We start from the raw sequence: 230686 nt of genomic DNA, 5'->3' as shown, positions 1-230686 counted from the left end.
TTTTCGCCCGTCTTCATGTTGACGCAGATTGGCAAGCCGTTGCCATTTCCGGTGCCGCAATAAATGTAGCCATCGACCAAAATCATCCCGCCATGTTTGTTCTGCAGTTCATTGGCTTCCAACCAATAAACCTCCTCGGCCTTCGCGCCACCAGATCCATCGGCGGTTAACTTCAAAAGGGCCGAACCGGTTCCGTATCCGGTGCTGGTGAAAACGTAATCGCCATCGATCAACGGCGTCGGGATGTTGGCGGTCTTGTTGCCGACACGCGAATAGAGCCACAGTTGTTTTCCGTCGCTGGCACGAATTCCGACCAATCCTCGACCGACCAATTGAACGTATTGTTTCACTCCGCCACCTTGGCTGATCATGATCGACGAGTATCCGGCCCCATTTTTCAAGGAATCGTCGTCGCCAGCCTCCAGCTGGGAAGCCCAGATTTCGTCACCACTGTTTTTGTTCAACGCCACGACAAGACCCTGTGGTCCGCCGGGAGTGCAGAGGACGCGGTCGCCGTCGATCAATGGCGATTCGCTGAATCCCCAGCCGCTCATCATCTTGCCTTTCCAGTCGCTGAATTCGCGTTGCCAACGGATCGACCCATCGCCACGGTTCAGGCAGACGATCGCGCCGTCGCTGCTGACGATGTATAAGCGGTCTCCGTCGACCGACGGTGTCGAACGGCTCCCCTCATAACCATGCTTGGGCTGCGTTTTGGTAACGCTTTGTTTCCACAACCGCTTGCCGCTGGCAGCGTCGATCGCAACAACCGCCTGTCCGTCTTCGAAGTTACCGGTGGAATAGATCGTTCCGTCGACAACCGAAACGCTGGCATAGCCTTCTCCCAGTCCTTCAGCCGTCCAACCGGCAGGCGGCCCATCGGAACCCCAGTTCCCAAACAGGCCGGTTTCGGAACTCTTGCCGTCGCGTGCTTGTCCGCGCCACTGCGGCCAATCCTCGGCAACAACACTGCTTGCGACCACAAACACGGTAACAATTGACCAGACGATTTTTTTCATCGATGAACGATCCTAGGTTGCGAAGTTTGATCAGGCATGTTGCCGCGTGCGGCAATGGAAAAGCGAGTATAACGTACCGCAATGGCTTGTTGCTGCCTGAGTTGCCCGATCGGAAGATTCTTGGCGTGCTAGCTGCCACGCGACCTCCAACGCCATTAGCGATTGCCAACACCGCCCTATCGTACGCTACGGGGCAAGAATTCCTCGAAAATCGGCGTGCCCCGCGGCTTGTAACGTGCATCGCGAGGCCCGCTCGTTTATGTTGTTCAGGATGCCCCAGCAAGCCCCACGGGGCCGCGGGCGTGGTGTTTTGTCCACGCCGCGGCGAGGAAGCATCGAAGCCGGATGCCACCCTTGGTAGGGAACCACCGTCGCACGCCTAGCCCGAGGAACCGTCTATCGTGTCGGAAACCTTTTCAGATCCAGAACGCGCCGAACAACTTGTCGAAGCCTGTCAAAAGATCCGCGACCAAGTCGGCCGAGTCGTCGTCGGACAGGACACCGTGGTCGAACAAATTTTGATCGCGATCCTTGCCCGTGGTCACTGTTTGTTGGAAGGGGTGCCGGGCCTCGCCAAGACCTTGATGGTCCGTTCGTTGGCCGACGCGATGCACCTGGCGTTTCATCGCATCCAGTTCACGCCCGACCTGATGCCCGCCGATATCACCGGCACCGACATCATCCAAGAATCGGATGCCGGCCATCGCGAACTGGTCTTCGACAAAGGGCCCATCTTCACGCAGATGCTGTTGGCCGATGAGATCAACCGCACGCCACCGAAGACCCAAGCGGCGTTGCTCGAAGCGATGCAGGAGCACGAAGTCACCGTTGGCGGGACGACCTACAAGCTGCAAGAACCGTTCTTCGTTCTGGCGACGCAAAACCCGATCGAACAAGAGGGTACCTATCCGCTGCCCGAAGCCCAGCGCGACCGCTTCCTTTTCTTGGTCAATGTCGAATACCCGACCCGCGATCAAGAAGCGATGATCATCGACCGCACTACAGGCAAATTCGACAGCAAGGTTGAACCGGTCGTCACCGGCGACGAGATCATCGCCTTCCAGCAAACCGTGCGGATGGTGCCGTTGCCCGAACACGTTCGCAATTTTGTCTTGGACATCGTCCGTAGCGTGCGGCCTCGCGAAGAGAGCTGTTTGCCGTGGGTGCGTCAATTGGTCGATTGGGGCCCCGGTCCGCGTGCGTGTCAGCAATTGGTGCTCGCATCCAAGGCGCGAGCTTTGCTACACGGCCGGCATCACGTCACGCTGGACGATATCGAAGCGCTCGCCCTGCCCGTGTTGCGGCATCGGATCGTGCCGACGTTTAACGCCGAAGCCGAAGGGATCAGCGTCGCCGATATCGTCAAACGCTTGTTGGCCGACGTCCCTCGTCCCAAAGCCCAGTTGCTGTAATTAGGATCCTCCTGCCATCACCAAGCTCACCGATTTTCTGACGCCGCAAGACCTTGCGAAGACGACCAACCTGCAGCTACTGGCGCGGCAGGTGATGGAGGGCTTTTGCAATGGCTTGCACAAATCGCCTCACAAAGGCTTCAGCGTCGAATTCAAAGAGCACCGCCAATACGTCCATGGCGACGAGATCCGCACGATCGATTGGAAGCTGTTTGGCAAAACCGATCGCTTGTACATCCGGGAGTACGAGGAGGAGACGAACCTTCGCTGCAACATCCTGCTCGATAAAAGCGGATCGATGGGATACTGCGGTTCCCGTTCCGGCGGCGTCAGCAAACACGACTACGCCGTTCGGCTCGCCGCTTGCCTTGGGCACCTGATGCTCGCTCAACAGGATGCTGTGGGGCTGATCCATTTTGACGACGCGGTCCGACGGATCATCCCGCCACGCTCCAAGCCGACGCATCTGACAGCGATTGTTAACGAATTGAGTGGCCTGAAAGCGGAACACGAAACCGAACTGGCCAGCGTGTTCCATCAACTGGTCCCCAAGATTCCGCGGCGCGGGCTGCTGGTGATCATCTCCGATCTGTTCGGCAATATCGACGAACTGATGAAGGCGTTGGCTCATTTTCGACACGCCAAGCACGAGATCGTGATCTTCCAAATCTGGGATCCCGACGAATTGGATTTTCCCTTCCGACAGTGGACTCAGTTTCAATCGCTGGAACAGAAATCCCATCGCCGGCTGATCGATCCGGCGCATCTGCGGAAGGCTTATTTGAAAAATTTGGAGACGTTTCGCGAAGCCTTAACCGCCGGCTGCCATCGCAATCGTATCGACTTGGTCCCCGTCGTTACCGATCAACCGTACGCCGAAGCGTTGGCATCGTATCTGGCGACAAGGAGGCGGCTGCGATGAGCTTTTTAAACGTCGCCCTGCTAGGTGGAATCGCTGCCTTTGCGATCCCTCTGATCATCCATCTACTCAACCGCAGCAAATTCAAGACGCTCGATTGGGGCGCGATGCATCTGTTGGATTCAGTCGTCGCCAGCAACAGCCGGCGAATCCGGTTGGAGCAGTTGTTGTTGCTTCTGATTCGTTGTGCGATCCCGGCACTTTTAGCTTTCTGTTTGGCACGCCCGGTGTTAACGCAGTGGCAATCGTTGCCAGGCGATGCTCCCGCGTCAACGGTGATCCTGTTGGATAACAGCTATTCGATGGATGCGATGGGGGAATCGGGAACCCGTATCGCCGAAGCGACCAACGATACCCAGCGGATTGTCGACAGCATCGGTAAAGGGTCGGACACCTCTTTGATTGTGACCGGCGGCGTCCCGGCACCGCTGTTCGACACGCCGGTTTTTGATACCAAAGCGATCACCGACCAACTGAGCTTCCTCGATACCGGCCGCGGGGCGACGTCGCTGTCGCAAACATTGGAACTCGGCGCGTCGCTGGTTTCCGGGATGGCCAGTTCTCGACGCAATTTGATTTTGATCAGCGACTTCCAGCAGGCCGACGTCGATGCGTTGACCGATTCGCAGATCGCCAAGTTCCGCGAGCAAATCGCCGGGCAAGCTGTTCCGCCATCGATCACGTTGATCCCACGTCGTGGCGACCGGACCGATAACCTGGCAATCGACGACGTCGAACTCTCCACCACGGCCCTGGGCGTCGGACAACAGCTCAAGGTCCGCGTGCGGATCAAGAACTACGGCTCGCTGGATGTTCCTGAAGCCCGACTTCAATTTGCGGTCGACGATCGTTTGGTTGGGGTTACGGAATTGGCAGTCGCTGGCGATGCGACGGCCCAAGCGCTGTTCGTCCACAAATTTGAAAAGCCCGGCTCGCACGTCTTGAGGTTCGATGTCGACGCGGGGGACGATCTGAAGACCGACAACCAATACGTCGCGGTCGTCGATGTGATCGACAGCATCGAAGTCTTGATGATCGACGGCGCTCCCAGCCGCGAACCGATGCGTGGGGAAACCGACTTCCTGTCGGTCGCGCTGACCCCGTTTTCGTTGGGGCGGATGCAGTTGGCCGATCTTGTCGAAACGAAGATCGTCAGCGTCAACGAAGTCGATGACGACACGTTGCGTTGGGCACGCGTGGTAATCATGGCCAACGTTGCCAAAGTCGACGACGGACGCTTGTCCAAGCTGCAAGAATTTGTCCAACGTGGAGGCGGTTTGATCGTCTTTGCCGGCAACAACGTGAACGTCGATTGGTACAACCGCACGTTCTACGAACAGCGCGGCCTGTTCCCGTTGCCGATCGAAGGGATCGGTGGGGGAGTCGACAAAAGCGATGCGGGAGCGCGGATCGTCGCCCAATACTTCGATCACCCCGCGTTGCAAATTTTTAACAGCGGCAAATCGGGCAGCGACGAACTGGCGCAAGCCGACATCGCCCAGTGGTATGTGTTGGGCAAACCGACCGACACGTCGGCCAATCGCATCCAAGCGGTATCGAACAAAGCTAAATCGGCAAACGCGAAAGACGATCCGTTGGCATCGGTCTTGATTCGGTTGGACAGCGGCGACCCGTTGTTCGTCGAAAAGCCGGTCGGCAAGGGATATGTCTTGGCTTGTGCGACCACGGCCGATGCCGATTGGACCAACCTTCCATTGCGGCCCGTCTACCTGCCGCTGATCCAACAATTGGTCACTTCGATCGCCACGCGAGGCGTCCCCGCGTCGAACCTCGCTGCGGGAGAAACCTTGGTTGCGTTGTATGAATCGTCGGCTGCCGATACGACGCAAGTCCTCTCTTTGCCCGGCAATAAGCAGCGGTCGCTGCGTCCGGTGGTCGAAGAGCATCGTTCGGTGATCCGTTATCCCGGCACGACGCAGCCCGGCGTCTACACGTTAACGCAGCCCGACGCCGCGCCACGCCACTTTGCCGTCGAAACCGATCGCAGCGAATCGAACCTCACGTCGATCGATGACGAACGGTTGCAGGAACTTGCTGACGCGTTGGGGGCTGAAGTCGTCGCCGATGGCGATGCGTACGTCGCATTGGATGCCAGCCGCCGCCACGGACGTGAAGTCTGGCGTTGGGCGCTGCTGGGATTGTTAGGGCTACTGTTTGTAGAACTCTTTTTCCAACAACGGTTTTCAAGAGTTCGCGGATGACAAGTTTACGATTTGTGGGCGATCTGCCCGTTTGGCTTGGTTTAATATTGGCCGTCGTCGGCGCGGTGATGGCGTTTGCCTACTACCGTCGCGAGAGCTTCGATCTGCCGGGCCGATTGCGTTGGCTGTTGCCCTGTTTGCGAGCGTTGGCGATCTGGATGGTGATCGTCAGTCTTACCGGTCCGGTACTGCATCACCGCCAAGAGATCGGCCAGCTGGGGAGCGTGCGATTGTTGGTCGACACATCGCAAAGCATGACCGCATCGGATCCTCAGATGCCGCTGCCACGCAAGTTGATGATCGCGCGCGAACAGGGCTGGCTGCCGCAAGGCCAATTCGATACCGCACTCTACGATCTTTCCAATCGCATCGCGACGGTGCGACGCGACACGGTCGCAGCCCTTGGCAACGACGCGATCACGAAGGAACGGGCAACTTCCATCCGATCGCTATTCTCCGACAAAACCGCGAATCTCGCGACGTCCATCGCAGCGACGTCTTATGCCAGCGAAGGATCCGACGCCGACCACGCTGCGTTACAAAAGTCGTTCGACGTGGACGTCTTGGAAAAAGTGAAGTCACTCGAAAAAGATCCGATCGAAAACACCGAACAAGCGGCCAAGGTTCGCGATCAATTGATCGCAGCGGCCAATCGCTTGCAAGGTTTTGAAGAAGCGTACAGCGATGCGTTTGCGGACTACTGTGAAGATTGGATCCAATCACAAGGAGACGCCGCGCTCGCTGGCCTGCAATTGTTCGATCAATCGATGCGGATTCGGCGGATCGAATCGCAGCTGTTGGATTGTGAAAACGGCCTCGTTGCGCGGCTGAAGGATCATCATCATGTCGATCTGGCGGCATTGGTCGGCCAGGGGGAAGTGCCGATCTGGAGTTCGCGTGGTGATGTTGAAGTTCCTACATCTTGGGACGATCTGCGTTCGGCGATGGAGACCGATCTGGCGAGCGGGTTGATCTTAGAAACCGCTGAGGCAACCGGCGATGACAGTGCGACGGAATCGATCGGGGCCGCGACCGTTCTGTTTTCCGACGGTCAACACAACACGGGGCCCTCGCCGTCTCAGCTGGCGGGTGTCGCGCGGTCGCAACACAACGCCGTCTTTACGGTTGGCTTTGGCACCGGCAACGAACCGACCGACCTCGTGATGTTGAACGCCGAGTATCCCGACACGGTTTACAAAACCGATCGCGTGCGTGGTACTTTGATCATCAAAGATCGGATGCCCGAAGGACGGCCGTTTGTCGTTCAAATCCGCGATGGCGAAACGGTCGTGTGGCAGGAAGAACTGAAGTCGTTAAATGTCGCCCAACGCCGGGTTGATTTCGATTTGGCCGTGGAACCGTTGGTCGAATCGGCGGCGGAGCGATTCGACGCCAAGATCGAACACCACAGCATGCCGTTGGAACTGACGGCTCAGATCGTGCCGGCCGATGGCGAAACGGAAGTCAACAACAACGCACAAACGATCCGGTTTGCTGCGGTCACCCAGCGGCAAAAGGTGCTGTTGATCGACAGCCGCAGCCGTTGGGAAACGCGTTATTTGAAGAACCTGTTCGAACGTGACTCCGGCTGGGAGATCCGCTCGGTCATCCTCGAAAACGAAAACGGTGAACATCGATTGCCGAAGGGGGATCTCGACGGGACTTTCCCCACTTCGAAGCAAGCGTTGTTCGAATTCGACCTGATCATCTACGGCGATGTTTCGTCGGATGTCTTCAACGCCACCGAAACGACGTGGCTGCGCGACTTCGTCGATCAACGCGGGGGCGGAATGATCTTTATCGACGGCGCCCACAAGGCCCTTTCTCAACTGGATCCGCAGACCTTGGGCGTGCTGTTGCCGGTCACGTGGAGTTCGGGCGAACCGCCTCAGAAAACCGACCGCTTGCAATTGACCGACCTCGGCAGCCAGACGCCTGCCTTTGCCATGCAGGGAACGGGGAGCGAGAACGAACAATTCTGGGAACAATTTTCTCCACCGCATCGCATCGCATCGGTCGAAGCGGCGCCGGGAGCGGAAGTGTTGGCCGAAGCGGTTGTTGGAAAGGAAGTCTTTCCGGCGATCGTCAGTCGCAGTTTTGGCGGTGGCCGCGTCCTCTACTTCGCCTTCGACGAAACGTGGCGGTGGCGGTATCGCGTGGCCGATCAAATCCACCAACGGTTCTGGAACCAGGTCGCTCGGTGGGTGATGCCGCGACCGTTTGCCGTTAGCGATCAATACCTTGCGTTGGATAGTGGTCCGCCGCGGTATCAGGCAGGCCAATCGGCTCCGGTTCGTGCGCAATTGCGGGGCCCCGATGGGAACCTTGTTTCCGATGCGACCGTCGATGCACTCCTTTGGCGCGAAGGGCGGATCGTTGCCACGGTCAGCTTGCAGCCGGAGGAAAACCTGCCGGGCACCTATGCCGCCGAAACCGCGGCGTTGGATCCAGGGGAATATGAAGTTACGATCCGGGCGAGTGGATTCAACGAATCCGCTTTTGAAGCGAAGACTCAGTTTGTGGTTGCTGCGCCACAAAACAAGGAACTCGATCAGGTTGCCTGCAACGAAGCGTTGTTGTTGGATATGGCGACCGCCGGCGGGGGCCAGTACCTGCGAGAAGAGCAGCTGGGACAGATCGTCGAACTGTTGCAACCGCTCAGTTCCGGTCGAGTCGTCCAGTCGGAGACTTTGTTGTGGCAAAGCTGGCCGTGGTTTCTAACCATCGTCGGCCTGTTGAGCGTCGAATGGCTGCTCCGTAAACGCAGCGGATTGTTGTAGTCGTAGAGATACTGAAGGATTTTGGTGATGTCGAATCTGAGCCCACAAACCGCGGCGAAGCTTTCGGAATTCGGAAGCCGCCAAAAACGCTTACTGATCCTTCGCGCCGTCTGCGTCGGCATCGTGAGCCTATTGGTTCTGATGTCGTTGGTCGCTGTGATCGATTGGATGTGGATCCTGTCCAGCGGAACGCGGTGGGGACTGAGCCTTGCGACTTATGCAATCGTCATCGGCTTGGTTTGGTGGACTTCGCTGCGGCGATGGTTCGCACCGCAAGATCCCGAGTCGTTAGCGGCTAGTTTTGAAGTGGCCGAGCCCGAGTTGCGGGAGAATCTTCTGGCGGCGGTCGAGCTGTCGAAAGAGGAGGCTGCGTCGAACGGATCGAGCCAGTTCCGTCAGTTGTTGCAAGACAAAGTCGCCAGGAACATCGGCAGTGTCGATGTCCGCGGCCTGTTGCCCGTTCGTTTAATCGGGCGTTGGTTGGTCGGTGCGATTGCGATCGCGTGCCTGTTCGGAATCCTGGTGTCGATGCCGGGTTGGTCGTTTCGGCAATTGATCACGCGGGCGATGATTCCTGGGGCGAACCTGGATCGGGTTTCGAACACGAAGGTCCGCGTGCTGCAACCGAGTCCCGCGTCGCAGATCGTTCCTCGCGGCGAGACGGTGGGCGTCGTTGTCGAATTGTCGGGGCCCGAAGTCAATGAGGTCACGTTGGAATCGTACAGCGAATCGACCGGACTGAATCGTCAGATGATGCGTGCTCAAGGGGAGCGGCGATTTGCGGCCAACATCACCGTTCGCGATCCACGCGTCGATTACCGAATTCTGGCGGGCGATGCGATCACGCGGCACTACTCGCTGAAATCGCGTCCTCGGCCACGTGTCGAAGCGTTTCAAAAGATCTATCACTATCCCGATTACACGCAACTGCAAGACGAAACGATCACCGAGACCAACGGCGATCTGATCGCGTTGGAAGGAACGCAAGTCGATCTGTTGCTTGGGACCGATCAACCGGTCACGAAAGCTCAACTGGTGATTGAGACCTTGGGGACCGACAACCTTTGGACGATCGATGCGATCCGGCGCGAGGATGGCTTGCTGGCGGCGACCGTTCCGATCCGCCAAGCCGGCGTGTTTAAGGTCCTTCTGGAATCGGAGGAGACCGGTTTCGAAAACACGTTCAGCCCGAAATACGAGATCCGCCCGGAACCCGATATGATCCCACGCGTTGGTTTTCTGCAGCAGCAGGAAACGACGCTGCTGCGTCCGGCCAACGACATCGTGCCGCTAATGGCCATGGCGGAAGACGACCTTCCGCTCGATACCTTGCGTCAAATGGTCTCGGTCAACGGCGGGCGTTGGATCGCCACGCCGCTTGAGATCACACCTGCTGCGCAGGTCACCAAGAACTGGGAAATGGATCTCTTGGCGTTGAAGGTTAAAAGCGGCGATACGGTCTCGACCAAAATGGTTGCGATCGACCGCAAGGGACAACGCGGCGAATCGGTCCCTCTGAAAATTGTGATCACTTCGGATGACTTCGATGCCAACCGCCATGACGCATTGACGGTCAAAGCGTTCGTGGCCGATCGACTTGCCCAGCTGGCGATCGCGGTCACGACCCGTTCGGACAACGCCGAAGAGATTTTCAAACGCAACCAGGAGACACGGCGGCTCTCACCGGCCGACCAGGTCGCCTTAATGGATATTGCGAACCAAATCGAACAGGAAACGGCCGACGCCGCCGCCGTCGTGGCGACGCTGATGCCCAAAATTCCAGCGGGGTTGGACGCTTACGACTTGGAATTGACCCTGCGGATGTTGTCTCAAATCCAGCGTGAATTGGCTGCGGAATTGAAGTCGTTTATCCCTGTGATGAACGTTGTCGAATCCGATGGCAAGATCAAATCCGACCGTTACAAACACTATCACCATCACTTCAAACAGGCGGGCGAGACGGCGCGTTGGTTGGATGATCGCTTTCGCACGATTGTCTCGCATGATTTGATGGCCGGCGTGGCGATCGATCTCGACGGTATCTATCAACTGCAGCAAGCGCTCATCGATTCGGGCGATCGGTTCTCCGAAACGCGACTTCGCCGTCATCAACAGGTTGCCATCAACTACGTTCACGCGTTAGAAGACTTGATGGAAGAACATGCTCCACGGATCCGTCAATCGACCGAACGGACCTATCGCGGCGTCCAAGAGATGGTCGCTCGGTTCCGAGAACAGATGCAATTGGCGTTGGATAATGCGGACGATCACGGTCCGTTGCAACGTGTGACCGAACAGTTTGCGCAGGAACTTCACAGTCGTTTGAGTCAATCGATGGCTGACGGCAGCCTTCCCGAACATCTGGGCAATGCGCGGCGTGACCTGGCCCAACGGACGCGGTCTCTGGCCGATCCGATCGACCTGACCATCCGCGAAGCGCAGGAACTCGCCCAGACGCAGGAAAAGTTGCTGGTTGCGAAAGACTCCGACGACGTTGCCGTTGCCACCGAAGCCAATCGACTGCAACGCGATGCCTTCGATTGGCGGTTGGCTTCGATGCGCGATCAAGTCGCCGACCGTCGCAAGGCGAACGAATTGCGTCCCGATCCGTTGCCCAGCATGGTGGCCGATTTGAGTCTGCTGCAGCGGGCGATCGACCATGTCTTTACGCAATGGGACGCAGCGGCTTCGGAAACTGAAACCCAACAGACACTGGAACACATGCGGATCATCCGCGATGCGTTTCGCCAACTGGAGGCGGGACATCGGATTGCCGCGGCGCAACCGTTGGCCGGAAAGTTGTTAGCTGAAGAGCGATGGGATTCGCAGTCCTTCGCTTCGCGAATCGAAGGGCCTCGCTTGTGGGACGGGATTTCGAAAGAGATTGAAATCGCCGCGGCCGATGCAAAATCCGCGCGGTATCCCGACGAAGTGGTCCATCGCATCAACGAACTACGCTGGGGCGGACCGCTCGACAAAGCCGGACAAATGATCACGATGCGGCGTTGGCGGCGTGAAGTCGTCTCGGCGGCCACCGGTGTCGAAACGATGGTCAATCGCTTCCAAGAACGGATTGTCGAGATCGCGCCGATCATGGCCGACGCTCGGAAACGGATCGCCGACCTGATCCCAAGCATTCCTCAGTTGGCCGAAACGCTCGCCGACAAGGCTCGCCAGCTGGAAGAAGAAACGGCGGCCTTAGCGGAAGAAGCCAAAGCGGAAGCGGATAAGGCGGAACAGCAACCCAAGGCGGAGGAAAAATCGGCCGAAGCCGCCGCAGAACAGGCCGCCGAAAAAGCAGCGACCGAGGCGGCGCGTCAGGAAAAATTGGAGGCGTTGCAGGAGGAGCAACAGAGTTTGACCGAGGAGCTGCAGGCGTTGTTGGCGGCGCTTGCCGAAGACGCCAGCAACCAAGACCTGATGGAAGAGGAAGGTCGCCAGCGCGCTCGCGACGCCGACGACAGCATCGGCATGATCCAACAGCCGGCGGAAAAGAGTGCTCAGGAATTGCAGGCCGCTGCGGAATCCCCCGCTGCCAGCAAGCAAGCCGAAGCGTTGCAGGAAGCCGCGAAACAACAGGAACAACTGGCCGACGCCTTAGATCAGGTCGGCGAGCATTTTGAAAAACTGGACGCGGGAGAGGATGTCGCCGAGAGTCGTGAAGCGCTTCGGCAGGCAGAAACCGAATTGCCCAACGGACGCGAGTTGGCGAAGGAGTACGCGCGGTTGGAGCGGTTGAGTGACATCGCTGAACGGGCTGAATCCGAACAGGAAAAGTTGTTGGCTCAATTGGAGCGAGAGCTTCAGAAGAGCCCCGAGATGCAGGCGGCGCTGTCGGATATCGCGGCCGAAGCGACGGCGCAAGCACTGCAGGCGTTGGACTTTGCGAAACAGCAAGAGGATGAAACGCGGCGGGCGTTGGAGCGATCCGATCCCACGATTCGAGCGGAGAAACAAAAGCTGCAGCAAGACCTGCAACAGGTCGCTCGCGAAGCCGCGGCGGTGGCCGATCGGATGCTTGCGGTGGCCAATAATCAAGCGAAGCGGGCCGATCAGCCGAAGACCGCCGAGAAGGCGAACCAGGCTCGCGAACAACTGCAATCCGCAGCCAACGAGGCGCGACAACTTTCGGAGAACAACCTGTTGAGCGAGATGCAACAGGCGGCTGCTGATGTGAACAAGAAGCTTCAAGAGGCGATGGAATCGGTCAAGCAGGTCTCACAGGAAGCGAAGCAAGCGGCCGACGACGAGGTTTCCGATCAGAAACAAAAGGATCGAATGAAACGCGATGCCGAGAACGATGCGAAACAATTGAAAACCCGGATGGTTCAGGAAGCACGTCAGGCGGAACAGCACGCCGATAATTATCAGCGTCAGGCGGACCAACGCATTCGTAGCGCCGAAGCGAATCTCCGCAATCAAGAACGCGAAGCGGCCACGGCCGAGCAGGAGGCGAAAAAATATCCCGATAGCCAATGGCATCAAGAGAATGCCGAAAACACGCGACGACGCGTGGAAGAGACACGGAAAGTCGCTGAGGCGGAGAAGCAATTAAGCGAAGATGCCAAGCAGCGTAAAAAGGCGGCCAGCGAAAGCAAGCAGCAGATGGAAAAGATGGATTTGGGAAAATTCGATGCGGCCAATCCGGCGGCGCAGTTGGCGCAGCGGGTCGCGGAAAAGTCGGCTGAGATGATCGAGCAGATGGCCCAAAAGATGGAAGCGGTCGCTGATAGTGCGATCGATGACAAGCAATTGGCCTCGACGGTTCCCGAACTGGAAGCGGCTCAGCGAAAGCAAGAGAGTCTTGGTGAGGACGTCCAGGTCGCATCGGAAGACCTAGCGCGGGCAGCACGCCACGAAAAACGAATGAATCAATCCCCGGCGACGGCGGCGAAGTTGGACAAAGCGGCTCAAGAGGTCGCGAAAGTGGCGGAGAACCAGATCGCTGCGGCAGAGAATAAGGCGGCTCAGGCAGCGGAAAAAGCTCGCAAGGGAGAAGACAAACCCGAGGGAGATGCGGCCACGCCGGCGGCGCAAGCTGCCGAAGCGATCCAGCAGGCGCGGGACGCGATCGGCGAGCAAGCCGAAGGCGTTGCCGACATGTTGGCTCAATCACAGGCTGCCAAAGCGGCGGCTGAACAACGATCGGACGCGAGCCCTTCGGAAACGAATCCCTCGACAGCGGAATCCGCGGCGACACCCGCTAACGATCCTGCCGATCCGTCGAACGGGAATCAAGCCAACGAAGCTTCTCCCACAGGTCAACCGCCTGCCGGTCAAACCGCATCGGCCAAGGCGCCCGCGGGAGAATCGGGCAACCCGCCGCCCGCATCACCGACGGGCGATTCCCCGGCGAATGATGAGCCTGCATCAGCGGCGGGTTCACCCAGCGGAGAGGCGACCGCGTCGGCAAGTCCGCCTGCTGGCCAAGGGGGCCAATCGCCAACAGCGTCCCGGCCGAATGAATCCACGGCAGCCCGAGGCCAACGTTTGGCGGAGATGTTAGACGATCTCGATCGAGCGATTGCGGCAGCCGCCAACCAATCGGAGCCTTCGGGTCAGTCGGGCCAACCCACGTCGACGCCGAGTGCGGCGTTGCCTAGCATCGCCGAAATGGCGGCCAACCAGGCCGCGGCGATGTCGAAACGCCGCTCCGAAAACCAACAACCTTCAGGTCCGCCGACACCTCCTGGCGAAGCGGCCGTTGCCGAAGGAGAAGGGGCTGAACTGGATCAGATGTCCGATCAAGCCCTCGCGGCTGGTAAGGTCGATCGCAGCGGCAGCGACTGGGGCAAGTTGCGTGAACAAAACGTGGAGAACGCAACTGCCGGAAATCGCAGTGAATTTGCGAGCCAGTACAGCGATCAAATCAAAGCGTACTTCAAGGTGATCGCCGAACGGTCTCGTAAATAAACGGCAACTAGCCGATTCAATCGCATTGCCGCGTTGGAAATCTCGCGGCGGCGATCATTGAATCTTGGTGAAGAAGAGCAGCCGGAAATCCATCACTTGATCGCCGGGGATCTCCAACGCCTTCAATTTCAATTGGCCGGGACCCTCGGCTAATTCGATCCGCCCCAGCGTGACGACTTTAAAATCTTTGACGTACGATTCGGGGCGTTTGACGCGGTCGTTCTCGGAGCCTCGCAGCGGTGGATCGTGGGCTTCGGTCAACTTGCAAGTCAATTTGCTGTCGCCAAAGGACAGTTCGATCGTCGATCCGATATCTTCGGCGGGGCAGGTGTAATGCAGTTGCACTTCGTAGATGCCGCTGGCGCCAACGGTTGCATCCCAAGAGATGAATTCTTCGGTGCGGGTCCAGTTCGTTAGGTACGAACAGTTCGGAAAGCGATTGGATCGCACTATCTTCCCGTTGTAGATCGCATCGCGGGCGGGGACTTGCGTGTACCGATAATCCGCGTGCCCGATCGGGAAGGGGCGTCGGTCGTCGTCGTATCCGGCGGCGACATTGGTTTGATAGGATTCGGCGGCCGCTGTAAGCTCCGACACGACTTCGGGGAACTTCTCTGCAACGTTAACGCGTTGCTCCGGATCGGTCGCGATCTCGAACAACTCTCCGCGATTGTCCAATCGGAAGCGTTGATTGCGAACGCTGACTCGGTTCTTCCAATGCGAGACGATCTTGCGATCGGGCCAGTCGGCGTCGTCGCGGGTCAGCAGCGGTGCGAGCGAACGTCCGTCCAACGGCTTCGAACCGCCCACCTTCTGCCCGGTCAATTCGGCCAGCGTCGGCAAGAGATCGATCGCCGCGGCGATTTCCGTAACTTGTTTCCCCGCTGGAATGTTTTTGGGCCAGCGGATAAACAGCGGTGAGCGAACGCCTCCTTCATCGGTCGCTCCCTTACGCCCTTTCATCCCTTCGTTCCAACGCCAGCTATTGGGGCCGTTATCGCAGAAGTAGATCACGATCGTATTGTCGGCGATCTTCCACTGATCCAGCTTGGCCAACATGCGGCCGACATTGTCGTCGATGTTTTCGCACATCGCCAACGCGGCGCGGGTGAAATCGATATCCTCCTTTTGCGGATCGCGGTGCCGCATCGCCAGCGGCTTGTCTTTGAAGCGATCCCAATACGGATCGGGAACCTGCATCGGGGCGTGCGGCGTGTTGAACGGCACATAGGTGAAAAACGGTTTGTTCTGCTTCACGTTCGACTCCATGAACGCGATCGCTTTGTTGGTGAAGTCGTCGATGCAGAAGCCGTCGCCTTGAACGATCAGTCCGTTATGGTCCAACGGCGGGCTGAAGTAATCGCCCCAGTGACCGCTGCAAAAACCGTAATACTCATCGAATCCGCGGCCGTTGGGATGATAGGGATACTGCATCCCGTTGTGCCATTTCCCAAACGCTCCGGTCGCGTAGCCTCCGTCGCGGAAGGTCTCCGCGATCGTCCGCTCGTCGAGATTCATTCGCTCGCCGCCGGCCGATGTGCTGTAGACTCCGCTTCGCGCGTGGTATCGCCCCGTCAAAAATTCAGCGCGTGTCGGCGAGCAGACAGGGCAGACGTAGAAGCGATCGAAGCTGGCCCCATCGCGGGCCAAGCTGTCGATGTTGGGAGTGCTTAAGTTGGTGTTGCCGTTGACGCTTAGATCGCCCCATCCCTGATCATCGGTCAGGATGACAAGCACGTTGGGTCGGTCGCTTGACTGGGCCCGAAGTGACGACATGAAAAGGGTTTGTGCGAACAGGGCTGCAAGCGTCGGAACAACGAGTGTCGTCATTCGGTGTAGCAAACGACGTGGGAATGTTCGGCGGCAACCGGACGTTCCAGAAACACGCGTCGACGTGGCAGGGAACTGGATCATGTTGAATCCTCTCAATGGAATGGCGGATGCCGTACGGACTGTCGGTCAGTGGCACTGGTTTCAATCGCGCGGCCTGCCACTCTTGGTGGCGAGGTTTGCACCTATAAAAACAAGAGACCACGGCCGGCAAACCGAACGCTGATCCCTTGGTGGCAACGAATCGAACTCCGTTCCCGTCCAAAGTGTCTTCTCTTGGATTTGACAAGTCAATTCCCGGCGGCAATTGGAGCATGTCCAAATGCAGGCGATTCCATTCACCCACACGCTCCCTATCACGCAATCCACATCGCGCGGTTTTCTTACTGCACCTCATCTGGGATGGTACGTTTCGTCATCGCTCACCGGGCACCAAGACGTCCACGCTAACTCTCCAGTCCGTGCGACGTTCGACCAGCGGTCGACCGCTCTGTTCACCGGGCGGTTGCATATGATGGCAGGTGATGAAACGCAAACGCGTAGAATGCATCGGCATCTCCAGTGCAGTCATGGTACGCTTCTTTGCGACAGATGACGTCGACCAGCTTTGCGGATAAGTGCCGCATATTGTTTGGTTCTCTGGCTTGCTCTTACGCAATTCGATCCAGGGCGTTAATCTCTTCAGATGACTACTGACATCTGGATAGTGACGTGTATTCTGCTGGCGACGATCATTGCATTCGTGCTTGACTGTTTCCGGATGGACTTGGTTGCATTTGTTTCGATGTTGACGCTTCTGCTCACGGGCATCCTCTCACCAGCGGAAGCAACCGCGGGATTTTCAAACTCGCTGGTCTTAATGATCGCGGGACTTTTCGTGGTGGGGGGAGCGATCCTGGAGTCTGGCGTCGCCGATGTCGCGGGCAGGTGGTTAGGGCGACTTGGCGGTACTTCCACGACCCGGCTAACGGTCGCCGTGATGCTCGCCAGCGCGTTGCTTTCGGCATTTCTCAGTTCGACCGGGACCGTCGCGGTGATGTTGCCGGTTGTCCTGAGTCTCTGTCGCGGCGCCGAAGTTTCGCCGTCCAAGTTGCTGATCCCTTTGGCGTTTGCCGCTTCGCTGGGAGGCATGCTGACGCTGATCGGTACACCGCCCAACATGGTCGTCAATCAGGAGCTACGGGGCGCGGGACTGGAGACCTTTCAATTCTTTTCATTTGCCCCTGCCGGACTTCTGATGCTGGCTCTCGGCATTGTTTTTATGTGTACCCTGGGCACGCGTTTGCTGCCAGCGCAAGCGACCACTCCCGCAGTCGCTGGCCGAAATCAAGGTCTCGTGTCACGTCCGGAACTCATTCACAGTTATGGCGTCGACGGACAAATTTGCGAAATCCGTATCCCACGCGGATCGAACTTCGCCGAGCGCACGCTTCGCGAACTTGGCCTCCGTAGCACCTTTCATGTCAACGTGCTGGCCGTTTCCACGCCCGATAAGTTTCGATCCCGTGTGCGGTCGGCGACTGTACGCAAATGCTCTCCTGAAACGCTTTTACATGTTGGCGATACGCTATTCATTAAGTCGGCGAACGAGGAAGCCATTGCGAAACTGATCCGCGAAGGGCAGGTCGAGATGGTGACCACGTCGGCGAGCTTGCCAAAGGTCGTCCATCTAGCTGAACTCATCATTCCGCCGCGTTCGAAATTTGTCGCCCGGACCGTACGGGATTTGGATTTCTTTCGTGTGTATGGGGCGGTGGTGCTGGCGCTACGCAAAGGAAACCAACCTGTCAGCACTCGGACATCGGACACGCCGCTGCATCCTGGTGATACGTTGCTGGTCGCGGCCAATGCGAGCGCGTTGAAGCGACTTGGGAAATCGCGAAACGATGTTTTGCTGGTCAGCGAGCAAGCCGAAGAAGGAGACGCGCCGCTCAAGCCGGTTGCCTACTGGGTCATCGGCATACTGGTTGGAATGCTGATTGCGATGAGTACCGGACTCTCGGAAAACGTAACCGCCGTGCTCGTGGCTGCGACTTTGATGGTGATTGCTGGAGCGTTTCGTGGAACGAATGCTTACCAGAGCATCAACTGGCAGAGCATTGTGCTGATTGCGTCCGTCATGCCGCTGGCGACCGCGCTCGATAAGACCGGGGCATTCGATTTGGTGGTGGACGCGATTGTGGAGAGCCCTGGCCTGACGAGTCCGTGGATACTTCTGTTGTTGCTCTTCGTGGTGACCTCGGTTCTAAGTCAAGCGATCTCTAATACCGCGACCAGTGTCCTGATCGCACCGCTTGCACTCGAACTTGCCGCGCAGCTTGACGTCTCGCCCTATCCATTGCTGATGGGTGTCGCGTTAGCGGCGTCGACGGCATTTTCCACGCCCGTTGCATCGCCGATTAACGCTTTGGTCGCTGGTGCAGGGAGCTATCGATTCGGAGACTTCTTAAGAGTAGGCATCCCGCTTCAACTGCTGATTCTCATCGCGACAATCGCCATTGTGCCGTTGCTTTTTCCGTTTAGCCCATGACCGCGGCTGAAACACGTTCGGCTTGACGGTCTCCGCTGCGCGGTGCTGGAAATCTTTGCCGTCGTTATCCCTGGGGGCGATGTGGTCCATCGTGGTGGACGACATCACAAATACGAATCTACATCGCTCGCCGTCCGTTCACTGGCATGGTTCTATTGGCGTTCTTCCATCGCATCGGTCCTGGCGAGCGCGACGTCGAACGCAAATGACGCGGTAATCCGAGATAGCCGTTGCGGCAACTCGCCCGAAGCGGATGAAGGTGTGATAGATTGGATCAGTCAATACAACCAGCGGAACAATAGGTGCTGCAATGAGTGGTGGATCATGTCACGAGTTCCGTGCTGTGGGACTCGCGACCTGATCCACGAAGTCAGTGACTTGTATTGGTTCGTTCACGCAGCTCCGGCCGGCGGATCGGTCGCGCGATAGTACTCCCAAAACAAAGGACTCTCAGGATGAACAAGCACGACTCGAAGCCGACGACAACGGATGCGGGCTGCCCCGTCGCAAGCGACGAGCACTCGTTGACTGTCGGACCCAATGGCCCGATTTTGCTGCACGACCATTATTTGATCGAGCAGATGGCCAACTTCAATCGTGAACGCATTCCCGAACGACAACCGCACGCGAAAGGTTCCGGGGCGTTTGGGCATTTTGAAGTGACCCACGATGTCAGTGCCTACACCAAGGCGGCTGTGTTCCAACCGGGGACGAAGACCGACACGTTGATTCGGTTCTCCACCGTGGCCGGCGAACGTGGGAGCCCCGACACCTGGCGTGACCCGCGCGGCTTTTCGGTGAAGTTCTACACCAGCGAAGGCAATTACGACATGGTCGGGAACAACACGCCCGTCTTCTTCCTTCGCGATCCGATGAAGTTCCAGCACTTCATCCGGTCGCAAAAGCGACGCGCTGACAACGGTCTGCGCGACCACGATATGCAATGGGATTTCTGGTCATTGTCGCCCGAGTCGGCTCATCAAGTCACATGGTTGATGGGCGATCGCGGAATTCCCAAGACCTGGCGAAACATGAACGGCTACTCCAGCCACACCTACATGTGGGTCAACGCTTCCGGAGAACGCTACTGGGTCAAGTATCATTTCAAGACCGACCAAGGAGTCGACTTTCTCACCCAAGACGAAGCCGATCGCTTGGCAGGAGCCGATGGCGATTATCACCGACGCGATCTGTTTGACGCCATCAAGCGAGGAGAGTATCCGAGTTGGACACTGAAGATGCAGATCATGCCGTTCGAGGAGGCCAAGACCTATCGGCTGAACCCTTTCGATTTGACCAAAGTTTGGCCGCACGACGACTATCCGCTTCACGAAGTCGGTCGTCTGACCTTGAACCGCAATCCGACCGACTTTCATACGGAGATCGAGCAGGCGGCATTCGAGCCAAACAACCTTGTGCCGGGGATCGGTATCAGCCCAGACAAAATGTTGCTTGGCCGCATGTTTGCTTACGCCGATGCCCACCGGCATCGACTCGGCGTGAACTACAAACAGATTCCGGTCAACGCTCCGCAATGTCCGGTGTTCAGCTACAGCAAGGATGGACAAGGTCGAACGCAAAACGTCTCCGATCCGGTTTACGCACCGAACTCGAAAGGTGGTCCGGCGGCGGATTGCGAGCGCTATCCCGAGGATACAACCTGGGCTGCCGACGGCGAGTTTACCCGCGCGGCCTATACGCTGCGAAAGGACGACGATGACTTTAGTCAGGCTGGCACGCTCGTTCGAGAGGTGATGGATGACGCATCGCGCGATCGATTGGTTTCCAATGTGGTTGGCCATCTGAAGGCGGGCGTTACCGATCCGGTACTCGAACGTGCGTTCACCTACTGGCGAAACGTGGACGAAGAGATTGGCAATCGCATCGCAAACGGAGTCAAAGGATCCTGAATCCCAGGCGATACGGCCGGTGGCAATGGTGCTCGCTCTTTGAGTCTGCTCGAGGTTGCTTCTGCGGCAGGTCTGGCGTTGCGTTGGGTGAGACGACCGGCGAGACGCGCCAATGTCGAGGATGCTTTTGGGGGCAGCGCTAAGACATGGAATCCATGCTTCATGTAGAGACTGCGAATGTTCGGACAACGCCGTTGGAGATGTGTTATTTTCATTGCTCCGACTTGGCGGCGCAATGCAGCAGCTTCGGGCGTGTCGGCTGATTCGTTGAAACACAAACACCGGACCGGCCTGGTCTATGGCGCGAACTGGTCTCCCGCCGCCGCGCTAAAGCATTACATTGGTTTTGATCGGCAGCACGCGAAACTGACGCGTGTTGCCAAAGGAGGACACACATGCTTCCTTTCCATCGCTTAACCGTCGCTTCGTCACGCTAGGTATGATGTCATCCAAAACGACCGAACGTTCCACATCGCTCAACGCCGATCCGCCCGAATCACATTTCGGTAAAGTGGTCGCGGTGCGTGGCAGCATTGTCGATGTGAGCTTTACCGAGTGCTTGCCTGCGATCCATACGATGTTGCGGACTGGCAACAACCAAGAGATTGCGATCGAAGTACTCGCCCAGCTGGATTCTCAGATCGTCCGCGGGATTGCCCTGACACCCACGCAGGGACTTGCGCGTGGGATGCAGGTGACCGATACGGGCAGCCCCTTGATGGCTCCCGTTGGCAAACCGATTCTGTCGCGGATGTTCGATGTCTTTGGCAACACGATCGATCGAGGCCCGGCGTTAGAAGATGTTAAGTGGCGAAGCGTGCACCAAGCCCCACCGTCGCTAGTCCGACGATCGACGAAATCGGAAGTTTTTGAGACGGGTATCAAAGCGATCGACGTTCTGCTGCCATTGGAACGCGGCGGCAAAGCCGGTTTGTTTGGTGGTGCGGGCGTTGGCAAGACGGTTTTGTTGGCTGAATTGATTCATAACATGGTCGGCCAAGAAGAAGGGACAAGCATTTTTTGTGGTATCGGAGAACGGTGTCGCGAAGGCGAAGAACTGTACCGCGAAATGAAATCGGCGGGCGTGTTGGATAACATGGTGATGATCTTCGGTCAGATGAACGAACCGCCGGGGAGTCGGTTTCGCGTGGGACACGCTGCGTTGACAATGGCCGAGTACTTTCGTGACGAAGAGCATCGCGACGTGTTGTTATTAATCGACAACATCTTTCGCTTCATCCAAGCCGGCATGGAAGTCTCTGGATTGATGGGGCACATGCCTTCGCGGTTGGGATATCAGCCGACGATGGGCACCGAGCTATCGGGATTGGAGGAACGGATTGCGAATACCGATTCGGGCGCGATCACTTCGATTCAGGCGGTTTATGTTCCCGCCGACGACTTCACCGATCCCGCCGCCGTCCACACCTTCTCCCACCTGTCGGCTTCCATCGTGCTATCGCGCACGCGAGCGGGCGAGGGCCTGTTTCCGGCGATCGATCCGTTGCAATCGAATTCGAAAATGGCGACTCCCGGCATCGTTGGTAGACGCCATTATGAATTGGCTCAAGAGATTCGCCGCACACTTGCACAATACGACGAACTGAAAGACATCATCGCGATGCTGGGCTTGGAACAATTGTCCCCCGATGATCGAAACGTGGTCGCCCGCGCACGGCGCTTGGAAAGGTTCTTGACGCAACCGTTTTTCACTACCGAACAGTTCACGGGGCTCAAAGGGAAAGCGGTCAGCTTGGAGGATTCGCTGGACGGGTGCCAGCGGATTTTGAACGATGAATTCAAAGACTACCCGGAAAAGTCGCTTTACATGATCGGTAAGATCGACGAAGCCAAGATGCCCAAGGGGCCGAATCCCGTTGCCAACAAGGAGCGCGCGCATGCCAAGCCCAGCCCACATGACGCTTAAGATCTTGTTGCCCTATCAAGTGCTGATCGAGCGCAGCGACGTATCGCGCGTGGTGGTGGAGACTCCGGACGGTTCGTTTGGCCTGCTGCCGCATCGACTCGACTGCGTGGCCGCGATCACGCCCGGTATACTGGTCTACGAGAGCGAAGACGCTGGCGAATCGTATGTGGCGGTCGACGAAGGGGCGATGGTGAAGACCGGAAAGAACGTGTTGGTTTCCGTGCGCAACGCGATCATTGGGGCGGACTTGAGCGAACTACGGGAAGCGGTCCAACGAGAGTTCTTGACGTTGAACGAACACGAACAAGACGCGCGCGCGGTACTGGCGCGGATGGAAGTCGATTTTGTCCGACGCATTGCGAACTTGCATCATGAATGAAACCCCCGAACCCGATCCGCCACTGCGCAAGCATCCAAGTGCCCCGGCGTCGAAGTTCGCTGATCAAGTGGAGACCAAAGCGAAGCGAAAAATGAAGGTGATGCGACACCAAGACTCCGGCCTGTGGTTCGGGCTCGGAATGATGGGCCTTGTCGGTTGGTCGGTTGTGGTGCCGACGCTGTTGGGGACCGTCCTGGGCATCTGGCTCGACCGGCGATTCCCTCGCGACCAGTCGTGGACGTTGATGTTATTGGTGGCGGGACTGTTGCTCGGTTGTTTCAACGCGTGGATGTGGGTCTCCAAAGAAGACAAGGCGATGCACGAAGAGAAAGATGATCACGATGAATGAATTACTGAACACGGGCGTCCCTTTTATCGCAGGCTTGGCCCTCGGCGGAATTTTCTTCGGCGGGTTGTGGTGGACCGTGCGCAAAGGTTTGACGTCGGATCGTCCTGTGGCTTGGTTTCTGATCAGCCATGTCTCGAGAATGGCAATCACCCTGCTCGGGTTCTATTTTGTCGCGAACGGAAATTGGCAGCGGTTGTTAATCTGTCTGTCTGGCTTCTTGATCGCTCGAGTGATCGTGACACGCGTTTTGCGAACCCCGGAAACGCCGCGATCCCCGCTAACGAAGGAGGCCGATTATGCGTCTCACACCCGATGAGTGGATCTTTTGGCAGGCAGGTTTTATCAAACTGAACGCCACGATTGTCTTCACGTGGGCGATCATGATCGTGCTTACCGTCGGGTCGTTGCGGATCACTCGCAAGTTGTCGACGAATCATGAACGCAGTCGCTGGCAAAACCTGCTGGAGATCGTCGTGACCGGTATCGTCCAGCAAATTCAAAGCATTGGACTTCGCGAGCCTCGGAAATATCTGGGCTTTATCGGAACGCTGTTCCTGTTTGTCGCCACCGCGAGTCTCTTCACGATCCTGCCATTCTACGAACCGCCCACGGGATCCCTGTCGACCACCTGTGCACTTGCACTGTGTGTGTTTGTCGCCGTGCCGCTGTTTGGAATCGAAGACCAAGGAATTGCCGGCTACTTGAAGTCGTATCTCGAACCGACGTTCATCATGCTGCCCTTTAATCTGATCAGCGAAATTTCGCGGACGCTGGCGCTCGCGATCCGTCTGTTTGGCAACATGATGAGTGGGGCGATGATCATCGGGATTCTTCTTTCGATCACACCGTTCCTGTTCCCGGTCGTGATGACTCTGCTGGGGCTGCTGACCGGGATGGTCCAGGCTTACATCTTCAGCATCTTGGCTGCGGTTTATATCGCTGCGGCGACACGCGTTCGCGAGACAAAGATCGATCCGGAACCAGAAACAGAAACAATCAAATCATGAACAGCGACTGAAAGGAAGGAATATGGATAACACAACTTGGATTGCGATCATCTCGATCATCCTCGCGGGAATTACGACCGGTTTCGGCACGATGGGGCCAGCGCTCGCCGAAGGCAAGGCGGTCGCAACGGCGCTCACATCGATCGCGCAGCAACCCGATGCCTCGCCAACGATCACGCGGACCCTGTTTGTCGGCTTGGCAATGATCGAATCCACTGCGATCTATTGCTTTGTTGTGTCGATGATCCTGATTTTCGCCAACCCGTTTTGGAACTACGCCATCGAACAAGTGGCGGGGAAATAGACGATGCTGATCGATTGGTTTACCGTCGGTGCGCAGACTGCCAATTTCCTGGTCTTGGTTTGGCTGTTGAAGCGTTTTCTCTACAAACCGATCTTGGATGCGATCGATCAGCGGGAGCAACGGATCGCGGACGAACTGGCTGATGCGGATGCGAAAACGCGGGAAGCCGAGCGGGAACGGGACGAGTTCCATTCGAAGAATGCAGAGTTCGATCGGCAGCGGAACGAATTGCTCAGCAAGGCAACCGACGAAGTGAAGGCCAGCCGGCAACAGATGCTTGACGAGGCGCGAACCGAGGCAGACGCGTTGCGAGCCAAACGTCAGGAATCATTGCAACGCGAGCTGACAAGTTTGCAAGCCGAGATCTCCCGTCGAACGCAAGCCGAAGTGTTTGCGATCGCACGTCACGCGTTGTCGGATTTGGCGGACAACGATCTTGAAAGTCGGATGTGCGATGTGTTTCTTGCCCGACTGCGTGATCTCGACGACGACGTGAAGCAAACCGTTCGTCAATGCAAAGTCTCCGATTCCGCCCCCGCAAGGGTGCGAAGTGCGATGCCGTTGTCGTCGCAGCAACACGACGCGATCCGAAGTTCAATTGACGAAGTCTTTGCGGCGGAACTGCCCGTTGGTTTCGAAACGGATCCTGCGATTACCAGTGGAATCGAACTGACAGTGGGCGGGCAACGGATCGCGTGGAGTATTGGTGACTATCTGACATCGCTGGAATCAAGCGTGGGCGAATTGCTCGACAACGTTGCGGCGGATGCGGAAGCGGGAGTCGCTCAATGAACGCGCCCGATGACCTGATGCATGTCACCTTTGAAAGGGCGTTCGATCGGATTGCTCGCGGTCGTCAAGCCTTTGAACCGTCGTTGCTGCCACACGAGATTGGAACGCTTGCGAGCGTGTCGACGGGGATCGCTCAAGTCACCGGATTGCCGGGGATTGGGTATGACGAAATGGTGACCTTCGACAACGGCACACTGGGCATCGCGTTCAACGTGGACGCCGATGAAATTGGTGTGGTGTTGTTGGGGGATTACGCCACGCTTCGTTCGGGCGGCGAAGTTCGCCGAACGGGACGCGTGATGGACGTCGCGGTGGGGGACAGTTTGCTGGGCCGGGTGATCGACCCGCTAGGCCGCCCGCTCGATGGCCGGGCGCCGGTCGTCTGCAGTCAGCGAAAACCGATCGAACGGCCGGCAACCTCGATCATGGATCGCGATCCTGTCACGGTGCCGCTTCAAACCGGGTTGAAGGTCGTCGATGCAATGATCCCGATCGGGCGTGGGCAGCGTGAATTGATTTTGGGAGATCGGCAAACGGGGAAGACAGCGATCGCGATCGATACGATTCTGAACCAACGCAATCAAGACGTCGTCTGCGTCTACTGCGCGATCGGTCAACGTGCATCGACGGTTGCCAAAGTCGTGGCAACGTTGAAGGAAAAAGGTGCGATGGACTATTCGGTCGTCGTCGTTGCCGAAGGGAACGACCCGCCCGGCGTTGCTTATGTCGCACCGTACGCGGCGACAACCATCGCGGAGTATTTCATGGAACAGGGCCGTGATGTGTTGATTGTCTACGACGATCTGACGCACCACGCCCGTGCCTATCGCGAGTTGTCATTGCTGCTGCGACGCCCGCCCGGTCGCGAAGCGTTTCCCGGTGACATCTTCTACCTGCACGCGCGTTTGTTGGAACGTTCGACTCATCTGCGTGCCGATCTTGGCGGTGGCTCGCTGACCGCGCTTCCGATCATCGAGACCGAGGCGCAAGACATCTCCGCCTACATTCCGACCAATTTGATCTCGATTACCGACGGACAGATCTATCTTTCACCGTCGTTGTTTGAGTTGGGCATCTTACCCGCGGTCGACGTTGGCAAATCGGTGTCGCGTGTCGGCGGCAAGGCGCAACGGGCGGCGTATCGCGCGGTCGCAGGTGATCTCAAATTGGCGTATGCTCAGTTTGAAGAGCTGGAAACGTTTTCAAAGTTTGGAGCGCGCGTCGACGAATCGACGCGCCAAGTGATCCAACATGGTCAACGCATCCGTGCCTGTTTGAAGCAGGCGGAACACTCGCCTGTCTCGGTCGCTGCGCAGGTGACGGTGTTATTGACGCTGACGGATTGTCTGTTCGATGCGATTCCGCTCGACCAAATGCCCGACGCGGAAACCGCGGTCCGCGAGGCCGCTGTAAAAATTCCGACCGCGATTCAAGATCGTCTGCTTACCGCGGATTCGCTCAGCGATCTTGATCGTGCCGAGATTTTGAAGATTGCCCGCGAGGCGTTGCAGCCATTCCAACCATCCGATTCGCAGCGAACGCCAAGCAAAGGAGTCGATTCGTGAGCCAATCGATAGCGTTGTTGAAGCGACAGATCGGTGGAGCGACCGACTTGCAATCGGTGGTGCGGACGATGAAAGCGATGGCCGCTTCCAACATCACGCAATATGAAAACTCAGTCCGCGCGCTCTTCGATTACAGCCGCACCGTGGAACTTGGTTTGGGTGTCTGTATTCGAGCTGCTAAGGCCGCCGGCGTTTCATCTGCTGCGCTACCGAACACCGGTTCGGACAAAGCGGCAGCGATCGTCTTCGGGACCGACCAGGGACTCGTCGGTCAATTCAACACGATCATTGCGGACGAAGCGTTGCAAACTCTGGCAGATTTGCCTGGCAAGCCGATACTGTGGGCGGTGGGAGAACGCGTCCATTCGCGGCTGAACGATGCGGATGCCGATTCGGTCGGCCGATTCAACGTTCCCAACACGGTGCGAGCGATCGCGCCTTTGGTCGGCCAAATTCTGATCGAATACGAAGCACGTACGCGTCAAAATCCTGGCACCCAGCTCTACTTATTTCACAATCGCCCTACCACGGGTTCACTCTACGAACCGGTCAGCCAACGGCTTCTGCCGCTGGACAATGCGTGGCGTCGTCAGCGCAGCGAGATCGCTTGGCCAACCAAAAGTCCGCCCGAAGTATTGGGGAACGATATCCAAACGATGCGCAAACTGACGGGCGAATATCTATTTGTCTCGCTGTTTCGCGCGTGTGCGGAGTCCTTGGCTAGCGAGAACGCCAGCCGATTGGATGCGATGCAACGCGCCGACAAGAATATTGACGAACTGCTTTCGACGCTCAACTCCACATATCATCGCCAGCGACAAAGCAGCATCGACGAGGAACTCTTCGACGTCGTTTCCGGTTTTGAGGCGTTGGGGAACTGAACGCCAGATCAATGTCGACGGGTTTCGATAGGGGAGCTGAAATGTCAGGACGGCCTGCGCGCTAGGCTCCAAGGATACGCTGATAGAGGGCCAAGTAGGCGTCTGCCATGCGATCAATGCTAAATCGGTCCGCTACGGCGTTGCGGACGGTTCGCCGATCGATCTCGCCGATACGCTCGATTGCCTGATTCGCTTCGGTAAGGTTGTCGACGAGAAAGCCAGTCACGCCATGCTGAATCAGTTCGGGCATCGATCCACGCCGCGATGCGATAACGGGCGTGCCGCAAGCCATCGCTTCGACAACCGAAAGCCCGAATGGCTCATCGAAATTGATCAGATGCAAAAGCGCGCGGGCGGACCCAAGAGCATGCAGCCGCTGTTCCCCTCCGACAACGCCGTGATAGGTAATCGTTACGCCATCTTCGGCTGGTCGAACTTCGCGATCATAGTAGTCGGTATCCTGCACGATCCCATACATGTGGAGCTGGCGGCCGCTCGCCCGCGCAGCAGCGATCGCCTCGGCAGCCCCCTTGTCGGGATGGATGCGTCCAAAGAAAAGCAGATCGTCGCTACCCGTTAGATTCAACGGAAAATCGTCGATAGGAATTCCGTGATGGATCGTCGCCGCATAGCGCAGATCGGCACAGCGGTCGGCGTCGCTGATCGCGACAAAATGGACAATGTCTTGGTATTCCACATACATTGGCAGAATGCGATTGGACGAGAATCCGTGGATCGTCGTCACGATCGGCGTGTCGATCAACCGCGAAAACGCGTGGGCGGGAAAATCCGCTTGGTTGTGAATCAGATCAAATTGGTCGGCCTGTTCGAAGAGGTAGGCAAGGTGGCGGAATTCCCAGACCTTGGCATCGATCGACGAATCGTCGCCATACGGCGCTGGCACGACGCCATCGAGCGTCCCCGTCGTCATGCTATCGAGGGTGGCAAACAACGTCACGTCGACGCCACGCTCGACCAGTGCCTCGGTCAGCATGCTGGTGACAAGTTCCCAGGGGCCGTAGTTTCTTGGCGGCGTCCGCCAAGCAATCGGAGCCAACATCGCAACACGCATATCAGTGTTTCTCTTTCAGTCGCAAGACGAGGCCTTCGTCAGGGGCGAGCACGTTGTCCACCGAGCGAAACGCCCGATGCGATCGACTCGCAGTGGATGGCAGAAGTGTCGAGGCAAGAACTTCGGCGACACAAGTCTTGGTCGGCAACATCAGAGGACGCGTCTTGCCACCCAGGTTCAGCACGATCAGCAAGGACTCGCCCGCATGTCGCCGCTGGTAGGCGAGCACGTCCTCGGCTGCGTCGACAAGGGTGATCTCACCGATTGCGAGTGCGTCGTGGGAGCGCCGCAGCGCCAACAGAGATCGGTAGAGCGATAGGAGGGAATCGGCGTCCCGATCTTGCGCTGCGACGTTTCGAGTTGGCCAGTCTTCGTTGAGCGGCAGCCAGGGATCCAGCGTGCTGAAGCCAGCGTGGGTCGATCCGTCCCACGGCATCGGAGTGCGCGAACGATCGCGTCCGAGCCCCAGGCCAGGCTGACGCAGTCCTTGTGGATCGCGCACGCGATCGGGCGGGATCGTCACCTTGCCGATCCCAATTTCGTCCCCCTGGTACAACGTCGGCGTGCCACGAAGAGTCAACAGAAGCATTGCGGCAACACGAGCCTGCGCGTCGCCGACTCGCGCGGCAATGCGGGCCGCGTCGTGACTTCCGATCACCCAGTTGGGCCAACCGAATTCCGGCAACGAGGCCTCATAGTCGGCGATCGACTGTCGGATCACTGCGGCGTCCCAGACGCTTTCGATCAGCTGGAAGTTGAACGGCATATGCACTTGCGGGCGATTTGCCGTGCCATACCATCGAGCCAGGCGATCATTGGGCAGACAGATCTCACCGATCAGGACGCGGTCGCCGTAGCTATCGGCCAGCGCGCGGAAATCGGCAGAGATCGCATGCGCTTCGGGCTGGTCGGTCGAATGGAGCTGGATTAGCCGATCGCGCTGTGTGCGGTCGGGCGTCCAGTCGGCGTTGATCGGATTGTCGGGCAGGGTTGCCGCTTTGATGATGTGCCACAGCACGTCGATTCGAAATCCGTCGACACCTCGGTCGAGCCAAAATCTCAGCACCGCCATCATCGCTTCACGAACCTGGGGTTCGCGCCAATTGATGTCGGGTTGCGACGTCAGGAATGCGTGGAGGTAATACTGGCCGGTGCTTGCATCCCATTCCCAAGACGAGCCACCGAAGTCGCTGATCCAGTTGTTTGGCGGTCCGCCGTCGGGTGCCGGATCTCTCCAGATGTACCAATCTCGCTTTGGGTTCTCGCGTGATGACCGACTTTGGATAAACCAAGGATGTTGGTCGGAGGTATGATTGGGAACGAAATCCAGCAGCAGCCGAAGCCCACGCGCGTGGACCGCCGAAAGCAGTCGATCGAAGCCCGTAAGATCACCAAACATTGGATCGATACCGCAATAGTCCGCGATGTCGTATCCAAAATCCGCCATTGGGGAGGGATAAATCGGTGACAACCAGACAGCATCGATCCCCAGGCTGGCAAGATAGTCCAAACGCGATTTGATGCCGACCAGATCTCCGACCCCGTCCGCATCGCTATCCTGAAACGACCGGGGATAGATCTGATAGATCACCCCTTTTTTCCACCAGGGAACCTGCCTGTGATCTACCCGCACCATATCGGTATGTCCCAGTTCGTTGGAACTATGTGTGGGAATGAAACGTTGTGTTCATCTGAACAGAACCGCATTGTCCCCACAAGTGGACTCGTTTGCCATATCGAGCGACCGATCCAGCCGATGCGCCGGGGCCCCTTTGTGAAATTCAAAACGCACCCTTGGCTTCTGTGGACTTCCGCGGTGAGTGCGATTCAGACCGTCAGTCACAAAGCCATCGCATCCAGCCTTCGACGCCCAGCCGCCGATCGGGGCCAACTTTCCGCAGCGCGAAGAAGCAGGCGACGAGAAACAGAACCGCCAGGAGCAAGGAAACCTCAAGTGGCATCAGGGATCGCCAATAATAGGTTGGCTCCTGTTGCTGCGCCATCGCGTAGATCCACATCGGCCAGATGTGGACGCAGTGGTGCAAGACGTAGATCGTAAACGAATATCGGCTGAACGTTTTGGTAATCGTTCGCCAACTCGATTTCGTCGCGGTGTTGGTTTCTCGATCGATGAAGCGGTGTCCTAATCCGAACAGGAACATCGCCATCCCGATCGTCGCCATCACATATTCAATCGTCGCTGGAAACATATGCCATCCCCCCAACAAACGCTCTGCAATGGCATCGGGCATCTGCGGCCGAATCGAAAGCAGAAGGGCCGAGCTCCCCATCAACAAAACGCCCACCAAGGCGATCTTCCAACTGGATCGGTTTTCTCTCTCCGGTTGGCTTTCGTCTTCAGCCTCTGCTGCGCTCGCAACGATCAACTTCCCCGTGACCAATCCAGCAATCGAATAGGCCAACCACGGAAACATCGGGAAATAACCGGTGACCAAAAATCCAATCAGAATGTCGGACAAGGTTAGGTCGACTTCAAAATAGGCTTCGGTCCAATAGGCTTGATAGTCGGCCATCTCGCGCAGGAAAGGGGCGACCACGACAGACACGATCGCAATCAAAATCGGAATCGGTACGGGCAACCGCCGCATTCCATTTAACAACAGGATCGCGGTTCCGATAAAGGTCAAGACGTCCCAATTGAAGGTGTCTTCGGGAAGCCAGATGAGAATGTTAAAAGCGAATCCGACGCCGAACACGAACAGTCCCCGTCGAATCGAACGCTTCGAAATCTCTTCCTCGCTGATCCCACGCCGTTCCAGACCATCCACCCACAGGCAATAGCCAAGCCCCGACAGGAACGTAAACAGCGGCGCACCGAGTCCGATAATCGGTAAGCCGATACCCGATAGGTTTTCGGCAAAGTGCACCAGCACCATCACGACGATCGCGACCGTCTTGAGAATGTCAATCGATGAGTAACGCATGGATTATTGTCCTGCGCTTGTCAGGAGTTCAAATCCCCACAGCAGCAGCTGGGTCAGCAACAGCACGATAATGATCCATTCCAGAATATGCCCGGTTCGGCTTTGAACAAAATCGCTCGCCCGTTGTCCAAGCGCGTCGTAGATTCGTTCGAAGACCTCGAGCTGTTCACCCAGGAATTCATGCCGGTGAAGCATGCGGGAACGTTCGCGATACCGTTCGCCCACTTGGCTGGCCAACGTGGGTGGATGCAGATGCGGTTGGTGAATGAAGGGGCCCAGTTGCGATTGGCGGGCGCGGATTCCGACCAGCTGTTGAAAACGCTTCTTCAGCTGAGGTTGTTTCGACAACGACTTCTCATCAAACGTAAACGCCAACGGCGCATCGGCTTCCATTTGCGGCCACGATTCTCCTAACAACTGTTCGATGTCGCGCAGTTCAGCTTCGTACCAGCAGTTTTCGATTAACGCGAGACACACCGAATCGAGCCGGTCTTCGGGAGCCAAGACCGCCACGCGTCCGGTCGTCCAAAAAACTTGAGCCCCCTGCAGCGTCATCATTTCCAGCGGAAGCTTCTGCTCTGTCGCGCGGGAACCGACCCAATGCCTTGCCACCGCTTGCAGTTCGGGATCCTGATGATTACTGGTGGGAATCGTCATGATCTGGAGCCGGTCATGGGATTCATCCGTCTGCGGGTCGGGGGCGGATTCTGCGTTCACCGCATATCGTCGAAACGGCATCGGCAATGCCAGCAGCAGTTTTTGTTCGGGGCGATGTTCCGAGACAAACGCGATCTGCTGAATCTCTGATCCAAACGGCAGTTCACTAAAGACACCAAAATCGGTCGATGCCTTGCCGCGTTGAATATCTTTGGCAATCACACTAGGTCCTTTCCGTTGTTGTTCATGCGTCCCGCAATCCACGCGGCGACATAGTTGGCCGAGTCGAGGACACCGTTGAGAGTGGAGTCATACAAGTAGTCGCCGACCATATAGAGGTTGGCATGTTCTGTCGGCTCGGGTTGGTGGCGGCGATCTTGGCTCAGCGGCACCATCCCACCTGGCATCGCATTGACCGCGCCAATCCAACGATGGACGCGCCCCTCGACAAAACGCTCGCGTCCATCGGCGAGGAAGTCGGGCAGCGAATCGAGTGCCTCTTGGATCAACCGCTCGTCGTCCAAGTGACTCATCTCTTCCGCATTGCTGCCCCCCAACAACCAACCCAACACGCCGTGGGTACTCTCCAGATCGCGTGAGGATTCGTCGTACAAGCAGCATCCCCCCATGCGATCCAGCATCCAGAACGAATCGGTCAACGTACGACGCCAGAAGGGTTCGTCGAACAAGATCGTGACGCGCAGATAATGGGCTGGGTAATTGAAGTAGTCGTGGTGCGTTCGAATCGCCTCGGCAAGCCGATCCCCTTCAAACGCAACCGAGTTCACTTGATTGTGTGGCAGGGCGATGACAACAAAATCAAAATCGTCCTGTCGATCCTCACCGTGATGGCGCGATGCAATGCGCAATCGATCATCCTCGAGTTTGCAGACGCTGCGAACCGGGCAATCACGCAGGATGTCCGCGTCGATCCGTGCGACGAGTTCGCGCGGCAAACGCTCATTGCCCCCTTCAATGCTGTACAGGCTCATGTACGCAGGATGGTTCATGACGTAGTTCTGCACACCATAATCGACGCTGGTTTGCTTGGGCTCCGTCGCCAGATCGCTGTGGATCATCGCCTCGATATATTGGCGTGCGTCGTCGTTGTCAATCGCGTCTAACATCGAATCAAAGCGACGCCGGTCGGGTTGGCGAGTCGACCCTTCGGGGTAGTCGGATTGATAGAATTCCTCCGGTGTCATGTGGTCGCGAGCGCGGCGGTCGAACGCTGTCACCGCAGCGAACGCTTCGAGCCCCAAGTGATCGCGAACATCATCGAGATTTGAAAGGACGCGGTTGTTCATGATCACCGCACAGCCCTCCATTTGCGTGACGGGCAATCCGAGTTCGGCAATCAATTCCCGCAGCGGATCGTCGTCAAATTGCGAGTATCCATAGAATTCCGCCGCCCCCGCTTCGTAGCGTGAGGATGCTTTGCTGAATTGCGGCGTGAGGATCTTTCCCCCCAGCCGATCGCTGGCCTCGAATAGCGTCACATGGAACGGGCGATCCGCGATCTTTTGCAGCGAATAGGCCGTCGTCAAGCCGCCGGGCCCGCCTCCTATGATTCCAACTTTCCAAACTCGCATGCAATTTTCCTTTGGACCGGTGGCGATCGCGGCGTTTGTAAACGCTTATGTCTGTCGGACTGGGGATGAGTGTAGATAAGGCGCCTCACACGACGCAGTTGCCGGCACCATTCGGCTTCTTTGAACCACGGTCCGCTCCTGCGAGGTCGGGTAGTGCGAAGTGTTAACAGGTCGCGGCTTTGGCGCACAGGGGGGCTCCCTGTGATCGCTTTAAGGGCAGTGCTCCATCAGCCGTGGGGCGTTTCACTTTATAGGAATTCGGCCAACCCTTCGGTTGTGGAGTGCTGCTGTTCCTCATGCGGGGAGCGATGAGGAAGATGGCATGATTCGCATTGGATAAGGGCAAATCGCGGAGCGGGGCGGCGTCGTGCGTGCATCTCATTCTCGGGCAGATCGTTTCGATTGATGGTTGGGCACATGGTTAGGGTGATTGTTCGACCTAATGTTTTCTGCGGATCGAAAATACAACATGAAAAAATTGCACGATCCATGTGCGGCGCGAATGGGAGACGTTTCCGTTCGATTGGGGGCTCCACTGCCAAGACGCCCCGGGTAGAGGAATCCGTTCGTCGAAGGGTGGGGGGGCTTTCTCCCTGGCTACTTCTTTTGGCTAAGGCGTGGGGTTCTGTTAGATGGCACACAATCACTGGGAGGCGACGCGGCTAGACTGCGAAGCGACGATTGGATTGCGGTGGAATTCTCTCAGGATTCCACAGCACCGAGTGCAGATGCCGCGATCGCTATTCGATTGGTAATCGTCTGCGTGACGATTGCTTCGGCAGCACCGTTGGTTTGGCTCCGACCGGATCCACTGGCATCGGCAGCAAGCTCGTCGTCGTTTACATCCACTTCCCGAAAGAAGGTACTTACTATGAGTGACACGAACATTGGACGCCGGAATTTTGGACGCATGGCCGTGATTGCAACGGGCGGGCTCGTGGCCGGCAGCAAGTTGGCATCGGCCGACGAGGGGAAAGCCGATTTGGGAGTCGATCCGGCGTTGTTGATCGCCTCTCCGAACACTTGCAAGGGATTGAACACTTGCAAGGGCGAAGGCAAAGGCGATCACAATTGCGCCGGTATGGGGTCTTGTGCAAGCGTTGCAAAACACGACTGCGCGGGTGCCAATGAGTGCAAGGGAGCTGGCGGCTGCGGCGGCTATCCCGGACAGAACACATGCAAAGGCAAGGGCAGCTGCAGTGTGCCTTTGAACGCCAACGCTTGGAAATTGGCTCGCAAGCAATTCGAGCAATTGATGACAGCTGCCGCCAAGAAGGTCGGTCCAGCACCTAAATAAAGCGTGACGCGCAGCAAACCATGTTCGTTAACCGATTCCAACGGCTGGTCCTGTTTTGTCACGACCAGCCGTTGTTTGTTGCAACACCTCCGGGAGCCTTGAACCAATGACCGATTCGAATCGAGAACCATCGCCTACGGCATCTGGCTTGGGGCTTGGCGTTGGGCTGCGGACCGCCCACTTTGCACACATTTTGGAGCATCAACCGGCGGTCGATTGGTTCGAAATCATCTCCGAGAACTTCATGGACTGCCAAGGGCGTCCGCTTTACGTCCTGGACCAAATCGCCGAACGGTACCCGATCGTAATGCACGGGGTTTCGATGTCGATCGGCAGCAGCGATCCGTTGAACCTCGAATACTTGAAAAAGCTGAAGCGACTGGCCGATGAGACCGGCGCACGCTGGGTTTCGGACCATGTCTGTTGGACTGGGATCGCATCAAAAAACACCCACGATCTGTTACCCATCCCTTACCACGAAGAATCGCTACGCCACGTCTGCGATCGGATTCGAATCGTGCAAGAAATTCTGGAACGGCCGTTGGTGCTGGAGAATCCCAGCACCTACGTCACCTTCCGCGATTCGACGATGAGCGAATGGGAGTTCATCCGCCGAATGACGATCGAAAGTGGATGCCAGTTGTTGTTGGACGTGAACAACGTCTACGTCTCCAGCGTGAATCACGATTTCTCTCCTACCGAATACCTCGATTCGATCCCCGCCGATCGCGTTGTCCAGTTCCATTTGGCGGGGCACACCGATCTTGGAACCCACTGCATCGACACGCACGATGGACGCGTGGTCGATCGCGTGTGGGAGCTGTTTCGATATGCCTACCAACGCGGGATCCGGGCTTCAACGCTGTTGGAATGGGACGCCAACATTCCCGAATTCGATGTGCTGCATGCCGAGGTGCTGAAGGCGAAAGCTTATCTGAGTTCGGCCCAAGCCGAGCCGTTGGACGATTGGGATGCGCCGTCGCAATCGTCCAACATGCCGCGGCCCCTTCCCACGGAGGATGCGGTGGCACCGGCGAACGAGCGCCGTCGCGATGCGATTCCTCAGCCAGCGTTGTTCAGTCGAGCGGAGGTCGAGTAGATGGAATCCACTTCGCACGGACTGCAGCGCGTTCAGCAATGGATGCAGGCGGTCATCACGCATCCCGATGGGGTGCAGAGCGGCTCGCAATCGGAGACCGCTCGAGACGCTTTGGGAGAAGCCGTCGGGGCAAGCCTGGAAGATTTGATCCTGCCATCGAAAAGACTCGACAGCCAGCAGCGGATCGAGGTCTATGCCAACGCGTATTATGCGCGGTTGTTGGAGTGTTTAGGCGAAGAGTTTCCGGCGCTTGTGAAACTGTTGGGTGAGGAGACGTTTAACGCGTTTGCCGTGGAATATCTCCAGTTCTTCCCGTCGCAAAGTTACACTTTGGCGGACCTGGGGGCTCATTTTCATCGCTTCCTGAGCCAGTATCGCGATGCGGCTTGTGAGGATGAAGATTCCGATTCGCAGGAACGATCGTGGAGCGACTTGATGATCGATCTTGCGCGGCTGGAGCGAACCTACAGCGAGGTCTTCAGCGGACCGGGGATCGAACGGTTGGAAACCCTTCGCGGCGACGCGTTGGCCGCCGTCCCGCCGGATTCGATGGGTAGGATCTGCTTGACGCCAGCCCCTTGCCTGCGGCTGTTGCAGTTGAACAGTGGGGCCCATGAATATGCGATTGCGGTCCGCAAAGGGGAGGACGTCGACGGCGTGATTCCCCAGATACGGCCGACGTATCTTGCGATCACACGGATCCGTTACGTCGTCCGCACGATTGACTTGGAGCCGGCGGAGTTTGAAGTCCTCCAGTTGTTGTGTGACAGCGTATCGCTGGAACGGGCGATCTCAAGTGTCGCCGCGCTGGACGCGTTGGATGATGCGGCGTTGTCATCGCAGCTTGTCGCGTGGTTTCAAAAATGGGCGACCGACCAAATGTTCATCGACTTCCACGTCGACAACGGCTAACTGCGTCGGATCCCGCCTCACGGAGTATGAAGAGGTCGAGAATCGAACGTTAAGTTCGATCCCCAACGTTGGCTGGGAGAGGCCAGGTGGAGACTTCGATCGTCGCGGCGTGCAGCCTGTATCAATCGTGTGAGTTGCGCGTTCTCGACCAACCGATGCTAGCGTTGGCCGGTAGCGCCCGCAGAATCTGCGAAACCGCCAACGCATAGAACTCTTTGAATTGGTGAGAACGGGCCGCCGATAGACTTACTTGTCGGGAACCTTCAATCGCTTCCCGTCCCCAGTCTCCCATGACCTTCAAGCGAGCGTGTGCCGCTCTGCTCGGCGTTATGGAATTTAGCCAATATTCACACAACCCGAACATTCAGAGAGAGCACCATGCTTGTTCTATCACGCCACCGCGACGAAAGTATCATGATCGGAGATGACGTCGTGGTCACGATCGTCGACATTCGCGGCGACAAAGTGCGACTGGGCATCGATGCGCCACAAAGCATTCCCGTGCATCGTCAGGAAGTTTACGATGCGATCCAACGCGAGAATCAACGCGCATCGCAATTGGGAACCGACGCCACCAAATCGGTTCGCGGCCAAGAGTAGCATTTGTCGAGCGTTTCGCTCTGAAAAAGCGAGGCCACCCGCTGTCGCCACCAAAGCGGGGCTTACGGTTCGAGAAAACCGATCGTTGCGATGCGCTCGACATTCGGACCCGGCGGACAAGCCCAAGGTCCGCGATTCCCACCTGCCCGCCTGACGACCTGCCCCCTCCCGCCTACTCGTTGTGATATTTTTCGCCACGTAAAATCGTGAACGCACGGTAGATCTGTTCGATCAGAAACACCCGCGCCATGTCATGCGTTAGCGTCAATTTCGACAGCGACCATATCCAATCCGCCCGTTCGTTGACTTTGGGGTCGACGCCCCATGCGCCTCCGATGACCAAGGTCATCCGTGGAGTGGCGATGTTCATTTTCGCTTGAATCCATTCGGACAATTCGACCGACGATAGCTGGCGTCCGCGCTCGTCCATCAACACCATCAGGTCTTGATCGGCCACCTGCCGTAGCAACAGGTCGGCCTCTTTCTTCATCAGCTCCCCCGCCGACAAACGGCCCGCCTTGAGTTCTTTTAGTTCGGAAATTTCCAACGCGCAGTAATGCGATAACCGCTTGCGATACTGATCGATCAGATCGGCAAAGTTTTTGTCTTTCGAACGACCGATCCAAACGAGCTTAATTTTCAACGCAACGGCCTCTTCCGGAAACTATCGCTTCAGTTGGTCGTTCATCTGACGCGTGGCGGCTTCGACGGCGGCTTGCCATCGCGCATCGCCATACTGGTCTTTGAACTCCGCGCGCTCGTGCGCGAAGATGATGTGGCGCGAATTGTTCACGACCGCACCGAGTCCTTGGTCATCAAAACCCGCGGCCACGTCGGCAGCCGATCCGCCTTGAGCGCCGAAGCCAGGAATCAAGATCCACGCCGATGGCATCCGCTGACGCAGTTCGGCAAGCTGTTCGGGGTATGTCGCCCCCACAACCGCTCCGACCGGCCCGTAGCCACTTTTTCCAATACGATCCGCGTTCTGTTGCGTGACCAGGTTGGCGACCGCTTCGTAGACGCTGCCATCCTCGCCACGGCGATCTTGCAGCAGACCACCGCCCGGATTCGAGGTCTTTACCAACACAAAGATGCCTGCCTGGCGGGAATCGCACACTTCGACAAACGGTTCGATGCTGTCGGCGCCCAAGTAAGGACTGACCGTCAATGCGTCGCTGCCCCAAGCGCTCCGGTCTCCCGCGCCCAGATAGGCCGACGCATAAGCCGCAGCGGTGGAACCGATATCGTTCCGTTTGCCATCCAGGATGACCATCAAACCGCTGCGATGGGCATATTCGATCGTTTCGGCCAAGGCCATCATTCCGTGAGGGCCCAATTGTTCGAAGAAGGCCGCCTGCGGTTTGACGACCGGCACCAGCGGCGCCACGACGTCGATGATCTCACGACAAAATTGGCTGAACGCCGCCGCACGCCCCTGCGGGCTGGCCTCCGCTGCATCGCGTAGGCCGGCTGGCAATTGCCCAAAACGTGGATCCAATCCCACACAGACGACCGACTTTTTTTCCGTGACGGCTGCCGCCAACCGATCGCCAAAGGCTGCGTTATCGCTCATGATCTTTTAGGTTCGTAATAAATGGATGCGGTGAAACAAAACTCGCGCTCGCCAATCGTCACTCCGAAAGCGAAAGCACTAGATTATCAGCCCGTCCCGCGGTTGAAACCCCACATGACCCGCCGGTCGTTCAGCCACGAACCGCTCGCGGTTCCGATCTTTCGACGGCGATACCATGGGAACGACCGACGTTGTCGACCGTGGATCGAATCGATGTCATCGTCGTTCGCCGGTTTCTGTTACATTCGGCCGCCGAGAGACCGCCGCCGATCGACGAGGTCGCAGGCGAACCTACCTCTGTGTTTCGAGCCCCCGATTTGAGCAAGCCACTCGTGTCGCCATCCCCTTCACCCACCGATTCGCCAGATGACGCCGAACCTCAAAGCGTTCCCGCCCCTTGGTTCGTCTACATTCTCCGCTGCGAAGACCGTTCGCTGTACACGGGGATCAGCAAAGACCTCGCGCGACGGCTGAAACAGCATAACGCCGGAACCGCCTCGCGCTACACCCGATCACGGTTGCCGGTGGCGATCGTTTATCACGAGCAACAGCCCGATCAAAGCGCTGCATTGAAACGGGAACTCGCGATCAAAGCATTGCCCCGGCAAGCAAAAGAAAAGCTGATTGCTTCGGATCGCAATCAGATCGCCGAAACCGATTCGCCGCTCTGAAATCCGCTCGCGCATCCAACGCGCCGACACGTTCAACGGCAACCTCCCCGGCACGCAGGTTCCAACAAAAAAAGGCTCCGACGGATCGGAGCCTTCTGTTTCGTTCGAATTTCTTTCCCGCGAAAGGGTTCATTCGCAGCAAAGTGGTCGCTTGTCGGCGACTAGCGTCCGCTAACCCATCCGCTGTCGCGGTAACCGCCGTTGCCTTGCGGCGCTGGACGCGTTGGAGCAACGTAGCGAGGGCTGGCGTGGCTAGGGGCGGCGTTCCGAGGTGCGGACAACCGAGGCAATTCGGTGCTCGGAGCGGAGACCTGAACGGCCGAAGTCGATGGGTTCGATTTGGGTACCGCCCACTGGATCGTCTTGTAGGTTGCTTGAGCCACGGTCGACGAACGGGGTTCGGATACAACAGGTTCGTGACGCGCGGTGCGATCGTCGGTCGTGTTGTATTGGAACTGGTACTGCTGCGGCGCGGGAATCGGCTTTACATCCAGGCGTGTCGATGGTTGTTGTGGTTGGAACTCAAAGCCCGATCGTGAATTGCTGGCTCCCGTTCCAGGGAACGATGGCAAACTCATCGAAGTGTTGCTGTTGGGTTGCAGTTGAGGTTGTTGCAGCGGAGTTTGGTCGTTGCCGCCTTGTGGAGGTGCGGCGTAATTGTTGTTCCCCTGCGGGTAACCGTTCTGCGGGTAGGTGCTCTGCGGATAAGCCCCTTGCTGTTGGTAGCTGGGGGGAGAAACCGGGGGCGTGCCGTAGTTCGGTTGTGTCACAGGGGGCGTGCCATAGTTGGGCTGCGCTGGCGTGTTGCCAAACGACGGACGATTGGTTGGCGCGGCCTGAGGATTGTAAGTGTTGGGGGCGGGACCATACTGGTTGGTGCCGTAGCCCGGTGTCGATTCATAGCTGCCGGGCGGACACTGCGGTTCACCGGAGCACTGCGATGCGGGAGCCGGTGCCGATCCGCCAAGCGAATAGGAAGGGACTCGTTGAACTTGCGTTTGGTACGACTGGCAACCTTGCATCGTGGTTACGGATTGACCGGTGGTTGGATCGACCGATTGGATCGGGCGGTAATAGGTGACCGGTACGTTGTAGGTGTTCGTTGAGAAGCTGGTGTTCGGAGCGTAGCCGGACGAATAAGAAGGGGCCGTCATGATCGGGCTGCCACTGACCACTGGATTGCTCGGGTAGCTGGGATAGCCCGCGGTGACCGGGGCTGCCGTGGGGTAGCCGGCCGTTGTCGGCGGATACATGTGAGCTCCGGCGCCGCCAGCGCTGGGCACGCGATAGCTGGACCAGTAATTGCTGGTATAGGTGTTCGTTGGGTAGGGCGTATTGGATGGGTAATAGTTCCCCGTTCCGAAATACGAACCGATGTTGGGCAACCACGACGTGAAGGAGTTCTGCTGTGGTGGGCTCGGCCAGAAGTAGGGCGCCGATTGCAGCGGATAGTTCTGGTTCCCCGTGGCGGGGCCGGTGATCGGTGAATAGGCCGTTGTCGTTCCCGAAGGGGGCAAGGCGTATTGGTTTAGCGATGGAGCGCCGTAGGCCGCCGAATAGCGTGGCGCGACGGGCAGCGCCGGTTGCGTGGCGGTCGGCAACGAATACGACGTGACCGCCATTCCTTGGGGAGGAAAGGCGGTGGCGGTCGATCCAAATTGCGGTTGGCCGGTGTACATCGGCGGATAGCCCACGTTGGTCGTCGGTAGGTAACCGGCGGTTACGGTGGGGCCTTGTGGCGTCGGCATGTAGGTACCGGTGGGAACGTAGTAGGCCGTTCGATTGCGACCAAACAACCAATCGCATAGCGGGCCAGCTTGGGCGGGCGCGGCGATTGCCAAGCATTGGATTGCCGTCAGAACGACGATTGCAAGCGCTGGTTTGTTTTGAGTCGACATGTTTTTTACCACGGATAGGTTTGCAGAGAGCACGAGCGATTAGTCGCAACGCTTCGCAGCTTTCTTTAAAGTTCCACCGCCAACACCGAAGGGGGCGTTGGAGTTCGGTTTGCGGAATGCTTGTTGGACCAAATCCCACCAACCAACGTCAATCATTCTTAACGTCGAAGCGAGAATTTGGAAAAATACAACGATTACGGGGTGCAGCGAGTGCGGGTTGCAACGATTTTCAGGGCCCATTTCGCCCGGCAGCCTGCGGCGCGCACGCCTCTGTTGGGAAGATAGCTTACAAATTCAGCCGTTGTGATTTCCGACTCCGACCTTCTGCGTTAAACTCCAGGTTTCCACGTCGCTTTGGCGTAGCCCTCCCTCGCTCTCCTCAACCGAAGTCCGCTCATGCTCGATGCCGCCAGTATCCTTGGCCCCGATGGACGCATCGCCAAGCGGCTGACGCAATACGAACAGCGCCCCCAACAGCTGCGGATGGCCGATGCGGTCGCCGATGCGATCGAACAGGGGCACCATCTGGTTGCCGAAGCAGGGACCGGAACGGGGAAAAGTTACGCCTATTTGGTACCCGCGATTCTGTTCGCCACCGGCGATCAACGCGAAGAGGAGGACGACGATTCGTCCGGCGACCCGCCGCGACCTCGCCGCGTGGTGATCTCGACGCACACGATCAGTTTGCAAGAACAACTGATCATGAAAGACCTGCCGCTTCTCAACAGCGTGATCCCGCGCGAGTTTTCGTCGGTGCTGGTCAAAGGCCGGTCGAACTACGTTTCGTTGCGCCGGTTAAAACTGGCCCAGACCAAAGCGGTCGGAATGTTCGAACGCGATACGCAGCACGTTCAGCTGCGCCAGATCACCCAGTGGGCCAAGGAGACGACCGACGGCAGCCGCAGCACCGTGCCGGCCCGGATCGAACCCGGCGTGTGGGACGAAGTCGCCAGCGACAGCGGCAACTGCATGGGACGCAAATGCGAGACGCACGACAAGTGCTTCTATTATGCGGCCCGCCGGCGGATGCAAAACGCTCAGATCCTGGTCGTCAACCACGCCCTGTTCTTCAGCGATCTGGCGCTGCGACAGCAGGACATCAGCCTGTTGCCCGATTACGACGCGGTGATTCTAGATGAATGCCACACGATCGAAGCGGTTGCCGGGGATCACTTGGGAATCCGAGTTTCCAACGGCCAGATCGATTATGTCTTGAACAAGTTGTACAATCCGCGGACCCAAAAAGGGTTGCTGATCGCGCACGATCTGCAGCGGTTGCAACAGGACGTTGACCGCTGTCACTTTGCCGCCGACGAATATTTTGCCGGGCTGTTGGATTGGTGGGACGAAGACCCGCGGCGCAACGGCCGTGTCCGTCGACCGAACCTGACCCCTAACGTCGTCAGCGATCCGCTATTGTCGTTGGCCAAACAGTTGAAACGCTACGGCGACGGGATGGACAACGAATCGGTCCGCAAGGATTTCATGTCGGCGCATGATCGGTTGAATGTGTTGGCCGAATCGCTGAAGTCGTGGAATCAGCAGTTGTTGGAAGGATACGTCTATTGGGTCGAACGAACGCGATCGCATCGTGGTTTTGATCGTGTGAACCTCGCCGCGACACCAATCGATGTCGGCGAAGCGCTCCGCGAGATGCTGTTCCAGAAAACGCGGTCGGTCGTGATGACCAGCGCCACGCTGGCGGTTGGCAGCGAAGCCAACTTCGATTTCTACCGGTCACGGGTCGGATTAACCGGTGGGGAATCGTTGCGCGTCGGCAGCCCTTTCAACTATCGCGATCAAGCGACGCTGATTGTCGTCGATGGCCTGCCCGATCCGTCGAGCCAGCGGGAAGCGTTCGAAAATGCGTTGCCCGAACAGGTGAAACGCTACATTTTGGAGACCGATGGGCATGCGTTTGTGCTCTTCACCAGTTACGGTCTATTGAAGAAAGTCGCCGCCGCCCTGACGCCCTGGCTGGTTCAACAAGGTATGTCGCTATACACCCAAGGGGGCGACCAATCGCGGACACAGATCCTCGACGCGTTTCGTAGCAATCCACGCAGCGTGCTTTTTGGAACCGACAGCTTTTGGCAGGGAGTCGATGTTCCGGGGGACGCGTTGCAGAACGTGATCATTACGAAACTGCCCTTCAGCGTTCCCGATCATCCGCTGTTAGAAGCCCGCTTGGAAGCGATCCGCGCCGCCGGCGGCAACCCGTTCGTCGACTACCAGTTGCCCGAAGCGGTGATCAAGCTGCGGCAAGGCTTTGGGCGGCTGATCCGAACGGCCACCGATACTGGAATGGTGGTGATCTTAGACCCGCGGGTGCAGACCAAACCCTACGGACGGATCTTCCTGGAATCGTTGCCCGATTGCCATCGGGTCGTGCACCAAGCGCGGGTGCAAACGCGTTAACCGCGCCACTGGGCAAGCTTCGGATTGGGACGGCCGATCGGACCACCGTGCGCTGTGAGCGCGGCGGAACTAGACGACCGCTGCGCCATGCAGTCGTTCGATCGTTTCCAGGTAAACCTGTTCGTATCGGACCGCACTTTGTCGCCAGGACCAGTCCTGTTGCATGCCGGTGGTCACGATCTGTTCCCAAATCTGCGGACTCTCGCGATACGTTGTGACGGCACGGTCGAGCGCTTCGCCCAACGAGCGGACATTGTAGCTGGGCATGTAGAAACCGGTGGCGGTCTTCAAACGGACCGATTCTTCCGTTGCATCGGTTACCGTGTCGGCCAAGCCGCCGGTGGGATTAACAATCGGAACGGTTCCGTAACGCAGGCTGTACAATTGGTTCAACCCGCACGGTTCGTAGCGGCTGGGCATCATGAAGATGTCCGCGGCGGCTTCGATCCGATGGGCCATTTGGTCGGAAAAACCAAGGTGCACGGCCAAGCGTTTGTTGTATCGGCTGGCGAGATCCGACAGCGTTTGGTGATACCGATGGTCGCCGGTTCCCAACACAACCCACTGCACCGGGCTTCCTTCGCCCAGCCAGTTGTTCATCAATTCGGTGACAAGATCCCAACCCTTTTGATCCGCGAGTCGGCCGATCAGGCCGACCAATGGAATCTCGGGATTGTCCTCCAATCCCAGCTCTTGTCGCAGCGCCGATCGGTTGGCTTGTTTACCGGTCTTCCAATCATCGATTCCGTAGTTGGCATCCAGATGCTTGTCGGTCGCCGGATCCCAAATTTGGTAATCGACGCCGTTGACGATTCCCGACAACACCTGACGTCGGTTGCGTAGGACGCCATCCAAACCACAACCATATTCGGGTTGTTGAATCTCTTCGGCGTAGCGTTGGCTGACCGTGGTGATCGAATCGGCGAAGACGATTCCCGCCTTCAGCAGGTTCAGATGGCCATAGAATTCCATCTTGTCAGGGGTGAACTGCCCCCAACCGAGCCCGTTCAGCAGCATATCCCAGTGCCAGAACTGCCCTTGGTAGGCCATGTTATGGATCGTCATGACCGTCGCGACGTGATCCATCCACGGGTGCGATTCAAAGCGATTGGCGACGTACGCGGGAACTAAACCGGTTTGCCAATCGTTGCAATGAATGACATCGGGGGGGGATTCGAGCGTATCGATCGCGGAAAGGGCCGCGCGGCAGAAAAAAGTAAATCGTTCGCAATTGTCCCAGAAGTCCCCCTGGGCATCGCCGTAGAGCTGTTCGCGATCGTAGTACGTCGGCTGGTCGATCAACACCACTTCGCATGGACTTCCCGGCAGATGGCTTTTCAGCAATCGCGCCGTGACGGTCTTCCCAGCGATCGCAACGGAGACCTTTTCATCGGTCGTTGTGATTGTTTGGCCGGCCGCAAACACCTGCCGAAAGGCGGGCATTATCACGGTCACCTTGTGGCCACGCTCAGCCAATTGCTGGGGCAGCGAACCGCAGACGTCGGCCAGCCCTCCCGTTTTAGCAAACGGAACCGCTTCGGTTGTGAGGATTACGATATTCAACGGGCTTTCTTCCACTGTCGCTGTCACTTCATGATGCGCGACCGCTCGCCAGCGCGGAGGCCCCTTGGCCCCCGATACCGAACAGTCTTCTATTGAACATACCCCAAGAAACGACGACCTGCCACGACGATTACCCCTGGGTTCTCTGAAGAGTTTTCGATTACCTTATACTGTGGGTGGGTCGTTGTTAATTGGCGAAGTAAACTTGCTGGGCAAAGAATAGGGTCTGTCCCCCCGCCGCCCGCTCTCGGAACCCAATAACCACCTAAGTGTTCATGTCGGTATCGGTCAATGATTTTTGGAATCGCATCGCCAACAGTGGTCTGGCAGACGCCGCGCAGTGCCGAGTCTGGGCGGTTGCCTACGCTCAAAGCAACGGTGGCCCGCCGATCAGCGCCAAAGACCTCGCCAAGTGGATGATCAGCTCGGGACAGCTGACGCTTTTCCAGGCCAAGAACTTGCTTTCGGGCTCCTCCCAGCGACTCGTCTTCGAACGCTATTCGTTGACCCAACCGGTCGATAGCCCTCCGTTGAGCCGATGGTTTCGCGCCTTCGACCGGGAATTGGGGCAAGCCGCTTCGGAGTGTTTGCTCTATTTCCTGGATGCAAAACAAGCGGGCAAGACCGTTGGCAACCGATTCACTCAGGCGCGGCGAATCCAATCGGACCACGTGCAAGCCTATGATCTGATTGCGACGCCCACGGGCGAACGAGTGCTGTGGTCGCATCTGCCAGCCGGTAAAACGCTGGCTCAGTTGTTGACGCAAGGGCGGTTGCCGAGCGAGCGGGTGACCCGAATCGGCAAACAATTGGCGGCCGGGTTGTCGACATTGCATGCGGCCGATCTAACGCATGGCATCCTGCATCCGCAATATGTCTGGATCAGCGACCACGACGACGCGATTTTGCTACGCGACCCGATCGTCCGCCCTGTCTCGCCGTTGGACGCCGCAAACGTCGGCTGTCTGGATCCGATCGACACCAAGGGGGCCGGTGGATTGCACCCCAGTGCATTGGCGGCTCCCGAATTCAGCATCCCCGGGAAAAGTCCTGACAAATCGACCGATCTGTACGCCTTGGGCTGTCTGTTGTATCTGGCCCGCTTTGGCCAACCTCCGTTTTCTGCGGCACAGCCCGACGCGGTGATCCAGCTGCACGCCAGTTCGATCCCCGAAGGCCTGCAACGCGTTCAGCAAGGGGATCGATCCGATCCGTTGTTGCGCGTGATCGCCCATCTGATGGCCAAGAATCGCGACGCGCGGATCGCTTCGGCCGATGTGCTGTTCTCTATTTTTGAGGTGGTCGAATCGGATCCTCAACCCGCCGTTGCGACGCCCGCAGCGCCCGTGCTTCCACCACAACAACCCGTACAACCGCAACAACCGGCTGCCGCTCCCGAGACGCCGCAGCCAGCGGCCGCCGCGCCACCCACTCCTCAGCCAGCGTCGCCTCCCGCCGCTGCGGCCGTTCCGCCTCCGCAAACGCCTCCGCCCCAGCGTTCGGCACCGGCAGCCGTTCCGACTCCGTCGCAACCGGCCGCAGCAGACGCTTCGGTTCCTCCCGCGGTGGCAAGTCCCGCTGCCGCCGCAGAACCGGTCGTCCCCGTCAAGCCGGCGGCTGCGGCCAAGCCGGCACAGCCCGCAGCGGCACAGCCTGTCGCGGCTCAGCCAGTTCCCACTCAGCCAACCGCTCAGCCGCAACCGACGGCTACCGTTGCCTCCGTCCCTGCCGCGGCCCAACCGCAGGCCGGCTCCGCGGCACCTCAAGCGGTAGCGCAAGCGGCTCCGGCAGCGGTCGGCACGACCGTCGCGGCGCCCGGTCGCGATGAGACCGATGGCGACAAACCGAAATCGAAACGGCCGGGCGGAAGGGTTCGCAAGAAGAAGAAAAAGAAGAAAAAGGCAGCCGCGATGGTCATCGGCGGCGTCGGCTTTTCGATGCTCACGCTGTTGATCGCGGTGCTGTTGATGAACAATCGCGGACCACGTCGCGATCCAGAGCCCGATCCGGTGGTGTTGCCATCGGTTGCCGGATCCGGGGCGTCGGTCGCTTCGCAAACGCCACGCAGAGAGCCCACGCAGACGCCCGATGCGCCCACCACTTCGCCGGGGGGAACGTTTGAGGTTAGCGATGACCGCTATGCGTTATGGTTGCCGCCGGACGAAAGCCAGCCGCCACCGTTGGCGATGTTGCCTCCTGGGCCTCAGATGATCGTGGTCGTTCGCCCGGCCGATATCCTCGGCTACAACTCGGGCCGCAAGGTGTTGGCGGCGTTGGATACCGAATTGGCCGACGGGGTTGCACGCTTGGAAAAACGGATCGGCGTTCCGTTGGGCGAAGTCGAACGGTTAACGATGGCGGTCGAAGCGACTTCCGGTTCGGGAATCCAGGCGGCGCTGTCGGTCGAATTGGTCGACGCGAAATCGCTGGGCAGCCTACGAAAAGCGTGGGGAGATCCCGAAGCCGCCGAATTGCCTGAAAACCAGACCCTCTTCGCAGGGGATTCTCCCACCGCGGACGCCTATTATGTTGCCCAACAACCGCCGATCGATTCGATGTCGATCCAGCACTTTGCCGTTGGGTCGATCGAACAGATGAAATTGGTTGCTGAAATGGGGGGCGGTGCGATCCCGCTGCCCCGACAGTTTGAACAGACTTGGAACCATGTCCGAGGCGACTCGCAATTCACGGTCGTCGCGACGCCCAACTTCCTGTTCGCCGACGGTAAATCGATGCTGACCGATTACGCCCCAAGCGCTATCGAGGGGCTGAAACAGATGCTGATCCCCGATACCTCGGTGGCGATGCTGACGATGCAGTTTGAGCCAAAATGGTATGGCGAAATTCGTTTGGCTCCCGGCGGCGGGACGTCGGCTGCGGTGCTGACTCAACGTCTGAAAACCCAGTTTGCCGATCTTGCGCTGCAAGCCGAAGCGTTCCTCAATCGTTCGACACCCCATCCCTCCTGGCGGGCTTTGGCGCTGCGGTTGCCTCGGATGCTCGACGCGGTCGACGCGCAATCGCGAACGGGAATCAGCGACAACCAAGCGGTTGCCAATTTCTATCTCCCCAGTCATGCAGCGCCGAACGTTCTGTTGGGTTCTTGGTTGGCGATGAACACGCCTGCGGGAACGGTCAGCATGGCCGCGGCCCCGGCCTCGGCCAAGCCGTGGACGGTTGCCGAGATGTTGGAAAAACCGATCAAGGTCAACTTTGAACAAGAGCCGCTGCACTTCGCGGGATCGACCGTTGTCGACGAGGTCAACAACATCCGCCCCAAGGGGAGCCCCGAGTTGAAGGTGGTGATCATTGGCAACGATCTGCAAAAAATGGGGATCACGCAAAACCAACAGATTCGCGATTTTAAAGCCGACGGCGTGAAGCTTCGCGATGTGTTGACCCAGTTGGTGCAGCGCGCGAATATCGTGAAGGATCTAACCGATCCGGCCGACCCCAAGCAGGCGCTGGTTTGGGTGATCGGTCCCGATCCCGATGCCCCCGCCAACCAAGTCGTGTTGGTCACGACGCGCGATGGTGCCAAGGCGGCCGGTTATACGCTGCAGCCGGAATTTGTGATCAAAGAATAAAGCTTCGGCGAAGGATGTAACGTCCGCGCCTACAGTTTTTGAAAGATCTTCCGCCCCGTGGTGCTCAACGGCAGTTTGCCGATGTGCGCCCGAGTCTGCCACTGGATGGCCGTGTCTTTTGCCGGAGACGGTGTTCCGACGGCTTCCGCGTTCAAAACGTCCAAGGTGATCCGGTACTTCGTGACGCCATGTTTAATTGTCGCCAACCGCTCCGGTGGCTCGATCGATAGTCCAAATGCGTCGCGGAGATGATCGATGGCGACAAGTGTTGGGTCAGCATCCCCGGGCACTTCACAGCGTGGGAAATCCCAAAGTCCCGACCAGCGTTCGCCCGGCTGACACTGGCGGACCAGAAATCGCGATCCGCTGCGCACGACGACGGCGACTTCGCGGCGCGCTTCGTATTGGATCTTCTTCACTTTGCCGGGGATCGTTTCCTGCAACCCAAGTTCCCTCGCAGTACATCCGGCAGCCAGCGGGCATGTTTTGCATGTCGGTTCACGCGGTGTGCAGACAAGACTCCCCAGTTCCATCGCGGCCTGATTGAGTTGCCCGCTGCCGCGCCGGGGCAAAATCGACTCGGCAAATTCCCACAACACACGCTGCGACGCGGCATGGGTGGGGGGCGTTCGCAGCCCGATCAATCGGCTGTACAACCGAAGCGTATTGGCTTCGACCACGGGCAAGCGTTGGTCTCGGCTGATCGAAAGGATCGCCCCAGCGGTGTAGCGTCCGATTCCCGGCAGCGCCAAGACATCGGCAAAGGTTTCGGGAAATTCGCTGTCATGGATTTCGACCACCTTCTGTGCCGCCGCATGCATCTGGCGGGCACGGCGATAATAGCCCAGGCCTTCCCAATGCCGAAGCACCTCCTGCTCCGGTGCCGCTGCCAACGTGGCGACCGATGGAAAACGCGCTGTAAAACGTTCGAAGTAAGGGATCACGGTGGCAACCTGGGTCTGTTGCAGCATGATCTCGCTGATCCAAACGCGGTAGGGATCGCGGGATTCCCGCCAAGGCAGTGTCCGCGCATTCCCTTCAAACCACCGCAGCAATTGCCGCCGCAGCCGGCTTCGCCACGCGGAATCTTGCCAGCGCGGATCGTGATCGATCGTATCGTCGTTTGCAGCCGACCGGTCGCCGTTTCTCGTCGCGCTTAGATCGGGCAATGCGTCACCATCAGATCGTCAGCCAAATCGCGATGCGGCTTCTTGCCAAGTGTCTGCAGATCCCCATGGTAGGCGTGGACCGCTTCGGTCGCCGTGATCTCACCATCGGCCAAGCGGCGCAGATAGCCGAGAAACGCGACTTGGTCTTCGGCATAGTTGATCTTGCGACCAAACAAGGCCACGCGAGCGCCATACTTTTTGGCGTCGGCCAACATCCGGAAGGCATCCATCGTGGTTCCCGCCGACCCACCTAAGATGCCGACGACCAGGGAGGAATCGTAGCGGACGAGCGCTTCCATCGCGGCGGGGCCGAAATAGGGCATCTTCAAAAACAGCGGACGCCCGGCGCGCGTGATGCCACCCAACAGACGGACGATGCTGTCGTTGACATAACTGGCGACATCTTCGACGGGATGGACAAGGGCGTTGGGGGCAAAGACTTCCAAAAAGTGGCGGAAGCCTTTTTGTTCGGCTTCTAAACGGAACTGCTTGTAGTGCTGCAGCGTCAGTGCGTCCCGCTGGGCATCGTTATTGAGCGTGATCGAATACAGTCCTAGATTCGCACCTAGAGTGCGTTCGACGTCGCGACACTCATATTTTCCCGACTGAATGTGGTCGATCGTGGTGCTGCTGAACGGCAGCGACGGCTGATGGCGGTAATGCGATCCGGGCGCGAACCAGATGTCGGTGGTATCGTTGGCGCGGGCGGCGGGAGTGACCGGACTGTCGTCGAAAATCCGTTCATCAATCGTTAAGATCTCACTGGTACTGGCGCTCATCAACATGATGTCGACCAGTTTTCGATCGACGATTTCGCGGACGATGTCACGGAATTCGTCGAGGGTCCGGAAGCGATGCCGTTGATCCGCCGCGGCGGGACCTGGCCCCATCAATCCGAACGCCAGGTCAGGGTCTTTGGCATCTGCGAGAATGAAGTCGTTGCAGCTGGGATCGGCGGCGATCCGGGCCAATTTTTGATCGAGCGATTTGTCCATAGTCTTTAGGTAGTTTTGAAATGGAAAAACAGTGGGACTGCGTCGTCTGTGGTTCGTGTACCGCGGATATCTTGGTTCGGCCGATGGCGTTGGACCAGCCTGTTGGCGCGGGACAATTGCATCATGTGGAACCGATCGGTTTGACGACCGGTGGGCTCGCGTCCAATGCGGGGATTGCGATGTCGCGGCTCGGTTTGCGGGTTTCCATGCTCAGTTATACCGGGAACGACGCCTGGAACACCATGATGCGGGAAAACTACCGCCGCGAAGGCGTTGACACAAGCCGGTTGCTGCGGCATCCGGATCTGCCCAGCAGCAGCACGGTCGTGATGATCGATGCCGCCGGTCAACGCAGTTTTGCCCACCATCAAGGGGCACCGAAGATGATCGATCCAAAGATGATCTTGGATAACTTGGACCTGATCGCCGCCAGTCGAATGTTTCTGATCGGTTACTATTCGTTGTTGCCGAAGCTGCAGAACGACCTGCCGGAGATCTTCGCGAGGATTCGAGAAACCGGCTGCATGACGGCGATGGACGCTGCCGGCAGCGGTGGCGATCTGCAGCCGTTGGACCGGATTCTTCCGCACTTGGATGTATATGTGCCCAGTCATAGCGAAGCGACGCACCAGACGGGCAAGGTGGACCCGCGTGAGATCATCGAAGTCTATCGCGGCTGTGGCGCGATCGGGCTGTTGGGCGTCAAATTGGGTAGCGAGGGTGCATTGCTGCAGACGCCCGATGGGCAGTTTCTCGGGATCCCGGCAGTCCCACCCCCGGGCGAGATCGTCGACACGACGGGAGCCGGCGATTCGTTTTATGCAGGATTGATCACAGGGCTGTTGGGAAATCTGACGCCGCAAGACGCGGGGCGGTTGGCCGCCGCAACGGGTGCGTTTTGTGTCACCGCAAGCGGGGCGACGACCGCGATTGGTAATCTTGAAACAACAATGAAATTGGCGGGGTTGTGACCGGTTAAAGCGGGAGATCGCGCCGACCGGCAATCTCGCTGAACGCCTGAGAATCGTTACACGTATCATTTTTTCCCTGACGCTGGCATTTGCCCTGGATTCCCCCGATACCCTAGCTAGCACACTTTGTGATGTGTGCGATTAAACGAATTCTCAGAAAACAGAAGTTACCAATCCTTGGAAGGGAGTCAACGATGAGACATTTCCTAATGTCTGGTCTATTCGCAGCAATGATTGCAGTTTGGTGTCCAATGGCATTTGCCGACTGCAATGATTGTGGCACATCGGATTGCAACGCGAGCGTGGCAGGAAGCCCCAGCGACGTTGCCTGTGGACCACAGATGGTTACGAAGACCATCCGCGTTCCACAAATGGTCACCGAAACTCGTGTTGTGAATGTAGCGAAAACGCGTCAAGAAGAGCGAACTCGCACGAAGACCGTTTATCGCAACGTCAGCGAGCAAAAGACTCGCACAGAGTCGTACACGGTCAAGGTGCCTCAACAACGCACTCGCACTGAAAGCTACACGGTCAAGGTTCCTTACACCGAAACCCAGAGCTACACCGTTCGCGTTCCTCAATGCAGCACCAAGACCGTCAACTACAAAGTGATGGTTCCAGAATGCCGCTCGCGTGAAGAATGCTACACCGTCATGGTTCCTTACACGGAACAAAAAACGGCGAAGTACATGGTGAAGGTTCCTTACACCGAAACCAAGGTTGTCGATTACACGGTCCAGGTTCCTTACACCGAAACCAAGGTTGTCGATTACACGGTCAGCGTTCCTTACACCGAACAAAAGACCGAAACCTACTCGGTTAACGTTCCTTACACCGAAACGAAGATCGAAACCTATTCGGTTAGCGTTCCTTACACCGAAACGAAGACCGAAACCTATTCGGTAAGCGTTCCCTACACCGAAACTCGCACTGAAGAGTACACGGTTAGCGTTCCTTACACCGAAACCGAAACTCGCACGGTAACCGACGCTTGTGGCTGCCCACAAACGATCTGCTGCCAAGTTCAAAAGACTCGTTGCGAAACTCGCACTCGTTGCATCAACGTTTGCAAGACTCGCTGCGAAGAGCGAACTCGCGAAGTGAAGGTCTGCAAGACCCGTTGCGAAGAGCGAACTCGCGAAGTCAAGGTTTGCAAGACTCGCTGCGAAGAGCGAACTCGCACCTACAACGTCTGCAAGACTCGTTGCGAAACCCGTCAACGTGAAGTTCAAGTTTGCAAGACTCGTTGCGAAACCCGTCAACGCGAAGTCAAAGTTTGCAAGACTCGTTGCGAAGAACGAACTCGCTGCTACACCGTCAAGAAGTGCCGTCCTGAGACTCGCACTCGTACCGTGAAGTACACCGTAATGGTTCCCGAGTGCCGCACTCGTGAAGTTAAGGTTGTCAACATGGTTTGCGAAACTCGTCAACGCGAAGTTTGCAAGACTCGCTGCGAAACCCGCCATCGTGAAGTTTCTTACACCGTGTGCGTTCCAGAATGCCGCACTCGTGAAGTTTCTTACACCGTGTGCAAGAAGGTTCCAGAGCAAGTTACCGAAACCTACAGCGTTTGCGTTCCTTACTGCGAACAACAAACCGTTGAAGTTCAGGTCTGCAAGAACGTTTGCAAAGAAATCCAAGTTCCAGTTTGCAACTGCTGCTGCAACTAAAACAGTCTTCGCCGGCAACACTTAAACGTCGCCGGTCGGCTGGGAAGACCTTGTACGAGAATTAAGAATTCAATTCATCAAGCGTTCAGAGAGAAGCGAGATACAAGATCGGCGTCACGGGTGCAAAACGCTGACGCCACGAGAACAATCTAACGATTGAGTTGCTTCGACTGAAAACCCACTCGCGCTTCGAGTGAATCCAGATTCAAAGAGGACAGGTCGGCAAATTGCCGGCCTGTCTTTTTTTGTGCCCCAAGCCATCGGTGGGCTAAGAGCGATAGAGCGGTTGTTAGCAGAGGACTTCGTTCTGAGCGCTGCGGCCCGGACGATAGAACTCTAACTTTTCCAACGCTGCGTAAACCTCTTCGAGCGTCTTTTCGCCGAAGTTGGAAATCCCCAACAGTCGTTTTGGGGAGGCCTGCAGCAGGTCGCGGACGGTGAAGATGCCTGTCTCTTCCAAGCAATTGGTCGTACGAACCGAAAGCTCCATCTCAGCGATACTCAGTTCAAGACGCTCGCTACGCAGGCGAGCACGCTCTTCGGCTTGACTCAGCGGAATGCGGGTCATTGCTTCAGTCCTCCTATGACATTGGAAAGCAAAATATATGGGTCGAAGCGGGAATTTTAGCGAGCTGGACGAAAGCCGCAAAGCGATTCAGGCGAATCCTTTTGAAAATTTTACAATTTGTTTGCTATCGTTGACCTCGGCGGCTGGATGGTGTCGCCCACCGCCCCCGCTGCGATGAATCGCCGAATTGGGTTAGACTTGCTGTCGATTCGTTGGTTGCAGCCTGCCAGCGATCGATCGTTTGATGGTCCGCCGTTCCTTCACGCCGCTTAGGCAACAATGCACGATATCGAATCGCTTACCGTCAACGTTTTGATTGTGCTGGGAGCCGGTTTGATCGCGGGGACAATTTGCAAGCGGATCGGCGTCTCGATGCTCGTCGGCTATCTAGTCGTCGGGGCATTGATCGGCGGAGGCGTGCTGAATCTGGTCAACCAACAGGACCACGAACTCGAGGTGCTGGCTCAGTTCGGGGCGCTGTTGCTGCTGTTCGCCGTGGGGTTGGAATTCTCGCTCGAAGAACTGATGCGGCTCAGCCGCTATTCGCTGATTGGCGGCGCCACGCAGATGTTTCTTGTCGCGGTCCCGTTGACGTTTGTCTGCATGGCGTTTGGGATGACTTTAAACGCCGCGGTGCTGGCCGGATTTGCCGGCGCACTCAGTTCGACGGTTCTCGTCTTCAAAGCGCTTGCCGAATGGGGACTGACAGCCTCGCCGCATGGTCGCCGCGCGATCGCTATCCTTTTGTTCCAAGACGTTGCCCTGGTGCCGCTGATGTTGCTGGTCCCGTTGTTAACGCATCAAGGCGAACCGCCGACGATCACCACCTACCTGTTGCTGGCTGTCAAATCGTCGATCTTTCTTGCAGCGTTGATCGGTTGTCGTAGCGTTGTCGGGCGTTGGATCGTGCCGAGCCTGGCGGGACTGCGAAGCGTCGAACTTGTGATGCTGTTTACACTCTGTTTGTTGGGTGGCGTCTGTTGGTCGGCATACCAATTGGGCCTGCCATCAGCCGTTGGTGCCTTGGCGGCAGGAATCATCTTGAGCGGCAATCGATTGAGCCGGCAGGTCGATTCGATCGTGTTGCCGTTTCGCGAATCGTTTTCGGTGATCTTCTTCGTCACGATCGGGACGCTGTTGGATCCCGGCATGTTCTTCCAGGAACCGCTACTGCTGACCGCTGGGTTGGTTGGCATGTTGGTGCTGAAAAGTGGAGCCGCTTCGATCGCGCTGAAGCTGGTCGGATTGCAGTGGAAGACTGCGTTTGGGATGGGATTGGGACTGGCCCAACTGGGCGAGTTCTCCTTCCTGCTGATCTCCGAAGCCGCTGGATTGGGCTTGATCAGCCGCGACGATTACAACCGCATGCTGTTCATCGCCTTGGGGACGTTGGTACTCACGCCTCAGTTGATTCGTTACGGTTTGCGTTGGACCGAACGATCGCCCGACGAAGATCCGCACCGCATGAACCATCGACGCGATAGTGCGGTTTCCCAGCACGTGATCGTGATCGGAATCGGGTTGATCGGCCGACAACTGGCTTCGCGGCTCGAGATCATGGGATCGGAGGTGCGGTTAGTCGACCAGAGCCCAATCAATCTGCACGGCTTCGCTCAGCAAGGCTTTCACACAACGGCCGGCGACGCGCGCGATCCCGACATCCTGCACCGGGCCGGCGCCGAGAACTGCGGTTTGTGTATCGTCAGCGTTCCCAGCGACGATGCGGCGCTGCAGATTGTCACCGCGCTGCGTGGGATCAACCACGATGCGGAGATCATCGTCCGCTGCCGTTATCAGGGGAACGTCCACCGAATCATGAAGGCGGGGGCGGCCGCGGTGGTCAGCGAAGAAGCCGAAGCGTCCAAGGCGATGCTGCAGTGGTGCGAACGGGCCGTCGGACCGATCGCATAGCCATCGGCCCTGGCCGGATGAATTGCCGACGTTTACCGAAGTCGTCTACGGCAGTTGAACCGACAACCGCTGCCACGATTTCGGCGGTCGGCACTCAAACGACATCGGCTCGCGCCGCGTCGGATGTTCAAACGTCAACTGCCACGCGTGCAGTGCGATCCCCAGCGGGAACGTCAACGTCGCATCGTATTTACGATCGCCGATAACCGGCATCCCGCGACTGGCCAACTGCAAGCGGATCTGATGCTTTCGACCGGTGATCAATTCGACCTCGATCAAACTCTGCTGGCCCGAAGATTCGATAACGCGGTACTTCAGTTCGGCTCGTTTGGCATCCGCCGTCGATTCGCGGCAGACGACCATCCGATGGGCCGCGTCGTCTTTGCGAACGAAGTCGACAAAGGTTCCTTCCGCATCGGGAAGTTTTCCTTCGACGACCGCCAAATAACGCTTTTCAATCGTTCGCCGTCGCAGCATATCCGACAACCGGCTGGCCGCTTTGCTGGTCCGCGCCAGAACCAACACGCCGCTGGTGACGGTGTCCAAACGGCTGACGATTCCCAGATAAACCTTCCCCGGTTTTTGATACTTCACGCGAATGTATTCGGATGCCTGGTCGAACACGCTGGTCCCATCGGTCACTCCCTGCGTTGCGATCCCCGCTGGCTTGTCGATCACCAACAAATGATTGTCTTCAAACAGGATTGGGAACGGCTGCGTTGTCAAACCAGGGACCTCGGAGAGCGTGAATCAGCGAATAAGCGGAGCGATACTGTCGACCAAATTGGCTATCGAATCAAGCGGTCACCGATCGCAAGACATCCACATACGCCTTGACGAACCGATCCCAGCTGTACCGGTCGACAACCAAACGTCCGGCGTCCGAGAGGCGTTGCCGCAGGTCGCGGTCGGCCAAAAGACGAGCCAAGCCGGCGGTTAACGCATCGGGATCATCCTGTTCGACAATTAAACCGGTTTCGCAATCGTCGATAATTTCGCCGGGTCCGCTGTCGCAATCGACCGACAGCGACGGGACGCCCGATACCATCGCTTCCAGTAACGCGTTGGGAAAGCCTTCGTAGCGGCTTGTCAATGCAAACGCTCCCGCCCCCGCCAACACAGCCCCGACGTCGTCGCACCAGCCACACAATTCAACACGATCGTTCAATCGAAGCGTTTCGATTTGCTTAGCTAATGCCGCCCGTTGCGGTCCGTCGCCGCAGATCTTCAAGTTCCAATCGTGCAGCGATTCGGGAAGTCGCCCAAAGGCGTCGATCAAGCGATCGATCTGCTTCTCCTCCGACAACCGGCCTACCGAGACCAATGTTTTGTCGCGGCGATCGACATCGTCGACGATGCGGTCTGCCTGAGGAGGATCGATCGCGGCGGGAATGATTGTTGTTTGGGCAGAGGTCCAGGCTCCGACCGCGCGGCCGGCGGCTGCGGTCTGCACGATGCAAGCTGCAGCGCGAGGATAGTGCCAGCGTCGCAGCGTCTCCCAAAATCGTCCGATCGGTTGGTGCGCGGGCTGGCTGCGCTCGGAGACGACGACCGGCACCGCCAGCGGTTTGCAGGCGGCGAGCGTCAGGATGTTCATCTTGTCGCAAAAGCTGAGGACGACGTCGGGCCTGCTCGCGGCGACCGCGGCGCGAATCGCGGCGATCCGGCGTCGGTTGCTGGAGATCGCTTCGAAGATCGAACCGCTCTCGGACATCTGGTCCAAACCGATTCGCACAACCGCGTCGTCACATCGATAGCGATCGAGCGCTGCCGCATCGAGCGTGATCAGCGTGACCGAGTGTTGGACAGCCAATCGGCTGGCCAATCCGGCCATCACGCGTTCGGCTCCGCCGCCGGTCAGCGAATGGATGGCACAAGTGATCCGCACGCGTCATCACCTTGAATTCAAAGGGGAATCGATGCTCTCAAGTTCTGGCATCGAGGCGACGCGGCGTGGATTGCGATACAACACATCGGCCAACAGTTCGGGCGATCCCTGCAGCGTCGATCGATCGTGGTGCCAGTCGATATCGCTAGGGACCATCGAACAATCAAGCGGCCACGGATGAAAGACCTCATCGCCCAACGCGGCGATCAAGCGGCTGGAATCCATCGTCACGTTGCCCGCGCGCGGCGGCATTGGTCCGGCGTCGATTCGCGGACAACCCATCAGCAGCTTGGGATCGTAGCCGCCGACGCGATTGACGATCTGAGCGATCTGGTAGAGGCTCAAATTCCGCGGCCCACCACAGTGATACAGGCCGGCCAAATCGTTCCCCAACAATCGCTCCAACACCAGGATCAAGCAATCGGTATAGGTCGGCGTGCGGACTTCATCGAAGTAGAGAGTCGCGGGGCGACCGTTCTTAAAACGAGACTGGATCCAATCGATCGCGCCGGCGTGCCCGTTGAAACTGATCCCCATCGGCAGCGAAATTCGCAAGATGCAGGCGTCGGGGCGGCGTTCCAAAACCAACCGTTCCGCCGCGACCATCGTCTTGCCATAGACGGTCACGGGATCGGGGGTGTCCTCTTCGGTATAGCCCCCCTCTTTATCGCCCGAGAAGACCAAGTCGATCGACAGATGGATGAAGCGGGTTGTCGGGGCGATCACGCGGAGCAGATTTTCGACGCTCGTCACATTGATCCGCTCGGCCATCTGGGGATCCAATTCGCACGACTTCAGCGCACACGAACCCTCGCAGTTCAGCACCGCCGCGGGTTGGATCTGGTCGATGATTTCCTGCCAGCGATCGAAGTCATCCGAATTGCAGCCCAGGATCCCATCGCCCGAAAGCGGCCAATTGTCCTCGCGGCGAACCCCGTAGACCTGGCCGGGAAAGCGAGCCCGGAAATAACGGAATGCGTTGTAGCCGGCGACACCAGCGATTCCGGTGACGATCAAAGGAAGCGGTATCTCTGCGTCCATGGGGAACTTTTTTGTAGGCTTATCGGTGGCTTCGGAGCAATTGCCCGAGTGGATAAAATCGTGCCGTCACCACCCCGGACGAACGCGGCCGCTTCCGCGAGTGGCGAGGAAGGATTCGCGAGAAAGTCGTCGTCCCCTTGTAGCAGACCGGGCCGATCGAGGCAAATCGGCATCGCCGCCAGAAACCTGGCAAACCCCGTGTTTCGCGGCGAACTGCCGGCCCACTTCGGACGACCTGCCCTCGACGGAAATTCAAGATCTGATAGCCTTCCTCTATAAAACCTCAGGACTGGCGACTCCCCTTTTATTGCTCCATCGACCCATGCAAATCCAGCAAGAACTGAAACACCGCTTTTCCGCCGCTTTGGCCGGTCTGACCTCTTCGCCCGACGAAGCCGCTCAATTGCTGCGTCCGACGCAAGATCCCAAGTTCGGCGATTATCAGTCCAACTGCGCGATGCCGCTGAAAAATGAATTGGGCAAGCCGCCACGCGAGATCGCTGAATCGATCGTCGCGGCGCTGCAAATCGACGATCTCTGCGATCCGCCGGAAATCGCGGGCCCCGGATTTATCAACCTGCGATTAAAGGATGACTGGCTGGCTCAGCAGGCGACAGCGATGTTGCGCGATCCAAGGTTGGGCGTCTCCACGGCCGCCAATCCTCGCACCGTGGTCCTCGATTATTCGGGGCCCAACGTCGCCAAACCGATGCACGTCGGGCACATCCGATCGACAGTGATCGGCAGTGCGATCGCCGAACTGCTGCGGTTCGCTGGCCATACCGTGATCACCGACAACCATGTCGGCGACTGGGGCACTCAGTTTGGCATGGTGATCTACGGCTACAAGCACTTCCTCGACCGCGAGGCGTTTCAGTCGCATCCGGTCGCCGAATTGCTGCGTCTGTATCGGCTTGTCAACAACCTGATCGATTATCACAACAGCGTCGCTTCGCTGCCCCAGCGCGCTGCGGCGATCGAAAAAGCGACAGCCGATCTGGCGACAGCCGTTGCCGCGGAAGCTGCCGAGACCGAGAAGAAAGCAAAAAAGAAGGCTCTGAAAAACGTAGCCGCTGCGGAGCGGAAGCTGCAGAGCACGCGCGACGACCTGGAATCGACGCGTCAGAAAATTGCGGCGGTCGAAGCCGACAAATCGCTGCACGATCTGGCGCTCGCCCACCCAGAGATCGCTGCGACTGTGCTGCAAGAGACGGCCAAGCTGCACGAAGGGGACAAGGAGAACCTGGCGCTGTGGCATGAAGTCCTGCCGTTTTGCCGCGACGAGATCGACAAGATCTACACGCGGTTGGACATCTCGTTCGACCATCAGCACGGCGAGAGCTTCTACCACGAGATGCTGGGCGGAGTGATCGAACAACTGGAAACCGCCGGCTTGGCTCAGCCGAGCGATGGCGCGTTGTGCGTCTTCCTGCCCGAATTCGAAGCGCCGATGATCGTCCGCAAAAAGGACGGGGCTTACCTGTACGCGACGACCGATCTGGCGACGCTGGAGTATCGGATGCGCGAGTGGTCTCCCGACGAGATCTTGATCGTCACCGACCATCGCCAGGCAGAGCACTTTGAAAAGGTCTTCATCGTCGGACGCAAGCTCGGCTGCGGCGACGTGCAACTGAAGCATCTCCCCTTCGGCACCGTGTTGGATGAATCGGGCAAGCCGTTCAAGACCCGATCGGGATCGACCGTCGGGCTGGAAGCTCTCTTGGACGACGCCGTCGACGCTGCCTTTGCCGCGGTCTGCGATCCCGATCGCGTGGCGAAGATCGATCCGCCGCTGTCGGACGATGAGAAGCAGACGATCTCGCGAGTCGTGGGGCATGGAGCGATCAAATACGCCGATCTGGCTCACAACCGAACCAGCGACTACAAGTTCAGTCTCGAAAAAATGGTCTCCTTGGACGGCAACACGTCGGCCTACATTCAATACTCCTACGCGCGGATGCAGAGTATCCTCAGCCGCGCCGAATCGAGCGAACAGCAAGTGATCGACGGTGATTCGGCGATCCTGATCGGTGCCCCCGCCGAACGAGCGTTGGTGATCCGGTTGCTGCAATTCGGTGAAGCGATCGACCAGTCGTTGGAAGATTATCGCCCCAACGTAATCGTCGACTACCTGTACGATGTCGCCAAAGCCTATTCGAGCTTCTACGAACAATGCCCCGTTCTGAAAGCGGACGACGACGCGACGCTGCACAGCCGATTGGCGATCGTCACCGCCACGGCGAGGATCCTGCGCCAAGGACTGAAGTTGTTAGGGATCGATGTCGTGCCGCGAATGTAGCGGTCTGTTGAAGCCACGAAAAAGCCGCGTTTGAAATCGGAGGATTCCGTTTCCTACGCGGCTTTTGTTTTTCGCAGGCGATGTTTGGCGAGCGTCTACAGTTCGTATTGGTATCCGAAAATAGCGTTGAAACCAGCTCCATCGACGCCGCTGCCGAGCACTCGATAGTACTTGTTGGTGATGTTTTCCAAGCCGATCGACACGAGGTGCTGGTTGGCGTCCCCAAACCGCTGCCCGGTCCGGATGTTTAACGTCGCATAGCCTGGCGTGCCGCCCGGGATGAACCGGACGTCGCCGAGGTTCGCGTCGTTGTAGCGATCCGCTCGATCGACCATCCAAGTGTAGATGTCGAAATAGCAGCCTTGTTTCGGCTCATCGAATCGCAGCCCCACGATCCCCTGGATCGGCGGGATCCGCGAGATCGGTTCGTTGCTGCTGGTCAGCTGGCCGTAGGTGTAGGCGAAGTTGCCGTAGAGGGCCAGGTTGCGGTGCAGCATGTATTCGCCCGTCAGTTCGGTACCGTTGAGGTACGCGGTTTGATTGGTCAGGAAGTCGACGCCGCCAATCGTTTCGCGAGACAGAAAGCTGTCGAAGTCGGTCCAGAACTCGACCACCTGCATCCGCAGCCGATCGTAATTGAACTTGAATCCGACTTCATAGGTCAGGCTGTGCTCGGGCTGCACCGCCAGGTTGCCGACCAGCGGCACCGAGACGTTGTTCTGCAGCGAGTCCTTGTTGGCGGTCAGGTCATCGATCGTCGGGGCGCGGAAGCCTTCATAGACGCCGCCGATCAAACGCCACTCGTCGGTCAAGCGATAGCTGAGGCCGACGCTGCCGATCCAGTCTTGATAGGAGCGTTCAAAGTAGGTTGGCCCGAGGGTTGTGAAGTTGGGCGTCCCCGAGACGTTGATGTTTTCGTAGCGGACGCTCGAGGTCGCGTCGAGCCGTTCGGTCAACGGAACGTGCCACGACAGATAGACTCCCACGCGGTCGGCTTTGGAATCGTCGGGGTATTGCGGATCGATAGGCGTTGGCGTCGCGCCGCCGGTGGTCGGATTGTCGATCCGCACGCGTTGAGCGTCGATCGATTCGTCGTAGTAATCCGCTCCATAGGTCAGCGTTCCAAAGTCGCCGATGTCTTTGACGATCGACATCACGCTGCCCCAGCCGAGGTCGTCGAACTCACCGATCTCGCGACGCGTTGGGACCGAGGTCGGATCGTTGTCGGCGTATCGGTCGACGACGGTCGCCTCTTTCGTTCGCGAACCGGACATGGTGAAGGAGTAGGCGTCGGCGAAGAACAGGTCGTCTTCGACGATACCTTCCAGGCGAGCGTAGATCAGGTCGCGTTGCTGAGGGTCGAAGACGGTGGGTCGCTGAGTCGGGATGTTTCCGTTGGAGGGCGGCCCGAGCACAAACGGCAAAAAGCGGTCGCTGCGTTTGAGGTCGTTCTGTTCGAAGTGCTGCAGGGCGACGGTTAACATGTGATCGCGGTGGATCATCCGTTGCAGCTTGATATCGCCGGCGTATTGTGTGTAGTCGGTCGCGGCTTGGCGGCCCATGTCGCCACCGATGTCGAGGTTGCCGACGTCATAATACGACACGCCGCCGGTGACGCCGGTCGCGCCATACCATCCGCTGAACGCAGTCCGCGTGTACGAAGAGGCTTCGGCAGTGCTGTAGAACTGAGTGAACTGAGGGCTCAGGTAGTCGCCGCGCATCGGATCGGCCGATCGCGTGACGACGTTGATCACGCCGCCGATCGCATCGCTTCCCCAGATCGCCGATTCCGCACCGCGGATGACTTCGATCCGCTCGATCGTTCCCGGATCGATCGTGCCGGTGTATTGGTTGGGCCCGGGACGCAAGATGCTGGTGTTCATCCGGATGCCATCGATCAGCACCAGGATCTGTTGGCCGGTCAGGCCGCGGATGAAGGGAGACAGTTGCCCGTTGCCGGTCTGTTGCAACAACACGCCGACCTCGTTTTGCAACGCCCGGTACATCGACGATGCCTGCCGTCGCTCGAGATCCTGGCGATCGACGATCGTCCCCAGCTGTGGCGCATCCCAAATACTCGACTCGCTCCGCAGGACGCTGTTGAGTCCGGTCGGATCGCTGGCGGTTCCGCCAAACGTCTGCTGACTCAACGACGGGAACCCGCCGCTGGTCCACGGATTGGTTGTCGCGCTCGCAGGCTGGTTGGCGCTGTTGTTTGGCGGCGCGGGATCCGAGGGAAACGGAGCTGTCAGATCGCCCAACGGTGACTGCTCCGCTGGCGGAAAGTCGAAGTCAACCGCTGGCGAATCGAGCAGACTCGAACCTTCGGATGGCGTCGCGGGCGTGTCGACTGCCGGTTCGGGAGCTTCCACGACGGGAGGTCGAATCTCGATCCCAGGCAGCGTCGGCTGAGCATCCTCCTGCATCAGTGCAGCTAATCTTACGACCGGCTGAATCGGCTGGTCGGCGTACAAATTCAACCCCACTGTTGGAACGGCAGCGAGGGCGAACGCAAATAACTTTCTCATCGAATTGTCCTTCAAGCCGGAACGATGGGCGTGCCGTGGCGACCGAGCTAGACGTGCCTAATCGTTCCGAGTGCTACATCGAGGACTATCGGTCCCCCCGGTCCAGCCGCTTCGATCTTCACAACCGGACCGTCAAACTCAACCCAAGAGGAGCAAAAGGCTGCCATTGCGGCGAGTTTCGCGACGGAAAATCCATCTCGTAGGGTGGCGAATCCGCCATCTGCCCGATCGCAGGTAAGCGGCGACCGCGACAGATCTGGGCGGCGGCGCAGCGTTCTGCGGCTTATCCCGCTAAATCCTGGCCAGTGCAGCGTCTGGCATAGCGTGTGCATAGAAAAGGGTTGGCTGCCTCGCGAGGGACTCAGGATCCCGTGCCGCCGTCCCCGTGCCGCTCTCTCTTTGCCCTTCACCCGCATCGCCACCGAATGCCCGACGACAATGAACGCTTCCCGCCAGATGATCCCGCCGAGAAACCGCTTGGGGAATCCGATGACCGACCGCGGATCGTTTCATCGAGCGATTTGTTGTGCGGTCGGCGGGAGGTCTGGATTCAACATGGCGATGCGGTCTACCGGCTTCGGGTAACTTCGGCCGGCAAGTTATACTTGACCAAATAGAACGAGCTTTCCCCAGTGGCGTGAACCGATTTTGAACCTCTATTTCCGCTCGACCAGCTTTGCCTTCGCCGTCCATGCGTCGGCGCTGGTGGCGATGTGCGCGGTGCCGTTGGCGGTCAGCGAGCGGTTTACGTCATCGGGGCAGCGGAATGTGATCTCGATTCAATTGAGTATCGCTCAGCCCGCGGCGGTCGAATCGGTGGCGATGACGATCGAACCGACGCCTCCGTTGCCGCGCGAGGATCCGATCGAATTTCAAACCGATCGCCCTGCGCCGTTGCTGCACCGCCCACCGGTCCCACCGACGCCTCCGGAAGTGACACCGCAAACGATGCCCGTGGTGCGCCGCGCGGTTGCCAGCCGCATGCTTCCTCCAACGGCCACCACCATTCCGATCCAACAGCAGACGGGACTGTCGGAGAAAGAACCGGCCAGTTTCACCGCAAACGAACCGCCGCAATACCCGAGCCAAGCTGTCCGGGACCGTCTGCAGGGGACGGTCTTGTTGCGACTGTTCGTCGATTCGACGGGGCGCGTGGAAGATGTGGAGGTTGTCGAGTCGAGCGGTCACGCAACGCTCGACGATGCGGCGATGGAGGCTGTCAAAAGGTGGACCGGCCAGCCAGCGCGGCGCTACGGCCGTCCGGTCGCCAGCGAAGAAGTCCTGCCGATCCGTTTCCGTTTGTAAGGAACGGCTGTTGAAAAATGCTTCTCGAGGACCGGTGGGTCCCGTTGTTTGTGCGTTGTGCATCGTGCGATAGGACGCGATCGAGTGCTTTCTCATCGAGGCGGAAAGACGCAGTGGTTGTCTTTTTTCGTTTAACCGCAATACCTTTCAACGAAGGAGCCTCGGACCGTCGAAAGAATTGGCGGCGGGACGTAGTGGACGAGGTTACGAGTCCCAGCGATTGGGTCTGATGCAAAAGGACTCGTAACCTCGTCCACGACGCTTCTCTGAACGGTATTGCGTTTAACCGCGTGCCCATCGGTCCGCGTACCCTTCAAAGACGCGGGGCGACGCCTGCGGTTAAACGCAATACCGTTCAACGAAGGAGCCTCGGACCGTCGCAAGAATTAGCGGCGGGATGTAGTGGACGAGGTTACGAGTCCCAGCGATTTGGTCTGATGCATGCAAAAGGACTCGCAGCCTCGTCCACCACGCTTCGTTGAACGGTATTGTGGGGGTAAACAAAAATGAATGGACTCTCCACCAGCGGCTTAGCAGCTTGGGGGCGAGCCACTACAATTCGGGGAAAGGCAGCTTGCGTGGATCGATCTGTGTTCGAATCCGCGGAATCATTGCTGCCGGAACTTGGCAATTGAAATAAAGAGACTTGTGTGGACTTTCCGGTAATCGTGACAGCAATCTTTGGAGCTTTTGTCGTCTTTGGAGGCGTCATGGGCTATGTCAAAGCTCAAAGCAAGGCTTCTTTAATCGCAGGCAGCATCACCGGCGGACTCCTTCTAATCTCGGCGTTTCTGATCGCCAAAGGCATCACCGCGGGAGCGATTCTAGGGATCGTTGTTTCGCTGCTGTTGATCGGCCAGTTTGGTCCCTCGTTGCGGAAGAAGTTGAAGGTTATGCCCAACCTGCTCGTGGTCGTCCTCGGCTTAATCACCGTCGGCACGCTCGTTTTCAGTCTTCTCAAATAGGTTCGGGGAATCGGGGCCCGACGAGGGCCAGGGCTAAAATACTGTCACTTCTACGCAAGTCGCAGACAACGGCGAAAGGGACAGGAACATTCCTCACAGGCCTGGCGCGGGCCGAAGGTCCAGCAATTTGCATAGCCCAGCCTGCAGGGCTGGGTATCAGCCGACGGCGCCCGGTTTCATTTCACAATGGGCGAAGGGGCAACGCCCCGGGGTAGGTGGTGACAATCGACCGGGCCTACAGCCCAACCATGTCAATCATCGCCGCTAGAACCCAGGCCGATGGCCTGGGCTATGCAAATGGTCGAGCCTGCGGCCCGGACTCGGATGAATGCGATGGGCAACGGCGAAAGGGACAGGCACGTTCCTCACAAGCCTGGCGCGGGCCGAAGGTCCAGTAATTTGCATAGCTCAGCCTGCAGGGCTGGGTATCAGCCGACGACGCCCGGTTTCATTTCACAATGGGCGAAGGGGCAACGCCCCGGGGTAGGTGGTGACAATCGACCGGGCCTACAGCCCAACCATGTCAATCATCGCCACTAGAACCCAGGCCGATGGCCTGGGCTATGCAAATGGCCGAGCCTGCGGCCCGGACTCGGATGAATGCGATGGGCAACGGCGAAAGGGACAGGAACATTCCTCACAGGCCTGGCGCGGGCCGAAGGTCCAGCAATTTGCATAGCCCAGCCTGCAGGGCTGGGTATCAGTCTGCCAGGGCTGTATGAGGTATCAGCCGCCACGCGTTGCCTGCCCTAGGACGTAGGGCGTCGTTGGTTCCGTGCGTCCATTAAAAAGCCTCCGCGCCTCTTGGGCGTTCTTCATGGCTGGCACCGATCGGAGAATCCGACGCCGTTTCTGGTATGATTGGTTTCATGGCATTTCCTGAAACGAACCGCTTAAACTCGGGTAAACGGACCATGCGACCAACAGCCGCCTTACTGGTTCCTCTCCTACTGTTCGCCACCGCTGCGTTGGCACAACATCCGCAGCTCCCAGTCGGCCCGAATGCGGACCTCGGTGGCGTTCGTCTTATGCCAGCTGGCGACGAGTGGAATCGCGATGTGTCAAAAGACCCGGTCGATCCACGAAGCGACGCCATCATTGCCAGAATCGGTGCTCAGACCAGGCTGCATGAAGACTTCGGCCTGATCTGGAAGGGGGCGCCGGGCGGCATCCCGTATTACGTGGTCGGCGGTGACCAGCCCAAGGTGCCCGTGACGTTTCGCTATGCGGGCGAAAGCGATCCAGGTCCCTATCCCATTCCGCCAGATGCTCCTATCGAGGGCGGTCCGCAAGGCGATGGCGACCGGCATGTGATTATCCTGGACAAAGATAACTGGCGTCTCTACGAGTTGTTTCATGCGTTCCCGATCGAGGGCGGCAAGTCGTGGAAAGCTGCCAGTGGTGCGGTCTTTGATCTGAAAGATCCGAAGCCGCGGCCGGCAGGCTGGACCAGCGCCGATGCTGCCGGATTGCCGATCCTGCCTGGTCTGGCTCGCTACGATGAACTCTGTGTGACAAAAAAGTTGACGCACGCGTTGCGGTTCACTGTGAAGAAGTCTCGCCGCGCCTACGTTTTCCCCGCCTCACATTTCGCGAGCAAAGAGAACGATCCCGATCTGCCCCCGATGGGCATGAGAGTGCGATTGAAAGCTGATTTTGACACTTCCAAATTCAGCGGCCCGGCGCGAGTGCTGCTCGAAGGATTAAAAACGTACGGTATGATCCTGGCCGACAACGGTGGCGACTGGTTTGTCAGTGGCGCTCCCGACGATCGCTGGGTGCATGATGAACTGACTCCGATCCGGCAAGTCAGAGGGAGCGACTTCGAAGTCGTGAAAATGGGGCCGATGACGACGCGATAGAGTGCTCCGGTGAAAAGCACTGCCCTCCATTTTTCTTGTCTATCTCAACGCCCGTGCACTCCATGCCCCGCCTGCTCAGATCAAAACAAATCGCCAGCACCACAGGCCGGAGGCCGACATACGAACTGCCGGCCGCGTAAGCCGCCGGTTGCTTGTGTGCGAACAATCCAAGAGGCCGGAGGCCGACACACATTCATCGCCCCCATGTGCCGGCCTTCGAAGCGGACAGAAAACCTCGGGTTGGATCGGCACCAGATTTTAGAACTCGCTTTTCTGTCCGGCTCTAAGCTCAAATAGTTGCCTGCCTTGGGACGGAAGGTCTTGTTGTTTCCATCCGCCCTTCGGAGCACGATAGAATAGGGCCGTTCGGCGAGCCGTGTTGCGCCCGCCATGAGCGAGGCAAACGGCAACCGGGAGTGTCCGACGTGAACCAGCACCGTACATTGAGGATCCAGGACCGGCGAGCGTTTCTTCGCGGGTCGGCTTGGGGTGCCGCGACGGCAGTGGCTGGTATGGGGCTGCCCCGTTTAGGTTTGGCCGAGACGCCTGAGCTCACCGCGCCTGCTCCGCTGCCGACCCGGCCGGCAGGCGTCCAGGTGCTGATGCCGCGAGATCGCGTGCCGCTGTCGTTCATCATCGATGATTCGACCTGCTTGGTGAACATGGGACACTTTTGCACTCCGCAGTTCGCCACCGCGATGCCAAACCGCGCCGAGTATCAAAAGCCGTGGAGATCATGGCCGCGCGAGATCCCCGATAGCTTTGTCCGCCAGTTTGGAGAATGGTGCGCCGACCAGGGCGTCAAAGGCAAATACAGCATCGTCCCCAATCCCGCCTGCGTCGGCTGGCTCGATCGGGAATTGCCCGGTTGGTCGCGAGCCGATTTGCAGTCCAGCTTAAAACTTGTCCGCGAATTGATGCTCCCCAACTGGGACATTCATCCCGAGATGATCACGCACACGCGGGTGATCGATCTGAAGACCGGCCGACCGATGCAGCAGATCAGCCCGGCAACGATGGAGAATTCGTATCCTCAGGAAAAGAAGAGCGTCGACGAATTGGCCGCCTATCTCGCTTATGCACTTCGCATCGTGAAGAACTGTGATCTCCCCTGCGAAGGAATCACCACACCCGGTGGCTTTGGTAATTCGATGAAATCCGAATTGCCGATCGCGGTCGACCAGGCGGTTCGCGACGTCTACGGCGTCGATCTGCCACACTATTTCAAATACGTCATCTCGGGGGACGAGAGTACGGAGCCGAAGCTCGAACATTTGCGCGGCGTGGGGACCGACGACGTCCGGTTAACCGTCAACGTTCCGGCGGGAACGGGGGATTGGTTTGGCGGTTGGCAAGGCGATTCGCTCTCCGACCCCGACCGCTATTGCAACGCCGCGGCGACCAGCGGCCGAATGGTCGAACTGATCCAGCGTCGGCAACCGGCGGTCATGATCTGTCATTGGCCGGGGATGTACAGCAATGGCAGTGAAGAAGGATTCAATTCTTTCAAACGAGTGGTTCAATCGTTGGCGTCGCGATTCGCCGACGACACGATCTGGATGAAGCTCAGCGAAATCGCCCGTTATTGGGCCGCGAAACAACTGACCGAGATCCGCCGCGAGGGGAATCGCCTAACGCTCACGGCCCCCTTTGCTGCACAGCGCTACACGCTGCAAATCGACGGCGCCGCGGGACCGGTGAGTCTCCAGCAGGGAAACGATCACACACTACTGCGCCAGGCGTCCGACAGATCGACATTGGACGCAGGAACATGGATCGCCAACGATCAAAACCTCGTCGCCTGTTTCGACTTGCCCAAGGGAACAAGCGAACTTGTGCTAGGAGCGAGTTCGTAGGACTTGAAATACTCAATCTCTCTCTCGTTCACTGAGCTGGATTACAGGCTGTTGATAAAAGACAAGGTGAACAAAATCCCAACGTTGATACCGCAGGCCAACAACGATGTGCAAAATTATCGTCGCAATACCAAGGGAATGCTATACCGTGCTCGATTCGGCCACCGGTACTTGGCGATCCGATATAGTCAAGCCCTGGCCGACGAAACCGGAGAATCCGGCGTCAGCCATGGGGGCATCGACGGGCTGATCCCGAAGGGGCATTTGAGTCCGGGAACCTTTCCTTCACCAAAAACGCAACCTGATACGTTTGCCCGTTCGTTTGGGCGCTCCCTGTGAGCCATCACTAGGCCAACGACATACCAACCAATAGTATGATAGGTCGACTGAGTGCTCATCTTCTTGTAAAACATTCACTGTTGGCGAACGAGGCCTGCTGGGAAATCACTCGCAAAATGCTATTTAGAATGAGTAATCCATAAAAAGGCTCGGTCGCACTTATTACGCTCGAGTTACCGACTCTCCGAAAACGCTCTACTTTCAATGACACGACTAAGCGATCCTAAGTACATAACAACCTTAGTTCGCGCAGATGACTGCCTCCGCTTTATTGATGCGAGACATCCTGGCCCAAAAGAGGCTGCAATTCAGATCGCCGCAAGGTTTGCGGATCGCTCGTATGTGCCGCAGCCTGTCGAGGCAACTATCAATCGAGGTAAATCAACGCTTCGCGTGACGTCGTATGCAGACGCACTTTTTTTGCGGCATTGTTGTCGCGTGCTAAGAAGCGGCGATATACATCACCCCCCATCTCGGCAAGTAATCTGTCGCCAGTTAAAATCGGTGCTGGAATCTGATGTTCCTCACTTTATTGTCAGGACGGATATTGCTAAGTGTTTTGGTTCTATGCCTGCTGAACAATCGCTGAACTTGCCTTCAGTCAGAAAAAAGTTAAAAGCTGTAGAATTCAAGTGGTGCAAGACATTATTGAGATGCAACGACGATCCCTTGCAACGGTTACATTATGGTTTGGCCATAAGCAGTGACTTAGCTGAACATTTTCTTGCAGATTTCGATCGCCAAGTTATCTGTCATCCTGGAGTTGTTTACTATAGCCGATTTGTTGATGACATCCTCATTGTCACAGCTGCTCGATCAGGCGAACATATATTGGAAAAAGTGGATTGCGCACTACCTACCGGACTATCGTTGAACCGAGGAAAGACGTCGCAATGTCACTGGAACGACGGAATTGCGAACAGGACAGAATTTGAATACCTGGGCTATTCGTTTATGCTGACGAAAAAAGTACAAGCCAAAAAACGAACCGCTATTGAGATCGGATTATCAGAGCGAAAGGAACTTCAAATCCGCCAACGCTTGGACCGTGTGTTTCTAGCATTCCAGGAAAGCAAAGATTTTCTACTGCTTCGTGATCGCCTTCGCTACCTTACCGGCGGGACTACGACTCACAGCAACTTCACACGTCGTCGCGTTCAAATTGGCCTCCGGTCTTCTCATCCTGAATTAACTAACTTAAAACGACTTAGCAGCTTGGATGGTTACCTACATCAATGGATTCGGACGATAAACTCAGATGGTACCGATGCCTCGCTTAAAACCGAACAGTTACGACTGCTCCGACGGATTTCTTTTTCGGCGAGCTATAAACTAAACATTCGACACCGTTTTAGCGGGAAACGGCTTTGGCTGGTACGGGATGTGTTTTAGGTATGCGAAACTATTTGAGAATTGACGCCAATGATCACCACAGAGTGCTATTGAGCGAGATATTGCCGCATGAAGTGCCACCGCGATTCTCGTTGCGCACCATTTACGAACGCATCCGCGATAATGCGGAGCACGAATTAGATAAGGCTGTTTGTCCAGGTCAAGCCAATAAGCCTCTTGAAACGATCCCATATGTTTACAAATTAGTGCGTGACAGAAAGAAGCCACGCCAAATCCACGTGATGCATCCGTTCCACTATCGGACCGTTGCGAAATTTCTTGAGACATTTGCAACCCAAGTAATTGTAAACTGTCGTAAGAGTGGCTGGTCACTGCGTGCACCATATGCCATCGCAAAACGGTTTAGGATAAACACTCCGCTTAGGCCAGGAAGCGATAGCGATAAAGAGCAATCGATAAACCCAACTCGCTACTTTGCGTATCGCCCGTTTCGATTGCTTTATTCGTTTTATGATTCTGAGGACTTTGGATCGCTTGAGTCGCGGTTTCGTTTCCAACGCATGCTAGATGTTCAGGCGTGCTTCGACAATATTTACACGCACGCAATTTCCTGGGCGATTCGTGGTAAGTCAAATGCCAAGAGACAAGATAGTCGAAACGCACGGCATACTTTTGACGCCCAGTTCGACAGACTGATGAGCAGCATGAACCATGGAGAGACTCACGGCATACTCGTTGGCCCGGAGCTTTCGAGAGTGTTTGCAGAACTGCTGCTGCAAACAGTGGATTCAGCAGCAGAAGTAAGGTTGCTTAAAACTTTTGTGCCAGGAACCCACTATGAGGTGCGTCGATATGTTGACGATATCTTCATTTTCTTTAATGACGAAGTCGTTGCCGATCAAGTCGAGGCGGCAATTCGAGAAGAACTGCGACGTGTAAAACTACTAATCAACGAGTCTAAGACGACTCAGGTAGAGTCACCATTCATGTCTGACGCGAGCGCCCTCAAGCACAAAATCAGCGATTCGATGGATCGTTATGAGAGTCAAGTCAGGTCGTACAAAGAACGGAAGTCGCATCCGCATGGCGGTATTGGGCTTCGAATGCTTAAAGAGTTTAAACGTATTGTTTCGGAATCAAATTGCACTTACGAAAGTTGCGTTAGCTACGCATTGACAATTTTGCAGAAGAAGTTTGAGCGATCGGGGCCGAATTTATCCCAGCTCTACGTTGAAAGTGGAATCGTCTTATTTGCGAGCCGGCTTCTTGAACTTGACTTTAGATACCAGACGGCTGTGCGATTCTCGCTCTTTTATGAGATCGGACGAGAGAAGTTAAGTCGTAATGACGACGGAGTGTCACGGGTGCATCGACTTGACGAGGAGATGGTTAATCAAATCACTAAAATTGGTGCGAACGCGATTTCACGTGAGTTGGTGCCTGTGCTTCCGCTGCTTGTTGTGCTTATACCACTTGCATCTCGTGACTTGTTGCACGAGACGCATCCGGACTTACTACATTCGATATGGCTATCGGCAACAAAATGCATGCTGGATGATGAGGTTGACTATTTCACCGTTCTTGGGCTGCTTTTCGTTGCCTCAGATCGTGCTCAATACAGCGCGATCAGGAATGCAATCATGTCGAAAATTAGAGTTTTTTTGGATCGCATGCCGGACAACTGCAAGCGAGCAGATGCGTTGATGCTTGCGTCGGACCTCGCTTGCTGCCCATTTCTTTCTGTGGAGGAACGAAAGATCATGATCGATACAGTCAGCCGATTTTCCGGGATGAAGTTAAATCGCAACCAAGTTTTCAAATCAGTCAAAGGTTCGTCTATGTTTTTTGACTGGGATAGTAGCACGTCGACACTGACTTACCTTCTTGAAAAACAGACGCCGATTGGCTACGCTTAAGCATCCGAGGCAGGAACTCCTATGCAAAGCTACACTTGTTGTAACTTTGTTTGCGGCTTCTCAGCTAAGGCGTACATAGTATTGTATTATGTGCGTTTTTTTTGTAGCGACGGGGGAAAACACCGCAAGTGCCGTACCCCGCTCCGTTTACGGAGCACACACACTTTCCGCTCGGTGGCACGTTCCGTTTCGACGGTTCGTGCCCTTTTTTTTGGAGACTTGGAAAAATTGGGGCGGACTCGTTTCGGTGGTATGTATAACTCAGCTTGCGAGCGGGTGATGGCATTCGCGTGATTTGCGTGATTCGCGGGCAGGACGTGTGAGGTACATTGGTGCCGCCTCGCCGGAGCTATTGATGGCCTTGGGGCGGACTCACGCCACGGCGTACGCGCTGTCATCCCTGCCGGGACTTGGGCACAACGGCTGGACTGATTCTGTCGTCGCTTTGCGACTTTGGTTTGTATCGTCGATGCTGTCACCTGGGACTTGCGTCCCAGGCTCTATCATGCCATGGCTACGCCATTGCGCGCGGGGTTGCCGTTGTGCGGATTGCGTGCTGGTTGGCCAGTGTGCGGATCGGCGTACTGAATGTCCTGTGTGCGGATCGGCTGAAGCCTCGACGCCAGCTCAGGTCACCGACTGCCGGATGGGGTGCCGAGGGAATCCGGAGGGCGGTTGTTGGTTTTGCCACAGAGTTCATCGAGTCCACAGAGGGTTGAGGTGGTTGATCGATTTCCTCTGTGGACTTGGGATGCCCCAGTTTTCTGCACCAGGCGTTATGAAAGATTGGGTTAGGAAACAGGGGTGGGTGATTCGCAGTGCTGCTGGAGTGAGGCCGTAGGCCGAACGGAAGCAGCACTGCGATGCGCGAACTCTGATGGGGTTAGATAGCCAAGCGAACTGTGCGGGCGCTGGGTGTTGAAGTCCTCCCGCCAAGCTCGTGCTTTCATCCGTGTGTCGTCTTCATTGATCAAATCCGTTTGATGCAGATACTCGTCACGAAGCCGGCTGTTGAAACTCTCGCAGACACCGTTCTGCCATGGCGAGCCAGGTTCGATGTAAAGGATCTCAACGCCAATCTTTGCCAGCCATTGCTTGATCGCTGTCGAGATGAACTCGGGGCCGTTATCGCAACGAAGTCGTTTCGGAACGCCGTGCATTGCAAACAGCTCAGCCAGCGTGTCGATCGCATCTTCGCTCGTGATACTGCGGCCGACCTTGATCGTCAGGCATTGCCGCGTGTACTCATCGACGATGTTCAAGAAGCGAATCGTTCGTCCATCAAGTGTCGACGATTGCACGAAATCCCAGCTCCAAACATCGTGAACAAAACCTGCCGCTTGAACGTCGCATGCATTGCCTCGGACGCCAGTAGCACGCTTTTTGCGACGCTTTTGTGGCACCTTCAGCCCCGATGCTCTCCAAAGCCGATACATTTTTTTCCTGTTAATAGTCTCACCGTCGCGGCGAAGAAGTTGGCAGATACGTCGATACCCCCAGCGAGGACGCTCGCGAACAAAGTGAAGAATTCGCTTCGTCAGTCGCTCGTCTTCGTCTTTGGGTTTCCCCTCAAATCGCTGGCTCGATCGCGGTTGGTCGAGCACGCGGCAGGCACGTCGTTGCGACACAGCGAACTTCTGTTGAAGCTCTGCTACTGCCGCGCGTCGCGATCGAGGGGTCGTCAGTTTCCCTTGGTGATTTCCTTCAGCATCGAAATATCCAAAGCTTGGTCGGCCACAATCTTCTTGAGTCGGTTGTTCTCCTCCTCAAGTGCCCTAAGACGCTTGGCCTCTTCGCTCTTCATGCCGCCATACTGGCTCCGCCAGCGGCTCAGCGTGGCCTCGCTAACTTCCAGTGCTTGGAGAACCTCACCCACGCTCTTGTCGGCGGCAAGCATGGCATCCGCGTCACGCAGCTTCTTGATGATCTGTTCGGGTGAATGTCGTCGTCGTTTCTTGCTCATGGAAAATCCTTTGCCGGAATTGGCTCTAGACTTTCATAACACCTGGATCAGGTTTTGGGGAGCATTCCAGACTCAGTGACCTCGGTGGCTAAAGCTTTTGCCCTTTTAAACCTGGAAAATTGGGACGGCTTCGCTTCGCTTGTTTGTATAACGCAGCTTGCGAGTGGGTGATGGCATTCGCGTGATTTGCCTGATTCGCGGGCAGGACGGCCGAGGTACATTGCTGTCGCCCGGCCGTGGCTTTTGATGGGCTTGGGCGTGGATGGTCCCATGGTTCACGCCACGGGGTGCGTGCTGTGATCCCTGACTGGACTTGGACGCGACGACTGGACTAGTTATGTCGTCGCTTTGCGACTTTGGTTTGTATCGTCGGTGCTGTCACCTGGGACTTGCGTCCCAGGCTCTATGCTGCCATGGCTTCGCCATTGTGCGTGCTGGGTTTCCGTTGTGCGGATTGTGTGCTGGTTCGCCGATGTGCGGTTAGGCGTACTGAATGGCCAGTGTGCGGATCGGCTGAAGCCTAGACGCCAGCTCGGGACACCGACTGCCGGATGGGGTGCCGAGGGAATCCGGAGGGCGGTTGTTGGTTTTGCCACAGAGTTCACCGAGTCCACAGAGGGTTGAGGTGGTTGATCGATTTCCTCTGTGGACTCAGTGACCTCGGTGGCTAAAGCTTTTGACGGTTTGAAGTTGGAGAATTGGGGCGGACTGGTTTGCTGGCTTTTATAACGCAGCTTGCGGGTGGATGGTAGCGTTTGAGTGATTCGCGGGCAGGACGGCTGAGGTATATTGCTGTCGCCTCGCTGGAGCTTTTGATGGGCTTCGGGGTTATGGTGAAACGCTTATGTGCCCTAGCTTATCCAGTCGACGGGAAGGTAATCAGTTGCAGTTGAGGTAGATAATTGAAGTCCCGAGCATTGTGGGTCACAAGGGGCAGATTCAAATAGACGGCTGTTGCAGCAACCCAGCCGTCGGCAGTTCGCAGCACTCGCCCGCGAGTTTTCGCCTCCCAGCACAATTCGGCCCAGATCTGGCACATTGGCTCGGTTTGGTCGAAGCGAACATAGTGCCGATTCATGTACTCAGATAACTGCTGACATTTCCTTGGTCCCCACTGGCGATTCAGGGCACCAAAAGCCAGCTCAGCGATCGTCATAAACGAGACGATCAGTCGGGAGCCTACCAGAGCCGGTCCGTAGTGATGGACAAAGTTGTCGGACTGACGGAAGCCTAAAGAAACGACGTCGGTGTCGACAACAAGAGCTGACATTATCGCGTCCGTGCTCCGTCGTCTTGGTGCCCTTCTCGAATTGCCTGAATGAAGTCGTCGACCGATTCATCGGCAGGCCAAAAGCTCGCTTCGAGTTGTCGGAAGTCCTTCAAAGGCGGCACGCCTTGCTTCCTCGCTAATTCGTCAATATCAGTTGCCTTGGACGTCTGGCGCTTTAGGCGAGGCGGTGTCTCTGTCGACGGCTGCCGCGCTTCACTAGCACGCTCTTTTGCAAAAGTCGCCAGTGCATGACGCAACGCATCCTGGGGCGTCGCAAACGCACCGCTTGCGACAGCGTCGTTAAGAACGCCTTCATATTCGCTAGGGATTTCGAGTGCCATCGCTTCGCTCCAACGTCGGGCTTTCGTAAAGTTTGTTCTTCAATCGTGGCACGCGGCGGGCGGAAAGTCAATCATTCCTGAAGACGCTGGCCTAATCCGGGGCAACTCAGGAAAAGATGCGGATTCGTTTCGCAGGTTTGTACAACGTACTTGTGAGCGGATGATGGCATTCGCGTGGTTCGCGGGCGGGACATGTGAGGTACATTGCTGTCGCCCGGCCGTGGCTTTTGATGGGCTTGGGCGTGGATGGTCCCATGGTTCACGCCACGGGGTGCGTGATGTGATCCCTGCCGGGACTTGGACGCGACGACTGGACTAATTATGTCGTCGCTTTGCGACTTTGGTTTGTATCGTCGGTGCTGTCACCTGGGACTTGCGTCCCAGGCTCTATACTGCCATGGCTTCGCCATTGTGCGGATTGCGTACTGGTACGCCAGTGCGCGGTTTGCGTGCTGGTTGGCCATTGTGCGGTTTGCGAGCATGTTGGCCAGTGCGCGGATCGGCTGAAGCCTAGACGCCAGCTTAAGTCACCGACTGCCGGATGTGGTTCCGAGGGAATCCGGAGGGCGGTTGTTGGTTTTGCCACAGAGTTCACCGAGTCCACAGAGGGTTGAGGTGGTTGATCGATTTCCTCGGTGGACTCGGTGGACTCGGTGGCTAAAGCTTTTGCCGGTTTGAACTCGGAAAAATCAGAAAGTGGTGCAGGACTCTTATGCGTTGGTTCGGGAATTACCGCGGTTCAGTGCGTGGTAGATCGCGTTTGCCTCGTCATCGTGTTGGGGGCTTGGTGTCTTTTAAGGATAGAAGGCCAGTGTGGCTCCGAGAAGATTTCGGACTTGCACTGCGGTGCGCGACTCGCCGGGGACGAAGCTAGGCGGCTCGCAGGCCGGTGAACAATCGATCCAGCTGTGATTGGCATTTCCCCCAATCATACCATTGGCCTTCCGCTTCTGCGGTTGCCGTGATCCACATGCCCTGCTCGGCACCATCAATGTTTACCGAAAGACGCACTTCCATCGCGCGGAGGTCCGGAGGAAGCGTTGCCCGGATGTGGCAGTGGTTATCGCCAAAGGTGACGCATGTGATCGAGTGCTCGATCGACGCCAGCGTCACTGCGAGATTCGCTAGCACTTCTCCAGGCGGTAGCGTCACGAACTCCCGGCGTTCTTTCCCCGTCTTGAAGCCAAGTTTCGCTGTGAGAGGTTGCGAGGCTTTGGCGATCGCAAGGCTTGAGATTCCCCCCATCATCGGCGAGGCCACAGCATCGATCAAGTCGAGTAGGAGTGAACTAGTGTCCCTGCCCGCGCCCGCTTTCGCCTGCGTCACGCGTTGATTGACTTCGGCGCTTTGGGTGATCCGCTCAAAGTCATAAGACTGACGCCAGTCAAACACCTCGGGCACCTCACCGAGTTGCACGCGAGTGCCACAGTTCGAGCAGAACTTCCCATTCACTTCGCATCCGCACTCACTGCAGTACATTCGACGTCTCCTTTAAGCAACGATGACTACCTTTGAGGTATCGGTAGAGAACGCTGTGGGGCCGCAATCAAACAATGCTATCGGCGAGACGTTTCTTTACCTTTTTTCGCGACAATTCCTAATACATTGCGTCCGCAAAAAGCAGTTTACCGGTTAGGAATGGTCGGTCTCATCACACCTCAATCCTGGCCCCGGCGGCAAGGAGATCCGAGCTATCTGCGCGTGGATAACGCTTGCGAGCATTGCCATCCAAAGCAATTTTTTCTGAATAGATCTAGGCCCCCTCATGCCCATTCGTTCTCTCTCGAAACAAGTTTGTGGGAGCAGAGAGCCTGATCCTAGACGCTGGCGTTTGGGCCAATTTCGGTCACCCCGCCTCGTTCCGGTGGCCAACGCCGGAGCTTTCTATGCCCACTTGCGAGAAGGGTCACCGCTCCTGTCTGTGGAATAGGCAAACCGCGATCCAGGCTTGATGCGACCGCCGCTCCGCAGCTAGATATCCAGCCGAACTACGGGAGTCGATATTGAATATCTGCCGTTGCATAACTCGCCGTTCTTTAACGGTTTGTGATACCATAATCCACTTGCAAAACGTCGCCTCGCAGAAACCGCGATGAGCGTATTCGCCGACGCCTGCGGCTACGGGTTAAACGTTTCAATCGACAACCGAACTATCACCATGAAAGCTACCTCACTGTTTCTGCTGTCGATGCTGTTGTTCTTTTTCAGTTCGCCTGCACAGGCCGCGGAGGCTCACCAACCGAACATCGTTTTCATCCTTGTGGATGATCTGGGTTGGTCCGACCTGCATTGCTACGGGCACCGTTATCACCACACTCCGCACCTTGATCGTCTGGCTGCTGAGGGGCTGCGGTTTACCGCTGGCTACTCCCCTGCCCCGATCTGTTCGGCCGCACGAGCCAGCATTCTGACGGGAAAGACGGTGGCTCGTTTGGGCTTTGAGTTTGTCACCAAAAACACTCCGGGGCGGCAGTCGCTCGATATCGATGTGCCGCTTTTGACGCCCGAACTGACGCTGAACCTGCCGACCGCGGAAGTCACGATCGCCGAGCGACTGGCGGCGGTTGGTTATCAAACAGCCTTCTTTGGCAAGTGGCACGTCAGTCAGCATTACCAGCGACGCTACCTCGCCTGGCACCCCGATTTCGGTCCGAAACAACAGGGATTTGCGGTCGCCGGCGAAGACTTTGGCGATCACCCTTATGCGTGGGACAAAAAACATCCTCCCTCACCCGCCCCCGGTGGCGTGCTCCCTCGGGATTCGATGATCCAGCGGACGGCCGATTTTATCCGAAGGCAAGCCGACGCCACCAAGCCCTACTTCTTGATGGCCTCATCCTTTTATGTGCATACTCCCGTGAAGACTCGCTGCCGTTGGCTGGTCGAAAAATACGAACGTCACCTGCCCCCCGACGCCAAGCATCGCAGACAACGGCTGGAATACGCGGCGTTTGTCGAGACGCTTGATCACCACGTGGGAACGATCTTGGATGCCATCGATCAGTCGGGACAGCGAGAAAACACGTTGGTGTTCTTTATGTCCGACAACGGTGGCCACCCCGAGTATTGTGCCAACGCGCCGCTGCGTGGATCGAAATGGAACCTGTATGAAGGCGGCATACGTATTCCCATGATTGCCAGGTGGCCGGGAAAGATTGACGCAGGCGTTACCAGTGATACGCCGGTGATTGGATACGACCTGTCGCCGACATTTGTCAGCCTCGCAGGCGGCGATGCAAGAGGCGTGGACGGTATCGATATGCAGCGGGTGCTGAGGGAGCCAAGTTGGAAGCCGAACCGCCATTTGCTCTGGCACTTTCCCTACTATCATCCTGAAAAAACATTTTCGAAGGCCATCGACAAGATTGGCGTCGATGATTTCACCACCAGCAAGACGCGACCTCAGTCCGCGCTGCGCAAAGGTAACTACAAGCTAATTCACTTCGCTGAAGACGATCGCGTGGAACTGTACGACGTCGAAGCGGATATCTCCGAAGCAAACGACCTCAGCCAGTCGCACGCGGAGATCGCTGCCCAGTTGCGAGAAACCCTGCAACAACAACTCGATGCGATGAACGCCCGCCGCGCTGTGGCGCGGGAATAGGAGAGCCGCCTCCTGACTGCGAAGCAGCTAAAGAGAATAGCCAGGGGGAAGGGATCCACGCGTCAGCGAGATATCACGCGACCTCTTTTCGTTTCCGCGTTAAAAATCACTTTTAGTGACGATACCACTGGGCAACAGTCGTTTCTGCTGCCGCTTGCGACTGCGATTTACTGCTATTTCAGCCGCCGGTATTTTGTTAAGTGAACGGCAATACCTAGCACTGCGCCAGCGGATACAAACGCTTGAACTGCGATCCAACGCCCCTCTGCGTCGACAAAAAACAGCGAGATGATGCTCGCCAACAACATCAAGAAGGCGATCGCTTTCAAAATCTGTCCGATCGATCGAACCGCCCATGCGCCCGCTGGTGGGACTGTCGCGTCGCCCCGTTCCGTGTCGGCAAGCTGCGCTGTTGAAACTTCTCCGATTGGGATTTTGCTTTGCTTGCACCACTGTCGAAACTTTTCGATATTTGAAAACCAGAGCGAAGTGAAATAGTAATCACCTTGTTCGGTGCGGAGAATGTAGCGCCTTGAGATTCGATCGGGCTCTGTCGGATGCGCCTCGAGCACTTCGTCGACACGGGAGATCTCCATTGCGGGAATCTCCCGCACATGAACCATCCACGGAGTCCATGGCAGCTTGCCATGTTTGGGGAGCTGCAGCCGAATGGACCCCGAATTCCGTCGCCCCTCAAGCTCGACTCGCAAACGAAACAAGGCGACTACGGCTACCAAGAGGAAGAGGCCCGGCACATAGGTCAATGACAGCATAAAGACCGTCGCATCAGGCCCTTGGGGATCACCATAGATGAGGAACGGAAATCCGAATAAGGACAGCGCTATGGCAACCAAAAGCAAACTGCTGCCCCAACGCTTCGGCAGTGTGACAATGGTTCTTTTGGATCGACGATTCACCGTTGCATCTTTTCAGCAAAAGGGGCAGGACTATTTTTCGAGTTTGTCGGGGTTCGCAGGCAGGTTCCGTGGGCGTCCTCGAGGACGTAAAGTCGATTCGAGGTCGAGCCGCCGGGCAAACGACTCACCCCATGTCTCTTCTCCGAATGGGTTGCCGCGACGAACGGCCCACCGCACTTCCTTGAACTCCTTTTCAGTCAGTGGCTCGTTCACACGAGCGACGTCGGAAAAGGGAGGCGGACTCGTTTTGCTGGCTTTTATAACGCAGCTTGCGAGTGGATGGTAGCGTTTGCGTGATTCGCGGCCAGGACGTTTGAGGTACCTTGCTCTCGCCCCGCCGGGGCTTTTGATGGGCTTGCGGCGGACTCACGCCACGGCCAACCTGCTGTCGTCCCTGCCGGGACTTGGACGCAACGGCTGGGCTAATTCTGTCGTCGCTTTGCGACTTTGGTTTGTATCCTCGGTACTGGCACCTGGGACTTGCGTCCCACGCTCTATGCTGCCATGGCTTCGCCATTGTGCGTGCTGGGTTGCCGTTGTGCGGATTGCGAGCTGGTTGGCCTGAGTGCGGATCGGCTGAAGCCTAGACGCCAGCTCAGGTCTTCGACTGCCGCATGGGGTTCCGGTGTTCAGTTGTTGTTTTTGCCACCGAGTTCACCGAGGGCACCGAGGTTTGGAGCGGATGAGGGATTTTCTCTGTGGACTCATTTACCTCGGTGGCTAAGGCTTTTGCCGGTTTGAACTTGGAAAAATCAGAAAGTGGGGCGGGCTCGTTTCGAAGGTTTGCCTAACGCAGCTTGCGAGCGGAGGATGGCATTCGCGTGATTTACGTTATTCGCGGGCAGGACGTTTGAGGTGCATCGCTGCCGCGCCACCGGGGCTTTTGATGGGCTTGCGGCGTGGACGGTCCAGTGGCTCACGCCATGGGGTACGTGCTGTGATCCCTGCCGGGGCTTGGACGCGACGGTTGGACTAATTCTGTCGTCGCTTCGCGACTTTGGTTTGTATCGTCAATGCTGTCACCTGGGACTTGCGTCCCAGGCTCTATGCTGCCATGGCTTCGCCATTGTGGATGGTCCAGTGGCTCGCGCTGTGTGCTACGTGCTGTCGTCCCTGCCGGGATTGGTGCGCAATGGCTGCAGTCGTATCCGATCGTCTTGACGACATCCGCTACGTTATGCGTCGCCAACCGATTCCGGGTATTGCCAAGCCAGGTGAGTGCGTGGGCTGCCACACCGACTGTGTCAGCACGGGTAGCACGCGATTTGTTGCAGAGCGATTCGCTACCGAGTTGCCGACTGAGTGAGACCTTCGGCTAGCTGCGGTTGGGGGGCCGAGTTTTCAGCTGGTTCGTCCAGATGCAGTTGCAGGATGCGAAGCACTTCCTCAACCGTATCGGGATGGCTTTGCAATCGCCGATGGGTTGTCGCCACAATCCGCTCACTATCCGCACCGTGGTGCCGAGCACTCACGACCGGAACGACGCCATCGGCGGGCCCACCGATCAGCATTTTGTGGCCGTTACCGATCACCGAATGCAGACGGATGTGAGGGGCAAGTGGTAATTGTCTCATCGCCTGCAGGGTTGGATCCTCCGGTTCCAGCATGTGAACACTTGTTGGAATATGTTTTGAATAGAACGGAGTGATCGCCTCGCGATTGCGAGCCAGGAACGCATCGTACTCGTCGGAGAAATCGTGGGAACGTGAGACGAGAAGTGAGGCGAATTGACCGATCCATTCATCCGCGATAGGCGAACCTCCATGCGGCGTGCCGATGAAAATGGCTCGCTCCACAAACGGCGATGGCTCAAAGAAGAACAGCTCCGAGAGGTACTCGTGCATCTGCGGGTCCGCCTGCAACGACTCGATCGGCCGCTTGGCAAACGACTTCCAAAGCGATGTTCCACTCGGGGCGACTTGCAGTTTCGTTAGCAAACCTCCCATGCTGTGGCCGATGATGACACTGCGATGGAGTGCGGGGTCGGCGGTCGTTTTCGTAAATGACGCGATCGCCTCGCTGCACTCGCGTCGCAAATCGGCAGCGGAACGAAGGAATGGACGGCCGGTTGGATAGCCGAACAACCAGATCTGGTAACGCGAATTGACCCAGTCGGCCGTGCGGAGTTCGTTGATCAATCCGATCCAAGTGAGTGGATCGGAAGCCAATCCATGGACAAAAACCAACGGGATCTTGCCCGGCTGGTAGGGCTCAAGCATGATCAACTGACCACTTCGGTGCAGTCGATCGGGATGCATGAAGCCTTCGTAATTGAGATGGGGCGTGTTGTTGTTTAACCAAGCAATGGGCGCCGAAAGGTCAGCCGCCAATGGAGTTTCACCTCCGTCGTCTTTCGCCAGCTCGGAGTGAACAAGCGGATTGAAAACCTCCAGGACTTGATTCGGCGGGGCTTCATCGGATTCGCGATCGCCATCGACCGGCAGGTTTCGAAGCATCGCAGTCGCCGCGAAGGGCAATTGCGGGATCATGAAGCGTTCTTGCTGATCCCGTTGCCGCAGCACCACCAGCGGAACTCCCCAACCCGAGCGCCGGTGTTGGTGGGTCAAATGCTCATCCTGATACTCATCGACCGGAATCCAGCAATTGAAATCCTCCGGTTTCCAGGCGAAACCGTCGTAAACGATCGGGATAGTCACATCGCCCTCTTCGGTGGTCAAGCGAATGCCATGGACCGGATCGATCTGTCCAAATTGTTGCGCCGACTCGATCAATCCACGCAGACTTTCGTGATACAGCTCCGCGGCGAGGTTGCGTTGCGCGTCATCGGCAAGGGAAGCGTGGTTTACCGTTTTCCACGCCAGGCGATTGGCGGCGAGATAATGAGCGGTGCAACGAGGGTCCAGATCCGCTCGCAGTTTCTCCGCTTGGGCGCACGCGGTTCGGCTCGCCTCGATCGGGTCACGCGAGCCGAGTTCGTCACTGGAGAGATCGGCTAGAGCGACAGCCTCGGAGCTGGATGCCACGTCTTCCAATGATCGCTCGGAAAGCCAGGAAGACCGGCAACCGAGCAGCAACAACAGACCGATCGCCCAAGCAGAAACAGGCGCAGGGACGCATCGACCTCGGTCATTAATCTTGTTGAGATCGTTTTGGGAATCGCCGGCCATGTCTTCCTTGCTCGATATTCTTTTTCATTGCAATCGATCCAACGATCGCCAGACCAATCGGGCGCCGAATGAAGCAGCGAGATCCGTGGAGGATGCAGAGTAGAGAAATACTGGAGGGAGGAAAAGACGAAACATGGGGGATGTCCCTACCGCTTCCATTTCCCACCGATGTGCGGTTCGGCTGAAGTATAGACGCCAGCTCACGTCCCCGATTGCCACATGAGGTGGTGCGGGGGCAGTCGTTTTTTTGCCACCGAGTTCACCGAGGACACAGAGGTTTGTTGCGGTTGATGGATTTCCTCTGTGGACTCAGTGACCTCGGTGGCTAAGGTTTCGCTTGTTTGCGTTCTAGTTCGCTGAAGCGCGGATCGGCTGAAGCCTAGACGCCAGCTCTCGTCACCGATTGCTGCATGGGGTGGCGGGGGCAGTTGTTCTTTTTGCCACCGAGTTCACCGAGGACACAGAGGGTTGTGGTGGTTGATGAATTTCCTCTGTGGACTCAGTGACCTCGGTGGCTAAGGTTTCGCTTGTTTACGTTCTAGTTCGCCGAGGCGCGGATCCGCTGAAGCCTAGACGCCAGCTCACGTCACCGATTGCCGCATGGGGTGGCGGGGGGGGGGGTTGCCACCGAGTTCACCGAGGACACAGAGGGTTGTCGCGGTTGATGGATTTCCTCTGTGGACTCAGTGACCTCGGTGGCTAAGGTTTCGCTTGTTTGCGTTCTAGTTCGCTGAAGCGCGGATCGGCTGAAGCCTCGACGCCAGCGCTCGTCCCCGATTGCCGCATGGGGTGCCGGGGGCAGTTGTTCTTTTTGCCACCGAGTTCACCAAGGACACAGAGGGTTTGGTGGTTGATGGATTTCCTCTGTGGACTCAGTGACCTCGGTGGCTATGGTTTCGCTTGATTGCGTTCTAGTTTTCCGAGGCGCGGATCGGCTGAAGCCTAGACGCCAGCTCTCGTCACCGATTGCTGCATGGGGTGGCGGGAGCAGTTGTTTTTTGCCACCGAGTTCACCAAGGACACAGAGGGTTTGGTGGTTGATGGATTTCCTCTGTGGACTCAGTGACCTCGGTGGCTAAGGTTTCGCTTGTTTACGTTCTAGTTTGCCGAGGCGCGGTTCGGCTGAAGCCTAGACGCCAGCCCTCGTCACCGATTGCCGCATGGGGTGGCGGGAGCAGTTGTTTTTTGCCACCGAGTTCACCAAGGACACAGAGGGTTGTCGTGGTTGATCGATTTCCTCTGTGGACTCGGTGACCTCGGTGGCAAAATCTTTTGCTGGTTTGACCTATTACGTTTGCGGGTCGTTGATGGAACGCGCGTCGGATCGATTGAACGAGACAGCACGTGTTGGCGGCGTAACGTCATCAATACGTTACCGACGCAAGAAAGGGACCTACCCCCATCGAAACAGGGAAATGCTTGGATCGACAACATGGATGCAGTTGTTGCATCGCGGAATCGGATTGTTTGGTTTCAACCGATGTGGTGTTTTGATGCGACCTGGTCCTGTGACTCCGTTGGCGTGATCCTCTAGCTACTATAAAAAGACGCAGCCCATGCGAACGGAGTTGCGGGGCAACATGGCGACTTGTGTCGAACCTCACTGGAAATCGGAACTTCGGGATCCCCATGACCAACTACTTTGCTTCGTTGTTTCGTCCGCTCGGCTTGGCTGCTCGTTTGGCCTTTGCTGGCGTTGTGATCTCGATCGCCACGGTTGCGGTAGCTGCCGATTGGACGGTGCCGCTGGCTGGGAACGCGTATCGCGCACCGGTCGCTCGCAGTGGGCGGCTCTTTTCGCCCGCCGGAGCACTTCGTGTCAGCGAGGGGGACGCAACCGATTCGGTCTATTTTCATGTCGACCGGCCGGGAGTGATCTCGCTTGCCCTGCGAGCTCGCGCCGTCGATGGCGACACAGCGATCGAAGCTCGCGTTGGCGATCATCGACTGACAACGAAGGTGCGCGGCGCGGAGGAGAACGCATATCCGCTGGGCGAGGTCTCACTTGCCGCCGCCGGGTACGTGCGCGTCGATCTACAGGCGAGTGGTGGAAAAGCGGAGGTCTCTCAATTGGTCGTCCAGTCGGACGTCGATGGGATGACACTCGATTACGTCAAGAACAACGAAGGGAAAATGTACTACTGGGGCCGCCGGGGTCCATCGGTCCATCTTCAATATGAAACTCCCGCGAAGATCGATCTGACCTATGCCTACAGCGAGATCACGGTCCCCGAAGGGCAGGACGCGTTGGGGGCCTATTACATGGCCAATGGTTTTGGCGAAGGTTATTTTGGCTTCCAGGTGAACAGCCCCAGCGAGCGGCGCGTGCTATTTTCGGTGTGGAGTCCTTTTCGGACTGACGATCCCAAAGAGATTCCCGAAGATCAACGTGTCGCGACGCTGGCGAAAGGGGAGGGCGTCACGGCCAAGGACTTTGGCAATGAAGGATCGGGGGGCCAAAGCTTCCTGAACTATCCATGGACTGCGGGGACGACCTATCGTTTCCTGACCGAAGTTAAACCGGACGGCGAGGGGAACACGATCTATACGTCCTGGTTTGGCGACAAAGCGGAGGGGACTTGGCGGTTGCTCGCTAGTTTTCGCAGACCCAAGACCGACCGTCACCTGACCGGCTTCCACAGCTTTCTGGAAAACTTCATCCCCGATTTTGGAGCCCTTCCGCGAACCGCCAACTACGGCAACCAATGGGTTTGCGACGTCGACGGCAACTGGCACGAAGTCACCCGCGCTCGGTTAACTGGCGACAACACCGCTCGCGGCCGACATCGGCTCGACTACGCCGGCGGCGCTGTCGGCGACCATTTCTTTATGAAACACTGCGGCTTCTTTTCGCCACACGTCGCGTTGGACCAAACGTTCCAACGCGAAACCGACGCGGGTTCGAAACCCGATATCGACTTCGACCGTTTGCCGCGCGGCTAGATCAGCCCCATCGACTGGATCGCATCGGCAACACGCATGAATCCCGAGATGTTGGCTCCCAGGGCGTAATTGCCGGGGGCTCCAAATTCGTCGGCGGTTTCCATGCAGCGATCGTGAATGTCTTTCATGATCTGAGCCAATTTGCGGTCGGTGTATTCGAACGACCACGCATCGCGCGACGCGTTTTGCTGCATCTCCAGTGCGCTGGTCGCAACGCCGCCGGCGTTGGCCGCTTTGCCCGGAGCGTAAGCGACCTTCGAATCCAACAACAATTCGATCCCTTGGGGAGTCGTCGGCATGTTCGCTCCTTCGGCGACGGCGATACAGCCGTTTTGGATCAGCGAAGCCGCATCTTTTCCGGTCAGTTCATTTTGCGTCGCACAGGGAAGGGCGACGTCGCATTCGATCTGCCAGATGTTTCCCTTGCGTTGATATTGAGCGTGCTTTCGCGTCTCGCAATACTTCTCGATCGGCATCCGTTCGACCTCTTTGATCCGCTTGAGCGTCGGCAGGTCGATTCCTTCCTGATCGTAGATCACGCCCGTGGAATCGGAACAGGCGACGACGCGGCCGCCGAGTTCCGTCACCTTTTCGATCGCGTAGATCGCAACGTTTCCCGCTCCCGAAACGACGCAGGTCTTCCCCTGCAGCGAATCGGATCGGGCGGCGAGCATCTCTTGGACAAAATAGCCCAGCCCGTAGCCTGTCGCTTCGGTCCGCACCAAGGCGCCGCCATAGCGTAGCCCCTTGCCGGTCAAGACGCCCGACTCGTACCGGTTGCAGATCCTTTTATATTGTCCAAACAGGTAACCGACCTCCCGTTTGCCGACTCCGATATCGCCGGCCGGAACGTCGGTGTATTCGCCGATGTGACGATACAGTTCGGTCATGAAGCTTTGGCAAAACCGCATCACTTCCGAATCGCTGCGTCCCTTGGGATCAAAGTCGCTGCCACCTTTGGCGCCGCCGATCGGCATTCCCGTCAACGCGTTCTTGAAGATCTGTTCGAAGCCAAGGAACTTGATGATCGAAAGGTTGACCGACGGATGGAACCGCAAGCCGCCTTTGTAGGGACCAAGCGCGCTGTTGAATTGGACTCGAAAACCGCGGTTGATATGGACCTCGCCCCGGTCGTCTTGCCAGGGCACGCGGAAGATGATCTGCCGCTCCGGTTCGCAGATCCGTTCGATAATCTTCTGTTCGGCAAACCGGGGATATTTGGCCAGGACCGGCCCCATCGACGACAGGACTTCTTTGACCGCTTGAATGAATTCCGCTTCACCTTGGTTGCGTTGCTGAACATTCCAAAATATCGACTCTAATTTTTCGTCCATCGTAACCTGTGTCTTTTGGGTGCGCTCTGTTGTCATTGTGCGACGGAGCGGCACAGGCAATTGGTATGCCAATTTCGGAATGCGGGGCAATCTTTCGCGAAAGTCGCCGATGGGGGCGTGGTTTCGTCAACCGCAGTGGACATCGTGTCAACGTGCGTTGTCGCACGAGGGGCTTTGGGAAATCGGACCGCACCGGTTGGGTGCGGTTTTCGCAAGGGGGGTGACGGTTTCACACAATTCTTCACACAAAAAATATGTCGCGAGGATTGACGCTTCTTGGAACGGCGTTTGCATCTCCTTCATGGCGTTGCTGATTGACTCATCCACCCCCTTTCATTGAAGGAAAATTAGACGTGTCGACTGAAATGAAACCACGCGAGATTTTGGTTCAAACCAACCATGGCCTGATCTTTACCGTTGTTGTCCCGCAGGACAACGAAGCAGCCCAACCGCACGGTTCGCTCACCGCTGGCCCCTTCGGGACCGGGACCGGTGTCAGTCGCGGGGATCAACCGCGATCGTCGCTGGTACGGAGCGCTTCCTGACCCGCAGGTTGATTTGATCGATAGGGTTGATCGACCGCATCGTTGATCGGCTTCCGCGGGGCAACTATGATTTGCATGCGCTCCCTCCAACGCGGTGCATCGCTTTGACCGCCGGTTCAAGCTGCGATCGCCGCTTGCCGTCCCCAACGGAAATCGATCCATGCAAACCCTTCCCCGCGTGCTGTGTATCGCAGCGGTCGCCGCTGCGTCCTGCTGCTGCTTGGCCCCTTCCGCCCCCGCGGCGGACTCTGCAAAACATGTTGTTGTGGTCAGTCTCGATGGGCTCGCGGCCTATCTCGTCGACGACCCCAAGGTGCCCCTGCCCACGATCCGGCGACTGGCTCGCGAAGGAGCAATCGTCGACGGTGGTATGATCCCGTCGAACCCGTCGGTCACTTGGCCCAACCACACGACGTTGGTGACCGGTGTCCGCCCCGAGAAGCATGGCGTCATGGCCAATGGCGTTTTGGTGCGTGGGCCGATCGGTGTTCCGACCACGATCGATTCGCGTCGTGACCAGAGTGATCTCGTCCGCATTCCGACGATTGTCGACGCCGCGCACGCTGCGGGGCTTTCGACCGCTGAGATCAATTGGCCCTGCACCCGCGGGTCGAAATCGCTGGACGATCAATTCCCCGACGTTCCCGATGCGTTACTGCACAGTACGCCGAGGCTGCGAAAGGAATTGGTCGAACTGGGACTGCTGGTCGACGAGACCGATGCGTCGTTCCGCAAGCTGAGCACGGTCGGCCGCGATTATGTCTGGACCGAAGCGGCTTGCCACTTGATTCGCGACCGGAAACCGAACCTGACGTTGATCCATCTATTGAATGTCGACAGCGTCCATCACCAGAGAGGCCCGCAAACGCCGGAAGGTTACACCGCCAACGCCTATGCCGACATGTGTTTGGCGCGGATCGTCGCGGCCATCGACGAGGCGGGGATCCGCGATCAAACGACGTTGATTGTCCTTTCGGACCACGGCTTCACGCGGACTCCCGAAGCGATCCGCCCCAACGTCGTGTTGCGTCAGGCGGGACTGCTGACGGCCGAAGCGGGGAAAATTCGCGAGGCGCAGGTGCATGTTGTACCCGAGGGAGGCATCGGCTTGGTCTACTGCACCAACCCCGGCGAAGCGACCGAGCAAGCCGAAGCGTTTAAGAAAATGTTCGTCGGTCTCGAAGGTGTCGCCGACGTTGTCTTGCCCGACGGATTCGCGGAGATCGGTCTGCTGCACCCTCGCGAATACAATCAGTCTCCCGATGCGGTTCTCGTGGCTGCCGATGGATATTCGGTTTCGGGTTCGGTCGACGGCGAGACATTGGTTGCCAGCAACACCGAAGCGAAGACCGCACTCGGTTCACACGGGTTTGTCTCGACGCTGCCGAAGATGAAAGCGTTGTGCGTGCTGTCGGGAGCTGGCATCCGCAGCGGCGTCCAATTGCCGACGGTCGAAAACATCGACATCGCACCCACGATCGCGAAACTTCTTGAACTCAAATACCCTTACAGCGACGGCAAACCGTTGACCGCTGCGTTAGAATAACCAACCCACCAAAACTTTCCCTCCACCTCCCTCCTTCAAACGATCCACCATGCTCACCGCTTCCCACCGCATGCTGACTTTCCAGCTCGCTTGTCTCTTGGTCCTTACCGCTGCACCTTGGTCGGCCACCGCGCAGACGTCCGATCCGATCGCTGCCTTGCAAGCGGCCGCGGTCGAAGCACGGGCTGCCGATTGGGGACATTGGGGCCCCGATCCGAAAAGCTATTCCAGCTGGCGGAGTCACAGCAACCGGCTGATTCCGGTCTATTCGTTTGGGATGGACATGAAGTCGGTCTCGGGAGCGAAGAGCGTCTACCGCGACGAAGCGGCGATCGAGCGATTGTATGGACAGGTTCCCGAGGGGACGCTGAATCCCGAGGCGGAATACTTCGACCAAACCGACGTCTATCGATTGCAGCAATCGGCTGTCGACGCCGGAAAGAAACGGGTGATCCTGTTCGTCTTCGATGGGATGGATTGGCACACGACACGCGCCGCCGCGATCGCAAAGCTTGGCAAAGTTGCTTACAGCGAAGGGCGAGGCGAGGGACTGGCGTTTCTCGACTACCGCGGTGCGACAACCGATTACGGGTATTGTGTAACCAGCCCGCACAACGACGGCACTTCGGTGAGCGTCGACAAGCAGCGGGTGACCAATCCCGGTGGGAAATTGCGAGGCGGTTACGATTTCCAACGTTGCGGCGATGCCCCTTGGAAACCGATCACCGATGCCGACTATCCGATCGGCAAGAGCAAAGAGCAACCGCACGCCTACACCGATTCGGCCTCTTCGGCGACTTCGCTGACCGCTGGCATCAAGACTTACAACAATTCGGTGAATGTCGATGCGATGGGGCGTGAAGTCCTGCCGATCGCGCGCACGTTGCAAGAGGACGGTTTCGCGGTCGGCGTGGTGACCAGCGTTCCGATCAGCCACGCGACCCCCGCCTGTGCTTATGGCAACAATGTCCATCGCAACGACTACCAAGACATCACCCGCGATCTGATCGGCCGTCCGTCGATCTATCATCCCGGTGGCCTTTCGGGATTGGACGTTCTGATGGGAGGCGGCTGGGGTGTCGCCACTGAAAAAGATGGTGGCCAGGGAGAGAACTTCGTCCCGGGGAACAAATACCTGACCGAAGAGGATCTGAAGGCGATCGACGCTTCCAACGGCGGCAAGTACGTGGTCGCTCAGCGAACCCCAGGAACGGTGGGGCCGAAGGTGCTTTCCGCTGCCGTTGCAAAAGCGATCGCCGACAAGAATCGACTGTTCGGATATTTTGGCGTCGGCGGCGGACACCTGCCCTACCAGACAGCCGATGGAAAGTATGATCCCGTCGACAGCATCGGTGGCAGCAAGGTGCAAAAAGCGGAGGTCTACAGCGAAGCTGACGTGAGCGAGAACATCAATCTGCGACAGATGGCGGTTGCCGCGATGGAAGTGCTGGAATCTCGCAACGACCGCTGGTGGTTGATGGTCGAATCGGGCGACGTCGATTGGGCCAGCCACTCCAACAACATCGACAACGCGATCGGCGCCATCCACAGCGGCGATGACGCTTTCGAGGGCGTGGTTCAGTGGATCGAAGAAAACGGGGGATGGGATGACACCGCGTTGATCTTAACCTCCGACCACGGACACTATTTTCAGTTGTCGCGTCCCGAGGCGTTGGTACAAACGACTTCGACGCCGTAGCGAGCAATCGCTGAGGATTTTGCCGGGACCATCGTCGCGGCATGCGGTCAAAACGGATTTGGCGAGTTACAATCATCCGGCGTTTAAAGCTTGAGCGTTGAAGCGTTCGAGACGCAGCGAGCATGCCCTTTGGGAGAGATGACGGTGAATCGTGGTCGAGATCTATTTTGTGGCTGCATGCCGGCGTTGATGACCCCCTGCGATTCCGCGGGCAATCCCGACTTCGACGCCTTGGTCCGCAAAGGGCATCAATTGCTCGACGCAGGAATGTGTGCGGTCGTCTATTGCGGGTCGATGGGAGACTGGCCTCTGTTGACCGATCTGCAGCGTCAAGAAGGAGTGAAGCGACTGGCCTCAGCGGGTGTGCCCGTGGTCGTCGGCACCGGGGCTCAAAATCCCAAACTCGCCGCCGCGCACGCCGCCCATGCTCAAGCCGTTGGCGCGGCCGGATTGATGCTGATCCCACGCGTTTTGTCGCGTGGCAGCTCCGCGGCGGCTCAGCGGCATCACTTTGCCGATATCCTTCGCTCAGCGGATCGATTGCCGGCGGTCATCTATAACAGTCCGTATTACGGGTTCCAGACGCGAGCGGATCTGTTTTTTGAACTCCGTCGCGAACACCCGAATCTGGTCGGATTCAAAGAGTTTGGCGGCGCCGAATCGCTCAGCTATGCCGCGGAACATATCACCAGCGGCAATTCCGAGCTCGCCTTGATGGTGGGTGTCGACACCCAGGTTTTTCATGGATTCGTTCGCTGTGGCGCCGTCGGGGCGATCACGGGGGTCGGGAACGCGCTTCCAAAACAAGTCCTTCGGCTAATCGAACTGTGCCGCTTGGCTGCGGCGGGGGATGTCGAAGCGCGGCGATTGGCTTTGGAACTGGACGACGCGATGGCGGTGCTGTCGAAGTTCGACGAAGGGCCCGATCTGGTCCTGTACTACAAATATCTGATGGTGTTGGAAGGGGATTCGGAGTACGAGCATCACTTCAATTCCCACGACGCGCTCAGCGACAGTCAGCGGGCGTGGATCCACGACCAGTGGAAGCTGTTCAAGAGTTGGTGGAACCACTGGCCTGGCGCGAAGCAATGAACGTTGACGCTGCTGCAATCCGAGTGATCGATTCGCACACCGGAGGCGAACCGACGCGTGTGGTGGTCGAAGGTGGCCCCGATCTGGGCGACGGCCCGTTGCCGCAGCGGGTGGAACGCTTTGGTTGCGAAGCCGATCATTTTCGAACGATGATGTTGGCCGAACCGCGTGGCTTCGATGCGATGGTCGGAGCGTTGTTATGCGAGCCGAGCGATTCCCGTTGTGCGGCCGCCGTGATCTTCTTCAATAACCGTGGCTACTTGGGAATGTGTGGCCATGGGGCGATCGGCGTCGCGGCGACGCTGGCCTATCTGGGACGGATCGCGCCGGGGCGGCATCTTTTGGAAACTCCGGTCGGGATCATCGCCATCGAATTGATTAGTCCCAACCGCGTCGCCATCGAAAACGTTCCAAGCTACCGTTTGCGTAAATCGGTATCGGTCGAAGTCCCTGGGATCGGAACCGTCCGCGGCGACATCGCCTGGGGCGGCAACTGGTTCTATCTTGTCGAATCGTCGCCGGTACCGGTGATGCCAGAAAATATCGATCGATTGTCAGACGTCGCGCGACGGATTCGCAGCGCCCTGGTGGCGGCAAAGATCACCGGAGTCGACGGGGCGGAGATCGACCACATCGAACTCTTCGGACCTCCGTCGGTCGCCGACGCCCACAGTCGCAACTTCGTCTTATGCTCCGGCGGTGCTTACGATCGATCGCCTTGCGGAACGGGGACCAGCGCCAAGCTCGCCTGTTTGGCCGCCGATGGGAAATTGGATCCCGAGGTGCCTTGGATCCAGGAGAGCATCATCGGCAGCCGCTTTACCGCTTCGTACTGCCCCGACGCCGACAATCGCATCGTTCCGAGGATCGTTGGCGAAGCGTATGTCTACGGGGAAACACGGTTTATCGCCCAGCCTGGGGATCCGTTTCCTTACGGCATCACGGCGCAGTAGTCGCTTACGGACGGGCCCCCGCCACGACCTGGCATATTTCGCACATCGGCCGACACGAAACGGACAGCCGGTAAATTTTGGCACCACGTTTGAGGAGAATTGCGATACAATACTTCCTCGACGTATTGCCCCTCCATCTTGCCTACCTAAACGCTTTCCGCAGCCACTGCTGCTGCCGAGGTTCCGATGATCCGTTTGTCCTCCTGCCTTTGTCTACTGGTTTCCAGCTTGGTACTCGCAACCTGGGGTAGCTCCAATTCCAGTGCCCAGGACTGGACGCGGTTTCGCGGCCCCAATGGCTCTGGGTATGTCGCCGACGGCAAGATCCCCGATTCCTGGACCGCCCAAGACGAGTCTTGGTCCGTCGATCTGCCCGGTGGCGGGATCAGTTCGCCCGTCGCTTGGGGCGAGCGAGTCTTCCTGCTGGCAGCCGATCCGAAGACGGCCCTTCGGCATGTTGTGGCCTATCAGCTGACCAGCGGAAAGCAGCTATGGGACAAGAGCTTCGACTCGGTGCCGCATCATTTGCACAAGCGGAATCGGTTTGCGGCCAGCACTCCCTGTTGCGACGAAAAGTTTGTCTACGTCGCTTGGTCGGAGCCGGAACATACGACGGTCAGTTGTCTGACACACGATGGCGAACTGGTTTGGCAGCGTGATCTGGGGCGTTGGCAGAGTCAGCATGGATTTGCGACGTCGCCGATGCTGTACGGCGAGCTGGTGGTTGTGTTCGATTCGCAGCAGGCCCGGCAACTGAAGCCCGGCGAGACCGCGGGCGAGAGCAAGATGGTCGCGTTGAACCGACAGACCGGGCAAATCGCGTGGGAGACACCGCTGGAGACGACCAACGTTTGCTACGGGACACCTTGTGTCTATCAACCCGATGGCGGGGCGGCCCAATTGATCGACGCCAACACCGGCAACGGCTTGTTCGGTCTCGACCCGAAAACGGGCGAGATGCTGTGGAATTTGAAAGCCTTCCGCTCGCGATGCTGCAGCAGTCCTGTGGTCGCGGGAGATCTGGTGCTTGGAACCGCGGGCAGCGGTGGGGGAGGCAATCACCTGGTGGCGGTTCGGCCTGGAGCTGAGCCGACGGAAGTTTATCGGATGGAGCGGTCGGCGCCTTATGTTCCGACTCCCGTCGTCGTCGACGACATGCTGTTTACCTGCGCGGACAATGGTGTCGCGTCGTGCAGCGACGTGAAGACAGGCGAATCGCATTGGACGCGACGCATCGGCGGCACCATCTCCTCCTCTCCCATCGTGGTTGGCGACAAACTGTTGACGATCGATATGGATGGCAAGGCGACGGTTTTGCGAGCGAGCAAGGAATACGAAAAGCTTGGTTCGGCCGACCTGCACGGCAACGTCCAAGCGACACCCGCTTACACCCAAGGCTACTTGTTGTTGCGGTCCGAAGATCGGTTGACGGCGATTGGCCCCAAGCCTTTGTAGGCGGGGTCGCAATCGCCGCCACGTTTACCGGCATCCATCCAACACGGTTTGGCTAGCGTCGCTTCGGTGCGGTGTTGAGGGCTAGCCGATTGGTGTCGGTCGCGGCGCCTGGCATCATCGATACAACCGCTGCATCGCTATCAACGGGTGCAATAGGGCATCTATTTCGAGGCTTCGGGAAGAATGCCGATTTAATGTTTGCATAATGCAAGTTGGCGCGCCGATATCTCACAAGCCGGACGAAAGGTAGGATGCTTTTCTGACGCGGAAACTGGGACCGATTCGGGTGTGGGGCCTGACGAAGTTCCATCCTTGGGTGATTAAACGCCACGGTGGAACGCAAATTTTGCGTTCCACCGTGTTTTTATGCGCACCCAGCTGGTCGGGGCGATGTCTTTCATTTGACTCGCGGGTTGAATCCGCACCTTTGGTGCCGATGATAACGATTTCCAGCCAATCAATTTGAAATCATCTGGCGGAAAAACCGCCCACCCCCTTTAACAAATTCGACATTTTGTAGAAGATACCGTTCCCGAAACGGTCGCGTCTTAAACGACGCGTCAACGACTGTTTCTGGCAGCCCCTATAGCTCAGTCGGCAGAGCATACGACTTTTAATCGTAGGGTCCTAGGTTCGAGTCCTAGTGGGGGCACTTTGACTATCTTCACCAGCGTTTCAGGCTCTAAAGCCTTGAACCGCTGGTTTTTTTGTGCGCGGAGCGGCATGTCGCTAGCAAACGCTCGGCTGGCGTCCGATCTTCCGCTGGCACCCCTGATTCGGTTCAACGGGCTTCCATCGACGCTCGTCATCGATCGCGGGGGATTGGGATGACGGGTCGAGCGTCCGATACGGTATCGGAATGCCCTGCATCCACCGATTCAATCCCAGTGATCTCACCCATCGTTTTGATTGCGAATACGATTTCATATCGCGTTCGTGCGTATCGGCCCTAATAATCGTCCGTTCCGCGATGGAAATCGCGCATCGGCAGTTCCCATTGGTCGCAAAGGTTTGGTGCGGACGCATGGTCTGGGCACATCCTAAGACCGTTCTGCCCGAATCGGGACACGTTGCGGTGCAAATGCTGCGTCGCTTGCTTCCGGGACGGTTGCAAAGGGAACGAACCAACGGGCTTCTTGCATCTCTGTTTTGCTGAAAGAACTATCGATGACGACCCTTGTCATGGGAGCGACCGGCGCCACCGGAAGACTCCTTGTCGAACAATTGTTACTCCGTGGCCAACAGGTTCGCGCGATCGTTCGGTCCCGCTCAAAAGCCCGCGCAGCCTTGACGGATCACCCGCATCTGTCGCTGGTTGAGGCTGAAGTTTGCGACGCGTCGGATCGCGATATCGCCGACTGGGTCCATGGCTGCGAGGCCGTGGCGTCATGCCTCGGTCACAATCTGACGCTTAAAGGGATCTTTGGCCCTCCGCGGCGACTGGTGACTCAAGCAACGCAACGGTTGTGTCGCGGCGTCATGGAAAACGGCTCGAACTCTCCGACGAAGTTCGTCCTCATGAACACCGCAGGCAATTCCAACCGCGATCTCGACGAACCCATTTCGTTTGCGGAGCGCTGCGTTTTGGGCCTGCTGCGACGAACCATCCCTCCCCATCGCGACAACGAATTAGCGGCGGATCACCTGCGAACCGCCATCGGGCAAATCAACCCGATGCTCCAGTGGGTTGTCGTCCGTCCCGATACGCTTATCAACGAAACGGAAGTTAGCCAGTATGACCTTCATCAGTCACCAACCCGCAGCGCCATCTTTAACGCAGGCAAATCGAGCCGGATCAACGTAGCACACTTTATGGCCGAATTGATTTGCGATGAGAGCACTTGGAGTCGCTGGAAAGGCCAAATGCCGATCCTCTACAACGCGCCGTAACAACGGGGGCCAGAGTCGGACAGTCCGTCGAACAGGAGCATCATCGCCGCCGCATCATTGCCATGACGACAGGTTCCGTCCTGATGATTGGACGCAGGATCGACGCCTTCGCTTTGCTTAAAACGCTCCGAATCGTTGGTCGCCCCAACGTCTGCAAAAATCGACGGTTGGACGTCTCCCTTGATCGCTTGCGGTGTCAAAAGAAACCGCCAAGCGGAGATCCGCTCGGCGGTGAGACCTTTCGGGGACGGACGTGCCAATCGATCATTCGTTTGTGCGAATCTCGATCTTACGTGGCTTACTCTCCTCGGTCTTTTTCAGTGTCAACGTCAACACGCCGCCATCCAAGCTGGCTTCGACATCGCTACCGTCGACCGTGCGAGGGAGCGTGAAGGCCCGTTGCACGCGGGTGTAGCGACGTTCGGACATGTGACGCTTTCGACTGCTGTCATTCTCTTTGGGCTGTCGTTCCGCTTTGATCGTCAGCACGCCATTTTCGACAAGCACATCGATTTCATCCCGTTTGAAACCGGGAAGCTCGGCTTCGATTGTGATCGCATTGTCATCTTCGTCGACGTCAACTGGATAGACTCCCAAACCCGCATCCCCATTTCCGACAGAATCCATCACGCCACGGAACAGCTGGTTCATGCGGCTTTCCAATGATTGAAAGGGATCGTCGTACAACCGACTCACATTTCCACTTTCATTTGGACGTGTCATTGTGCGAGACATTGCCTTCCTCCTTTTGATGATGTGAAATTTGTGGAGAGGTCATTTTGACAGCCATGACCCTTTGCCTTGGCTAAAATGCAAGTCGCGTGCCAGTTCATGCGGTTTGTGTTGCCTGTTTCAGGCCCCGTGGAATGCTTCGAAAGTGTCGGTTTTATGGACAGAGGAACCCGCAGATTCGCAAGCATCAAACGTCGGCTGGGCTTCCACGCAAGTGCCACACCAGCGGCAGAAATTGTCAAACCGAACCCCATGAATTTGAAGTCGTGTTTTGCGATTGGTTGGGGCAACAAGTAAGCTTTGACACACTGGTCGTCGCCACGGTTGTCGCGGAGAACGCGCGGCGGCGGTGGCGTGACCTCTGAGAGCTCCTAGACGATCCTGGTATTCGCATGCGTTTGCCCGCCCGTCATACGCCTCTTATAAAAGCGTGAACACCACCGCGACCGCACCTTCATCGCGTCCGACGAACTTTCTAACACCCCCAACCATTCCTGATACAAGATCTTCTCTATGCCCTCAACCATTCGAACGCTCTTGACAATGCTGGTGCTGCTGTTCAGCTGGACCACGGTTTTTGCGGACCCACCGATCTCGGTCTCCGGCGTCTATCCGCATCTGACGATGTGGAACAACGAAGGGGAATGCGGCACCGGAGCGGTCGTGCCGTGGCAGGGCCGACTGTGGTGCGTCACCTATGCCCCGCACCGCCCCAACGGATCGTCCGACAAGCTGTATGAGATCACTGCCGATCTTCAGCAGATCATCTTTCCCGACAGCGTGGGAGGAACTCCGGCGAACCGCATGATTCATCGTGAATCCAATCAATTGCTGATCGGTCCCTACGTGATCGATGCCGATCGCAACGTCCGCGTGCTTCCGCCGACTAAAATGTTCGGGCGGCTGACGGGCAATGCGCGGCACTTGGTCGATCCGGCAGGCAAAGTCTACTACGCCACGATGGAAGAGGGACTTTATGAAGTCGACGTCGATACGCTGGAGGTGAAGTGCCTGCTTCGCGATGGCAACGGCGGAGCTCCCGAGGTGGGAAGCCTTTCCAAATTGCCGGGCTACCACGGCAAAGGGTTGTACTCCAGCCAGGGCCGGTTGCTGTACGCCAACAACGGCGAACGGCATCGCGATGTCAGCCGTGATCCGACCATTGAGTCGGGGGCGTTGGCCCAGTGGTTCGGCGAAGGAGACTGGCAGATGGTTCGGCGGAATCAGTTCACCGAGCTGACCGGGCCAGGAGGAATCCACGGCAATCCGAATCCTCAAAGCGATCCGGTTTGGACGTTGGGTTGGGACGCGCGATCGATCCTGTTGGGGCTGCTGGAAAATCAACAATGGCATTTCTATCGACTGCCCAAAGGCAGCCATAGCTATGACGGTTCGCATGGGTGGAATACCGAGTGGCCACGGATTCGGGAGATCGGCGAACAAGATCTGCTGGCGACGATGCACGGCACCTTCTGGCGGTTCCCCGCGACGTTTTCGAAGCAGAATTCAGCGGGTATCGCGCCCCGATCGAACTACTTGAAAGTGATCGGCGACTTCTGCCGCTGGAACGACAAAGTGGTCTTTGGCTGCGATGACTCCGCGGCAGCGGAGTTCATGAACACGCGGGATTTCAAAGCCAAGAACGGAGCCCCCAAAGAATCCAATTCCAATCTATGGTTCGTCGATTCCGATCGACTGGACCACTTGGGACCGCCGATCGGACGCGGTTCGGTCTGGTTGCGCGACGATGTCGCCGCCGGCACGGTCAGCGATCCCTATCTGTTTGCCGGTTACGATTTTCGTCAACTGCATTTGAATCACGCCTCGGATGACGCGGTGACGTTTAAACTGGAAGTCGATCGACAAGGGAACGACCAATGGACCGCATTGCGAGACGTTACCGTTCCGGCGGGCGAAGCGGTCTCGATCGTTTTCGACGACGATGCCCGTGGCGCGTGGATCCGATTGACCAGCCGGCAAGCTGCATCGTCGGTCACGGCGAACTTTCAATATCGCAACCGCGACTCCCGCGACGCAAGCAACGACGCCATGTTCGCGGGGCTAGCTCCGGCCGCTGGCCAGCCGACCCACTATGGCCTGATGCGAAGCCTGTCGCACGATCGGCTGGGCTTGGCTGCATCGTCGCAGCCCAGTGGGAAAGACATCCAGTACTACGAACTGAATCAGAAGATGCAGCTTGTCGCCGTCGACGATCCCGTTGCGGCGCAAAAGCTGATTTCAAACGTCGCTCAGCCAGCGGGTGCCTATACGTCGGACGAAGCTTCGATTGTGATCGTCGAAGATGGAAAGCGGTACCGGTTGCCGAAAAACGACCTGTATGCCACCGGCGATGCGGCGTCCACGAAGATTGCGGCGAATGTCACGCTCGCCGATATCCTTTCCAACAGCCTTTCGCTCAACGCCAAGGCGACCGCAAGTTCGGTGCACGCCGACTACCAGGCTCAAGGGGCGGTCGATGGCAGTCTTGCCGACGACAACCGTTGGGTGGGGCGATCGGGAGAAGGATCGAACTGGTTGGAACTGGATCTCGGCGAGGCGAAGACCTTCCAAAATGTCTGGGTGGTGACCGGATGGAACAACAGCGCCGACTTAGTGGTTCGCGATTTTGACATCCAAATCAAGCAAGGCGATCAATGGACGACGCTTCCCGATGGCAAGGTCCGCGGGAACCTGCAACTGCAGTGTGAAGTCTCCTTAAGCGAACCGGTGACGGCACAACATATTCGCTTGTTCTCGCCAACAAACGGCTACATGCGAGTGACCGAAGTGGCGTTGTTTGCCGACCGGCCCAACATTCAACGCGACCACAGCGCTTCGTTTGGACTGGCCCGCGTTTGTCGCGAGGTGGCGACCGAACGCGATCTGTTAAATGTTCATGGCACGTTTTACGAATTGCCCGCGAAGAACGCCCAGGGACTCGCCAAGATTCGCCCGGTCGCGACGCACAATCTCGCGATCCACGATTTCTGTTCGCACAACGGTTTGCTGTTGTTCACGGGGATCGATAGCGATGCCCAAAGTGAGCACATCTTCCGCAGCGACGACGGCCGCGCTGCGGTTTGGGCGGGCGTGGTTGATGACCTGTGGAAGCTCGGCAAGCCGCGGGGCATTGGCGGACCGTGGAAGAACAGCCCTGTGAGCGCTGGCCAGCCGTCGGATCCCTATCTAATGACCGGCTACGACAACAAGCAGATCGAATTGACAACGACCACCGACGCGACGATCGCTTTGGAAGTCGATGTCGATGGCACGGGATGTTGGATTCCCTACCGCGCGTTCGAATTAAAATCGGGCCAATCGGTGAAGCACCAGTTCCCCACCGGCTTCAGCGCCTACTGGGTTCGCGCCACATGCGACGTCGATACCACCGCGTCGGCGATTTTGATCTACGATTGATGCCAGTGGTTGGAAACAGGGATCGGCCGGCGGACGTCATGCCATGGCGATGGTGGTATATTCATCGTGCACTCCGTCGGCTGGTCACATCCACGTTCCCCTGGACAACGATAGGGAAACCATGAAAATCGCGTTCCGCTTGCTTTCGCTTGTCATCCTAAATCTGTCGGTTTCCCTCCACGCCGCGGAGCGACCGAATATCGTGTTGATCATGGCGGATGACGTCAGCTGGGAAGCGTTTGGTTGCTACGGAGCGGAGGATTATCAAACGCCTCACATCGACGCGATGGCCGCTCGGGGCGTTCGGTTCTCCCATTGCTATTCGACTCCGATCTGCACGACATCGCGCGTGATGATCATGTCCGGGAAATACAACTTCCGAAACTACACCCACTTCGGTTACCTGAATCCACAGGAAAAGACGGTTGCAAATCTGCTGCGCGATGCGGGGTACAAGACCGCGGTTGCCGGAAAGTGGCAATTGAATGGGCTGTATAACGAACTGCCCGGTCACGACGATGCCACGCGCCCCAATCAGTTGGGATTCGACGAATACGCGTTGTGGCAACTGACACGGACCGTCGATTCCCAGAGCGAACGTTTTTGGAGTCCTCCGATCGAACAGAACGGGCGGTTCATCAGTGCGGAAGAAAACAACGGCAAGTATGGCCCCGATCTGTTCTGCGATTTCCTGTGCGACTTCATGGCCCGCAACCGAGACGAACCCTTCTTCGCCTACTATCCGATGGTGTTGGTTCACAATCCATTTGTCCCCACTCCCGACACCATTGGCGACCGCGACCGCTCGCAGGCCGGAAACCGACTTCGCAAACAGAAGAAGGAAAACTTTCAGGCGATGGTTCATTACATGGACAAGATCGTCGGCCGGATCGTCGCCAAAACCGAAGCGTTGGGAATCGCGGACAACACCCTGATCCTATTCACTTCGGATAATGGCACCCACACGGCAATTCGGTCGCAGTGGAACGGGCAGACGATCCGCGGAGGCAAAGGGGGCATGACCGACATGGGAACCCACGTCCCCTTGGTCGCCTATTGGCGAGGGCATACCGCGGTCGGAAACGTCGTCGACGATCTCGTCGACTTCACCGACATCTATCCGACGCTCGCCGCAACGGCGGGAGTTTCGTTGGGGCAGGACGATCCGATCGACGGACGCAGCTTCTTGCCTCAGCTTCGCGGCGAAGTCGGCCAGCCACGCGATTCGGTGTTCTGCCACTACGAACCCTACTGGAACAAGGTTCCCGGACAGTTCGCCCGAACCGCCCAATACAAACTCTACCGCGACGGACGCTTCTATGAACCGGCCAAGGATCTGGAAGAGCGAAACGACCTATCGGACAAGCCCGCCCAAGAGGCCCAGACCGCCGCCCGCCACCAATTGCAGGCCATCCTCGATTCCGCTCCCCCGGCACCGTCGGGCAACAAAGCGGGAAGAAACACCGAGGACCGACCGGTCTATCCCGATTGGAAACCGCTGCGACAAACTAAGCCCTAACGATCGCCGATCCCACCAGAGGCTTTGTGTCCGCTAATTGCGCCCGCATCTAAGGCCGTAGGCCGACAAATCTAGTGCCGGCGGCGTGAGCCGCCGGTGCCCGAGGTGGAACGTTATGCTAGGCCGGAGGCCGACAGAAGGAATACATCCATGTGTCGGCCTGCGGCCTATGGGATTTATGGTGCTGCCGGTACCGGCGGCTTACGCCGCCGGCAGATCGTGTGTCGGCCTGCGGCCTAGGGATCTTTTTGTCCAACGCATACCGCTACCAACCAGAGGGGGCCTCCCAGGCCGGAGGCCGACAAATCTAGTGCCGGCGGCGTGAGCCGCCGGTGCCCGAGGTGGAACGTTATGCTAGGCCGGAGGCCGACAGAAGGAATACATCCATGTGTCGGCCTGCGGCCTAGGGATTTGTGGTGCTGCCGCTACCGGCGGCTTACGCCGCCGGCAGTTCATGTGTCGGCCTGCGGCCTGAGATTTTGTTAATCGCCACATACCGGCGGCTTACGCCGCCGGCAGTTCCTATGTCGGCCTCCGGCCTGTGGTGCGGAGAGAGCGACTGGAGCACTTCAGCCAAGCATCCAGTTCTAAAAGAGCCAGACGAAAAGACAACTGAGTTTTTAAGAATGCGGTGCCGCCCCAAACCCTGGCTTTCTGTCCGCTTCTTACGTCCACTCGGTTGCAATCCCTTGCTTGCGGATCTGGTTTTGAAAGTCGGCCAGCCGTTTTGGGTTCGCTCGAATCGCGTGAGGCGTCTGATGAGTTTGCATCGCGTGAGCGACTAGAGCCCCGGCCGCTTCGCCGATTCCCCATTCGACCGGATGCAGGCGATAGCAGCCGTTGGTGACGTGTGTCGTGCCGATATTCTTGCAGGCGGGAATCAGATTGCGCATCCGAACGGGCAGCAGCGCCCCGAGTGGAACTTGAAATTGCAGCGATGCGAAATCGATGTAGTTGTTGCCGGCGGTGCTCGGGTGCAAATCGATCGGATAGCTGCCGATACCGACGGAATCGTCGAAACGGGCAGCCTTCACGCTCTTGATCGATTTCCCACTGACGGCCGCTCGCTGCTCTCGTCCGACGTGCTCTTCTAGCACCGTAAACTCCGCTCGAATCCGCCGCGACTCGCGCACATACGGCGCCATGGCCAAGCCGTCTTCGGTACCGACGAGATCGCCTCGCAATCGCAGCCCCGGGAAGCCGGTTCCGCCGTCGCGGCGCGGCGCTTCGGTCTGCAACCAATACAGCAGCGATAGGCTCAGCTGTTTCGCCCGGGCGACGTGCTGCGCGGCCTGCTCCTCGGTCACACCCACCAGATTGCCCAGCAGGTAATCGTTCTGCGGCCAATTGATCAAACTGATATCGCCGGCGAAATGCCCCGGTTCAAACAGCGTCGCGTCGATGATCCGGCGATAGGTCCAGAGGTTCAATGCACCATCGACCGACTTGCCTCCCGCCGGATCAAAGCCCAGCTTTTTGGGAACGCCCGTCGGTGGGTGGGTGTAGGTGAAGTCGAGCAGCTTGCCCGGCCAAGGCGGAGACAATTGAGGAACGTAATCGCGCCAGAATCGATATTCTTCGGGGCGATCGATCGTGTGGTTCTCACCCGCCAGATGATCGATCGCAAAGCAGACGGTGAACGCCTGCTGGTTGTTCGGATCGGCGACCGCCGCCGCGTGCATCTCGTGGGTCTCTGACTGCGCTTCCGCTCCGGTGACAAACTCGGTTTGGGTCAACGGCAGCAGATCGCCAAGCTCCGACGCATCGATGAAATACTTGCCGCGCAAGACCGTCGCTTCACCGGTCTTCACGCTGCGTACACTCACCGCCGACACGCGGTCACCATCGACATCGGCGGCCGTCGGCACATGGTTTCGCAAGACGACCAACTGCCCCGATTGCTCGTAGGGCATCAGCCATTGTTCCAGGACGGCTAACGCCACCCGCGGTTCGCAGCACAGCTTTGAAACGTTCCCGTTGCCGGGGTTCAGTCGCGGGTTGGCGCGGGCGGCGTCGGTCAACGGATAGTGATCGCGATAGTACTGGCGAATCTGCGAGCGGAAATGGCGATACGACTGATTCGCACCGTTCGTTTCGATTCGGGCGTTCTCGTCTGGCGGGACCGCTTGGCTCGTCAACTGGCCACCGATCCATTCGGTCGGTTCGGTCATGACCACTTTAACACCACTGCGAAGCGCGGCGATCGCTGCGGCACATCCGCCAAGGCCACCGCCGATGATCACGACGTCCGCCTCCCGTTCCGGTTCGGACTGGGCGAACAGAGGAGCGGGCATCGACGCGACCGAGGCAGCCGCCAAACTGGCTTGGATCCAGCCCCGGCGGTTGATGTTGCTGTTCGAGGTATTCATGGCAGGAGGAGTGCGAAGGTGGGATCGGGGGATGACTTTGGTCAACGGCGACGACGTCCAATCAAGGGAGTGTCGGATCGATCATCATACCGAGACTTGTACGACATCTCCAGTCTTTGGTCAGTCATCGATTCGCCGGCCCCGTCGCTTCCGTTGCCACGCCGGCAATTGGATTCCACTGTCCCGGGGAACCCGATCCCCGCAAGGGCGATCGGCGCGTGATTTACGTCGCACAACCGATACCGATCTCGATTTTCCGAGAGGGAATGGAGGGTAAAAGCTGACGATCGTGCAGCAGGGGCCGATCTTGGTTATTATTAGGCCTGCATAAAAAAACGCTTTTGGCGGCTGGCGAGCCAATGCTGACGCATCAAGGGTGCCCGCCGCCACGCTGACGCTGGAAAACTGTTAAAAAATCAATGACTCCATAAGGATTTACCTCATGTCTGTATCTCCCAAAACAACCTCGCGCCGTCGCTTCCTGCAGGGAACCGCAGCAGCCGGTGCCGCAGCCTTCGTCGCCCCTTCGGCCAACCGCGCCTTCGCCTTGCAATCGCCCAACGAACGCCCCGTCTTCGCGACGATCGGCCTGCGAAACCAAGGTTGGGGAATCACCAACAAGTCGTTCAAATTCGCCGACTTCGCCGCTCTGGCCGATGTCGATTCGAACGTCCTGGGTGCCAACGTTGAAAAGGCGACGGAGAAGCAAAAGAAGAAACCCGACGCCTACAAAGACTATCGCGCGATCCTGGATCGCAAAGACATCGACGCGGTGATGATCGCGACTCCGGATCACTGGCACACCAAGATCTCGGTCGAAGCGATGTATGCCGGCAAGGATGTCTACTGCGAGAAGCCGCTGACGCTGACGATCGCCGAAGGCAAATTGATCGAGAAGGTCGTCAAAGATACCGGCCGCGTCTTCCAAGTTGGCACGATGCAGCGGACCGAATCGGGACAGCGGTTCCTGCAAGCGATCGCATTGGTCAAAGCGGGGCGGATCGGCACGGTCAAGAAAGTGACCTGTGGCATCGGCGGCATGGTTGCGTCTCCGGTAATCCCGGTCGCGGAAGTGCCAAAGGAAATCGATTGGGATTTCTGGCTCGGCCCAGCACCTAAAGTCGACTACCGCGCTCTGCCCGAAATGCGAAAGGGTTACGGCGGCGGCGTTCCGTTGTACAGCAACTGCCACTACTCGTTCCGTAACTGGCACGAATACTCCGGCGGTAAACTGACCGACTGGGGCGCTCACCACGTCGACATCGCCTGTTGGGCGCTTGGAGCCAGCGACACCGGCCCCAGCAAGATCACGCCGTTGGAATACAGCCTGCCCGTCGAATACAAAGACGGCAACCCTGTGGTCCACGACCAATACAACACCGCGACCAGCTTTAAGATCCGCGTCGACATGCCTAACGATGTCGAGATGCTGATCAACAGCGCTGGCGACAACGGCATCCTGTTCGAAGGGACCGAAGGCCGGTTCTTCGTCAATCGCGGCAAGATCGTCGGTGCTCCCGTTGAAGCACTGAAGGAAAATCCGTTGCCCGAGGGAGCGATCGAAGAGGTCTACGGCGGCCCGGTCAGCGAGAACCACACCGCCAACTTTATCGATGCGATGAAGTCGCGGAAACAACCGATCTCCGACGTCTGGTCGCACAACCGGATGCTCGAGATCTGCCACCTCTCGAACATCGCGATGCGTTTGGATCGCGAACTGAAATGGGATCCCGCAAAACGCGAGATCGTTGGCGATGATCAAGCCAATTCGTTCTTGTCGCGTGAAGATCGCAAGGGTTACGAAATCAACATGTAACCCGTTGCTGGCGTTCTCTCAGCCGCCCCCGCGGCGGCTGTCACGCTGGCTCACCAATTCGCTAATCCGCGTCACGCAACGTCGTGGCGCCTGGCGAACCTACTTTCCATCTCACGCAATATCGTGGGACGTGGCGAACCTATTCATCTCCCGCCGAGATCGCGTACAGCTTGTCGCCGCGGCGGAGAATTAAATACGGCGATGCGGCGGCGGCGGCGTACAAAACGCTGCCGCTGCGAACGCCTTCGCCCGATTCGGCTTCTGCATCCCAGCAGCGATTGCTGGCGATCTCTTTGCCGTCGGTCAACGAGACGACCGAGGTCGTTCCCTTGTTGCCAAACAGATAGATCTGGTCTCCGGAAACGATCGGCGTCGCCCAGATGCCACCGGCGGCGGTCCGAGCAATCGAGACCTGATCGCCGGTCTGCAGGTCCAACCGATACAGGACTCCAGTGCGGTTGACGATCGCCGCGGTATCCCCGGCAACGACGGGGCTTCCGAAAGTGGAAGTCGCTTTTTTCGCTTGCCACTTGTAGGCGGCGGTGAACTTGCCATCGTCTCCCTTGCTGATTTCGATCAGTCCGTTCGATGCTGCCGCAGCCCCGGCGGCGGTCTCGCCTCGTCCATCCGAAGCACCGATCAAGAACTGTCCGTCGCCGACCGGCATCGGAGTGCAGGAGGTGTTATTGGAGATCTCGTCGAATTCCCACAACCGTTCGCCACTGGCGGGATCGAGTCCGACGATCTTGCCACTGGCGCTGCAGACCAAATGGTGCGATGAACCAACGGGAATCAAGCGAGGCGATGCCCACGAGGTCGAACCGACACCGGGAGCCTTCCAAACCACTTCGCCATCGGTTTTGTTGAGTGCCAAAATGTAAGGCTCTTCGCCCCGTTCAACCCATACAAAAACCAAGCTGTCGTTCTGTTCCAAAGAAGCGGACAAACCGTGCCGCGCTTCGATCTTGCCATACTCCGCCACCAGGTCTTTCTGCCACAGCGTTTTCCCTTCGGGGGACAACGCGATCAATGCGCCTCCTTCGAAAAAGGCGATGTAGCCGGTGTCGGTCGCGATGGCTGTCGGAGCGGCTCGGCTGACCATCGGCGTGTTTTTAAAGGGAGATGGGTTCTTCAGGTCGACCTGCCATCGCAGATCGCCACTACCGAAATCGAAAGCCGACACGTGGTAGTCGTCCTTGTTTTCGCCGCTGGTCGACGTGACGACGATCTGGTCGTGAGCCACGATGGGAGCGGATTGGCCGTAGCCGACGATATCGGCGGTCCAAGCGATGTTTTGATCCGGGGCCCAATGCGTCGGCAGATTCACTTCCGCAGCAACCGCCTGCCCGCCGTTTTGAAACTCCGGCCAACTCGGCGGCGCGGCGACCACATCGATCACGGCGGCAAAGGAAACAAGAATCCCCAGAGGGAGCGAGAAGCGATACAGATCGGACATTGGTAGACTCAGCGGCAGTAGGTGATGATGCGAACCCGTTGGAGCTGGCTACAAGTACGTTGGCTGGCTGGGCTTTCTAGACGTCGCTAATGAGAATGTATCTCATTAGGTTGTCGATTGTCACCCGTCGCACGCTGACTGTCAATGACAACGTTTCGGCGATGCGATTGGCGTTCTTAAGGTTTACCCGAGCGGCGCTACGGTTTGTCGCCGAAGACGGCCAGTTGGGGAATGTGATCGCTGAGTGCAAACGACTCGGGATCTTGGCTATCGACGCGGAACGCCCCTTCCAGCAGCGGCCGCGACTCGGTGATCCGTTGTGCGATCGGACCGGCGGCCATCACGTAATCGATCCGATACCGCGGGTTGTCAGCCGTGAAGGTCAGCCCTTCCCCTTCGCCGACGGCGGCAAAGGTATCGATCCAGCCGGCGTCGATCCAAAGCTTGTACTCGTCGGTATCGGGACCGTGATTCAGGTCGCCGATCAACAGCATCGACCGCCCGGCGTCGAAGTCGCTTTTCATCGACGCCAGCATGGTGCGGATCTCCTTCAACCGCACCGCCGGATCGGCGCCGGGGAAGAGATGCGCCGAATGGACGATCAAGGGTGCGCCGTCGGAGGTCTGTAGTTCAGCCCGTCCCCAATGACGCGTGAACAGATCCTTGGGACGCGGCCCGCCGAGCGGTGCGTTCTGCGAATGTGCAATCGGGAATCGGCTCAACAACATTCCTGGCCAATTGCCGCCGCTGGGGAATCGCACGTGATGCATCCCCAACTTTTCAGCGACCGCCTGAGTGATCGCTTCGCTGGGCGATTCCGAAAAGTTGACGACGTCCGGATCATGCAGCGCCAGTTCCAACGCCAATCGATCCGCCATCTGTCCCTTCTTCACGGCAAGCTTCGCCAAGCGGCGCGTCTTCGGCCAGCCTCTGCAGACCAAAACGTTGTACGAGATGACTCGCAGCGGCGCCGGTTTCGGAGCGTCCGCGAATCCAGGAGTCGTAGTGGTCGAAAGTCCCGCCGCAGCGATCGCGGCATTGAAGTGGCGTCTTGAAATGTTCACAGGTAGGTCCCTATCGAGTTGCAGAAGGGAAGTATCATCGCACAATCATTCCCCCCGTGGCACTTCGACACGAACAAAATTCATCATCGTTGGGATCTGCCCTCCCACAAAACTCATTCGATTTCATTGCCGCTGGCGCGCGGATCGACTTTCAAACTTTCCAGGTAGGCGACCAGATCGCGGATCTCGCGCGGCGTCATCTGTTTCACGAGGTCCTCGGGCATCGCCGATTTGCCGCGGCGGCGAGCCACGATTTCTTCGGTTGGGATCGTCACCTCGCTGCCATCGGCTTTCATCAACCGGACTTCGTCATCGGTCTCGTCCCGGATGATGCCAGTGAAAACCTGGCCCAGGTCGTCGGCGATGACTGCCGTCTCGAAGCCTTTGGCGATCGCCGCGTCGGGCCGGACGATCGCTTCGAGCAGGTATTTGCGATCGCGTTGGGCTCCGATTGTCGTCAAGACCGGGCCGACTTGGCCACCTTGCCGATGAACGCGGTGACAGCGAACGCAGGAGAGTTCCGTCTTTTCAAAGAACAGCTTTTCACCCGCGATGCGATCGCCGCCGACCAGTGAAGCGCGGTAGCTGGCCAAGGCGTCCTCCTGAGCCCAACGCGCTTCAGCCGCCGCCAGATCGCTGGCAAGCGATGGGTTCACACGTCCCTTGGCCGCTTCGACGACGTTCAGCCAAACATCCTCCGGCAGCTTGCCATCGATGTACTGCTGCAATCCGTCTTCGATCTGGTGCGTCGCTTCGGCTGATTCGTTGGCCGCCAAAAGATCCCAAGCGACCTGGCGTTCAGTCGGATTTTTCGATGCGATCGCGTCGCGCAGTGCGGGCATCAAATTGCCAGCCTCCAGTTTTGCCAACACGCGGAGCGCGGCGATCCGCAACTCGGGCTGGTCCGCTGCCAGAGCGCTGCCGGCAAATCCAGGGGCTCCCTTGGGATCCAGCTTTGCCAGCGCCAGCATCGCTGCGGCGCGGGTCTGCACGTCGATCGATTCGTCCGAAAGGCGAGAGATCAATTGCGGAGCGATCTCGGCGATTTCCAACTCCGCCGCCAACTCGATCGCTCGATTTGCGATCGGCTCCGGCGCCGACAGCAGCCGCGACAATTGGTCGGTCACCGCCGCGGCGACTTCCGCATCGGGACGCGGCTTCATCGGACGCCAATGATTGATCACGCGGTCCAACGCGTCGGGCTGCTTCCACTGCGACAACATCTCCAACGCTTCCAACCGCAACGATTCGCTGGCCGATGGTTCGGCGGCGTAGCCAGCGACGGCTACCAGGCGATCGTTGCTGCCGATGCGGAAGTTGGCGTTCAACACACGCCGCATCAACGCGTCGTCATCGGTCGGCCGCGCGATTTGATCGGCCAACGCGGGAAGAGCCTCGGCGATCGGCAGATCGTTGATCGCGCGGGCGGCTTCCAGAGCGACCATCGGTTCGTAGTCGCTCAAAAATTCAGCGGTCAGCGGCGACGCTTGCCGACGCAGAGCAACGACTGCGGCGCGGCGGACCGATCGATTCGGGTGATCCTTCAGTTCGGCAATCTGTGAACTGCTGGCGATTTGCGAGAGGGCCATGATTCCGCCGTGGCGAAGGATCGGATCCTGGTTGTTGTTCCGTTCCAACATCCGCACGATCGCGTCGAACGATTCGCTGTCGCGAAGACTACCGACGGCCATCGCGGCAAAATATTTGACGCGATCGTCCTGGTCGTCGATCGCATCGCGCAAGTGCCGAGAAACGGTATGGTTGGGAAGCGAGCCAAGCAGGTCGGCTCCGGCGGCGCGCAGATAGGGATCGCCGTCGACGACCAAGGGTTCGATCGCCTGAATCAGATCAGCCGAAAGGCCTTCGCCACGAGCAATCTGTCCGAGGCCCCAGACGCCATGCAGGCGATGGACCGTCGAAAGCGTAGGGTCTTGGATCACGCGGCGGAATGCTTCGGCATCCGATCGCGCGGCCAGTTGCCACTGAGCCGCGAGCCGCACGCGTTGATCGGCATGCCCTAACAGAGCGACTAACCGGCCTTCCTCCAAAGCGTTCCAGTCGCCAGCCAACAGCGACTGGACTTCTTTTACGATTTCCGATTCGGAGTACTCGGGATCGGCGAAGCGGTAGATCCGTCCCTTCCCCTGCCCGACCCAACCGTCGACCCAGTCGCTGACGTAGATCCCGCCATCGGGTCCGAACGCGACGTCGGTCGCCAGAATGCTCCACAGCGGTTGCTGATCGTCGACGAGCTCAAAGAACGCTCCCTTCGGTTTCACGCGGAAGGTGCGGATGCCACTGTTTGCCGGCGTCCCTCGGAAATCGGCCAACAGGAATCGCCCTTTCCAATCGTCGCTCAGACCGGTGCCGGGATAGTAGGTTAGCCCCGACGGACCATCGGCAAAGTTGGCGATCGGCGGCACGATGTAAGCCGGCTGTTCTTCATGGAACGGATGCCAGATCTTCTCGCGATTGAACGGTCCGCGGTCGCCATAATATTGGTAATTCATCCGCCAGCCGGTGTCGCCACCTTGGACGATGTAGACCCACCGCGCCCGGTCGCCGCTGTCGGAATTGTTGTCGCCGGTGAACAGGTTGCCATATTCGTCGAAGGCGAGTTCCTGCGGGTTGCGGAGCCCGGTGGCAAAGACCTCCAGATCCGAACCGTCCAGTTCACAGCGGAAGATCGCCCCGCTGCCCGGATCAAACAGATGGTTCCCTTCGGCGGTCTGCACGTTGTAGCCGCGGTCGCCGATGCTGAAGTAGATCCGTCCGTCGGGGCCACGGATCAAACCGTGCATGTCGTGGCCGCGAAAGGCGACGCGGACGCCAAACCCGTCGGCCAGAGCGGTCCGCTGATCGGATTGCCCATCGCCATTGAGGTCGTTCAATTTCCACAGTTTGGGAATGCAGGTGTAATAGACATCGTCTTCGACCGCCAACACGCCCGCTCCGGTCCCCTCTTCGATCCCGTTAAATCCGCTGGCAAAAACTGTCGACTTGTCCAACTTTCCGTCGCCCGTCGTATCTTGCAGCAACCGAATTCGATCGTCTTGCTGTTCGTAGGTGATCGCTTGATCGCCCAACAGTCGCTTGTGGTAGTCGATCCGATCCTGAACATTCTGCGCCGCCAGATCGGCTCGCAACCATTTGTTGTCATGGCCGCGATTGTCGGTCACGCCAATGTCTTGGCGGAACGATTCGCACACCCAAAACCGCCCCTTGCGATCGATGTCAAACGCGACGATGTTAGCCACCTCCGGTTCGGCCGCCACAAGTGTCGCCGTCCAACCGTCGGGCTTCTTGAAGCCAGCGATCGCCTGTTCCCCTTCGCTCGACGCCGCCGCGATGACCGGTTCGACAGCCGGCGAGCCCGCTTGGGCGAAGAGTGCTGCTGGGATGCAGCAAGAGAGAAAACAGAGAACCGCAACCGACAGTAAGCGACACATAAGAAGGTGCTCTTGTGGGAGGAGATGAGTTATTTAATCGAGCCTCGTCGACGGGGCGCGATGCCTGCACATCAGCGAGGGACGCCATCGACGGCCTACATATTAACGCCCAGAAGCTCGCTGAGGGAGGGTCGAACCCGCCACGGAATCGCGTACGTTAGGTTAATCCGGGTTGCTCGATATCAGGAGCGAACCCTCCCCGAGAAACTCGCTAAACGCTTGTTTCTCGACCCTCCCTGCTTCGCCGGGCGGGTGAATTGGTATCGCGATTTACCCTCCCCCAAACGCAGTTTATGGGGGAGGGTCGAACGAGCGAAGCGGCGTTCGGGGAGGGGCGTTCTCGCGGTGAATCTGGGTTGTTTGATCCAGGGTATGAGCCCTCCCCGAGAAACGCGCTGAAGGCTCGTTTCTCGACCCTCCCGGCTTTGCCGGGAGGGTGAATTGGTCGCGCACTTCACCCTCCCCAAACGCAGTTTGCGGGGGAGGGTCGAACGAGCGAAGCGTCGTTCGGGGAGGGGAGTTCGCGCGGTGAATCCGTGTTGTTTGATCCAGGGTATGAGCCCTCCCCGAGAAACTCGCTAAACGCTTGTTTCTCGACCCTCCCTGCTTCGCCGGGCGGGTGAGTTTGTATCGCGATTTACCCTCCCCAATCGCAGTTTGCGGGGGAGGGTCGAACCAGCGAAGCGTGGTTCGGGGAGGGGAGTTCTCGCGGTGAATCTGGGTTGTTTGACCCAGGAGATGAGCCCTCCCCGAGAAACTCGCTGAAGGCTCGTTTCTCGACCCTCCCGGCTTTGCCGGGAGGGTGTACTGAGTGGGCCAAAGTTCGAGCCGTACTCCCGCCGCGACTATTCGTCGGCCACGTTGACGTAGACCTTCAACGCGTCGGCATCTTCGACCAACAGACGCATCATCTCTTTGTAGTTGTCCAGGCCGTCGACGGGGCTGGTGAGGATCTTTTCCAGCACGCTTGGGAACATCATCTCACCCAACGCCAGGTCGCGGATGCCCATCTCGAAGTGATCGCGGTTGGCGTTCACGCTGCCGACTAACAACTTGTTGCCAAGAACCCAGTTGATGTTGATTTGGTCGGTCGGCAAGGTGTGCGTCTTGTCGCCGCCGGTGATGCTGGTCCAAACCAAGACGCCGTTGTGGCCCAAGTGCTTCATCGCATCGAAGGCCAACTGGCTGCTGCCGGTCGCGTCGACGATCAACTCCGGCTTGCCCGTCTGCTTGACCAACTCCTCCAACGGAGTCTGCTTGGTGCTGATGTACTTCGCTTCCATCCCGGTCACGATCTCGCTCTTCAAGTTCGGCGCTTCGCCGCGAGCGATCGTGTAGACATCCAGGCCGCGCAGCTTCAAGATCAGCGTGGTCAGCAGGCCGATCTGACCGCTTCCCAGAACGTAAGCCACCTCGGGACGCCAGACCTTCATCCGGCGTTGGGCTTCGTAGGCTTGGTGAACCGCCTTGGCAGCGCAGCTCATCGGTTCCATCAGCACGTGCAAGTGCTTCAGACCTTGAGGAACGCGAACGATGTAATCTTCGGCGTCGACAAAGTACTCGGTCAAGAAACCGTGTCGCAGGTTGATCCCGCGCTCGTAATAGGTCTCTTCGCTCGTCATGTCGTAGGTGCCGATCTGATCGTAGATCGATCCCCCCGGACGGCGAACGGTCGCTGTCACGTAATCGCCAGGCTTAAACCGACGGACGTTCGCCCCAACCGCTTCGACCACGCCAAACGATTCGTGACCGAGGACCAGGTATTCGAAACCGGGAGGCGCATTGCCGTACAAGGCGTCGTTGATCTCGCGGTCGGTCGCGTCGACGCCCACTTTCAACACACGAACCAATACTCCCTTTTCGTCCGGAATATCGGAGACCTTTGGCATGGGAATATCTTCGAGATGGACGCTGTTAGGCTTTCCAGGCGTGACGGCGACTGCTTTCATAAGTGTCTCAGTAAAGTGTATTTGTGAGTGGAAAAAAGAATTTGGCTTCGGCGGTCCGACGATCCAGCAGCAAGCTGAATTCAAAAGCGACCAAGGGCTTGAATCACTCCATTGATTGCAATTAAACCGACACGGACCGCCCCATCGTAACAGCCGAATGCTGCTGTTTGGAGTGGGTGTCTGGAGGGGCTAAATTATTTTTGACATGGTCCGTTGTCAAAAAGATCAAATGCCCTTAGAGTGAAGTGCAGCAAAGCTTCTCGCACTCCCGAAATCGGACCTCATGAACCCTACGCAACCAACGACCGACGTTCGCCAAGTCGACCGGCAATTGTTGGACCAGCTGAGGCGTCATGAATCGATGGTGATCGCGGATCTTGTCGATGCGATGGGTGTCACCGCCACGGCGGTTCGCCAACGAATCGACAGGATGCTGGAAATGGGACTGGTCCAACGGACCAAGATCAATGGCGGCCGCGGGCGTCCGAGTTTTGCCTACATGCTCAGTCCGGCGGGACACCGTCAGGCGGGTGCTGATCCGGGCCAACTTGCGGTCGCAATGTGGCAGGCGATCAGCGAATTGCCCGACCCGGAAACTCGCAAATGGTTGCTGCAGCGGGTCGCCCAACGCGTGGGGGCGGAATACCGCGAGCAACTGGCGGACAGCAGTTTAGCGGATCGGATGGATTCGATGTCGCATTTGCTAGCAGAGAAGCGGATTTTGGCCGAATTTTCCAACGAGGGCAGCCTGCCCGTCCTGGACGTTCACGCCTGTCCCTACCCCGACCTGACCGACGAAGGCCAGCGACGCGACATGTGTCACTTAGAACAAGAGATGTTGAGCGAGGCCTTGGGGCAACCGATGGAGCTGTCTCGCTGTCAATTAGACGGGCATTCGTGTTGTCAATTTGCCCCCGTACCAAGCCAATAAACGACCATACGAACCGACAACGGCCCCCAATTGGCGGCGAACCGAGTGCGGTTTGGATAACCAGGAATCGAAGAAATCATGACAAAACCAACCTTAACCATCACCAATCTGCACGTTTCCGTTGGCGACAAACCGATCCTTCGCGGCGTCGACCTGGTCATGCGACACGGGGAAACCCACGCCATGATGGGCCCCAACGGTAGCGGCAAGAGCACCCTTGGCTTGGCGATCATGGGACACCCCGGTTACGAAGTGACCGAGGGTTCGATCACCTTGGACGACCAAGACGTGCTGGCGATGAGCCCCGATGAGCGGGCTCGCGGTGGAATCTTCATGGCGTTCCAACGCCCGATGGCGATCCCCGGCGTCAAGATGGCCGACTTCCTGCGTCACGCGACAACCAACGTCCGCAACCCCGAACGCAAAGAAGGGGAAGAGTTGATCCCGATGCGTGAGTTCCGCAAGGAACTGAAGGGCAAGATGGAACACTTGCGAATGGATGTCGAATTCGCTCGACGTTACGTCAACGACGGATTCAGCGGTGGCGAAATGAAGCGTGCCGAAATCTTGACGATGGCGATGCTGCAACCAACCTTCGCAATCCTCGACGAAACCGACAGCGGTCTGGACGCCGATGCGGTCCGTTTGGCCAGCGAATCGATCGCCGAGATCGGCCGCGAGAAGATGGGGCTGTTGATCATCACCCACCACGACAAATTGCTCGAACACAATCCGCCCGAATTCACTCACGTGATGTTGGGCGGCCGGATCGTCGAAACCGGCGGCAGCGAATTGGCTGACGAATTGCACACCAACGGATACGACCGAATTCGCAAGGCGCATCCCGAAGCAGACGCTCTCAACCAAGAGATGCTGTCCGAAGAAGCTGTCGAAGCTTAAGCATCGAACGGGCGACGCAAGTCGCTACTCGACGCAAACGACGAACAAAAACGCCGCGCTCGAATCAGGCGGCTAACCTATATAAAGGAATTTCCCATGGCGATCGATATCGCAGACAACTCCGAAATTGGCGAGATCAACAAGTACAACTTCCGGACCGAAACGACCGGAGTGTTCAAGGCCCAAAAGGGTATCAACGAAGCGATCGTTCGCCAGATTTCCGAGATCAAGAACGAGCCGAAGTGGATGCTCGACTTCCGGCTCAAGAGCCTGAAGACGTTCGAAGAGCGCCCGATGCCCAAATGGGGCGGTGCGATCGATATCGATTTCCAGGATATCTTCTATTACCTGAAGCCGACCGATCATCAGGGAAAGACCTGGGACGACGTTCCTCAAGAGATCAAAGACACCTTCGAAAAGCTGGGCATTCCCGAAGCGGAACGCAAGTTCTTGTCGGGCGTGAAGGCGCAGTTCGAGAGCGAAGTGATCTACGGTTCGTTGGAAGAGGATCTGGCCAAGCAGGGCGTGATCTTCACCGACACCGACACTGCGGTTCGCGAGCATCCCGATTTGGTCCGCGAGTACTTCGGTAAGATCATCCCGCCGGAAGACAACAAATTTGCCGCGCTCAACAGCGCCGTTTGGTCGGGCGGATCGTTCATCTACGTTCCACCCGGCGTTAAGATCGACTTCCCGCTGCAAGCCTATTTCCGCATCAACGCGGAGAACATGGGTCAGTTCGAACGGACGTTGATCATCGTCGACGAAGGGGCCAGCATCCACTACGTCGAAGGCTGTACCGCTCCGATGTACAGCAGCGAAAGCTTGCATAGTGCGGTCGTCGAAGTGATCGTCAAGCGAGGTGCTCGCGCCCGTTACACGACGATCCAAAACTGGGCCAACAACATCTACAACCTGGTCACCAAGCGAGCTTACGCTTACGGCGACGCCACGATGGAATGGGTCGACGGCAACTTGGGCAGCAAGTTGACGATGAAGTACCCTGCGGTCCACATGATGGAACCGGGTGCTCGCGGCGAGATCTTGTCCATCGCGTTTTCGGGTGCCGGACAGCATCAAGACGCGGGTGCCAAATTGGTTCACGCCGCGCCGCACACCACCGGCCAGATCATCTCCAAATCGATCAGCAAGAACGGCGGCCGCAGCAGTTACCGCGGTCTGGTTCGCGTCGAAAAGGGTGCTCACCACAGCAAGAACAACGTCGTCTGCGACGCGTTGATCCTGGACGACATCAGCCGCAGCGACACCTATCCCTACATCGAGATCTTGGAACAAGACGTCTCGATCGGGCACGAGGCGAGCGTTTCGCGGATCGGCGAAGAGCAGCTGTTTTATCTGCTCAGCCGCGGCCTGACCGAACAGGAAGCCAGCGCGATGATCGTCAACGGGTTCATCGAACCGTTGGTCAAAGAGCTGCCGATGGAATACGCCGTCGAAATGAACAAGCTGATCCAACTGCAGATGGAAGGCAGCGTCGGCTAAGCAATCGGATCGACCGCAGGGCCTTTAGCGCTTCGCGCTGCTGGAGGCCCCGTCTCCGATTTGCTCGCTTTTCCTTGATAGAAAAACCATTTAGACGTCACCAAAATCAGACATGACACAAACAGCGACGCAAACAAAATTTGACACCGAAGGCTTTGAAGCGTTCCTCGCTACCAAGTCGCAACCGCAATGGGTTGTCGACGCGCGGCGAAAAGCGTGGGAAAGCTACCAGCAGATGGAATGGCCGCATCGTCGGCACGAGGAATGGATTCGCAGCGATTTGCGGCTGTTCAACCTCGACAAATTTTCCGTCCCCACCGACACTCCAGCCGCTGCCGAAACGCACCCGTTGCTAAACGTCGGCGTCGATTTGGCGGGACACGTCGACACGCTCGATTGCCACACGGTCAGCGAATCGCTCGACCCTGAACTGGCAGCCAAAGGCGTGATCTTCGGCAGCCTGGACCGCTTGGTCAACGAACACCCCGAGATCATCCAACCGCTGCTCTTCTCGGCAGTCGATCCAACCTACGACCGTTTCGCCGCACTTCACGCTGCGTTCTGGAGCGGCGGTTCGATCCTATACGTTCCACGCGGCGTCGTGATCGACAAACCACTGCACATGTCGTCGTTCATGAACGACGGGGCAACCGACCTGTCCCACACGCTGGTCGTGTTGGAAGAGGGAGCCGAAGCGACGGTCCTGCAAGAATCGAACAGCTTCGATCGCAAGGCGGGCGGATTCCACTGCGGTGCGATCGAATTGATCCAACGCCCCGGATCGCACCTGCGTTTTGTGACCCTTCAAGATTGGGGCTACAAGACCTTCCACTTCGCTCACCAACAAGCGATCGTCGACCGCGATGCAACACTGCAATGGACGATCAGCGCGATGGGAGCGGGCTTCGCCAAGGTGAACCAGCAGGTTCAACTGGTCGGCCCAGGAGCGGACAGCCAAGTCAACGGCGTGATGTTCACCGAGGGACGCCAGCACCTGGCCTACCACACGCTGCAGCATCACTCGGCCCCCAACTGCCACAGCGACTTCCTGTACAAATCGGCTCAGCAAGACAACAGCCAAACCGTTTGGAAGGGAATGATCAAGGTCGACAAGATCGCTCAGAAGACCGACGGCTACCAACGCAACGACAACCTGCTGCTCAGCGGTTCGGCTCGCGCCGATTCGATCCCCGGCCTGGAGATCGAAGCCGACGACGTCCGCTGCACGCACGGCAGCACGTCCAGCCAAGTTGACGCCGAACAGATCTTCTACGCTCGCTGCCGCGGATTCACGCAGAAGGAAGCGGTACGGATGATCGTCACCGGATTCTTCCAGCAGATCTTCGACCGGATCTCGATCGAAAGCGTTCGCGACGCGTTGGGCGATGCGATTGCAAAACAAGTCCGAGACTACGCGTAAGCGACGTCCATTCACCCTAATATTCGGCGGAGCTTACCGAAATGCCGTTGCAAGAAGATACCGTCCGCGAGTCGTTGAAGAAGGTCATCGATCCGGAACTGTTCGTGAACATCGTCGATCTGGGCCTCGTCTACGAGGTCTACATCACTGAGAAGGAAGACGAAAAGTACGACGTCAAAATCGACATGACGATGACCAGCCCAATGTGCCCGGCCGGCCCGCAATTGGTCGCCGGAGCGAAAGCTGCGATCGAAGAATGCGAAGGGGTCGAAACGGCGGAGGTCAAAGTCGTGATGGATCCGCCATGGACTCCCGACTGCATGACCGACGACGCCCGCGACCAACTGGGCATCTTTTAGACGAACTGCCGACAAGCCTGAATTTGTCAGGCTATTAAGTCGCCAGCGCGTGACGATCAAACGTCTCGCGCACGGTGGCATCGATCGTGCCGCACAACGATTCGAGGTCCAAGTCGTCTTCGTCATATCCAAACGGTGTTTCGACGTGCTCGGCCACCGTTTCCAGGCCTAACATGAAATAGGCGGTGATGATCGTGAACGGCAGGGTCCAGATTTTAAAGTCGTGGACCAGTGCCCATGGGAGCGATCCCAAGAAGATGCCGACGCACTGTCGCGCGAAGATGCGATAGGATTTGACGATCCGGGTCTTCAGAATCCGTTCACATCCACCGCAGATATCCATCAGCCGTAACAGTTCGGAATCCAGCACACGCAGCTCGTCGCCATCGATGCGTCCGCTGCGTTTGGCATCCCAAACCATCGCATACAATTCTGCGGCGATCGCTTGAGGGATGTGGTTTGGCTTTCCAACCAGCGACTGCAGCCGATCTCTTGTCTCGTCGTCACAATCGCTGCGCAGATGACAACGTAACGCTACGGGAAAGGCCACGATCAGGTCCATCGCCCGCGTTGCCGACTCAGGCGATAGCCCATCGATGCTCGTCAATTTAAGGCCGAGATTGCGGCACGCGTTGACCAGCGAACCCCACAAGATCCGCGCTTCCCACCAGCGGCTGTAGGCGGTGTTGGTCCGGAAGACCAGCAGCAACCCGAGCACCAACGAGAGCACTCCGTGGAACTGCGATGGCGTGTCGTTGACGTCGTGGAAGACGGAATACTCAAGCCAAATCGGCAGCAACGAGTAGGCCCCGACCAGCAGGGCAAGGCCCGCAACATAGGTCAGCGTTTTGCTGGTTGCGAGCGGGCGAATCAGTCCCAGGAACATGGCGATCATTCGTGAAAGTGCGGAGGAGTCAATGCGGCGCTATGTTAGAGCAGTCGGGCTTGGTTTTGTAGTCCCACGGTTTGCAGATCGTATCGCGATCACTGGCAATGCTGGCAAATGAGGCGGATGTGCCAGCATCCAGCCCGGCGGAAGATCGATCCGCAAAATCGGAATAATCGTTAAAGTCGAACCGGTGCGGGAGACGATGCTAGTGTCGGGGAGGGTGGAGCTGCGCATAACTTGCAAACCAAGTGTGTGATGTTGCGCCTATCCATAATCGCCCGCTGCGTGCTATCAATCCTGCTGGTTCCAGCGGCCGGTTGCAGCTTGATGCCTGATGTGATCTCGGATCCTCAGGTCCACAATCCGTTTCCGCAATTGAAGCGGGTGGCGGTGCTGCCATTCTTTAACCAGTCCAGCGAGCCAACGCTGAACCAAGACGCGGTTGCCGAAGCCTATTATGGGGAATTGCAAGAGATCCTCGGTTTCGAAGTCTTGCCCGTCGGCGTGACCAAGCTCAAATGGCACGAATTCAATCGGATGTACGGTGATTCGGCCGGCCCCGATTATTTCCAACGCTTCGCCCAATATCTGGATGTCGATGCGGTCGTCGTGGGGGCTGTCACCGATTTCACTCCGTACTACCCACCGCGGATGGCGATGACGACGCATTGGTATGCCGCTAATCCCGGCTTCCATCCGATCCCGCCAGGCTACGGTTTGCCTTGGGGGACACCGGAAGAAAAGAACATTCCACGCGATGTCGTTTTGGAAACGGAGTTCGAACTGGCGAGGGCTCAGTTGAAGACTCAATCGCCGCAAAGTCCTACCGCCGCCAACGCCGCCCCCTATCCAAGTCACGACGCGCCACCGGCCCCAGCAGACATGCGGATCTTCGATCCGAACGGTGGCGCCATGGAAGCGGAAGTTGCTGGCAACCTTCCAGGTGGATGGCCCGACCCAACAGGCCTTATCCCCAACCCACCAACCGCCTTTCCACCTCCAATGCTTGCGCAGGCGGAGCCTGTGCTATCGCATACCCGAATCTACCGCGGAGACGATTCCGAATTTACGCAAAAGTTGGCCGATACCTTCTATTCCGATGATGACGCCCGTTTTGGAGGGTGGCAATCTTACCTATCCCGCAGTGACGATTTCATCCGTTTTTGCTGCAAGTTGCATATAACCGAAATGCTCGGTTCTAGGGGGGGCAAGCATAAAAGCGACCTCATCCTCAGGTGGCCTATCAGCCGATACGAACGCTAGGCAGTTCAGGCAAGATGGACCTGAAGTGCGAAACTGGCGAACACGAGCACTTTTAGGGCGTCACTGGATGGACAAAGAAATCAATGTTCTGGCTCTCGTCAAAGGAGAGGAGAAGTTTATCTTCTTGTACGACGATGCGAATCGCACCGAGACCTTGCGGTTGTTGGGGCGTTTTGCGGCCGATCCTGAGATCGACTTCACCTGGTACGACGCGGCGGTATTGAGCAAGCGAATTCGCGACTCGATCCCAGCCGTTGTCGAAGAGGAACCGCAACACCGTCGCTTCGCGGCTTAAGGAATTGGATCCCGATGCGCAGCGCTATCCCTCAGTTCTTGCAGTACCTTGCACACGAACGCAATGCGTCGGATCTGACGATCAAAGCCTATCGCGAAGACCTGTTTGGGTTGGTGGAGTTTCTGGAAGATCAGCGCGGCAGCACGCCAAAGCCGCAAGACCTGTCGCCGCAAGACCTCCGCGGCTACCAGGCGGCGTTGCAAGAGGCGGATTACGCTCGCAACACGATCTCGCGGAAACTCGCTTCGCTACGCAGCTTCTACCGCTTTGCTCAGCGGCAGGAACTGGCGACGACCAACCCAGCGAGCCCGCTGCGGAATCCGCGCCGGCAACGCAAGCTGCCGCACGTTCTCTCGGGTGCCGAAGTCAATCGGATCCTCAAAACCCCGCCGCTCAACGACCCCAACGGCCTCCGCGACCGCGCGATCCTGGAAACGCTGTATAGCGCCGGATTGCGTGTCAGCGAATTGGTCGGGCTGAACGATGGCGATCTCGACTTCGATCAACAAGTGATTCGCGTTCGTGGTAAGGGACGCAAGGAACGGATGAGCCCGCTGGGTTCGTTTGCGGTTCGCGCCCTGCGGCGATACATGCCGACCCGCAATCGCGATCCGTTGGAGCCTCAGTCCCCTTCGGCGGCGACCTTTTTGAACCGCTTTGGTCGTCGATTGACCACGCGCAGCGTCGGCCGGATGCTGGAAAAACACATCCAGGTCGCGGGGCTCGATACGCGAACCAGCCCGCACACATTGCGGCACAGTTTTGCGACCCATCTGTTGGACGCGGGGGCTGATATTCGTAGCGTGCAGGAGTTGTTGGGGCACAAGAGCCTGGCGACGACGCAGATCTACACTCACGTCAGTGCTGCCAATCTGTTGGCGATCTACGAAAAAGCGCATCCGCGAGCTCGATAGCAACCCCCTGCGTCGAGCGCTCTTGCCGCCGGATACGATCTCGTCTTACGGCCGCTCTTTTTTGCCGCCGGATTGCTATTGCCGCCGGCCGCCGATAATCGCGACAGTACCGGCAACCATGTGGAAGGGAATGCGCGAACCATTGAAAAACTTAAATCACCTGCACCGAACGGTCTTTGTGCCGCTGGCCCTTTGCGCCGCGATTCTGTTCGTGGTGCCAGGTTGTGGTCGGTTGATGCACCAATTGATCCCGCCATCCCCACCGACATCGTTGACGGTCAATCCGGCGATGCTGCCGGCTGTGAAGCCCGACTTCTTGTGGCTGCAAATCGTCGATACCGTCGACGATTACTTCCGGATCAAAACGGAGCAGCCACTGAATGGAATCGACGGATCGTTGGAGACGACCTATCGCGTGGGGGCTTCGATTCTGGAGCCGTGGAACCGCGATAGCACACGCGGATTCGAACGCTTGCAAAGTACGCTGCAATCGATCCGCCGCAAGGCGATCGTTAACGTGCACGCCCAGCAATCGGGATATTCGATCGAGGTCGTGGTGCTCAAGGAGATCGAAGATGTCAATCATAGCCAAGGCGCCAGCGAAGGTTCACTGTCGCTGCGTCACGACGGAACTGTGACCCGTACTGACGAGATCTTCACCGGCGAACCGATCACCCTGGGTTGGATTCCGCTGGGCCGCGACACGAGCTTGGAACAGGTGATCCTGAACGAAATTCTCGATCGCGTTCTCGAACCCGATCGCAAGAAGCTGCTGCATCACTGATGCAGCGCAGCTTGGTTTCGCTTTATTGCGCCGCCAGTTGATCCAACAGCAGACGCAGCTGAGGAATGAACTGCCGCAGCGCCCGCGCTCGGTGGCTGAGCGCCTTCTTGACGCTGGGGCCAAGTTGCCCGAACGTCAAGTGATACTCGGGGATCTCGAACATCGGATCGTATCCAAAACCATGCGTCCCGTGACGCTGTTCAATGATCCGACCGCAACACTTGCCGTTGGCGGCCAGCCGTTCGTTCCCGTCGGGATCCGAAAGACTGAGGTAACAGTTGTAATAGGCGGTGCGACGCTGCAGCGGCACCCCTTCCAGACGCTCCAACAATAGGTCGTTGTTCTTTTCGTCGGTCGCATCGTCACCGGAGAAGCGAGCGCTGTAAATTCCCGGCGCTCCGTCCAGCGCGTCGACCGACAGACCGCTGTCTTCACCGAGCACCCATCGCCCCAGATGCTTGGCTTGTTGAGTCGACTTCAGCCGCGCGTTCTCGGCGAACGAATTGCCATCCTCGACGACTTCGATCGCCGTGGGCCAATCGGCCAACGTGGTCAACCGGACCCGATCGGTGGGCATCACCGCTTGGATCTCGATCGCCTTCTTGCGATTTCCCGTCCCTAGTACTAATTCAAACATCGCGTCTATTTCGCCTTGGTTTGTTTTTCCGTAAACACACTCAGGTCGATCCGACCCTTGCCGACGACGGGGATCTTGCCGTTTCGCACGTCGTTCGAATCGCACAGGCTCTTGAGCGTTCGATAGGTGCTCAGGCCGTCGCTGCGAACCAGGAAGATGATCGTGTCGTCTTTGCCATTGAGGACCTTGTTCATCAGGTCCTTGAAGTCCTTGTCGCCACCCGCCTCGGAGGTTCGCACCCGCTTGGGTTCGGGCAGGTTGTGCAGCACTAACGATCCGTCGGCGCATTCGACGAAGTGAGGCACAAACGTCGCTCCGCTTCCTTGCGGCAGGATCGTCACGTTCCCTTCGGTGGGAACGTCTTCGCGTTTCTTCAGTTGAGCTTCCAGTTGGGCCAGTTGTTCCTGGACCGACGACAACTGAGTTTGCATGTCGCCAATCGTTTCGCGGTCCTTGGGGTTCACCTTCGGGATGACGACTTCCAATTTCTTCTGCTCGGCGAGTTGCTTTTCCAGCTCTTCGGTCTCTTGAAGCAGGGCTTCGAGTTCCGCCTGGGTCAGCTTGCGTTCCTTCTGAGTTTCTTTCAGATGGAGGGCTGCCGAATTGGAGACCGAGATCCGTTGTTGCAACTGTTGGATCGATTCATCCGCCTCTTTCTGCTTCTTCTGAACCGATTCGTATTCTTCGATCTGCGCGATGTCGGGGGAATCGGTTTGCGCAAGGGCGAGCGTGGCGATCATCATCGTCAACACGCCGATCACACAGGCAACGATACTCAAGAATGGAAACAGTGAGATCTCGTCGTCGTTGGTTCGAGGACGTCTAGCCATGTTCGATTCCTATCGCCTTCCGTTTCGCGAGGCCTTCTTGGATCCACCACCAAACCAACCCGAACGTCGCGCTTCGACTTGTTGCACCACGACCTGTTGGTCTCCCAGTTTTTCCAGGACGCCGCTGAGGCTGGAGAGCCCGCGGTCGAGCCCCGCCAGATGTTCCTGCATCGTGGTCTGCGATTGGGCAAACGTGCCACTCACGTTGTTGCTCATGCTGGCCGCTTGATCGGCGAGATTCGCCAGCGTTCCTTGGATCTTCTCCGCCGCGTTGGCCATCTGGTCGAGTTGCGCCTGCAGCACCGCTTGCTGATCGAGTGTCTGTTTCTGCAGCATCGCAACGTGTTGCTGCTGCTGTTGTTCGATCCGACCGTTGACTTCGTCCCAGCCTTTGGAGACCTGCGACGTCAAGCTGGTGCCAATCGCGTCGAGCTTCTTCAGCCAGCGTTCCATTTCGGCATGCTGGGTTCCCAACGCCTGTTCGACCGCAGCGCGGAAGATCGCCACGTCGCCGCCGCTGCTGGCGCCACCGGCGCCTCGTTCGGCTCCACCCTCGCGCCCGTCGTTCAATCGACGCAACAGGTTCTCGTTGCAGTATTCATCGACGCTCGAGATCAAATCCTCTTCGCTCTTCTGCAACGCCGACGCGGGCAGCTTGACCAACATACTCATGATCAGCGCCAACAGCGTCGTATCAAACGCGGTTCCCAGACCGCCGAAGACGTCCTGCAACGCAGCCTTCATCGCGTCCATGTTGCCGCCGCCGCTGAGGCTGGTCGCCAAACTGGCAACCGCCGCGCTAACGCCCATGACCGTACCGATAAAGCCCAAGATCGGCAGCGACCAAATGAAGACCTTCAGAATCGTGTAACTACCAGCGACGTTGTTGGCATCGATCGCCGATTGCGATTCCATCATCGTCACGGTTTCCGCGGCGCTTTTGCGAACGCGGAAGTGTTCGATGCCGCGGACCACGCGGTTGACCAAAAACGTGTCGCTCGATGCACCAGGCAGTTCGTTGATGTTCATGATGAACCGGTCCAGCGAACCGACAGTGATCTCGTTGGAGATCTCCACCGGCAGCACGTCCAGCAGCATCGCGTCTTTCTGTTTCTTCAGGTTCAACCATTTCAGGAACAGGATCGCCAACGCCCAGAACATCAACAGAGTCGTCGGGAAGGGGACCGGGCCGCGATCCCAAAACAGCTGGCCGAATTGGAACTGTCGCAGCGGAAACATCAGCCCCAACCAGATGACCGTCGCAACCGCACCGATCAATCCGCTGATCACCAGGCTCACGTCGCTGCTGGCCGCTTCGCCGTTGCCCGCGCTGAACCAGCTCTTCTGCGGGCGTTTCGCTTTAACGTGACGCTTCTTGGCCGCCGGCGCCGCTGGCGCAACAGCGGGCGTGGCCGTAAAGTTCGGCAGGGCGGGGGCTGCCGCCGCGGCGGGCGTCGGTTTCGCAGCGGCCGGTTTGTCGCCAAGATTCAGATTCGGAAATCCGCCCGAGGGTTCGGTATCTTCCAAAGGCTCCGCGTCGGGGATTCGGACCGTCGCACGGCAGTAGGGACAAGCCCGGCTCTTGCCCGCCAGATCGATAGAAACCTTCAGCGATTTGTTGCATTTGGGGCAAGGGATTTTAAAAAACGACACGGGGGAAAGCTCGCGATTAAATCAGGAATGAGGTTCAAAGCGGAGGCGGTGGAACGCGGCCCCAAGGTTGGGCTCCCAGCGGGTGTGGCGGGGATATTTCCCAAGACGGCGGTGAGGCCACTTCAAGGGACGCCCTGAGTCCCATATGCATGGGGGGGCTTCTGCGGGAAGCTGCCTGGGACGTGGTGTTCGTAGGATGCTTGCGTTCGCTAGCTCTCTATAGTCGCCCAAGGTTGGTCTCTCATCAAGGTATAGTCTTGGGAAACGATGGGTAAATCGTTTTTTGCGGGGTAGACGCTCGGGGGAGGTCGGTCGAGCGGAAAACGCCGCATTTGCGTCGCCGTCGGGGGACGCGAATTTGCAATCGGGGAACCTTTCGACCATGATTGGGCACCCTCACGATAGCCCCTTTCTCCCTCGGGAATCCCTCTCCATGCGAAGCTTGTTTTTCAGTTTCTCTCTGGTCCTCTTGTCCAATCTGGTTCTAGCCGACGGTCCTGCGGATAACCATGCCACCACGGTCCGCCCCGTGCCGCCGGTGGGAATCGAAATGAAGCCGGCCGATCGAGACGAACTGCTCGCGGGATTGGAGAAATTGAACGCGAAGATCCAGCAGATTCGCGATGCCAAAGAACCGTTGGGGCAAGCGTTGCTGCCCGACGTCGAAATCTTCGCCCGCGCGATCCGCGATGCGGTCGCGCACCGCGAACTGTTCGCCGAACGAGACGTCAACAAGGCGCGACAGGTGCTGGCCGAAGGGCTCGATCGCGCCGAAGCGTTGGCGGCGGGCAAGGCTCCATGGACCACGCAGACCGGCCTGGTCGTTCGCGGCTTTCGCTCTCGGATCGACGACACGGTTCAGCCGTACGGGATGGTCGTTCCCGAGAGTTATTCCTCCTCCGGCGCGACGAAGCATCGCTTGGACCTGTGGCTGCACGGCCGCGGCGAACGCAGTTCCGAAGCGGTCTTTATCCACGAACGGATGAATCAGGTGGGCCGGATTTCGCCAGCCGACACGCTGGTCCTGCATCCTTATGGCCGGTACTGCAACGCCTTCAAATTCGCCGGTGAGATCGACGTCCTCGAAGCTTTGCAGCACGCCCGCACGCAGTACCGCGTCGACAACGACCGGGTCAGTGTACGGGGGTTCTCGATGGGAGGAGCCGGTTGTTGGCAGCTGGCCGTTCATTACCCCAGCCTCTTCTTCGCCGCGAACCCTGGTGCCGGATTCTCCGAGACTCCGGAGTTCCTGCGAACCTTCCAAAGCGAAACGCTCGATCCAACCTGGTACGAGAAAAAGCTGTGGCAGATGTACGACTGCACCGGCTATGCCGCCAACCTATTTAATCTGCCGACGGTCGCCTACAGCGGCGAATTGGACAAGCAGAAACAGGCGGCTGACATCATGGAACAAGCGATGCAGCGGGAAGGATTGCGTTTGACGCATCTGATCGGACCCGAGACGAAGCACACGATCCATCCCGATTCGCTGCAGTTGATCGAACGGAAGCTTGCCAGCCTTGCCCGTGGCGGCCGCGATCGATTGCCCGAAACGATCGACTTTGCAACCTACACGCTGCGATACAACAAGTCGTTCTGGCTGACCGTCACGGAGCTCGAATCGCATTGGGAAAAAGCGACGGTTCGCGGTGGCTTGCAAGGAGAGGGGAACACAGTGCGTTTGAGTGTTGCCGGAGTCAACGGTTTGCGGATCGAACTGCCCGCTGGCACGAGCCCCTTCGATCCCCGGCATCCGGTGAACTTGGAACTGACCGTCACGGGAACGGACAGCGCAGGGGAAGGCTTTCCGCAAACGCAGATGATCGCCGGGCCGCAGCCCGAATCGGATCGATCTTGGGTTTGCGAAGTCTACCGCGACGGAGCGACTTGGAAGTTAGGCCGTCGCCCTTCGGCGGGCCTGCAGAAACGCCACGCGTTGCAGGGGCCGATCGACGATGCGTTTATGGACCGCTTTATCCTGGTCGAACCGACCTCGCCGGCAGCCCATCCGGCGATCGAAGCTTGGACGCGAGCCGAATTCGAGAGAATGGTCACCGAGTGGCGGCGGCAATTCCGCGGCGACGCGATCGTCCGCCGCGATGTCGACCTGACCGACGAAGAGATCGCCAATTGTCACTTGATCCTGTTTGGCGATCCGTCCAGTAATTCAGTGCTGGGATCGATCGCCGATCAATTGCCGATCGGCTGGAACGACAAGGTGGTCACTGTCGGCGAGCAATCGTTCGACGCGGCGCATCACGCTCCGGTCATGATCTATCCGAACCCGAAGAATCCGACCCGATACGTCGTGATCAACAGCGGATTCACCTATCGCACGTTCGCCTATTTGAACAACGCACGGCAGGTTCCCAAACTGCCCGATTGGGCGGTCATCGACGTAAGAACACCCGCCGATTCGCTGTGGCCCGGCAAAGTGGTCGACGCCAATTTCTTTGACGAGAGCTGGCAGTTGCGGTAGCGATAGGGGAATTTTTGTAGCGCCGGGCGTGTGAATTTATGCATCCGGTGTGATCAGGAATTCACCCTCCCCAAACGCAGTTTGCGGGGAGGGTCGAACTAGCGAAGCGATGTTCGGGGAGGGGCGGTCGGAGGTGAAGCCGCGTCGCTGGATCCCGGTGAATGCCCTCCCCGGAAAACTCGCTAAACGCTCATTTTCCGACCCTCCCAGCTGCGCTGGGCGGGTGAATTTGGGCTTCCGGTGTGATCATGAATTCACCCTCCCCAAACGCAGTTTGCGGGGGAGGGTCGAACGAGCGAAGCGTTGTTCGGGGAGGGGCGTCGGAGGTAAAGCTGCGTCGCTGGATCCTGGTGAATGCCCTCCCCGGAAAATTCGCTAAACGCTCTTTTTCCGACCCTCCCAGCTGCGCTGGGCGGGTTAAACTTGGCCGGGCGGGGGAAGCTGCACGCCACTTAAGATCGCAGCGATTCGGCAAACGTCTCGCGCAGCAGACGCTCGGTCTCGGCAGCTTTGTCGCTTTGGATGACGACGTTCACCTGCAGCTCCGACGTGTTGATCATCTGGATGTTTACGCCCGCTTGGGCAAGGGTGCGGAACATGATCGTACCGACGCTGGTGTGGCTGCGGAGTCCGATACCGCTGACCGAAAGCTTGGCGATGTCGTCCGCCCCGTCGGTGCCTCGCAGATTGAACTTCTTGCACAACGCTTCGGCCACGGCGCGGCTGTTGGCATAGTCGGCTTTGGGGACGGTGAAACTGACGCTTGTCGTGCCATCTTCGCCGTCGTAGCCCTGGACGATCATGTCGACAAAGATCCCCGACTTGCCAACGTCGGCAAAGATGTCGGCGGCGATTCCGGGACGGTCGGGAACGCCCAACAGCGTGATCCGCGCTTGGTCGGGAACCAACGCGATATCGGTCAGCGTCAGCTTTTCCAAGGTATCGTCCTGCAGCGTCGCGACGACGCTTTGCAGGTCGGCGGTCTGGCTGCGATCGTGCTGAATCTGGCTCCAGTTGCGAGCATCTTCGGCGACGCTTTCGAGCTTAAACGCGTTGTGGACAACGCGCAGTGCGTCTTGAGCTTTTTCGCGTGGGACCAGTGCTGAGATCTTGATCTCGCTGGTCGTGATCATATAGATGTTGATGCCCGCTTCGGCCAATGCGGAGAACATCCGATGGGCGACGCCGGTTTGTTGAGCCATCCCCAAGCCGACGACCGAGATCTTGCTGACGTTTTCGTCCGAGGAAACGCCCAGGGCACCAATCTTTTCGATCGCGTCGCGGGCGGCTTCCAACGTGACCGCCAGTTCGCTGCTGGGGACGGTGAAGGAGACGTCCGCTCGGCCTTCGGTTCCCACGTTTTGAACGATCATGTCGACAGCGATCTTGCGATCGGCGATCCGCGAGAAGATGTCCAGGCTGGTGCCGGGAACGTCGGGGACGCCCAGGATCGTGACGCGGGCTTCGTTTTTGGTCATCGCCGCACCGCAGACTGGCGACGATTCCGATTCGCACTCGGCGACGATCATCGAACCCGTCGTGTCGGAGAAGCTGCTGCGGACATGGATCGGCACGCCAAACTTCTTGGCGAATTCGATCGAGCGATTGTGCATCACGCCCGCTCCAAGACTGGCAAGCTCTAACATTTCGTCGTAGCTGACCACTTCGACGCGTCGAGCTTCGGGCAACAGTCGCGGATCGGTGGTGTAGACGCCGTCGACGTCGGTGTAGATTTCACACGTGTCGGCCCCCAGGACCGCCGCCAGTGCAACCGCCGTGGTGTCGCTGCCGCCACGGCCGAGCGTGGTGATGTTGAAATCATCGTCGATCCCTTGGAAACCGGCAGCGATCACGATGTTGCCCGCATCGAGATAGCCCTGGATGCGTTGAGTGTCGATCGATTGAATACGCGCTTTGGTGAAGGTGTTGTCGGTGCGGATGCCCATCTGAGCTCCGGTCAGACTGACCGCCATGTATCCCAGCGATTCGATCGCCATCGCCATCAACGCCACGGTCACCTGTTCGCCGGTCGACAGCAACACATCCATTTCGCGAGCCGGCGGCCGATCGTTCAGTTCGTAGGCCAGTTCGACCAGGCGGTCGGTGTTCTTGCCCATCGCGCTGACGACGGTGACGACTTGGTTTCCCTGGGTGTGGGCGCGGATCGCTTTGCGAGCGGCAGCGCGAATCTTTTCGACATCGGCAACGCTGGTGCCGCCAAATTTCTGAACGATCAATGACATAGCTGTGTGGAGGTTTGGGCGTGTGGTTGACGTGGAGCGATGGGGCCAGAGCTACCGGGCTGTAAATTCTTTCATCAAGTCCCATCCCTGGTCGAAGCTTTTGCCGGTCGATGCGGCAGCGACTTCGTCAAACGTTTGCGCCGGGTCGGCCTTTGTGTCGGAACCGGCAATCGCAAACGGAACCATGCCGTGCGTGTGCTTCTTGGTGGAACAGAAGGTCGGGTGATCGGGCATCACCAAAATTCGATAGTCCCCCTGCGCCTGCAGCGCCGCGTGCAGCGGGCCGACGATCTGCGAATCGATCTGCTGCAACGCTTCGATCTTCGCGTCGTACCGCCCCTCGTGGCTCGCTTCGTCGGGAGCTTCGATGTGAACGCAGACGAGGTCGTATTCCTTGAGCGCTTCGATCGCCGCTTGCCCCTTGGCTGCGTAATCGGTATCCAAATAACCGGTCGCCCCGGCGACTTCGATCCGCGGCCAACCGACGATCGCAGCGATCCCACGCAGCAGATCGACTGCCGTGATCATCACGCCTTGCGGGCCATAGGCTTCGCGGAACGGTGGCAAGCTGGGAGCACGCCCCTGCCCCCACAACCAGACATTGGTCGCTGGCCGTTTACCGGCGGCGCGGCGGGCGACGTTGACGGGATGATCGGCGAAGATCTCGTGCGACGCAGCCATCAGCTCGCTGATCAAGTCGCTGCCGGGACCGCGGGGGAAATCGTCGACGACCGGAAGATCGGTCAGATCGTGCGGGGCGCTGGTCCGAGTTTCCTGCCCAAACGGTGCGGGCGATTCGGCGGAACCGCGAAACAGCATCAGATTGCGGTAGCTGACGCCCGGGACAAACTGGATCTGATCGCTCCCCAATTTCTCTTGCAGCGATTTCAGCAGCTCGGTCGATTCGGCGGTCGTGATGTGATCGGCCGTGAAATCGACCATCGTCTGGTCTTCGATCGTGACCAGGTTGCAGCGAACCGCCCAGTCGTGGGGGCCCAGCTCGATCCCTTGCGCCGCAGCTTCCAGCGGCGCCCGGCCTGTGAAGTATTGATTCGGGTCGTAGCCGAGCAGGCAGAGGTTGGCGACCTCCGAACCGGCTGGAAAATGAGCCGGCGTATTGTTGCTCAAGCCAACCGTGCCGGCAGCTGCGATCGCATCCATGTGGGGAATTTGAGCTGCTTGCAGCGGGGTTTTGCCCCCCAGAGCTTCGAGCGCTTCGTCCGCACATCCGTCGGGAATGATGATGACATATTTCATAGGCAAAGTCTGGCTGCGCCCCTTAAAAAACGCAAGTAGGATAGCGACGGGTCGCGAATTCGCTGCAAATCGCCCGGTTTACCAAAGGGCTCGCCGCCGCGAAACGCATTCATATTGCGACCGAGACCGCGAAGTTGTTATTTAACGATGCAGATATCTGCTCGCCCCCGGCAGGTGGGCGATTCGCACGATCGCGAGTCTCACCCCGCAATTTTCGCCAAAGCAAGGAAGCCCCCATGAAGCCGATCGCCATCCGCCAGCTTGCAAACGAACTTGCCGCCACCGTGATCGGCGACGATTCGCTGCAGATCACCGGTGCCAACCCGATCGGCGAAGCATCGGCCAGCGAAATCACGCTGTTGGACAATGTTGAACGTCGGTCCGATTTGGAATCGACAGCAGCGTCGGCTGTTGTCGTCGCATCAGAACTCGAAAACTGTCCGCTGGTTCAGCTGATCGTGCCGGATGTTCACGCCGCGTTTATGGAGATCGTGGCAAAGTTCCGCCCTTCGCAGGTCGTGGCACCCGCCGGAATCAGCCCCCACGCCGTCGTCGACCCTTCGGCGCAGATCGCCCACGATGCGACGATCGGCCCGGGATGTGTGATCGGTGCGAACGTCACGATCGGGCCGCGTTGCAACCTCGTCTCCGGCGTGACCGTGATGGCCGGCTGCACCTTGGGTTCGGAAGTGAACCTGATGCCAGGCGTGCTGCTGTATGAAAACACAATCCTCGAAGATCGCGTCTGGATTCATGGCGGTTCGATTTTGGGAGCCTTTGGTTTCGGATATCGCCAGTCGGAAGGAAAACACATCCGCACCGGGCAGCTCGGCTACGTTCACGTCGAAGCCGATGTCGAGATCGGCGCCGCGGTGACGATCGATCGCGGCACCTACGGCGCGACGCGGATCGGATGCGGGACCAAGATCGACAACCAAGTGCAGATCGCCCACAACGTTCAGGTCGGTCGCCACAACCTGATCTGCTCGCAAGTCGGCATCGCGGGCAGCAGCAGCACCGGCGACTACGTCGTGCTGGCCGGGCAAGTTGGACTGAAGGACCACATCAAACTGGGCGACGGCGTGATCGTGGGAGCTCAAGGTGGCGTGATGGCCGACTGCGAACCAGGCAACGTCTACTTGGGCAGCCCGGCGACGAAGCAGAAGGAACAGATGCAGATCTTTGCGATGTGGCGTCGTTTGCCCGAGATGCGTCGTCAGATCAAAACGCTCGAAAAGCAGCTCTCAAAAATGCAGGAGCCTAACGCTTCGCAAACGAAAGCTGCTTAGTCGCCGCAAACCAATCCAACGGCCCGCGCGGAATAACGCCGGGCCGTCCCCAATCCCTTCCCTCGTATCCCCTGTCCGCCATGAATTCGGCTACGCTACCGAGCCCGTCCATCGCCAACGCTTCGCCGAGTGGCAGCACCGTCGGGCTGATCGCTGGATGGGGGCGGTTTCCGATTCTGGTTGCCGAGTCGCTGAAGCGGCAGAACCATCGGGTCGCCTGCGCTGCGATCCGCGGTCACGCTTGCGAAAGTTTGAATGACATCTGCGATGAGGTCCGTTGGTTTGGCGTCGCCAAAATGGGAGGCCAGTTGCGGTTCTTCCGTCGGCATGGCGTCCAGCGGATGACGATGGCGGGCAAGCTGTTCAAAGCCGACCTGATGTTCCAGGGATCGGTTTGGCTGCGGCACCTGCCCGACCTGTTCTGCATCCGCACCATGGCCCCACATTTTATTACGCGCAGCAAAGACACTCGCGACGACACGCTTTTGACCGCCGTGACCGACGCCTATCTGGCGCGCGGGATCGAGGTCTGCCCCGCCACCGATTTCGCTCCGGAGCTACTCGTGAAACAAGGCCACCATTCGACGCAACGATTGAACGCGAAACAGCAAGCCGACGTTCGCTTTGGTTGGACAATCGCCAAGCAGATGGGCGGGCTGGACATCGGTCAGAGCATCACTGTGAAAGATCAAACCGTCGTGGCGGTCGAAGCGGTCGAAGGGACCGACGCTTGTATCGAGCGATCGGGGAAGCTGTGCGGCAAGCGAGGCTTCACCCTGATCAAAGTCGCCAAGCCGCAGCAAGACATGCGATTCGACGTTCCCACGATCGGTCCGCAAACGATCGAACTGCTGGCTGCCGCCGGCGGCAGTTGCATCGTGATCGAAGCCGACAAGACGATTGTCGTTGACCGAGAAGAGGTAACGCGGATCGCCAACGCCCACCGGATCGCGATCGTTGCGGTCAACGATGCCGAACTGGCGGAGAACGAAAACATCTTTGCCGCCTGACACGTTGTCAAGCGATCAACATTAGCACGATTCGCTATTTCGACACCCCCAACCCGTCTGGTACAAGATCCACTCACAACCCGACAGCGGCTTTCCCCACTGTTGAAGCGTGGGAGGAAACGCGGCGCCGAATGTCGCAGATGCCGATCACCGCGATCAGAAAAGAATCATCGTGAATCCAGAGCCCCAAGAACCCAGCCTCAAACTGTATCCGGGACCGGCATGGTCGGCCCGCTCCAGCAAGCCGCTGCAACCGTTGTTGTGGTTCGGCGTGGCGGTGACGATGCTGACCCCGTTGGCTTTGTTCTGCGATTACGACATCGCGGTTTGGTTTTGGGAAGATCGGTTGCCGGGCGATTTCCGCAAGGTGATCTTCATTTCGGAATTCTTCTCGCACGGGCTTGGGGTTGCGATGATCATTGCGGGGATCGCGATTCTGGTCCCCGAGAAACGTTGGTGTTTGCCACGATTGGCCGCGCTGTCGTTCGGCAGCGGCGCGATCGTGACGATTCTTAAAATGTTCATCCTGCGGCGGCGACCGAACGATTTTGATTTCGCCACGGCGCGGGAGGATTCGATCTACCAGTGGGCGTTGGATGCCTATTTGCAGAACGTGGCGATCTTCGACGATAGCACGCTGCGTTCGTTCCCCAGCGGTCACGCTGCAACCGGTGTTGGGTTGTGTATCGGGATGATGCTACTGTTCCCTCGGGGACGCATCTATTTCGTTTGTTTGGCGACACTCTCGTGCTCCGAACGGTTGTTGTGCCAGGCGCACTTTTTGAGTGACGTCTTGGCCGGCGTCGCCGTGGCAACGCTGTGGTCGTACGTCTGCCTGCATCCTCGAATGTTGGGCGTTTTGTTTGGGCATATGGAACCCGAAGGTCGCGGGTTCAAGGTTCCCAACGTCGACGATTTGCGTGGTAGGCCGTACAAGCAAGCCGCCTGATCCGGAGCTACGGCGGTCGATGTGGAGCTACTTCAGCCGGTGCCTGCCGGCCTTTTCGCGCGCTTGGTTGACAGTAGCGAGCGCCTGCGGTTCCTGTCTCAGGAAGCGAACGATCTGGCTTGCTGTGGTGCACCAGAACTCTGCCGCAGTGGCCACATCCCCTTCGTTGGCGAGCGTTCGATTGAGCACATCGGCCAAGATCACGGGATAGACTTCGTTGCCAATCGCGACGCGGAATTGCGAACCGCCGTACTGGCGGACCAGCGGCACGACGAACGCTTCCACCTCTTCGCGAACCTGAATCGCAAGTTCGACGCGCAGCCGTGCCACCGCCACGCTGCGGTTCTCCGCTTGGCTGCGCCGCTCCGACGCCTCCGCCGTCACGCCCGTCGGGCGATGCTTCAACACGACGGCGCTGGAAACCTTGTTGCGATGTTGGCCGCCAGGTCCTCCACGGCGCGTGAATTTAACATCGCACTCCTGGATCAACGCCTGCTCGTCGAGCGCGACCGCAGGGATCGAAGAGGAACGGCTGGGAGACGGCATAGAAATCCAAATCAGTAAAGACGGTTTGCGCAAGTGCAGCGTGTTTCATACTAACACGAAGCGCAATCGAGTGGTCTTATCCATTCTTTGCGAAGGGAGGTTGATTCAATCACTTTCCGCTTCGGGCCGGTATCGGGCTGGGGAGCACTGCGAAAACTTCTCTATTACGGTGCGGCAGCTGTACCGTATAATCTGCTGCCCGATCGGACGCCTCGGGTTCGCACCAGCGACCGAGACTTCCGACGTCGGCCTTAGGCTCGACCTGCCGCCTGGATTGGGGGCGGCTGGCGTAATTTGAAAAGCTTCATTCCTCAAAGCGATCTTATGCCGTTCATTGAATTGACTGGCCAAACGTTGATGGACGTGATCAACGATGGCGAAATTAATCCCGAAGAACTTCGCAAGGCGGGAGTCACCAGTACGTCGGTGCTGCGAGTGAACAAGCACGGCGAATTAGAGATCCGTAAACGCGATGGATGGGAATTGATCGGCGGACTTCTTGGGAACTACGAAGATCGATTGCGCAAAATCACCGGATACGATTGGGTTTAAACGATGAGCAGTCCACGAACGAGCGTCCGGGTTGAAGGATTGATCCACCGCGGCGAACGATGCATGGGGCCGATCAAGTTGCCGCTTGGGCCTGCCGAACAGTTTCTGGAAGAGTTCAATCGACTGTACGGCGGGATTGAACTGCGAGTCGAAGCGGCGGCTGCGGAGCAACCGCCGGAAACTTGTGGCGGTGGCAACTAGCGGACGCGCATGATTCGCTTGGCGATATGCTGTTTGCCCGATCGCATCGTCGCGCGAACTTCGATCGCGTGCGTTCCCGGTTTCAGATCGACGGGCAACGTCGCCTGCCAAATGTGCGGCGTGTCGCGAGCTGCTGGCAAACCGGTCCACGCTTTCTGTTCCAGCGATTCTTCCAGGGCAAGGGCGGCGACGTAAGCGGGATCTTTGGTCGTCGTCTGCTCCATCGGCTTCCACGCGTCGTCGTCGCCGATCCGGAACTCGCACTTGGTTCGTTCCGAACCGTTGAAGACGTTGACCACAACCTTGGGCAACTGGTCGGCATCGCTTGGCAGTGCGGCGATCTCGATCTCTTCGGGAGCGTAGATGTTCATCTGGTGATGGGCTGTTCGCGACGCAGCGCGAAACTCCAGATCATACTTGTGCCCGTCGAAGGTCATGATCGAATAGCCGTTGGGGCCACCATCTTTCATCGTCGTGTGCGGCAGTCCGCGTTCATCGGGAGCACCACGCCACCAGCTGCCGCAGACGGTCACGTTGATCACATGGTGATGTTTTTTTGGCCCCTGCCAGCCATCTTCTTCTCCGATGAAGTGATGCTCCATGTAGTGCGCGTGGGCGGAGATCGATACCGCAAACGGCCGCTGCTGGATCAATTGATACAGTTCCTGTCGATCGGTGACGCTAACCAACGGGATGTGCATCATCAGCACCACCAATTGATCTGCCGGGATGCCGGCTAGGTCGTTGCGAATGAATTCCATCTGCCGCTCGCCCAGACCGCCGGTGTATTTGCCTCGTTTGCCCGGCGTGTCGACAGTCCACATCACGTCGTCTAGGACCATGAAGTGCACCGGGCCGTGATCGAACGAGTAATAGGACGGACCGTAGTGTCGCTCAAACGTCTCGTCACTCGTCTTGTCGTCGGTCGCGTCGTAGTTGATGTCATGGTTGCCGATCACGTTGTACCAGGGAATGCCGATCAGCGCGATCGCTTCGTTAAACGGCTTCATCACCTCCAGATCGTCGAACACGATGTCTCCCAGCGTGACGCCAAACGACGCCTGATGGGCTTCTTCGGCGATCACTTGTTCGATCACATCGTGCGCGATGTATTCGACTTCTTTGACGTTGCGAGGCTGCGGATCGCCAAACATCAGGGCCCGGAACTGGTTCGGTTCGGCTCGCTTCACCAACGGGAAATCGACCGATTTGGGAAGCGGCCCAGTCGGCGCGACGCCTGGAAATTTCGTTTTTGGCGAACCGGCGGGTTTGTGGATGTAGAAGAACTGCGGCAGGTTCAGTTTGTTGACCGGAGTCATCCAGTTGCGCGGCTTGATCACAAAGATGATCGCATCGTCGCTGATCTTCAGATGGTAGCGACCGTCGGCGTCGGTCTTCACGATCGCCTTGCCATTGCTGACGCGGACATCGGGCAGGCCCGGTTCGCCCGGATCGCGGCGGCCATTGCCATTTTGATCGTCGAAGACGATCCCGGTGGCGTCGATGTTTTCGGGGCCATCGGACGGTCCGTGGTCATGCCCTTCGTGGGCGCGGCAGGGGAGCGATCCGAGGCCGAGGGTGGCAACAAGCAGAACGAGAGCGGAGATTCGCATGGCATGAAGTGCTGGGGTAGGTCGTGTGAAGTTTCAGTTGGGTTTGGGCGGGAGTGATCATTGTAGCCCCGGGGGAGCGTGTTGCGAGAACCGCCGATGCTCTCTTCCACTATTATTAACATTCGTTTTCGATTACCTTTACCCCTTCTAGATCGATTCAGCCTATCTGTATTTGAACCAGGGAATTCATGAGCACCGAGATCTTCAGTTTGGTTGGTTCCACCGCAGTCGTCGTGGGTGGAACAGGCGTCTTAGGTGGCGGCATGGCCCAAGCGTTGGCTGATGCAGGGGCCAAAGTGGCGGTTGTGGGACGCAGCGCCGAGCGCGGTGAAGCTCGAGTCCGCGAGATCGAAGCGGCTGGCGGAACGGCGATGTTTCAATCGGCCGACGCGCTCTGCCGTGATTCGTTGACAGCCGCCCGCGACGCGATCGCCAAGCAACTGGGAACTCCCACCATTCTGATCAACGCCGCCGGCGGAAATCACCCCGACGCCACGCTGCCGCCGGGGAGCGATTTCTGCAAGCTGCCGCACGAGGCGTGGCAGGGCGTGTTCGACCTGAACCTGGTTGGCGGCGTGTTGCTGCCCAGCCAAGTCTTTGGCGAATCGATGCTGGCCGTCGGTGAAGGCTGCAGCATCATCAACATCGCTTCGATGGCTGGGATGATCCCATTGTCGCGCGTCGTCGCCTATTCGGCGGCCAAAGCGGCTGTGATCAACCTCACCCAGTTCCTGGCTCGCGAATGGGCCACGCGTGGCGTTCGCGTCAACGCGATCAGCCCCGGCTTTTTCCCGGCCGACCAAAACCGCAAACTGTTGTTCAACGACGATGGCAGCTACACCGAGCGTGGTGGACAGATCATCGGCCACACTCCGATGGCTCGTTTCGGTGACGCAAACGAACTGGCGGGAGCCGTTGTTTGGTTGGCCGCATCAAAAGCTTCGTCCTTCGTGACGGGGCAAAACATCGTCGTCGACGGCGGATTTTCATCGGTAACCATCTAGCCGATTCGTCCACCACATGCCATCAATGGTGCGGCGGCCTGTTGCCACAGGAAGCATGCGCTGCGATTTTAGCGTGGCGGATGATCGGAGCGATCGTTCCCGATTCACACGCTTCCCCTGACCCGAATCAAAACAAACCATCCTTACCAAATTTGGAGACACTATGAGCGTTTTAAACATCAAATCCGAAGCCGACTTGGATTTCCTGGCCCTGGGCGCCGTCGTCCATCGCTTGGATCCAGGGACCACCGTATTCCGCAAGGCGCGTGAATTTAAGGTTCACGTTTCGGGTGGCGAATACAACTGTGCCGCCAACCTGTCGGACTGCTTCGGCCTGAACACCGGCGTCTGCACCGCAATGGTCAATTACGGCATCGGCGAATTGGTCCAAGCTCGCATCCAAGAAACGGGAGTTCGCCCGTTCTACAAGCATTTCGAGCACGATGGCGTTCACGGCCCGAACATCGCGACCGTCTACAGCGATTGCGGCTGCGGCGTCCGCGCTCCTGTCGTCTTCTACAACCGATCCAACGAAGCGGGCGCGATGCTGAAGCCGGGCGACTTCGATTGGGACAAGCTGTTCAGCGGTGGTGTGAAGTGGTTCCACAGCGGAGGCATCTTCGCCGCGTTGTCGGCGTCGACTTCCGAGTTGGTGATCGAAGCGATGAAGGCGGCTCGCGCCAAGGGAACGATCTGCTCGTTCGACCTCAACTACCGCGCCAAGCTGTGGAACAAGTTGGGCGGACTGGAAAAGGGTCAAGAGATGATCGCCAAGATCGTCGAAAACGTCGACGTTCTGTTCGGCAACGAAGAAGACCTGCAAAAGGGCTTGGGCTTCAGCGGTCCCGAAGTGGAAGAGAAGAAGGATTCGAAGCTGGATCCGGAAACGTTCTTCCAAATGATCGAGAAGACCGTCGCCAAGTATCCGAACATCAAGATGGTCGCCACCACGCTGCGTGAGGTTCACACGACCAACCGTCACGATTGGGGTGCGGTTCTGTGGATCGGTGGCGAGAAGCACGTTGCACCAACGTGCCAGTTGGACGTTCTGGATCGTATCGGTGGCGGCGACGGATTTGCTTCGGGTCTGATCTACGGCCTGTTGGACGGACGTCCACACGAAGAAGCGCTTCGCTTGGGCTGGGCTCACGGAGCTCTGTTGACCACGTTCTCGGGCGACATCAGCAACGCCAAGCTGCCCGAAGTCGAAGCCTTCGCTCAAGGCGGTTCGGCTCGCGTACAACGCTAAAGCGTAGTGCAACAAGTCGTGCTGCGACTCTGCTCGCAGCCGTTGCCATCTGAAATGAACGCCGCGACCACGTCGCGGCTCCACCGGAGTCCACCGTTGGGATCGCTAACGTTTATCGCCGGGACCGACACCGATGTCGGCAAGACTTTTGTCTCCAGCCTGCTGGCTGCGGCGATTCGCCAGCGTGGCCTCCCCGTCGGCGTCTATAAACCGGTCGCCAGTGGCTGCTGGTTGGAACAGGATGAACTGGTCAGCGGCGATGCGGTTGCTCTCTGGCAAGCCGCCGGCAAGCCTCTGGATCTGGAACACGTTTGCCCGCAGCGATTTGCCGCGGCGCTCTCCCCTCCACGAGCTGCTGAAGCCGAGGGAAAGCGGGTCGACGTCGATCAAATCCTCTCCGGCCTGACGCCCTGGACCGAAGGCTTTGATCATGTCTTGATCGAAGGAGCCGGCGGATTGCTGTCGCCGCTGGCGGATGATTTTCTGAATGCCGACCTGGCAGGAGAGTTGGAAGCCGACGTGATTCTTGTCGCGGCCAACCGCCTGGGCGTAGTCAACCACACGCTGCTGAGTGTCGAGGTCTGCCGCAGCCGCCTGGGACGCGATCCGATCGCGATCGTCTTGAACCAAGTCGGCCGCGAAGGCTGCGAATCGATGAAGACCAATCGCGGCGAGATCCAACGTTATGTCGGCCGGACGCCGATCATCGAGGTGGGATTTGGCCAGCAGCGGTTGCTCGAATCGGTCGGCGCAGAGGAATTCATTGGCCGGACCTTACGCACGCCCAGCGCTTAGCGTTAAAATCGACGACTTTCCTGGCGAGCTTGCGTCGCTAGGAAGCGGGATTTCCGCGTCGTATCTCTGATTATGGATGGCCCCATGAAAGCAATGCTGCTGACCGAATACAAAAAATTGGAACTGGCGGAGATCCCCGTTCCGGAACTAGGCCCCGACGACGTCTTGGTTCAAGTGAAGGCGTGCGGCATTTGCGGCAGCGACATCCACGGCTACGACGGCAGCACCGGTCGGCGGATTCCGCCGTTGGTGATGGGGCACGAAGCGTCGGGCGTCGTCGCTTCGGTCGGCAGCGGCGTGACCGATCTGCCCGCCGGCACGCGAGTGACTTTCGATTCGATGGTCTGGTGCGGCAAGTGTCACTTCTGCCGCCGCGGCGAGATGAACCTGTGCGACAACCGCCGCGTGCTGGGCGTCTCGTGCGGCGAATATCGGCAGTACGGTGCGTTCGCCGAATACGTGGCGGTTCCTCGTCACATCGTTTACGAATTGCCCGATGCTGTCTCGTTCGAACAGGCCGCGTTGATCGAAGCGATCTCCGTCGCGGTCCATGCGGCGGAGCGGACGCCCGTTTCCCTGGGCGACACCGCGGTGGTTGTTGGCAGCGGGATGATCGGTCTGCTGGTGATCCAAGCGATCAAACTGGCCGGTTGCTCGCGAGTGATCGCGACCGACCTGAACGCCAACCGATTGGAAGTTGCCAAAACGCTGGGAGCCGACGTGACGATCGACGCATCCAAAGAAGATGTCGTCGCCCGCGTGGCGGAACTGACCGGTGGCCGCGGCGCCGACGTCGCGCTCGAAGTCGTTGGGGCGACGCCGACGGTCAAGACAGCGATCGACAGCGTTCGCAAAGGGGGCACCGTCACGCTGGTCGGAAACATCTCGCCGAACATCGAGCTGCCGCTGCAGTCGGTTGTCACGCGCGAGTTGAACGTCTTGGGCAGCTGTGCCTCCAGCGGAGAATACCCGGCCTGCATCAAGTTGCTGGAAACCGGTCAGATCCAAGTCGAACCGTTGATCACCGCCAAAGCGACGCTCGAAGAGGGCCCCGCTTGGTTTGAGCGATTGTATGCCGGAGAGCCCGAGGCGATGAAAGTGCTCATCTGCCCCGCGGGTCTCTAACCCACACACCGACTGCCTATCATGCCTCCGCTCCTTCCCCACCTCAGCCAACGCTGGTCGCATTTCGTCATCCGCCACTGGCGTTGGGTGCTGCTGCTGTGGCTGGCTGCGGTGATCGTCAGTCGCGTGGCCGCTCCGAGTTGGAAACAAGTCGCCTACGACGGCGACTTCGAACACCTTCCGCCGACGACCGCCAGCGTGGCGGGAACCAAGCTTCTGGACGCCGCGTTTCCGACCGAGCGTCCGCGCAGCCAGTTTATGATCCTGTTCGCTCGCGACGGGAAGAAGATCGGAAAACGCGATCAACACGTTGCGATGGATCTCTCGCGTCGGCTGCGCCATCGCCTGGGATGCGTCTACGTTCGCCGGGCCTTGGCGAATGGATGGTCGGGCAAAACGGCTCCGGTCAACGATCACGTTCGCGAACTTGTCGACGACGCGTTGGACGCCTTCGATCGCTCGATCGAACTCGACACGCTGTTCTACGAATACTTTGAAGATTCGATCTCCGCCGGCACCGATCCGTGGTACGAACCGCGCGTTGCGATCGCGTATTGGGACCGCGCCCGGCTGCACGATTCGCTGGGCAAGCACGACCTCGCCGCAAGCGATCGGGAGATCGCCCTGGCGTTGGATCCGGAGATCGAATCGGCGACGCCAATCGAAGACCGCGACAAATCGTTGGACGCGATGCTGGACATCCTGTCGTGGGACGACGAACGGATCGGCAAGCGATTGAGCAAACGCGATCTGCGGTTGGTCGTGATTCGATTGGAAACGGAGTTTTTGGCGACCGGCAATATCGAATTGATGGAGTCGCTGGACCAATTGATTGATTCGGTGCGAGCATATTCGTTGCCACTGGCCGAACCCGGCTTGCGAATCGAGATCTCCGGATCGGCGGCGATCGGCGGCGAGACATTGATCGCAGCAAGGGACGCGATCAAATACACCGAATGGTTTACGGTGATCTTAATCATGATCATCCTGGCGGTCGTCTACCGTGCCCCCGCGCTGGTGGCGGTTCCGTTGGTCTCGATCGGTGTCGCAGTGACATGCGCCACCGGGCTCGTATCGGCCTTGGCGTCCGCCGGCCAGCAACCTGGATTGGAATGGATTGGGTTAAAGGTTTTCACGACGTCGAAGATCTTTGTCGTTGTGATCCTGTTTGGTGCCGGGACTGATTACTGCCTGTTTTTAATCGCGCGGCTACGCGAAGAAGCTGCCGAATTGGACTGGGGGCTGGCCGTCGAACAAGCGCTCTCCAAGGTGATGGGAGCGTTGTTGGGCAGCGCGCTAACTACGGTCGTTGGACTGTGGATGATGTGGGTCGCCGACTTTGGGAAATTCCATTACGTCGGGCCGATCATCGGGATCTGTTTGTTGGTGGGGCTGCTGGTCTGCACGACGCTGACGCCTGCGTTGCTGTATGCCCTGGGGCCTCGCGTGTTTTGGCCTGGAAGACTGGAACGCAGTGAACAACAAGCCGTCTTCTGGCGGTTCATCGCGTTGGTTGTAACGCAGCGTCCCAAGTGGATGTTGGTCGGCGGGATCGGTCTATTGACCATTCCAGCAATCTATGGATTCCAGCACGAAGGCGATGTCAGTTACGACGTGACGACGCAATTAAATGCCGAAGCGCGCAGCCGCCAGGGCGTGCAAACGTTGTCGCATTCGTATTCGTTGGGGGAATCGAATCCGATCGTGCTGTTGTTACTGCATGAACATCCGGTCGATCCGGAAGTCAGCCGTGCGTCGTTGCGCGATTTGGTATCGGCGATCTATCAGGTCGAAGGCGTGCGCGGGATCCGGTACTTGGAAGATCCGTTGGGGGACAACCCGCCGGGAAAACGGAAGAGTGTGTTTGCGATCGAATCGTTGGTCGGTTGGGTGTTGAAGCAGCATCGCGTGAGCCGGCGTTATTTTACCAGCGACGAAGCTTCGTACGCGAACCGTTTGATCCGCTTGGACGTGTTGGTCGACGAAGAGCCGTTTGGCGACGCGGCGGCCGCGGTGTTGGACCGGGTGGTCGAACGCGTCGATGATTTGATGAGCCAGTTTCTGATCGTGGTGACGCCTGAGATCGGCGGTATGGAAGCGACCGACCTGGCGATTGGTCAAATTCAAGATGCGATCGTGCGACTCGAAAAAACGATCCCGCCGCCGAAGCAGGCGCTTGAGGGGGTGAAGTCGGTCGATTGGCAGCTGAGCACGTCGGGGATGGCTTGGTTCGATTACGACGAAGGTGCCGAAGTCGCCGGCCGCGGCGAGGTGTTGGTGACGATGAACCGCGGCGATGGCCTGGTTCCGTTTGCGAATCGTTTGAAAGAGGCGCTTCGCAATGGAGACGCCGAACTCGGGATCGACCCGATGCCAGACGTCAAGACACGCTTCATTGCATCGCCGGTTAGCGATTGCGAATTGCAGGTCACCGGAACGGCGATGTCGATGGAAGACTTGAAACATGTGACCACACGCGACACGATGCGGATCAAGTTTTTTGTCGTCGGCGCGGTGCTGATGATCTTGCTGATGGTCGTCTGGCGGTTTGGGCTGAGCCTCTATTTGATCGCCACCGTCCTGCTGAGCTACTATGCTACGCTCGGCTTGACGATCGCATTTTTTCGCACTGTCTACGGCGATCAATTCGTCGGTTTGGACTGGAAGCTGCCGCTGTTTTTGTTTGTCATCCTGGTGGCTGTCGGGCAAGACTACAACGTCTACCTGGTAACTCGCGTGTTGGAAGAACAGAAGCGAGGCGGGCGGTTGGCGGGTTTGCGAAGAGCGATCATTCGGACCGGCGGCATCATCACCAGTTGTGGCGTCGTGATGGCAGGGACGTTTTTTGCAATGACCGCGTCGGCGTGGGCCCCGGAATTGATGCAATGGGTCGGAATCGGCCAAGCGCAAGACCAACCGCCGATCATGCTTCGCGGCGTCGTTGAACTCGGCTTTGCGTTGGGGCTGGGGGTATTGGTCGATACCTTTTATGTACGCACGATCTTGGTCCCTGCGTACATGGCCGCTTTCGATCAACGCAACCGTTGATTCAACCGATCGAATGTCCACTGGAACGTAGAACCCGGTCGAACTTGGCTCTGCGTTAGAGGTCCGCTTCCGTTTGCATCGCCGCAAGGGGGCCGAGTGTGAACGCATGCGGAGGGCAACACATCGGGGCGGACGAGGGTATGATACAATGGTGTCCCGCGCGTCGGGCCGCTCTCTTCGCCAGCAACAGGAAAGTTTACACATGTCGACGGACGATTCCGGATCCACGGATTTCGACACTTCGGTGCAGCGACGTCAGGCACTGGAGATGAGCATTCGCGATGCTCCGGCCGACGTCGCGCCTTATCTGGAATTGGCGCGAATCCACCGGGCGATCGATAAGCCGGCCGAAGCGCAGAAGGTGCTCGAAAAAGCGGTGCGAGTTGCCAGTGATGATCCCGATGTGCTTTGGGAACTGGAAGAGGCGGAATTGGCGCGCAGCCTGCAGCGTCTAAAAGAGCTCAAGGGGTTGCACAATCAACATCCGACGCCCGATGTGACCAGCGATCTGGAGCGGGCACAGCACGAGTGGGCGATACGTCGCGCCGAAGTCTGTCGCAAGCGGCTGCTGCGCGATCCTAGCCAGACCAACCTGTGCATCGTGATGGCCGAAGCGATGTATGAGATGGGGAAATTTAACGAGGCGATCGCCGCGTTGGAACCGGCGTTGGAAGATCCTCAAGAGTGCAGTAAGGCGTTTTTGGTTCGCGGCATGTGCTTGCAGGCAATCAACGAACCGCTAGCGGCGCTGACCGCGTTTCGGGGGGCGGCCTTGCGGCGCTCGTTGCAACCGCTACCAAGTGTCAAGCTGGCGGCGTTGCGTCATGCCGCCGATCTCGCCTCGCGACTGGGCCTTCGCGCCACTTGCAAACGTTACCTGCGTGGTATCCTTCAATTGAACCCCAACGATCTCGTTGCGACCCAAGCCTTGGCCCGACTGGAAGCCAAGGGGGCTGCTGATTTTCACGAACAGGAGACGACCGATCATGTCCCAAGCAATCGTTAATCCCGACCACCTGCGGCAGTTCGCCGGGAACCTCAAGGTCTTCACTGAAGAGCTGCAACAACGGGCTGGTTCACTGTCGTCGCAGATGAACCAGTTGGGTGAATCGTGGCGCGATCAACAGCATCGTCGCTTCGCCGCGGAATTTGAAGATGAGCTGCGGCAGATGGCTCGTTTCGTTCAATCCGCAGAACAGCACATCCCCTATCTGCTTCGCAAAGCGGATCAGATCGATGCCTACCTGAAAGGATAACCGCCGGTGTCCAGCGATGTGAAAAGCGTCGATGCGCTGCGAAGCCTGCACACTGCAGTGCTCCGGTTGTCCGACGAATGCGACGACCATGCGACCCAATTGCGTCAGTTAGCGCATCGGTTTCGAGAGCAGATTACGGTGGAACGCCGCCAGTATTGGCAATCGCAGCTGCAGCTGGCCGAGCGACGTATGCAAATGGCGCACGAAGCGATGGCGCGTGCCAAGATCTCGCATGACACGGCCGACGGGACGCGCAATACGGAAGCGGAGATCATGTTGGCGCGCTGTAAAAAGCGGGTCGGTTATTGTTTGGACAAATTGAAAGTCTGCAAACGGATCGCGGCGGAGGTCGACCGCGTGGTCGATCGGTTCATCGGCGAACTGGGAGCGATGACCGAACTTTCTGAAAACGGGCTGCCCCAGTCGGCAAACCGATTGGCGGCGTGGATCGATGCGTTGGACATCTACACCGATCAGTCGGGTTCGCCGTCCACGGGATCCTAGCCGCTGGGACTGCCCTCGTCGGGGGAACCGTTGGCGTTCTTTCGAGATTTTGTGGGAACTGATACGATACCGGGCACTCGCGAGGCATCCGCCTGGCTGCCGGTTTCGCGAGTTCCAACATCACACAAAACTCAGGAGACTGAAGGATGGAGCGTACGCTTGTACTGCTGAAACCCGATTGCGTTCAACGCCGTTTGATGGGCGAGATCATCAGCCGATTCGAGGCCAAGGGGCTGAACATCGTCGGCATGAAGATGATGCATGTGACGCCCGATTTGGCGAAACAGCATTATGCAGAGCATGTTGAAAAGCCATTTTACCCAAGCTTGGAGTCGTTCATCACCAGCGCGCCGATCGTGGCCTTGGCGATCGACGGGATCGAAGTCATCCGCGTGATGCGTGAACTGTTGGGTGCAACCAACGGATGTAACGCAGCACCAGGAACGATCCGTGGCGATTTCAGCAACAGCCGCCAGATGAACCTGGTTCACGCCTCGGACGGTCCCGAAGCGGCTGTCCGCGAATTGAAACTGTACTTTGGCAATGGCGATCTGTGCGATTACGACCATGTTGCCGAAGCGTTCATGCGCGCTGCCGACGAATAAGATCGCTTCGCGATTGCAATTTGAACTTCTTTAGGGCCGGTACGCTCCCGGCCGATCGATTCGTCCCCACGCACTCCCGGTGCCACCGATTCTCGTTGGGACGAGGTCATGTCACAAAAAAGTCGCTCCTGCGCCAGCGGTGAAGATCCTACTTTGTGAGGAGCGAACCTTCATCGTGCCAACGCAGGAGCGGTGATTGGGCCGTGTTGGGGTTACAGCCCCTGAGTCACTTCGCCGCCGGCGCGGGTTCCGGCCGAACGCCAGACCGTCAAATCGATTGTTTCACCCACGAATCGCACGCTGCCATCGATCAACGATGTTTGCACACCCCCGGGATGATTGCTGCGGGCGCTGACCAGGGCAAAGTTGTGGTAGCCGTTGTGGCAATCGGGGTCCTTGGAATTGGGGGTGTAATAAAGGTTGAACATCGAATCGGCCAAGTGGCCGTTGACCCATTTGGCCCCTCGTTGCCCCGACCAGGCTGGCGCCGATCCCGGCGCGCATGCAGCGGGAGTGGTTTGTGTGGAGGTTGCCAGTTCGACCACGCGGCGCCGGAAATCGTTGTTGGCCGGGAGGCTGTTTTGGCCGTCGCCGAGCAGTTGTTCGCCAAAAGCGATCGTGTGGCTGGTGCCATCGATCACGTCGCGGAAACCGATCTTCGATTTGGTGAAGAAGATTCCGTCGGAATTCGAAATCGATCCGTCATCGGTGGCGTCCGCTACGTTGTTGATCCCCGATCCGGCCGATCCGGGATAGCTGATCCCTCCATAGTCGGAGCCAGGAACCGATTCACCGTCGCTGGGGCAGGTCATGAACGGCAGTTGTTGTTTGGCCGCGGTGTCGTTTTGGGTCACTTGAGTGGTGTTGTATCCCGCTCCGAAGGCGGCCAGTGGGGGCACTTCATAGACCAACAGATCCTTCAAGCTGCCCTGTTCTACGAACGGCAGCAATTGCGACTGGGGGGACCAAACAAACGGATACCCCAGGCTGCCGGGAGGGAAGACGCGATGCGTCGATTCGTAGTTGTGCAACGCCAGCGTCATCTGTTTCAGGTTGTTGGAGCATTGCATTCGGCGAGCCGCTTCGCGGGCGGCTTGGACTGCGGGCAGTAGCAGCCCGACGAGGATGCCGATGATTGCGATCACGACCAGCAGTTCCACAAGGGTAAAGCCCCGCGACCAACGCGGTACGCGAACCCGATGCGATTCGAGAGAGTTTTGGGTAGGTAAATTCATCGTCTTGGTTCTGTTTCAAATTTTGGAGGGTGTCCTGGGGAATCACCGCGCAGGAGCGTTTGCAAACATTTGATCCAGCTGCGTGTACAGACTGGCAGTTCTGCAAAGCCAACGTCCGCACGACAAGCTCGGTCGTTCGAACGCGGTTGCAACGCGAGGGGGAGATCGGAGGCAACGACAGACCCGCCTGCTCGCCGATAGCTCGATCGTTCGGATTGCGAACGTGTTGGGCTATGCACGGGAAGGGAGATGCCGCCGTTGGTCGGGGCACGCAGACGATCCAGACGAACATCCGCTTACCGTGAAATCACGGCTAGCCGATACGGTTGGATTGCAAGACGTGCCCGCTGTCGATCTAGGGCGCCGGCGGATCGGGGCAAGAGAAGACCGAAATGGCTCGGTCATCGACCAGACGCAGGGTGTACAGCAGTGGCGGGTCGAAGCGTTTCAGCACGGGGGTTGGCCATGAGACGACGACACTGGACAACACCGACCAGAACATTTCGACGCCCCGACATTTGGCGGCATCTTCCAATCGAACGACGCGCAGCTGAGGTTCTTCGGCGGACGTCGCTGTCGATTCGAGATCGGATTGCGGTTCCACTGTCGAACAGAGGGATGCTTTGTTGCTGCAACAGCAACTCTTCGGCGCCGATGTCGCTTCGGCCACCAGAGGGTTGGTGTTCGTCGCCGTCCGAAATTGCTGGGCCACACGTTCCAGCAGGAACTGCGGCGGGGAGACGTCATTTTTGGCAGCCCATGCCAATTTTTCGACGTCCGAATGACAACAGCATTTGTCCCAGCAGTAATCGGCCGTCGCACAGCCGCAGGAGCAGTGCTCGCATGGAAAACGCCCCTGCTTGGGGGCAGAGGGAGCGAAGACGGGAATTCCCACGATATTGCACGAAACCGCGATCAGCAGAATCATGCTGACGACGTGTTTCCAGCGAAAGCGTTCGCGCAGGCGTGCTAGGGAATTTGCGACCAAAACAGTCCAGACGTTTTATAAAACGAACCAAATGGATAGGCCCGCTCCTCACGCCGACCATCCTAATCGGCTCCTCGAATGCCGTAAAGCATCCCAGCAGGGAGCTCTGCCGTGGTCAAACGTCGCATTCCCGTTAGAGCAATCGGGGGGCGGCCGTTAAGTCAAAATATCCAGCGCTTCTTGATATTTTTCGCCCGTGCGGCGGACGACATCTGCTGGCAATGTGGGGGGCGGACTGTTGCGATCCCAACTGGTCTGAGAAAGCCATTCGCGAACAAATTGCTTGTCGAACGAAGGTTGAGAGTGCCCCGGTTCGTAGCTCGATTTGGGCCAGAAACGGGAGCTGTCCGGCGTCAGGACTTCATCGATCAGGATCACGTCGTCGCCAACAACGCCCCACTCAAATTTCGTATCGGCGATCAAGATGCCACGCGAAGCGGCATGATCGGCCGCCGCCGTGTAGACCTGAAGACTCAGCCGCCGCAGCAATTCGGTCCGTTCCTCGCCGATCGCTGACGCCATGGTGGCCGACGACACATTCTCGTCGTGTCCGGTTTCCGCTTTGGTTGCGGGAGTAAAGATGGGTTCGGGCAATCGATCGCATTGTTGCAGGCCCGCAGGCAACGGAATCCCACAAATTGCACCATTTTGCTGATATTCCGCCCAGCCCGATCCTTCGATAAAACCACGGATCACGCACTCGAACGGAACCACTTGGGCTTTGCGAACAACCATGATGCGGCTTTGCAAAACCGCGGGATCGATCCCAAGATCGATCACCTGCTGCGGCACATCACAGCTGATCAGATGATGGGGAACCTGTAAATAATCGAACCAAAACCGGCTCATCGCCGTCAGGATGCTCCCTTTGTTGGGGATTCCGTTAGGCAAAATCCAGTCAAACGCACTGATTCGGTCGGTGCTGACGATCAACAAGTGCTCGCCCAGGTCGTACACATCGCGGACCTTACCCGATTGTCCCGGAAGTGGCAGGTGGGTGCGTAGCAAAGCGCCGTTGGGATCAAATTCAAAGGTTTCGTGGCGGGTCAACGTGAGCGTCCTAGTATCATTGGAAGGGGATGCGTGGGGCTGATTCTAGCATTTGGGAGGCCGATTGCACGAGTAGAGTGTGCAGGGGCGGAATTGAAAAAAGGCTCCCATTGCGTTAAATTTTGCATGGCAATCGCTTTCGCTTCTGTTCGTTATCATCACCGCAAGGCACCGGATGGGTCTGTTCCGTTTTGAAGTTCCCGAATCATTTCGGGCATCAGTCCCCCATTGGGAAGCTGCGTATATCTCTGGAATCGAAGGCATTCCTTGGTACGGCAGGGTCACATGCAAAGATGACCAACTGTTGATTCAACGCAATATTGATGAATCGGGAAAAATCTCGATCCCCTGGCCCATCGAAGGCACCGGGCCGCGCGTGTTGCAATCGTGCAGTTTGCGCCAGCGGGAGACGCCCTATTTCTTGCCGCTGGAATTGGCCCGTGGCGCTTGCAGCAACATTCGCGGCCAAGCCGATATGTGGCAGCGCAGCGGAATGCGTTTGCCCGATGCTTATCAGGCGCGACTGGCCGAGGGGATGGAGCGTTTCTTAGACGCTGCGCAGAGCTATCCGATGAGTGCGCGGACGGCCGAATTGTCCGACGCTTCGTTGGCGTCGCTGCAACAAGCTTCCGACGCGTTGGTCGACACCTACGCCGCGCAAGCGTTGGCGTACCGCAAAAATAACGAACGCCAGTTGGGTACTTTGGCCGCAGCCTACATTGCACCGCCGGGGCCGATGGCTCCGGGGTTGGAGCGAGCGTACCTCGACGCTTTTAATACGATCGCCATCCGCACCAATTGGACCGCTGTCGAAAGCGACATGGGCAAGTTGGACTTTGAGCCGTTTGATCCGTTGTTCGATTGGAGCCATCAGCACGGACTGCGGGTCTGCGCCGGGCCACTGTTCGATTTCCAACAGAAACAATTGCCCCACTGGATCTATTTGTTGGAAGAAGATTTTGAAGGGCTGTTGGAAACGGTTAGCCGATATGTGGCGACGGCCGTCCAACGCTACCGCGGCAAGGTGCAGCTGTGGCATGCCGTGTCCGGTCTAAACACCGCTGGACCGATCAAGTTGGATGAAGAGCAGGTGATGCGATTGGCCGTTGCGGTGATCCAAGAGATTCGCCGCCACGACAACCGCACGCCGATCCTAATCAGCGTCGATCAACCGTGGGGCGAATACCTGAGTAAATCGCCCGATGGAATTTCGCCGTTGCACTTTGTCGATGCACTGGTTCGATCGAACCTTGGGATCGCTGGGATCGGTTTGGAAATGCGGATGAATTACTGGCCCGAAGGAACGCTGCCCCGCAGTATCCTGGACGTCAGCCAGCAGATCGACCGTTGGGCCCAGTTGGGGTTGCCCTTGTTGGCGCAGATCTCGGTCCCCGCGATTGCCGAATCGGAAGCCAACACGCCGCGCAACGCGCTGCCAATCGCATTGGGACCCGACGGCCAGTCGACTGCGGCGGAGCAGTTGTCGTATGCCAGCCGACTGACGCGGATGTTGTTGGCCAAACAGATGGTCCACGGCGTCTTCTGGGAAAGTTGGGATGATCGACAACCGCATTCGATGCCTGGGGCGGGGCTGATCGATTCCGCTGGAAAGCCGCGACCGCTGTTGGACGAACTTGCCAGTTTGCGACGCCAGTTTCTTTTTTAGGCCCGCTCCGATCACTGGCCAATTTGTCTTGCCGCAATCGGCGGCGACGCTCCTCTACAAAAAAAAACGCCATCGAATCGTGAGACTCGATGGCGCTGTCGGTTTTACCGTTCGTTAGGATCTGAGTCGCAATCGATTAGCTGACTTCCCAGCCCTTGCGATATTCTTTGCTCAGATACTTGTCGGCTTCGGGGCAATTGGTCGCCTTCAGCGCCGCTGCATCCCATTGCAATTCCTTGCCGGTGCGGTAGGCAACGTTGCCCAACAGAACCGTTTCGGTCAGTGCGCCGGAGTAATCGAAGTTGCAGGTCGTCGGCGAACCTTCTTTACACGCTTTGATCCATTCGGCGTGGTGACCGATCGAATTGGGGATCGTTTGTTCGGGCGGTTGGAAGCCGGCAAACTTCTCTTTCGGGAACAGCTTGTAGCTGCCGTAGTTTGCGAACATCTTGCCTTCGGTTCCTACAAACATCACGCCGCTGCCGGGAACGCGTTCCCCCGCAACTTCGCGAGGCGTCATGTTGCCGTCGTACCAAGTCAGTTTGACAGGAGCCAAGTCGCCACGCTTGGCGAATTGGTATTCGACTTTCAAACCCAGCGGGCAGGTTTCCGGATGAACCTCAGGGCCCTCGGCGCTGATCGTGGTTGGGTGTTTCAGATCCAAAGCCCAGAACGGCAGATCCATGTAGTGGCACGCCATGTCGCCCAAGGTTCCTTGGCCGAAGTCCCACCAACGTCGCCATTGTGCAGGGTGGTAACGTCCAGCAACATAAGGACGTTCGGGAGCTGGGCCCAACCACAGGTCCCAATCGAGGCTCGCTGGCGGTTGTTCGCCACCTTCGGGTCGCTCGCCGCCGCCCCAGCCTTTACCAACCCAAACGTGGACGTCGGTCACATCGCCCAGGATGCCAGCTTTGACGATTTCGGTCACGCGGCGGTAGTTGTCGCCGGCGTGGATCTGAGTTCCCAACTGAGTCGCGACCCCTTTGGCTCGAGCCGCTTCGGTGATGATGCGAGCTTCGGTAACGGTGTGGGTCAGTGGTTTTTCGCAGTAGCAGTGCAGGCCCGCGTTGATCGCTCGCAGCGAAGCGGGAGCGTGGTTGTGGTCGGCGTTGCCGATCACGATCGCGTCGGCGTTGGCCGCTTCCTTGTCGATCATCTCGCGATAATCGCTGTACAGCTTGGCACCTTTGAACTGAGCGGCGGCGCGATCGAGGTAGTTCTTGTCGATGTCGCACAAACCTACGATGTCTTCGCCCTTGACCCCATCGATGTCGGCAGCGGCGCGGTTGGCAGTTCCGACGCACAAGATCTTCAGCTTGTTGTTTGCCGAGGTCGACTCTTTTGCAGACGATTCGCTCCACACGCCGCTCGACAGCACAGCCGCCGCAGCTCCGGAGAATTGCACGAATCGTCGTCGATTCAATGAGGTTCGTTTTGTCATCAGGTAGGGTTCCAAATATCGAAGGTAGGAAAAAGGGCAGGGTGGAAACTGTCTAATTGTCTGACGGTTTGCATCCATGATAACGTAAAAATTTCCAAACGTTTGCTCGCAGACGCGACAAAAGAGCCAAATTTTGCCGCCGTGGTGGAAACCAAAGCGGTCGCGCGGCTTCCCCTGGTCTCGCGACGCCGTTTGCGAACTCCCCGCCAATCTCTCGCCGATTTCCACCATGCACCCACGCACTACCACGAGTCGCCAACGGCGGACTGCCGGAGTAGACTTGGCAGCACAGTGTGCTGTCAACGCGATTGATCCATGGCTCGCATGAGTTGGCAGGGAGCCCTTGGCCGTTTGCAGTGATTCGTTTTATGCAATTTCGATTGACGACCTACAACATTCACAAAGGCATCGGCGGAGTCGATCGCCGCTATGATCCCAATCGGATCGTGGAAGCGGTCGGGCACTGCAATCCCGATATCTTGTTCCTGCAGGAAGTCGACGACGGCGTGCCGAGATCGCGACACGATCGGCAAGTCGAAGTGCTGGGGGAAGCGTTGGGGCTGAAGCACCACGTCTACCAACGCAACGTCAAACTGAAAGTCGGTCATTACGGGAACGCGATCTTGAGTCGTTTTCCGTTGACCGATCACCAGGATATCGATTTGACGATCCCGATGAAAAAGAAGCGGCGGGCGCTCGCGGCGCACTGCCGAATGCAGATCGATGGGCACAGCCGCACGGTTCTGCTGCTGAACGTCCACCTGGGACTAGCCGGTTTTGAACGCAAGATGCAACTGCGTCGCTTGCTTGCCACCGAATTGGTTCGTCGCACGCATCAGGAGACGGCGGTGCTGCTGGCGGGCGACTTCAACGATGTCTGGGGCAACTTGGGGCGTGGGATCCTCGACACCGGCGGCTTCCAATCGGCGACCGGACTGCACAAGACCTTTCCCGCCTTCATGCCGATGCGACCGTTGGACCGAGTCTACTTCCGCGGCAACATGAGCATCGACCACGGCTTTGCCTCGCGAACCGATATCGCTCGGCGCGCCTCGGACCACCTGCCGCTGGTCGCCGACTGTATCCTGCAATAACGTCGACCGCCCGTGCCCGAACAACCGCCGCGATCAATCGATCACCGATTGCGGTTTGCCAGGCGGTGGCGGGTTTGGATTTTTGGGAAGCGGTGGTCCCAGTTCGACGCCACCGACGTGGGTCGTGTAGAGCCAGTCTTGTGGCTGCGGATCCCAACCGGCCAGCATTCCAGCGTCTTGGAAAATTCCACGCGCTGTCAGGTAGATGTCGAAGCTGTCGGGCAGGACGTAAAACCGAGCGTAGTATTTGGTGACGTCGAGGTTCGATAGATAGTCTCTTCGAATCACCGAGCGCTTGTTCAACAGTGCGGTTGCGACGGCGCCCCGCTTTTCCTTCGGATGGAAACGCATCCGTGGATACCGGTTCGATTGGACGTAATATTCCACATCGAAGAACGCATCCTGGTCCTTCTTTTCGCCAGCAAAGATCGCTGTGAACTTCTCGGGGTCGATGCCCACTTTAGGATCCCGGTCCATGTTGCCACGCGCAACGATCGCCTTGGCGATTTTGACGGCTCGCTCGCGAAACGCTTCGGCATTGATCGGGTAGACGGCGTTGCCGCTGCACAAAAACGAAGCCTGTTTCGCCCCCGGAGGTGCCGGACGCGGGTTGGGGATGCTGACCTTGATGTCGGCTGGACGGGCGCGGATCGGCGTCTTGTCGAGCATCGCTTCGATCTGCGCCTTGCGTTCCAGCGAGGTGCTGATCAACTGCGTCAGCTCCTCCCGCTTACCTGTCGTTTCGGCGATCTTCTTTTTCGCTTCTTCGGCCGCCTTTTGTTGCTGTTCGATCTTTAAGGCGTACTGTTCCTGTTCCTTCTTAGCATCTTCGCGGGCCTTTTTCTGCCGGGCCAACAGATCTTTCAGCTTCTGCAGTTCTTCCTTCTGCTTGTCGGCGTCGATGTCTTGGGGAGCGACCAGGATCCGTTCGAGTTCATTTTTCTCGTCCTCTTTTTCGGCGAGTTCCTTCTTGGCCTGTTCCAGCTTCTCGGCGTCGACGACGGTTTCCGAACGGATGCGCGTGACCACTTCGGTGACGCTCATCTGCGTCACGATCAATACAAGCACCAAGATGCCGACGACGTTGGTCATCGTATCGAGCAGCGAATCCAAGCCGCCGTCATCATCATCTTCAGCGGGGCGTCTCATCTAACGGGTTCCGAACGGAGTTGAAAAGAGTGCAATCGACATTCAAATATTGTAACCAGGCCTGCCCGATTTGCAGCGTTTTTGTCGGCGAGCGGCAGGGTTATGCGATCGGCAACGCCGCGGGTTTGCGGCTGCGGAGCGATTCGTATTCGTGCCCATACAAGGCGTCCATGTAATCCTGAACCTGTTCGGGCGTTTCAAAGTACTGGTCGTAAACCCAGGTATCTTCGTATTCGCATTCGGCGGTCGTGTAGTCGCGGCAGATCTGCGGCCGGGTCTCGTAGATCCCGCAGCGATGGTCCTCTTGCAGATGCTTGCAGGTCGTATGAACCAACAGATACCAGGTATCCCCTTCGACAAACATGCTCGCCCGGTCGTGCAGCAGATACCAGCGGATGAAATCGAGGTCCTGGCGACTCTCGGGCGTGTCGATCGGCAAGGCGAAGTAGCGGCAGCACTTGGCGCTGCAATAATCGCACAAGCTTTCGCCTTTGGGAACAAGTTCACGCGGGATGCGTTTGGGTCTCGGTGCGGTCATGGCGTGGCGACGTTTTTGGAACTGGCGGTGCGGCTTCGACAGAAGTTTCAGGAGCGGTTGATGCCCAGTATAAGGTGGCTGATCGAAACGGGCTACAGTCGGTATACTTGGCAACTGTCCCGATATGACCTCCCGGCTGGCAAACAAGCAGAACCAAAATCATGGACGTTGTTATCACCGCCCTTGGCCCCGACAATGTTGGGCTCGCCGACCCGATCATTCACTACGTGACCGGCCAAGGCGCCTCGCTTTCCGAAATCCAGATGTACGACCACGACGAGGCGCAGTTGTTTGCGATGCTCTGCCGTCTGCACCTGCCCGACGGTCGGCTGGATCTGCTGGAACAAGCGATGCAGAAGATCGCCGAACAAACGGGGCTGGCGATCCGAGTTTGGAGTCCCGACAAGCGAGCCGACCGGCCGCGGATCGCGCTCTGCACCACCTACCGCACCGAAACGCCGCGGGCTGTTTTGCAGGCGGTTCGCGATGGCCGAATCCGCGCCGAAGTGGCCGTTGTGATCGGCAATCGCAAGAAGTGCCAACCGCTGGCCGAGGAGTTTGGCGTTCCGTTTGAACTGATCGGCGAGGCGGACGGCAGCGCCAACGAAGACGCCATGGTTCAGATGTTCGATCGCTACGAGATCGATTACGTCGTCTTAGCACGCTACATGCGGATCCTGCCGCCGGAGACGTGCTGGCAGTTCGCGGGGGGGCGGATCATCAACCTGCACCATGGATTGTTGCCCGGTTTTCCCGGCTTCCGCCCCTACCACGACGCCTATGCCGCGCGGATGTTGACCTTTGGGGCGACGTGTCACTTCATCATCCCCGAACTGGATGCGGGGAATCAAACGATCAATCAAGAGACCTTTGCGGTCCGGCCGGGAACGCCGTTGGAAGAGGTGATCCGCCGAGGCGAACAGGTCAACGAGCCCTCTTGCCTGGTCGAAGGGGTTCGCCGCGTGATCGATCGAGAAGTCAAACTGCACTTTCACCGCGTGGTCGTCAGCTGATCGCTGTAGGGTTACCTCCGGTCTATCCACCGGAGGTATCAGCCGCCACAAAAACATATTTGCTCTGCCTGATCACCGGTACCTAAGCTTCCGCCGGTAGCCGTTGGACTATACTGGGGCGTTCCCAAATCGCTGCACGTCGCAGCCGCGTTGTCCGCCGCCGCTTGCTGGAGAGTCATCGATGCACCGTTTGATCTGCGTCCTGTTGTGCTTGCAAGCTGTCGCCGCCTACGCCGACGAATCGGCGGACGATTTCGTCGTCATGTCGTGGAATCTCGAATGGTTCTTCGACAGCCAGCCGCGGGACAACCGCAGCGACCTGGCCCGCGAGATGTCGGCTCCCGATCGCCCTAACTGGGATTGGCGTCGCGATGCCGTCGCCGCATCGATCGCGTCGGTCCGCCCCGACGTCGTCGCGCTGCAAGAAGTCGAAAGCAGTAGGGTGATGGGCTATCTAACGACCAGCTTGGAAGACGACCACGACCAGAAGTTTCGCTTCGTCTGTTTCGATGGTGCCGAACCGTTCACCGAACAGGACGTCGCGCTGCTGTATGCCGACAACGTCTGGCTGCGTCGTGCGGGACTCAACGGCCAGTCGCGGAAGATGTACGCCAGCGGCGATTACTACAACGTCTTCAAACATCTGGAAGCCGAATTGGAGATCGGTCGGCCAAGCGATCCGGAAGTTGTCACGGTGATCAATCTGCATCTGCGAGCCCGAGCCGAACGAGCGGACATCCGGATTCGCCAAGCGCGACTCGTCCACACCTGGATCGCCGACCGCGTCGCCGCAGGAGAGAACGTGATCGTGCTGGGGGATCTGAATACCGAAGAACCTGCCGAGGGCTTCCGCGACGGCAGCGACCTCGCGATCCTTTGCGGCAAACATACTCCACGAACCGACGACGACCTGATCGATCTGCATCCGCGGTTGCCCATCGACCAACGGCAAACGCACCTGTTGCCCGGAAAAGCGTTCGACCGGATCCTGGTCAGTCCCGCCATGATCGAAGACGATCCCGATCGCGTGGATCTCGTCCTGCGATCGGTGCAGCGGCCTCGGGAATTGGCGGTCAAAGGAGATGGGCCCGACGAACAGGATGCCCACTGGAACGCCTACTGGCAAATCGATTCAAATCAACGCGATCTCAGCGACCACTGGCCTGTGGTCGCCCGCTTTCAACTCAAGTGAACCACCCCATGAACCAAGATGTTTCCAATGAACCCAGCACGGACGAAGAAGATTCGATCCGGTTGGACAACTTTATCAAATTGACAGGTGTCGTCGGGACCGGCGGCCAAGCCAAGATGTTGATTCAAAATGGCGAGGTCACGGTCAATGGCGAAGTCGAAACGCGGCGTCGCAAAAAGTTGACGATTGGCGACGAGATCGAAGTCTTGGGAGAAGTCTTCCGCGTCGAACAGGATTAGCTAGAATCAGCAGCTTGTCGCAGCAAGCGGTTCCGTCGTCGGTGCCGCTTGCAAAGCGATTCGCTCAGCCCCCACCCCCGCCCTTTCCGCTCTGGAACGAAACCACTCAAAGGATCCGTCCGTGACCCAAGAAGCGAATCTATTGGATCGCACTCGACGCTTTGCCATCACCGCGTTGGGCGTGTTTTTGTGTTTGTTCACGCTGTTCGAAGTCAATTACAACTTGATGCAACCGCAGTCGTCGCTGGCTGTGTTTGTCGGTGTGGGACTGGCGCTCTGCTATCTGACGTTTCCGCTGCACAAGCGGTTTGCCAACGTTCAATCGATGCGTCTAATCGACGTGGTGTTAGCGATCGCAGCGGCCGGGTGTTGCGGATACGTCGTCGTGCAAACCGAACCGCTCTTTGAGAGCCTGTGGTCCGACGGGATTTCGTTGGGCAACCGGGCTGGCGCCGAAACCTCCGCCGACTTTGTTGTCGGTCTGATCGGATTGGCGTTGGTTCTCGAAGCGACTCGCCGCAGCATCGGTCTGATCGTTCCGCTGCTGGCGTTGTTTTTTGTCGCCCACTCTTATTACTGCTACGGCAGCCTGCGGTACGACTGGGTCGCGATGCCCGATTGGATGCTGCCACACGCCGGGCAAAACGTCAAAGATATCGTGAGCACGACGTTCCTGCAGTCGTTGGGCGTGTTTGGCCCCGCAGCGAGCGTGATGTTTAAATATGTCTTCCTCTTTGTCGTCTTTGGCGCCTTCCTGGAGATGTCCGGAGCGACGCAGTTCATCATCGATTTTGCGACCAAAGTGTTCGGTAAAATCCGTGGCGGACCAGCGATGGTTTCGGTTGTCGCCAGCGGCTTGATGGGCTCTCTGTCCGGAAGTGCCGTCGCCAACGCGGTGACGACCGGAACGTTTACGATTCCGATGATGCGAAGCGCCCGGTTCCCGAACTACATCGCGGGCGGCATCACCGCCGCGGCAGCTTCCGGCGGCGCATTGGTTCCGCCGGTGATGGGTGCCGGTGCGTACATGATGCTGGAATTGGTGCAACCGCAGGTCACGTTCCTGGCGATCATGAAAGCCGCTCTGCTGCCAGCGATTCTGTATTACGTGTCGATTTTGGCTGTTGTGTTCCTATACTCGCGGCGTCTGGGAGCCGAGGGGCTCGATACGCAAGAGGTCAGCAAAAAGAAGCTGTCCGGTTTCGAAGCGATGGTCTTTTTCGGAGCTCTCGGAACCTTGATCGGCCTGCTGATCGCTGGCTTCTCCCCGTTCCGCAGCGTGACAGGCGCGCTAGCGGTGATCTTGGTCTTCGCCACGCTTCGCAAAGAGCTTGCGATCAGTGCGTCGGCTCGCTGGATGGCGTTTTTCAGTTTCTTTGCCGTTCTGTTGCTGCACCAAGCGACGATCTTTGTCCACGATTCGGTCCCCTCGGGACTGCAGACGTTTATGGCCAGTTCATGGATCCATCCGACCAGCGGTGAATTTAGCCCGCTGTTGATGGTTGGTTCGCTGCTGGATTCGGCGATCGTCGGGATGTTCGGGCTGCTGATCTTTGGCCTGATTCATCCCGCGTGGCGTCCGGAGATGACGTCGGCGATGACCAAGTCGGCCAAAAATGGGATCTCGTTGGTCGCCGCGAGTGCCTGCGTCGGAATCATCATCGGGATCGTCCAACAGACCGGAATCGCAACCGATTTCAGTTCGGTCATCAAAGGCGTGGTCGAAACGAATCTGTTCCTCGCCCTGGTCGGCATCATGGTCTGCTCGTTGATCCTCGGAATGGGCGTTCCCTCGGTCGTCTGTTATCTGTTGATGGCGACATTGATGGGATCGTTGCTGGGCGAATTGGGAGTGATCCCGTTGGTCGCTCACCTGTTCATCTTCTACTTCGGCATGATGTCGATGGTCACGCCGCCGGTGGCGTTGGCCGGGTATGCGAGCGCTTCGATTGCCGAGGCGCCGATCATGAAGACCTCGTTTGCCGCGTTCCGGTTCTCGTTGGTCGGGTTTACGCTGCCGTTTATGTTCGTCTACCGGCCGGCGCTGTGCCTGCTGGCTCCCGGCGGCCAATCCCCCACCGCGTTTGCGATCGCCCACGCGTTGACCGCCGCGACGATCGGAATCCTTGCCTTGGCAGGATGCATCGCGGGCTACTTCCGCAACAGCCTGTCGATCTTCGAACGGGTATTGATGTTCGTTTCCGCAGCCCTGCTGTTAGCACCGATCACCAAGATCGGAGAGGTCCGCGTCGGACTGACGATCGACATCGTCGGCGCGATCCTTTTCATCGCCGTCGTCACGATCAACGCGATGCGCAAGCCGACAACATCCAGCGGGCCGCGAGAAATCGCGAGCGAATAGAAGCGACTCAGCAATCCCTCGCGAAGCAACGTCAAGAGATGTCCTGGGACGACGTTAAGTCCCTGGACCGCTGCGTTGAAGCGTTTCAACCCGCAAACGCGGTAGCTTTCGAAAGTCGCTAAGCGACGGCAGCATGTAGCCTGGCGACGTAAGTCCCAGGTATTCCACGTCAAAGCGTTCTAAACACGAACATCCCGTCTACATAAACTCGCGAAGCGACGACATGAGATAGCCTGGTGACGCAAGTCCCAGGTCTGTGGCGATTTGGCTTCACGCCACAGATACGCAAAAGGCCCCCGCGATCGTGTTTCGATCGCGGGGGCCTTTGCTTCTATTTCGGCGGATTGCGTTCAACACATCGACGCCGTCAATGCGCCGTGCGGAACTCTACAGTCCGAAGCGATCCTGCAGGCACTCGACGTCCAGGGCACCTTCTTTGAGCGCCTCCATCGCACCGACTGCGGCTTCGGCTGCGGCGATCGTCGTGATGCATGGGACGCCGTGCTGCACGCCCGAAGCTCGGATGCGACCTTCGTCGGTGCGAGCCCCTTTGCCGTTGGGCGTGTTGATAATCAACTGAACCTCTTCGTTCTTCAGGTAATCGATCAAGTTCGGATGCCCTTCGGCAAGCTTCTTGATCGGAGTGACCGCCACGCCCGATTCCTCGAGCAATTTTGCGGTCCCCGAGGTCGCCAGAATGCTGAAGCCGAGATCGCGGAGACGCGAGCCAAGCTTGATCGCAAAGTCCTTGTGACGCGACGACAGGCTGATGAAGATGTTCCCTTCGCTTGGAAGGACCGTGCTCGCCGCGATCTGACTCTTGGCAAACGCCAGCGAGAAACTCTTGCTGGTTCCCATCACCTCGCCCGTACTTCGCATCTCCGGTCCGAGCACGATGTCGACACCGGCAAACTTGCGGAACGGGAAGACGCTCTCTTTGATCGAGACGTGCGACGGGATCGTTTCCCCGGTCACGCCGACTTCGGCAAGCGTCTTGCCGCACATGACCTGAGTCGCCAAACGCGCCACGGGAACGCCGGTCGCTTTGGCGACAAACGGCACGGTCCGACTGGCTCGCGGATTGACTTCGATAATGTACAGCGTCGGCTTGCCATCTTCCATTTTGACGGCGTATTGAATGTTCATCAGGCCGATGACCTTCAAACGCAGCGCCAATTGTTTCGTGGCGACGCGGATTTCGTCGAGGATCGATTCGGGCAGGCTGTGAGGCGGGATCGCACAAGCGGAGTCGCCGCTGTGGACGCCCGCTTCTTCGATGTGCTCCATGATTCCCATCAACACGCAATCCTTCGAATCGGAGAGCGCGTCGACGTCGACTTCGATCGCATCTTCCAGGAACCGATCGATCAGAACCGGTTGCCCTTCGGCGACAACAAACGCTTCGGCGACGTAGCGGTCGAATTGCTTGTGGTCGTAACAGATTTCCATCGCTCGGCCGCCCAAGACAAAGCTGGGGCGAACCAACGCGGGGAACCCGATCCGGTCGACTTCACCGCGGGCTTCTTCCATCGTCCGCGCGATGCCGCTCGGCGGCTGACGCAGCCCCAGTTCATCGATCAGTTGTTGGAACAGCTCGCGATCCTCGGCCGCTTCGATCGTGTCGACGCTGGTTCCGATAATCGCCACTCCAGCGTTGGCCAATCCACGAGCGAGATTCAGCGGCGTCTGCCCACCGAACTGAACGATCACGCCGTCGGGTTGGACGTTGTCGCAAATGTTCAACACATCTTCGATCGTCAGCGGTTCGAAGAACAGGATGTCGCTGGTGTCGTAATCGGTACTGACCGTCTCCGGATTACTGTTGACCATGATCGATTCGTAGCCCATTTCGCGGAGGGCGAAACTGGCATGGCAGCAGCAATAATCGAACTCGATCCCCTGGCCGATCCGGTTCGGACCGCCACCGAGAATCATGATCCGCTTCTTGTCACCCTTGGGCGGCGCTTCGTTCTCGTCTTCGTACGTACTGTAGTAGTATGGCGTGAAGGCTTCGAATTCGGCGGCACAGGTGTCGACCGATTTAAAGACCGCGCGGACGCCTTGTGCCTTGCGGTATTCACGAACCTTCAACTCGCTGGAGTCGAAGAAGATTGCCAACTGGCGGTCCGAGAAACCGAGCTGCTTGGTGTATTTCAAGTCGGCGGGACTGAGCGATTCGAGCGATCCAGCCTGCAGCAAGAAATTCTCGTGCTCGACGATCTGTTGCAATTGGTCCAAGAACCAGCGATCGATCTTGGTCAATTCGAAGATCTCTTCGATCGTCATCCCCATCTTCAGCGCGTATCGCAGATAGAAGATTCGTTCGGCGTTGGGAGTCGAAAGTTTTGCGATCACTTCGTCGCGGTCGGGCTGCGATTCGCCACCCCACAGATCCTTGCTGCCACCGCCGAAACCGAAGGCGCCGACTTCCAGGCCGCGAAGCGCTTTTTGGAACGACTCTTTAAAGGTTCGACCGATCGCCATCGTCTCGCCGACGCTTTTCATCTGCGTCATCAAGGTCGGATCGGCTTCAGGGAACTTCTCAAATGCAAACCGTGGGATCTTCGTAACGACGTAATCGATCGACGGTTCGAAGCAAGCTTTTGTCTTTTGCGTGATATCGTTGGGCAGTTCCCACAAGCGGTAACCGACAGCCAGTTTGGCCGCGATCTTGGCGATCGGGAAACCAGTCGCTTTACTGGCCAGCGCCGACGATCGGCTGACCCGCGGATTCATCTCGATCACGATCATCCGTCCCGTGGTCGGTTCGATCGCAAATTGAATGTTCGATCCGCCGGTTTCGACACCGATCTCGCGAATTACCGCCAACGAAGCGTCGCGCATCCGTTGGTACTCTTTGTCGGTCAGCGTCTGCGCCGGGGCGACGGTGATCGAATCGCCGGTGTGAACGCCCATCGGATCGAAGTTCTCGATCGAACAGATGATTACGCAGTTGTCGTCCATGTCGCGGACGACTTCCATTTCGTATTCTTTCCAACCGATGATCGACTCTTCGATCAGCACTTCGGTGACGGGGCTTTGGTCCAAGCCGTTTTGCACCAACGCGTCGAAGTCGTCGCGGTTGTAAGCGATCGCCGAACCGGAGCCACCCATCGTAAAGCTGGGGCGGACGACGCAGGGCAACCCGACATCGTTCATCACGCGGCGGGCGTCGGTCAGATTGCGGACCGTTTCGCCGCGGCAGACGTCCAGGCCGATCTTGTCCATCGCCTGTTTGAACTGTTCGCGTTCTTCCGCTTTGGCGATCACGTCGGCGCGCGCACCGATCATCTCCACGCCGTACTTCTCCAGGACGCCGTTGGCTTCCAAGTCCATCGCGGTATTCAAACCGGTCTGACCACCCAGCGTCGGCAGCAGCGCATCGGGACGCTCTTTGGCGATGATCTTCTCGACCATCTGCCAGGTCAGCGGTTCGATATAGGTCCGATCGGCGGTTCCCGGATCGGTCATGATCGTGGCCGGGTTGCTGTTGACCAAGATGACCTCGTATCCCTCCTCACGCAAAGCTTTGCAGGCCTGCGTGCCGGAATAATCGAATTCACAAGCTTGGCCGATCACGATCGGTCCGCTACCGATCAGCAAGATTTTCTTGATGTCGTCGCGACGTGGCACAGGAAGGGAACCTTTGATGGAGTGGAAGAGTTCAAGACGGGCGCAAAACCCCGGCAATGTTAACAAACCACGGCGAAAGTGGTAGGGCCCGGAACCTTCTTCTGCGCTGCAAATCCTTGCATTGCACGCGCCACAATGCCCAACCGCTATAAACTTGACGACTATCGACCGCCGCGCGGCAACTGAAAAATTGAAGGCAATCGGTTCGTGAAACCTTCTGCGGTGCCGGGTATCTGTCGGTCGTCCGCCCGATCGGCGTCAATCGATCGCGATCGGATCGGTTTCCCGCAGGTTGGATTTCAGCTTCTGGAACTCGCGATTGGCGAAATAGAGGTTCGACAACGAATACGAAGTGACGCAGACCGCATAAGCCGCCGCGGCGCCGGTTCCGCCAAACTCTGCATAGAGGATCACGGTCATGACCAGCAGCAGCGCCGCATGCAGCCCCAGCAGCCACGTGAGCAGACGTCGCCGGCCGGCGTACAGCAAAAACGTGGGGGCCAGCGAAAATAGTGTCGTCATGCTCGAACCGACCGCGACCCAACAGAGGGCTGGGTACGAAGCGACAAAGTCGGGCCCGTAGATTCCCAAAATGGATTTCCCGAAAAACAGGACGACCAGTAAAAACAGGATGATCCCGGCTCCAACCATCAGCGCGCGGTCGCGCCGAAGAATCGACATCTGCCGCCAATTGTTCGCCTCCAGATACAGCGAGACCGCTGGCTGAAAGAACTTGTCGGTCGATTTGCTCAGCAGCAAGATCAGTCCGCCGGTTTCAAATGCGGGAGCCAACAGCCCGACCCCAATATCCCCGTGCGGCATGTGGTGGGTGATCACCAACGTCGAACGGAACAGCCACGAGACCATGAAGGTAAAAAACATGAACGTCACGCTTTCGCTGATCCAACCGCGGACGTTCGTTTCCACCTCGGCACCGGCGACCAGCGGACTCGCTTGGCGGTAGCACATCAACATCCCCAACAGCAGCGCCAGCACGCTCCCGCTGGCAAAACACAAGACGGCATGACTGGCGGTAAAGTGCATCGTCTGGGTGAGTGTCAGAATCAAGACCAACGTCGTTGCCGGGATCACGATCCGCGAGATCACCATCGCGATGATCGGCATTCGGAACGCCAGCAGCAGGTCGATGACCACGCCCGCGCCGGCCATCGAAGGCAGATAGACAAACGCCAGCGTCACCACATCACGCCGGTTGCCCGAGTGCAAGGGAGCCGCCAGGACGATCATTGCGATCGCCAACAGAAGGCTCAGCAACAACGTTCCCAGGAACGCAAATCGCAAATAGCCCGCGATCCGCCCACCATCTTGCGCTTCGTTGTAGATCGGGATCACGCGGAGGCCGTATTTGCCAAACCCACCCTCGGCGAGCGCTGCGAACAGCCCCAGCGTTGCGATCGCACCGATGTACTGGTCGAATGCGAGGTGCGACAGTTCGCGAGCCAAGACGATCGTCGCGCCATAACCCAGAAAGATCCCGACCACGTTCAGCGCAACCATCACCAACGGGACGACCTGCCAGCGTCGTGGTTCGGTGATGGGGGACGCCGCATCCAAGTCGTTGTTTCTCCGCGACCGTATTCCAAAAAGATCCTCTAGCGGTCGGCGTGCTAGAGTTTCACAGCGGCTACACAAACGGTCCGCGCCGTCGCTGCGGCCGTCCGCGCAATCGCTTCCTTCGCCCTAATTCCACCATCGCAATCCATGCAACCGTCGCAGGAATTAAAACAGTCGTTCCGTACCGCCAGCCTGTGGGCAACCGCATTGGTCGTACTGATTCACTATCGCTCGGCGGCAGCCACGGGTGGGAATCTAAATGGCTGGCTTCAAGAAATTTTAATCAACGGAATCGCCCGAATCGCGGTCCCCGTCTTCGCCTTTGCCGCTGGGTTCTTCTACTTTCTAACCTTCACCGGCAGCTACAACAACTACCTCGCCAAGCTGCGGCAGCGAGCCTCCAGCTTGCTGGTTCCCTACCTGTTGATCTCGTTGATCGCGCTGGCCAGTTGGTCGACGATCCAGATGCTGACCGGCAAACCGACACAACTGGAACCCAGCCAGTTCTTCGCCCGGATCGTCCTGCATCCATTGGCTGAACAATTGTGGTTCCTCCGCGATCTGATGCTGTTGGTCGTCGCGGCGCCGCTGATCCAGTTCGCCGTCCGCCGCGCACCACGCATCACGCTGGGGCTTCTGGCAGTGCTGTGGACGATGGAATGGCAACCCGCGCCGATCATCGCCGGATGGTACGCTCTGAACGTCGAAACGCTGCTCGGCTTCACACTTGGATGCTGGGCTGTCAACCGGATCGATTTATTGGAACGCTTGATCCGCGCTCCGAAAGGCGTTTGCGTCGCGCTGTTTGCGACCTGGAGCCTATTGTTGGGGATTCGCGTCGCCATCGATCCAAGCTTCGATAACTGGTACGTCCGCGATTTCTCCACGCTTTCGCTGCTGCTACAGAAAGCCGCCATCGCAACGGGATGCCTTGGGCTGTTGAGCATCGCTCAGCGGATCCGGAATGAGCGAATCAGCCGGCTGGCCGAGTTCAGCTTTTTCGTCTACTTGGTGCACGAATTCCCGATGCGAGAAGTGCTCCGCCGGATCGCCAACAAGATCGTCGGCGAAGAGTTCAGCTTTTGGATCGCCGCGCCAACGGCGATCCTTTGCAGCTTGCTGCTGGCTCAACTGGCCAGCCGGTACACACCAACCCTTGTCGCCGTTTTAACAGGCGGACGAACAATGAAGCCGGTCTCTCTGGCGGCTGCGAAGCCACGTTGGCGCTACTGATTTTCCAGTAGCGCCCGATCTTGGCGACGCCGCGAAGCTCGCAGCGTCACCGTTTTCCAACGGCGTTACGCCAACAACGCTTTCGCTTCGGCAACGATGTTTTTGGTCGTGATGCCAAACTTTTCGTACAGCTGGGGAGCCGGTGCCGAAGCGCCGAAGCTGTCCATGCCGACGAACTCGCCTTCGCTGCCCAAGTAACGATCCCAGCACTGGCGGATGCCAGCTTCAACGGCGACGCGTGCGGTGCACGACGCGGGGAACACGCTCTCGCGATACGCGGCGTCTTGGTCTTCGAACAGTTCGAAGCAAGGCATGCTGACGACGCGAACCTTCACGCCGGCGGCCTTCAATTGCTCGTAAGCTTCGACCGCAAGCGACAACTCACTGCCGCTGGCCATCAGGATCAATTCGGGTTCACCATCGGAGTCGGCCAACACGTAACCACCCTTGGCGGTTCCCGAGGCCGGTGCGAACTTCTCGCGGCACAGCGTTGGCAGGTTTTGACGCGAAAGAACCATCGCGGATGGATGATCCGAAAGTGCCATGCTGGCGCGATACGATTCAGCCACTTCGTTGGCATCGCCGGGACGGAAGACGTACAGACCTGGCATCGCACGGCACGCAGCCAAGTGCTCCACAGGTTGGTGCGTTGGTCCGTCTTCGCCCAATCCGATCGAATCGTGCGTCAGAACGTACAGAACGGGCTGATGCATGATGCTGCTCAAACGCATTCCGCCACGCATGTAGTCGGTGAAGACGAAGAAGGTCGCACCGTAAGAACGCAGCCCCGTCAACGACATTCCGTTGCAGACGGCGCTCATCGCGTGTTCGCGAATGCCGTAGTGCATGTTGCGTCCGCAAGGCGTATCGGGACCATTGTCCCCGGCACCTTCGAACTTCAGCAGGGTGTTGGTGCTTGGCGCGAGGTCGGCCGAACCACCGACCATCCAAGGAATGTTCTTAGCGATCGCGTTGAGCACTTGGCCACCGCTGACGCGCGACGCCATTCCCTTTTCGTCCGCGTCGAACGTTGGGATTTCCGAATCCCAGCCCTCGGGCAGATCGCCAGCGAAGAAGGTTGTCAGTTCCGCAGCCTTCTCGGGATTGGCGGTTTGGTAAGCAGCCCAAACGTCTTGCCATTGCTTGTAAGCCGCAGCGCCGCGGGCGCCGATCCCTTCTTGGAAGTGTTCTTTGACGCCCTCGGGAACGAAGAACTTCTCGGTCGTTGGCCAACCGTAAGCCTTCTTGGTCAGTTCGATCTCGTCCCAACCGAGCGGTGCGCCGTGAGCGTTGTGCGAGTTGGCTTTGTTTGGCGAACCGAAGCCGATCACGCTGCGGACGACGATCAGAGTTGGCGCGTCGGTGTTCGCTTTGAATTGTTCAACCGCTGCGGCCAGAGCTTCCAGGTCGTTGGCGTCGGCGACTTCGATCACGTGCCAACCGTAGCCCTTGAAGCGATCGACTTGGTTCTCGCTGAACGTAAGGTCGGTGTGCCCTTCGATCGTGATCTTGTTATCGTCGTAGATCCAGCACAGGTTCGACAGCTTGAAGTGACCGGCCATCGAAGCCGCTTCGCACGCCACGCCTTCCATCATGTCGCCATCGCCGCACAACGCGTAGACATCGTTATCGAACAGCGTGTGTTCGGCGGTGTTGTAACGCGCCGCCAACCAACGCGATGCAATCGCCATTCCGACGCTGGTCGCGATCCCTTGGCCCAAAGGCCCCGTCGTGGTTTCGATGCCGCTCGCTTCGCCATATTCAGGGTGCCCAGCACATGGGCTTTCCAACTGGCGGAAGTTGCGGATGTTGTCCAACGAGATCGCTTCTTGACCGACAGGCTCGCCCGCTTGATCGACCTCTTGAACGCCCGTCAGATGCAAGACGCTATAAAGCAACATCGATGCATGGCCGCACGACAGCACAAAGCGATCGCGGTTGGGCCACTGAGGGTGTTGTGGATCGTAACGCATCGCTTCGTTCCACAATTGATAAGCGACCGGCGCCAGCGCCATCGGCGTGCCAGGGTGACCGCTGTTAGCCGTCTGAACGGCATCCATACTCAGGGTGCGGATCGTATCGATTGCGGTTTGACGGATATTTGTGGTTACTGCTGACATCGGTTTTGTGTCACCTTAAGTTCGAATAGTGGCCTTTAATCGTCGCCAAGAGCTTACCCAGGATCGCCCCCGGTGGCAACAATGGGAACGTTTAAAAGCGATGAAGCCCACAGACCGTTATGGCCTGGACCCCGCCCTTGATGTCGTCATACGGCCCGCCGGATGTCCTCCGCCACTCGGTGGGGGAAATCGTGGTTTCGCGATAGTTTTCTATAGACAATCGGCGCGGCCAGCGATTGCCATGGTCAATTGTTTTCGGTGGCGGGATTGCACCACGCGCTGAAACTTCCCCAGCGTGTCTCCCCTCCGATTTCCCAGTCACGGCGCGGCGGAACGGAATCGAGACAACATCTGCGGCCTCTTCCCAACGTTCGATCAAATCAAACGGTTCCCTCGGCTCGGCAGTTCCCGACCTGAGATCCGAACGACGACGGAGTGTCGTCCGAATGACGGCACGCCGATCGACGTTATCCACACATTACAGGGATTTCGCGTTTGGCACACCGCCTGCGTTAAGTGAACGCAGCGGCTGAGTCCGCTCGATCACCTCCCCCCTTTTGAATGGAACGACGAATGAAACGTATTTTGACCATCGCTGCATTGGTAACCGGAATCACCGTTTTGGCAGGAACATCGGACGCTCAAGCCAGAGATTATCGCGATTCGGGGCGGTCGGCGCACAACGCCCGGTCGCCGCAGCATCGCCAATCGCACGACCGTGCCGGGCACCATCACGATAACCGCAGTCCCAAGTTCGTCGTTCCCTACAGCAGCCACGGCAAGGGACACATTGCGCACTACCCACCCGTACCGCAAAGTCCTCGGCGAGGCTATCTCCCCAATCGCTATCCCGCACCGGTGACTCCCTACGTTCCCGTCCCTGTCCCCACCTACCCAAGCACTAGCCACAGCCACGGTTTCCACCTGGACCTCGGTCCGCTGCACCTCGGGATCGGCAGCCATCGCTAATCCGCTGACCTCGCCAACCATGGCGAACCTTTGCTTATCGTCGTAGTACCTAGCGCGACGACGCGGGACCAACAAGAATCCAAACGATCGCGAGCGTCTCGGCGTTCGCGATCGTTCTTTTTGGCCAACTACTCCTGCCGCAGCGCTCGCACGATCGGAACCGTTGCGGCTTGAATTGCCGGCGCCATCCCCGCGAGCACTCCGACAGCTAACGACACGATCAGTCCAGACCACAACAAGCCAAACGACGGACGGAACGCAATCGTCGCTCCTTCGGCACCGATCGAATAACCACCGACCGCCAGCGCGGTCACCGCCAACAACGTTCCACTGGCGCCGCCGATCAGGCACAAAATGGTGCTCTCGGTCAAAACCAATCGCATCGCCCGCAGCGGTCTCACGCCGATCGTTTGCAAGACGGCGTATTCTTTGATCCGATCTTGAACGCTCATCACCGTTGTGGTCGCTACCAGCGAGAGGACCAAGCCGACGCAGGCGTATCCCAGCCAGTGGGCGAATCCGATCAGATCGACTAGGTCCGACAGCGTGCTCGCTTGAAACGCTCCCTTCCGCCGCGTCGTCGTCGCCACCGAACCGGCTCGCAATACCTGGTCGATCTCCGCCGCGACGCGGTCCGGCTGGGCGGTCTCGTCGAGCATGACTTCGTGCTGAGTGACAAGCCCCGCGTTGTCCAGACCGCGAGTGTATTGCAGGAATTGAAGGCTGGTGTAGATCAGGTTTTCTTCCGACGGGACGGTTGAGCTGAAGACACCCGCGACCTGCACCGAGATCTCGCCGATCGAGAATTGATCGCCGACGCCGATCCCGCGACGCTGTGCGACGTTGCGTCCGACGATCGCCGCATCGCGCCGCGATTCGAAGTCGCTCCAAGAACCGGCGACAAGTTTTAGTGGTCGGCTCGCTTGAATCTGTTTGGGATCGGCGCCGTTGAAGACGACGATATCGAGGCTCGCGCGGCAGTTGTTGGTCCAAACCTGGATCGGCATCACTTCGCGCACTCCGTCGACCTTCATGATCTTCTGCGCATAATCCTCGGGCAGCCGACTGCTGGTCGGACAGAACCGATTCTCCTGAAAGACGATCAAGCTGCGGTTCGCATCGGTCCCGGTCGTCAATCGCTCCAGTCCCTCCTGCACCGACCCGACGCAGCAAAAAACGAACATCGCCACCGCCGCACCGGTGACGGTCAACAAGGTCCGAGCGCGATGACGCCACAAGGTTTTCAGGACGTAGGTCAACATGAAGGACACCTTCTCCTTAAACGGTCGCCGTTTGCGACTCAATAAATTTCCCGCGGTCCAAAACGAGTTGCCGCGATGCGATCGCGGCGACATCGCTGTCGTGAGTGACCATCAACATCGTGATGTTCAGTTCGCGGTTCAGTCGCTGCAACAGGGACTGGATCTGTTCGCTGGTCTGTGTGTCCAGGCTGCCCGTCGGTTCGTCGGCGACCACAACTTTGGGATGCGCCACGATCGCCCGGGCGATCCCGACGCGTTGCTCTTGGCCACCGGACAACTGCCGCGGGTAGTGGTCGGATCGATCGGCAAGCCCGACCGCTTCGAGAGCCAATTCGACGCGCTGCCGCCGTTGGGCTCGCGTCAGTTTCAACAACATCGTCGGCAGCTCGACATTTTCATACGCCGTGAGGACCGGGATCAGGTTGTGCGTTTGAAAGATGTAGCCCAGGTTTGCCGCTCGCCAATCGGCCAACTGCCCCCGCGACAACCGCGTCACCTCGGTCCCATCGACGATGATCGTACCGCTGTCGGGGCGATCGATCCCACTGACAAGATTCAACAGTGTGCTCTTGCCGGTTCCGCTGGGGCCCATCAACGAGACAAATTCTCCCTCGTCGATCTGCAGGCTCACGTCGTCCAACGGCGTGATCGTTTCGTCCCCCTTGCTGAAGGACTTGCTGACGTTTTTCAGTTCTACCAGTGTCATCATCGCCTCGCTTGTTCTCGAATCATCGTCCCAGAGATTGCTCTTCGCCGGTCACTTGCACGCCGTCCCCCGCCTGCAAACCTTCGCTCCCCGACGCGATCACTTTGTCGGTCACCTGCAAACCTTCCAGCACCTCGACCAGTCCATCTTCGCTACTCTTCCCCGACTTGATCGGTCTCCGCTGTGCCAGACCGCTGGAATCGACTATCCAGGCAAACGGGCCGGTCTCCCCGGTTTGAACCAAACTTTGCGGTATCATGATCCGCACCGTTTCGGTTGGTTCGGATAAGGATTTCGGCAACTCGGGAGCCAGAAATGTCGCGGTGACCAACATTTCAGGGCTCACGTTCGACGGCGGGTCGATCAATTCGACCTTCACTTCCAACGTGTTCTTTTGAATGTTGGCGACGCTGGTCGACTGCAACACGCGGCCGTGCAGGGTGCCGGTCGCCGAAGCGGTCTCGATCTCGACGCTTTGCCCCGGGACGACCATCGGCACGTCGTCGAGTCGCACATCGGCGCGAACTTGCAGCCGCGTCGGATCGTACATTTCGATCACCGTGCTAGAACTCTGCCGCGAGTTGTGCTCCAAGCCCATCACGCGGGTTCCCGGCGACGCGATGACTCGCAGCACGCGACCGGCGATCGGTGCGGTGACCACGGTCCGCTTGAGATTTAACTTGGCCGCTCGCAACAGCGAGGCTGCTTCGTCTCGCAGTGCCGCAGCCGATTCGACTTTGGCATGAGCCTCTTCTAATTGTCTGCGCTCTTCGACCAACAGCTTCAGCTGAGTCTCCAACGCGTCGACTTTACTTTGCACCGCATCGATCTCGCGTTCCAAGTTCGGTTGACGATCGCGCAGCTCGCGAAGCGTCGCATCGGCTTGCGCGTGTTCGCTTTGAGCCCGTTGCAATACGATCCCTGCGATCGCATTCCTTGCCGCCGTCTTCCCCGCAACGCTGTCGGCCGTGAACTTCCGCTCCGCCTCAGCCGCTTCGATCAAAAACGGCAACGCATCGCGCTGCGTCTTCGCCTTGGCCAACACGCTCCTCGCTTCGGCCAACGCAACTTGCAGATGGACCGGTTGTTCGACGCGGATCATCGCCGCATCGCGTTCCGCTTCGGCACGTCGCAACTCACCATTGCGAATCGCCAACGTCGCCTCCGCTTGTTCGACAGCCAATTCGGCATCGATCGCGATCAGTCGCGCGATCGGTTCGTCTTTGGCAACCTGCTGGCCTTCGACGACCAGCAGCGATTCGATCACACCGGGGGCCAGCGCCGCCACGCTGATCGCGCTGGGCCGCGGTTCGATCCATCCAGCGGCTTGGAACAATGCCGTCCCCGCCTGCTGGATCTCACCGCGTTGGACGATCACCGGCACCACTGTCACCGCCTGTTGAGGCATCCACTGTCGGCCCGCCGAAGCGAACAACAAACCGAGGAAGCCCAAAAGGATACCGATTGGCAAAGCGTAACGCAGCAACCAGCGTCGCGGCTGTCGACGCGCACTGGTCGAATCACCGGGCGACGGCCCGCGTTGGAGTGCCAATTTGCTGAGATCGAGTGGTTTGTCCGGCATCGTCCTAGGTCCTATTCTGCACGAACAAAAACTTTGTTGGCCGCGACGGACAAGTTGCCTTGATCGTCTCGCTTGGCAGTCCCTTGGACCACGACGGTCGACAGTTCTTTGACGTTCAACAATTTGCGTGCGTCATACGTGACGGGGCTGCCATCGGCGTCGACCACTTTGACCGTTGCGATGTTCTCTTTCACCTGAGGCTGAGTGCAGCAGTAATCCCAAGGCGTCGGGCAGCCTTCGTCGGCCGAACAGTAGGGAACTTTAGGATCGACGATCGTAAAGGCCGCCATACCTTCGACAAACGGCTTCGACGATCCGCCGATCGTTCCAACCAACGTGACCGCTTGATCGCTCTCGACCGATTCGCGAGCGTCGCCGACGCCAACCGCCCCTTCGGGTTCCGCTTCGGCAACGTACAACGCGCTCGCCGCAGCGACTTCCGCCGCGTCGGGACCTTCCGCTGTCGGCTTTTCACCGCAACCAACAACCACAGCCAATGCGGCAACACAGATCCAATTCAGCATTCTCATTTCATCGTCTCCAAAAAGTGAAACTACTTGTTAAACAGCTTTTAAACTGATCGCCACCGATTCGCGAAGAGCCTTCAGCGCGGGTGGCAGCGCGCCCAAAACTCCTAATAACAATCCGACGCCGCAACCAACCAAGATTGCGACGCTGTCAATTCGTAACGTGAAGGCTCCCATCGTGAACCGAACCGCCAGTCCGTTGAGCATCGTCAGGGCGATCACTCCCGAGAGCAACGAAGCGGCAGCGGCCAACAAGACGCCTTCCTGCACTAGGCTCAACAAAATCGCACGCCTCCGAAATCCGAGCGCTTGCAGCGTTGCCAGCTCTCGAATCCGTCCGGCGACGGCTCCATACATCATGTTCAATCCTGCAAAAACACCCGCTCCCGAAACCAACGCGACGACAAACCAAGCCAACAACCGAACCGGTCGGTAGTGCTGTTGAAGCGAAGCGTAATAATCGCTCTCGCGGATCGCCCTGAGTTCCAGATCCGTTCGTTCTTTGCAAAACAATTCGATCTCCGCGGCGCTTGCTCCAGGAGCCAACAGCATCGCAACGAGGCTAAGGTCTTGGCGTTTGGTGACCGTTTGAAACGCGGACAAATCACACCAGATCTCCGATTCATACGCCGCACCGTCGGCGGCGAAGTGACCGCTAACGGTCCACGTCTCCCCTTCGAACTGAATCGTTTGTCCGATCGCAAGCGCATCGCTGTGGCTGCCCAACTTGGCTGACGCCAAACGCCCGACGATCACTTCGTTATGTTCCGGCCACGCGCCGTCGATGATCTTCACGCCACGCCGCACCAACGGCGCTCGGTACGTCACGCCTCGCACCAATCCCAGTCCATTTTCTTGGTCGGATGTCGAGACACGTGTTCCCAGATACAGTTCCGGCGACACGTGATCGACTCCAAATCGCTTCCAGGTTCCTCCCAAGCTAGCCGAAAGCAACGCAGGCGATCGAGCGGCGATCGACGAGTTTTCTATGTTCTCTTCGGAGTTGACCGAATAGACCAAAACGACGTCGTCATCCCCGCTGACCGAGAGCGATTGCTCCAGTCCACGAATGAACCCGACCACGACAAATACCAACATCACCACGGTCGCCAATGCGAGCAGCGTGAGGCCGGTGCGGACAGGGCGACGCGCCAAATTGCGGACGCCATATTCCCAGGGAAGCAACATGGATGAACCAGCTTGGGGACCCAGAAAGACCACTTTCCAAACGTGCTTCGGGTGCATCGCGCGCACCACTCAACACATCATGGAAACCGAAAGATCGCTGGAACGGACTTCCGCCGTTCGAAGCCTCTCGACAAGGCGAGACCGAACGACAACTCACATTCACAGCGAGCGGGAAGATGGCGGTGTTAGATCAGCCAAGATTGGTGCGCGATCCGCGCAACGCGTCCCCAGACATGGGACGAATGATCGAAGTGTTCAATAGCATGCTTCCGCAATCCAATCGGAGTGGGCTGCAGAATCGAGGCGGATGGCGCTGGAAGCCAAGCGACGAGCGCGGTCTCCGCATCGGGAACCTCCGGCGCGTCCTGGAGCGTTGCGCCCTCGCAGAGGCAGTTGGGGCAAGAGCAATCACCACCGGCGGGAGTGTCCGATGATTCAGGCGATGCGGTGGCAACACTGTCATGACAACAGGCACACCCCGTCGCGGGACTCTGCGAAGTATCAGCCGACGCGGCATGACAATCCATGCAGCGCAACGGGCAGGCCAACAAATTGGCGATCAACAGCAGGGCGAGGAGCGTTCGAATCATGAGTTCATGTTAGCGTCGATGCGTGCTCGGGACAACAGGAACCGGGGCAACTATCCGGCTTGGTTCAATCATACCGTCAACGCGACTTGAAAGACGCGGCGGCAAATCCCCTATGCCTAGAATATCGCGCCCATGCCGCAGATCATCACGTTGAGGATTCAAAAATCCCGCACCTCCAAACAACATGCACCTTGACATGTAGAATCGATTCTCTACCTTTAGGTGCAGAAATGGGTTTGTGGCGTCTAATTACGTCCGCCTAACGGGATCACTCGACCAGGAAACGGAAAACATGCTGAGCGAAAAGACGATTGAAATTGTGAAGCAGATCACTCCCGCGGTAGCTGCCAATGCGGAGACGATTACCTGCAAGTTCTACCAACGGATGTTTGCAGAGAACCCCGAGGTCAAAGCATTTTTCAATCAGGCCCACCAGCACAGCGGAGGTCAACAGAAGGCGTTGGCCGGCGCGATCTGTGCCTACTTTTCGAACATCGACAATCTCGAAGCCCTCGGCCCGGCTGTCGAACTGGTTGCACAAAAGCACTGCTCCCTCGGGATTCAACCCGAACACTACCCGATCGTTGGCAAGCATCTGTTGGCCGCGATCAAGGAAGTGATGGGGGAGGGTGCGACCGAAGAGGTGCTTGGTGCGGCGGGCGAAGCCTACGGCGTGTTGGCCGAGATTTGTATCGGCCGCGAAAATGAGATCTACCAACAACAGAAATCGCAGCCCGGTGGATGGAACGGTTATCGCGAACTGGTCGTCGACCGCAAGGTTCCCGAGAGCGACGAAGTGACTTCGTTCTACTTGATCGCCGACGACGGCCAACCACTCCCCGACCATCTGCCCGGTCAATACATCACCGTTCAGATCGAACATCCCGTCACGCCGACCTCGCCGCGAAACTACAGTCTGTCGGATCAGCCCGGCACGGGGTATTATCGGATCAGCGTTAAACGCGAAGCGGGCGCCGACGACGACACGCCCGGCGGTCTGATTTCGAACTACCTACACGACGCGATCAGCCCGGGCGACCGAATCTCCGTCGGGCCTCCGTGTGGCGAATTCACCATTTGTCCGATGCGAGCGGCCGACCGCCCGGTGGTCTTCCTGGCCGGCGGGATCGGAATCACGCCTCTGTTGTCGATGGCGAAAACACTGGTCGCCGCTAAAACCGAAGCCCCGATCTACTTCCTGCAAGCCGCTCGCAACGGCAACGTGCACGCTTTGGGCAGCGAAGTCCAAGAACTGGCAACGCGCGGTGCCAACGTCCAGACACGTGTGCTCTACGACAGCCCCTCCGAAAGCGACCTGGCCGAAAGGAAGTGCCATGCGGCTGGCAGGATCAGCAAAGAACTGATCCAAGACTGGACGCCCTTCGCCACTGCCGATTTCTACTTCTGCGGACCGAAGCCCTTCATGGCCAGCGTGCACTCGATCCTGAAAGACTTGGGAGTCGACGATTCGCGGATGCACTTCGAATTCTTCGGCCCCAAAGCAGAGCTGACCGCGTAGTCATCGAACCTCGATACTATTCGTGGAGCTACGAATCCCCAGCTCCGCTACCGAGCCGAGTAAACAAGGTCCGAAGGATTGGCCATTTACATAGCCCAGGCCAAACGGAGCGAGCCTCGCGAGCGAAGTGTCGGCCTGGGTATCACGCCACCACGAATCTGTCCTAAGGACCAACGGTCCGGCCGTGGGTTGTCCGAACCGAATTGCTGGGGGGAGCACTGGCATAGCCAGTGGCACACGGAATCCGTCCATACTTCAGGGCACACCGCCGAATGAACAAGGTCCGAAGGATCGGCCATTTGCATAGCCCAGGCCAAACGAAGCGAGCCTCGCGAGCGAAGTGTCGGCCTGGGTATCACGCCACCACAAATCTGGCCTCAGGACCAACGGTCCGGCCATTTGTTGTCCGAACCGATTTGCAGGGGGGAGCACTGGCATAGCCAGTGGCACACCGATACTGTCCACGATTCAGGGCACCTCGCCTTCCCCAGCTCCATTACCGAGTCGAGCCGCCAAGGTCCGAAGGTCCGGCAATTTGCATAGCCCAGGCCAAACGGAGCGAGCCCCGCGAGCGAAGTGCCGGTCTGGGTATCACGCCACCGCGAATCTGACCTAAGGGCCAACGGTCCGGCAATTGGTTGTCCTGACCGAATTGCTGGGGGAGCACTGGCATAGCCAGTGGCACACGAAGGCCGTCCACGCTGCAGGCCACCCCGCCGTCCCCAGTTCCATTACCGTGCTGAGCCGCCAAGGTCCGAAGGATCGGCAATTTGCTTTGCACAGGCCAAACGGAGCGAGCCTCGCGAGCGAAGTGCCGGCCTGGGTATCACGCCAGCACGCATCTGGCCTCAGGACCAACGGTCCGGCCATTTGTTGTCCTAACCGATTTAATGGGTGAGCACTGGCATAGCCAGTGGCACACAAAACCGTCCACGGTACATGCCACCCCGTCCCTCATCGACTCCACTACCGAGCCGAGCCGCCAAGGTCCGAAGGGCCGGCCATTTGCATAGCCCAGGCCAAACGGAGCGAGCTCCGCGAGCGAAGGGCCGGCCTGAGTAAATCTCCCAAACAGTCACTTCGGGTGTAGCGATACGCTAAAATGCGTCGCAACTACCCTCCACGCCCGAAGCTTCTTTTGGAGAACCCGCCATGCTTCTTTTGCTATCTCACCGGCATCGCCCTTTGGCAATGATTGCAACCATCGCGTCGATTCTGATTGCGACGCCTTCTCCATCGTTGGCCGCCGAGCTGCACATTGGCGGCGCTACGGTCAGCATTACCCCCAAGCAACCGGTGGCGTTGACCGGGCAGATGCGGACGCGGATCAGCGCGAATGTCGAGAGCGAAGTCACCGCGACAGCGCTCGCTCTCGAATCGCGTGACGGTGACAACGTCGTCGACCAAGCGATCATGGTGTCGTGTGATCTCATTGCGATCCGCGAAGGGGTGCTCGATGCGGTTCGCAAACGCGTGCAGGACCGGATCCCCGGTTTTGATCCTAAAAAGCTCGTGATGAACGCTACCCACACGCATACCGCGCCGGTGATCCGCGAAGGAATCTACGAAGTGCCTGACAAAGGAATCATGCGTCCCGCCGAATACCTTGAATTCCTGGCCGACCGGGTCGCCGATGCAGCCGTCGCCGCGTGGGAATCGCGTCAACCGGGCCAGGTCGGCTGGGGGCTCGGCCATGCCGTCGTCGCTCAGAACCGTCGCACCGTTTATTCCAACGGAACCGCTGCGATGTATGGTTCGACCGCCAAGGATAACTTTCTCGAGATCGAAGGTTACGAAGATCATGGTGTCGAGGTGCTCTTCTTCTGGGACGCCAAGGACCAATTGATCGCCACGTGTGTCAACGTCGCCTGTCCCGCTCAAGAAGTCGAAGGCCGATCGGCCGTCAACGCCGACTTTTGGCACCCGGTTCGCCAAACGCTGCGTGAAAAGTACGGAGAAGATCTGCATGTCCTGGCGTGGACCGGTGCCGCCGGCGACCAATCGCCTCACCTGATGTACAGCAAGCCTTCCGAAGAACGGATGCGGAAACTGCGTGGGCTGACCCGTTTGGAAGAGTTGGCACGCCGGCTCGTCGTCGCCTGGGAAGAAGCTTTGCAAGGTGCTAGCCAAGAGCGTCACACCGACGTGCCGTTTGTTCATACGGTGAAGACGATCGAGTTGCCCGAACGGATGGTCACGCGTGAAGAATCGTTTGCGATCAAGGCGAAGGTCGCCGAGCTTGCGACCGACCCGAAACAAAAACGTCGGATGCAGTGGCATCAAGCGGCCGTCGATCGCTTCGATCGCCAACAAGCGGGCGAACTGCAGCCCTACGAAATGGAGCTACATGCGATTCGGTTGGGCGATATCGCGATCGCAACCAACGATTTTGAACTCTTCACCGACTTCGGCATCCAGATGAAAGCTCGCAGCCCCGCCCTGCAAACCTTTGTCATCCAGCTGGCCGGTCCCGGAACCTACGTTCCCAGCGCGCGGGCCGCTCGCGGCGGTGGCTACAGCGCCATCGTGGAGAGCAACCTCGTTGGCCCCGAAGGAGGGCAGGTGCTGGCCGATCAAACAGTTCAGCAACTGAAGACGCTGTGGGCCGACAAATAGCTTCTCGTTTCCACTACAATGTCGCGGTAGCTCCCCCTTTGCCATCCCACCTTGAATCCGTTCTGGAGAACCATCAATGAATCCCATTCCCGATCCGCAACGTCCGCGCGGACCATCGCGTCGGAATTTCCTGGCCGCATCCGCCGCAGCGTCGAGCAGTTTGTTATTCCCGGCGGATGACAACCTGCGGGCCGAAGCCGACGGTGTTCGATCGACCGATCATTTCTGGTATCGCCTGGCTCCCGAAGGGCCGTACATCGATTCGCAACGCGACAACAAAGCGTTTGGCTTCGGTCTCGGAAAGGTCTACCTGTCCGAAGACAATGGCAAAACGTGGGCTCACGACGCGATCTTCCGCAACGCCGACAACATCACGTTCAGCGTCATTCTAAAGAATGGCAATATCCTGTTCGCCACAAGGACGAAGCTGTACCTGAGCACCGACAACCTGAAGTCCTACAAACAGATCACGGTGAAAAACAGCGACGGCAGCGATTACCTTCCCCACACGCCGATCGATCCCGCCAATCCGGGCTGGTACTTCCATTCGCTCGACGGTGTCCACACCTGGGATGTCGACGGATCGGAGATGCTCGTCTGGGGGAACTACTGCAACGTGATGGGCGGCGCGGTCCCGGTCAACATCTACTACTCGACCGATCAGGGCGAAACGGTCAAGCTGGCCTATTCGTTTGGGCAAAACCCGACCTTTCAACAGAAGGGAGGGGACAAGTCGGATTGGGTTGGCGATCCGAGCAACCCTGTGATCTGCCGACATATCCATACGGTTGCGTACAATCCCGCGGAAAACGCGTTTTACGCCTGCACCGGCGACCACGATCGCGTGATCGACGGCACGGCGCAGCAGGAATGCCATTGGTTGCGAGGAACCTACGACGCCGGCAAAGACGCTTGGGATTGGAAGGTCTTGGTTTCGGTCAACTCCAACTCGCGATACAAGTCGGGCGGGATTAACTTCGTTGACGGCCAACTCTATTGGGCCTCCGATGCCAACGGAAACAACGGCACGATGCCACACGATCGCGGCATCTTCCGATGCGATCCCGCCGATATCGCCGATCCGAGCAAGCACACGATGTTGTTTAATCCGCACTACGAATCGGCCAACATGATCATCGAAGACGGCGTGTTCCTGTCGGCCCACTACGGTCCCGCCTCGCCGTTCACCACCGGCTTCATCATTTCGACCGACGAAGGGAAGACGTGGGCCGAATACGATTTGCCTCAATTCGGCAAACGTTCCCCGCTGAGGTTTCACAAAATGAATAGCGACGGATGGTTCCGAGTCGACCTGCGGAAGGGTTGGATCGAACGAGGCGAAGTGCTGTTCATCAAACCGAAGGTATAACCGTCGTTATTGCCGATCAACGTTATCGGAACGCTCTCGATGCAATGGAGACGATGGCGGTGCCTTCTGTCTCCATCGCGATCGGATTGACGGGGAACGATGCAAACAAGCGGGAGTCTCGACCGGTGGAACTAGCGTTTGGGCATGGATACCAACGGGATATCAAACGTGTTTTCACCGTCGGTGACCTCAACGGTTAATTCACTGCTGCCGACGTCGTGGTATTTTTGTGGAATCTCCACCGTACTGGCCGCCTGCTCCGGATTCATTGGCGTTCCGTCGGGGCCTACTTCCACGGAGATCGGCATCACGGCGACGTGATACGTCCCGGGGATGCATGTGAGCGTATAGGTTCCATCGGCGTTCAATTCCGCGCCGCCGCTCTCTCCCGATTCGGATAGTAGCAGCAGGTTTCCGCTGTCGAGCGGTTGGTCATCCAGCAGCACGTTCCCCGAAACGGTGGCCGTTCGTGGATTGGGTTCGCCGCAACCTAGGGTGAGCAGGATAGCCAGCGGCAACGCCGCTCCGAGCACGCGCGCCGAACGCGAGAAAGTTGTCGTCATGAGACTCTTGGGATGAGATTTCATTTTGTTCTATGTACGAAGAAAAACGGTTACGAAACGTTGTCGTGAGATAAACGCGTCTCAAGGACGCGTCTGTTTTGGCTTGGCGAAGTGGATTCGCCCATCGATCAACGCAGCTCGCATCGCTCTCGGACGTTCACCGCGTTGGAAGCATTTTTGACCCTGCAAGGCGAACGGTCGCTGGAACCGTCAGCCGTGGGCGTTTGGATTCGGCGGGCGGCTTAGAAGACGTCCCCGGGGATCACGTTGCCATCGTCACGAATGCACAGGTCCCGCAGCACCAGGAACTCCATGGTCTCGGAGAGGAAACCAACGCCGCCATCGCCACGTGTGACCTGAACGCCGCCGGGATGCATCGAGTGCAGGGCGTTGTTGACACCATCGCGATGGTTGCCGCCCGATCCGGTCAGTTCCAGCGTGGTGCCGATCGGGTAGCGAACCGAGGTGATTTGCCGGCAATAGGGGTTGGCACTCCACATGTAGCTTGTGCCGTTGTTGGGCGGCGTTGTGCTCGCAGCCGAACCGGCCCAGGCACCCCATTCCGCGGAGGTGCGAATTTCGGTTCGCGCCCCGGCAGCGGTCTCGCCCCAGGAAGACGATTCGCCGATCACCACGGTGTTGCTGAGCCCATCGGTCAGGTCGCGAAAGCGAACGGTGGAGTTGGGAATCATCGTTCCGTTGGCACACGCATAACCTTGGCCGCCACTGATGCAGCGTCCGGCGCCGGTCGGATCGCTGCTGCTGGTCGCGCTGGTCGGCGCCCCTGCGATACCGATATAGGACATCGTTGACATCTTGACGGTATTCCCCGAGGTGACTCGCAGGTGCATCGGGGTTGCGGCACTCGATGGGCACCAGAACATGTCCGGAGTCCATTGATCGACGACCGCCGCATTCACTCCGGCGACGTCAAAACCGTTCGGAAGTCCAATCGTCAATTGGTCGTAAACCGTTTGTTGTTCGACGAATGGCAGGACCGGCACGGTCCAACCCTGGATCAGGAACCCCAGCGATCCGATCGGCAGCGAGCGATGAACATCGTGATAGTTGTGCAGCGCCAAACCAATCTGTTTCAAATTGTTCGAACATTGCATCCGGCGAGCCGACTCGCGAGCCGCTTGGACCGCCGGTAAGAGAAGACCAACCAAGATCCCAATGATCGCGATCACGACGAGGAGTTCGACGAGCGTAAAGCCCCTACTTACATTACGGCGCATGACAATTTCCCTTGCATCGAGTGGATAAAACAATCAACAAAACGAAGCGGTTCCCTTGAACCGTTTCATCAAAAAGCAGCTCACAGAAACTGCGAGCCAATCAGGAACCGCTGTGAAAACAACGCATGGTTGGATAGACACCGGTAGTTCCAAAAGGGTAGCCAGTCGCCACTGTCGCAATCGAAAAAATGCGCCAGAGGTTCCGTCTTGTGGGCAATTCAAAAACGCGGGTGGGGCAGGTCGCAGCCGTCGATGACGACTTAAGCGATGATTTGATCGATCGGTCGGCCGTGATCGATCTCGAGTCGTTTGCGGCCGGGAATTTCAAGTTTGCGGGAATCGAGCCCTAGTTGTTTCAGGATCGTGGCATGGATGTCGGTCACGTAATGGCGATGTTCGACGGCATGGAAACCGATCTCGTCGGTCGCGCCATGAACGACGCCTCGTTTTAATCCGCCGCCGGCCATCCAGACCGAGAAACCATAGATATGGTGATCGCGCCCATCGCTCCCTTGCGATCCTGGGGTGCGGCCAAATTCGGTGGCGAAGACGACAAGGGTCTCGTCCAACAGGCCACGTTGTTCCAGATCTTGCAACAGGCCTCCGATCGGTTGATCGACGGCGAGCGAGTTTTTCGTGTGGTTCGCTTCCAGCTTGCCATGCGCATCCCAAGCCCCCGCACCGCCACCGCCGTGCTGGATCTGGATGAAGCGGACGCCTTGTTCGACGAGTCGTCGGGCGCCAAGCAACTGCATGCCGAACTCGCGCGAATGGGGTTGGTCGATCCCATACATCGCTTGCGTCTGGGCGGTCTCTTGAGAGAAGTCGACGACGTCCGGGATCGAACTCTGCATCCGGAAGGCGAGCTCATACGAAGCGATCCGAGCTGCCATCGCGGGATCGCTCGGATATTCCAACTGACGTCGATTGTTGAGGCGCTGGATCAGATCCTGTCCGATCTCCTGCGACGACCGCGCGAACGGGCGCTCGGGGCTGCTGAAATCCAATGGGTTGTCGGGATCGACGCGCATCGGGACTGCATCGTGCGCGGGACCCAGATAATGTCCGTCCCGTTTGTTCCAATACTCACGCTTGCCGATCGAGATGAATTGCGGCAGGTTCTCGTTGAGCGAGCCGAGACCGTAATGCACCCAGGCACCCAGCGTCGGGTAGTTACCATCGTTTAAGTGGCGGCCGGAATGGAATTGCGTTTGCGCGCCGTGGTTGCTGTCGGTCGTATACATCGACCGGACGACCGCCAGCTTGTCGGCGTGTTTGGCGATGTGCGGAAACCAATCGCTGATCTCGATGCCGCTTTCGCCATGTTTTTTGAATCCCTTCTGCAACGGATACAGTTGGTTGCGTTGGTTCCCGTTCCCATCGGGGGCGGCGACGCGGGCCAAGGCGAGTTTCTCGGGATCTTGCGTGTCGGCAAACGGCGTCTCCGAGATCGTCTTGCCGGCATATTTTGTCAACATCGGCTTCGGATCGAAGCTCTCCATCTGGCTGACACCGCCATTCATAAACAACCAGATCACACTCTTTGCTTTGGGCGGCATGTGAGGCTCGCCCGTCGGAGGCGCCCAAGCCGCTTCGTGACCGCCGGCTTCCCGCTGCAACATCGCTCCCAATGCCAAGCCGGTGAACCCCATGCCCATATCGGCTAGAAACGTACGACGCGGCGAATGGCCGTTGAAAAACTTATTCATTTCAATTTGTCCTCTCTCGATAGACGCCGGCTAACGCAGCGTGACAAAGTCGTTGTGGTTGATGATCGCCCAGATCAAATTCCCGCGAGCCGAGTCGTCGCTTCCCTCGGGCAATTCGCGCCAGGCGGTCAACGCCGATTGGCAGTCGTCGATTTCTTGAGCTGTCGGCTGGATCCCCAACAGCAACAGAAAAGCCTGTCGAACAAAGGCTTCGTCTTCGGGATGGTCGGCCGCGATTGCAGCAGCGATCTGTTGCGATGATTCGAGCACCAGCCGGCTGTTCGAAAGCGCAAGGGCTTGTTGCGGAACGATGCTTTGTTCGCGCTGGTAACACTCGGCCACCGAGGCTTCATCGAACATGCTCAACAGCAGGTTCTTCTCGTTGTTGCTGTGGAAGAAATACAAGCTGCGTCGATGCGACTTGTCCTGGTCGGCGGGGAGCACCGATGGTCCTCCTATCGTCTCGTTCAATGTTCCGGCAACAGCCAGCACCGCGTCGCGGACCGCTTGGGATTCCAACCGGATCGGAACCCTTCGCCACCAATGATGGTTGTCGGGATCTTTTGCCAGTTGTTCCTCCATTCCGCTCAGCGAGGAATCCATGCGATAGGTGCTCGAAAGGACGATCAAGCGATGCAGGTGCTTCATGTTCCAACCGCTATCGATCAATTCCGAAGCGAGCCAATCGAGCAGTTCGGGATGCGTCGGATCGTTCCCATTGCGACCGAAATCGAACGTCGAAGCGACCAACGGCTGTCCCAAGTGCCGCGTCCAAATGTGATTCGCCGCGACGCGAGCGGTCAGCGGATTGCGAGGATCGGTGATCCAACGCGCCAGCGCCGTTCGCCGGCCCGTGCTCTGCTGTGGGAACTCGACCGCTGGGTCGTCTTTGCCCGTGAATTGGAACCGCGTCGGGGTCCACTTCGCTCCCTTCAGCGGCGTAAACTGATCCGAATCCTTGACTTCCGCCTTGGCCAACGCCTCCGCTTTTTCAAGTGTCTTTTTCGCATCGGCCAGCTTCTTTTCCGCCGCCTTCAATTTGTCGGCGTTCGCTCGCGCGACCGACACCTGTTCGGCCGTCACCGCCGCGCGGGCCTTCGCGACCGCATGTTCCCGTTCCGCCCGAATCGCTGCGACCGCCTGTTCCCGGATCGCGGCAGCATCGTCGGATTCCCAAGAGGTCCGCATCGCTTGAGCGCGAGCCTGCACGCTTTCCCAATCGGCCTGGGCAACGGCGGCCTGGGCCTTCGCAAGCGCAAGTTCGAACTCCGCTGCGACCACGGGATCGACACTGGTCGCGCCACTCGACTCACGCAGTTTGACGTCGGCCGGCAACGCGGAAAGCTTGAATTCCAAAATCGACGCGATCGCGTCAAACGTGACCAACCGGATCGCACCATCCACCCGAGCCGAAGGGGTTCGAGATGCAACCATCGGTTCGCCGTTCAACGAGGCGTTGATCAGATTTCCGCGAACCTGAACTCGCAGCGTGTAATCGGTTTCCAGCTGGATGTCCGCAGGTGCACGCCCGTCGCTAGGGTAATTCGATTTGCCATTGTCGAGATAAGAGACTTGAACCTTCGGACCACCAGCGTGCGCACTCGCATAGACGAATTGTCGCGATTGATTGAGTGAATCTCCGGCGGCGAATGGTGCGTCGAATCCGATGCCAATCGATCGCCATCCACCAGCTCCGTGAATTCGAAAACGCATGCTGGCATCGAAATCCCGAGGCGGCTTCTCCAGCAACTGCAAGATCGACCGGTTGTGCCCATCCATGGTCTGCTTGACGCGACCTGGTTGAAGATCCCATTCGCCCGCTCCCCGTTGCCAACGCGAATCGTCGAACGTCGCAAAGTCTTCGACGATGGGAGTAAACGGTGTGGTCGATTCCTCGACGGGGCTTGCCCCTTCGGCCATCTTGCGTGCGTTTTCCAAGGCCGTTGTCGCTTTTTCAACGCGTGGCAGGCTCGCCTGCTGACGCTTTTGTGCGGCGGCAAGATGGTCATCCAACACCCAGGGGTGGCGTGCCGGCTGCCAAGCTTCCGGAGGAAGATCGACTGGCTCGATCGCCAACTCTTCAAACTCGAACATCTTCGGCACGCCGGGAGCGATCGCCTTCGACTTATCGGGTTGAGCTTCGTCGCCACGAATGAAGAGGTAGGTCGGCGCATCGACCAGCGCATCGAAGACGCGTGGGATACCATCCTTGTTGACGTCCAGCTCACCAGGCACGTTGTCTAAACGGACCAGATAGGGTTCAAAGAAGGCCCGCATTTTGTAGTAGTCGACATGGCCGATCGGATCGAACTTATGGTCGTGGCACTTGGCGCAGTTCATCGTCAGACCAAGCAAGCCCTTACCGACATGTTCGACCGTTTGGTCCATCCAGGTGTGTCGGTTGAAGATATAGAAGTTGCGAGCCAGAAATCCGGTGGCTCTCAGTTTGGCAGGGTCATCGGGAGCAAGCTCGTCGGCCGCCAACATCAAGCGAACCATCTCGTCGTAGGGAACGTCATTGTTCAGCGATTCAACGATCCAATCGCGCCAATGCCACATGTGCCGTTGGCTGTTTCGCAGTTGAGCATTCAGCCCCCACCAATCGCTGTAACGCCAATTGTCCATCCAGTGACGCGCCCATCGCTCGCCATGGCGCGGGTCGTCCAACAACCGGTCGACCGTTTTTTCGTACCAGTCCGACGACTGATCGTTGACAACCGCAGCGATCTCTTCGCTGGTCGGGGGCAACCCAATCAGGTCGAACGAGAGTCGCCGCAGCAACAGCACGCGATCGGCTTCGGATTGAGGCTTGATTTCATTCTTTTGATGGCCTTGAGCAATCCAGGCGTCGATCGGATTGCGGCCCCAGTTTGCATCGTCAATGACGGGAACTTCGGGACGGGCGAGCGGTTGAAACGACCAGTGCTGCGCGGGATCGGCTTCCGGGACCTCGTCGGCTGGCGAATCGGCTCCCGCCGCGATCCAGCGTTTCAAAAGGTCGACCTGTTCGGCCGAGAGCGGTTCGCCTTCGAATTCGGGTGGCATTCGGGAGCCCGGATCGGTGTCCGCCGTTCGTTCGACGATCAGGTTGAACTGAGGTTCCTCCTCGAGATCGACTGCCGCTCCCGAATCGCCCCCTTGTCGAATGAAGGCACCGGTATCGAGACGCAGGCCCCCTTCCTGCTTCAGCGCTCCATGGCAAGCGTAACAACGCTCGCGAAGCAGCGGTTTGACTTGAGTTTCATAGTCGACTTGGTTGTCGTCGGCGAAGAGGCTCGCTTGGACTGCAACCGTTAGGCAGATGATTGTCGTGCAGATTCGGCTGACAAACTTCATGATTGCCTCTCTACTTGGGGTCGGTGGGAGGGAGACCGTCGGTGGGTGGTCGGGTCATTAAGACCGGGTGATTCGATCGAATGTGGTGAGACAGAGCGGCTTCGGCAGCAGCCCAATCCTCATCGAGCAAAGCTTGCACCACGTCGCTGTGCTGCTTCAGTGTTGCAAGGGCTGCCGATCGGTCGTTGTCTTCCCAACGGAACAGCAATCGGAAATACCGGCCCTGACGTTCGAAGAAGTCGCGGATGTAGGCGTTCCCCGACGTCGCGACCAAATATTCGTGCAGCGATTCGTCGACAGGAAAGCGATCGGTGGGGGAGGGCGGCGGCGCGTTGCGTTCGAGGATCGCTTGCAGTTGTTGCTTGTCCAGTCGCGGACGGGCCAACTGCAACGCCTTCAGCTCCAACGCTTCGCGGACTTCGATAAACGCCAGCAAATCGTCCTGACGAAACGGTCGCAAACGCCAACCGCGGCGCGGGATATGATCGAGCATCCCTTCGCCAGCCAATTGGTGCAGGATGTTCCGGATCGCCGAACGGCTGAGCGAATATTTCTCGGCGGTCACCTCTTCGCGCAGGTAGACCGATTTGCCTTCGAGACTCAACAGCACCAAATCGTCGGCGATCTTTTCCGCCGGATCGACAGGCGGCTTGGGGGCCTCGGTCAGCTGGTCGACTTCTTTCAGTGCTTTGGCCAGCGGACAGGCTTCGAGTCGCCGGTTGGCTCCCTTCCGCAGCAAACCCTCATCGATCAGGTCGGCGACCGCCGCCCGCACGGGAGTGAAGCTGACGTCATAGAGTTCGGCCAACGAGTCGAGCGTCAGCTGCGCCGGGAGATCGCGACCGGATCGCAGACGTAGCGCTAAATCGTTTCGGATGAAATCGGTGATCGACATACTTCAGAACGATACTTGTCATTGGTGACAAACGCAAGTAACATTGTCAGACAAAAACAAATTTAGTTCGTGATCCCGGTGAAAAGACTGTAAATTCCCGGTGAAGGATTCTTGGATGATTTTGGCCTCACAGGACTTTGGAAGCAGAAGAAACAACATGAAAATCACCGCGATCGAAACGCACGTTTGCCACGCGAGGATGCGCAACTGGATCTTCGTTAAAGTGATCACCGACCAACCCGGCTTGGTCGGATGGGGCGAAGCGACTCTCGAATGGCACACCCGCGGTGTCGTGGGATCGATCCAAGATTTGTCCGAACTGCTGATCGGCGAGGACCCGACCAGCATCGAACATCTGTGGCAGATGATGTGGCGGCAGCATTTCTGGCACGGCAGCGGCGTCGTCCGCTCGACGGCGATCTCCGGCATCGACCTGGCGCTGTGGGATATTCTCGGCAAGGTGCATGGCGTGCCGTGCCATCGCCTGTGGGGCGGACCGGTTCGCGATTCGATCCGGATGTATTGCCATCTGGGCGGCGGCAACTTGGAAAGCTTTTACGAGACGCCGGTCGATAATGCCCGCCAGTTTGCCGACTTGGCTCAGCAAGCCGTTGCCGATGGTTTTAGCGCGTTCAAGTCGATGGCGGTTCCACCGACAATGCCTGTGGAAGGATTGAAGTCGATCAAGGCGGCCGATGCCTGCGTCGCCGCGATGCGTGAAGCGGTCGGCGACGACATCGACATCATGGTCGATTGCCACGCGCGCCCCTCCCCCGCGATGGGAATGCAGTTCGCCAAGGCGCTCGATCAATATGGACTCTATTTTTTCGAAGAGCCCTGCTGGCCCGAGAGCATCGAATCGCTCGCGGCGATCAACGCAGCGGTGACGACTCCGATCGCCACCGGCGAACGGCTGACCCATCTGGCCGCATTCCGCGATCTCTTTGCGGCGCGCGGTTGCGAGATCTGCCAGTTGGACCTCACGCACTGCGGCGGTTTCACCGAAGCCCGCCGGATCGCGGCGCTTGCCGATGCGTACCGAATCGCGCTGGCACCTCACAATCCGCAAGGTCCGATCAGCACCGCGGCTTCGCTGGAGTTCGGTTTCTCGCAGCCTAGCTACATCATTTGCGAAGCGGTTCACCAGGATGTCCCTTGGCGATGCGATGTCGTTCAAGAGAGTTACGTCGTCGATGAAGCGACGCGGACCGTCACGCCGGGCACGGCACCGGGATTGGGCGTGACCGTCGACGAAGATGAAATCCGCAAACATCCGTTCCAGCAAGAACTGGCTCAACGGGTCTTTTATTCCGACGGCGCCGTAGGAGATTGGTAATGAGTGATTCACCAGAGGCAGCTCCCACCTTCCACCACGCTGCGTTTCATGGACGCATCGGGATCGCGCTGAACGACATCACGCCCCCGGTCGGGATCTATTCCCGCAACTGGGGCGCGGCGGCGCACGATGTGGCCGATTCGATCCACCGCTCGTTGACGTTGACCGCCACGACGATCGCGTCGTTGTCAGGCGATTCGCCCTTGGTGCTGATCGATGCCGATCTCGGATGGTGGCGAACACCGGAACTTTTTCCTCGGTTTCAACAGCGGCTGTTGGAGGAGTTTTCGCTCGACAGTTCGCAACTGATCTTCGCTTTGACGCACACGCACGCCGGTCCGCCGTTGCTGGAATCGACCGATCCGCTGCCAGGAATGGAGCTGACCAAACCGTGGATCGATTCCATTTTGGAAACCGCGGTCGCCACGGTCCGCCAAGCCTTCGCTGATGCCAGCGAAGCGACGCTTGAATGGCAGACCGGGCACTGCGGACTTGCAACGACCCGCGATCTCCCCGATCCCGAATCGGAAGGCGATCACTTTTTGTGCGGCTTCGATCCCGCAGGCGAAGCCGACGGAACGCTGCTGTTGGGGCGAGTCACCGACCCGCAGGGCAACTTGCGCGCGACGATCGTCAACTACGCCTGTCACCCGACCACGCTGGCCTGGGAAAACACAGCGATCTCACCCGATTACATCGGCGCGATGCGCGAGACGATCCAGCAAGCGACTGGGGCTCCCGCCGTCTTCCTGCTCGGAGCGTGCGGCGACCAGGCGCCCCGTTATCAATATGTCGGCGACACCGCGGTCGCCGATGGGCACGGTCGCCAATTGGGATATGCCGCGCTATCGACCCTCGCCGGAATGGAGCCCGCCGGAACGCAGCTGGCCTTTGAAGGGGCCGTCACGTCGGGAGCTCCCTTAGCGAAGTGGCGGCACCAGCCGCGGAAGGCCTCTGAAAAACTCGCAGCCGTCGAATCGTCGGTCGATCTGCCGCTGAAAGACTGGCCATCAGCGGCGGAACTGGAAGCACAGCGTGTCGCCTGCACCGACCGCACGTTGCAGGAACGGTTGCTTCGCCGCCGCGATATCCGGCTCCGCCTGGGCGATGGCAAGACGTACGCGTTGCCGTTGTATATCTGGCGGATGGGGGACGCCGTGCTGGTCGGCAGCTGTTGCGAAGCCTATTCGTTGTTGCAGCGCGAATTGCGAAAGCGATTTCCCTATAACGCGATCATCTGCATGAATCTGATCAACGGCACGATCGGCTACCTGCCACCGGCGGATCTTTACGACAAAGATGTCTATGCTGTTTGGCAGACTCCATTCGACCGCGGTTGCTTGGAAGCGACATTAGAAACTCTCACCCAGGAAATCGATGACATCCTCCGCTAGCCGGCCGCAGTTGCGCGGCGTCCTTCCCGTCCTGCAAACTCCTTTCACCCCGCAGGGTGACTTTGATTTCGAGACGCTCGATCGCGAGATCCAATGGGCCTTCGACACGGGAGCCGATGGGGTTGTTGTGGCGATGGTCAGCGAAATCTTGCGGCTCAGCGAATCGGGCCGCCGCGAACTGGCCGAACATGTTTGCAAGGCAGCCCAAGGCCGCGGCACGTCGGTGATCAGCGTCGGTGCCGAGAGCACTCCGGTCGCGGTCGAACTGGCTCAGCATGCCCAGTCGGTCGGCGCGTCGGCGGTGATGGCAATTCCGCCGATCTCGACCAGCCTGAGCAGCGCCGCGACGCGCGACTACTTCGCCGCGATCGCCGCCGGCATCTCGATCCCGTTGGTGGTTCAAGACGCTTCGGGATACGTCGGTTCGGCGATTGACATCGGTGTCTACGGAGAACTGTTAGAACAATTTGGTCCCGAGCGGATTTTGTTCAAGCCTGAAGCGAGCCCGCTGGGACCGAACCTCTCCCGTCTTCGCGACGCGACCGGTGGGAAAGCACAGATTTTTGAAGGCTCTGGCGGGATCAACCTCGTCGATTGCTACCGACGCGGAATCGTCGGCACGATGCCCGGCACCGATCTGTTGGACGCAATCGTCGCCCTTTGGAATGCGCTGCAAGCGGGAGACGACGATCGGATTTATCAATTGTCGCTGCCGATCTGTGCGATCGTCGCGCTGCAGTTGTCAGCCGGACTCGATGGTTTTTTGGCGATCGAAAAACATCTGCTCGTTCGCCGCGGGATCTTCAAAAATACGGTGCAACGCCAACCTGTCGGTTGGACAATCGATGCCGAGACGGCGGCGGAAGTCGACCGGCTGTTCGATCGACTGCAGCACGTGTTATAGCCCACGATCGAATTCCTCCTTCCCGATGGCCTACCGAATATGCTGCAACAGCCCACCAAGATCCGCTATCGCACGATGGCCTGGCTGACCATCGCGTCGGGGCTGGCCTATCTTTGTCGCAACGCGATCGGCGTGGCGGAGAGTTCCGTTCGCGAGGATCTGGGGCTGACGTTGCAGCAATCGGGTTGGTTCCTGGGAGCATTTTTCTGGAGCTACGCCCTCTTCCAAGTCCCTTGCGGTTGGTTCGCGCAGCGACGTGGAACCCGATTCGCGTTGACGTTGTTTGCGATCGGATGGTCGATCGCGGCATTTGCCCTCGGCATCGCTCCAGGGTTTGGCCTGTTGATCGTCGCCCAATTGATCATGGGAATTTCCCAAGCAGGCATCTTTCCGGCGGCCTGCAATTCGATCGGGCATTGGTTTCCAATGTCGCGACGCACTTTGGCCTGTGGAATTTTGTGCGCCGGGATGCAGGTCGGCGCGATTACCGCCAGCGGGCTGACCGGCGTGCTGCTGCAATCGATCGACTGGCGCTGGGTCTTCATCCTCTTCTCGCTCCCCGGCATCGTGTGGGCCATTGGATTTGCAATCTCGTTTCGCGATCGCCCCGAGCAATTGGAGAAGGTGAACGACGAAGAATTGCAGCTGATCCACGCGCATAAAACGCAGCGGTCCGACGGCACGCATGCTCCCATCGGTGAACACCGGAACGTCCTGGGGCCGCCGCGAACCTCCGCGATCGTCTTTTTGTGCGGCCAACAGATCTGCCGCGCTTCGGGATACATGTTCTTCGCCAGTTGGTTCCCCACGTTTTTACAGGCCACGCGCGGCGTGTCGATCGAAACGTCGGGCTTCTTGCAAAGTCTGGTCCTCTGCGGGACGCTGGCTGGCAGTTTGTCGGGTGGCTTCATCACCGATTGGATCTGGCAACGGACCGGATCGCAACGGCTGAGTCGCAGCGGAATGGGATCGATGGCCCTCTGCGTGTGCGGCTTGTTGGTGCTCAGCGCGTGGCTTGTCAGCGATGTTTCACTGGCGATCGCGTTGCTTTCGCTGGGCTCGTTCTTCGCGGCCCTGGCGGGACCACCAACGTTTGCATCGACGATCGACCTCGGGGGAAACAAGGTTCCGCAACTGATGGGACTTGTCAACATGTGCGGCAACCTCGCCGCAGCCGCCTGTCCCGTCCTGGTCGGAATGTTGTTCGAATGGACCGCCAACTGGAACCTTGTGCTGCTGTTGTTCGCCGGCATCTATCTTCTCGGCGGCATCTGTTGGGCACTTGTTGCGCCGCACGGAAAGTCACCGGTACCGTCGGCCGAACAGAGCTTGGCTGGAGAGACTGGCTAGTCGATGTTGTGATCTGCCACAGGCGGTTGCGACCGGTCGAAGCGATCGCGGGCAATGTTTAACAGCGCGTAAAGGACGGCGGCGAGCATGGGCCCGACGAAGATGCCCCACAGCCCCATCAGCTTCAGTGCGCCGAGGACGGTCACCAACGCGACCAATGGGTGTAGTTTGGCTTGGTTGCCGATCACGTACGCGCGGACGAGGTTATCGGAGGTCGAGACGATGGCGGCTCCATAGGCTGCCAAACCGATCCCGCGTCCATAGTCGCCTTCGAACAACAACCATGCGGCGACCGATCCCCAGACGGCGGCCGATCCGATGAAGGGGATGAACGAACAGAACATCGTCAAGACCATCAGCACCCAAACGTTAGGGACACCCAAGATGGCAAAGGCGAGCCCGGCCAAGGCGGCTTGAACGACGCCCGCCACGACGGTCCCCATCACCACGCCGCGACAGACACAATGGAATTGTTCGCTCAGCCGTTTTTCCTCCTCGGTTTCAAGTGGCATCATCCGGTGCAGTTCATGCGTGAATAGTTCGCGATCGGCGAGGAAGTAGTACAACGCCAACGCCATGATGCACAGGCTGACGCCAAACGTAACGAGGTTGGAAATCAGCCCGCGCGTTTTGTCGTACAGTTCGACCGTTGCGCCGTCGGCGATCCCCGAGATCGATTCCTTGATTCGGTCTCGCTGGGGCGGGTCGAGTTGCCGGTAGGCTTGGTTTAGGGCCGAACCAAGTTTCGATTTTTCCAGCTTCTCGATCGTTTCATCCAACGCTTCCTCGGATTGCCCGTCAAACCAACCGACCGCGTCGCGGCCGAGCTGCGTCACTTGGTTCCCTGCCATGATCAGTGTTACGCAAATCGGCAACAGGACGACCACCAACACCAGCGCCGTCGTCAGCGCCGCGGCAATGCGGTTGTGCCCCGACAGGCCCCGCGTCAATGATTCGTGCATTGGGGCAAACAGTACCGTCAACACGATGGCGACAAAGAGCGCCAAAACAAACGGTTTGATCACGTGGAAGAAGAGCAGTCCGAAGAGACCGATCAATCCGATCAGCAACCAGAATGAAAAATGACGAGGCATGTTTTTGGGTATCGAGTGCGATCGAGAGAACGGCGATTCGCGTGTGGCGTCCGAAGGAGTGATTGATCGTATTTCCATCAAATGGCTCGATCCTCACCCATTCACGCCGGTAGCGCGGTTAGCGAAACATCGGTTCCGCCAACCGATCGATCCACGCAATTGGCGTGCCGCACGCTGCGACGGCGTTTTGGTTGCCAACGCTTCGTTCCCGGGAAGCGCAGACTCAATCGTCCGCAACTATTCGGCCAGTGGCAGTTGAGCGTAGTAGTTCGCCAACGCTTCGATCTCCTCAGCCGTCAGCTTGTCGGCGATCGAGTGCATCCGCTCGACTCGTTCGGTCCCGCCACGAGCCCGTCGTTGCAGCAGTTCCAGCTGCTGCGTCAGATACCAAACGGGTTGTCCGGCCAACTTGGGATAGTCGTCGCTGCGTTGGATCGTTCCTGGACCGTGGCAGGCGGCACAGGCGGCGATCTTCTTTTGTCGGTCTCCTCGGTGGGCGAGCGACTTGCCACGCTCTACCACTTCGTCGAGATCGGCCGGATTCGATTCGGCAACGGTCGGCGTTGTCGTTTCTCGTTCGACATCCGGTTCCGCTGCGTAGAACGCCGCAAGTTCCGCGATCTGCGGATCGGACAGCCGTGCTGCGATCGGTTGCATGATTCCGCTATGCCGCGCTCCCGTTTTAAAGGCCTGCAGCGACTGTTCGAGATACGCCTGGGATTGCGATGCGAGCAGCGGAACCCGCGGTCCAGCAGACGGCGAAGTCGACGTGCCATGGCACGCGGCGCACGCCTGAGCCGCCAGTTGTTCGACCGGCGAATCGGATTCCGTCTCGACCTGCACGTGGCGATCGTAGGCTTCCGCATCCAGCTGGGACAACTGTTGCAGGAAGGCGACGACCGGCCAGACATCATCGTCGCGAGCCTGCGTTGGCCAGGCGGGCATCCCGGCAAACTTAATCCCATGCTTGACGATGTAGAACAGCTCGCGTGGTTCTTTGTCGAGCGGAGTGCCGGGCAGGTAAGGAGGCGAGGGAGTCATGTGCCCGGCGACGACGGGAGCCGGGCTCCCGGGGCGGCCGTGACACCAGCGGCAATTGGAATCGTAGGTTGCCGCGCCCAAACGAATCATGCCAAGCTGATCCAGCGGATGCGGCTCGATACCGGAGCTGTGGAAGTCGACCGAGCGATCGCTTGCGTAGTCCAAGAACCAACGCGTGATCGGCCAATGTCCGCCGCTGGCGTTAATCGGTGCGATCCCCGAGACGAGGACAAACAGACCGATCGCGCCGAGCCCGGCCAGCAGGATGGAGAGCTCTTTCAGTCGTCGTTTCATCGTGTGTTCGCCTTTCCAAAAGATGACCTCTTCGCCGCCCCGATCGGCATCCGGATCGGATCGACGAGGTCGCGCGTCAGCCACAATCCGCCGGTCAAAAACGCCAGCCCGCCGACGACCAGCATCACCGCGCCGCCGAGATGTTGGTCCATGATCGGCGTCAGCCCTGTGCCGCCGTGATGATGGGAATAGAGCAACCTTGGCGACATGACTAACAACGCGCCCAACAGCGTCATGTGCATCGATGTCAACAACAGCCCGATCACGCCGGCGGCGCTGCGGCCGCGGTCCCGCGGCTGCGATCCACCGAAAGCGGACAGCCAAACCCAAACGCCAGCGGCGAGGAACATCGACTGTTCGACAACAAACCCGAACGCATCGTGGCGTGCCCAGTGATGCAGTCCCGGGGCGTGCCAGGCCCAAACGATCAACAGCTCGCCAACCGATGCCGGGACGGGGGCGAACAGCTTTGGAAATCGGAGTACCGGATCCCATCGACGCCCCGCCGCAGCGATCGACAATATCGGCGCCGCGACGGCAACGACCGCCATGTGCAGCGTCATGTGCGCGGCGAAGGAATGGTTGGCCATTTCCGGCAGCGGACCAAGCCAGGCGATCGCCAAAACTAACCATCCCAAATTCCAAAGCATCGGTCGCATTAGTCACAGCTCCCGATAAAGAGGACCACCAACGCGGTGAAGAGCGTGGCGACGCCGCTGAGTGCGGCCAACAGAAGCGTCGCATAACCGATGAAGCGCAGCTGGACGTCCGACGTGTTGCCGTCGTGCGGCGCGGAGGCGTCTCCGTGGCGATGCTGTCGGTGACTGTGCCAACCAACCAACGCGATCACCCCCAACGCAACAAGCGTATAAATCGCGATCGCGATTCGGATCGGCATCGCGTCGCCGGTCTCCGATTTGGCGCAAACGATCGCGATCGTGAGATAACTGGCTAGAAAATGGATCGCCCAGGTCGTCGGCGGGATCAGCAACCAGACGATGTGATTTCGGAGCGCGCGGTAGCTGACCGCTGGCGTCGTCGTTTGCATGTCGTCCGATTCCGCTGGCGTTGTCGTGTTGGTCGCATCCGTCATCGGTCACCTCATGCAACAAAAGGAAAGCCTGCGATCACGGCGACGGTGATCGCCGCAGTCAGCGCCATGAAGTGCCAGTAGAGCGAGACGTTCATGATGTCGGCATCGTGAACCGCGTCCATCCTGCCCGCCATGCGTCGTGCGGCGCAGTAGATCAGCATCAGCAAACCGACGGCCAAATGAAGCGTCATCCAAAGCACCAACACGCAGACCATCGCCGGATAGACGTGGCTGGTCGGATCCATCTTGTTGGCGATCGGAGCCGCAGCGGTGGTGACGCCAGCGTGAATCGTCGCCAACGCCCCGATGCCGATCGCTGAATAAAACAGGGCGGGGCGATCGCGGCGGTTCCACCGGCGTGCGGCGAGAGTGCATGCCCAAGCGACGCCCACGGCGGCCAAACCGCCAAGCGGATAGAAGATCCCCGGGCCGGGCTGGTCGGCTGGCGGGAATTGTTCGTGTACCGTCCAGTAGAAAAAGTAACCGAAGACCAACGCCATGAAGGCTGTCATGTCGCCAAGCATCGTGATGAACATCGCCCACCAACCGACCGCTTGTGGACCGGAGACGTAGAGCGGCAGATGCAGCCCGCGGCCGACGTCTTTGCATGGTTTTTCGGGGATCGGTGCGGTGCCGGTCCACAGCCAAATGATTATGCAGACCAACGCCAACAGGCCGCTGATCCCGGCGGCGGTGTACCAGTGGAACGTCGAAAGGATGAACAGCCCGCCGGTGAAGATCGCGGCAAATATCGGGATAAACGACGGCCCTGGGACGCGTAAACACTGCTGCGGATGGGCGTCCATCGTCGATGTGACCAGCGTTTCGCGGAGCCCTTCTTCGGCATCGGGAAGATAGAAATTCCCTTCATCGACGTCGCGGACAAAGTTCGCTTGGTCCCACAGCGGATAACGGCTCTCGATGATCGGGATCGATCGGATTCCCCAAGGTCGGTCGGGGACATCGGCCAGCCATTCCAACGTCCCCGCGTTCCAACAATTCCTTGCCGCATGCGCCTGCTTGCGCTTCGGACGAAGAACATCCCACAGAAAGACCGCAAAGCCAGCGGCTAACACAAACGCACCGATCGAGGAGACAAGGTTCAGCGTGTCGAAGCCCATCTCGGCCGGGTAGGTGTAGACGCGGCGCGGCATCCCGATCAAGCCGGTCAAATGCATCGGGAAGAAGCTGACGTTGAAACCGATCAGCGTCAACCAAAAGGCCAGTTTGCCCAGCCGCTGCGACAACGGTTTCCCCATCACCAGCGGGTAGTAATAGTAGACGCCGGCCATGATCGGGAAGATCGTGCCACCGACCAGGACGTAGTGCAAATGGCCGACGATGAAATAGGTGTCGTGGGCTTGATAATCGAACGGAGCGATCGCGATCATCACGCCGGTCAGACCGCCGATGATGAAGGTCGCCAGGCCGGCGAGGGCGAACCACAAACAGACCGATGACCGCACGCGGCCGATCAACAGCGTGGCGATAAAGCAGAAGATCTGCACGCCGGTCGGGATCGCGACCGCTTCGGAAGCTGCTGAAAAGATCCCGATCGTCAGCCCAGGCAGCCCGGTGGTGAACATGTGGTGGACCCACAAACCAAAGCTGAGGAAGCCGGTTCCGACGGCGGCCAACACGATCCACGAATAACCGACCATCGGGGTCCGTGCGAATGTGGGAACGATCATCGCCAGTAGCGCGATCGATGGGAGGAAGACGATATAGACTTCGGGGTGTCCAAAAATCCAAAACAGGTGCTGCCACAACATCGGGTCGCCGCCGCGCGATGCGTCGAAGAAGGGCCAGTCGAGCGAGCGTTCGAGCTCCATCAACAGGTCGCCGGCGATCAACGGTGGAAAGGCGAACAGGATCATCGCGGCGACGACCAGGATGTACCAGGCGTACAGCGGGATCAGGTTCAATCGCATTCCCGGCGGGCGGCATTTTAAGACGCCGACGATCAGTTCGACTGCGGCGGCGATCGATGCGATCTCGATGAAGGAGAGTCCCAGCAGCCAGATGTCGGGGCCGACATCGGTCTGATATTCGGTGGTCATCGGCGGATACATGAACCAGCCGCCGCGAGGGGCGACGCCGAAGAAGAGCGATCCGCAAACGAAGATCCCGCCGATCAAGAAGCACCAATATCCGTAAGCCGACAAGCGTGGGAAGGGAAGGTCGCGGGCCCCCATCATCTGCGGAAGCAACAGGATCGAGATCGCTTCGAGAATCGGCACGGCAAACAAGAACATCATCACGCTGCCGTGCATCGTGAAGACTTGGTTGTACTGATCGGGAGTCAGCCAATCGTTTTCGGGGATCGCCAACTGGGCTCGCATGATCAAGGCCAGCACGCCGCCGAACAGGAAAAATGCAAACGCGGTGACGGTGTACCAGAGGCCGATTTCGGAGTTGTTCACCGCAGACCAATATCGCCATCCCGTCGGCGTCTTCCACGGTTCCAACAGCCGCTTCTCCTGATCGGTCAGTTCCGCCGCGGGAGCTGTTGCCGGCTCGGACGTCGGTTGCGATTCGGGCTTGTTGTCGTCGGGATGGTCACTCATTTCAGCCCCTCCAGAAACGTCGCGATCTCGGCGGCTTGCTGTCGATCCATCGCATGGAACGCCGGCATGTCGACGCCCGGTTTCACGCGATCGGTCTCGGTGATCCAGCGGACGAGGTTGGCATGGTTGTTCGGCAGCAGCCCTGCGGCGATGCTGGGACGCGATCCAAAGTGAGTCAAGTCGGGCCCCATGCTCCCTTTCGCATCGGTGCCACGAATCGCGTGGCAGGCGTGACAGCCAACGGCAAAGAAGTGTTTTTCGCCAGCGACCGCAGCGGGTTCTTGCGAGGAAGCCGTCGGTCGCGTGAGTTGCTTAAGCCAGGAGTCGAACTCATCGGCTGGCATCACGACGACATCAAAGTTCATCTGAGCGTGGGCCGCACCACAAAACTCCGCACAGACGCCGCGAAAGGTTCCGACACGTGTCGGATGCAGTTTCAACCGCGTTTGGCGGCCGGGCATCATGTCGACTTTGCCTCCCAACGCCGGGATCCAAAACGAATGGATGACGTCTTCGCTGTCGAGCTTGAACTCGACGGGACGGCCGACGGGCAGACGGATTTCGTTCGCGGTTTCGACAACGGTTTCGTCGTCGATGTGATACGTGATCCTCCACCACCAACGGACGCCGCTGACATGGACTTGCAGGCTGCCCTGGGGAGCTGGGCGCTGCAGTTCGGGCATCATCGGGAGGGACACACACAGCAATCCGGTCAGGACGATCGTCGGGAAAACCGCACCGCCACCGATCACCCAACGCTTGATCGTCTGGGGATGATGTTGGCCGGGTTGGTAGATCGCGTAGACGGCGAGGCCGACGACGATGATCCAAATCACGACCGCCCCGGCGCTCATCCAATAGAACAACAGCGCGATCGCTTCGGCGGCTTCGCCAGCGGGTTGGAGCGTCGATTGGGGCATGAAGGAAAGGGTCCTGGAAGGATTGACGGGCGCCGGGAGAACTATGGATCGATCACGTTGCTTTCCTTGGGAGAATCGCTCGCCCCGCCGGTCGGGTTCCACGTCGCAGCGAGAGAACGCAAGCAAATGCAATCGATGTGCCAGAGGGGGCAATCCACCGAATCGGGGGTGTTTTCCGCCGCGAGTGGTCGCTTAGGAACCAGCCTGCTGGGGAAGCGAGCAATATCGCGTGACACTCCGAGGGGGACGCGAATCGATGCGGAGCGGGGGCGATGCGGGCGGCGTCCTAGAAGCTGAGTCGGGCAGGGGGTAGAATCACCGCGATGTTACTGGTGCTTGATAACTACGACAGCTTTGTCCACAACCTGGCCCGCTATCTGCGGCGGCATGGGCATCGCACGTTGGTCGTTCGCAGCGACCAGATCGGGATTGAAGACGTCCGACGGATCGGGCCCACCGGGCTGATCCTTTCACCTGGGCCCCAAGCGCCCGATCAGGCAGGGGCTTGTGTGGAGATCACGCGTGCCTTCGCGGGCCAGTTGCCCATTTTGGGTGTTTGTTTGGGACACCAGATCATCGCTCAAGCGTTCGGTGGACGGATTGTTCGGGCGCATCCGATGCATGGGGTGCCCAGCATGATCGAGCACGGTGGCGACGGTTTGTTTGCCGGTTTGCCCAGTCCTTTTGCTGCCGGACGCTACCATTCCTTGGTCGCCGACGCGGCCGCCATCCCCGACGTGTTGCAGGTAACCGCCTGGACTGATGACCGTGGTGCTGCACCGGATGCACCCGAGGTGGGGGACTGCAGCGATGCGGCCGTGCGATTGGTGATGGGGATCCGCCATCGTGAGTTTCCGATTTTTGGCGTCCAATTCCACCCCGAATCGATTTTGACCGACCAGGGGGACGCGCTGTTGAAGAACTTCCTGCGTCATCTTCCTACCGAATCGCCGACGGCCTGCTCATGATCTTGGAAAGTCTTGTCACTTCGGTGAATGCCAATGGCGAAGTCAACGTCGCACCGATGGGGCCCGTGGTCGATCGTGAAATCACGACGATCGAATTGCGACCCTTCAAAACATCGACCACGCATGGGAATCTCCGTGCTACATCGCGAGCCGTCGTCCATGTGACCGACGACGTCTTGATGATCGCTCGGGCAGCAATTGGGCGGATCGAACCGCCGGTCAGGGAAATCGAAGGGGGATGGTTCGTGTTGGAAAATGCAAGCCGTTGGTTCGCCATCGAAGTGGTCGCTTGGAACGACGACCCGCAGCGTCCGACGGCGGAGTGCGCGATCGTCCGCCAGGGGAGCGGTCCCCCATTCTTCGGGCTCAATCGAGCCAAGCATGCCGTGATAGAAGCTGCGATCTTGGCGACCCGCACGCATCTGATTCCCGCTGCGGAGATTGCTGCCGATCTGGAACGCTTGCGTGTCTTGATCGACAAAACAGGGGGTGCTCAGGAGCACGAAGCCTTTGAGTTGCTGCGGGCGTCGATTGCACAGCAGGTCGGGTAGTATGGGTGAGTTCTGCGGGAAGACCAAGTTTTTCTATCGAATTGAGCGTGTTTGCTGAATTCATCGCCCGATGCTTACCTGTGTGGTCCCTTTGGGGGTGCATGGCTTCGTGGTGGTCCGGGTTTTGTATTTGTGAGTGGCTTGCCGCCGATGGGGCGGTCACCCTCTGAGTTCCCTTGTCTTCTTTGCTTTCGGCAAGGGGGTTATCGGTAAGATGTACCGGGTCTAAAAGGCTGGCTAGGGGGGCGGTGTCCCCTCGAATTTGGCGGTGAAAGAGTCGCATACGTCAAGAGATCAGGAAAAGTTTGCGGTCGTTTAATCGTTGCGATCGTCAAACTCGATAGGTCGTATTCCCGACTGTAACGATTGTCGGGGTCGCAGCGGGGGGGAAGTATTAAACGAAGGAAAAGCCAGCCTTGTTTTCATAATGCTAACAAACAATCCCGATCTATACTTCGTCGGAGAAAGGGGGTCAGTGGCATCTCGTGATGTCACCTCTCCCGATCGCTGGCAAGCAACGACGTGTCGATTGAACACGACGTTGACGTAGGACGCAGGTGAGTCGCGTAGTCGAACTCACGCGCAACCCGCAAAACGCCGTCGCGGTCAGACGCCCGGTCCAAGTTTCAGCTTAAGTGTGGTGACAGGCCGTTGGCCCTCCACATGGGTTAGCCCGCTTTATATGAGCGGGTCCAAATACAGGTCCACGTTGAACCGCAAAGAGGGAATAATAGCATGACCCGGATTAATACAAACGTTCCATCGCTCGTCGCACAAAATCGCCTGCAATCATCCAACGGCGATTTGCAAGAAGCTCTGACTCGGTTGAGCACCGGTCTTCGCATCAATTCGGGATCGGACGATCCGGCCGGTTTGATCGCTAGCGAAGCACTGCGAAGCGAAATCACCAGTCTCAACAAGGCGGTCAGCAACACCGAGCGCGCCAACCAAATCATCGCAACCGCCGACAGCGCCCTGGGACAGGTAAGCACGCTGTTGAACGACGTTCGCGGTCTGGTTGTTGAAGCGGCAAATAGTGGAGCTTTGAGCCCCGACGAAATCGCGGCGAATCAATTGCAGGTCGACAGCTCCCTGGAAGCGATCAACCGTATTTCGCAAACCACGACCTTCCAAGGTCGCAAACTGTTGGACGGCAGCCTGGACTTCTTGACCAGCGGCACGTCGAACTTCAATAAGATCGAAAACCTGCAGATCGACCAAGCCAACTTGGGCAACTTGGGTAAAATCCAAGTCGATGTATCGGTTCAAGAGGCGGCGACGAAGGCGTCGGTGAACATTAATAATGTACCCGCCTCGGGTGCGGGTACGGGCAAGATCACCCTGTCGAACTCGACAGGTGCCGCCGACGAAGCGAAGACCGGCGATTTGGAGACGGCTGGCGGAGCTGACTATACCATCGACGTTCTCGACGGCAGCAGCCTTGATGGTGTCGCCGGTAACGATCTGACGGTTGATGTCAAAAGTGGTGCGACGACCGCTTTGACACAAGCGACGACCGCAGTGAAGTCACTTGCTGGCGGCGGCAGCTTTACCATCTCGGCGAAAGAGGGCGGTGCCCTCGACGGCGGACTTGGCAACGCAGCGACGGTTCAATTTGCAGCTGGTAACACCGCGACCGCACAAGCCGAATCGGCTGGGTTCGACGTCAACGGCGTTACCGACGCATTCACCGTTTCGGCAAAAGCTGGCGGAGCCTTCGACGGAACCGCGGGTAATGCACTGACTGTCGAAATCGTCAGCGGTACTCCCGCCAGCGGTTCAGCTTCGATCGCCGAAGCGGCGGGTGTCGTGACGATCACCGTCGACGACACGGTTGGTGTGACTTTGGAAGATATCCAAACTGCTTTGGCTGGCAGTGCCGATTTCGAATTCAACATCGCCGAAGGAAACGAAGAAGTCGTCTTCCGATCCGACGGATCGGACGATGGCGCCGCGATACCGCTTAATGGCGGAACCGCGGGTGCCAACGCAGCGGCTTTGGTCAGCCGAACCGGTGACGCGTTGACGATCACTGTCAATGAACTCTCGGATCAAACGTTGACCGACATCAAAGCGGCTTTAGAAGCGGACGCCGAATTCAACGACGACTTCAAGATCCAATTGGGAAGTGCTGGAACCGACGTTTTCGCATCATCGGGAACCACCGATGACGATGCTTTGGCACAGACATTCACCGGCGGTACGAACGCCGCTGCGGAAGTCTCGTTTGCCGATGGCAAGCTGTCGATCACCGTCGACAACACCACCGCGCAAAACCTGTCGGCGATCCAAGCCGCTTTGGATGCTTCGACCACACTGTTGGACGGCACCGACACGTTCAGCGATCTATTTGCAGTAACCGTTAACACCGACAACGTCTTTGCCGTCGATGGCAGCGACGATGTCGAAGACGAAGAGTTCAGCGGTGGTACCGGTTCGACAGCAACCGACGAGATCACGATCACCACGCCGCAAGGAAAAGAGTTCAACGGCACGATCACGATCAACAACAGTGGCGACACGGGCGGCGCTGTGACGGCGAGCGTTGATGAAAATAACAACATCACGATCACGATCGACGACGACTCCGACACCGCGTTGGCCGACATCATCGCGGCGATCGAAAACGATCTGACCGGCTACTCGGCTGAACTGACCACCAACGACGGTGACGGCATCCTGCACGCAGGCGTTGACGCGATCACGACGACCGAAATCGAAGATGCTGATGACGGGGGTATCGCCGCCGACGTCGTCTTCGAATTGGCGGGTGAAACCGGATCGGAAGTTTTCAATATCAGTGCTGGCACGACGCTGGAACAATTGATCGCGCAGATCAATCTTGTCTCCGAAGCGACCGGCGTCACCGCTTCGGCCAACGAGAACACGTTGGAATTGAATTCGACCGAATACGGTTCGAAAGCCTTCGTCGATCTGAAGATCATCGAAGAGGGTGCCGACGGAACCTTTGGTGCCGAAGTGGAAGAGGGAGCTCGAGCGGTTGGTACCGATATCAAGGCGAAGGTCAACGGTGTCGACGCCAGTGGCGACGGCAACAAGCTGACGATCAACACCGGAACGCTCGACCTGAACATGTCGGTTGAAGCGGACTATGTCGGTTCGATCGAATTCGACATCAACGGTGGTGGAGCCCTGTTCCAACTGGGTAGCCAAGTCGTTGCGAACCAACAAGCTCGCATCGGCATCGGCAGCGTGAACACCGCTCAATTGGGTGGCGTTAGCGGTAAGTTGTTCGAATTGGGCGAAGGTGGCCGAGCCGCTCTGGGAACCGATCCCACCGCAGCCGCAGCGATCGTCGACGAAGCGATCGACCAAGTGACGGGGCTTCGCGGTCGATTGGGTGCGTTCCAACGAACGACGATCGAAAGCAACTTGGTCAGCTTGAACGACACCGTGGCGAACCTGCAGGAAGCGGAATCGAGCATCCGTGATGCCGACTTCGCTGCCGAATCGGCTCGTCTGACACGTGCTCAGATTCTGGTTCAATCGGGTACTTCGGTCTTGTCGCTGGCAAACCAAAACCCACAAAACGTCCTCTCGCTGTTGGGCTAATCCCCCTTCCGAAGACAAACTAAATCTTGACACGGCGGTTCGATTCATTCGAGCCGCCGTTTTGCTTAGGCCGATAATAACGGTAGTGCGGGTTGTAACCCCTTCGATTCGCACCCTTTTGAAAGCCCTTCGATCTCTGCTGCCCAAACGGTTACTCCATGGGAACGATTCAATCATCTGTCGGTTTAATCACCGGGATTCCGATCCAGGAAACCGTCGAACAATTGATGGCAATCTCGGCGCGGCCACGCGATCTGCTGTCGGCGCGAACCGCCGCGCTGCAACAGGAACAGGTCGCGATCACCGAATTGACAGCATTGGCTGTCGGTCTCGAACTGGCCAGCGCCAGCTTTGGAAGCGAATCGCTTTACGAGACGACGGCGGTTTCTTCGTCCAACAGCGATGCCCTTTCGGTGATCCAGACCGCCGATTCGGTCAATCTGCAAAATCAACAGGTCCGCGTGGTCCAATTGGCGCAGACCAACAGCTTCGGTTCGCGCAACCTCGGCAGCAGCACCGAATCGTTGGGCTACAGTGGCCAATTGACGATCGAAACCGGCGGATTTATCGACAATAGTGTCGCCCTGGAAGATCTCAATGGCGGCCGCGGTGTGGAGCGGGGTCAGATCCGGATTACCGACCGTAGCGGAAATTCCGCGACGATCGACCTTCGCGGTGCCGCGACGATCGACGATGTCCTGGCGACAATTAATGAATCGTCCGACATCGATGTCCGCGCGTCGACATCGGGTGACAAGATCGTGCTGACCGACAAGACAGGCAAGACGCTGTCGAATTTGAGTGTCAGCGAAGTCGGAGGCGGATCGACGGCGTCGGATCTCGGCCTGCGAGGCATTAACACGGCCAGCGATTCAGCGACCGGACGCGATATCTTTTCGCTCTCCGCCGCGACGTCCTTGTCGACGCTTCGCGACGGACTCGGACTCGGTTTTGGCAGCGACGATGATATCGCGATCACGCTTCGCGACGGCACGGAATTGTCGATCGATTTTGACGACTTCTCCCGCGAGGCTTCGATCGCTTCGGGAACCACATCGGCCACCGATCCGAACGCACAATTGACGATCAAGACGGTCGCCAAAGGGGGCGATTACGACGGCTTGGAAGTTCTGTTTGTCAATGACGACGGTGTTGCCGCGGGCAGCGAGACGGTGCAACTGCTGGAAGGTTCGTACGGCAAGCAACTGGTCTTCCATATCGACGAAGGGAACACGACCTCGGCCAATATCGCCGATGCGTTGGCGGGGAATGAAGAACTGGCGGCCCTTTTCACGGCCACCGCGGGGGGCGATGGAACGGGTACCGTTTCCGCCGCCGACTTTGCCGTTGTGAATGGGGGAGCGGCGATCGATCCGCAAACCGATCCGACGATCGAAGACCTGTTGCGCGTCCTCAACGACGCCGATCCGAAGCTGAAGGCGACGCTTAACGCCTCGGGGGATGCGATCCAGTTGACCGATCTCAGTGAAGGGACCGGGACGTTGACGATTGCCGATGCCGAAGGGAGCACGCTCGCCACGGATCTGGGCCTCGTTTTTGAAGGGGAAGCCGACTCGACCACCGGGATCACGCTGCAATCGGGGCTGCAATCGGTTAGCCTCAGCACGCTCGCCGGGGGCGCCGGGCTGGGAACGCTCGGGACGTTGTCGATCACCGTGCACGACGGCTCGACAGCCGATGTCGATCTTTCGGGGGCGACAAGCGTTGCCGACGTGATCTCCGCGATCAACAACAGCGGATTGGATGTCGAAGCGGACTACAACGATCAAGGAACCGGAATCGCAATCCGCGACTTGACCGGGGGCACGGTCAGCAACCTAAAGGTGTCCAGCCTCGATGACACGGCGTCGAAGTTGGGGCTGGAGATCGACACCACCGAAACGTTTGCCAACGGCAACAACCTACGCGCCCAATACGTCTCGCGCAACACCGCTCTCTCCGCTTTAAACCAAGGGCAGGGCGTGGGGACCGGTTCGTTCACGATCCAGGATTCGAACGGGGATGCCTCGATCGTCAGTCTTGGCGCATTGGAACCACAGACGGTTGGCGCGTTGATCGACCAAATCAATGGACTCAGCATTGGTGTCGAAGCGAGTTTGAATGCCGACGGAAACGGGATTCGAATCATCGATACCAGCAACGGTGAAGGAACGTTAAAGATCATCGATCGCAATGGCAGAACCTCGGCGGCCAGCCTGGGAATCGCCGGCACCGCCGAGACCCGCGTAATCGATGGCGAAGTGCGCAGCGTGATCGATGGATCGCAAGGGATCACCGTCAATGTGAATGCATCGGATACCGTCGCCACGATCGCGGCGAAGATTCAAGAGTTGGGGCAGTATGCCTCGGCGTCGGCCGGAAGCGGGCGGTTGGAGATCCTCAGTAAACGGGGCGGCAGCGATGGGCGTTTGGCCGTCTCGACGACCGGTTTTGATATCGGACTGCGACAGACCGCATCGGCGCAGGATGCCATCATCGAAGTCGGCGAAAGCGAATCGGCATCGCTTTTCTACAGCAGCGACAACGTCTTCAGCGATGCCATCAGCGGGCTCTCCTTGACCGCCAAGAAGGTCACCGATTCGCCGGTTGAAGTGAACGTGACCAAGAACAACAGCGCCGTCGTCAGCAGCGTTACGAACTTTGTTTCGGCCTACAACCGTTTGGTGACGCGGATGGATGCGTTGACCGCGTTTGACGAAACTTCGCAAACGGTCGGACTGTTGTTCGGCAGCGGCGAAGTGTTACGCATTCAATCCCAACTGGGAAGCTTGTTCACCGGGCGGATCAACGGCGCCGGCGACATCAAATCGTTGGGCGAGATCGGGATTCGATTGTCCGATACCGGCCAGATGACGTTTGACAGCGCCAAGCTGACCGCAAAGCTGGAGACCGAACCCGATTCGGTCAAAGACTTCTTCACCACCGATTCGACCGGTTTTTCATCGCGGGTTCAAGACGCGATCGACAAGATTGCCGGCGTCGAAAGCAGCGTCCTGTTGAACAAGAACGATGCGTTGCAGCGACGCATCGAAACGAACAACGATCGGATCGCGTCGTACAACCTGCGGCTCGAGTCGGAGGAAGCGCGTCTGTACAAGCAGTACTACGCGATGGAAGAGGCGATCTCGAAATTGCAGTCCAATCAGAGCTATATCAGCAACATCGCTCCGATCACGATGCCGAGCTAGCAGTCCGCCATTCGCCGATACGAACGCTGCTTCGGAGAAGGCTTTCGAAACACCGCAATTCACTTCTTTGCGGACAAATGCAAATCGGCCGGCAGCGATGTTACAATGCCGTAACCAAGCGTCCATCCGGCGGGCGTTTGCGCCCCCCTTTGCTTAGGAACCTGCCATGCCATCGCTTCGACCCACACGACGTACCGCGCTGAAATCTTCGATCGCCTTCGGCGGCTACCTGATTGCCCCCGAGATCTCGGCGGCCGATTCCACATCTGCGAATGAACAATTAAACGTCGCGTGCATCGGAATCGGGGGGCAGGGAGCTGCGAACGTGGGCGGCGTGAAGAGCCAGAATTTGGTGGCCCTTTGCGATGTGGATCAGGTGCGCGGTGGGAAGGCGTTCGAAAAATACAGCCAAGCCGAAAAGTTCGCCGACTATCGCAAGATGTTCGACAAACTGGAAAAGCAGATCGATGCGGTGGTCGTCAGCACGCCCGATCACACCCATTTCCATCCGTCGATGGCGGCGTTGGAACGGGGCAAGCATCTGTACTGTGAAAAACCGATGGCCCATTCGGTTTGGGAAGTTCGTCAGATGACGAAACTGGCCGCCAAGCAAGGCGTCGCCACCCAACTCGGTTGCCAACGGCACGCGATGGCGAACATGCATCGGTCGGTCGAATTGATTCAAGCCGGCGCGATCGGCGACGTTAGCGAAGTCTACAGCTGGGTAGGCGGATCGCGCGGGATGCCGTCGATACCAACACAGTTTCCCAAGGTGCCCGAGACGGTCGATTGGGATCTATGGTTGGGCCCCGCGATGCCCCGCCCCTACGATTCCACGTATTGCCCCTACGGTTGGCGTTTTTGGTGGGACTTTGGCACCGGAGAAACGGGCAACTGGGGATGCCACATTTTGGACATCCCGTTCTGGGCGTTGGGGCTGAAGTATCCTTCGCGCGTCGAAGCGACGGGGCCCGAGGTCGATCCGCAACGGACGCCCAAGCAGATGGCGACCAAGATGCACTTCGCCGAACAAGGCGTGGATCTGCATTGGGATCACGCCAGCGGCGGTCCCGCCAAACTGAAGGAACTGGGACTCGACGGCAAAGACATGAACACGCTCTTTATCGGCAGCAAAGGGATGCTGCTGACCGGATTCAACAAGCTGCGATTGTTGCCCGAGGAGAAGTTTGCAGATTTCCAGTCTCCCGAATCGACGATCCCCAAATCGCCCGGCTTCCACAAGGAATGGATCCAAGCGTGCAAGGGAGGCGCACCGGCGACATGCGACTTCCGCTACTCAGGCCCCTTGGCCGAAACGGTCCTCCTGGGCAACGTCGCCTACCGCGCCGGCGGCAGCTTCGATTGGGACGGCAACACGCTGACCGCTTCGGGCAACGACGCGGTTCCGGCATTGCTGAAGGATGAGTACCGCAAGGGGTGGGAAGTCGCGGAGGTCTGATCGCCAACAGGCCACCGTCCGATTGCTTTGGTCCCGCGCCGGGCCCGTGGCATCGAAAGGGCCGTCTGAGACGGGCGTCTGCGATTTGCCAAGCCCTGGATGTCGAGTCCAGGGCGGGGCGGATTGGAATCAGCGGTCCCGCGGATGGCGGCCGTCGCTGACGTTATTTCAGCAGCTGAGGCACCGGATCGACGCCGGCCGCCAATTCGCCACGCTTCCGTTGGCCGGAACCGGCGACGCCCAGGTCTCCCAGATCGGCGCGGGCTTCGTCGGCCAATGCACTCAATCGAGCCACGATCTCGGGATGTTCAGCGGCGACATTCGATTCGCACCCAATATCGGTCACGACATTAAAGAGCAACGGTTGTGGCGGCGTTTTGCTGCTGAAGTGAGGGTGGTGTGCGATGCGAGTGACCGGCACAAACAGCTTCCATGGTCCGCTGCGGACGGCGTGCAATTGGTCCTGGTGGTAATAGTAGAACGCTTTGTATGGCGTCTTGGCATCCGGCTCGCCATACAGCAGCGGCGCGATGTCGTATCCATCGATCTTGCGATCGGTCGGTGCGCTGCCGCCGGCCAGCTTGGCAAAGGTGGGCAACAGGTCCATCGTCGTGGCCAGTTCTTCGCAAACCGTTCCGGCGGGAACTTTTCCCGGTTGCCAGACGAGGGTCGGCACGCGGAACGCCCCTTCGCTGGTGGTGTAGCCGCGGCCATGCAATGGACGGTTGGACCCACGGCTCAGATCGGTCAGGTCGCGGTTGATCGGAGCGCCGTTGTCGCTGGTCCAGATCACCAAGGTCTCTTCGGCGATTCCCAGTTCTTCCAATTGATCCAACATCTGCCCCATCGACCAATCGAGCTCTTCGATCGAATCGCCCCACGGTCCGTTTTTGCTTTTGCCGCGGAACGCTTCGCTTGAAAAAGGGGTGCTGGTGCTGCCCGGCATCGCTTGTGGGAAATAGAGGAAGAACGGTTCGTCCTTGTGATCGGCGATCCACTTCATGGCCTGTTCGGTGTAGCGTTTGGTCAAACCATCGCGATCACATGGGGCTTCGATCACGGTGTCGTTTTCCATCAGCGGCAGCGGCGGCCAATGGGAACCGTCTTCATCCCAAACCCGTTCGGTCATGTCGTCGGAATACGGGACGCCAAAGAACCAATCAAAGCCTTGGCGGGTGGGCATGAAGGGCGACTGGTCTCCCAGGTGCCATTTGCCGACCATCGCGGTCGCGTAGCCTTGTTGTTTCAGGACTTCGGCGATCGTCACTTCTTCGGGGTTCAGCCCGTACCGCGAAACCGGGCGTATCACCCAACCATCGCGCGGATTCTGGTGCAGCCCGACCCGTTGGGAATAGCATCCGGTCATGATGCTGCTGCGCGACGGAGTGCAGACGCCGGCGGTGACGCAGAAATGGGTGAACTTGCGTCCCTCGCGGGCCATCCGGTTCAAGCTGGGGGTGCGGTGGAGCGTCGAACCAAACGGTTCGATATCGCCATAACCGAGGTTGTCGCAGTAGATGATGATGAAGTTGGGGGGACGATCGGCGGCGTGGGCCAGCTGGCAGGTGGAGATCACCGAGTTGGCGGGCATGGTGGTGGCCAATAGATAGAGAGCCAGTGCGATGCACGCATTGAAGCAGACTCGTGGCATGGGTGGGATTCCTAGGTGGGGACAAGTGATCGTGAAAACGTCTAAATTTTTTCCGCCTTGTTCATTGCCTATGCTAACGCCGCGCGGCGGTGATGACAGCAACCGGTTTGGGGAATCTGCTCTTTATTTACAGCATGGAAATCCAGTATCGAGTTGGAGCAACTGCGCGCCGTTTCCCTTCTGGAGTTCGTTCCCTTGCGTTCTTGGATCATTGTCAGCTGTTTGTGTGCGATCGTGTTGGGCACCGATCTCGGAGGCGCTCGCCTGTGGGATCGCGATGAACCACGCAATGCCCGCTGCGCGGCCGAAATGCTCGAAAATGGCGACTGGATCGTCCCCACGTTTGCCGGCGAACTGCGCACGCACAAGCCGCCGCTGCTGTATTGGATGCAGATCGTCAGCTACAAAGTCTTTGGTGTCAACGAATTTGCGGCCCGACTCCCGTCGGCGCTCTGCGGGTTGGGGACGGTGTTGTTGACGATGGCGATCGCCACGGTTTTGTTGGGAGCCCAGGTCACTCCGTGGGTTGGCATTTCGCTTGGCACGTCACTCATGTTCGTGCTCGCTTCCCGCGCGGCGACGCCCGACGCGGCATTAACTTTTTGCTCCACCCTCGCCGTCGCCCTCTACGTCCTTTTTTCACATCGCCGCATTAGCGATGGATTCGTCGAACGGGTCGAATTCCACTGGCCAACACGCTGGGGATGGTCCGCGGTTTACGCCGCCTGCGGCCTGGCCGTGCTCGCGAAAGGCCCGATCGGCTTGCTGCTGCCCGGCAGCGTGATCGGTCTGCATGCCATTTGGCAGCGGCATTCCGGCGCGGCAGAAACGGTTGCGACCGCTGGCGACGCGGGATTCCTAGCCCGCTGCGGACGTGGGATCGCATTTGCGGTGCGTCTAGTCGGCGAAGCAATCGCGACGGCTTGGCGGATGCACCCCATCCTGGCTTTGGCGGCGGTGATGTTGGTTGCTGGGCCGTGGTACGTTGCGGTCGGGCAGCAGACCGATGGCGTTTGGTTGCGGGAATTTTTCTTTGAACATAACCTCAGTCGCGCCCTGAGCCCGATGGAAGGGCACTCCGGGCCGCCGATCCTGTTCTACTTGGGGACCCTTTTGGTCGGAACGTTTCCGTGGTCGATGTTTGCGATCCCGATCGGAATCGCCGCCCGCGAAGCCTATCGCACACGCTCCGATTTGCGACCGGCTATCGTCTTGGCGATGGCGTGGATCGCTGTTTATGTCGGATTCTTTTCGATCGCGGCGACGAAATTACCCAGCTACATCACGCCCTGCTATCCCGGAGTGGCGTTGTGTATTGGATGGTTCCTGTACAGCGTGGCACATTCGCAGTTCGATTGGCCGCGTTGGCTCAAAGCGGGCTACCTGTGCGGGATTGTTGTCGGGATCGCGATCGCGATCGGCCTAGCCGGACCGGCAACGGAGATCATTCCCGACGCGTCGATCGTCGGGATCGCGGGAATTGTGTTGGCGGTCGCCAGCTGTCTCGGAGGTGCGTTATCGGTTGAAAAGCATACGGACTTGGGGATTCGGTCGTACGTCGTCGGAGGCGTGTTGGCGACCGCACTGCTGTTCACGCTCGGTCCGCGACTGGCGGACAAACATCGCAGCGAACTGAATTTGCTAACGCAGCAATTGGCCGAACGTGGTCGCGGCGAGATCATGGTGGCCGGGGCGTTGGAACCCAGTTGGATCTTTTATGCCGACGGACCGCTGCCCGAGGTGGCGATTGATCTGGGCGGCCGTTGGATGACCCGCGTCTCGGATCATTTGCAGCAGACCGACCAACGTGTCGCATTGGTTCGCGGAGACCAAGTCGCCCGTTTGACCAGCCATTTGAATCATCGCTTTGGATCCGAATCGATGGAGATCATCTCGCGGACCCGAGGCTTTCTGAACAACGACGATTGGGTGGCGATCCGCTTGGGCACAACCCCGGCTCGGATCACTGCCGCTGAAAACAACCCAACAAAAACCAACTATTAAGAAAACGGAGGTCATCATGGTCGCTCGTTCATTCTCGCTGCAGCTCGCGCTAGCCACCTTGGTCGGTGTGGCCTGTTTGCCGATGTCCCTGTCGGCTCAGCCACCCAAGATTGAAGCCAACAGCCCGTCGGTCTTCAGCAAATTGAATCCCTTGAATTGGTCGGCTCCCAAAATGCCAACCGTCAACTTCCCCACCGTTTCTCAGAAAAAGCCGGCCGCGAAATCGAAGGATCCAGGCTTTTGGAGCAGCGTCGGGACGAGCACCAAGTCGGCCTGGAACAAGACGACCGATTTCCTGAATCCTTTTGATGACAAGCCAAAGAAGAAAAAGAAGTCGGAGAGTTTTTTCAGCAAACTGACCAAGCCGGCTCCGGACCCCGAACCGATCAGCACGGTGGGCGATTTCCTGCAGCAAAAGCATCCCTACTAACGAACGGTCGCGGCGAGGCGTCGCTTGACTGGGCGATGTAGTGAGGGTTCGACCGAACTCATTCGCGATGATTGCAATGTTACGATCACGCGTCGCTTGGCTGAGCGATATACAGAGGGTTCGACGGCTTCGACTGGCCGCTTCTTTTTTGGTGCTCGGTGGGGGAAAGACTCCCTCGATGGAGTCCGGGGGCCACGCCTTTTCTTGGCCGTCGCAGGCGTTACGATGAACTGCAACGATGCAGGTGGGCTGCGTCGTCTGAGATTGATCCGACTGCCTCACGGGTTCATGGATGGCGCGAAACGAACAACTGATCCGACAGCATAAGATCTTGCAACTGTTGGAGGATGCCCGCTATGGGCGGACGCTCGACGAGATCCGCGACGATCTGGTCACCGATCTGGGGTTGTCCAAGCTGCACGAACGGACGGTCCGCCGCGATATCGAGGCGTTGCAATCGGCCGGCTACGATCTGGATGTGGAGACGAATCAGCGCGGCAAGGTTTGGAAGCTGGGCCGCGTAGAGCGAGGGATCCATAAGATCAGTGCCACGGCGACCGAGTTGATTGCGCTGTCGATCGGCCGGGATCTGCTGAACCCCCTGGCGGGAACGCAGTATTGGCAGGGGGTCGAATCGTTCTGGAACAAGCTGGAAGAGGAGGTTCCCAACGGCGTCTACGACCACTATTCCAAGTTCCGTGAGACCCTTTGCGTTTACGGCGTGCCGACCAAGACGTACGAAAAGCATGCGGGGATTCTCCGTACGATCAATCGGGCGATCGTGGAGCATCGGATCGTGGAGATCGATTACCAGTCGCCGGGGCGAGCGGCAACGACGCGGCGGATCGAACCCTACGGTCTGGCGATCTATCAATCCAGCATCTACGTGATCGCGGCGGCGGAGGAGGTCGAGGATCCGAAAGAGCGGATGCGGCACTGGAAACTGGACCGTTTTACGAAAGCGACGGCGTTGGACGAGTGGTTCAAGCCGGATCCCGATCTCGACATCCAGACGCACCTGAGTAAGAGTTTTGGGATTTTCTCGGGCGACGCCACCGAGAGTGTTCAAATTCGCTTGTCCTCCTTTGGAGCTGCCTGGGTTCGCGAAGATCCTTGGCATACCGAGCAACAGTTGGAAACTCAAGACGATGGCAGCGCGGTCCTCACCGTCGCTTCCGCTCACCCCCGCGAATTGATGCCGAAATTGCTGTCACTTGGGGCGGAAGCGGAGGTCATCGGGCCGGAATCGTTCCGCACCGCCGTCGCCGAAGTGATCGCTCGGTTGGCCAAAACGTACGGCGTATAACGACGTTCCAATGGAAGGGCTCGCCAGCGATTGAGCCGTTGGCGTTGCGGCATGATCCGCCGCGATGCGTTCTCCGCGGTCTTGGAATCGCCCACGACGAAACCGTATCTCTTGGGGGGGACGGAGGAAGCGCAGATTCGCTATCGCGAGGCGGTCCAGCGGACGCATCCGTCGTCGGTCGCAGTCATGCGCTGGCTCGCCCGTAAACGCGCCGTTCTCGCGTAGTGGTAGGTCGACGCCGTCCCTCGTTTCGCCGAATCGTCAGGGGCGGCGTACCAGTTGATCCGCACCCGTGTGTAAAGGTTATTGTCGCTGGCGGGATCAAAGCCCTCGATCTCGTCCAACGCATCGATCGTCTCGGCGAGATCCTTCTCTGCGATCGACCAAACTTCTCCCGCAATCCAATCCTCCCCCGCGATCATCGCCGGGTAGGGCCCAAGGTTGTAGAGGCAGCCCCTGACAAAGGCTTCCTCGACCTTCAGCGGTCCCTTGGGCCACATTCGCTCACGGCACTCCCCCCGCTTCAGCGTCCCATACACAAAAATCATCGCAGCTTCATCCATCGCTTCGCTCGCCATAACCCAGTCGTTCTCCCAACCCTCGCCACTAAAACATCGCGCCAGCGCGATCCAAGCGGCGCTGCCACGAAACGCTTTCACGGCCGAGATGGCCGCATCGTGCTTGTTATACACACAGGCCGGTTCGTTTGCTGCGAGCAGTCGTGTCGGGGCAACGGCGTTTCGCCGCCTAAATCCGGGCGACGCTGGTTTTATGATCGAACTCAGGGGGGGAACGGTCTTGCATTTTCGGTTGCACGTGAAGTGAGGGGTGGTAATCCTGTTCTGATTCATCTGGGGGCAGGGGGGCCCGCCTCGAGTGGGCGTGATCAGACGTTTCCGATCAGTCGTGCCCCTACGCTGAGTGTCGAACAGAAATTCGAATTCATTAAAGGACTCGGCCCAACCCGAGATTTCCTGTACCCCGTCTGAGGCCGGAGGCCGACACAGGAACTGCCGGAGGCGTAAGCCTCCGGTCTCCGACAGGCTCCACCCCAGTAGGCTGAAGGCCGACATATGCAAGCGTTGGATCTTTCGGCCAGAGAACCAGGTTCATTAAATGCGGTGCCTACCATCCAGAGGGTTCCGGACCCTATTTTGGTTGTGTGAAATGACGCACCGGTAGCCTTCATTGACGATACGCTATACCGCCACGGAGCTGATGCATTTGGGGGGGCGGTCAGGCCTGCCGTTTGCGAGGAAAGGATGTAATGACAAGGAAGTGGTTTGGGGCGTGTGATGCTGAAAATAACAACGGCAGCGAAATTGCCCAAACGCATTTGCAGTGGAACGCTTTTCGGATTAACGAAATGTTGAGGCAGCCGGACAGGCATCATGTTTGGTGGGGTGAGGGGGCTTGAGCGATTCGTTCGGGGCGTAAGGAGGATGGGGGGGCGGTTTAATGAATCGATGAATACTGCGCGATTTATTTGTGGTTTCCGCGATATCAAAATACCATTGGAGCCGGAACGCCGCTGCCTTCGTCCTCGGGACGACGGGGCGGTGTAGGTGTTGAGATGCTGCAGCGCAGAAGGCACCGCAGTGTCGAGCCAACGGCACGATCCTGCCCCGTGACCATGAAGTTTTAGCAACGAAGTTTGAAGCTTTTGCGAGTCTAGTTTTGGGCACCCGGATCAGCCGTAAACGGCTTTTTCAACCTACCTAACCAATCCGCGTTTCGTTGAGACGCGACTTGTTTGCACGGTTGTGCAGGCTACGCCGAGCGAACGCTTGGGCAATGATTCGATTGCCATGATTTCGATGGACGGGGGGCATTGCTCAATCAAGGATTAAGCAATTAAATCATCGGAAGGACCTTCGGCAGCGTACGGATGGGCTGCGAAGTCGACCAAGAAACAACAATCGGGATCGCCCACGCGAACGTGCGTGGCGATTACCGGTTACTGAAACAAAAGTTTGCACGGATGCATCGACACGACCAACAACACTGTATCGCGATCGTAAGTGCCTGTCACCCAAAGGAACGAAGTGCGCGCCGAAGACGATGTTTCTGTTAAAGTAGAGTTGAAGTATTGATTTTGTTGCTAGGTGGATCGGGGTATGTTGGCAGAGCGTTTGCCGAACTGCTAAGGCACCAGGGGGTCGATTTCCGATCGGTATCGCGGTCCGATTGCGACTACACGCAGCGTGACGCGCTGATCGGTCTGATTTGCGAAAGCAATGCGAGCTTCCTGATCAATGCAGCCGGTTACACCGGCAAGCCAAATGTCGACGCTTGCGAATTGCAGAAGTCGCAGTGTCTTGCCGGCAACGCAGTCTTACCCGGGACGATTCGCGAAGCCTGTGCGATGGCTGGCGATTTGCCTTGGGGGCATGTGTCAAGCGGCTGCATCTACACCGGTGCACGCTTCGATGGCGGTGGATTCAGCGAAGAAGACAGACCGAATTTTTCGTTCCGAACCAACAACTGCAGCTTTTATTCCGGCAGCAAAGCGTTGGGAGAGGAGTGTCTTGTGGGAGCCGAAAACGTTTACGTTTGGCGACTTCGCATCCCATTTGATCACCGCGATTCTCCTCGCAATTATTTGTCCAAGTTGATGCGATACCATCGCTTGTTGGAAGCGACGAATTCGATTTCCCATCTCGGCGATTTTGTTCGCGCCTCGCTTGAGTGTTGGCTGCGACGCGTCCCGACTGGGATATACAACGTTACCAATACCGGCAGCGTGACAACGCGGCAAGTTGTAGGGATGATCGAACAGGAATTGAAGTTGGGTAGGACGTTCGAATACTTCGATTCGGAAGACGAGTTCATGTCGCTGGCCGCCAAGACGCCTCGATCTAATTGCGTAATGGACAACCGAAAGCTGCGTGCGACGGGAATTCCAATCGCCGATGTCGACGATGCGATTCGAGTTTCGTTGCGGAATTGGACCCTCCAGGGGGCCGCATTGTGAAAGGGATCATACTAGCGGGGGGCAGTGGCTCGCGACTGCATCCGATCACCCTCGGCGTCAGCAAACAACTGATCCCCATCTACGACAAGCCGATGATCTACTATCCGCTGTCGACCTTAATGTTGGCTGGAATTCGCGAAGTTCTCGTAATCTCCACACCGCACGACCTTCCGGCTTTTGAACGTTTGTTAGGTGATGGATCGCAGTGGGGGATGTCGTTCTCCTATGCCCAGCAGCCCAAACCCGAGGGACTTGCTCAAGCGTTCATCATCGGCCGTGAATTTGTCGGCAAAGACCGTGTAGCGCTTGTTTTGGGCGACAATATTTTTTATGGCCAAGGTTTTCGCAAAACGCTAGCCAGCGCCGCTTCGAACCAAACGGGAGCGACGATCTTTGGCTATCGAGTGACCGACCCGCAGCGCTACGGCGTGGTCGAATTCGACTCCAACGGCAAAGCTATCTCTCTGGAAGAAAAGCCTAGCCAACCAAAGAGCAACTTCGCCATCCCCGGCCTCTACTTCTACGATAACCAAGTTCTCGATATTGCGGCCAACTTAAAGCCGTCACCGCGAGGCGAATTGGAAATCACCGACGTCAACCGAGCTTACCTCGAGTCGGGCACGCTGGCTGTCGAACAGTTCAGCCGCGGCTTTGCCTGGTTGGACACCGGAACGAAAGATAGCCTGTTGGACGCCTGCAATTTCGTCGCCGCGGTCGAAAAACGCCAAGGGCTCAAGATCGCCTGTCCCGAAGAGATCGCATACTCGCAAGGCTTCATCGATCGCGAACAACTTGTTGCGATCTCCCACCAGTTTAATAACGATTATGGCGCCTATTTGCAAAGGATCTCCCATTGAACGATCCGCGACCAGTGCTTCGTGAGCGCGTGATCACGCCACATGGTGGTTTCGATGCGTTTACCGACGCGATCGCAGCGATGATCAGCGACATACCACAAAGTCGGGCACTCGCTTGGCGAATGTTCCTGCGCGATACCCGGGCGATGTATCGGCAAAGTTTGTTGGGGTACTTTTGGATCCTACTGCCGCCGCTGGCGACAGCCGCGATTTGGATTTTCTTGAACAATGAACAACTCGTATCGATCGATACCGGCAACGCGCCGGTGCCAATATTTGTCTTGACCGGAACGGTATTATGGACGGCATTTAACATGTCGGTCGTCGGCATGCAGGCGATTATGGCGGAAGCGCGAAGCGTCCTGTCTAAAGTCAATTTTCCTCACGAAGCGTTGGTCCTATCCGGGATCGGCAAGGCGCTTTTAAATACGATGATTCCGGCGTTGGTTTTGATTCCCGCGCTGCCAGCCTACGGAATTGCGTTCTCGTGGAGCATGTTGTTGTTCCCGCTTGGTTTCCTAACACTTGTCGTATTTGGGTGTGCTTTGGGCCTGATTTTGGTTCCTTTGTCCGCGCTGTACATGGACATTGGCCGAGCTGTTCAATTGGGGTTGCGATTTGGTTTCTTTGCAACGCCCGTGATCTATGCGCTTCCAGCCTCGGGAAGTACGCACAATCTGTTGTTGTTGAACCCTATCACCGCGCCGTTGGTCTCCAGTCGCTATTGGTTGATTGGCAGCGAGTCGTCCTTTGGGTTGTTGACCGGGATCACGCTGCTTCTGAGTTTCTTATCGTTGGTTGCTGCGACCGTTGTGTTTAAGGTCACCATGCCTCATATCATTGAGCGAATGAACGCTTAATCGCGAACTGCAATTCGTTATGTCCAAAGACAGTGAAGTATTAATCCGCGCCGAGCACGTTTCCAAAAAGTTCTGTCGGTCGCTGCGCCGTTCGCTCTGGTACGGCGTCCAGGACATGGCGACGGCTTTAAATCCGTGGCACCAAGGTCCCGGTCGTGATGGTTCGACCCGAGAGTTACGGAACGATGAGTTCTGGGCGGTGCGCGATGTCTCCTTTGAGGTGAAGCGGGGGGAGTGTTTGGGGTTGATCGGACACAATGGCGCTGGGAAGAGCACGCTGTTGAAAATGTTGAACAGCCTGAATCGTCCCGACGAGGGGCGGATCACGATGCGAGGTCGTGTAGGCGCGTTGATCGAATTGGGGGCGGGCTTCAAGCCGATTCTGACGGGCCGCGAGAATATCTACAATCAGGCCGCTTTGCTTGGATTTTCGAAGCGGGAGACCGATGCCAAGCTCGATGCAATCATCGACTTCTCGGAACTAGAAGACTTTCTCGACATGCCGATGCAGAACTACAGTTCGGGCATGAAAGTCAAACTTGGTTTTGCGGTCTCCAGCCAAATGGAACCCGACGTTCTTCTGATCGATGAAGTTCTTGCCGTTGGCGATCTGGGGTTTCGTTTCAAGTGTCTGAATAAGATTGCTGATCTATTGAACAATTGTGCTGTGGTATTCGTTTCGCACTCGATGCCACAAGTAATGCGGGTTGCAACTGACATTATGGTGCTCGAAGGAGGAAGGATCGGATATCACGGTAGCGATGTTTCCAAAGGACTCCATACCTATTTTAACTTGTTTGACGAAGGTGGTTTGAAGGTTACCGGTTCGGGGGAAGTAACGGTTACGAGCGTGCGCGCGGCCTCGGGAACCGAATCATGTTATTCAACCGGAGCGATCAATGCAGAACATGGTTGTCGCCTTCGATTTGAGATCGAAATGCGAGCCGAGCCCCATATCAAAGATGCCGTAATCCAGGTTTTGTTGTGGAACCATGAAATGTTGCCGGTCCTGGATATCGTTGATCGCGGTTGCCATGGATTTAAGTTTTCTCCTGGAGATGGCCGCACCGAAGTCGCGGTCGAAATCGACAACTTGCCATTGAATGCGGGGCGTTATCAAGCAAGTATTATCGTGACGCATCCCGGTCTCGAGCGCGTTTATTGCCAGATGGATCATGCCGTGAGCGTAACCGTCAGCACGGGGAGTCCTGCATCAGGGGCCGGTTGTGTGTCGCTGGGCCATTGGCGGCACGTGCATTCAAATCTATCTTTAGCGACACGCGAAACGCTAACGCGCCGAGAAGCCGATGGCCAAAAGATATCGCAGGACGATCTTTGCATTTTCGACGAAATTTGTCCTGGTGATGTCGCCATCGATTGTGGCGCTAACGTTGGAATCGTCACCGAATTGATGGCCCAACGCGGCGCACAGGTGCATTCCTTTGAGCCTGACCCTGCGGCGTTCGAGGTGCTTCGTCAAAAATTTGCGGGCTGTGAAAATGTTCATCTTCACAATCAAGCGGTTTCGAATCGAAGCGGAACGATGAGGCTGTATTATCGGGAAGAACATGCCATCGATCCCGTGAAATTTTCAGTTGGATCGACGCTGCACAGCGGGAAATCGGATGTGAATCTGGCAACCTACGCCGACGTTGAGGTTGTCTCGCTTTCGGATTTCTTACAACAGTTCGACCGGATTCGCATCCTTAAGCTGGACATCGAAGGCGCCGAGTGCGATGTGTTGGATGATTTGATCGAGAAGGGGGGCTTTGGCAAGATCGACCTCACACTTGTCGAGACGCATGAAGAATGGATTCCCGAAACGATTCCTAGACTGGAAACCATCAAGCGTAAATTGGTCAATCGCGATATCAACAACGTTTACCTAAATTGGATCTGACCCGTTGCGATCCACTCTAAGCGTACTTCAAGCTCAATGGCGTTCTGAAAGCCGGGCGCCGGCGGAACACTAAGCTATGTGTGGAATCGCAGGAATAATCGACTACTCGACGAAGGTTGATCTGGCGCCGACAATCGATTCGATGGTTCGCCGGATCGAACATCGGGGGCCTGATGGGCGGGGAACACTGGTGCGGCGGCGCGTTGCGTTGGGACATGCGCGGTTGTCGATTATCGACTTCGAAGGTGGCGCTCAGCCCATGACGTCGGTCGACGACCGCGTGCATCTAACGTTCAACGGTGAGATCTACAATTACCGCGATTTGCGTGTTCAATTGCAACGCTTTGGCCACGATTTTAAATCGCAATCCGATACCGAAGTGGTCCTCGCTGCGTATCGACAATGGGGAAAGCGGTGCGTCGAACGCTTCGAGGGAATGTTTGCGTTTGCGATCGCGGACTTCGACAAGAATGAGATGTTTTTGGCGCGCGATCCGTTTGGGATCAAGCCCCTGCTGTACCGCGTTGCAAACAACTCGTTTGCTTTTGCTTCGGAGTTCCAGGCTTTTTGGGGAATGGACGATTGGGCAGGCGAAATCGATCTCTTCTCGATCGATCTGTATTTGAGATACCAATACATTCCGGCGCCTCGTACGGCTTTTCGCGGCGTCTTTAAGCTGCCCGCCGGTCACCGGATGACGGTGCGAATCGGGGAACCCCATCAAAAGATCGAACGCTATTGGGAGCCCGACTTTAAGCAGAAAAAAAAGCGGTCGCCGGAGCAAATCGTCGACCAGCTCGACGACGCGCTACGCGATTCGGTTCGTCGTCATTTAGTCTCGGATGTGCCATTTGGCGCCCTGCTTTCCGGTGGAATCGACTCTTCGCTGGTCGTTGGGTATATGTCCGAACTGCTCGATTCACCCGTGAAGACATTTTCGATTGGGTTCGAAGATGAAAGTGTCGACGAACTGAAATACGCCCGGATCGTTGCGCAGGCCTACGGGACCGACCATCACGAGGAAATCGTACGGCTGAATGCGTTAGAGATGCTGCCTGAAATCGTTCGCCACTATGGCGAACCTTTCGGTGATCAATCCGCAATTCCTACATGGCACGCCTGTAAGTTAGCAAGATCCGAGGTGCCAATGGTTCTGTCAGGTGATGGAGGTGACGAATTACTCGCAGGCTATCGAACATACGGAAGATGGCTCAATCGGAGCCATCACAACGAACGAACGCCTGAAAAATTTTGGAAACGATTGGCGCGTTCGGTATTAAGACGGCCAAGTCCGTGCGACGGTGCCTTACGTGAAAACAATATGGCGCATTGGATGAGTTTTGTTGGTAGGTACAATGATCAATCGCGTGAATTGTTGTGGAAACCGGAACTTCGGTTTCTGGCCGATCAATCTTGCCAACAATTTCGTGATGCATTTGCTGCGGGGAACTGCTTGGCGCACTTGAACGTAGCACAAAGGGTTGATTTAGAAACCTTCCTGCCCGAGGACATTCTCTTCAAAGTCGATATCGCGAGCATGCGTTGCGGAATTGAAGTTAGACCACCGATGTTGGATCGTGAATTTTTCAGCTTCGTGTCTACCATTCCCTCCGAGGGTCTTTATGAATTCGGCAAGGATAACAAGTATGCTGGCAAGAAGCCTTTACGAACCCTGGCTGCGCGAAAGTTGGGAAAAGCGTTTGCTGATCGTCCCAAGCAAGGTTTTTTGCTGCCACTGGAATCTTGGCTGCGGAAAAACCCCAAATCCTCGCAAGAGATCCGCAACCGGTTAGTCGCTACAGATTCTCATATCGCCAACTGGTTTAGTGTTGATGCAATCCATTCAGTCATTGATCAAGGGCATGTTGTCCGAGTTTGGCAACTTCTTGTTTTGGATGAGTGGCTCGGACAGGTTAGAGTTCATTCGAAAAATTCTCGCATTTCATCTGAAACTGTGCCGAGTTCAACTTGAGACAGATTGTGTATTACGAGGCAGAATCGTTGACTATTGGTGAAGTAAAGCAATTCCATGAACATTGACACCCATGATCGTAACCTGAAAGTATTTGGCATCGGCATGAGCAAGACGGGGACATCGACCCTTCACGCTTGTTACCGCATACTTGGATTATTGCCTTCTGTTGGATATCGCAGCGATCTAAAACAATTAGTGCGGGCGGGACGCAAGGAAAAATCAGTTAACGGAAAGTTTGACTACGATATGGAACGTCCGTTGTTAAGTACAGACGCAACAAAAGAAATCTTAAGTGTTGCCCGCCAGTATGTCAGTTTCCAGGACTCGCCCTGGTATTTGTTGTATCGTGATTTGGACAGTGCCTTCCCCGGCAGTAAGTTTATCCTTACCGTCAGAAAGGATGCGGGGACTCAGGCGCTTAGCGACTGGCATCACAATCGAAAACTGGGGTCGTGTGATGGTGAACCAGACGCCGCATTCTTACGCGAACAAATAGCGTTTTACAACGATCACAACCGCGGAGTGCAAGAGTACTTTCGAGGGCGTGAACACGATCTACTGTGCGTATGCTGGGAAAATGGCGACGGCTGGAAGGAGTTGTGTGATTTTCTAAAGCTACCCCATCCCGATGTCGCATTCCCTCATGAGAGAAAAGGGGAGTATACGGGAAATGAATGTGGTTAGTGTGGCTCAATGAGTGTTCACATGTGGCAAAAGAGCTTAGGCAGGAATCGGGCTAGTGAATGATAGGTCCACATTACGTGGAGTTGAGTCCGGTCGATTTCTATTTGTACTTGGACAATACGCGAAGCTTGGCGGGGCGGAACGTCAGGCGATCATCCTGGCGGATCAACTCAAACGACGGGTGGGGTGCCATGTTGAATTTTTGGCGTGGGGAGGTGAAGGCCGGGTTGCCAGCGAAATCAGAGAGCTGGGGGTCGAACCTCGCATCTTTCCGCTCAACTGGAACCGCGGAAGGATTTCGCAGCTCATCACCCTACGTCTGCTGCAGCGGTACCTGCGCAATGAATTGCGCCCTGATTACATTCTGCCGTATATCGGCTTTAACTGCAAAATCATCGGGATGGTGTGGCGGCAGAGCAGGGCGCGTTTCACGTGGTGGAACCAGCGCGACGAAGGGCGAGACATTTACGGCAGCAAGCTCGAACATAAAATAATTCACTCGGTCCCAAGCGTCGTATCGAACTCATATGAAGGGCGTGACTTTTTAGTCAGCAAATTTGGGATCACTGAAAATAGGATCCATGTGCTCAACAACGGAATCGTGTTGCCTCAACGATTCGATTCCTCACATTGGCGGGAAACACTAGGCATTCATTCAGATCAGTTATTGATCACGATGCTCGCAAACCTGACGCAATTCAAGGATCACACGACGCTGTTAAAGGCGTTTGCCCAACTCCGCAAGACGGACATCGGCAAAGGTTGTCATCTAGCTCTTGCAGGTCGATTGGCAGAATCGACCGATCTGTTGAAAGTACTTGCGTTCGATCTTGGTTTATGTGGATCGGTACATTTCCTTGGCCCGGTTGCCAAGCCTGC

Annotated in this window: 171 protein-coding genes and 1 tRNA gene (2 of these 172 cut by a window edge); 103 read left to right on the top strand and 69 right to left on the bottom strand. The window is 58.1% G+C overall.

Annotated elements, in window-relative coordinates; genetic code table 11:
* Nucleotides 1–1019: the 5' portion of a PQQ-binding-like beta-propeller repeat protein gene (locus Poly24_RS16475; protein WP_145097670.1), read on the bottom strand. The gene continues 253 nt to the left of window position 1, outside the view; the window shows 1019 of its 1272 coding nt (coding positions 1–1019); it begins with the start codon at nt 1017–1019; its stop codon lies off the left edge, out of view.
* A 401-nt stretch (nt 1020–1420) separates the two neighbouring features.
* Between Poly24_RS16475 and Poly24_RS16470 the strand changes: the two genes are divergently transcribed.
* From Poly24_RS16470 to Poly24_RS16450, 5 genes are all read left to right on the top strand, one after another.
* Nucleotides 1421–2431 carry an AAA family ATPase gene (locus Poly24_RS16470; protein WP_231753181.1) on the top strand — a complete coding sequence of 337 codons (1011 nt, stop codon included), beginning with the start codon at nt 1421–1423 and terminating at the stop codon, nt 2429–2431.
* 115 nt (nt 2432–2546) lie between these two features.
* Nucleotides 2547–3353, top strand: coding sequence for a DUF58 domain-containing protein (locus Poly24_RS16465; RefSeq protein ID WP_231753180.1), 807 nt, complete (start codon nt 2547–2549; stop codon nt 3351–3353).
* Nucleotides 3350–5572, top strand: a complete 2223-nt coding sequence (locus Poly24_RS16460) for a BatA domain-containing protein (RefSeq protein WP_145097659.1) — start codon at nt 3350–3352, stop codon at nt 5570–5572. Before Poly24_RS16465 ends, Poly24_RS16460 begins: the two co-directional genes overlap by 4 nt.
* The gene (locus tag Poly24_RS16455; protein ID WP_145097656.1) at nt 5569–8352 is read left to right on the top strand and encodes a hypothetical protein; all 2784 of its coding nucleotides are present in this window, start codon (nt 5569–5571) and stop codon (nt 8350–8352) included. The genes Poly24_RS16460 and Poly24_RS16455 overlap by 4 nt, the downstream gene beginning before the upstream one ends.
* 27 nt (nt 8353–8379) lie before the next feature.
* Nucleotides 8380–14265: a hypothetical protein gene (locus tag Poly24_RS16450; RefSeq protein WP_145097653.1), complete on the top strand. Its 5886-nt coding sequence runs from the start codon at nt 8380–8382 to the stop codon at nt 14263–14265.
* A gap of 54 nt (nt 14266–14319) precedes the next feature.
* Here Poly24_RS16450 and Poly24_RS16445 read toward each other — a convergent pair whose 3' ends face one another.
* The gene (locus Poly24_RS16445) at nt 14320–16041 is read right to left on the bottom strand and encodes an arylsulfatase (protein ID WP_197451961.1); all 1722 of its coding nucleotides are present in this window, start codon (nt 16039–16041) and stop codon (nt 14320–14322) included.
* Between the two features lie 739 nt (nt 16042–16780).
* Between Poly24_RS16445 and Poly24_RS16440 the strand changes: the two genes are divergently transcribed.
* From Poly24_RS16440 to Poly24_RS16390, 11 genes are all read left to right on the top strand, one after another.
* Entirely contained in the window at nt 16781–18625 is a 1845-nt protein-coding gene (locus Poly24_RS16440; protein WP_145097650.1) for an SLC13 family permease, read from the top strand.
* Between the two features lie 455 nt (nt 18626–19080).
* Complete coding sequence (locus Poly24_RS16435; protein WP_145097647.1) at nt 19081–20535, top strand: catalase; 1455 nt, start codon at nt 19081–19083, stop codon at nt 20533–20535.
* Nucleotides 20536–20974: 439 nt separating this feature from the next.
* Nucleotides 20975–22462 carry a F0F1 ATP synthase subunit beta gene (gene atpD, locus Poly24_RS16430; RefSeq protein ID WP_145097644.1) on the top strand — a complete coding sequence of 496 codons (1488 nt, stop codon included), beginning with the start codon at nt 20975–20977 and terminating at the stop codon, nt 22460–22462.
* Entirely contained in the window at nt 22434–22841 is a 408-nt protein-coding gene (locus Poly24_RS16425; RefSeq protein WP_145097640.1) for a F0F1 ATP synthase subunit epsilon, read from the top strand. The genes atpD and Poly24_RS16425 overlap by 29 nt, the downstream gene beginning before the upstream one ends.
* Entirely contained in the window at nt 22834–23190 is a 357-nt protein-coding gene (locus tag Poly24_RS16420) for an AtpZ/AtpI family protein (protein WP_145097637.1), read from the top strand. Before Poly24_RS16425 ends, Poly24_RS16420 begins: the two co-directional genes overlap by 8 nt.
* The gene (locus tag Poly24_RS16415) at nt 23183–23506 is read left to right on the top strand and encodes an ATP synthase subunit I (protein WP_145097634.1); all 324 of its coding nucleotides are present in this window, start codon (nt 23183–23185) and stop codon (nt 23504–23506) included. Before Poly24_RS16420 ends, Poly24_RS16415 begins: the two co-directional genes overlap by 8 nt.
* Nucleotides 23487–24197, top strand: coding sequence for a F0F1 ATP synthase subunit A (locus Poly24_RS16410; protein WP_145097631.1), 711 nt, complete (start codon nt 23487–23489; stop codon nt 24195–24197). Before Poly24_RS16415 ends, Poly24_RS16410 begins: the two co-directional genes overlap by 20 nt.
* Nucleotides 24198–24219: 22 nt before the next feature.
* Entirely contained in the window at nt 24220–24501 is a 282-nt protein-coding gene (locus Poly24_RS16405; RefSeq protein ID WP_145097628.1) for a F0F1 ATP synthase subunit C, read from the top strand.
* A 3-nt stretch (nt 24502–24504) separates the two neighbouring features.
* Nucleotides 24505–25293 (top strand): F0F1 ATP synthase subunit delta, encoded by a 789-nt coding sequence (locus Poly24_RS16400; protein WP_145097625.1) that lies wholly within the window; start codon nt 24505–24507, stop codon nt 25291–25293.
* Nucleotides 25290–26858 (top strand): alternate F1F0 ATPase, F1 subunit alpha, encoded by a 1569-nt coding sequence (locus tag Poly24_RS16395; RefSeq protein WP_145097622.1) that lies wholly within the window; start codon nt 25290–25292, stop codon nt 26856–26858. Before Poly24_RS16400 ends, Poly24_RS16395 begins: the two co-directional genes overlap by 4 nt.
* Nucleotides 26855–27739: a F0F1 ATP synthase subunit gamma gene (locus tag Poly24_RS16390; RefSeq protein ID WP_145097619.1), complete on the top strand. Its 885-nt coding sequence runs from the start codon at nt 26855–26857 to the stop codon at nt 27737–27739. The genes Poly24_RS16395 and Poly24_RS16390 overlap by 4 nt, the downstream gene beginning before the upstream one ends.
* Before the next feature lie 61 nt (nt 27740–27800).
* Here the strand turns inward: Poly24_RS16390 and Poly24_RS16385 are convergent, their stop codons facing one another.
* The 5 genes from Poly24_RS16385 to Poly24_RS16365 form a co-directional block, all read right to left on the bottom strand.
* A complete protein-coding gene (locus tag Poly24_RS16385; protein WP_145097615.1) occupies nt 27801–28811 on the bottom strand; it encodes a glycosyltransferase family 4 protein in 1011 nt (336 codons plus the stop codon).
* 1 nt (nt 28812) lies between these two features.
* On the bottom strand, nt 28813–30402 hold the full coding sequence (locus tag Poly24_RS16380; protein ID WP_315852206.1) for an alpha-amylase family glycosyl hydrolase: 1590 nt from the start codon (nt 30400–30402) through the stop codon (nt 28813–28815).
* Nucleotides 30403–30646: 244 nt separating this feature from the next.
* Nucleotides 30647–31756, bottom strand: a complete 1110-nt coding sequence (locus Poly24_RS16375; RefSeq protein ID WP_145097608.1) for a heparan-alpha-glucosaminide N-acetyltransferase domain-containing protein — start codon at nt 31754–31756, stop codon at nt 30647–30649.
* Between the two features lie 3 nt (nt 31757–31759).
* Entirely contained in the window at nt 31760–32635 is an 876-nt protein-coding gene (locus tag Poly24_RS16370; RefSeq protein ID WP_145097605.1) for a hypothetical protein, read from the bottom strand.
* On the bottom strand, nt 32632–34005 hold the full coding sequence (locus Poly24_RS16365; protein WP_145097602.1) for a flavin monoamine oxidase family protein: 1374 nt from the start codon (nt 34003–34005) through the stop codon (nt 32632–32634). The genes Poly24_RS16370 and Poly24_RS16365 overlap by 4 nt, the downstream gene beginning before the upstream one ends.
* An 871-nt stretch (nt 34006–34876) precedes the next feature.
* Between Poly24_RS16365 and Poly24_RS16360 the strand changes: the two genes are divergently transcribed.
* The 5 genes from Poly24_RS16360 to csrA all read left to right on the top strand — a co-directional run bounded on the left by Poly24_RS16360 (nt 34877) and on the right by csrA (nt 37913).
* On the top strand, nt 34877–35302 hold the full coding sequence (locus tag Poly24_RS16360) for a hypothetical protein (RefSeq protein WP_145097599.1): 426 nt from the start codon (nt 34877–34879) through the stop codon (nt 35300–35302).
* 106 nt (nt 35303–35408) lie between these two features.
* On the top strand, nt 35409–36401 hold the full coding sequence (gene bufB, locus Poly24_RS16355) for an MNIO family bufferin maturase (protein WP_145097596.1): 993 nt from the start codon (nt 35409–35411) through the stop codon (nt 36399–36401).
* On the top strand, nt 36402–37313 hold the full coding sequence (locus Poly24_RS16350; protein WP_145097593.1) for an HvfC/BufC N-terminal domain-containing protein: 912 nt from the start codon (nt 36402–36404) through the stop codon (nt 37311–37313).
* A gap of 86 nt (nt 37314–37399) precedes the next feature.
* A complete protein-coding gene (locus tag Poly24_RS27665) occupies nt 37400–37522 on the top strand; it encodes a hypothetical protein (protein ID WP_261343092.1) in 123 nt (40 codons plus the stop codon).
* Nucleotides 37523–37691: 169 nt separating this feature from the next.
* Nucleotides 37692–37913 (top strand): carbon storage regulator CsrA, encoded by a 222-nt coding sequence (csrA, locus tag Poly24_RS16345; protein WP_145097590.1) that lies wholly within the window; start codon nt 37692–37694, stop codon nt 37911–37913.
* 172 nt (nt 37914–38085) lie between these two features.
* On the opposite strand, the gene Poly24_RS16340 is transcribed toward csrA, so the two are convergent.
* Nucleotides 38086–38556 carry a 23S rRNA (pseudouridine(1915)-N(3))-methyltransferase RlmH gene (locus Poly24_RS16340; protein ID WP_145097587.1) on the bottom strand — a complete coding sequence of 157 codons (471 nt, stop codon included), beginning with the start codon at nt 38554–38556 and terminating at the stop codon, nt 38086–38088.
* Between the two features lie 21 nt (nt 38557–38577).
* On the bottom strand, nt 38578–39486 hold the full coding sequence (pyrF, locus tag Poly24_RS16335; RefSeq protein WP_145097584.1) for an orotidine-5'-phosphate decarboxylase: 909 nt from the start codon (nt 39484–39486) through the stop codon (nt 38578–38580).
* 317 nt (nt 39487–39803) lie between these two features.
* Here pyrF and Poly24_RS16330 point away from each other — a divergent pair, with 317 nt between their 5' ends.
* A complete protein-coding gene (locus Poly24_RS16330; protein WP_231753179.1) occupies nt 39804–40157 on the top strand; it encodes a GIY-YIG nuclease family protein in 354 nt (117 codons plus the stop codon).
* A 161-nt stretch (nt 40158–40318) separates the two neighbouring features.
* On the opposite strand, the gene Poly24_RS16325 is transcribed toward Poly24_RS16330, so the two are convergent.
* The gene (locus Poly24_RS16325) at nt 40319–42055 is read right to left on the bottom strand and encodes a hypothetical protein (RefSeq protein ID WP_145097581.1); all 1737 of its coding nucleotides are present in this window, start codon (nt 42053–42055) and stop codon (nt 40319–40321) included.
* Nucleotides 42056–42451: 396 nt separating this feature from the next.
* On the opposite strand from Poly24_RS16325, the gene Poly24_RS16320 reads away from it, so the two are divergent.
* Nucleotides 42452–44473, top strand: coding sequence for an ATP-dependent DNA helicase (locus Poly24_RS16320; protein WP_145097578.1), 2022 nt, complete (start codon nt 42452–42454; stop codon nt 44471–44473).
* 69 nt (nt 44474–44542) lie between these two features.
* Here the strand turns inward: Poly24_RS16320 and glgA are convergent, their stop codons facing one another.
* The gene (glgA, locus tag Poly24_RS16315; protein WP_145097574.1) at nt 44543–46036 is read right to left on the bottom strand and encodes a glycogen synthase GlgA; all 1494 of its coding nucleotides are present in this window, start codon (nt 46034–46036) and stop codon (nt 44543–44545) included.
* A 275-nt stretch (nt 46037–46311) separates the two neighbouring features.
* On the opposite strand from glgA, the gene Poly24_RS16310 reads away from it, so the two are divergent.
* Entirely contained in the window at nt 46312–49623 is a 3312-nt protein-coding gene (locus tag Poly24_RS16310; protein WP_145097571.1) for a serine/threonine-protein kinase, read from the top strand.
* 29 nt (nt 49624–49652) lie between these two features.
* Here Poly24_RS16310 and mutY read toward each other — a convergent pair whose 3' ends face one another.
* Both mutY and Poly24_RS16300 read right to left on the bottom strand, forming a co-directional pair.
* The gene (gene mutY, locus Poly24_RS16305; RefSeq protein WP_231753178.1) at nt 49653–50792 is read right to left on the bottom strand and encodes an A/G-specific adenine glycosylase; all 1140 of its coding nucleotides are present in this window, start codon (nt 50790–50792) and stop codon (nt 49653–49655) included.
* On the bottom strand, nt 50780–51787 hold the full coding sequence (locus Poly24_RS16300; protein WP_145097568.1) for a hypothetical protein: 1008 nt from the start codon (nt 51785–51787) through the stop codon (nt 50780–50782). Before Poly24_RS16300 ends, mutY begins: the two co-directional genes overlap by 13 nt.
* Before the next feature lie 20 nt (nt 51788–51807).
* On the opposite strand from Poly24_RS16300, the gene Poly24_RS16295 reads away from it, so the two are divergent.
* Both Poly24_RS16295 and Poly24_RS16290 read left to right on the top strand, forming a co-directional pair.
* Nucleotides 51808–52758: a carbohydrate kinase family protein gene (locus tag Poly24_RS16295; protein WP_145097565.1), complete on the top strand. Its 951-nt coding sequence runs from the start codon at nt 51808–51810 to the stop codon at nt 52756–52758.
* A gap of 341 nt (nt 52759–53099) precedes the next feature.
* Nucleotides 53100–54428 carry a hypothetical protein gene (locus Poly24_RS16290; RefSeq protein ID WP_197451959.1) on the top strand — a complete coding sequence of 443 codons (1329 nt, stop codon included), beginning with the start codon at nt 53100–53102 and terminating at the stop codon, nt 54426–54428.
* Between the two features lie 289 nt (nt 54429–54717).
* On the opposite strand, the gene Poly24_RS16285 is transcribed toward Poly24_RS16290, so the two are convergent.
* A complete protein-coding gene (locus Poly24_RS16285; protein WP_145097559.1) occupies nt 54718–54996 on the bottom strand; it encodes a DNA-directed RNA polymerase subunit alpha C-terminal domain-containing protein in 279 nt (92 codons plus the stop codon).
* A 279-nt stretch (nt 54997–55275) separates the two neighbouring features.
* Between Poly24_RS16285 and Poly24_RS16280 the strand changes: the two genes are divergently transcribed.
* Entirely contained in the window at nt 55276–56907 is a 1632-nt protein-coding gene (locus Poly24_RS16280; protein WP_145097553.1) for a cation:proton antiporter, read from the top strand.
* 45 nt (nt 56908–56952) lie between these two features.
* On the opposite strand, the gene Poly24_RS16275 is transcribed toward Poly24_RS16280, so the two are convergent.
* The 3 genes from Poly24_RS16275 to Poly24_RS16265 form a co-directional block, all read right to left on the bottom strand.
* Nucleotides 56953–57633, bottom strand: coding sequence for an RluA family pseudouridine synthase (locus tag Poly24_RS16275; RefSeq protein WP_231753177.1), 681 nt, complete (start codon nt 57631–57633; stop codon nt 56953–56955).
* Nucleotides 57634–57703: 70 nt separating this feature from the next.
* Nucleotides 57704–58795 carry a glycosyltransferase gene (locus Poly24_RS16270; RefSeq protein ID WP_145097550.1) on the bottom strand — a complete coding sequence of 364 codons (1092 nt, stop codon included), beginning with the start codon at nt 58793–58795 and terminating at the stop codon, nt 57704–57706.
* Nucleotides 58796–58801: 6 nt separating this feature from the next.
* On the bottom strand, nt 58802–59836 hold the full coding sequence (locus Poly24_RS16265) for an SDR family oxidoreductase (protein ID WP_145097547.1): 1035 nt from the start codon (nt 59834–59836) through the stop codon (nt 58802–58804).
* A gap of 322 nt (nt 59837–60158) precedes the next feature.
* Here Poly24_RS16265 and argS point away from each other — a divergent pair, with 322 nt between their 5' ends.
* Nucleotides 60159–62135 carry an arginine--tRNA ligase gene (argS, locus tag Poly24_RS16260; protein ID WP_145097544.1) on the top strand — a complete coding sequence of 659 codons (1977 nt, stop codon included), beginning with the start codon at nt 60159–60161 and terminating at the stop codon, nt 62133–62135.
* A gap of 95 nt (nt 62136–62230) precedes the next feature.
* On the opposite strand, the gene Poly24_RS16255 is transcribed toward argS, so the two are convergent.
* On the bottom strand, nt 62231–64663 hold the full coding sequence (locus Poly24_RS16255; protein ID WP_145097541.1) for a TonB-dependent receptor: 2433 nt from the start codon (nt 64661–64663) through the stop codon (nt 62231–62233).
* A gap of 425 nt (nt 64664–65088) precedes the next feature.
* Here Poly24_RS16255 and hemP point away from each other — a divergent pair, with 425 nt between their 5' ends.
* The 8 genes from hemP (at nt 65089) to drt3b (ending at nt 74259) form a co-directional block, all read left to right on the top strand.
* Entirely contained in the window at nt 65089–65280 is a 192-nt protein-coding gene (hemP, locus tag Poly24_RS16250) for a hemin uptake protein HemP (protein ID WP_145097538.1), read from the top strand.
* Between the two features lie 31 nt (nt 65281–65311).
* A complete protein-coding gene (locus tag Poly24_RS16245) occupies nt 65312–65968 on the top strand; it encodes an energy transducer TonB (RefSeq protein ID WP_145097535.1) in 657 nt (218 codons plus the stop codon).
* 650 nt (nt 65969–66618) lie between these two features.
* The gene (locus Poly24_RS16240; protein ID WP_145097532.1) at nt 66619–66933 is read left to right on the top strand and encodes a TMEM14 family protein; all 315 of its coding nucleotides are present in this window, start codon (nt 66619–66621) and stop codon (nt 66931–66933) included.
* Between the two features lie 857 nt (nt 66934–67790).
* Complete coding sequence (locus Poly24_RS16235; protein ID WP_197451958.1) at nt 67791–68795, top strand: hypothetical protein; 1005 nt, start codon at nt 67791–67793, stop codon at nt 68793–68795.
* A 425-nt stretch (nt 68796–69220) separates the two neighbouring features.
* A complete protein-coding gene (locus tag Poly24_RS16230) occupies nt 69221–70651 on the top strand; it encodes a hypothetical protein (protein ID WP_231753176.1) in 1431 nt (476 codons plus the stop codon).
* A 3-nt stretch (nt 70652–70654) separates the two neighbouring features.
* Complete coding sequence (locus Poly24_RS16225) at nt 70655–70990, top strand: hypothetical protein (protein ID WP_145097529.1); 336 nt, start codon at nt 70655–70657, stop codon at nt 70988–70990.
* 204 nt (nt 70991–71194) lie between these two features.
* On the top strand, nt 71195–72382 hold the full coding sequence (gene drt3a, locus Poly24_RS16220; protein ID WP_145097526.1) for an antiviral reverse transcriptase Drt3a: 1188 nt from the start codon (nt 71195–71197) through the stop codon (nt 72380–72382).
* Between the two features lie 2 nt (nt 72383–72384).
* Entirely contained in the window at nt 72385–74259 is a 1875-nt protein-coding gene (gene drt3b / locus Poly24_RS16215; RefSeq protein ID WP_145097523.1) for an antiviral reverse transcriptase Drt3b, read from the top strand.
* 791 nt (nt 74260–75050) lie between these two features.
* On the opposite strand, the gene Poly24_RS16210 is transcribed toward drt3b, so the two are convergent.
* From Poly24_RS16210 to Poly24_RS16195, 5 genes are all read right to left on the bottom strand, one after another.
* Nucleotides 75051–75887: an IS3 family transposase gene (locus Poly24_RS16210; protein ID WP_231753175.1), complete on the bottom strand. Its 837-nt coding sequence runs from the start codon at nt 75885–75887 to the stop codon at nt 75051–75053.
* Between the two features lie 53 nt (nt 75888–75940).
* On the bottom strand, nt 75941–76222 hold the full coding sequence (locus tag Poly24_RS27445; RefSeq protein WP_231753174.1) for a transposase: 282 nt from the start codon (nt 76220–76222) through the stop codon (nt 75941–75943).
* A gap of 856 nt (nt 76223–77078) precedes the next feature.
* Complete coding sequence (locus Poly24_RS16205) at nt 77079–77492, bottom strand: PIN domain-containing protein (RefSeq protein WP_145097520.1); 414 nt, start codon at nt 77490–77492, stop codon at nt 77079–77081.
* On the bottom strand, nt 77492–77833 hold the full coding sequence (locus Poly24_RS16200) for a hypothetical protein (RefSeq protein ID WP_145097517.1): 342 nt from the start codon (nt 77831–77833) through the stop codon (nt 77492–77494). Before Poly24_RS16200 ends, Poly24_RS16205 begins: the two co-directional genes overlap by 1 nt.
* Nucleotides 77834–78703: 870 nt before the next feature.
* Complete coding sequence (locus tag Poly24_RS16195) at nt 78704–79312, bottom strand: zinc ribbon domain-containing protein (RefSeq protein ID WP_145097514.1); 609 nt, start codon at nt 79310–79312, stop codon at nt 78704–78706.
* Nucleotides 79313–79991: 679 nt separating this feature from the next.
* Between Poly24_RS16195 and Poly24_RS16190 the strand changes: the two genes are divergently transcribed.
* Nucleotides 79992–81437, top strand: a complete 1446-nt coding sequence (locus Poly24_RS16190; RefSeq protein WP_145097511.1) for a sulfatase — start codon at nt 79992–79994, stop codon at nt 81435–81437.
* 173 nt (nt 81438–81610) lie between these two features.
* On the opposite strand, the gene Poly24_RS16185 is transcribed toward Poly24_RS16190, so the two are convergent.
* Both Poly24_RS16185 and Poly24_RS16180 read right to left on the bottom strand, forming a co-directional pair.
* The gene (locus Poly24_RS16185; RefSeq protein ID WP_145097508.1) at nt 81611–82210 is read right to left on the bottom strand and encodes a hypothetical protein; all 600 of its coding nucleotides are present in this window, start codon (nt 82208–82210) and stop codon (nt 81611–81613) included.
* 1427 nt (nt 82211–83637) lie between these two features.
* Complete coding sequence (locus Poly24_RS16180; protein ID WP_197451957.1) at nt 83638–85338, bottom strand: esterase/lipase family protein; 1701 nt, start codon at nt 85336–85338, stop codon at nt 83638–83640.
* A gap of 1773 nt (nt 85339–87111) precedes the next feature.
* On the opposite strand from Poly24_RS16180, the gene Poly24_RS16175 reads away from it, so the two are divergent.
* Nucleotides 87112–88425, top strand: a complete 1314-nt coding sequence (locus tag Poly24_RS16175) for a DUF3472 domain-containing protein (protein ID WP_197451956.1) — start codon at nt 87112–87114, stop codon at nt 88423–88425.
* Here Poly24_RS16175 and gdhA read toward each other — a convergent pair.
* A complete protein-coding gene (gene gdhA / locus Poly24_RS16170; protein WP_231753173.1) occupies nt 88422–89759 on the bottom strand; it encodes an NADP-specific glutamate dehydrogenase in 1338 nt (445 codons plus the stop codon). The two genes, Poly24_RS16175 and gdhA, sit on opposite strands and share 4 nt — an antisense overlap.
* A 353-nt stretch (nt 89760–90112) precedes the next feature.
* Here gdhA and Poly24_RS16165 point away from each other — a divergent pair, with 353 nt between their 5' ends.
* The 8 genes from Poly24_RS16165 (at nt 90113) to Poly24_RS16130 (ending at nt 98939) form a co-directional block, all read left to right on the top strand.
* The gene (locus Poly24_RS16165) at nt 90113–90304 is read left to right on the top strand and encodes a hypothetical protein (protein ID WP_145097499.1); all 192 of its coding nucleotides are present in this window, start codon (nt 90113–90115) and stop codon (nt 90302–90304) included.
* Between the two features lie 160 nt (nt 90305–90464).
* Nucleotides 90465–91850 (top strand): alkaline phosphatase family protein, encoded by a 1386-nt coding sequence (locus Poly24_RS16160; RefSeq protein WP_145097496.1) that lies wholly within the window; start codon nt 90465–90467, stop codon nt 91848–91850.
* A gap of 49 nt (nt 91851–91899) precedes the next feature.
* Complete coding sequence (locus Poly24_RS16155) at nt 91900–93549, top strand: alkaline phosphatase (protein ID WP_231753172.1); 1650 nt, start codon at nt 91900–91902, stop codon at nt 93547–93549.
* 144 nt (nt 93550–93693) lie between these two features.
* Nucleotides 93694–94641 carry a dihydrodipicolinate synthase family protein gene (locus tag Poly24_RS16150; RefSeq protein ID WP_231753171.1) on the top strand — a complete coding sequence of 316 codons (948 nt, stop codon included), beginning with the start codon at nt 93694–93696 and terminating at the stop codon, nt 94639–94641.
* Nucleotides 94638–95594, top strand: coding sequence for a proline racemase family protein (locus tag Poly24_RS16145; protein ID WP_315852204.1), 957 nt, complete (start codon nt 94638–94640; stop codon nt 95592–95594). Before Poly24_RS16150 ends, Poly24_RS16145 begins: the two co-directional genes overlap by 4 nt.
* Before the next feature lie 186 nt (nt 95595–95780).
* Nucleotides 95781–97049 carry a PQQ-binding-like beta-propeller repeat protein gene (locus Poly24_RS16140; protein WP_145097493.1) on the top strand — a complete coding sequence of 423 codons (1269 nt, stop codon included), beginning with the start codon at nt 95781–95783 and terminating at the stop codon, nt 97047–97049.
* Nucleotides 97050–97628: 579 nt separating this feature from the next.
* Nucleotides 97629–97701, top strand: a tRNA-Lys gene (locus Poly24_RS16135).
* Between the two features lie 515 nt (nt 97702–98216).
* Complete coding sequence (locus tag Poly24_RS16130; RefSeq protein ID WP_145097490.1) at nt 98217–98939, top strand: NAD(P)-dependent oxidoreductase; 723 nt, start codon at nt 98217–98219, stop codon at nt 98937–98939.
* Here Poly24_RS16130 and Poly24_RS16125 read toward each other — a convergent pair.
* Both Poly24_RS16125 and Poly24_RS16120 read right to left on the bottom strand, forming a co-directional pair.
* A complete protein-coding gene (locus tag Poly24_RS16125) occupies nt 98924–99199 on the bottom strand; it encodes a hypothetical protein (RefSeq protein WP_145097487.1) in 276 nt (91 codons plus the stop codon). The two genes, Poly24_RS16130 and Poly24_RS16125, sit on opposite strands and share 16 nt — an antisense overlap.
* A 4-nt stretch (nt 99200–99203) precedes the next feature.
* Complete coding sequence (locus Poly24_RS16120) at nt 99204–99674, bottom strand: Hsp20/alpha crystallin family protein (protein WP_145097484.1); 471 nt, start codon at nt 99672–99674, stop codon at nt 99204–99206.
* Nucleotides 99675–100184: 510 nt separating this feature from the next.
* Between Poly24_RS16120 and Poly24_RS16115 the strand changes: the two genes are divergently transcribed.
* Both Poly24_RS16115 and Poly24_RS16110 read left to right on the top strand, forming a co-directional pair.
* Nucleotides 100185–103088, top strand: coding sequence for a discoidin domain-containing protein (locus Poly24_RS16115; protein WP_197451955.1), 2904 nt, complete (start codon nt 100185–100187; stop codon nt 103086–103088).
* Nucleotides 103089–103209: 121 nt separating this feature from the next.
* The gene (locus Poly24_RS16110; RefSeq protein ID WP_145097481.1) at nt 103210–104607 is read left to right on the top strand and encodes a sulfatase-like hydrolase/transferase; all 1398 of its coding nucleotides are present in this window, start codon (nt 103210–103212) and stop codon (nt 104605–104607) included.
* Nucleotides 104608–105272: 665 nt separating this feature from the next.
* Here the strand turns inward: Poly24_RS16110 and Poly24_RS16105 are convergent.
* The gene (locus tag Poly24_RS16105; protein ID WP_197451954.1) at nt 105273–106976 is read right to left on the bottom strand and encodes an FAD-dependent oxidoreductase; all 1704 of its coding nucleotides are present in this window, start codon (nt 106974–106976) and stop codon (nt 105273–105275) included.
* A 442-nt stretch (nt 106977–107418) separates the two neighbouring features.
* Here Poly24_RS16105 and Poly24_RS16100 point away from each other — a divergent pair, with 442 nt between their 5' ends.
* Complete coding sequence (locus tag Poly24_RS16100) at nt 107419–108792, top strand: Gfo/Idh/MocA family protein (RefSeq protein WP_145097478.1); 1374 nt, start codon at nt 107419–107421, stop codon at nt 108790–108792.
* 139 nt (nt 108793–108931) lie between these two features.
* Here Poly24_RS16100 and Poly24_RS16095 read toward each other — a convergent pair whose 3' ends face one another.
* The 4 genes from Poly24_RS16095 to Poly24_RS16080 form a co-directional block, all read right to left on the bottom strand.
* Complete coding sequence (locus Poly24_RS16095; protein WP_145097475.1) at nt 108932–110248, bottom strand: outer membrane protein assembly factor BamB family protein; 1317 nt, start codon at nt 110246–110248, stop codon at nt 108932–108934.
* A 197-nt stretch (nt 110249–110445) separates the two neighbouring features.
* On the bottom strand, nt 110446–111312 hold the full coding sequence (locus Poly24_RS16090) for an endonuclease/exonuclease/phosphatase family protein (protein ID WP_145097472.1): 867 nt from the start codon (nt 111310–111312) through the stop codon (nt 110446–110448).
* Between the two features lie 113 nt (nt 111313–111425).
* The gene (locus tag Poly24_RS16085) at nt 111426–114761 is read right to left on the bottom strand and encodes a PVC-type heme-binding CxxCH protein (RefSeq protein ID WP_145097469.1); all 3336 of its coding nucleotides are present in this window, start codon (nt 114759–114761) and stop codon (nt 111426–111428) included.
* A gap of 845 nt (nt 114762–115606) precedes the next feature.
* Nucleotides 115607–116710 (bottom strand): glucose 1-dehydrogenase, encoded by a 1104-nt coding sequence (locus Poly24_RS16080; protein ID WP_145097466.1) that lies wholly within the window; start codon nt 116708–116710, stop codon nt 115607–115609.
* Between the two features lie 283 nt (nt 116711–116993).
* Here Poly24_RS16080 and Poly24_RS16075 point away from each other — a divergent pair, with 283 nt between their 5' ends.
* The 5 genes from Poly24_RS16075 (at nt 116994) to Poly24_RS16055 (ending at nt 121823) form a co-directional block, all read left to right on the top strand.
* Complete coding sequence (locus tag Poly24_RS16075) at nt 116994–117641, top strand: helix-turn-helix transcriptional regulator (RefSeq protein WP_145097463.1); 648 nt, start codon at nt 116994–116996, stop codon at nt 117639–117641.
* 78 nt (nt 117642–117719) lie between these two features.
* Nucleotides 117720–118541 (top strand): Fe-S cluster assembly ATPase SufC, encoded by an 822-nt coding sequence (gene sufC, locus Poly24_RS16070; protein ID WP_145097460.1) that lies wholly within the window; start codon nt 117720–117722, stop codon nt 118539–118541.
* A gap of 96 nt (nt 118542–118637) precedes the next feature.
* Nucleotides 118638–120044, top strand: a complete 1407-nt coding sequence (gene sufB / locus Poly24_RS16065) for a Fe-S cluster assembly protein SufB (RefSeq protein ID WP_145097457.1) — start codon at nt 118638–118640, stop codon at nt 120042–120044.
* Nucleotides 120045–120156: 112 nt separating this feature from the next.
* The gene (sufD, locus tag Poly24_RS16060; RefSeq protein ID WP_145097453.1) at nt 120157–121464 is read left to right on the top strand and encodes a Fe-S cluster assembly protein SufD; all 1308 of its coding nucleotides are present in this window, start codon (nt 120157–120159) and stop codon (nt 121462–121464) included.
* Between the two features lie 41 nt (nt 121465–121505).
* Complete coding sequence (locus tag Poly24_RS16055; RefSeq protein ID WP_145097450.1) at nt 121506–121823, top strand: metal-sulfur cluster assembly factor; 318 nt, start codon at nt 121506–121508, stop codon at nt 121821–121823.
* A gap of 34 nt (nt 121824–121857) precedes the next feature.
* Here Poly24_RS16055 and Poly24_RS16050 read toward each other — a convergent pair whose 3' ends face one another.
* Nucleotides 121858–122709 (bottom strand): bestrophin family protein, encoded by an 852-nt coding sequence (locus Poly24_RS16050; RefSeq protein ID WP_197451953.1) that lies wholly within the window; start codon nt 122707–122709, stop codon nt 121858–121860.
* Nucleotides 122710–122967: 258 nt separating this feature from the next.
* On the opposite strand from Poly24_RS16050, the gene Poly24_RS16045 reads away from it, so the two are divergent.
* The 4 genes from Poly24_RS16045 (at nt 122968) to Poly24_RS16030 (ending at nt 125968) form a co-directional block, all read left to right on the top strand.
* Nucleotides 122968–123975 carry a hypothetical protein gene (locus Poly24_RS16045; protein WP_145097444.1) on the top strand — a complete coding sequence of 336 codons (1008 nt, stop codon included), beginning with the start codon at nt 122968–122970 and terminating at the stop codon, nt 123973–123975.
* A 67-nt stretch (nt 123976–124042) separates the two neighbouring features.
* On the top strand, nt 124043–124270 hold the full coding sequence (locus Poly24_RS16040; protein ID WP_145097441.1) for a hypothetical protein: 228 nt from the start codon (nt 124043–124045) through the stop codon (nt 124268–124270).
* Between the two features lie 14 nt (nt 124271–124284).
* Nucleotides 124285–125184: a tyrosine recombinase XerC gene (xerC, locus tag Poly24_RS16035; RefSeq protein ID WP_145097438.1), complete on the top strand. Its 900-nt coding sequence runs from the start codon at nt 124285–124287 to the stop codon at nt 125182–125184.
* Between the two features lie 142 nt (nt 125185–125326).
* The gene (locus tag Poly24_RS16030; RefSeq protein ID WP_231753170.1) at nt 125327–125968 is read left to right on the top strand and encodes a hypothetical protein; all 642 of its coding nucleotides are present in this window, start codon (nt 125327–125329) and stop codon (nt 125966–125968) included.
* A 22-nt stretch (nt 125969–125990) separates the two neighbouring features.
* Here Poly24_RS16030 and rdgB read toward each other — a convergent pair whose 3' ends face one another.
* From rdgB to Poly24_RS16015, 3 genes are read right to left on the bottom strand one after another with little or no spacing between them, the layout of a single operon-like run.
* Entirely contained in the window at nt 125991–126605 is a 615-nt protein-coding gene (rdgB, locus tag Poly24_RS16025; RefSeq protein WP_145097435.1) for an RdgB/HAM1 family non-canonical purine NTP pyrophosphatase, read from the bottom strand.
* Nucleotides 126606–126610: 5 nt separating this feature from the next.
* Nucleotides 126611–127435, bottom strand: coding sequence for a coiled-coil domain-containing protein (locus tag Poly24_RS16020; RefSeq protein ID WP_145097432.1), 825 nt, complete (start codon nt 127433–127435; stop codon nt 126611–126613).
* A 9-nt stretch (nt 127436–127444) separates the two neighbouring features.
* Complete coding sequence (locus Poly24_RS16015; protein ID WP_145097429.1) at nt 127445–129088, bottom strand: MotA/TolQ/ExbB proton channel family protein; 1644 nt, start codon at nt 129086–129088, stop codon at nt 127445–127447.
* 433 nt (nt 129089–129521) lie between these two features.
* On the opposite strand from Poly24_RS16015, the gene Poly24_RS16010 reads away from it, so the two are divergent.
* The gene (locus tag Poly24_RS16010) at nt 129522–131567 is read left to right on the top strand and encodes a prolyl oligopeptidase family serine peptidase (protein ID WP_145097426.1); all 2046 of its coding nucleotides are present in this window, start codon (nt 129522–129524) and stop codon (nt 131565–131567) included.
* Between the two features lie 452 nt (nt 131568–132019).
* Here the strand turns inward: Poly24_RS16010 and Poly24_RS15995 are convergent, their stop codons facing one another.
* Together Poly24_RS15995 and Poly24_RS15990 are read right to left on the bottom strand one after the other, a co-directional pair.
* Nucleotides 132020–133810 carry an aspartate kinase gene (locus Poly24_RS15995; protein WP_145097420.1) on the bottom strand — a complete coding sequence of 597 codons (1791 nt, stop codon included), beginning with the start codon at nt 133808–133810 and terminating at the stop codon, nt 132020–132022.
* Between the two features lie 51 nt (nt 133811–133861).
* The gene (locus tag Poly24_RS15990) at nt 133862–135067 is read right to left on the bottom strand and encodes a cofactor-independent phosphoglycerate mutase (protein ID WP_145097417.1); all 1206 of its coding nucleotides are present in this window, start codon (nt 135065–135067) and stop codon (nt 133862–133864) included.
* Between the two features lie 236 nt (nt 135068–135303).
* Between Poly24_RS15990 and lpxD the strand changes: the two genes are divergently transcribed.
* From lpxD to Poly24_RS15975, 3 genes are all read left to right on the top strand, one after another.
* On the top strand, nt 135304–136356 hold the full coding sequence (lpxD, locus tag Poly24_RS15985; RefSeq protein WP_145097412.1) for a UDP-3-O-(3-hydroxymyristoyl)glucosamine N-acyltransferase: 1053 nt from the start codon (nt 135304–135306) through the stop codon (nt 136354–136356).
* 80 nt (nt 136357–136436) lie between these two features.
* The gene (locus tag Poly24_RS15980) at nt 136437–137366 is read left to right on the top strand and encodes an LpxI family protein (protein WP_231753169.1); all 930 of its coding nucleotides are present in this window, start codon (nt 136437–136439) and stop codon (nt 137364–137366) included.
* A 172-nt stretch (nt 137367–137538) separates the two neighbouring features.
* Nucleotides 137539–138315: a phosphatase PAP2 family protein gene (locus tag Poly24_RS15975; protein WP_145097408.1), complete on the top strand. Its 777-nt coding sequence runs from the start codon at nt 137539–137541 to the stop codon at nt 138313–138315.
* A gap of 27 nt (nt 138316–138342) precedes the next feature.
* Here Poly24_RS15975 and Poly24_RS15970 read toward each other — a convergent pair whose 3' ends face one another.
* Nucleotides 138343–138861, bottom strand: coding sequence for a peptide chain release factor family protein (locus Poly24_RS15970; protein WP_145097404.1), 519 nt, complete (start codon nt 138859–138861; stop codon nt 138343–138345).
* Nucleotides 138862–139185: 324 nt separating this feature from the next.
* Between Poly24_RS15970 and Poly24_RS15965 the strand changes: the two genes are divergently transcribed.
* Nucleotides 139186–139413, top strand: a complete 228-nt coding sequence (locus tag Poly24_RS15965; protein WP_145097400.1) for a hypothetical protein — start codon at nt 139186–139188, stop codon at nt 139411–139413.
* Between the two features lie 3 nt (nt 139414–139416).
* Nucleotides 139417–139614 (top strand): hypothetical protein, encoded by a 198-nt coding sequence (locus tag Poly24_RS15960; RefSeq protein WP_145097397.1) that lies wholly within the window; start codon nt 139417–139419, stop codon nt 139612–139614.
* Here the strand turns inward: Poly24_RS15960 and Poly24_RS15955 are convergent.
* A complete protein-coding gene (locus tag Poly24_RS15955; protein WP_145097394.1) occupies nt 139611–141227 on the bottom strand; it encodes a calcineurin-like phosphoesterase C-terminal domain-containing protein in 1617 nt (538 codons plus the stop codon). The genes Poly24_RS15960 and Poly24_RS15955 overlap by 4 nt on opposite strands.
* Nucleotides 141228–141415: 188 nt before the next feature.
* Here Poly24_RS15955 and Poly24_RS15950 point away from each other — a divergent pair, with 188 nt between their 5' ends.
* The 9 genes from Poly24_RS15950 to ndk all read left to right on the top strand — a co-directional run bounded on the left by Poly24_RS15950 (nt 141416) and on the right by ndk (nt 150813).
* On the top strand, nt 141416–142231 hold the full coding sequence (locus tag Poly24_RS15950) for an SDR family oxidoreductase (RefSeq protein WP_145097391.1): 816 nt from the start codon (nt 141416–141418) through the stop codon (nt 142229–142231).
* Nucleotides 142232–142394: 163 nt separating this feature from the next.
* Nucleotides 142395–143480: a sugar kinase gene (locus tag Poly24_RS15945; protein WP_145097388.1), complete on the top strand. Its 1086-nt coding sequence runs from the start codon at nt 142395–142397 to the stop codon at nt 143478–143480.
* A 96-nt stretch (nt 143481–143576) separates the two neighbouring features.
* Nucleotides 143577–144275 (top strand): dethiobiotin synthase, encoded by a 699-nt coding sequence (gene bioD / locus Poly24_RS15940; protein ID WP_197451952.1) that lies wholly within the window; start codon nt 143577–143579, stop codon nt 144273–144275.
* An 84-nt stretch (nt 144276–144359) separates the two neighbouring features.
* Nucleotides 144360–145400: a galactitol-1-phosphate 5-dehydrogenase gene (locus tag Poly24_RS15935; RefSeq protein ID WP_145097381.1), complete on the top strand. Its 1041-nt coding sequence runs from the start codon at nt 144360–144362 to the stop codon at nt 145398–145400.
* A gap of 21 nt (nt 145401–145421) precedes the next feature.
* The gene (locus Poly24_RS15930; RefSeq protein ID WP_145097378.1) at nt 145422–148448 is read left to right on the top strand and encodes an MMPL family transporter; all 3027 of its coding nucleotides are present in this window, start codon (nt 145422–145424) and stop codon (nt 148446–148448) included.
* 202 nt (nt 148449–148650) lie between these two features.
* Nucleotides 148651–149454: a tetratricopeptide repeat protein gene (locus Poly24_RS15925; RefSeq protein ID WP_197451951.1), complete on the top strand. Its 804-nt coding sequence runs from the start codon at nt 148651–148653 to the stop codon at nt 149452–149454.
* On the top strand, nt 149435–149704 hold the full coding sequence (locus tag Poly24_RS15920; RefSeq protein ID WP_145097372.1) for a WXG100 family type VII secretion target: 270 nt from the start codon (nt 149435–149437) through the stop codon (nt 149702–149704). Before Poly24_RS15925 ends, Poly24_RS15920 begins: the two co-directional genes overlap by 20 nt.
* Before the next feature lie 6 nt (nt 149705–149710).
* Nucleotides 149711–150208, top strand: a complete 498-nt coding sequence (locus Poly24_RS15915) for a hypothetical protein (RefSeq protein WP_145097368.1) — start codon at nt 149711–149713, stop codon at nt 150206–150208.
* 146 nt (nt 150209–150354) lie between these two features.
* Nucleotides 150355–150813: a nucleoside-diphosphate kinase gene (gene ndk / locus Poly24_RS15910; protein WP_145097364.1), complete on the top strand. Its 459-nt coding sequence runs from the start codon at nt 150355–150357 to the stop codon at nt 150811–150813.
* A gap of 212 nt (nt 150814–151025) precedes the next feature.
* Here the strand turns inward: ndk and Poly24_RS15905 are convergent, their stop codons facing one another.
* The 3 genes from Poly24_RS15905 to Poly24_RS15895 all read right to left on the bottom strand — a co-directional run bounded on the left by Poly24_RS15905 (nt 151026) and on the right by Poly24_RS15895 (nt 154086).
* A complete protein-coding gene (locus Poly24_RS15905; protein ID WP_145097361.1) occupies nt 151026–152048 on the bottom strand; it encodes a DUF1559 domain-containing protein in 1023 nt (340 codons plus the stop codon).
* 355 nt (nt 152049–152403) lie between these two features.
* Nucleotides 152404–152976 carry a hypothetical protein gene (locus Poly24_RS15900; protein ID WP_145097358.1) on the bottom strand — a complete coding sequence of 191 codons (573 nt, stop codon included), beginning with the start codon at nt 152974–152976 and terminating at the stop codon, nt 152404–152406.
* 216 nt (nt 152977–153192) lie between these two features.
* Nucleotides 153193–154086: a phosphoribosylaminoimidazolesuccinocarboxamide synthase gene (locus Poly24_RS15895; RefSeq protein WP_145097355.1), complete on the bottom strand. Its 894-nt coding sequence runs from the start codon at nt 154084–154086 to the stop codon at nt 153193–153195.
* Nucleotides 154087–154390: 304 nt separating this feature from the next.
* Here Poly24_RS15895 and Poly24_RS15890 point away from each other — a divergent pair, with 304 nt between their 5' ends.
* A complete protein-coding gene (locus Poly24_RS15890; protein ID WP_197451950.1) occupies nt 154391–155752 on the top strand; it encodes an endo-1,4-beta-xylanase in 1362 nt (453 codons plus the stop codon).
* 136 nt (nt 155753–155888) lie between these two features.
* Here the strand turns inward: Poly24_RS15890 and Poly24_RS15885 are convergent, their stop codons facing one another.
* Nucleotides 155889–157196 carry a Gfo/Idh/MocA family protein gene (locus tag Poly24_RS15885; protein ID WP_145097349.1) on the bottom strand — a complete coding sequence of 436 codons (1308 nt, stop codon included), beginning with the start codon at nt 157194–157196 and terminating at the stop codon, nt 155889–155891.
* 368 nt (nt 157197–157564) lie between these two features.
* Between Poly24_RS15885 and Poly24_RS15880 the strand changes: the two genes are divergently transcribed.
* Nucleotides 157565–158290: an endonuclease/exonuclease/phosphatase family protein gene (locus Poly24_RS15880; RefSeq protein WP_145097346.1), complete on the top strand. Its 726-nt coding sequence runs from the start codon at nt 157565–157567 to the stop codon at nt 158288–158290.
* A 33-nt stretch (nt 158291–158323) separates the two neighbouring features.
* Here the strand turns inward: Poly24_RS15880 and Poly24_RS15875 are convergent, their stop codons facing one another.
* Both Poly24_RS15875 and Poly24_RS15870 read right to left on the bottom strand, forming a co-directional pair.
* Complete coding sequence (locus Poly24_RS15875) at nt 158324–159439, bottom strand: hypothetical protein (RefSeq protein WP_145097344.1); 1116 nt, start codon at nt 159437–159439, stop codon at nt 158324–158326.
* A gap of 100 nt (nt 159440–159539) precedes the next feature.
* Nucleotides 159540–159977 carry a YkgJ family cysteine cluster protein gene (locus Poly24_RS15870; protein WP_145097341.1) on the bottom strand — a complete coding sequence of 146 codons (438 nt, stop codon included), beginning with the start codon at nt 159975–159977 and terminating at the stop codon, nt 159540–159542.
* A gap of 161 nt (nt 159978–160138) precedes the next feature.
* Here Poly24_RS15870 and Poly24_RS15865 point away from each other — a divergent pair, with 161 nt between their 5' ends.
* From Poly24_RS15865 to Poly24_RS15850, 4 genes are all read left to right on the top strand, one after another.
* Nucleotides 160139–160990 carry a formyltetrahydrofolate deformylase gene (locus Poly24_RS15865; protein ID WP_145097338.1) on the top strand — a complete coding sequence of 284 codons (852 nt, stop codon included), beginning with the start codon at nt 160139–160141 and terminating at the stop codon, nt 160988–160990.
* A 181-nt stretch (nt 160991–161171) separates the two neighbouring features.
* The gene (locus Poly24_RS15860; RefSeq protein ID WP_145097334.1) at nt 161172–162182 is read left to right on the top strand and encodes an endonuclease/exonuclease/phosphatase family protein; all 1011 of its coding nucleotides are present in this window, start codon (nt 161172–161174) and stop codon (nt 162180–162182) included.
* Nucleotides 162183–162190: 8 nt separating this feature from the next.
* A complete protein-coding gene (locus tag Poly24_RS15855; RefSeq protein WP_145097331.1) occupies nt 162191–162421 on the top strand; it encodes an RNA-binding S4 domain-containing protein in 231 nt (76 codons plus the stop codon).
* Nucleotides 162422–162542: 121 nt separating this feature from the next.
* Nucleotides 162543–164783 (top strand): TRAP transporter permease, encoded by a 2241-nt coding sequence (locus Poly24_RS15850; protein WP_197451949.1) that lies wholly within the window; start codon nt 162543–162545, stop codon nt 164781–164783.
* Between the two features lie 387 nt (nt 164784–165170).
* Here Poly24_RS15850 and carB read toward each other — a convergent pair whose 3' ends face one another.
* Together carB and Poly24_RS15840 are read right to left on the bottom strand one after the other, a co-directional pair.
* On the bottom strand, nt 165171–168416 hold the full coding sequence (gene carB / locus Poly24_RS15845) for a carbamoyl-phosphate synthase large subunit (RefSeq protein ID WP_145097324.1): 3246 nt from the start codon (nt 168414–168416) through the stop codon (nt 165171–165173).
* A gap of 258 nt (nt 168417–168674) precedes the next feature.
* On the bottom strand, nt 168675–169991 hold the full coding sequence (locus Poly24_RS15840; protein WP_145097320.1) for an MATE family efflux transporter: 1317 nt from the start codon (nt 169989–169991) through the stop codon (nt 168675–168677).
* A gap of 147 nt (nt 169992–170138) precedes the next feature.
* On the opposite strand from Poly24_RS15840, the gene Poly24_RS15835 reads away from it, so the two are divergent.
* A complete protein-coding gene (locus Poly24_RS15835) occupies nt 170139–171224 on the top strand; it encodes an acyltransferase family protein (RefSeq protein ID WP_145097316.1) in 1086 nt (361 codons plus the stop codon).
* A gap of 65 nt (nt 171225–171289) precedes the next feature.
* Here the strand turns inward: Poly24_RS15835 and tkt are convergent, their stop codons facing one another.
* The gene (gene tkt / locus Poly24_RS15830) at nt 171290–173344 is read right to left on the bottom strand and encodes a transketolase (protein ID WP_145097313.1); all 2055 of its coding nucleotides are present in this window, start codon (nt 173342–173344) and stop codon (nt 171290–171292) included.
* Between the two features lie 573 nt (nt 173345–173917).
* Here tkt and Poly24_RS15825 point away from each other — a divergent pair.
* Nucleotides 173918–174313 carry a hypothetical protein gene (locus tag Poly24_RS15825; protein WP_145097309.1) on the top strand — a complete coding sequence of 132 codons (396 nt, stop codon included), beginning with the start codon at nt 173918–173920 and terminating at the stop codon, nt 174311–174313.
* A gap of 128 nt (nt 174314–174441) precedes the next feature.
* Here Poly24_RS15825 and Poly24_RS15820 read toward each other — a convergent pair whose 3' ends face one another.
* The 6 genes from Poly24_RS15820 to Poly24_RS15795 all read right to left on the bottom strand — a co-directional run bounded on the left by Poly24_RS15820 (nt 174442) and on the right by Poly24_RS15795 (nt 180168).
* On the bottom strand, nt 174442–175575 hold the full coding sequence (locus Poly24_RS15820; RefSeq protein ID WP_145097306.1) for an ABC transporter permease: 1134 nt from the start codon (nt 175573–175575) through the stop codon (nt 174442–174444).
* A gap of 16 nt (nt 175576–175591) precedes the next feature.
* Complete coding sequence (locus Poly24_RS15815; RefSeq protein ID WP_145102959.1) at nt 175592–176281, bottom strand: ABC transporter ATP-binding protein; 690 nt, start codon at nt 176279–176281, stop codon at nt 175592–175594.
* 22 nt (nt 176282–176303) lie between these two features.
* A complete protein-coding gene (locus tag Poly24_RS15810; protein ID WP_145097303.1) occupies nt 176304–177863 on the bottom strand; it encodes an HlyD family efflux transporter periplasmic adaptor subunit in 1560 nt (519 codons plus the stop codon).
* 11 nt (nt 177864–177874) lie between these two features.
* The gene (locus Poly24_RS15805) at nt 177875–178393 is read right to left on the bottom strand and encodes a hypothetical protein (RefSeq protein ID WP_145097300.1); all 519 of its coding nucleotides are present in this window, start codon (nt 178391–178393) and stop codon (nt 177875–177877) included.
* Nucleotides 178394–178423: 30 nt separating this feature from the next.
* Nucleotides 178424–179578 (bottom strand): ABC transporter permease, encoded by a 1155-nt coding sequence (locus Poly24_RS15800; RefSeq protein WP_145097293.1) that lies wholly within the window; start codon nt 179576–179578, stop codon nt 178424–178426.
* Nucleotides 179579–179763: 185 nt separating this feature from the next.
* The gene (locus Poly24_RS15795) at nt 179764–180168 is read right to left on the bottom strand and encodes a hypothetical protein (RefSeq protein WP_145097290.1); all 405 of its coding nucleotides are present in this window, start codon (nt 180166–180168) and stop codon (nt 179764–179766) included.
* 292 nt (nt 180169–180460) lie between these two features.
* Here Poly24_RS15795 and hmpA point away from each other — a divergent pair, with 292 nt between their 5' ends.
* From hmpA to Poly24_RS15780, 3 genes are all read left to right on the top strand, one after another.
* Complete coding sequence (gene hmpA / locus Poly24_RS15790; RefSeq protein ID WP_145097288.1) at nt 180461–181687, top strand: NO-inducible flavohemoprotein; 1227 nt, start codon at nt 180461–180463, stop codon at nt 181685–181687.
* A 1152-nt stretch (nt 181688–182839) separates the two neighbouring features.
* Nucleotides 182840–184303, top strand: a complete 1464-nt coding sequence (locus Poly24_RS15785) for a hypothetical protein (protein WP_145097285.1) — start codon at nt 182840–182842, stop codon at nt 184301–184303.
* A gap of 76 nt (nt 184304–184379) precedes the next feature.
* Nucleotides 184380–185672: a hypothetical protein gene (locus Poly24_RS15780; protein WP_145097282.1), complete on the top strand. Its 1293-nt coding sequence runs from the start codon at nt 184380–184382 to the stop codon at nt 185670–185672.
* A 131-nt stretch (nt 185673–185803) separates the two neighbouring features.
* Here Poly24_RS15780 and Poly24_RS15775 read toward each other — a convergent pair whose 3' ends face one another.
* The 5 genes from Poly24_RS15775 to Poly24_RS15755 all read right to left on the bottom strand — a co-directional run bounded on the left by Poly24_RS15775 (nt 185804) and on the right by Poly24_RS15755 (nt 193413).
* Nucleotides 185804–186259, bottom strand: coding sequence for a hypothetical protein (locus Poly24_RS15775; protein WP_145097279.1), 456 nt, complete (start codon nt 186257–186259; stop codon nt 185804–185806).
* Nucleotides 186260–186477: 218 nt separating this feature from the next.
* Entirely contained in the window at nt 186478–187473 is a 996-nt protein-coding gene (locus Poly24_RS15770) for a DUF1559 domain-containing protein (RefSeq protein ID WP_145097276.1), read from the bottom strand.
* A gap of 260 nt (nt 187474–187733) precedes the next feature.
* Nucleotides 187734–189182 carry a DUF1501 domain-containing protein gene (locus Poly24_RS15765; RefSeq protein ID WP_145097273.1) on the bottom strand — a complete coding sequence of 483 codons (1449 nt, stop codon included), beginning with the start codon at nt 189180–189182 and terminating at the stop codon, nt 187734–187736.
* Nucleotides 189183–189212: 30 nt separating this feature from the next.
* Nucleotides 189213–192518, bottom strand: coding sequence for a DUF1553 domain-containing protein (locus Poly24_RS15760; RefSeq protein WP_145097270.1), 3306 nt, complete (start codon nt 192516–192518; stop codon nt 189213–189215).
* 10 nt (nt 192519–192528) lie between these two features.
* Complete coding sequence (locus Poly24_RS15755; RefSeq protein WP_145097267.1) at nt 192529–193413, bottom strand: GntR family transcriptional regulator; 885 nt, start codon at nt 193411–193413, stop codon at nt 192529–192531.
* 157 nt (nt 193414–193570) lie between these two features.
* On the opposite strand from Poly24_RS15755, the gene dgoD reads away from it, so the two are divergent.
* Genes dgoD through Poly24_RS15735 form a run of 4 tightly spaced genes read left to right on the top strand, consistent with a single transcriptional unit; the run spans nt 193571 to nt 198397 of the window.
* A complete protein-coding gene (dgoD, locus tag Poly24_RS15750; RefSeq protein WP_145097265.1) occupies nt 193571–194749 on the top strand; it encodes a galactonate dehydratase in 1179 nt (392 codons plus the stop codon).
* Nucleotides 194749–196143 carry an alkaline ceramidase gene (locus tag Poly24_RS15745; RefSeq protein ID WP_145097262.1) on the top strand — a complete coding sequence of 465 codons (1395 nt, stop codon included), beginning with the start codon at nt 194749–194751 and terminating at the stop codon, nt 196141–196143. The genes dgoD and Poly24_RS15745 overlap by 1 nt, the downstream gene beginning before the upstream one ends.
* On the top strand, nt 196127–197047 hold the full coding sequence (locus Poly24_RS15740) for a dihydrodipicolinate synthase family protein (RefSeq protein WP_145097259.1): 921 nt from the start codon (nt 196127–196129) through the stop codon (nt 197045–197047). The genes Poly24_RS15745 and Poly24_RS15740 overlap by 17 nt, the downstream gene beginning before the upstream one ends.
* A gap of 39 nt (nt 197048–197086) precedes the next feature.
* The gene (locus tag Poly24_RS15735) at nt 197087–198397 is read left to right on the top strand and encodes an MFS transporter (protein WP_145097256.1); all 1311 of its coding nucleotides are present in this window, start codon (nt 197087–197089) and stop codon (nt 198395–198397) included.
* On the opposite strand, the gene Poly24_RS15730 is transcribed toward Poly24_RS15735, so the two are convergent.
* From Poly24_RS15730 to coxB, 6 genes are all read right to left on the bottom strand, one after another.
* The gene (locus Poly24_RS15730; RefSeq protein WP_197451948.1) at nt 198394–199491 is read right to left on the bottom strand and encodes an AI-2E family transporter; all 1098 of its coding nucleotides are present in this window, start codon (nt 199489–199491) and stop codon (nt 198394–198396) included. The two genes, Poly24_RS15735 and Poly24_RS15730, sit on opposite strands and share 4 nt — an antisense overlap.
* 237 nt (nt 199492–199728) lie before the next feature.
* Nucleotides 199729–200826, bottom strand: coding sequence for a c-type cytochrome (locus Poly24_RS15725; protein ID WP_145097250.1), 1098 nt, complete (start codon nt 200824–200826; stop codon nt 199729–199731).
* The gene (locus Poly24_RS15720; protein WP_145097247.1) at nt 200823–201485 is read right to left on the bottom strand and encodes a cytochrome c oxidase assembly protein; all 663 of its coding nucleotides are present in this window, start codon (nt 201483–201485) and stop codon (nt 200823–200825) included. The genes Poly24_RS15725 and Poly24_RS15720 overlap by 4 nt, the downstream gene beginning before the upstream one ends.
* A complete protein-coding gene (locus Poly24_RS15715; protein WP_231753168.1) occupies nt 201485–201919 on the bottom strand; it encodes a transmembrane prediction in 435 nt (144 codons plus the stop codon). Before Poly24_RS15715 ends, Poly24_RS15720 begins: the two co-directional genes overlap by 1 nt.
* Before the next feature lie 8 nt (nt 201920–201927).
* Nucleotides 201928–204486 (bottom strand): cytochrome c oxidase subunit I, encoded by a 2559-nt coding sequence (ctaD, locus tag Poly24_RS15710; protein WP_145097244.1) that lies wholly within the window; start codon nt 204484–204486, stop codon nt 201928–201930.
* The gene (coxB, locus tag Poly24_RS15705; protein WP_145097241.1) at nt 204483–205406 is read right to left on the bottom strand and encodes a cytochrome c oxidase subunit II; all 924 of its coding nucleotides are present in this window, start codon (nt 205404–205406) and stop codon (nt 204483–204485) included. Before coxB ends, ctaD begins: the two co-directional genes overlap by 4 nt.
* A gap of 323 nt (nt 205407–205729) precedes the next feature.
* On the opposite strand from coxB, the gene Poly24_RS15700 reads away from it, so the two are divergent.
* The 5 genes from Poly24_RS15700 to Poly24_RS15680 all read left to right on the top strand — a co-directional run bounded on the left by Poly24_RS15700 (nt 205730) and on the right by Poly24_RS15680 (nt 215166).
* Nucleotides 205730–206374 carry an anthranilate synthase component II gene (locus tag Poly24_RS15700; protein ID WP_145097238.1) on the top strand — a complete coding sequence of 215 codons (645 nt, stop codon included), beginning with the start codon at nt 205730–205732 and terminating at the stop codon, nt 206372–206374.
* Complete coding sequence (locus tag Poly24_RS15695; RefSeq protein WP_145097235.1) at nt 206371–206925, top strand: DUF447 domain-containing protein; 555 nt, start codon at nt 206371–206373, stop codon at nt 206923–206925. The genes Poly24_RS15700 and Poly24_RS15695 overlap by 4 nt, the downstream gene beginning before the upstream one ends.
* A 735-nt stretch (nt 206926–207660) precedes the next feature.
* Nucleotides 207661–210498 (top strand): flagellin N-terminal helical domain-containing protein, encoded by a 2838-nt coding sequence (locus Poly24_RS15690; protein WP_231753167.1) that lies wholly within the window; start codon nt 207661–207663, stop codon nt 210496–210498.
* 158 nt (nt 210499–210656) lie between these two features.
* Nucleotides 210657–213707: a flagellar filament capping protein FliD gene (gene fliD / locus Poly24_RS15685; protein ID WP_145097232.1), complete on the top strand. Its 3051-nt coding sequence runs from the start codon at nt 210657–210659 to the stop codon at nt 213705–213707.
* Between the two features lie 166 nt (nt 213708–213873).
* A complete protein-coding gene (locus tag Poly24_RS15680; RefSeq protein WP_145097229.1) occupies nt 213874–215166 on the top strand; it encodes a Gfo/Idh/MocA family protein in 1293 nt (430 codons plus the stop codon).
* Nucleotides 215167–215329: 163 nt separating this feature from the next.
* Here Poly24_RS15680 and Poly24_RS15675 read toward each other — a convergent pair whose 3' ends face one another.
* Nucleotides 215330–216817, bottom strand: a complete 1488-nt coding sequence (locus tag Poly24_RS15675; protein ID WP_231753166.1) for a sulfatase family protein — start codon at nt 216815–216817, stop codon at nt 215330–215332.
* Between the two features lie 195 nt (nt 216818–217012).
* Here Poly24_RS15675 and Poly24_RS15670 point away from each other — a divergent pair, with 195 nt between their 5' ends.
* The 3 genes from Poly24_RS15670 (at nt 217013) to Poly24_RS15660 (ending at nt 220557) form a co-directional block, all read left to right on the top strand.
* Nucleotides 217013–218821 (top strand): ArnT family glycosyltransferase, encoded by a 1809-nt coding sequence (locus Poly24_RS15670; protein ID WP_145097226.1) that lies wholly within the window; start codon nt 217013–217015, stop codon nt 218819–218821.
* Between the two features lie 16 nt (nt 218822–218837).
* Nucleotides 218838–219251 (top strand): hypothetical protein, encoded by a 414-nt coding sequence (locus Poly24_RS15665; protein WP_145097223.1) that lies wholly within the window; start codon nt 218838–218840, stop codon nt 219249–219251.
* 292 nt (nt 219252–219543) lie between these two features.
* On the top strand, nt 219544–220557 hold the full coding sequence (locus Poly24_RS15660) for a helix-turn-helix transcriptional regulator (protein WP_145097220.1): 1014 nt from the start codon (nt 219544–219546) through the stop codon (nt 220555–220557).
* 140 nt (nt 220558–220697) lie between these two features.
* Here the strand turns inward: Poly24_RS15660 and Poly24_RS27100 are convergent, their stop codons facing one another.
* Nucleotides 220698–221249, bottom strand: a complete 552-nt coding sequence (locus Poly24_RS27100; protein WP_197451947.1) for a gamma-glutamylcyclotransferase family protein — start codon at nt 221247–221249, stop codon at nt 220698–220700.
* 1397 nt (nt 221250–222646) lie between these two features.
* Here Poly24_RS27100 and Poly24_RS15650 point away from each other — a divergent pair.
* The 7 genes from Poly24_RS15650 to Poly24_RS15620 form a co-directional block, all read left to right on the top strand.
* Nucleotides 222647–223531, top strand: coding sequence for a sugar nucleotide-binding protein (locus Poly24_RS15650; RefSeq protein ID WP_145097213.1), 885 nt, complete (start codon nt 222647–222649; stop codon nt 223529–223531).
* Entirely contained in the window at nt 223528–224388 is an 861-nt protein-coding gene (gene rfbA / locus Poly24_RS15645) for a glucose-1-phosphate thymidylyltransferase RfbA (RefSeq protein WP_145097209.1), read from the top strand. The genes Poly24_RS15650 and rfbA overlap by 4 nt, the downstream gene beginning before the upstream one ends.
* Entirely contained in the window at nt 224385–225248 is an 864-nt protein-coding gene (locus Poly24_RS15640) for an ABC transporter permease (RefSeq protein ID WP_145097206.1), read from the top strand. The genes rfbA and Poly24_RS15640 overlap by 4 nt, the downstream gene beginning before the upstream one ends.
* A gap of 19 nt (nt 225249–225267) precedes the next feature.
* Nucleotides 225268–227148, top strand: a complete 1881-nt coding sequence (locus Poly24_RS15635; protein ID WP_145097203.1) for an FkbM family methyltransferase — start codon at nt 225268–225270, stop codon at nt 227146–227148.
* Between the two features lie 76 nt (nt 227149–227224).
* Nucleotides 227225–229120 (top strand): asparagine synthase (glutamine-hydrolyzing), encoded by a 1896-nt coding sequence (gene asnB, locus Poly24_RS15630; RefSeq protein WP_145097200.1) that lies wholly within the window; start codon nt 227225–227227, stop codon nt 229118–229120.
* Nucleotides 229121–229177: 57 nt separating this feature from the next.
* Nucleotides 229178–229807: a sulfotransferase gene (locus tag Poly24_RS15625; protein ID WP_145097197.1), complete on the top strand. Its 630-nt coding sequence runs from the start codon at nt 229178–229180 to the stop codon at nt 229805–229807.
* A gap of 55 nt (nt 229808–229862) precedes the next feature.
* A protein-coding gene (locus tag Poly24_RS15620; protein ID WP_145097194.1) for a glycosyltransferase family 4 protein crosses the window boundary here: on the top strand, nt 229863–230686 show its 5' portion. Its footprint extends 334 nt past the window's final position; the window shows 824 of its 1158 coding nt (coding positions 1–824); its start codon is at nt 229863–229865; the stop codon falls past the right edge of the window.

It is taken from the genome of Rosistilla carotiformis (assembly GCF_007753095.1).
Lineage (GTDB): Bacteria > Planctomycetota > Planctomycetia > Pirellulales > Pirellulaceae > Rosistilla > Rosistilla carotiformis.
Note: the sequence above shows the minus strand (reverse complement) of the source record. Positions and strands in the feature narration are given on the sequence as shown.

Bases quoted from the DNA above. Each gene is read 5' to 3' on its own strand.
- Poly24_RS16460 (WP_145097659.1), top strand. From the start codon at position 3,350: ATGAGCTTTTTAAACGTCGCCCTGCTAGGTGGAATCGCTGCCTTTGCG.
- Poly24_RS16455 (WP_145097656.1), top strand. From the start codon at position 5,569: ATGACAAGTTTACGATTTGTGGGCGATCTGCCCGTTTGGCTTGGTTTA.
- Poly24_RS16450 (WP_145097653.1), top strand. From the start codon at position 8,380: ATGTCGAATCTGAGCCCACAAACCGCGGCGAAGCTTTCGGAATTCGGA.
- Poly24_RS16445 (WP_197451961.1), bottom strand. From the start codon at position 16,041: ATGTCGTCACTTCGGGCCCAGTCAAGCGACCGACCCAACGTGCTTGTC.
- Poly24_RS16440 (WP_145097650.1), top strand. From the start codon at position 16,781: ATGACTACTGACATCTGGATAGTGACGTGTATTCTGCTGGCGACGATC.
- Poly24_RS16435 (WP_145097647.1), top strand. From the start codon at position 19,081: ATGAACAAGCACGACTCGAAGCCGACGACAACGGATGCGGGCTGCCCC.
- atpD (WP_145097644.1), top strand. From the start codon at position 20,975: ATGATGTCATCCAAAACGACCGAACGTTCCACATCGCTCAACGCCGAT.
- Poly24_RS16425 (WP_145097640.1), top strand. From the start codon at position 22,434: ATGCCAAGCCCAGCCCACATGACGCTTAAGATCTTGTTGCCCTATCAA.
- Poly24_RS16420 (WP_145097637.1), top strand. From the start codon at position 22,834: ATGAATGAAACCCCCGAACCCGATCCGCCACTGCGCAAGCATCCAAGT.
- Poly24_RS16415 (WP_145097634.1), top strand. From the start codon at position 23,183: ATGAATGAATTACTGAACACGGGCGTCCCTTTTATCGCAGGCTTGGCC.
- Poly24_RS16410 (WP_145097631.1), top strand. From the start codon at position 23,487: ATGCGTCTCACACCCGATGAGTGGATCTTTTGGCAGGCAGGTTTTATC.
- Poly24_RS16405 (WP_145097628.1), top strand. From the start codon at position 24,220: ATGGATAACACAACTTGGATTGCGATCATCTCGATCATCCTCGCGGGA.
- Poly24_RS16400 (WP_145097625.1), top strand. From the start codon at position 24,505: ATGCTGATCGATTGGTTTACCGTCGGTGCGCAGACTGCCAATTTCCTG.
- Poly24_RS16395 (WP_145097622.1), top strand. From the start codon at position 25,290: ATGAACGCGCCCGATGACCTGATGCATGTCACCTTTGAAAGGGCGTTC.
- Poly24_RS16385 (WP_145097615.1), bottom strand. From the start codon at position 28,811: ATGCGTGTTGCGATGTTGGCTCCGATTGCTTGGCGGACGCCGCCAAGA.
- Poly24_RS16375 (WP_145097608.1), bottom strand. From the start codon at position 31,756: ATGCGTTACTCATCGATTGACATTCTCAAGACGGTCGCGATCGTCGTG.
- Poly24_RS16365 (WP_145097602.1), bottom strand. From the start codon at position 34,005: ATGCGAGTTTGGAAAGTTGGAATCATAGGAGGCGGGCCCGGCGGCTTG.
- Poly24_RS16360 (WP_145097599.1), top strand. From the start codon at position 34,877: ATGAGTGACACGAACATTGGACGCCGGAATTTTGGACGCATGGCCGTG.
- bufB (WP_145097596.1), top strand. From the start codon at position 35,409: ATGACCGATTCGAATCGAGAACCATCGCCTACGGCATCTGGCTTGGGG.
- Poly24_RS16350 (WP_145097593.1), top strand. From the start codon at position 36,402: ATGGAATCCACTTCGCACGGACTGCAGCGCGTTCAGCAATGGATGCAG.
- csrA (WP_145097590.1), top strand. From the start codon at position 37,692: ATGCTTGTTCTATCACGCCACCGCGACGAAAGTATCATGATCGGAGAT.
- pyrF (WP_145097584.1), bottom strand. From the start codon at position 39,486: ATGAGCGATAACGCAGCCTTTGGCGATCGGTTGGCGGCAGCCGTCACG.
- Poly24_RS16325 (WP_145097581.1), bottom strand. From the start codon at position 42,055: ATGTCGACTCAAAACAAACCAGCGCTTGCAATCGTCGTTCTGACGGCA.
- Poly24_RS16320 (WP_145097578.1), top strand. From the start codon at position 42,452: ATGCTCGATGCCGCCAGTATCCTTGGCCCCGATGGACGCATCGCCAAG.
- Poly24_RS16310 (WP_145097571.1), top strand. From the start codon at position 46,312: ATGTCGGTATCGGTCAATGATTTTTGGAATCGCATCGCCAACAGTGGT.
- Poly24_RS16300 (WP_145097568.1), bottom strand. From the start codon at position 51,787: ATGGACAAATCGCTCGATCAAAAATTGGCCCGGATCGCCGCCGATCCC.
- Poly24_RS16295 (WP_145097565.1), top strand. From the start codon at position 51,808: ATGGAAAAACAGTGGGACTGCGTCGTCTGTGGTTCGTGTACCGCGGAT.
- Poly24_RS16290 (WP_197451959.1), top strand. From the start codon at position 53,100: ATGGTTACGAAGACCATCCGCGTTCCACAAATGGTCACCGAAACTCGT.
- Poly24_RS16285 (WP_145097559.1), bottom strand. From the start codon at position 54,996: ATGACCCGCATTCCGCTGAGTCAAGCCGAAGAGCGTGCTCGCCTGCGT.
- Poly24_RS16280 (WP_145097553.1), top strand. From the start codon at position 55,276: ATGCACGATATCGAATCGCTTACCGTCAACGTTTTGATTGTGCTGGGA.
- Poly24_RS16265 (WP_145097547.1), bottom strand. From the start codon at position 59,836: ATGGACGCAGAGATACCGCTTCCTTTGATCGTCACCGGAATCGCTGGT.
- argS (WP_145097544.1), top strand. From the start codon at position 60,159: ATGCAAATCCAGCAAGAACTGAAACACCGCTTTTCCGCCGCTTTGGCC.
- Poly24_RS16255 (WP_145097541.1), bottom strand. From the start codon at position 64,663: ATGAGAAAGTTATTTGCGTTCGCCCTCGCTGCCGTTCCAACAGTGGGG.
- hemP (WP_145097538.1), top strand. From the start codon at position 65,089: ATGCCCGACGACAATGAACGCTTCCCGCCAGATGATCCCGCCGAGAAA.
- Poly24_RS16235 (WP_197451958.1), top strand. From the start codon at position 67,791: ATGATTGGTTTCATGGCATTTCCTGAAACGAACCGCTTAAACTCGGGT.
- drt3a (WP_145097526.1), top strand. From the start codon at position 71,195: ATGACACGACTAAGCGATCCTAAGTACATAACAACCTTAGTTCGCGCA.
- drt3b (WP_145097523.1), top strand. From the start codon at position 72,385: ATGCGAAACTATTTGAGAATTGACGCCAATGATCACCACAGAGTGCTA.
- Poly24_RS27445 (WP_231753174.1), bottom strand. From the start codon at position 76,222: ATGAGCAAGAAACGACGACGACATTCACCCGAACAGATCATCAAGAAG.
- Poly24_RS16205 (WP_145097520.1), bottom strand. From the start codon at position 77,492: ATGTCAGCTCTTGTTGTCGACACCGACGTCGTTTCTTTAGGCTTCCGT.
- Poly24_RS16200 (WP_145097517.1), bottom strand. From the start codon at position 77,833: ATGGCACTCGAAATCCCTAGCGAATATGAAGGCGTTCTTAACGACGCT.
- Poly24_RS16195 (WP_145097514.1), bottom strand. From the start codon at position 79,312: ATGTACTGCAGTGAGTGCGGATGCGAAGTGAATGGGAAGTTCTGCTCG.
- Poly24_RS16190 (WP_145097511.1), top strand. From the start codon at position 79,992: ATGAAAGCTACCTCACTGTTTCTGCTGTCGATGCTGTTGTTCTTTTTC.
- Poly24_RS16185 (WP_145097508.1), bottom strand. From the start codon at position 82,210: ATGCTGTCATTGACCTATGTGCCGGGCCTCTTCCTCTTGGTAGCCGTA.
- Poly24_RS16175 (WP_197451956.1), top strand. From the start codon at position 87,112: ATGACCAACTACTTTGCTTCGTTGTTTCGTCCGCTCGGCTTGGCTGCT.
- gdhA (WP_231753173.1), bottom strand. From the start codon at position 89,759: ATGGACGAAAAATTAGAGTCGATATTTTGGAATGTTCAGCAACGCAAC.
- Poly24_RS16160 (WP_145097496.1), top strand. From the start codon at position 90,465: ATGCAAACCCTTCCCCGCGTGCTGTGTATCGCAGCGGTCGCCGCTGCG.
- Poly24_RS16155 (WP_231753172.1), top strand. From the start codon at position 91,900: ATGCTCACCGCTTCCCACCGCATGCTGACTTTCCAGCTCGCTTGTCTC.
- Poly24_RS16145 (WP_315852204.1), top strand. From the start codon at position 94,638: ATGAACGTTGACGCTGCTGCAATCCGAGTGATCGATTCGCACACCGGA.
- Poly24_RS16140 (WP_145097493.1), top strand. From the start codon at position 95,781: ATGATCCGTTTGTCCTCCTGCCTTTGTCTACTGGTTTCCAGCTTGGTA.
- Poly24_RS16130 (WP_145097490.1), top strand. From the start codon at position 98,217: ATGACGACCCTTGTCATGGGAGCGACCGGCGCCACCGGAAGACTCCTT.
- Poly24_RS16120 (WP_145097484.1), bottom strand. From the start codon at position 99,674: ATGTCTCGCACAATGACACGTCCAAATGAAAGTGGAAATGTGAGTCGG.
- Poly24_RS16115 (WP_197451955.1), top strand. From the start codon at position 100,185: ATGCCCTCAACCATTCGAACGCTCTTGACAATGCTGGTGCTGCTGTTC.
- Poly24_RS16110 (WP_145097481.1), top strand. From the start codon at position 103,210: ATGAAAATCGCGTTCCGCTTGCTTTCGCTTGTCATCCTAAATCTGTCG.
- Poly24_RS16105 (WP_197451954.1), bottom strand. From the start codon at position 106,976: ATGAATACCTCGAACAGCAACATCAACCGCCGGGGCTGGATCCAAGCC.
- Poly24_RS16100 (WP_145097478.1), top strand. From the start codon at position 107,419: ATGTCTGTATCTCCCAAAACAACCTCGCGCCGTCGCTTCCTGCAGGGA.
- Poly24_RS16095 (WP_145097475.1), bottom strand. From the start codon at position 110,248: ATGTCCGATCTGTATCGCTTCTCGCTCCCTCTGGGGATTCTTGTTTCC.
- Poly24_RS16085 (WP_145097469.1), bottom strand. From the start codon at position 114,761: ATGTGTCGCTTACTGTCGGTTGCGGTTCTCTGTTTTCTCTCTTGCTGC.
- Poly24_RS16080 (WP_145097466.1), bottom strand. From the start codon at position 116,710: ATGAAAGCAGTCGCCGTCACGCCTGGAAAGCCTAACAGCGTCCATCTC.
- Poly24_RS16075 (WP_145097463.1), top strand. From the start codon at position 116,994: ATGAACCCTACGCAACCAACGACCGACGTTCGCCAAGTCGACCGGCAA.
- sufC (WP_145097460.1), top strand. From the start codon at position 117,720: ATGACAAAACCAACCTTAACCATCACCAATCTGCACGTTTCCGTTGGC.
- sufB (WP_145097457.1), top strand. From the start codon at position 118,638: ATGGCGATCGATATCGCAGACAACTCCGAAATTGGCGAGATCAACAAG.
- sufD (WP_145097453.1), top strand. From the start codon at position 120,157: ATGACACAAACAGCGACGCAAACAAAATTTGACACCGAAGGCTTTGAA.
- Poly24_RS16055 (WP_145097450.1), top strand. From the start codon at position 121,506: ATGCCGTTGCAAGAAGATACCGTCCGCGAGTCGTTGAAGAAGGTCATC.
- Poly24_RS16050 (WP_197451953.1), bottom strand. From the start codon at position 122,709: ATGTTCCTGGGACTGATTCGCCCGCTCGCAACCAGCAAAACGCTGACC.
- Poly24_RS16045 (WP_145097444.1), top strand. From the start codon at position 122,968: ATGTTGCGCCTATCCATAATCGCCCGCTGCGTGCTATCAATCCTGCTG.
- Poly24_RS16040 (WP_145097441.1), top strand. From the start codon at position 124,043: ATGGACAAAGAAATCAATGTTCTGGCTCTCGTCAAAGGAGAGGAGAAG.
- xerC (WP_145097438.1), top strand. From the start codon at position 124,285: ATGCGCAGCGCTATCCCTCAGTTCTTGCAGTACCTTGCACACGAACGC.
- rdgB (WP_145097435.1), bottom strand. From the start codon at position 126,605: ATGTTTGAATTAGTACTAGGGACGGGAAATCGCAAGAAGGCGATCGAG.
- Poly24_RS16020 (WP_145097432.1), bottom strand. From the start codon at position 127,435: ATGGCTAGACGTCCTCGAACCAACGACGACGAGATCTCACTGTTTCCA.
- Poly24_RS16010 (WP_145097426.1), top strand. From the start codon at position 129,522: ATGCGAAGCTTGTTTTTCAGTTTCTCTCTGGTCCTCTTGTCCAATCTG.
- Poly24_RS15995 (WP_145097420.1), bottom strand. From the start codon at position 133,810: ATGTCATTGATCGTTCAGAAATTTGGCGGCACCAGCGTTGCCGATGTC.
- Poly24_RS15990 (WP_145097417.1), bottom strand. From the start codon at position 135,067: ATGAAATATGTCATCATCATTCCCGACGGATGTGCGGACGAAGCGCTC.
- lpxD (WP_145097412.1), top strand. From the start codon at position 135,304: ATGAAGCCGATCGCCATCCGCCAGCTTGCAAACGAACTTGCCGCCACC.
- Poly24_RS15980 (WP_231753169.1), top strand. From the start codon at position 136,437: ATGAATTCGGCTACGCTACCGAGCCCGTCCATCGCCAACGCTTCGCCG.
- Poly24_RS15970 (WP_145097404.1), bottom strand. From the start codon at position 138,861: ATGCCGTCTCCCAGCCGTTCCTCTTCGATCCCTGCGGTCGCGCTCGAC.
- Poly24_RS15965 (WP_145097400.1), top strand. From the start codon at position 139,186: ATGCCGTTCATTGAATTGACTGGCCAAACGTTGATGGACGTGATCAAC.
- Poly24_RS15960 (WP_145097397.1), top strand. From the start codon at position 139,417: ATGAGCAGTCCACGAACGAGCGTCCGGGTTGAAGGATTGATCCACCGC.
- Poly24_RS15955 (WP_145097394.1), bottom strand. From the start codon at position 141,227: ATGCGAATCTCCGCTCTCGTTCTGCTTGTTGCCACCCTCGGCCTCGGA.
- Poly24_RS15950 (WP_145097391.1), top strand. From the start codon at position 141,416: ATGAGCACCGAGATCTTCAGTTTGGTTGGTTCCACCGCAGTCGTCGTG.
- Poly24_RS15945 (WP_145097388.1), top strand. From the start codon at position 142,395: ATGAGCGTTTTAAACATCAAATCCGAAGCCGACTTGGATTTCCTGGCC.
- Poly24_RS15935 (WP_145097381.1), top strand. From the start codon at position 144,360: ATGAAAGCAATGCTGCTGACCGAATACAAAAAATTGGAACTGGCGGAG.
- Poly24_RS15930 (WP_145097378.1), top strand. From the start codon at position 145,422: ATGCCTCCGCTCCTTCCCCACCTCAGCCAACGCTGGTCGCATTTCGTC.
- Poly24_RS15925 (WP_197451951.1), top strand. From the start codon at position 148,651: ATGTCGACGGACGATTCCGGATCCACGGATTTCGACACTTCGGTGCAG.
- Poly24_RS15920 (WP_145097372.1), top strand. From the start codon at position 149,435: ATGTCCCAAGCAATCGTTAATCCCGACCACCTGCGGCAGTTCGCCGGG.
- ndk (WP_145097364.1), top strand. From the start codon at position 150,355: ATGGAGCGTACGCTTGTACTGCTGAAACCCGATTGCGTTCAACGCCGT.
- Poly24_RS15905 (WP_145097361.1), bottom strand. From the start codon at position 152,048: ATGAATTTACCTACCCAAAACTCTCTCGAATCGCATCGGGTTCGCGTA.
- Poly24_RS15900 (WP_145097358.1), bottom strand. From the start codon at position 152,976: ATGATTCTGCTGATCGCGGTTTCGTGCAATATCGTGGGAATTCCCGTC.
- Poly24_RS15885 (WP_145097349.1), bottom strand. From the start codon at position 157,196: ATGACAAAACGAACCTCATTGAATCGACGACGATTCGTGCAATTCTCC.
- Poly24_RS15880 (WP_145097346.1), top strand. From the start codon at position 157,565: ATGCAATTTCGATTGACGACCTACAACATTCACAAAGGCATCGGCGGA.
- Poly24_RS15875 (WP_145097344.1), bottom strand. From the start codon at position 159,439: ATGAGACGCCCCGCTGAAGATGATGATGACGGCGGCTTGGATTCGCTG.
- Poly24_RS15870 (WP_145097341.1), bottom strand. From the start codon at position 159,977: ATGACCGCACCGAGACCCAAACGCATCCCGCGTGAACTTGTTCCCAAA.
- Poly24_RS15865 (WP_145097338.1), top strand. From the start codon at position 160,139: ATGGACGTTGTTATCACCGCCCTTGGCCCCGACAATGTTGGGCTCGCC.
- Poly24_RS15860 (WP_145097334.1), top strand. From the start codon at position 161,172: ATGCACCGTTTGATCTGCGTCCTGTTGTGCTTGCAAGCTGTCGCCGCC.
- Poly24_RS15855 (WP_145097331.1), top strand. From the start codon at position 162,191: ATGAACCAAGATGTTTCCAATGAACCCAGCACGGACGAAGAAGATTCG.
- Poly24_RS15835 (WP_145097316.1), top strand. From the start codon at position 170,139: ATGCAACCGTCGCAGGAATTAAAACAGTCGTTCCGTACCGCCAGCCTG.
- tkt (WP_145097313.1), bottom strand. From the start codon at position 173,344: ATGTCAGCAGTAACCACAAATATCCGTCAAACCGCAATCGATACGATC.
- Poly24_RS15825 (WP_145097309.1), top strand. From the start codon at position 173,918: ATGAAACGTATTTTGACCATCGCTGCATTGGTAACCGGAATCACCGTT.
- Poly24_RS15820 (WP_145097306.1), bottom strand. From the start codon at position 175,575: ATGTTGACCTACGTCCTGAAAACCTTGTGGCGTCATCGCGCTCGGACC.
- Poly24_RS15815 (WP_145102959.1), bottom strand. From the start codon at position 176,281: ATGACACTGGTAGAACTGAAAAACGTCAGCAAGTCCTTCAGCAAGGGG.
- Poly24_RS15810 (WP_145097303.1), bottom strand. From the start codon at position 177,863: ATGCCGGACAAACCACTCGATCTCAGCAAATTGGCACTCCAACGCGGG.
- Poly24_RS15805 (WP_145097300.1), bottom strand. From the start codon at position 178,393: ATGAGAATGCTGAATTGGATCTGTGTTGCCGCATTGGCTGTGGTTGTT.
- Poly24_RS15800 (WP_145097293.1), bottom strand. From the start codon at position 179,578: ATGTTGCTTCCCTGGGAATATGGCGTCCGCAATTTGGCGCGTCGCCCT.
- Poly24_RS15795 (WP_145097290.1), bottom strand. From the start codon at position 180,168: ATGATTCGAACGCTCCTCGCCCTGCTGTTGATCGCCAATTTGTTGGCC.
- hmpA (WP_145097288.1), top strand. From the start codon at position 180,461: ATGCTGAGCGAAAAGACGATTGAAATTGTGAAGCAGATCACTCCCGCG.
- Poly24_RS15785 (WP_145097285.1), top strand. From the start codon at position 182,840: ATGCTTCTTTTGCTATCTCACCGGCATCGCCCTTTGGCAATGATTGCA.
- Poly24_RS15780 (WP_145097282.1), top strand. From the start codon at position 184,380: ATGAATCCCATTCCCGATCCGCAACGTCCGCGCGGACCATCGCGTCGG.
- Poly24_RS15775 (WP_145097279.1), bottom strand. From the start codon at position 186,259: ATGAAATCTCATCCCAAGAGTCTCATGACGACAACTTTCTCGCGTTCG.
- Poly24_RS15770 (WP_145097276.1), bottom strand. From the start codon at position 187,473: ATGCGCCGTAATGTAAGTAGGGGCTTTACGCTCGTCGAACTCCTCGTC.
- Poly24_RS15765 (WP_145097273.1), bottom strand. From the start codon at position 189,182: ATGAATAAGTTTTTCAACGGCCATTCGCCGCGTCGTACGTTTCTAGCC.
- Poly24_RS15760 (WP_145097270.1), bottom strand. From the start codon at position 192,518: ATGAAGTTTGTCAGCCGAATCTGCACGACAATCATCTGCCTAACGGTT.
- Poly24_RS15755 (WP_145097267.1), bottom strand. From the start codon at position 193,413: ATGTCGATCACCGATTTCATCCGAAACGATTTAGCGCTACGTCTGCGA.
- dgoD (WP_145097265.1), top strand. From the start codon at position 193,571: ATGAAAATCACCGCGATCGAAACGCACGTTTGCCACGCGAGGATGCGC.
- Poly24_RS15745 (WP_145097262.1), top strand. From the start codon at position 194,749: ATGAGTGATTCACCAGAGGCAGCTCCCACCTTCCACCACGCTGCGTTT.
- Poly24_RS15740 (WP_145097259.1), top strand. From the start codon at position 196,127: ATGACATCCTCCGCTAGCCGGCCGCAGTTGCGCGGCGTCCTTCCCGTC.
- Poly24_RS15735 (WP_145097256.1), top strand. From the start codon at position 197,087: ATGCTGCAACAGCCCACCAAGATCCGCTATCGCACGATGGCCTGGCTG.
- Poly24_RS15730 (WP_197451948.1), bottom strand. From the start codon at position 199,491: ATGCCTCGTCATTTTTCATTCTGGTTGCTGATCGGATTGATCGGTCTC.
- Poly24_RS15725 (WP_145097250.1), bottom strand. From the start codon at position 200,826: ATGAAACGACGACTGAAAGAGCTCTCCATCCTGCTGGCCGGGCTCGGC.
- Poly24_RS15720 (WP_145097247.1), bottom strand. From the start codon at position 201,485: ATGCGACCGATGCTTTGGAATTTGGGATGGTTAGTTTTGGCGATCGCC.
- Poly24_RS15715 (WP_231753168.1), bottom strand. From the start codon at position 201,919: ATGACGGATGCGACCAACACGACAACGCCAGCGGAATCGGACGACATG.
- ctaD (WP_145097244.1), bottom strand. From the start codon at position 204,486: ATGAGTGACCATCCCGACGACAACAAGCCCGAATCGCAACCGACGTCC.
- coxB (WP_145097241.1), bottom strand. From the start codon at position 205,406: ATGCCCCAATCGACGCTCCAACCCGCTGGCGAAGCCGCCGAAGCGATC.
- Poly24_RS15700 (WP_145097238.1), top strand. From the start codon at position 205,730: ATGTTACTGGTGCTTGATAACTACGACAGCTTTGTCCACAACCTGGCC.
- Poly24_RS15695 (WP_145097235.1), top strand. From the start codon at position 206,371: ATGATCTTGGAAAGTCTTGTCACTTCGGTGAATGCCAATGGCGAAGTC.
- Poly24_RS15690 (WP_231753167.1), top strand. From the start codon at position 207,661: ATGACCCGGATTAATACAAACGTTCCATCGCTCGTCGCACAAAATCGC.
- fliD (WP_145097232.1), top strand. From the start codon at position 210,657: ATGGGAACGATTCAATCATCTGTCGGTTTAATCACCGGGATTCCGATC.
- Poly24_RS15680 (WP_145097229.1), top strand. From the start codon at position 213,874: ATGCCATCGCTTCGACCCACACGACGTACCGCGCTGAAATCTTCGATC.
- Poly24_RS15675 (WP_231753166.1), bottom strand. From the start codon at position 216,817: ATGCCACGAGTCTGCTTCAATGCGTGCATCGCACTGGCTCTCTATCTA.
- Poly24_RS15665 (WP_145097223.1), top strand. From the start codon at position 218,838: ATGGTCGCTCGTTCATTCTCGCTGCAGCTCGCGCTAGCCACCTTGGTC.
- Poly24_RS15660 (WP_145097220.1), top strand. From the start codon at position 219,544: ATGGCGCGAAACGAACAACTGATCCGACAGCATAAGATCTTGCAACTG.
- Poly24_RS15635 (WP_145097203.1), top strand. From the start codon at position 225,268: ATGTCCAAAGACAGTGAAGTATTAATCCGCGCCGAGCACGTTTCCAAA.
- asnB (WP_145097200.1), top strand. From the start codon at position 227,225: ATGTGTGGAATCGCAGGAATAATCGACTACTCGACGAAGGTTGATCTG.
- Poly24_RS15625 (WP_145097197.1), top strand. From the start codon at position 229,178: ATGAACATTGACACCCATGATCGTAACCTGAAAGTATTTGGCATCGGC.